Annotated in this window: 195 protein-coding genes and 8 tRNA genes (1 of these 203 cut by a window edge); 105 read left to right on the top strand and 98 right to left on the bottom strand. The window is 43.2% G+C overall.

Translation table 11 applies throughout. From position 1 onward, the window contains the following. From corA to BLT41_RS13575, 3 genes are all read left to right on the top strand, one after another. A protein-coding gene (corA, locus tag BLT41_RS13585; RefSeq protein WP_092162091.1) for a magnesium/cobalt transporter CorA crosses the window boundary here: on the top strand, positions 1-557 show its 3' portion. Its footprint begins 508 nt before the window's first position; the window shows 557 of its 1,065 coding nt (coding positions 509-1,065); its start codon lies beyond the left edge, outside the window; the stop codon is at positions 555-557. A gap of 255 nt (positions 558-812) precedes the next feature. After that, positions 813-2,069 (top strand): aconitase X, encoded by a 1,257-nt coding sequence (locus tag BLT41_RS13580; RefSeq protein ID WP_170830377.1) that lies wholly within the window; start codon positions 813-815, stop codon positions 2,067-2,069. After that, entirely contained in the window at positions 2,060-2,485 is a 426-nt protein-coding gene (locus tag BLT41_RS13575) for an aconitase X swivel domain-containing protein (RefSeq protein ID WP_092162080.1), read from the top strand. The genes BLT41_RS13580 and BLT41_RS13575 overlap by 10 nt, the downstream gene beginning before the upstream one ends. Before the next feature lie 108 nt (positions 2,486-2,593). On the opposite strand, the gene BLT41_RS13570 is transcribed toward BLT41_RS13575, so the two are convergent. Next, the gene (locus tag BLT41_RS13570; protein ID WP_092162078.1) at positions 2,594-2,911 is read right to left on the bottom strand and encodes a TusE/DsrC/DsvC family sulfur relay protein; all 318 of its coding nucleotides are present in this window, start codon (positions 2,909-2,911) and stop codon (positions 2,594-2,596) included. 321 nt (positions 2,912-3,232) lie between these two features. Here BLT41_RS13570 and BLT41_RS13565 point away from each other — a divergent pair, with 321 nt between their 5' ends. The 8 genes from BLT41_RS13565 to gmhB all read left to right on the top strand — a co-directional run bounded on the left by BLT41_RS13565 (position 3,233) and on the right by gmhB (position 9,917). Beyond that, complete coding sequence (locus BLT41_RS13565) at positions 3,233-3,523, top strand: hypothetical protein (protein ID WP_092162076.1); 291 nt, start codon at positions 3,233-3,235, stop codon at positions 3,521-3,523. 233 nt (positions 3,524-3,756) lie between these two features. Beyond that, entirely contained in the window at positions 3,757-4,359 is a 603-nt protein-coding gene (locus BLT41_RS13560) for an HD domain-containing protein (RefSeq protein ID WP_092162074.1), read from the top strand. Beyond that, entirely contained in the window at positions 4,325-5,233 is a 909-nt protein-coding gene (locus BLT41_RS13555) for a D-alanine--D-alanine ligase family protein (RefSeq protein WP_092162071.1), read from the top strand. The genes BLT41_RS13560 and BLT41_RS13555 overlap by 35 nt, the downstream gene beginning before the upstream one ends. Before the next feature lie 60 nt (positions 5,234-5,293). Then, positions 5,294-6,571: a 3-deoxy-D-manno-octulosonic acid transferase gene (locus BLT41_RS13550; protein WP_092162069.1), complete on the top strand. Its 1,278-nt coding sequence runs from the start codon at positions 5,294-5,296 to the stop codon at positions 6,569-6,571. A gap of 12 nt (positions 6,572-6,583) precedes the next feature. Then, on the top strand, positions 6,584-7,327 hold the full coding sequence (gene kdsB / locus BLT41_RS13545; protein WP_092162067.1) for a 3-deoxy-manno-octulosonate cytidylyltransferase: 744 nt from the start codon (positions 6,584-6,586) through the stop codon (positions 7,325-7,327). Next, complete coding sequence (gene carA, locus BLT41_RS13540; RefSeq protein WP_092162065.1) at positions 7,324-8,448, top strand: glutamine-hydrolyzing carbamoyl-phosphate synthase small subunit; 1,125 nt, start codon at positions 7,324-7,326, stop codon at positions 8,446-8,448. The genes kdsB and carA overlap by 4 nt, the downstream gene beginning before the upstream one ends. Positions 8,449-8,480: 32 nt before the next feature. Next, positions 8,481-9,281, top strand: coding sequence for a tetratricopeptide repeat protein (locus tag BLT41_RS13535; protein ID WP_092162063.1), 801 nt, complete (start codon positions 8,481-8,483; stop codon positions 9,279-9,281). 102 nt (positions 9,282-9,383) lie between these two features. Next, entirely contained in the window at positions 9,384-9,917 is a 534-nt protein-coding gene (gene gmhB / locus BLT41_RS13530; protein ID WP_092162061.1) for a D-glycero-beta-D-manno-heptose 1,7-bisphosphate 7-phosphatase, read from the top strand. Positions 9,918-10,079: 162 nt separating this feature from the next. Here gmhB and pdxA read toward each other — a convergent pair whose 3' ends face one another. From pdxA to BLT41_RS13500, 6 genes are all read right to left on the bottom strand, one after another. Beyond that, a complete protein-coding gene (gene pdxA / locus BLT41_RS13525) occupies positions 10,080-11,063 on the bottom strand; it encodes a 4-hydroxythreonine-4-phosphate dehydrogenase PdxA (protein ID WP_092162059.1) in 984 nt (327 codons plus the stop codon). A gap of 313 nt (positions 11,064-11,376) precedes the next feature. Continuing rightward, entirely contained in the window at positions 11,377-13,275 is a 1,899-nt protein-coding gene (glgB, locus tag BLT41_RS13520; protein ID WP_092162057.1) for a 1,4-alpha-glucan branching protein GlgB, read from the bottom strand. Between the two features lie 6 nt (positions 13,276-13,281). Continuing rightward, positions 13,282-13,485 carry a hypothetical protein gene (locus tag BLT41_RS13515; protein ID WP_092162055.1) on the bottom strand — a complete coding sequence of 68 codons (204 nt, stop codon included), beginning with the start codon at positions 13,483-13,485 and terminating at the stop codon, positions 13,282-13,284. Between the two features lie 8 nt (positions 13,486-13,493). Next, on the bottom strand, positions 13,494-14,942 hold the full coding sequence (gene glgA, locus BLT41_RS13510; protein WP_092162053.1) for a glycogen synthase GlgA: 1,449 nt from the start codon (positions 14,940-14,942) through the stop codon (positions 13,494-13,496). Positions 14,943-14,962: 20 nt separating this feature from the next. Continuing rightward, positions 14,963-15,451: an NUDIX domain-containing protein gene (locus tag BLT41_RS13505; protein WP_092162051.1), complete on the bottom strand. Its 489-nt coding sequence runs from the start codon at positions 15,449-15,451 to the stop codon at positions 14,963-14,965. A gap of 799 nt (positions 15,452-16,250) precedes the next feature. After that, the gene (locus tag BLT41_RS13500; RefSeq protein ID WP_092162038.1) at positions 16,251-16,859 is read right to left on the bottom strand and encodes an L-threonylcarbamoyladenylate synthase; all 609 of its coding nucleotides are present in this window, start codon (positions 16,857-16,859) and stop codon (positions 16,251-16,253) included. A 145-nt stretch (positions 16,860-17,004) separates the two neighbouring features. Between BLT41_RS13500 and BLT41_RS13495 the strand changes: the two genes are divergently transcribed. Then, entirely contained in the window at positions 17,005-18,669 is a 1,665-nt protein-coding gene (locus tag BLT41_RS13495) for a glycosyltransferase family 2 protein (RefSeq protein WP_092162036.1), read from the top strand. Here the strand turns inward: BLT41_RS13495 and BLT41_RS13490 are convergent. After that, positions 18,666-19,256 carry a TrmH family RNA methyltransferase gene (locus BLT41_RS13490; protein ID WP_092162035.1) on the bottom strand — a complete coding sequence of 197 codons (591 nt, stop codon included), beginning with the start codon at positions 19,254-19,256 and terminating at the stop codon, positions 18,666-18,668. The two genes, BLT41_RS13495 and BLT41_RS13490, sit on opposite strands and share 4 nt — an antisense overlap. A gap of 150 nt (positions 19,257-19,406) precedes the next feature. On the opposite strand from BLT41_RS13490, the gene BLT41_RS13485 reads away from it, so the two are divergent. The 8 genes from BLT41_RS13485 (at position 19,407) to lipA (ending at position 27,606) form a co-directional block, all read left to right on the top strand. Continuing rightward, positions 19,407-19,808, top strand: coding sequence for a response regulator (locus BLT41_RS13485; RefSeq protein ID WP_092162034.1), 402 nt, complete (start codon positions 19,407-19,409; stop codon positions 19,806-19,808). 23 nt (positions 19,809-19,831) lie between these two features. After that, entirely contained in the window at positions 19,832-20,581 is a 750-nt protein-coding gene (locus BLT41_RS13480; RefSeq protein WP_092162033.1) for a histidine kinase, read from the top strand. Further along, positions 20,581-22,233 (top strand): chemotaxis protein CheA, encoded by a 1,653-nt coding sequence (locus BLT41_RS13475; protein WP_092162032.1) that lies wholly within the window; start codon positions 20,581-20,583, stop codon positions 22,231-22,233. Before BLT41_RS13480 ends, BLT41_RS13475 begins: the two co-directional genes overlap by 1 nt. A 145-nt stretch (positions 22,234-22,378) precedes the next feature. Beyond that, a complete protein-coding gene (locus BLT41_RS13470) occupies positions 22,379-23,170 on the top strand; it encodes a sirohydrochlorin cobaltochelatase (RefSeq protein ID WP_092162031.1) in 792 nt (263 codons plus the stop codon). A 58-nt stretch (positions 23,171-23,228) separates the two neighbouring features. Next, on the top strand, positions 23,229-24,797 hold the full coding sequence (locus BLT41_RS13465; RefSeq protein WP_092162030.1) for an ASKHA domain-containing protein: 1,569 nt from the start codon (positions 23,229-23,231) through the stop codon (positions 24,795-24,797). After that, the gene (locus BLT41_RS13460) at positions 24,787-26,121 is read left to right on the top strand and encodes a small ribosomal subunit Rsm22 family protein (protein WP_092162029.1); all 1,335 of its coding nucleotides are present in this window, start codon (positions 24,787-24,789) and stop codon (positions 26,119-26,121) included. Before BLT41_RS13465 ends, BLT41_RS13460 begins: the two co-directional genes overlap by 11 nt. 20 nt (positions 26,122-26,141) lie before the next feature. Continuing rightward, positions 26,142-26,780, top strand: coding sequence for a lipoyl(octanoyl) transferase LipB (gene lipB, locus BLT41_RS13455; RefSeq protein ID WP_092162028.1), 639 nt, complete (start codon positions 26,142-26,144; stop codon positions 26,778-26,780). Then, positions 26,728-27,606, top strand: a complete 879-nt coding sequence (lipA, locus tag BLT41_RS13450; RefSeq protein ID WP_092162027.1) for a lipoyl synthase — start codon at positions 26,728-26,730, stop codon at positions 27,604-27,606. The genes lipB and lipA overlap by 53 nt, the downstream gene beginning before the upstream one ends. A gap of 10 nt (positions 27,607-27,616) precedes the next feature. Here the strand turns inward: lipA and recJ are convergent, their stop codons facing one another. The 10 genes from recJ to BLT41_RS13400 all read right to left on the bottom strand — a co-directional run bounded on the left by recJ (position 27,617) and on the right by BLT41_RS13400 (position 37,784). After that, entirely contained in the window at positions 27,617-29,350 is a 1,734-nt protein-coding gene (recJ, locus tag BLT41_RS13445; protein WP_092162026.1) for a single-stranded-DNA-specific exonuclease RecJ, read from the bottom strand. A gap of 56 nt (positions 29,351-29,406) precedes the next feature. Beyond that, positions 29,407-30,234, bottom strand: a complete 828-nt coding sequence (locus tag BLT41_RS13440; protein WP_139167359.1) for a tetratricopeptide repeat protein — start codon at positions 30,232-30,234, stop codon at positions 29,407-29,409. Between the two features lie 19 nt (positions 30,235-30,253). After that, positions 30,254-30,946, bottom strand: coding sequence for an orotidine-5'-phosphate decarboxylase (gene pyrF, locus BLT41_RS13435; protein WP_092162025.1), 693 nt, complete (start codon positions 30,944-30,946; stop codon positions 30,254-30,256). Between the two features lies 1 nt (position 30,947). Next, positions 30,948-31,580 (bottom strand): guanylate kinase, encoded by a 633-nt coding sequence (gmk, locus tag BLT41_RS13430; protein ID WP_092162024.1) that lies wholly within the window; start codon positions 31,578-31,580, stop codon positions 30,948-30,950. Then, positions 31,573-31,833: a DUF370 domain-containing protein gene (locus BLT41_RS13425; RefSeq protein WP_092162023.1), complete on the bottom strand. Its 261-nt coding sequence runs from the start codon at positions 31,831-31,833 to the stop codon at positions 31,573-31,575. The genes gmk and BLT41_RS13425 overlap by 8 nt, the downstream gene beginning before the upstream one ends. A gap of 11 nt (positions 31,834-31,844) precedes the next feature. Further along, a complete protein-coding gene (locus BLT41_RS13420; RefSeq protein WP_092162013.1) occupies positions 31,845-32,726 on the bottom strand; it encodes a YicC/YloC family endoribonuclease in 882 nt (293 codons plus the stop codon). Between the two features lie 93 nt (positions 32,727-32,819). Further along, positions 32,820-34,127, bottom strand: coding sequence for a tRNA (N(6)-L-threonylcarbamoyladenosine(37)-C(2))-methylthiotransferase MtaB (gene mtaB, locus BLT41_RS13415; RefSeq protein WP_092162012.1), 1,308 nt, complete (start codon positions 34,125-34,127; stop codon positions 32,820-32,822). Between the two features lie 69 nt (positions 34,128-34,196). Further along, positions 34,197-35,450 carry a DEAD/DEAH box helicase gene (locus BLT41_RS13410; protein WP_170830375.1) on the bottom strand — a complete coding sequence of 418 codons (1,254 nt, stop codon included), beginning with the start codon at positions 35,448-35,450 and terminating at the stop codon, positions 34,197-34,199. Positions 35,451-35,657: 207 nt separating this feature from the next. Beyond that, on the bottom strand, positions 35,658-36,647 hold the full coding sequence (locus tag BLT41_RS13405) for a class I SAM-dependent methyltransferase (protein WP_092162010.1): 990 nt from the start codon (positions 36,645-36,647) through the stop codon (positions 35,658-35,660). 279 nt (positions 36,648-36,926) lie between these two features. After that, on the bottom strand, positions 36,927-37,784 hold the full coding sequence (locus BLT41_RS13400; protein WP_092162009.1) for a ribonuclease H-like domain-containing protein: 858 nt from the start codon (positions 37,782-37,784) through the stop codon (positions 36,927-36,929). 239 nt (positions 37,785-38,023) lie between these two features. Here BLT41_RS13400 and BLT41_RS13395 point away from each other — a divergent pair, with 239 nt between their 5' ends. Further along, positions 38,024-38,968 (top strand): PilZ domain-containing protein, encoded by a 945-nt coding sequence (locus BLT41_RS13395; RefSeq protein WP_092162008.1) that lies wholly within the window; start codon positions 38,024-38,026, stop codon positions 38,966-38,968. Between the two features lie 111 nt (positions 38,969-39,079). Here the strand turns inward: BLT41_RS13395 and BLT41_RS13390 are convergent, their stop codons facing one another. The 3 genes from BLT41_RS13390 to BLT41_RS13380 all read right to left on the bottom strand — a co-directional run bounded on the left by BLT41_RS13390 (position 39,080) and on the right by BLT41_RS13380 (position 41,686). Beyond that, on the bottom strand, positions 39,080-39,433 hold the full coding sequence (locus BLT41_RS13390) for a hypothetical protein (protein ID WP_092162007.1): 354 nt from the start codon (positions 39,431-39,433) through the stop codon (positions 39,080-39,082). 5 nt (positions 39,434-39,438) lie between these two features. Then, positions 39,439-40,044, bottom strand: coding sequence for a DUF8043 domain-containing protein (locus BLT41_RS13385; RefSeq protein ID WP_092162006.1), 606 nt, complete (start codon positions 40,042-40,044; stop codon positions 39,439-39,441). An 82-nt stretch (positions 40,045-40,126) separates the two neighbouring features. Beyond that, positions 40,127-41,686, bottom strand: a complete 1,560-nt coding sequence (locus tag BLT41_RS13380) for a glycosyltransferase family 9 protein (RefSeq protein WP_092162004.1) — start codon at positions 41,684-41,686, stop codon at positions 40,127-40,129. A gap of 312 nt (positions 41,687-41,998) precedes the next feature. Between BLT41_RS13380 and acs the strand changes: the two genes are divergently transcribed. The 6 genes from acs (at position 41,999) to BLT41_RS13350 (ending at position 50,503) form a co-directional block, all read left to right on the top strand. After that, positions 41,999-43,984, top strand: coding sequence for an acetate--CoA ligase (gene acs, locus BLT41_RS13375; protein WP_092161992.1), 1,986 nt, complete (start codon positions 41,999-42,001; stop codon positions 43,982-43,984). Between the two features lie 200 nt (positions 43,985-44,184). Further along, positions 44,185-45,084 (top strand): pirin family protein, encoded by a 900-nt coding sequence (locus tag BLT41_RS13370; protein WP_092161981.1) that lies wholly within the window; start codon positions 44,185-44,187, stop codon positions 45,082-45,084. Then, on the top strand, positions 45,044-45,670 hold the full coding sequence (locus BLT41_RS13365; RefSeq protein ID WP_092161978.1) for a nitroreductase family protein: 627 nt from the start codon (positions 45,044-45,046) through the stop codon (positions 45,668-45,670). Before BLT41_RS13370 ends, BLT41_RS13365 begins: the two co-directional genes overlap by 41 nt. A gap of 274 nt (positions 45,671-45,944) precedes the next feature. Beyond that, entirely contained in the window at positions 45,945-47,228 is a 1,284-nt protein-coding gene (locus tag BLT41_RS13360) for an L-lactate MFS transporter (protein ID WP_092161974.1), read from the top strand. Between the two features lie 277 nt (positions 47,229-47,505). Further along, positions 47,506-47,859: a hypothetical protein gene (locus BLT41_RS13355; RefSeq protein WP_092161971.1), complete on the top strand. Its 354-nt coding sequence runs from the start codon at positions 47,506-47,508 to the stop codon at positions 47,857-47,859. Positions 47,860-47,986: 127 nt separating this feature from the next. Further along, on the top strand, positions 47,987-50,503 hold the full coding sequence (locus tag BLT41_RS13350; RefSeq protein WP_092161970.1) for a TIGR03960 family B12-binding radical SAM protein: 2,517 nt from the start codon (positions 47,987-47,989) through the stop codon (positions 50,501-50,503). An 82-nt stretch (positions 50,504-50,585) separates the two neighbouring features. On the opposite strand, the gene BLT41_RS13345 is transcribed toward BLT41_RS13350, so the two are convergent. Further along, on the bottom strand, positions 50,586-51,086 hold the full coding sequence (locus BLT41_RS13345) for a hypothetical protein (protein ID WP_139167358.1): 501 nt from the start codon (positions 51,084-51,086) through the stop codon (positions 50,586-50,588). A gap of 200 nt (positions 51,087-51,286) precedes the next feature. On the opposite strand from BLT41_RS13345, the gene BLT41_RS13340 reads away from it, so the two are divergent. The 7 genes from BLT41_RS13340 (at position 51,287) to BLT41_RS13310 (ending at position 58,549) form a co-directional block, all read left to right on the top strand. Beyond that, on the top strand, positions 51,287-52,894 hold the full coding sequence (locus BLT41_RS13340) for an ABC transporter substrate-binding protein (RefSeq protein ID WP_092161968.1): 1,608 nt from the start codon (positions 51,287-51,289) through the stop codon (positions 52,892-52,894). 72 nt (positions 52,895-52,966) lie between these two features. Then, positions 52,967-53,941 carry an ABC transporter permease gene (locus BLT41_RS13335; protein WP_092161967.1) on the top strand — a complete coding sequence of 325 codons (975 nt, stop codon included), beginning with the start codon at positions 52,967-52,969 and terminating at the stop codon, positions 53,939-53,941. After that, positions 53,938-54,864: an ABC transporter permease gene (locus BLT41_RS13330; protein ID WP_092161966.1), complete on the top strand. Its 927-nt coding sequence runs from the start codon at positions 53,938-53,940 to the stop codon at positions 54,862-54,864. Before BLT41_RS13335 ends, BLT41_RS13330 begins: the two co-directional genes overlap by 4 nt. A gap of 3 nt (positions 54,865-54,867) precedes the next feature. After that, a complete protein-coding gene (locus tag BLT41_RS13325) occupies positions 54,868-55,833 on the top strand; it encodes an ABC transporter ATP-binding protein (protein ID WP_092161964.1) in 966 nt (321 codons plus the stop codon). A gap of 12 nt (positions 55,834-55,845) precedes the next feature. Next, positions 55,846-56,859 (top strand): ABC transporter ATP-binding protein, encoded by a 1,014-nt coding sequence (locus BLT41_RS13320; protein ID WP_092161963.1) that lies wholly within the window; start codon positions 55,846-55,848, stop codon positions 56,857-56,859. A gap of 302 nt (positions 56,860-57,161) precedes the next feature. After that, positions 57,162-57,896, top strand: coding sequence for a tetratricopeptide repeat protein (locus BLT41_RS13315; RefSeq protein ID WP_092161962.1), 735 nt, complete (start codon positions 57,162-57,164; stop codon positions 57,894-57,896). Next, entirely contained in the window at positions 57,893-58,549 is a 657-nt protein-coding gene (locus tag BLT41_RS13310) for a flagellar brake protein (RefSeq protein WP_092161961.1), read from the top strand. Before BLT41_RS13315 ends, BLT41_RS13310 begins: the two co-directional genes overlap by 4 nt. A 56-nt stretch (positions 58,550-58,605) precedes the next feature. Here the strand turns inward: BLT41_RS13310 and bioB are convergent, their stop codons facing one another. The 10 genes from bioB to BLT41_RS13260 form a co-directional block, all read right to left on the bottom strand. Next, the gene (bioB, locus tag BLT41_RS13305; protein ID WP_092161960.1) at positions 58,606-59,601 is read right to left on the bottom strand and encodes a biotin synthase BioB; all 996 of its coding nucleotides are present in this window, start codon (positions 59,599-59,601) and stop codon (positions 58,606-58,608) included. 5 nt (positions 59,602-59,606) lie between these two features. Beyond that, complete coding sequence (bioA, locus tag BLT41_RS13300; RefSeq protein ID WP_092161959.1) at positions 59,607-60,890, bottom strand: adenosylmethionine--8-amino-7-oxononanoate transaminase; 1,284 nt, start codon at positions 60,888-60,890, stop codon at positions 59,607-59,609. Between the two features lie 45 nt (positions 60,891-60,935). Next, positions 60,936-61,664: a dethiobiotin synthase gene (bioD, locus tag BLT41_RS13295; RefSeq protein ID WP_092161958.1), complete on the bottom strand. Its 729-nt coding sequence runs from the start codon at positions 61,662-61,664 to the stop codon at positions 60,936-60,938. A 42-nt stretch (positions 61,665-61,706) separates the two neighbouring features. Continuing rightward, on the bottom strand, positions 61,707-62,063 hold the full coding sequence (locus BLT41_RS13290) for a hypothetical protein (protein ID WP_092161957.1): 357 nt from the start codon (positions 62,061-62,063) through the stop codon (positions 61,707-61,709). Next, on the bottom strand, positions 62,063-63,718 hold the full coding sequence (locus tag BLT41_RS13285; protein ID WP_092161956.1) for a hydantoinase/oxoprolinase N-terminal domain-containing protein: 1,656 nt from the start codon (positions 63,716-63,718) through the stop codon (positions 62,063-62,065). Before BLT41_RS13285 ends, BLT41_RS13290 begins: the two co-directional genes overlap by 1 nt. Positions 63,719-63,956: 238 nt before the next feature. Further along, positions 63,957-64,769 carry an AmmeMemoRadiSam system protein B gene (gene amrB / locus BLT41_RS13280; RefSeq protein WP_092161955.1) on the bottom strand — a complete coding sequence of 271 codons (813 nt, stop codon included), beginning with the start codon at positions 64,767-64,769 and terminating at the stop codon, positions 63,957-63,959. Between the two features lie 42 nt (positions 64,770-64,811). Further along, positions 64,812-67,916, bottom strand: coding sequence for a tetratricopeptide repeat protein (locus BLT41_RS13275; RefSeq protein ID WP_092161954.1), 3,105 nt, complete (start codon positions 67,914-67,916; stop codon positions 64,812-64,814). Positions 67,917-68,023: 107 nt separating this feature from the next. Next, positions 68,024-69,040 carry a sigma-54 interaction domain-containing protein gene (locus BLT41_RS13270; RefSeq protein ID WP_092161945.1) on the bottom strand — a complete coding sequence of 339 codons (1,017 nt, stop codon included), beginning with the start codon at positions 69,038-69,040 and terminating at the stop codon, positions 68,024-68,026. 198 nt (positions 69,041-69,238) lie between these two features. Next, positions 69,239-70,648, bottom strand: coding sequence for a sugar porter family MFS transporter (locus BLT41_RS13265; protein WP_170830374.1), 1,410 nt, complete (start codon positions 70,646-70,648; stop codon positions 69,239-69,241). Between the two features lie 267 nt (positions 70,649-70,915). After that, complete coding sequence (locus tag BLT41_RS13260) at positions 70,916-72,319, bottom strand: NAD(P)/FAD-dependent oxidoreductase (RefSeq protein ID WP_092161941.1); 1,404 nt, start codon at positions 72,317-72,319, stop codon at positions 70,916-70,918. 242 nt (positions 72,320-72,561) lie between these two features. Here BLT41_RS13260 and BLT41_RS13255 point away from each other — a divergent pair, with 242 nt between their 5' ends. The 3 genes from BLT41_RS13255 to BLT41_RS13245 all read left to right on the top strand — a co-directional run bounded on the left by BLT41_RS13255 (position 72,562) and on the right by BLT41_RS13245 (position 74,274). Further along, a complete protein-coding gene (locus tag BLT41_RS13255) occupies positions 72,562-72,993 on the top strand; it encodes an RrF2 family transcriptional regulator (protein WP_092161938.1) in 432 nt (143 codons plus the stop codon). Positions 72,994-73,278: 285 nt separating this feature from the next. Further along, entirely contained in the window at positions 73,279-73,713 is a 435-nt protein-coding gene (locus tag BLT41_RS13250) for a rhodanese-like domain-containing protein (protein ID WP_092161937.1), read from the top strand. 105 nt (positions 73,714-73,818) lie between these two features. After that, positions 73,819-74,274 (top strand): DUF1499 domain-containing protein, encoded by a 456-nt coding sequence (locus tag BLT41_RS13245; RefSeq protein ID WP_092161935.1) that lies wholly within the window; start codon positions 73,819-73,821, stop codon positions 74,272-74,274. Positions 74,275-74,519: 245 nt separating this feature from the next. Here BLT41_RS13245 and folE2 read toward each other — a convergent pair whose 3' ends face one another. The 3 genes from folE2 to BLT41_RS13230 all read right to left on the bottom strand — a co-directional run bounded on the left by folE2 (position 74,520) and on the right by BLT41_RS13230 (position 76,498). Further along, positions 74,520-75,287 carry a GTP cyclohydrolase FolE2 gene (gene folE2 / locus BLT41_RS13240; protein ID WP_092161934.1) on the bottom strand — a complete coding sequence of 256 codons (768 nt, stop codon included), beginning with the start codon at positions 75,285-75,287 and terminating at the stop codon, positions 74,520-74,522. Between the two features lie 108 nt (positions 75,288-75,395). Then, a complete protein-coding gene (gene nikR, locus BLT41_RS13235) occupies positions 75,396-75,815 on the bottom strand; it encodes a nickel-responsive transcriptional regulator NikR (protein WP_092161932.1) in 420 nt (139 codons plus the stop codon). Positions 75,816-75,826: 11 nt separating this feature from the next. Then, positions 75,827-76,498, bottom strand: a complete 672-nt coding sequence (locus tag BLT41_RS13230; RefSeq protein WP_092161930.1) for a class I SAM-dependent methyltransferase — start codon at positions 76,496-76,498, stop codon at positions 75,827-75,829. A 305-nt stretch (positions 76,499-76,803) separates the two neighbouring features. Here BLT41_RS13230 and gcvH point away from each other — a divergent pair, with 305 nt between their 5' ends. The 5 genes from gcvH (at position 76,804) to BLT41_RS13205 (ending at position 82,290) form a co-directional block, all read left to right on the top strand. Further along, complete coding sequence (gene gcvH, locus BLT41_RS13225; protein WP_092161928.1) at positions 76,804-77,184, top strand: glycine cleavage system protein GcvH; 381 nt, start codon at positions 76,804-76,806, stop codon at positions 77,182-77,184. A gap of 92 nt (positions 77,185-77,276) precedes the next feature. Beyond that, entirely contained in the window at positions 77,277-78,608 is a 1,332-nt protein-coding gene (gcvPA, locus tag BLT41_RS13220) for an aminomethyl-transferring glycine dehydrogenase subunit GcvPA (protein ID WP_092161926.1), read from the top strand. Next, positions 78,608-80,053 carry an aminomethyl-transferring glycine dehydrogenase subunit GcvPB gene (gene gcvPB / locus BLT41_RS13215; RefSeq protein WP_092161925.1) on the top strand — a complete coding sequence of 482 codons (1,446 nt, stop codon included), beginning with the start codon at positions 78,608-78,610 and terminating at the stop codon, positions 80,051-80,053. The genes gcvPA and gcvPB overlap by 1 nt, the downstream gene beginning before the upstream one ends. Beyond that, positions 80,040-81,431 (top strand): dihydrolipoyl dehydrogenase family protein, encoded by a 1,392-nt coding sequence (locus BLT41_RS13210; RefSeq protein ID WP_092161923.1) that lies wholly within the window; start codon positions 80,040-80,042, stop codon positions 81,429-81,431. The genes gcvPB and BLT41_RS13210 overlap by 14 nt, the downstream gene beginning before the upstream one ends. Before the next feature lie 94 nt (positions 81,432-81,525). Then, complete coding sequence (locus BLT41_RS13205; protein WP_244512287.1) at positions 81,526-82,290, top strand: substrate-binding periplasmic protein; 765 nt, start codon at positions 81,526-81,528, stop codon at positions 82,288-82,290. Positions 82,291-82,311: 21 nt separating this feature from the next. Here BLT41_RS13205 and BLT41_RS13200 read toward each other — a convergent pair whose 3' ends face one another. Then, positions 82,312-83,466 (bottom strand): SGNH/GDSL hydrolase family protein, encoded by a 1,155-nt coding sequence (locus BLT41_RS13200; RefSeq protein ID WP_244512286.1) that lies wholly within the window; start codon positions 83,464-83,466, stop codon positions 82,312-82,314. 119 nt (positions 83,467-83,585) lie between these two features. Between BLT41_RS13200 and BLT41_RS13195 the strand changes: the two genes are divergently transcribed. Next, the gene (locus tag BLT41_RS13195; protein WP_092161919.1) at positions 83,586-84,209 is read left to right on the top strand and encodes an MBL fold metallo-hydrolase; all 624 of its coding nucleotides are present in this window, start codon (positions 83,586-83,588) and stop codon (positions 84,207-84,209) included. Positions 84,210-84,251: 42 nt separating this feature from the next. Here the strand turns inward: BLT41_RS13195 and BLT41_RS13190 are convergent, their stop codons facing one another. Then, positions 84,252-85,319, bottom strand: a complete 1,068-nt coding sequence (locus BLT41_RS13190) for a phosphotransacetylase family protein (protein WP_092161917.1) — start codon at positions 85,317-85,319, stop codon at positions 84,252-84,254. Between the two features lie 26 nt (positions 85,320-85,345). After that, positions 85,346-87,454 carry an acetate--CoA ligase family protein gene (locus tag BLT41_RS13185; protein ID WP_092161916.1) on the bottom strand — a complete coding sequence of 703 codons (2,109 nt, stop codon included), beginning with the start codon at positions 87,452-87,454 and terminating at the stop codon, positions 85,346-85,348. Positions 87,455-87,487: 33 nt separating this feature from the next. Here BLT41_RS13185 and rnc point away from each other — a divergent pair, with 33 nt between their 5' ends. Then, entirely contained in the window at positions 87,488-88,192 is a 705-nt protein-coding gene (rnc, locus tag BLT41_RS13180; protein ID WP_092161914.1) for a ribonuclease III, read from the top strand. A gap of 129 nt (positions 88,193-88,321) precedes the next feature. Here rnc and BLT41_RS13175 read toward each other — a convergent pair whose 3' ends face one another. From BLT41_RS13175 to BLT41_RS13140, 8 genes are all read right to left on the bottom strand, one after another. Continuing rightward, positions 88,322-89,194, bottom strand: coding sequence for a flagellin N-terminal helical domain-containing protein (locus BLT41_RS13175; RefSeq protein ID WP_092161913.1), 873 nt, complete (start codon positions 89,192-89,194; stop codon positions 88,322-88,324). 480 nt (positions 89,195-89,674) lie between these two features. Further along, positions 89,675-91,318, bottom strand: a complete 1,644-nt coding sequence (locus BLT41_RS13170; protein ID WP_092161911.1) for a flagellar hook protein FlgE — start codon at positions 91,316-91,318, stop codon at positions 89,675-89,677. A gap of 39 nt (positions 91,319-91,357) precedes the next feature. Further along, positions 91,358-92,074 (bottom strand): flagellar hook assembly protein FlgD, encoded by a 717-nt coding sequence (locus BLT41_RS13165; RefSeq protein WP_092161908.1) that lies wholly within the window; start codon positions 92,072-92,074, stop codon positions 91,358-91,360. A 22-nt stretch (positions 92,075-92,096) separates the two neighbouring features. Beyond that, the gene (locus BLT41_RS13160) at positions 92,097-93,923 is read right to left on the bottom strand and encodes a flagellar hook-length control protein FliK (protein ID WP_092161906.1); all 1,827 of its coding nucleotides are present in this window, start codon (positions 93,921-93,923) and stop codon (positions 92,097-92,099) included. A 134-nt stretch (positions 93,924-94,057) separates the two neighbouring features. Further along, entirely contained in the window at positions 94,058-95,431 is a 1,374-nt protein-coding gene (locus tag BLT41_RS13155; protein WP_244512285.1) for a glycosyltransferase family 9 protein, read from the bottom strand. Positions 95,432-95,616: 185 nt separating this feature from the next. Continuing rightward, positions 95,617-98,814, bottom strand: coding sequence for an efflux RND transporter permease subunit (locus BLT41_RS13150; RefSeq protein ID WP_092161899.1), 3,198 nt, complete (start codon positions 98,812-98,814; stop codon positions 95,617-95,619). Then, positions 98,807-100,027 carry an efflux RND transporter periplasmic adaptor subunit gene (locus BLT41_RS13145; protein ID WP_092161898.1) on the bottom strand — a complete coding sequence of 407 codons (1,221 nt, stop codon included), beginning with the start codon at positions 100,025-100,027 and terminating at the stop codon, positions 98,807-98,809. The genes BLT41_RS13150 and BLT41_RS13145 overlap by 8 nt, the downstream gene beginning before the upstream one ends. A gap of 12 nt (positions 100,028-100,039) precedes the next feature. Then, a complete protein-coding gene (locus tag BLT41_RS13140; protein WP_244512284.1) occupies positions 100,040-101,404 on the bottom strand; it encodes an efflux transporter outer membrane subunit in 1,365 nt (454 codons plus the stop codon). A 250-nt stretch (positions 101,405-101,654) separates the two neighbouring features. Between BLT41_RS13140 and BLT41_RS13135 the strand changes: the two genes are divergently transcribed. The 3 genes from BLT41_RS13135 (at position 101,655) to BLT41_RS13125 (ending at position 104,691) form a co-directional block, all read left to right on the top strand. Continuing rightward, positions 101,655-102,362 carry a response regulator gene (locus tag BLT41_RS13135; RefSeq protein ID WP_092161896.1) on the top strand — a complete coding sequence of 236 codons (708 nt, stop codon included), beginning with the start codon at positions 101,655-101,657 and terminating at the stop codon, positions 102,360-102,362. Then, positions 102,359-103,756, top strand: coding sequence for a sensor histidine kinase (locus tag BLT41_RS13130; protein ID WP_092161894.1), 1,398 nt, complete (start codon positions 102,359-102,361; stop codon positions 103,754-103,756). Before BLT41_RS13135 ends, BLT41_RS13130 begins: the two co-directional genes overlap by 4 nt. A 77-nt stretch (positions 103,757-103,833) precedes the next feature. After that, positions 103,834-104,691, top strand: a complete 858-nt coding sequence (locus BLT41_RS13125; protein WP_092161893.1) for a type 2 periplasmic-binding domain-containing protein — start codon at positions 103,834-103,836, stop codon at positions 104,689-104,691. Between the two features lie 105 nt (positions 104,692-104,796). Here BLT41_RS13125 and trpA read toward each other — a convergent pair whose 3' ends face one another. The 12 genes from trpA to BLT41_RS13065 all read right to left on the bottom strand — a co-directional run bounded on the left by trpA (position 104,797) and on the right by BLT41_RS13065 (position 116,349). Then, a complete protein-coding gene (gene trpA / locus BLT41_RS13120; protein ID WP_092161891.1) occupies positions 104,797-105,567 on the bottom strand; it encodes a tryptophan synthase subunit alpha in 771 nt (256 codons plus the stop codon). A 13-nt stretch (positions 105,568-105,580) separates the two neighbouring features. Next, complete coding sequence (gene trpB / locus BLT41_RS13115) at positions 105,581-106,759, bottom strand: tryptophan synthase subunit beta (RefSeq protein WP_092161890.1); 1,179 nt, start codon at positions 106,757-106,759, stop codon at positions 105,581-105,583. After that, on the bottom strand, positions 106,756-107,394 hold the full coding sequence (locus tag BLT41_RS13110) for a phosphoribosylanthranilate isomerase (RefSeq protein ID WP_092161888.1): 639 nt from the start codon (positions 107,392-107,394) through the stop codon (positions 106,756-106,758). Before BLT41_RS13110 ends, trpB begins: the two co-directional genes overlap by 4 nt. Then, on the bottom strand, positions 107,391-108,182 hold the full coding sequence (locus tag BLT41_RS13105; RefSeq protein ID WP_092161886.1) for an indole-3-glycerol-phosphate synthase: 792 nt from the start codon (positions 108,180-108,182) through the stop codon (positions 107,391-107,393). The genes BLT41_RS13110 and BLT41_RS13105 overlap by 4 nt, the downstream gene beginning before the upstream one ends. A 3-nt stretch (positions 108,183-108,185) precedes the next feature. Continuing rightward, complete coding sequence (gene trpD, locus BLT41_RS13100; RefSeq protein ID WP_092161884.1) at positions 108,186-109,175, bottom strand: anthranilate phosphoribosyltransferase; 990 nt, start codon at positions 109,173-109,175, stop codon at positions 108,186-108,188. A 37-nt stretch (positions 109,176-109,212) separates the two neighbouring features. Then, on the bottom strand, positions 109,213-109,785 hold the full coding sequence (locus BLT41_RS13095; RefSeq protein ID WP_092161880.1) for an anthranilate synthase component II: 573 nt from the start codon (positions 109,783-109,785) through the stop codon (positions 109,213-109,215). After that, positions 109,769-111,181, bottom strand: a complete 1,413-nt coding sequence (locus tag BLT41_RS13090) for an anthranilate synthase component I family protein (RefSeq protein ID WP_092161878.1) — start codon at positions 111,179-111,181, stop codon at positions 109,769-109,771. The genes BLT41_RS13095 and BLT41_RS13090 overlap by 17 nt, the downstream gene beginning before the upstream one ends. A gap of 113 nt (positions 111,182-111,294) precedes the next feature. After that, complete coding sequence (locus BLT41_RS13085; RefSeq protein WP_244512283.1) at positions 111,295-112,071, bottom strand: prephenate dehydrogenase; 777 nt, start codon at positions 112,069-112,071, stop codon at positions 111,295-111,297. 1 nt (position 112,072) lies between these two features. Continuing rightward, positions 112,073-113,407: a 3-phosphoshikimate 1-carboxyvinyltransferase gene (aroA, locus tag BLT41_RS13080; RefSeq protein ID WP_092161874.1), complete on the bottom strand. Its 1,335-nt coding sequence runs from the start codon at positions 113,405-113,407 to the stop codon at positions 112,073-112,075. 35 nt (positions 113,408-113,442) lie between these two features. Beyond that, a complete protein-coding gene (pheA, locus tag BLT41_RS13075) occupies positions 113,443-114,546 on the bottom strand; it encodes a prephenate dehydratase (RefSeq protein WP_092161872.1) in 1,104 nt (367 codons plus the stop codon). Between the two features lie 4 nt (positions 114,547-114,550). Next, a complete protein-coding gene (locus tag BLT41_RS13070) occupies positions 114,551-115,534 on the bottom strand; it encodes a 3-dehydroquinate synthase II family protein (protein WP_092161870.1) in 984 nt (327 codons plus the stop codon). Between the two features lie 17 nt (positions 115,535-115,551). Further along, positions 115,552-116,349 (bottom strand): 2-amino-3,7-dideoxy-D-threo-hept-6-ulosonate synthase, encoded by a 798-nt coding sequence (locus BLT41_RS13065; protein ID WP_092161869.1) that lies wholly within the window; start codon positions 116,347-116,349, stop codon positions 115,552-115,554. A 539-nt stretch (positions 116,350-116,888) separates the two neighbouring features. On the opposite strand from BLT41_RS13065, the gene BLT41_RS13060 reads away from it, so the two are divergent. From BLT41_RS13060 to BLT41_RS13030, 7 genes are all read left to right on the top strand, one after another. Continuing rightward, positions 116,889-118,259, top strand: coding sequence for an ammonium transporter (locus tag BLT41_RS13060; RefSeq protein ID WP_092161868.1), 1,371 nt, complete (start codon positions 116,889-116,891; stop codon positions 118,257-118,259). 31 nt (positions 118,260-118,290) lie between these two features. Continuing rightward, positions 118,291-118,620 (top strand): P-II family nitrogen regulator, encoded by a 330-nt coding sequence (locus tag BLT41_RS13055; protein ID WP_092161867.1) that lies wholly within the window; start codon positions 118,291-118,293, stop codon positions 118,618-118,620. 99 nt (positions 118,621-118,719) lie between these two features. Next, the gene (locus BLT41_RS13050) at positions 118,720-119,952 is read left to right on the top strand and encodes an EAL domain-containing protein (protein ID WP_092161866.1); all 1,233 of its coding nucleotides are present in this window, start codon (positions 118,720-118,722) and stop codon (positions 119,950-119,952) included. A 120-nt stretch (positions 119,953-120,072) separates the two neighbouring features. Further along, positions 120,073-121,107, top strand: coding sequence for a DUF481 domain-containing protein (locus BLT41_RS13045; RefSeq protein WP_092161864.1), 1,035 nt, complete (start codon positions 120,073-120,075; stop codon positions 121,105-121,107). 115 nt (positions 121,108-121,222) lie between these two features. Continuing rightward, on the top strand, positions 121,223-122,119 hold the full coding sequence (rarD, locus tag BLT41_RS13040) for an EamA family transporter RarD (RefSeq protein WP_092161863.1): 897 nt from the start codon (positions 121,223-121,225) through the stop codon (positions 122,117-122,119). Positions 122,120-122,310: 191 nt separating this feature from the next. Beyond that, a complete protein-coding gene (gene aspA, locus BLT41_RS13035) occupies positions 122,311-123,729 on the top strand; it encodes an aspartate ammonia-lyase (protein ID WP_092161862.1) in 1,419 nt (472 codons plus the stop codon). Between the two features lie 87 nt (positions 123,730-123,816). Then, on the top strand, positions 123,817-125,040 hold the full coding sequence (locus tag BLT41_RS13030) for an aromatic amino acid transport family protein (protein WP_092161860.1): 1,224 nt from the start codon (positions 123,817-123,819) through the stop codon (positions 125,038-125,040). A gap of 82 nt (positions 125,041-125,122) precedes the next feature. Here the strand turns inward: BLT41_RS13030 and BLT41_RS13025 are convergent, their stop codons facing one another. The 5 genes from BLT41_RS13025 to BLT41_RS13000 all read right to left on the bottom strand — a co-directional run bounded on the left by BLT41_RS13025 (position 125,123) and on the right by BLT41_RS13000 (position 130,791). Continuing rightward, the gene (locus BLT41_RS13025) at positions 125,123-126,091 is read right to left on the bottom strand and encodes an NADase-type glycan-binding domain-containing protein (protein ID WP_092161858.1); all 969 of its coding nucleotides are present in this window, start codon (positions 126,089-126,091) and stop codon (positions 125,123-125,125) included. Positions 126,092-126,239: 148 nt separating this feature from the next. Next, entirely contained in the window at positions 126,240-126,503 is a 264-nt protein-coding gene (locus BLT41_RS13020; protein ID WP_085101829.1) for an RNA recognition motif domain-containing protein, read from the bottom strand. Between the two features lie 242 nt (positions 126,504-126,745). After that, positions 126,746-128,065 carry a DEAD/DEAH box helicase gene (locus BLT41_RS13010; protein WP_092161854.1) on the bottom strand — a complete coding sequence of 440 codons (1,320 nt, stop codon included), beginning with the start codon at positions 128,063-128,065 and terminating at the stop codon, positions 126,746-126,748. A 359-nt stretch (positions 128,066-128,424) separates the two neighbouring features. Beyond that, positions 128,425-129,843, bottom strand: a complete 1,419-nt coding sequence (gene ahcY / locus BLT41_RS13005) for an adenosylhomocysteinase (protein ID WP_092161852.1) — start codon at positions 129,841-129,843, stop codon at positions 128,425-128,427. 36 nt (positions 129,844-129,879) lie between these two features. Beyond that, positions 129,880-130,791, bottom strand: coding sequence for an ArsR/SmtB family transcription factor (locus BLT41_RS13000; protein WP_092161851.1), 912 nt, complete (start codon positions 130,789-130,791; stop codon positions 129,880-129,882). A gap of 250 nt (positions 130,792-131,041) precedes the next feature. On the opposite strand from BLT41_RS13000, the gene BLT41_RS12995 reads away from it, so the two are divergent. The 7 genes from BLT41_RS12995 to BLT41_RS12965 all read left to right on the top strand — a co-directional run bounded on the left by BLT41_RS12995 (position 131,042) and on the right by BLT41_RS12965 (position 132,860). Then, positions 131,042-131,545, top strand: a complete 504-nt coding sequence (locus BLT41_RS12995; RefSeq protein ID WP_092161849.1) for a DciA family protein — start codon at positions 131,042-131,044, stop codon at positions 131,543-131,545. Positions 131,546-131,581: 36 nt separating this feature from the next. Then, positions 131,582-131,929: a hypothetical protein gene (locus tag BLT41_RS12990; RefSeq protein ID WP_092161847.1), complete on the top strand. Its 348-nt coding sequence runs from the start codon at positions 131,582-131,584 to the stop codon at positions 131,927-131,929. A gap of 72 nt (positions 131,930-132,001) precedes the next feature. Then, positions 132,002-132,076 (top strand) — tRNA-Gln (locus tag BLT41_RS12985). Positions 132,077-132,097: 21 nt separating this feature from the next. Beyond that, positions 132,098-132,175 (top strand) — tRNA-Glu (locus BLT41_RS12980). 109 nt (positions 132,176-132,284) lie between these two features. Then, positions 132,285-132,362: transfer RNA gene (locus BLT41_RS12975), tRNA-Glu, on the top strand. 327 nt (positions 132,363-132,689) lie between these two features. Beyond that, positions 132,690-132,764 (top strand) — tRNA-Gln (locus BLT41_RS12970). 18 nt (positions 132,765-132,782) lie between these two features. After that, positions 132,783-132,860, top strand: a tRNA-Glu gene (locus tag BLT41_RS12965). Between the two features lie 87 nt (positions 132,861-132,947). Here BLT41_RS12965 and BLT41_RS12960 read toward each other — a convergent pair. Next, the gene (locus BLT41_RS12960) at positions 132,948-133,367 is read right to left on the bottom strand and encodes a hypothetical protein (RefSeq protein ID WP_092161846.1); all 420 of its coding nucleotides are present in this window, start codon (positions 133,365-133,367) and stop codon (positions 132,948-132,950) included. A 93-nt stretch (positions 133,368-133,460) separates the two neighbouring features. On the opposite strand from BLT41_RS12960, the gene BLT41_RS12955 reads away from it, so the two are divergent. Next, entirely contained in the window at positions 133,461-134,348 is an 888-nt protein-coding gene (locus BLT41_RS12955) for a LysR family transcriptional regulator (protein ID WP_092161840.1), read from the top strand. Positions 134,349-134,396: 48 nt separating this feature from the next. Here the strand turns inward: BLT41_RS12955 and BLT41_RS12950 are convergent, their stop codons facing one another. The 4 genes from BLT41_RS12950 to BLT41_RS12935 all read right to left on the bottom strand — a co-directional run bounded on the left by BLT41_RS12950 (position 134,397) and on the right by BLT41_RS12935 (position 146,310). Further along, positions 134,397-138,164 (bottom strand): hypothetical protein, encoded by a 3,768-nt coding sequence (locus BLT41_RS12950; protein WP_092161830.1) that lies wholly within the window; start codon positions 138,162-138,164, stop codon positions 134,397-134,399. Continuing rightward, complete coding sequence (locus BLT41_RS12945) at positions 138,157-140,277, bottom strand: hypothetical protein (RefSeq protein WP_092161829.1); 2,121 nt, start codon at positions 140,275-140,277, stop codon at positions 138,157-138,159. Before BLT41_RS12945 ends, BLT41_RS12950 begins: the two co-directional genes overlap by 8 nt. Before the next feature lie 63 nt (positions 140,278-140,340). Further along, entirely contained in the window at positions 140,341-143,715 is a 3,375-nt protein-coding gene (locus BLT41_RS12940; RefSeq protein ID WP_170830373.1) for a tubulin-like doman-containing protein, read from the bottom strand. Between the two features lie 18 nt (positions 143,716-143,733). Beyond that, on the bottom strand, positions 143,734-146,310 hold the full coding sequence (locus BLT41_RS12935; RefSeq protein WP_092161827.1) for a vWA domain-containing protein: 2,577 nt from the start codon (positions 146,308-146,310) through the stop codon (positions 143,734-143,736). A 393-nt stretch (positions 146,311-146,703) separates the two neighbouring features. On the opposite strand from BLT41_RS12935, the gene BLT41_RS12930 reads away from it, so the two are divergent. The 7 genes from BLT41_RS12930 to BLT41_RS12900 all read left to right on the top strand — a co-directional run bounded on the left by BLT41_RS12930 (position 146,704) and on the right by BLT41_RS12900 (position 153,911). Further along, on the top strand, positions 146,704-147,240 hold the full coding sequence (locus BLT41_RS12930) for a hypothetical protein (RefSeq protein WP_092161826.1): 537 nt from the start codon (positions 146,704-146,706) through the stop codon (positions 147,238-147,240). Between the two features lie 217 nt (positions 147,241-147,457). Continuing rightward, a complete protein-coding gene (locus BLT41_RS12925) occupies positions 147,458-147,988 on the top strand; it encodes a GAK system XXXCH domain-containing protein (protein ID WP_092161825.1) in 531 nt (176 codons plus the stop codon). 10 nt (positions 147,989-147,998) lie between these two features. Next, positions 147,999-149,141 carry a hypothetical protein gene (locus BLT41_RS12920; RefSeq protein ID WP_092161824.1) on the top strand — a complete coding sequence of 381 codons (1,143 nt, stop codon included), beginning with the start codon at positions 147,999-148,001 and terminating at the stop codon, positions 149,139-149,141. Between the two features lie 97 nt (positions 149,142-149,238). Then, positions 149,239-150,891, top strand: a complete 1,653-nt coding sequence (locus BLT41_RS12915; protein WP_092161823.1) for a PhoU domain-containing protein — start codon at positions 149,239-149,241, stop codon at positions 150,889-150,891. A 24-nt stretch (positions 150,892-150,915) separates the two neighbouring features. Then, on the top strand, positions 150,916-151,788 hold the full coding sequence (locus BLT41_RS12910) for a GAK system ATP-grasp enzyme (protein WP_092161822.1): 873 nt from the start codon (positions 150,916-150,918) through the stop codon (positions 151,786-151,788). Continuing rightward, positions 151,788-152,876: an HprK-related kinase B gene (locus BLT41_RS12905; protein WP_092161821.1), complete on the top strand. Its 1,089-nt coding sequence runs from the start codon at positions 151,788-151,790 to the stop codon at positions 152,874-152,876. The genes BLT41_RS12910 and BLT41_RS12905 overlap by 1 nt, the downstream gene beginning before the upstream one ends. Positions 152,877-153,044: 168 nt before the next feature. Continuing rightward, positions 153,045-153,911, top strand: a complete 867-nt coding sequence (locus tag BLT41_RS12900; RefSeq protein ID WP_092161819.1) for a nitroreductase family protein — start codon at positions 153,045-153,047, stop codon at positions 153,909-153,911. 40 nt (positions 153,912-153,951) lie between these two features. Here BLT41_RS12900 and BLT41_RS12895 read toward each other — a convergent pair whose 3' ends face one another. Beyond that, positions 153,952-154,449: a hypothetical protein gene (locus BLT41_RS12895; RefSeq protein ID WP_092161818.1), complete on the bottom strand. Its 498-nt coding sequence runs from the start codon at positions 154,447-154,449 to the stop codon at positions 153,952-153,954. A 168-nt stretch (positions 154,450-154,617) separates the two neighbouring features. After that, positions 154,618-157,662 (bottom strand): response regulator, encoded by a 3,045-nt coding sequence (locus BLT41_RS12890; protein WP_244512282.1) that lies wholly within the window; start codon positions 157,660-157,662, stop codon positions 154,618-154,620. A 354-nt stretch (positions 157,663-158,016) separates the two neighbouring features. Between BLT41_RS12890 and BLT41_RS12885 the strand changes: the two genes are divergently transcribed. Then, entirely contained in the window at positions 158,017-158,292 is a 276-nt protein-coding gene (locus BLT41_RS12885) for a DUF2325 domain-containing protein (protein WP_092161814.1), read from the top strand. 9 nt (positions 158,293-158,301) lie between these two features. Here BLT41_RS12885 and BLT41_RS12880 read toward each other — a convergent pair whose 3' ends face one another. Together BLT41_RS12880 and BLT41_RS12875 are read right to left on the bottom strand one after the other, a co-directional pair. Continuing rightward, positions 158,302-159,156, bottom strand: coding sequence for a deoxyribonuclease IV (locus BLT41_RS12880; protein WP_092161812.1), 855 nt, complete (start codon positions 159,154-159,156; stop codon positions 158,302-158,304). A 20-nt stretch (positions 159,157-159,176) separates the two neighbouring features. Beyond that, on the bottom strand, positions 159,177-160,316 hold the full coding sequence (locus tag BLT41_RS12875) for a GAK system CofD-like protein (RefSeq protein WP_092161810.1): 1,140 nt from the start codon (positions 160,314-160,316) through the stop codon (positions 159,177-159,179). 200 nt (positions 160,317-160,516) lie between these two features. On the opposite strand from BLT41_RS12875, the gene BLT41_RS12870 reads away from it, so the two are divergent. Further along, positions 160,517-161,116 (top strand): YqiA/YcfP family alpha/beta fold hydrolase, encoded by a 600-nt coding sequence (locus BLT41_RS12870; protein WP_092161809.1) that lies wholly within the window; start codon positions 160,517-160,519, stop codon positions 161,114-161,116. Here the strand turns inward: BLT41_RS12870 and BLT41_RS12865 are convergent. Together BLT41_RS12865 and BLT41_RS12860 are read right to left on the bottom strand one after the other, a co-directional pair. Then, positions 161,113-162,282 carry a GNAT family N-acetyltransferase gene (locus BLT41_RS12865; protein WP_092161807.1) on the bottom strand — a complete coding sequence of 390 codons (1,170 nt, stop codon included), beginning with the start codon at positions 162,280-162,282 and terminating at the stop codon, positions 161,113-161,115. The genes BLT41_RS12870 and BLT41_RS12865 overlap by 4 nt on opposite strands. 36 nt (positions 162,283-162,318) lie before the next feature. Further along, on the bottom strand, positions 162,319-163,230 hold the full coding sequence (locus BLT41_RS12860; RefSeq protein ID WP_092161805.1) for a LysR family transcriptional regulator: 912 nt from the start codon (positions 163,228-163,230) through the stop codon (positions 162,319-162,321). Between the two features lie 202 nt (positions 163,231-163,432). On the opposite strand from BLT41_RS12860, the gene BLT41_RS12855 reads away from it, so the two are divergent. Continuing rightward, on the top strand, positions 163,433-163,864 hold the full coding sequence (locus BLT41_RS12855) for an iron-sulfur cluster assembly scaffold protein (protein ID WP_092161803.1): 432 nt from the start codon (positions 163,433-163,435) through the stop codon (positions 163,862-163,864). Positions 163,865-163,958: 94 nt separating this feature from the next. On the opposite strand, the gene BLT41_RS12850 is transcribed toward BLT41_RS12855, so the two are convergent. The 3 genes from BLT41_RS12850 to BLT41_RS12840 all read right to left on the bottom strand — a co-directional run bounded on the left by BLT41_RS12850 (position 163,959) and on the right by BLT41_RS12840 (position 169,253). Continuing rightward, positions 163,959-166,940 carry a PAS domain-containing hybrid sensor histidine kinase/response regulator gene (locus BLT41_RS12850; RefSeq protein WP_244512281.1) on the bottom strand — a complete coding sequence of 994 codons (2,982 nt, stop codon included), beginning with the start codon at positions 166,938-166,940 and terminating at the stop codon, positions 163,959-163,961. A gap of 61 nt (positions 166,941-167,001) precedes the next feature. Then, positions 167,002-168,057, bottom strand: a complete 1,056-nt coding sequence (locus BLT41_RS12845; RefSeq protein ID WP_092161801.1) for an ABC transporter substrate-binding protein — start codon at positions 168,055-168,057, stop codon at positions 167,002-167,004. A 143-nt stretch (positions 168,058-168,200) separates the two neighbouring features. After that, the gene (locus BLT41_RS12840; RefSeq protein ID WP_092161799.1) at positions 168,201-169,253 is read right to left on the bottom strand and encodes an endonuclease/exonuclease/phosphatase family protein; all 1,053 of its coding nucleotides are present in this window, start codon (positions 169,251-169,253) and stop codon (positions 168,201-168,203) included. A 44-nt stretch (positions 169,254-169,297) separates the two neighbouring features. On the opposite strand from BLT41_RS12840, the gene BLT41_RS12835 reads away from it, so the two are divergent. After that, complete coding sequence (locus BLT41_RS12835; RefSeq protein ID WP_092161797.1) at positions 169,298-170,101, top strand: substrate-binding periplasmic protein; 804 nt, start codon at positions 169,298-169,300, stop codon at positions 170,099-170,101. A gap of 9 nt (positions 170,102-170,110) precedes the next feature. Here the strand turns inward: BLT41_RS12835 and BLT41_RS17495 are convergent, their stop codons facing one another. Both BLT41_RS17495 and BLT41_RS12830 read right to left on the bottom strand, forming a co-directional pair. Then, the gene (locus BLT41_RS17495) at positions 170,111-170,284 is read right to left on the bottom strand and encodes a hypothetical protein (RefSeq protein WP_170830372.1); all 174 of its coding nucleotides are present in this window, start codon (positions 170,282-170,284) and stop codon (positions 170,111-170,113) included. An 81-nt stretch (positions 170,285-170,365) separates the two neighbouring features. Then, on the bottom strand, positions 170,366-170,863 hold the full coding sequence (locus BLT41_RS12830; RefSeq protein ID WP_092161795.1) for a hypothetical protein: 498 nt from the start codon (positions 170,861-170,863) through the stop codon (positions 170,366-170,368). A gap of 86 nt (positions 170,864-170,949) precedes the next feature. Between BLT41_RS12830 and BLT41_RS12825 the strand changes: the two genes are divergently transcribed. Continuing rightward, positions 170,950-171,513 (top strand): hypothetical protein, encoded by a 564-nt coding sequence (locus BLT41_RS12825; RefSeq protein WP_092161793.1) that lies wholly within the window; start codon positions 170,950-170,952, stop codon positions 171,511-171,513. Between the two features lie 115 nt (positions 171,514-171,628). Then, entirely contained in the window at positions 171,629-171,967 is a 339-nt protein-coding gene (locus BLT41_RS12820) for a hypothetical protein (protein ID WP_092161791.1), read from the top strand. Between the two features lie 23 nt (positions 171,968-171,990). Here BLT41_RS12820 and BLT41_RS12815 read toward each other — a convergent pair whose 3' ends face one another. The 3 genes from BLT41_RS12815 to BLT41_RS12810 form a co-directional block, all read right to left on the bottom strand. After that, the gene (locus BLT41_RS12815) at positions 171,991-172,725 is read right to left on the bottom strand and encodes a peptide arginase family protein (RefSeq protein WP_092161789.1); all 735 of its coding nucleotides are present in this window, start codon (positions 172,723-172,725) and stop codon (positions 171,991-171,993) included. A gap of 301 nt (positions 172,726-173,026) precedes the next feature. Next, positions 173,027-173,194: a hypothetical protein gene (locus tag BLT41_RS17490; RefSeq protein ID WP_170830371.1), complete on the bottom strand. Its 168-nt coding sequence runs from the start codon at positions 173,192-173,194 to the stop codon at positions 173,027-173,029. A 228-nt stretch (positions 173,195-173,422) separates the two neighbouring features. After that, positions 173,423-174,079: a LexA family transcriptional regulator gene (locus BLT41_RS12810; RefSeq protein ID WP_092161781.1), complete on the bottom strand. Its 657-nt coding sequence runs from the start codon at positions 174,077-174,079 to the stop codon at positions 173,423-173,425. Positions 174,080-174,241: 162 nt separating this feature from the next. Between BLT41_RS12810 and BLT41_RS12805 the strand changes: the two genes are divergently transcribed. Then, entirely contained in the window at positions 174,242-174,541 is a 300-nt protein-coding gene (locus tag BLT41_RS12805; protein WP_092161780.1) for a hypothetical protein, read from the top strand. On the opposite strand, the gene rnr is transcribed toward BLT41_RS12805, so the two are convergent. The 4 genes from rnr to BLT41_RS12785 form a co-directional block, all read right to left on the bottom strand. Next, positions 174,538-176,805, bottom strand: a complete 2,268-nt coding sequence (rnr, locus tag BLT41_RS12800; protein WP_092161778.1) for a ribonuclease R — start codon at positions 176,803-176,805, stop codon at positions 174,538-174,540. The genes BLT41_RS12805 and rnr overlap by 4 nt on opposite strands. Before the next feature lie 100 nt (positions 176,806-176,905). After that, on the bottom strand, positions 176,906-178,021 hold the full coding sequence (gene lpxK / locus BLT41_RS12795; protein WP_092161776.1) for a tetraacyldisaccharide 4'-kinase: 1,116 nt from the start codon (positions 178,019-178,021) through the stop codon (positions 176,906-176,908). A 104-nt stretch (positions 178,022-178,125) separates the two neighbouring features. Continuing rightward, positions 178,126-178,860 carry a Bax inhibitor-1/YccA family protein gene (locus tag BLT41_RS12790; protein ID WP_092161775.1) on the bottom strand — a complete coding sequence of 245 codons (735 nt, stop codon included), beginning with the start codon at positions 178,858-178,860 and terminating at the stop codon, positions 178,126-178,128. A gap of 185 nt (positions 178,861-179,045) precedes the next feature. Further along, complete coding sequence (locus tag BLT41_RS12785) at positions 179,046-180,494, bottom strand: oligopeptide:H+ symporter (protein WP_092161773.1); 1,449 nt, start codon at positions 180,492-180,494, stop codon at positions 179,046-179,048. A gap of 242 nt (positions 180,495-180,736) precedes the next feature. Here BLT41_RS12785 and BLT41_RS12780 point away from each other — a divergent pair, with 242 nt between their 5' ends. Then, positions 180,737-181,825, top strand: coding sequence for a DUF6765 family protein (locus BLT41_RS12780; protein ID WP_092161772.1), 1,089 nt, complete (start codon positions 180,737-180,739; stop codon positions 181,823-181,825). Between the two features lie 85 nt (positions 181,826-181,910). On the opposite strand, the gene BLT41_RS12775 is transcribed toward BLT41_RS12780, so the two are convergent. After that, positions 181,911-182,852, bottom strand: coding sequence for a calcium/sodium antiporter (locus BLT41_RS12775; protein WP_092161770.1), 942 nt, complete (start codon positions 182,850-182,852; stop codon positions 181,911-181,913). 41 nt (positions 182,853-182,893) lie between these two features. Then, a complete protein-coding gene (locus BLT41_RS12770; protein ID WP_244512280.1) occupies positions 182,894-184,072 on the bottom strand; it encodes a tRNA(5-methylaminomethyl-2-thiouridylate) methyltransferase in 1,179 nt (392 codons plus the stop codon). 229 nt (positions 184,073-184,301) lie between these two features. On the opposite strand from BLT41_RS12770, the gene recA reads away from it, so the two are divergent. The 9 genes from recA (at position 184,302) to BLT41_RS12725 (ending at position 196,140) form a co-directional block, all read left to right on the top strand. After that, positions 184,302-185,357 (top strand): recombinase RecA, encoded by a 1,056-nt coding sequence (recA, locus tag BLT41_RS12765; RefSeq protein WP_092161768.1) that lies wholly within the window; start codon positions 184,302-184,304, stop codon positions 185,355-185,357. Between the two features lie 99 nt (positions 185,358-185,456). Further along, complete coding sequence (gene alaS / locus BLT41_RS12760; RefSeq protein ID WP_092161766.1) at positions 185,457-188,099, top strand: alanine--tRNA ligase; 2,643 nt, start codon at positions 185,457-185,459, stop codon at positions 188,097-188,099. A 93-nt stretch (positions 188,100-188,192) separates the two neighbouring features. Next, positions 188,193-188,621, top strand: coding sequence for a 50S ribosomal protein L13 (rplM, locus tag BLT41_RS12755; protein WP_092161764.1), 429 nt, complete (start codon positions 188,193-188,195; stop codon positions 188,619-188,621). Between the two features lie 18 nt (positions 188,622-188,639). Beyond that, positions 188,640-189,032 (top strand): 30S ribosomal protein S9, encoded by a 393-nt coding sequence (gene rpsI / locus BLT41_RS12750; RefSeq protein ID WP_092161763.1) that lies wholly within the window; start codon positions 188,640-188,642, stop codon positions 189,030-189,032. 222 nt (positions 189,033-189,254) lie between these two features. Next, on the top strand, positions 189,255-190,508 hold the full coding sequence (locus BLT41_RS12745; RefSeq protein ID WP_092161761.1) for an EAL and HDOD domain-containing protein: 1,254 nt from the start codon (positions 189,255-189,257) through the stop codon (positions 190,506-190,508). Positions 190,509-190,524: 16 nt separating this feature from the next. Next, positions 190,525-191,952: a hybrid sensor histidine kinase/response regulator gene (locus BLT41_RS12740; protein ID WP_092161760.1), complete on the top strand. Its 1,428-nt coding sequence runs from the start codon at positions 190,525-190,527 to the stop codon at positions 191,950-191,952. A gap of 4 nt (positions 191,953-191,956) precedes the next feature. Beyond that, entirely contained in the window at positions 191,957-193,222 is a 1,266-nt protein-coding gene (locus tag BLT41_RS12735; protein WP_092161758.1) for a radical SAM family protein, read from the top strand. 182 nt (positions 193,223-193,404) lie between these two features. Next, positions 193,405-195,519 carry an AsmA family protein gene (locus BLT41_RS12730; RefSeq protein WP_092161756.1) on the top strand — a complete coding sequence of 705 codons (2,115 nt, stop codon included), beginning with the start codon at positions 193,405-193,407 and terminating at the stop codon, positions 195,517-195,519. 21 nt (positions 195,520-195,540) lie between these two features. Then, complete coding sequence (locus tag BLT41_RS12725) at positions 195,541-196,140, top strand: DUF1318 domain-containing protein (RefSeq protein ID WP_092161754.1); 600 nt, start codon at positions 195,541-195,543, stop codon at positions 196,138-196,140. Between the two features lie 80 nt (positions 196,141-196,220). Here BLT41_RS12725 and purM read toward each other — a convergent pair whose 3' ends face one another. Continuing rightward, the gene (gene purM, locus BLT41_RS12720) at positions 196,221-197,267 is read right to left on the bottom strand and encodes a phosphoribosylformylglycinamidine cyclo-ligase (protein WP_092161752.1); all 1,047 of its coding nucleotides are present in this window, start codon (positions 197,265-197,267) and stop codon (positions 196,221-196,223) included. Between the two features lie 299 nt (positions 197,268-197,566). Here purM and BLT41_RS12715 point away from each other — a divergent pair, with 299 nt between their 5' ends. The 3 genes from BLT41_RS12715 (at position 197,567) to BLT41_RS12705 (ending at position 199,108) form a co-directional block, all read left to right on the top strand. After that, entirely contained in the window at positions 197,567-197,830 is a 264-nt protein-coding gene (locus BLT41_RS12715; RefSeq protein WP_092161751.1) for a hypothetical protein, read from the top strand. Between the two features lie 12 nt (positions 197,831-197,842). Beyond that, positions 197,843-198,871: an AmmeMemoRadiSam system radical SAM enzyme gene (gene amrS, locus BLT41_RS12710; protein ID WP_092161750.1), complete on the top strand. Its 1,029-nt coding sequence runs from the start codon at positions 197,843-197,845 to the stop codon at positions 198,869-198,871. Between the two features lie 160 nt (positions 198,872-199,031). Further along, a tRNA-Pro gene (locus BLT41_RS12705) sits at positions 199,032-199,108 on the top strand. A 138-nt stretch (positions 199,109-199,246) separates the two neighbouring features. Here BLT41_RS12705 and BLT41_RS12700 read toward each other — a convergent pair. Beyond that, positions 199,247-200,737, bottom strand: a complete 1,491-nt coding sequence (locus BLT41_RS12700) for a hypothetical protein (protein ID WP_139167357.1) — start codon at positions 200,735-200,737, stop codon at positions 199,247-199,249. 353 nt (positions 200,738-201,090) lie between these two features. Between BLT41_RS12700 and BLT41_RS12695 the strand changes: the two genes are divergently transcribed. Both BLT41_RS12695 and BLT41_RS12690 read left to right on the top strand, forming a co-directional pair. Beyond that, positions 201,091-201,167, top strand: a tRNA-Pro gene (locus BLT41_RS12695). A 231-nt stretch (positions 201,168-201,398) separates the two neighbouring features. After that, on the top strand, positions 201,399-203,456 hold the full coding sequence (locus BLT41_RS12690; protein WP_092161748.1) for an amidohydrolase: 2,058 nt from the start codon (positions 201,399-201,401) through the stop codon (positions 203,454-203,456). Between the two features lie 36 nt (positions 203,457-203,492). On the opposite strand, the gene BLT41_RS12685 is transcribed toward BLT41_RS12690, so the two are convergent. Continuing rightward, the gene (locus BLT41_RS12685; protein WP_092161747.1) at positions 203,493-204,377 is read right to left on the bottom strand and encodes a LysR family transcriptional regulator; all 885 of its coding nucleotides are present in this window, start codon (positions 204,375-204,377) and stop codon (positions 203,493-203,495) included. Between the two features lie 104 nt (positions 204,378-204,481). Between BLT41_RS12685 and BLT41_RS12680 the strand changes: the two genes are divergently transcribed. Both BLT41_RS12680 and BLT41_RS12675 read left to right on the top strand, forming a co-directional pair. Continuing rightward, entirely contained in the window at positions 204,482-204,898 is a 417-nt protein-coding gene (locus BLT41_RS12680) for a chlorhexidine efflux transporter (protein WP_092161746.1), read from the top strand. Positions 204,899-204,931: 33 nt separating this feature from the next. Beyond that, on the top strand, positions 204,932-205,354 hold the full coding sequence (locus BLT41_RS12675) for a PACE efflux transporter (RefSeq protein WP_092161745.1): 423 nt from the start codon (positions 204,932-204,934) through the stop codon (positions 205,352-205,354). A gap of 56 nt (positions 205,355-205,410) precedes the next feature. Here BLT41_RS12675 and BLT41_RS12670 read toward each other — a convergent pair whose 3' ends face one another. After that, positions 205,411-205,719 (bottom strand): hypothetical protein, encoded by a 309-nt coding sequence (locus BLT41_RS12670; RefSeq protein WP_244512279.1) that lies wholly within the window; start codon positions 205,717-205,719, stop codon positions 205,411-205,413. Positions 205,720-205,935: 216 nt separating this feature from the next. On the opposite strand from BLT41_RS12670, the gene BLT41_RS12665 reads away from it, so the two are divergent. Beyond that, positions 205,936-208,194 (top strand): PAS domain-containing protein, encoded by a 2,259-nt coding sequence (locus tag BLT41_RS12665; protein ID WP_092161744.1) that lies wholly within the window; start codon positions 205,936-205,938, stop codon positions 208,192-208,194. 70 nt (positions 208,195-208,264) lie between these two features. Here BLT41_RS12665 and glpK read toward each other — a convergent pair whose 3' ends face one another. From glpK to BLT41_RS12650, 3 genes are all read right to left on the bottom strand, one after another. Then, on the bottom strand, positions 208,265-209,758 hold the full coding sequence (glpK, locus tag BLT41_RS12660; protein WP_092161743.1) for a glycerol kinase GlpK: 1,494 nt from the start codon (positions 209,756-209,758) through the stop codon (positions 208,265-208,267). A gap of 64 nt (positions 209,759-209,822) precedes the next feature. Then, on the bottom strand, positions 209,823-210,530 hold the full coding sequence (locus BLT41_RS12655; protein WP_092161742.1) for an MIP/aquaporin family protein: 708 nt from the start codon (positions 210,528-210,530) through the stop codon (positions 209,823-209,825). Positions 210,531-210,988: 458 nt separating this feature from the next. After that, a complete protein-coding gene (locus BLT41_RS12650) occupies positions 210,989-212,554 on the bottom strand; it encodes a glycerol-3-phosphate dehydrogenase/oxidase (protein ID WP_092161741.1) in 1,566 nt (521 codons plus the stop codon). A 487-nt stretch (positions 212,555-213,041) separates the two neighbouring features. Here BLT41_RS12650 and BLT41_RS12645 point away from each other — a divergent pair, with 487 nt between their 5' ends. Next, positions 213,042-213,869, top strand: a complete 828-nt coding sequence (locus BLT41_RS12645) for a DeoR/GlpR family DNA-binding transcription regulator (RefSeq protein ID WP_092161740.1) — start codon at positions 213,042-213,044, stop codon at positions 213,867-213,869. Positions 213,870-214,435: 566 nt separating this feature from the next. Here the strand turns inward: BLT41_RS12645 and BLT41_RS12640 are convergent. Further along, on the bottom strand, positions 214,436-215,257 hold the full coding sequence (locus BLT41_RS12640) for a CREC-EF hand family protein (RefSeq protein ID WP_092161739.1): 822 nt from the start codon (positions 215,255-215,257) through the stop codon (positions 214,436-214,438). A 464-nt stretch (positions 215,258-215,721) separates the two neighbouring features. Here BLT41_RS12640 and BLT41_RS12635 point away from each other — a divergent pair, with 464 nt between their 5' ends. The 3 genes from BLT41_RS12635 to BLT41_RS12625 all read left to right on the top strand — a co-directional run bounded on the left by BLT41_RS12635 (position 215,722) and on the right by BLT41_RS12625 (position 219,411). Continuing rightward, the gene (locus tag BLT41_RS12635; RefSeq protein WP_092161738.1) at positions 215,722-217,590 is read left to right on the top strand and encodes a sensor domain-containing diguanylate cyclase; all 1,869 of its coding nucleotides are present in this window, start codon (positions 215,722-215,724) and stop codon (positions 217,588-217,590) included. Between the two features lie 130 nt (positions 217,591-217,720). After that, complete coding sequence (locus BLT41_RS12630) at positions 217,721-219,232, top strand: DNA recombination protein RmuC (protein ID WP_244512278.1); 1,512 nt, start codon at positions 217,721-217,723, stop codon at positions 219,230-219,232. A gap of 102 nt (positions 219,233-219,334) precedes the next feature. Beyond that, positions 219,335-219,411, top strand: a tRNA-Pro gene (locus tag BLT41_RS12625). Positions 219,412-219,551: 140 nt separating this feature from the next. Here BLT41_RS12625 and BLT41_RS12620 read toward each other — a convergent pair. Next, positions 219,552-221,063: an APC family permease gene (locus tag BLT41_RS12620; protein ID WP_092161737.1), complete on the bottom strand. Its 1,512-nt coding sequence runs from the start codon at positions 221,061-221,063 to the stop codon at positions 219,552-219,554. A 682-nt stretch (positions 221,064-221,745) separates the two neighbouring features. Here BLT41_RS12620 and BLT41_RS12615 point away from each other — a divergent pair. Further along, entirely contained in the window at positions 221,746-222,300 is a 555-nt protein-coding gene (locus BLT41_RS12615; RefSeq protein ID WP_092161736.1) for a DUF4125 family protein, read from the top strand. A 25-nt stretch (positions 222,301-222,325) separates the two neighbouring features. After that, the gene (locus tag BLT41_RS12610) at positions 222,326-223,060 is read left to right on the top strand and encodes a sulfite exporter TauE/SafE family protein (protein WP_092161734.1); all 735 of its coding nucleotides are present in this window, start codon (positions 222,326-222,328) and stop codon (positions 223,058-223,060) included. Positions 223,061-223,158: 98 nt separating this feature from the next. On the opposite strand, the gene BLT41_RS12605 is transcribed toward BLT41_RS12610, so the two are convergent. After that, positions 223,159-224,658 (bottom strand): sigma-54 interaction domain-containing protein, encoded by a 1,500-nt coding sequence (locus BLT41_RS12605; RefSeq protein ID WP_244512277.1) that lies wholly within the window; start codon positions 224,656-224,658, stop codon positions 223,159-223,161. A gap of 305 nt (positions 224,659-224,963) precedes the next feature. Between BLT41_RS12605 and BLT41_RS12600 the strand changes: the two genes are divergently transcribed. The 5 genes from BLT41_RS12600 to BLT41_RS12575 form a co-directional block, all read left to right on the top strand. Then, a complete protein-coding gene (locus BLT41_RS12600; protein ID WP_092161728.1) occupies positions 224,964-227,417 on the top strand; it encodes a glycyl radical protein in 2,454 nt (817 codons plus the stop codon). Positions 227,418-227,511: 94 nt separating this feature from the next. Then, entirely contained in the window at positions 227,512-228,405 is an 894-nt protein-coding gene (locus tag BLT41_RS12595; protein ID WP_092161720.1) for a glycyl-radical enzyme activating protein, read from the top strand. A 151-nt stretch (positions 228,406-228,556) separates the two neighbouring features. After that, entirely contained in the window at positions 228,557-228,724 is a 168-nt protein-coding gene (locus BLT41_RS17690) for a hypothetical protein (protein WP_092161709.1), read from the top strand. A 220-nt stretch (positions 228,725-228,944) separates the two neighbouring features. After that, a complete protein-coding gene (locus tag BLT41_RS12580; protein WP_092161707.1) occupies positions 228,945-229,280 on the top strand; it encodes a winged helix-turn-helix domain-containing protein in 336 nt (111 codons plus the stop codon). 459 nt (positions 229,281-229,739) lie between these two features. Further along, positions 229,740-230,686: cadherin-like domain-containing protein (locus BLT41_RS12575; RefSeq protein ID WP_139167356.1), on the top strand; the 947-nt coding region annotated here is incomplete at its 3' end.

Raw genomic sequence — 230,686 nt, 5'->3', positions numbered from 1 at the left:
ATTATTTATTATATGCTCTTTTAGACTGCGTTTTGGAAAACTATCTGAAAGTCATTGAAAAGATGGGTGAAAGAATTGAAGACATGGAAGAAGAAGTACTGGAGAATCCCGTGCCGGAACTTTTAGAAGAAATAAACTTATACCGGCGCGAAATTGCATACGTACGCAAAGCTGTTCGCCCGGTCAGAGAAATTATATCCAAACTTAAAAATCTAGATTCAGAAATTATTAATCCTGAAACAATGCCCTACCTGCGAGACCTCTCCAGCCTTGAAGAACAGGCTGTAGACTCTGCTGAAATATATAAAGAAATGCTCGCAGACCTATTCAGTACATATAACATGGCTATTGGTAGCAAGTTGAACGAAATCATGAAATTTCTGACTATTTTTGCGACAATTTTTATTCCACTTACTTTTCTTGCCGGAATATACGGCATGAATTTCGAGTCGATGCCTGAACTTCATTATAAATATGGTTACCATGTTCTATTAGGAGTGATGGCTGTCGTTGTAGTCGGAATGTTATTCTATTTTAAAAAAAGAAAATGGATTTAAACAACCTCCCCTCTCCACACATTCCAATCCCTCAAAGCCATCAACTAAATCAATTTCAGATAGTTAACGAACAAAATCCTTTTTTTGAAATATGGTTGACAAAAGCACAGTAGCATCTATATTTTAAAAACGGGACAGCATCCCACATTACAGGATATATCAATTATAGAATACAATCGTAGAAGGCTCAGCCTCCCTTATTCCAGATAAAACATTGCACATTTCATGATATGCAATGCAAGGAGAAGTAAAAATATGAATTTAACAGATTATGACAAAGCTTTATTGAATGGAGACCACGGTGAAGCCGCTCGGATAGGGATGAGTATCCTCACCGAGCTTGGCAAAAGCATGGAGACGGAAAAAATGATTTCCGTTTCAATGGTCCACGACGATAGTGCTTGGTATAGCGGACTTGCCGCATTGGAATTTGCTGAGCACCTCGTCGAACTAGGTGGAAAGTTCTGTGTCCCGACCTCGTTGAATTCTTGTTTGATGGACTTGGAAAAGTGGCAAGAACAGCGATTTGATCCTGAATTATATGCAATCCATAAGCGTATAGAAAAGGCACACACTTCTCTTGGCGCATCTGCATCATGGACCTGCGCACCATATTTTGCAGGCTTTGTCCCTCGCTTTGGCGAACAGATCGCCTGGGCAGAATCAAATGCAACAAACTATGTGAACTCCATCATAGGAGCCCGTACAGAACGATATGCAGGATTGCTCGACCTCTGTGCAGGAGTGACCGGACGAGTTCCTTATCGAGGGCTGCATTGCCCTGAAAATCGTAAAGCTGAAGTCCTTCTCAAGCTTGAAGGATTCAAGGATGATGATTTTCTTGATGACGCCATTTATGACATGCTCGGGTATGTACACGGTGAAATAGTCGGCGACCGAATTGGTGCAATGGAAGGATTGCCTCTTAATTGCAAAATTGACGGGCTAAAAAGATTCTCGGCTACGTCCGCATCTTCAGGTGGTGTTGGTTTATTTCATCTGATTGGCCTGACTCCAGAAGCACACACTCGTGAAATGGCTTTCCAGAATGAAAAACCCAAAGAAGTTGTACTTGTCACTCCTGAGCGTCTTCGTGAATCAGAAGAGCGCATGAGCAACTCCACCCCCAAGGAAATCAACTTGGTCACCGTTGGCTGTCCTCATCTATCTCATGCCGAGTGTGAAAGCTTGCTCAAAGCATTTGCCGGACGGAAAGTTAACTCTTCAATGGAGTTCTGGGCTTTTACAAACCGCTGTAACAAACAGCATATGGAAAAGAATGGAATGTACGAGGCATTACGTCGTTGCGGTGTAAAAATTTACACTGACGGCTGCCCCATGTCTTCGCAGTTCGACAAATGGAATTTTAGTGGAATCATGAGTAATTCCGGAAAATTCAGCACGTACTGTTTCTCGTATAGTGGAATCAAACCTGTTTACGGAAGCCTTGAAGATTGCGTTGAAACTGCAGTTGCGGGCAAAATGCATAGGAGTGTTAAGTCATGGCATTAACCACAATTGAATGCAAAGGTATCGTTAAAGGAAAGGTTACAGGCGAAATTTTGTTTTCCCGCAAACCATTGAGTTTCATTGGTGGTGTCGATCCTGAAACCGGCATTATCCAAGATCCGTTGAGTGATCAATGCGGACAATCCATGGCCGACAAAATTCTTGTGTTTCCTTTTGGAAAAGGTTCCAGCGGAGCAGGATTGGTTTTGCTCGAACTGGCTCGGGTCGGCAAGGCCCCCAAGGCTTTAGTCAACCTTCGCACCAACACGGTTCTTCTTACCGGACCATTGGTTATGCGTGAGTTTTACAAAAAGGAAATGCCCGTCGTATGTGTGGATGAAGCGGGTATGGAGAGCCTCAGCGAAGTAAATGAGGCCACCGTCGACAGCACTGCCGGCGCTATTACTTTCACAGCCTGACACAAAAAAACCCCCGGACCCAATGCCCGGGGGTTTTTCTGACTTTGGAACAAAGCGAAACAGCCAACGTGACTATCTCGCAACTCACAAACCAAATTTACTGTTGTACTAAACGCAACCAGTCGGCTTTGGAAGGCCAGCCATTTTACAAGCTCCCTTACCAGGACCGGAAGGAAACAACTCATAAATGTGCTTCAGTTTGTAGCCTGTAACTTTGGAAAGAATACGAACCATGGGAGCAATCCCGTTTTTCTTGTAGTAATCCTGCAAGAAATCGAGAACTTTCTGATGCTCTTCATTCAGTTCTTTAATACCTTCGCCAGCTTTACAGTAATCAACCCATTCGGGAGTCCACTCTTCAAACTTTAGCAAAAATCCATCCTCATCAACCTCAAAACTCTTACCTTCAAATTCAACGTTTGCCATGTATACCTCCTTAAAAATTAATAGTAAAAACTGTTAACAGCTTAAACTTTCAGGATATAATGCACTTCCTCAAACTTAACATTTGCGGCCCCTGCATCAAGTACCTGTTTCCCAGATAAAACCTAGGAAAAAAAAATTCAAGGGAAATTTCATTACTGTTCCTCTTTTATTTTATTTTACCCCCCCCTTTTTTTCCCACCTTACCATTTTAAATGGAAGTTTTGTCCTCCCACAAAAACACAACATTCCATAATATAAGACTTTTTTACCAGAGGAACAAATTTTGCTTAATGCTGAACATATAATCAGGAGGAATGAAAAATGGAAATCAGTTTTGGAAAAGAGATCTTAAATACGCCAATCAGAAATGAACACATCACTTCTAAACAAAATAATTCCGGCCCGATTCAAACACGGGACCAGAATATTGATACCATTTCTGCAAACTTGAAATCCGGTGTTAAAGCTCAAGACGTGAATCCGGAACTGCTTCTTGAGAAAACTGTTGAAGCAAACGCACAAGGCGGCGGAATTAATGAAGCCCATGATTTTGATCTTGCAAGAGTTATGAGACTGCTCTCAGATCCGCTCCTTCAAGAAGATATTTCTTAGTAACCACTCATCGCTTAAAATAAATTTTCTGTCGCATGCAAAATGATTTTCATGCCGGATTATAGAATGTTTTTCCGGCAAAGCCTCGATTTACTGCAAATCGAGGCTTTGCCTTTTTTAATGCAAAATGGTAATGGAGGGAAGTTTCAGCCTTCAAAAGACAACTCTTAAATTTTATGAATAATATCAACAAGATAAAATCACCTAAAAAACCATCCCCCGGGTATCCACCAATGGAATCCTGTTTAATGCCTCCTTTGCCAGTTAAATCCGACCCTTCATGGTCTGTTCCTACGGCCTCCGAGTGCATGCAGCATTGGGAAGACTATAACATGCTTGATAATATCAAAGCACATAGTACACAGGTCGCAAAAGTGGCTGTAACCATTGCTTTGATTGCAGAACATGCAGGAATCCCAGTACACGTTCCAACCATTCAGGCCTCTGCGCTGATGCACGATATTGCAAAAACTTATTCAATCCTGCACGGCGGCAACCATAGCCAGCTTGGCGCAGCTTGGACCATGCACTTAACGGGAAACCCGGTCATTGCAATGGGCGTACTGCATCACGTTTTCTGGCCGTTTGAACCCGATGCTGACAAATATTTTCTTCCGCTTGTCGTCAGCTACAGCGACAAACGAGTTATGCACGACAACCTGACATCACTTAAAAAAAGATTCGGCGATTTATCTGTGAGATATGGAAAAACGGAAAAAATCAAACAGAGAATTCAGCAAACATATGAACAAGCCTTAGTTCTCGAACAACGGCTTGAAAACCTACTTGGAGTTGACCTTAATGCGTGTTCTTTTGATAGCGGGCGGCTGGTCTGACGAACGGGAAGTGTCTCTGAGCGGAGCAAAAGGCATTCACAATGCCCTGCTTGAACTTGGACACGAAGTAGACTTACTGGACCCCGCACAGGACTTCAGCAACCTGATGGCCCGCGCGAACAAAGCTGATTTTGCTTTTATTAATCTTCACGGATCACCGGGAGAAGACGGACTTATTCAGGCAATGCTGAACCGGACATCCTGCCCGTACCAAGGTTCTGGACCGGAAAGCTCTTTCCTGACTCTGAACAAAGCTGCCACCAAAACAATTTTTGATGCAAACTCTATTCTCAGTCCCAAATGGGAATTGATCTGTGCCGCAGAAGGATGCAACGGAATTGAGAAACTTACCCCTCCTGTTTTTATTAAACCTAATTCAGGTGGATCAAGCCTCGGTATGACTTTTGCCCAAAACGCGCAGGACATGCAGAGCGGAATTGAAAAAGTTTTCAGTATGGGTGACAGCGCACTGGTGGAAGAATATATCAAAGGAATTGAAGTAACATGCGCTATTCTTGGCGACGAGCCGTTACCACTTATCCTCATTACTCCTCCTGATAAAGCACAGTTCTTTGACTATAACAGTAAATACGCCCTTGACGGAGCGGAAGAAGTCTGCCCCGCACCGATAGAAGAAAAGCTCACAGATAAAATTAAAGAAATCACTCTGAAAGCACATACACTTCTTGGTCTTAGCGGATACAGCAGAGCAGATTTTATAATTTCAAATGGAGAGCCCTATATTCTGGAAGTGAATACACTCCCGGGAATGACTCCGACAAGTCTTGTTCCAAGAGCTGCAAAGGCTGCCGGGTACTCATTCAGCAAGCTGATTGAAAAACTCATCGAACTGGGACTAAGCAGGCAAAAGTAATTTATTTCAACGGGTATGCCGAAACGGCAAGCTCAAGAAACGAAAAGTCAGGATCACCACATGCCAAAATCGCTCAAGCTTAAGACAGCCTCGTTTGTCTACAACCTCGGATGGAAAGCCGCTTTGCCTTTTCTGCATCGAAACGAAAGACTACGTGAAGGGTTTGACCGCAGAACTCTGAAACACAGCCTTCCGCCAAAGGCAGATGTGTGGATTCAAGCAGCCTCAGCCGGAGAAGCAAAGCTTGCAACACGGATTATGGATCACATTTATCCTGACAAACCGACTAGATTTCTCTTAACCACCAACACATCACAAGGATTTTCAGAGCTTGAACGGACAGCATACAGGCTGACCCCGAATTCGCGCAATGTTTCTGCGACGGCAACCTACTTTCCCTTTGATATGCCCAGTTTGGCAACAAAGGCGTTAAAAGCGGTTAATCCGAAACTGGTGGTACTTCTGGAGACAGAAATCTGGCCCGGATTTCTTATGGCATGTAAGGATCTAGGAATAAAAGTAATCATCATCAATGCAAGAATGACCACGAAAAGCCTTGCCGGATACATGTCATGCCCTTCATTTTTCAAGCTCATTGCACCGGAAGAAATTCTTGCAATATCTCCGGATGATGCAAACAGATTCAAAACTTTGTTTGAAATAGACAAAGTCAGTTTGATGCCTAACATTAAGTTCGACAGCACAGCCACGGCGGAAATAATTCCATATATCTCAAATCCTCTTTCCAGTATTTTCAAACCGAAGACTCCTTTCATCATACTGGGTTCGATCCGGAAAGAAGAAGAATCTCAGGTTTTAAAAATTGCGGTCGCACTGAAAAAAGAAAGACCTAAAACAGTCATAGGGCTTTTCCCGCGTCATATGCACCGGATCGAAGCTTGGAAAAAGATGTTGGATGAAAAAGGTCTTCCATGGGTTCTTCGTTCAGAAATTGAAAATGCTGTGCCCTTCGGACATATTGTTCTCTGGGATGTCTTTGGAGAAATGTTCTCAGCTTTCTCTCTGGCTCGCACTGCTTTTATCGGAGGCAGTCTTGCTCCTGTTGGCGGACAAAACTTTCTGGAACCACTGGCATACGGCGTAACTCCGGTAATAGGCCCGTTCTGGTCCAATTTCGCTTGGATCGGCAACGAAATTTTTGAGAACAAACTTGCCAGACAAGCACAAGACTGGGAAGGAGTTCTGCACGAATTACTGGAAATCAGCAAAAAAACAGTAAAGCCTGAAAAAGTAAAAGACCATTTTGAAACTTTTCTTGAAGATATGCGCGGCGGAACAAAAATGGCCTGCGAAGCCATAAACCGAAATCTGTCGTAAGGACTTTAACGCATGAGTACAATATCAGGATGTTTCGGAATAATTCCGGCTCGCTACGAATCCAGCCGTTTTCCGGGTAAACCACTGGCTGACATTTGCGGAAAACCCATGTTCTGGCATGTCTGGAACAAAGCGAGCAAATGCCCTGAAATGGCACAAGTTGTCCTCGCAACAGACAGCTCTATCATAATGAATGCGGCTGAAAAGCTCGGAGTTCCGGCAATAATGACTGCCGATACGCACACAAGCGGAACCGACAGAGTACTGGAAGCAGCGAGAAAATTAAATATCCCTAAAGATTCAGTTGTGGTAAATATTCAAGGAGACGAACCTTGTCTTGCCCCGGAAATGCTCTCTGAATTGGTAAGCCCTTTTACTGATAAAAATGTAAGAGTAACAACCCTTGCCTCTCCCATAAGCGCAAAGGAAGCTCTTTCCCCCGACAGGGTAAAAGTCGCGCTTGCAAAAGACAACAGAGCACTATATTTTTCCCGTTCTCCCATACCCTTCTCTCATGATGGGAAAGGAGAATATTTGTTACACATCGGCCTATACGGCTTCCGCATGGAAGCCCTTGAAACATTCGCCAGCCTGCCTGCATCCCCTCTTGAACAAAGGGAAAGGCTTGAACAGCTCAGGCTGCTGGACAACGGAATATCCATCCATGTCACGGTTACAGGACACTCCTGTCACGGAGTAGACCGTCCCGAAGATTTGGATACAGCCATAAAGATTCTTGAGAGGGAACAAATATGAAAGCCATTCTGGCACTTGAAGACGGAACTTGGTTTGAAGGAACATCCTTCACAGGCCCCGGTGAAACGGGCGGTGAGACCATCTTCAACACCGGCATGACCGGATATCAGGAAGTTCTCACAGACCCTTCATATACAGGACAGATGGTCTGTATGACCTATCCGCTTATCGGCAACTACGGAATAACAAAGGAAGACAACGAATCTTCCAAAGTCCACGTCGCTGGATTTATTGTTAAAGAATGTTGCAAAAAGCCCTCTAACTGGCGCTCAGTTATATCTCTACCCGACTACCTTAAAGAAGCAGGCGTTATAGGTATTGAAGGGATTGATACCCGCGCTCTGACACGCCATCTCCGTATCAACGGAGCCATGCGCGGAATTATCTCAACCGAAGAAACCGATCCCGCCAAGCTTGTAGAAAAAGCTAAAAAAATTCCTACAATGGAAGGCCGTAATCTGGCAGATCAGGTAACTTCAACCTCCTGCTATGCCTGGAGAGAGAATAAGCCTGTTCCTGTTGATGTTACATCCGGATATAAGTGGAGCGGCAAGGGCCCTAAACTCGTACTTATTGATTATGGTGTTAAATGGAACATCCTGCGCCTTCTCGAAGATCAAGGTTTTGAAGTTCTTTCTGTTCCTTCAAGCTACAGCGAAAAACAAATTCGCGATCTTGGTCCCGATGCCATATTCCTTTCCAACGGCCCCGGTGATCCCGGAGTTCTGGACCACGCTATCAAAACAGTGCGCGCCCTTTGTCAGGACTTTCCGACTGCCGGTATCTGTCTAGGTCACCAGCTTCTCGGACTTGCACTAGGTGGAAAAACTTTTAAGTTAAAATTCGGACATCATGGCTGCAACCAGCCTGTACTGGACATGGAATCCCAGAAAATAGAGATTTCTTCACAGAATCACGGTTTTTGCGTTGACATTTCTGAGTGTTCAGACCTTATAATGACTCATAAAAATCTTAACGATGAAACATTGGAAGGATTTGCACATAAATCCAAACCGATAATTGCAATTCAGTTTCACCCGGAAGCAGCTCCCGGTCCACGCGACAGTGAGTATTTCTTCGCCAGATTCCGTAATCTGGTAAAAGAAGCTCTTGGTAAATAACTCTCTCCTAAAACATAACTTCGGAGAATAATATGTCCGGTGAACTTACCAATGCCAGAAAAAAACTGGCCGGAGTCTCAAGCCTTTTAAAACAACAAAAAGCTATGCCTGCGGTTCAGGCTGTATATGATGCCGTTGTTGCAATGCTTCGCGGCTCACTGATGAAATCTGAGAGAGAAGAATTTCAAGAACTGCTCGACAGCACTGTGCACATTCTAAATGGTGATAAAAAACTGCGCGAAGATTATCCGCTGATCATCAATTATACGCACGGTGAAGAAAAAGTCCTGATGGAAGTTTTGCGAGAGCTCTTAAAAGAGTTGCAGGAAAAAGTCAGCGCCAATGCTCAGGATCTTCTGAAAGCAATGGAAAAAAGAAAGAGAGATATTCTTGAACAGGGGCAAGCCCAAATAGAAAAAGGTGATGTTCCCGAAGCTCATATTACCTTCAACCAGTTAATCCGTGAATTTAAAGATGATACGGAACTCCGTGCAGAAATCGCTGATAAATTCATAAAAGCCGGCCTTTACTCAGAAGCACTCAGCTATCTTGAAGATGCTCTGGCACATGATCCTAATGCGATATTTCTTTACAACCGTATCGGAATAGTTCTTCGCAAAATGCAGGATTTTGCTACAGCAGAAAAGTACTACATCAAGGCCTTGCAATTAAACGACAAGGATGAATATCTCTACTTTAACTGTGGTCGCCTTTATTATGACTGGAAAAAATGGGATAAGATGGCCGAGGCCGCAAAAAAGGCAATCAAAATCAATCCCAGTTTCGCTGAAGCTGAAAAAATGTTGAAATTTGCCAACAAAAAAATCGGCTAAAATCTGCAAGCAGCAACTAAGCCGCCCGGGCTTTTAAAAAATGAAACAACAAAAGCTCAAATTTTCATACGTGAAGATTTGAGCTTTTCTCTTGGAAACATAATGAAAAAATATATACTTCTTGATCGGGACGGTACAATCATCGTCGACAAACATTATCTAAGTGATCCCGAAGGCGTTGAAATTCTGCCCAATGCCGAGGACGGACTGAAACTCATGCAGGATGCTGGATTCGGTCTGATAGTCGTCACCAACCAATCAGGAATAGGACGCGGATATTATTCAGAAGATGACATGAACGCGGTCAACAGCAGGATGGAAGAAATGCTATCCAAAAGCGGAATCAAATTTGATGCAATATATCACTGTCCGCACGCACCGGAACAAAATTGCAATTGCCGCAAACCTGCTCCGGGAATGTTCGACAACGCAATAAAAGAATTTAAAATGGTTCCTACAGATTGCTACGTAATAGGCGACAAGATATGTGACATAGAACTCGGGTTAGCCAGAGGAGCCAGTACAATCCTTGTCCGAACAGGCAAAGGGATGAAAGAAGAGCCTCAGTGCGAAGGCAAAGCCACATACATAGCAGATGATTTACTTCGTGCGGCTGAATTTATTATAAATAGGTAAATTGTGTTTGTTAGGCCTGCGGCGCTGAAAACAAAGATTTTGCCTCCGGCGGGCAAAGGGCCCGCGGCCCTCTGCACACCCTATTTGGGGGAGATATTTTAAATAGGAAATTATTCGTTAAGTATCTTTTAGTAGAACATTTAAAAAAACGAATTCTAACGATTATGCGTCCACCATTTTTTCGGCAGTTTCTAGAGCTGCTTTAAAGCTGTCTAATGAGGCTTTTCCGGTTCCGGTTATGTCATAACCTGTTCCGTGGTCGGGGGAAGTTCTCGGGTAAGGCAGTCCCAGCGTAATATTTACTGCTTCACTGAAATGCAGAAGTTTGAGCGGTGCCAACCCCTGATCGTGATACATGGCAAGGACTGCGCTATACGCACCCTGCGCCGCAAAATAAAAGACAGTATCACCGGGAAAAGGCCCTTCGACATTTAACCCTTTCGCATTCGCTTCCTTAATCGCGGGTTCGATAATATCAATTTCTTCGCGACCGATTCGACCTGATTCTCCGGCATGAGGATTGAGACCACACACTGCAATAGGCTTTTCAAGGCCGAGTGATTTCACGAGTTGATCTGTCAAATCAAGACAGCGCAAAATTCTTTCTTTGGTAATCAAAGCAGGAATATCCACAAACTTTGGATGAGTAGTAACAAGACTTACTTTAAGCTTCGGTCCGCCAAGGTGCATACATACATTCTCACGCCCTGCTCCGGACCTTTCCGCCAAAAATTCAGTGTGTCCCGGAAAATCAAATCCGGCTAACTGTAACATAGCTTTATTTAACGGACAGGTAACGAGTCCATAAACAACTTTATCCTCAAGCAGTTGAACTGCGGTCTCCAAAGCTTCACCGGCACCACGCCCTCCCTCAGGGTCCGCGACGCCGACATTCAACTTAAAATCTTTTAATTTCTCAGGACAATAAAGATAATACCCAGCCTTTGCCCCAACAATCTGTGCGGGATCATCAATTTTTTCATAAAAAGGATCAAGTCCAAGCTGTTCCAAATGGTATTCCAAACTGTTCGCAGGACCAACCATCAAAAAAACACGCTCCGGTTCACGTCCAGAAAAAGACCTGCAAACAAGCTCAGGGCCCAACCCGTTAGGATCACCAAGGGTTATACATATATTTTTTTTCATATTATCACCTGAAATTTTATTTAAATACTTTTAAAAAGGTTACTCAACACCCGTTTATCCAATACTATTTCAAAACAGTTAGCAAGAGCACAAAAAGAGGGAGAAACTTTCCTAAAGAAAGCCTCCCCCGTAAATACTATTAATCTACTAATTTTTTAAAAAAACTAAACTTACCCCCCCTAAAAGGGAGTCCAGAGGGCCGCGGGCCCTTTGGTCCAGCCGAAGGCGAAATCCTCTAATCAAAAGGCCAAAGGGCAATCAAGCCTTCAAGCGCCGCAGGCCTACTAATGCAACATTCAACGAACTTGCAACCTTACTCAGGCCGTAAAGCAATAGCACCGAGCGGAGGCAAGGTCAGTTCCAAGTAATATGGAAAAGATCCGATATCTCCGGCCTTCTTGGCTACGACTTCGCCGACATTACCGACATTGGACCCACCGTATATCTCTGCATCGGAATTAAATATTTCTTTCCACCTTCCACCCTGTGGACATCCGAGACAATAACCGGACCGTACCACCGGAGTGAAGTTAAAAATCCAGAGAATAGGCTTGTCGCCATCAGTCTTACGTAAAAAACTGATGGTAGAGGATTTGAAATCGCTGAAATCTACCCATTCAAACCCTGACCAGTCATTATCCTGCTTATACATGGCGGGATTTTCACGCATTGTCCGGTTCAAATCAGTAACGGTATTGCGCAATCCTTGATGTGCAGGAAAACCCAGTAACAACCAGTCCAATTCTTTGCGGCAATCCCATTCATTCCACTGCCCGAACTCACAACCCATAAATAATAATTTTTTACCGGGATGCGCCCACTGATAACTGAAAAGCAGACGCAGATTAGCCATCTGCTGCCAAGTGTCACCGGGCATTTTGGACAAAAGAGCACCTTTGCCATGCACAACTTCATCATGTGAAAGCGGCAAAACAAAGTTCTCACTGAAGGCATAAATCATAGAAAAAGTTAAACTGTTGTGATGATACGCACGATGAATAGGACTTTTGCTCACATAGTCCAGCGTGTCATTCATCCACCCCATATTCCACTTGAAAGTAAATCCAAGACCACCGGTATAAACAGGCCTTGAAACTCCGGGCCATGATGTTGATTCTTCAGCAATCATCATTGCGCCGGGAAATTGGTCATGAACAACAGTATTGAGCTGCTTAAATAACTGGATAGCTTCAATATTCTCGTTACCGCCATGCTCATTTGCCACCCATTCTCCATCTTTTCTAGAATAATCTAGATATAACATGGAAGCCACAGCATCGATACGAAGCCCGTCAATATGAAACTCTTTGAGCCAGTAGAGCGCGTTGGTCAGTAGGAAGTTGCAGACTTCATGACGACCGAAATTAAAAATATATGTACCCCAATCAGGATGCTCACCTTTACGAGGATCAGCATGCTCATAAAGGGCTGTACCGTCAAAACGCCCAAGCCCCCATTCATCTTTTGGAAAATGTCCGGGAACCCAGTCCAGAATGACTCCGATTCCTTCCTGATGACATTTATCAATAAAGTATCTGAGATCATCAGGCGTTCCATGCCGTGAAGTAGGAGAAAAATAATGGCTGGTCTGATATCCCCACGATTCATCAAGAGGATGTTCGGCTATAGGCATCAGCTCAATATGAGTAAATCCCATATCTTTTACATAAGGAATAAGCTCTTCCGTCAACTGGCGATAAGTACGGTAATCCCAGTTTTCCCTGCGCCATGAACCGAGGTGAACTTCATAGCAGGACATGGGTTTATTAAGAGGCAGTCCGTCATTGCGACGCTTTGTCATCCATGAATCATCAGCCCACTCATGATTTTCGAGACCCCATGTAACCGCGGCATGCCCGGGGCGCATCTCTGAACGAAACGCAAAAGGATCTGTCTTAGTTACTTCTCGCCCGTCACTTTGAACTACCTGATATTTATACATCTGACCGGGAACAACATCCGGCACAAATCCCGCCCAGATGCCGGACACGCCGACAGGATATAACTGATTCGCCCGGCTATCCCAGTTGTTGAAATCTCCGGCAACATAAATATTGCGGGCATTCGGTGCCCACACGGCAAAACGATATCCTTCCTGTTTATCCTGCACATCAAAATGTGCTCCGAGAATACGGTAAAGATCCCAATGTTCACCTTTCCCGAACAGGAACAAATCAAAAGGAGCTATATAGACAGGTAAAGTTTCAGGCATACAGCATCAGTCCTTTGATTTTCGGGAATTCTGGAGGCATTCAATATAAAATAAACAATCCTTCTGATCGCAAAAACCGCTTGCCGCCCTTGCGAAACAATCAAAATTGCCTTCAACTCTTTGAAGCATTCTGACAGATTCAATAAGACTTAAACCTTCAACGTTTACGCTAAGCCTTTCAGCCAAATCCGCTATCAATTCTTGTGACATAATATTTCCTAAATTCTCGCGCCGAGTTTGCGATACAATTTAATATACTCATCAGCCGAACGATCCCATGTGAACTCTTTACGCATAGCCCGTTTGACCATTTTTTCCCACTCATCTCTGTCATGCCAGACAGCGATAGCCTGTTCAATCGCTTCAAAAAATAAATCCGCATCCGACTCCGCAAAGGTAAATCCCGTAGCTTCTTCGTCCGGATAGGGAGTAATGGTATCACACAACCCGCCCACAGCTGTGGCAACAGGAGGCGTTCCAAATCGTAAAGCATAAATCTGCGTCAAACCGCATGGTTCATATCGTGAAGGCATCAGAAAAATATCCGATCCGGCCTGAATCGCATGAGCCAGATTTTCGGTATATCCAACTTGAACACATAATTTACCAGAATATTCTTCCATAAGATCAAGAAGCTGTGCTTCGTAAGCAAGATTGCCTTCACCGAGCACAATAAGACCTACATCTTTTTCCATCAGCTTCGGAATGATGTCAATGAGCAGGTCAACGCCCTTCTGATCTCTCAAACGTCCTATGAATCCGAAGACGGGTTTGTCTTCAAGTTGATCAGACATATAAAATTCACGCAGCATGCTCTGCTTGCATTGCTGTTTACCGCGAATATCCTCAGCACTGTAACAGCATGGCAAAAACTTATCTTCGCAAGGGTCCCAAACATTATAGTCAGCCCCGTTCAGAATTCCTTCGATTTTACCACTATTACTTCTTAAAAAACCTTCGAGTCCACAACCGAATTCAGGGCCCAAAATTTCTGCCGCATAAGTAGGGCTGACGGCAGTAACTGCGTCACTGTAGGCAATGCTGGCTTTGAGCATATTAAAATCGCCATAAAATTCTGCTCCGTGCATGGACCATGCTTCAGCCGGAAGCCCTGATTCGTGAAAAAGCCTTTCGGAAAAACGACCCTGAAAAGCAAGATTATGAATAGTTGAGACCGACTTAGTATTTTTCCAGAAAGAATCACGGGCGCGTTCGAAGTGTAAATAAGGAGGAACTAGTGCTGACTGCCAGTCATGTGAATGGATTACTGCCGGAGGACTGGGTAGAAGTCTTGCCCATTTCAAAACGGTTTTGCAAAAGAAAATAAATCGTTCGCAATTATCAAAATAGTCACCATTGTGAGTATTATAGTAATAGCGACGATCGAAATATTCACCTCTGGCAACAAAATAGACAGGCATTCCATCGTAATCTGTCTGGTATATTTCAGCAGTGGTTGACGGCCAAGGATACCCTACATGCAGATCCGAATAAACAAGTCTGAGTTTCCGCCCGTCCAGATTCATCCGTCCATAAAAAGGGGTAATAACCGCGGCATTAACACCTTTTTCGTGAACACAGGGAGGCAAGGCTCCCATAACGTCACCAAGTCCGCCTGTTTTAGAAAAAGGATACATTTCCGAAGTTACGTACAAAACGTCGTGCACGGGCCAAACTCCCTATGATTTTATACCTGCTCAGTAGAACTTCCAATCGAAGCCGAAGCTTGCAACGAAAGTACTTTAACCGAAAATTCATTCAAAATGTCGCTATGATCAAAAACTAATTCAGGAAGATCGTCCAACTGAAAGAAACGGGCACCTCCCGCATCATCTCCAGCTTTAAGCCCCTGCGGATTACGCGCAATCGCGCTGTATGTAATGCTTATTGTATGCTGTCTGTCATCGCGACAAGGCATGGAAAAGACTCCGACCAGTCCAGTAAGTACAACGTCAAGACTGGTTTCTTCTTTCGCCTCGCGAACAGCAGCATGTTCAAGTGTTTCGCCATAGTCAACAAATCCACCGGGTAAAGCCCATCCCAGTGGCGGGTTGTTCCTCTCAATCAACACAACCCCCTTACAGGGATCATATATAACAATATCTACAGTAGGGACCGGATTACGATAGAGAACAACATCATTACCGCAATGAGGACACGGTTTCGAACCAAGCATACACAACAACCTTAATTTTATGTCAACAAAAACAGGAATTCTTACATTTGGTAATTCCTTATAATTATTAACGCATATGTTTTTTCATGACAAGAGAATACGGTTTATTTCTAAGAAAGAAAACAAGACAAGTGACTTAAACGAAAAAGGCCCCGTCGGTGGTATCCGACGGGGCCTGTTTTCGATATTAATCTCAGCAAAAGAATGAAGGTGATTTAAATATAGCAACTCGCGTGCCAAAACACAAAAGACTTCAAACAAAACAATAAACACCTATAATAATTGCTATTTTATAAACAATTAACACACTGGTCAAACAGGGAAAAAGTTAAAATTTTTATACTCAGTTTAGCAAAACACTGCTTTCAAAGGATTCTTGGTTTAATTTTTTGAACTACCAAAAACGATATATAACAATCGGCCAGATCTGATCAATTTATTCAAAAGTTTTCAATCTTCAATTCTTACTTTGCTACAAAATCGAAAAGGCCTCGCCGGTGGTATCCGGCGAGGCCTGTTTTCGATATTAATCTCAGCAAAAGAATGAAGGTGATTTAAATATAGCAATACGCATGCCAAAGTTTTAAACTACAAATAAAAACTATTAACACACTGTAATTATGCACTTTTATATACAAAACATCTCTTTTTAAAATTACACATAAAGTACAACAATTTATACCGGAATACTGAACATCGGCTATTCATCACGATTACAGTTTAATTTTTTTTACTAAAAAAAAGACCTGCTCTCACATATAAAGAACAGGTCAATAAAATTAACATCATATATCAAAAACTAATCTACAACTATGAATCCGGCCTGCATTAAAGTTGCTCTGGAAATGACTCCGTCCCTGAGAACTCTTACTTTACCATTGCTAAGCGGTTCAACCACGGTTGAAGGACTTCCTCCGCGAGGAGCCGGCTTACCGTTGAAAACACCTTCAACAGAATTTATCAATTCTTCATCAATATCTTCAAATTTCTCCGCAGCTTTTTTACCGCTAAGATTCGCACTTGTTGCAATAAGCGGAGTACTAGACTCAAGACAAATTTTTGCCGCAACAGGATGATCGGTCCATCTTACAGAAGTATATCCCCGTGAATCTTTCACAGCATACGACAACTCCTCACGAGCTTTAACCAGAATGGAAAGAGGCCCGGGCCAGAAAGACTTAGCAAGCTTAAGCACTTCAGGAGATGCGTATTTGGTAACGAGATCGAGTTGATCCATACTACCTATAACAAGAGGTAGCGGTTTAGAAACAGGACGCCCTTTCACAAGGGCAACGCGGTTTGCAGCCCCTTCGTCACTGGCATCTGCCCCGAGGGCAAACAAAGTTTCAGTAGGATAAATAAGTACCCCGCCGGATCTTATTATTTTTACGGCATCAACATCAGTCATCCCAAATCTCCGATCTTTTTATAGTGCATACGAAGCAAACATTTATACCAACTTTAAAACTTATGTCCAACATCTTTTACTATGTGCGGAAATAAAGTATCAAGCGATCATACTGAGAACAAGAAACGGCCCTACGGAGAAGTTGATGTCCACCAGAAATACGAATTTGATAAGTTCAGATATTGAAAAATTCCTATTGGAAATAAAAAACAATGTTCCTTTGTGGGCTCTAGGCACAGAGGAAATATCGCATCAAAGCGGCCTTATCAATACATTCCAAAGACTTTCAGCAAGTAACCCCTCTTTCGCAATACCATGCCGGGGAATTTCATTATGGATGTGGATGCAGAATCCACTGGACACCTTTGCAGCCCGTAAATTTTCAGAAATCAATGACATTCACGTTCCTGAGCCACTTAAAAATATTATAAATTTCATCTCAAATAGCCCTACAGGGAACATCCCGCTCGATGATCTGGACAATCTGCTTCAGACAAACGACCAGACTCTTGTAATCAAGCACCTTTTCCCGCTGCTACGCGGCCCCGACGGAATAACGTGGCTAAACCATTCGTGGGATACGTTGCTACGGCTCGGCAGCCCTGAGCTACCGAAAACAGCTCTCGATCTGGTAAAATGGAATGATGAGTTAAAGCCTGTAAAACAACGGTTATATGCTCAGTACAGTTTTTTATACTTGGAACCTCAAGAAGCTTTAGACGCTGTAAATAAACTGGATGGAGACATCTGGGGTCTTTGGAAAGAATCCATAAAGTGCGAACTATTCTTAAAACTCGACGATAAAGATCAAGCTGTTGAAACCCTGTCAGCTCTCTGGAAAGAAAATATCTGGAACGTAAACTGGGGACAAAAATTACACGGGCTTTTAAATCCTGCCCCGACAGCAAATATTCTGGACTCATCAGATGAAGTTTCCATCCTGCTATACTCATGGAACAACGCTAAGCTGATTGAAAATACTCTTAAGAATGTAGCGGATTCAAACATCGGCAGAGCAAAAATATTTGCGCTGAATAACGGTTCCAGCGACAACACAGGCGAAGTCGTTAAAAATGCTGAAAATCTTTTTGCAAAAGGGCAATACCAGTCCATCCAGCTACCTGTTAACGTGGGAGCACCTGCCGCCCGCAACTGGCTGCTTGCAGAACCGGAGGCCCGCAAAGGAAAATGGGCCGTGTTTTTAGATGATGATGTGGAACTTCCTGAAAACTGGCTTGAAGAACTGCTTGCCACCGCAAAGCAATATAAAAATCCCGGAGCAGTGGGATGCAGAATTACATCCACCACCAATCCAACGACTTTGCAATCAGCGGACTATCATATTTTCCCGCCCGGAGCCGGAACTTCGCAGATAGAAGGGTTAACAGAAAGGATTATGGTTTTCGACAACTGCCGCTCGGCCTTGGATTACGGACAATTTTCATACACCCGTCCGGCAGTGCATGTTTCCGGCTGTTGCCACATGCTCAACCTTGAAGCCATAAACAACAGCGGCCCGTTTGATGTCCGCTTCAACCCCACTCAATTCGATGACCTTGAGCGGGATTTAAGAGCATACCTTGCCGGATACAATCATGTATACGCAGGCCAGCTTCGCATCGGACATATTCAGCATTCAAGCCTTGCAAAAGCCAGCAATATCAAAGGAATGGCACAGGTATTCGGCAACAAGATCAAGCTCGAAAGCAAATTCTCCGAGCCGGATATAAACAGTATCTTTTCAAGAGACCTGATCTCACTTTGGTCAGACACGGAAAACAAATGGAGAGAGTTAGCCGCGATGCTTTAACGGGTAAGCCAGTCCTGTACAATCACATCCATCTCTTCCTGTGAAAAAGACGGTTTGTCATACATGCCTTTAGCATAACGCTGTGTGAATCCATGATAAAGAATAAGTCCAGCTGCAACCGACACATTAAAGCTCTGTATCATCCCTTGCATAGGAATATAAACTTCATCGGGAACAAGTGCGGCCAATTCAGGAGCCGTCCCGCTATGCTCATTACTTAAAATAACTGCCGAAGGCTTGCTGAGATCGAAATCCATCAACGGCCTTGAATTTTCTGAAAAACCGGTCCTGAGGACTTGATATCCCTGACCTCTAAGTGATCCTACCATCTCAGCCGCGTCAGTGTGCGGTGTGCGTTCCACCCACTTTTTACCGGACGCAGACGATTTATTGGCAAAATCCGGCCACTCGGCATCAGTATAATACAAGTGGATGCCATAAATACCGAAAGCATCACAACTACGCAAAATTGCTGAAACATTATGCGGATCCCATACATTATCAACAATAAGAGTAAGATCTTTCTGGCGTCTTTCCAACACTTCTCTGATTCTTTCTTCTCTTTGGGGGGTTCTCTTTTTTTCCATGGCGTTTTAGGTACTCAACCTTTCCAAAGTTTGCAAGGAAAGCCTGAAACAACTAGTAATACAATAATTGCTTAATATTAATTGGCATTATATTGATTTAAAAAACGTGATATGAGATTGTATATAGATATTTCACCAACGGAGGAATGGATGCGTGCTCTTGTAGCAGAAGATGAATTTGTAAGCAGAAAACTTATCTCCACTTTTCTGTCACCTCTTTTCGAAATAGATATCGCGGTGAACGGAAAAGAGGCCTTTGAAGCATATAAAATGGCCTTTGAAGAAGGGAAGCCGTACACATTGATTTGTATGGATATAATGATGCCGGAAATGGATGGCATAACAGCTCTTGAAGCCATACGAAATTTTGAAAAAGAAAATGGCACTCCGAATAAAATGAGCGTGAAAGTTTTTATGACGACAGCACTTAATGACCCTAAAACTGTTATCCGTTCCTTTCATGACGTTGAAGCTTCTGCATTTCTCGTAAAACCAGTGTCAAAAGAAAAACTTTATGAAGAACTTGAAAAACTTGGCGTGCTGCATAAATAAACCGGATTTTAACGGAGCTGGAAATGAGTGAAGACGAATCCTTAATTGAAGAATTCTTTTCTGAAGTTAATGATAAATATTACCCTCAGGTTCTTGAGGGAATAGACCTTCTTGATGAGCAGCAGATTGAAGAAGGTATAGAAATTCTTTCGCGCCCTCTTCACACAATTAAAGGTGTAACCGGCTTCATGTCCGGTTTTGAACCGGCTTCTGCATTTACTCATAAAGTGGAAAGCTTTCTGAAAAAAATGCAATCCGGAGAAGTAGGAAGAGCCTTGCCGCAGATAGCTCTTGCCATTGAATCTGTGAATTCAATATTTATTCTTATTGAACAACTTAGAAATACCGGAAGTTACGATACAGAATTTACATCCTCTATTGAACAAAGGCTTTTAGGAGAAAATGAAGTCGTTGCAGGACCAATCGACAACGGATTCAAGCCTATAGAAATTGAATCCATTGATAATTGCGAAATTATCGTGCTTTCCGTTAACAGACTATATCTTTCCGAACAGCGCGAAGCAGTTAAAAAGGTTTTGCAGGATATTACAAACCAGAACAGAGTGCTGTTTGATTTCAGCAACACTTTATCCGTAGGTTCATCACTTTTTGAGCTTATTGCGTCCTTTTCAGACAACCTTGAAATAGGTATTACCGGCATGAACGGTTTCTGCTCATCTACCTTTCATTCTTGGGGATTTTCCAGATATATTGCTGAATACGACAGCCGTGAAACATTCCTTTCGAACAATAATTCCGGAGCAAACGGATAATGAAAGACAGTATTGCAAACTGTATTGAAGACATACAGAAGACAATCATAAACTTAGAACAAGGTTCAGGTGACATAAACAATGTCATGAAAACCCTTGGTCTTGAACATGTGAAAATTCCTTCTGCGCAGATTATCGCGCTGTTGGATATGCTTTCAGACGGGATTACGCCTGTAACTTCTGACTTAATTACCTCCCTGCTTGAAATTACAGAAGCTCAGAAAAAATTCTTTTACTGCATTGCCGGACTACTAGATAAAGGTGCCGCTCCGGTCGACTGCACAAAAGAGGAACCTGTAAATAAACCTCCGGAAATAACCGAAGAGAAAGCTGAAGAAGCCCCAGTTGCAGACAAAACTGATAATGAACCTAAAACTGAAACAGCTGTAGCTGCTTCGTCCATTAAGACTAAAGAAGTATCGGAAAAAACTTCCTCGTCTACACCGGCTAAAAAAGATAAATCACAGGCAATTTCCTCAATTCGAGTTTCCACGCAACAGCTTGATTCTATAATAGAACTTGTCGGAAAACTCATGGTCACGCACGCAGTTATAGCGCAGACCGGAACCGACAATATCGCTAAAATTTCTGTCAGTCTGGGCGAGCTTGATAAAGTTATCCGCAACTTGCAATCTGAAGTTGATGAAATAAGACTTGTCCCGTTAAAACAAATTTTCATGCCCATGCACAGGCTGGTAAAAAGCACTTCTCAAAAGCTCAACAAACGGATCAAGTTCACGATTAAGGGAGAAGAACTCGCCCTTGACAAAACCATCGTCGAAAGCCTCAATGAGCCACTGGTTCACTTACTTCGAAATGCGCTTGATCACGGCATTGAGGACCCTGAAGACCGCGAAATGTGCGGTAAAGATAAAGACGGCTCAGTCATTCTGAGTGCAAGCAGAAAAGGCGAATTCGCATACATCGAAATAACTGACGACGGAAAAGGACTGGATGCAGATGTTCTGCTGGTAAAAGCTTTGGAACGCGGCCTTGCTGATCCCCAAAAAAATTACACGCAGGAAGAAATATATGAATTTATTCTGCAATCAGGATTTTCTACAGCCGAGGCTGTAACAGATATTTCAGGACGCGGAGTCGGAATGGATGCGGTTGTAAGTTCCATTCAGAATACTCTGGACGGTAAAATTTCAATCAAAAGTAAACTGGGATACGGCTCGACATTTACGATAGCCATACCGCTCAGTCGCTCAGTTAATGAGGGAATTGTCGATGCCCTTATCGCAACGGTCGGGCCTGAAACATTTATATTCCCCAGCCGTGAAGTTCTCGAAGTATATGAACCTGTCCTTAAAGAGTTCACAACACTGCCGGACGGACGCGAGACTGTATCTATCAGAGGCAAGATCCATCCATTGATCCGCATGCATACTGTTTTCGATTTTCCTCAGCCGCCTGAAGATCAGCTGTCAAAAGTAATTTTAGTAAAGATGGGACAAATCAGCGCTGCTATTCTGGTTGATGATGTTCTGCGTCAGCAAAAAGCCGTTGTCACCGGATTTACCTTACCGGTGAACAGTATTTACAATCTGCCCATTCTCGGCTTCGGCATGATGGGCGAAAATGATGCTTTGGTAGTAGACACAGAAGTTCTGCTCACAAAACAATTGGGGATTAATGACACGCAATAAGCCGTCCCCCCACCCTTGAAAAAACATCGAATACTGGCTTTTCAGGCGCATTCAAAAGGCTTTGCTACCTTTCTTTTGTCTGCTATACATCTTGGTCCACTCAAGACGCGATAAATACGGACAAAATTCCGCAGGGATATATTTGATGAAAAAAGCCATTCTTCTTGCCGCACACGGTTCAAACAACCGGGCCGCCAATTCCGCTCTCAACAATATACTTAAACTGGCAAAAGCAGAGTACCCGGACATCCCCATCAAAAGCGCTTTTACGTCCTACCATGTTCGCAAAATAATGCGCGAACAGGGACAGCCTATCCCATCGGTAGAAGAAATTCTTAAATCAATGCACGATGATGGAATAACCCACGTGGTAATTCAATCTCTTCACGTTATTCCGGGGATTGAATTTCATCACATTACGCGAATACTTAATAAAATCGCAAAAGGTGAAATTCACTTTGAAAAAGCAGTATTCGGACAGCCCTTACTCAGTGATGATCAGGCTGTAGACGAAGTCTCTGATTTGATTTTATCTCTTTTACCTGACCGCGATCCTGAAAAAGATGCTCTGATTCTGGTAGCTCACGGGTCCAGACATTCCGGTAATATTTTTTATCACAAATTCAAACTTGTACTTGAAGACAAAGACAAACACTCCTTTTTGGGGGCAGTAAGCTCACCGAATGACATTGTGGAAATAACTGAAAAAATAAAAAAAGCAGGCTTAAAGCGAGCTTTCCTTCTTCCTCTTCTATTCGGCGCAGGGAATCATGTCCAAAAAGATATGGCCGGAGAAGACGAAAATTCATGGAAAAATATAGTTGCCGCAGGTGGGATTGAACCTATTCCTGCAATTAAAGGTATCGGAGAATTCGGTATTTTTGCTGACCGCTGGATGGATAACCTGCGTGATGCCATCAAAAAACTGGACAATTAAACTACTGCCTACTCCCGCTCTTGCTAAACAGACGGACCGCATATAAGTTATCTTGGTAATGAAAAACAACCTTACTGTGAATGTTCACGACGGAAACGTCCTTGAACTCACGCCTTCGAGTGAGCTGAATCTGGCTCAACTTTTATTCCTGAATGGAGCTTTTAGCGGAGTTCCTCTCTGTTCGGGCATGGGAAGGTGCGCCCTTTGCAAAGTTAAGTTTGAAACATGCGCCCCCACTCCTCTCAAAGAAGAGCTTAAAAAATTTTCCACATCTGAAATAGAATCCGGCTGGAGATTGTCCTGCCTGCATAAAGCTGAGTCAGCAACCATCTATCTCCCGAAACCGGAACGGGTTGTCCCGAAAAAATCCGGTAATATTATTGGTAAATTTGCAAACAGCCTACCGGACAATCTTTCACTTGCCGTAGACCTCGGAACCACGGGAATGCAATGGGCCTTTACGGTGAACGGTGAAATAATAACAGAAGGACAGGAACTAAACCCGCAAATAGGACTGGGCAGTGAAGTTATGTCCCGTCTGGCTTTTGCAAGTAAACCGGAACAGTGTAAAATTCTTTCAAATTTGGTAACGACCAGACTGGCTTCCATTATTGAGCAGACTGGTCCGGTTAAAGAAATGGTCATCACCGGAAACCCGTCGATGATCTCGATCCTTGCTCAGGATAATGTTGAAGGCTTAAGCCGCGCACCCTACTCACTTCCGAACCGATGCGGCAAAGTTATCAATCTGGGCCAAAACCTTCCGCAAGCTTACGTCCCTGTTCACCTCGCTCCTTTTGTAGGGGCTGATATAACAGCAGGTATTGTTGCCCTTAATTTTTCAAACGTTATTCCCGAGCCTCCATATCTTTTTGCGGATCTCGGAACTAACGGCGAATTTGTCCTCTGCCTTTCACCCGATGAATATATTGTTTCATCGGTTCCGATGGGCCCCGCCCTTGAAGGCGTAGGACTAACCAACGGCAGAACTGCCGGCCCCGGTGCTATTTCATCTTTCACCCTCACTCCGGCCGGACTTTCTCCGTCATTTATAAGTGAACCAGACAAAACGGGCAGTCCCGGTATAACCGGAACGGGTTATCTGTCTCTCTGTTCTCTTTTACTAAAATCAGGAGTTCTTACTCGTGAAGGTCAATTCTCAAAGGGGAATACCCCTTTAGCCGCACGACTGGCTCGCAATATAACTCAGGCGCAAGGATCTCCGGCTCTCGATCTGGGCTTAAATTCGAAGCTTTTGCTTCCAGCTTCTGATATAGAAGAAATATTAAAAGTTAAAGCTGCTTTCAATCTGGCTATGACAGCCCTTTTAAACAGGGCCGGATTGTCACCCTCGTCATTGAACTCATTGATTCTTGGCGGGGCCATGGGACAGCATGTAAACATTAATGATCTTGTAACAACCGGATTTATCCCTGCAGAAACAGGTCCTATAACCCGCGCCGCAGGCAACACCTCCCTTGCCGGAGCTGTAATTCTCACAAATAACAAAAATGCTCGAGATTTTGCTTCATCTCTGCCCGCCCTGACTTCAGTACTGGAGTTAGCCGGAGGCCAAGATTTTGGACAAAAATTCCTCGAAAGGATGATATTTCAATATGTCTATTAGAGTCACATCACTTTTCCCGCTGCCACCCGAAAAAATCACCAGCACTTTGGAATACTATTCAAAAGTGCTGGATCAGGCTGTTCCTTTACGAGCTAGGCACAAAGAGGAAATTCACTACGCAATTCGTGACCTTTCAAAAATGCTGACCGGTGACCGCGCAAGTCTGCCCAAAGATTACATGGGTGATCCACGTACACTAAATGCGTACCTGCGCTTCTATCTGCCTTGGAACCTTTACAGACTAACCCGCCTATTTCAGGGCATGGATTTCAATCTCCCTGAAAATGGAGTCATCATAGACCTTGGCGCAGGACCACTGACTGTGGCGCAGGCTCTCTGGATTGCAAAACCGGAACTTCGCGATAAACGTTTGACTTTTATCAACGTTGACCGTTCACCAAAACCCATGCGCGAAGGACAAAAACTTTTTGAAGCTCTTGCCGGAAAAAGCCCATGGAAAATGGTTAACGTAAAAGGCGGCCCTTCATCTAAAATTCGCGAAAAGGCAGACCTGTTGATTACCGCTAATATGGTCAACGAAGCTTCATCAGGAATGCGCACCCCGCTTCAATTATGGGCTAATAAATTCTGTCAACAGATAAGCAGAATGCTCGCTCCTAAAGGGAAAATGCTTATCATCGAACCGGGCATCCGCCGTTCAGGACGCGTGCTTTCCATTATGCGTAATGAATTCATGGAACGAGGACTTTCAATCCTGGCTCCATGCCCACATCAAGAAGAATGTCCACTCAACGGTGAACAAGGTAAGTCATGGTGTCATTTCAATTTTGACTCCAACCATGCACCTGAATGGCTGCAAAAACTTTCCGCCAAATGCCGTATGGAAAAAGATAATGTCAGCATGAGTTTCTTATACGTGGCACAGTCTGACACACCACCTCCTGCCGCAGCGGAAGGCGAAATGCTAATCCGTACTATTTCAGAATCTTTCAGGATTGATGATGGCGGATTCGGTCAGTATGCCTGCGCCGCTCAGGGATTAATCCTGCTGCTCGCAAAAGGCGGAGCAAGATCAATTTTCCCTGGTGGACTTATCGGAATGCCCGAACCTGAAAAAATGGAAGAAGATCTTAAATCCGGCGCAAAGATTGTTGAACTGCCGACCCGCGCAATTCATAAATCTGCTGACGAAAAAGCTTCTGATTCAAAATCTGATCATGATTCAAAAAAAGATAATCGCTCGAAGTCAGCCCCGGATTCAAGAAAAAGTTCTTCTCCGAAAGGCAGATCAGATTCCAGATCAGATTCCAGACCGCATTCAAAAAAAGATTCTTACAAAAAAAATAAGCCTCCCCGTAAATAAGGGAGAAAGGATAAGTTCCGTTGGATTTTATTGATCTGGGGATTATTCCTCATGACGAAGCTGAAAAAATACAGCTCGAAAAACTTAATCAAGTTATGCAATCCATTGCGCCTGACACTCTCTACCTGCTGGAGCACCCGCCTGTGGTGACTCTGGGCAGGCAGGGGGGGCTGGACAATCTGCTGATAAGCGAAGAAGCTTTGCGGGGCATGGGAGCGCAACTAGTTCGCACAGCCAGAGGCGGCAATATCACCTGCCACTATCCCGGCCAGTTAGTTGTCTATCCTGTTGTACGCATTGAAAAAAGGCGCGGCGGCATTAAGAAGTTCTTTCATGACATGGAAGAAACTGCTATCCGTACTGCGGCCCGTTTTGATGTAATCGCGGCCCGAAGCGAAGGTCAGCCCGGAGTATGGGTCGGCGGAGGCAAACTCTGCTCTATCGGTATCGGGGTAAAAAAATGGATCACCTACCACGGACTTTCATTTAATATTTCACGCGACATGAAACTTTTCAACGCCATCACCCTTTGTGGATTGCATGGTGCTCACCCTACATCCCTTTCAGCAGAAGCCGGCAGGGAGATTGACATCGAGGATGTTAAAAATGTCTTCAAAGAAGAATTCAGAAGAATATTTACGGATTCCACCGTGGCTTAGAGTTAAGCTTCCCGCTGGCAAAACTTTCAATGATACAGCAAAATTGCTTGCGGATTTAAATCTGAACACAGTTTGTCAGACCGCGAAATGCCCCAACACATGGGACTGCTTTTCACGCAACGTCGCCACTTTTCTAATTATGGGATTCGTCTGCACCCGCAACTGCGCATTCTGCAATATCACTTCCGGCAAAATCGATCCGCTCGACAGCGACGAACCACGCCGCGTATCCGAAGCAGTCTCACGCCTGAAACTTAAATATACGGTCATAACCTCTGTCACCAGAGACGACCTGCCGGATGGCGGAGCCGCTCACTACGCGGAAACAATCACCCGCATCCGCACCGATCACCCGGAATGCGCTATCGAAGTTCTCATACCTGATTTTCAGGGAGACCTGCCCGCATTGAAAACGGTTCTTGAAGCAAAACCGAATGTACTCAATCACAATGTTGAAACTTCACCGGACCTCTATTCCGAAATCAGGCCGGAAGCTGACTATAAACAAAGTATTGAACTGCTTGAAAGAGTAAAAAAATACGGCAACGGAATTCCCGCAAAATCTGGCTTAATGGTAGGATTGGGCGAAACGGACGAACAGGTCTATAGAGTCATTGATGATTTGGCGGCAATAAACTGCGACATCGTCACAATCGGACAATACATGCGCCCGTCAAAAGAACATCCGACAGTAAAAAGATACGTTGAACCGCACGTTTTCGACGAATACGCCGAGTACGGAAAATCACTGGGCATAAAACATATGTTCTGTGCGCCATTAGTTCGCAGCAGTTTCCATGCGGCTGAATCGTTTGGGGAACTTTAAAAGATAAACTCTACTTAAGCTTCCGCGTAAAATCCCGAATTGTAAGCTCAATTGTAGGAATGCCGTTAAATTTGTCTATTTTGGGGGAAAATGCGAAACGCATTTTTTTACCGATAAGTTCGGAACCCAGTTTTTCGGCCATGCGCCATGCTTTCGCAGGCATTCTGCGGGTTTTCTCGATGTCGGAAATAGTAAGCTTTACGTGTTCTTTACCCATAGGTCTGCGTTCTAAAATTTCGACAGGCGGCGTTGTGAAAACAGGTTCAGGATTACCCATACCGAAAGGCTGCATCAGCTCAAGCTCTTTGAGCAGGACATAATCGATATTTTCCAGCGGTAATTCTTTATCTACTTTCAGAGTAGGCTTAAGCGGTTCAGTACCCACAACTTTTATTACGGCTGTATCAAATCTTTCTCTAAGTTCTTTAAAATTAGCAGAAGGGAAAGACATACCTGCGGCAAGTTTATGACCGCCGAAATTTGTAAAAAGTTCCGACATTCCAGTCAGCGCTTCGTGGATATGAAATTCGCGGATGGAACGAGCGGACCCTTTGATAACGCCTTCATCTTCACAAAGCATGATGGTCGGGCGATAATATTTTTCTACAACGCGTGACGCAACAATCCCGATAATACCCGGATGCCAGTCCGGCGAAAACAATACCAATCCAGCCCTGTTATGCGGCGGCCTTGATTGCTCTTCGGCCTGTGCCAGAGCTTCTTTAAGGATGCGGTCCTCTTCTGCGCGACGCTCAGAATTAAGCGTATCCAATTCCTTCGCAATGGGACGTGCTGTTTCCATATCTGCGGCAAGCAGAAGATCAAGAGCCTTATCAGGATCCCCCATTCTACCGGAAGCATTTATCCGCGGAGCAAGTCCGAAACCAACCTGTCCGGCACCGATTGCGGCAAACATATCATAGCCGCTGACGACTTTAAGCGCAGCCAGACCGGGACGTTTAGCCTCTTTCAAAAGAAGCAATCCGTTCTTCACCAAAATACGATTATGTCCTTGCAATTCTACAACATCGGCAATGGTTCCGAGAGCAACAAAATCAAGATACTGCCTGAGATCAACAGGATCTCCGGGAAGAAGTCTGTTCATCTGCGCCATGAGCATAAAGGCCACGCCGACACCTGCCAAAGCATCGCAGGGGCAGTCATACGTTTTACCGTTCATAGACGTTATGCGCGGATTGCAGACAGCGGCGGCGGGAGGCAACTCGTCACTTGGTAAATGATGATCGGAAACAACTACAGTCATTCCCATTTCATTAGCCGCAGCGATCTCGGCATTATTTGTTATGCCGCAGTCGACAGTCAAAAGAAGATCTATACCTTCATCACTAAGCTTTTTAAGATGAGGAATATTAAGCCCGTACCCTTCCTCGATACGATTCGGCAGATGATGAGCGCATTCAAAACCGCGGGATTCAAGAAAAGATTTCACCAAAGCAGTGGAGGTTATGCCGTCAACATCATAATCACCCCATACAGCGAACTTTTTACCCTGTGTAAGTCCTTCAACCAGCACTTTCGCGGCTTCTTCAGCACCGGGAACTTCCGTAGGCTTACATAGATTTCTCAACCCGGGAGACAGAAAAAAATCCATCTCATTACGAGTCTTAAAACCTCTGTGCCATAAAATTTCAGCTAAAAGGTCAGTAATTCCCAACTCTGCCGCTAATACAGATAAAGACGAAGGTACTTCCTCTTCGCTTCTCAGCTTCCAAATGGATGGCAAATCTAACTCCGTTATGCTTTATGAAAAAGTCGTTCAGGTGCGGCTGTTTGTTGCGGCTAAATGTTAAAATTAAAATCCGGGGCTGGACTTTTTTTATTCTTTATCTTTTGAGGAGCAACACATTCAGAATCAGCAACCCTGTCACCCCCGTAACCAATTTCACGCATATACTCGAGAAAAAGTCCGGCCTCTTCGTGATCAGGATTAATATCAAGGCTTTTATTGACGTATTGCAAACAATCCTCAACCGCGCCGTTTTCGAAATATGCACGGGCTATATTAAGGTACAGATTTTCATCTCTTTTACAAATACTTTCAGCCTTGTGATAATATTCTAAAGCCTGATCAATCATGCAGTTTTTACGCAGACTGATACCAAATTCATTGAACAGATGCTTATGTCTAGGCTCAAAGATGGCTTCAAGTACAACCAGCCGCCTGAAAATATCATCAGCTCTACTGGTTTCACCGCGATCAAGATATGTCAGCCCCAGACCGAAATTTGCTCTGACATTATTTTCATCAACCGCAATCGCAGAATTAAATTCATACTCCGCGCTGTAGTTCTCTGAGCGATCGCGATGCTTTTCTCCACGCTTAATTGTGGCGTCAAGATTTCTAATCCGCGGGAGAACGACCTCAACGTAATATTCAGGTTCCGGCTCGAAATTATCAAGAAATTCTTCCTTGGCAACAGTATTCTTCGGCCCGGAAGGAACGTCATTACTATTTAACGGCTGAACCTCAACAATTTCATTTTTCAGTTCTTCTACAAACCAATAAGTTTTTTGAAGGGTCTGTTTGGCCGTGGCCCCTGCTCCGACTTTAGATTCTGTCAGAGTTGAAAAAACACCATGAAGCTTAGTCCGTTGTCCTGTAGACATTTTACCTTACGGCCTCCGGCTAAGAATTCATTTCAGCAATTATACTGCGAGCAGCTTCCGCCGGATCATCCGCGCCGGTGATGGGTCTTCCGACAACTAGAAAGTTTGAACCTCTGCTGACAGCCTGCGCCGGAGTAACAACTCTGCGCTGATCATCAGAAACTGATGCGGGTCTGATACCCGGAGTCAAACATAAGAAATCACTACCGCACTTTTCTTTAACTGATTCCACTTCAAGTCCGGAACAGACAACTCCGTCCAGTCCGGCCTGAGAAGAAGCAAGCGCCAGATCAAGCACCGCGTCGCCAAGCCCGTTGGGAACAGCAAAAGGGAGATCTTCTTCACTCATACTTGTGAGTACTGTAATAGCCATCAGTAAAGGCCCTTCGCCGCCAATCGCAGCTTCAGCTCTACCTTCACGGGCAGCAATAGCCATGCGCTCTCCGCCCATAGCATGCAGACTGAGCATATCAGCTCCCGCCAGCGTAGCGGAACGCACAGCACCTTTTACGGTATTGGGAATATCAAAAAATTTGAGATCGATAAAAACTTTAAATCCCATATCCTTAAACGTGGATATAATCTGAGGCCCTTCCGCACAAAAAAGTTCAAGACCGACTTTTACCCAGGGAGCAACTCCGCGGACTTTTTCGGCCATGGCAATGGCGGATTTCGCATCTTTAAAATCGAGGGCGACAACTAATTCAGACATACTACTCCCAAGTGCTTAATATACTTTCAAGAAGTCCCGGATTGGTACAGGGACGATTTTTCCCGGCAAGGTAAATTGATCTCAGTTCAGAATAAGCCTTGTCAAGATCATCATTGACGATCCAGTACTCAAACTGAGGGGCTGAGGCCATTTCACTCATTGCATTTCTTAATCTGCGTCCGATAACTTCAGCAGAATCTGTGTTCCGCCCTTCAAGACGGGCCTTCAATTCCGAATAGGACGGAGGCATCAAAAAGACAAATATTCCATCCGACATCGTTTCCATGAGCTGCATAGCTCCCTGAAAATCGATATCAAAAAGAATATCCATCCCTTTAAACAACATCTTTTCAACAGGCTTTTTCGGAGTTCCGTAGAAATTGCCGTGGACTTCGGCCCATTCAGCAAATTCACCGGCATCTCGTTTTGTCTTAAATTCTTCAACGGATAAGAAATAATACTCTCTGCCGTGCGCTTCCCCTTGTCTAGGTTCGCGAGTTGTACACGAAATAGAAAATCCCACTTCGGCGAATTCACCGCGAAGACTTTTTACAAGAGTACTCTTACCAGTGCCGGATGGCGCGCAAAGCACCAGAACTTGACCTTTTCGTGACGGAAACCGCGTATCAATCATTAGCAGCATCTCCAGAGGTATAACGATGTCCAATTGTTTCCGCCTGTATAGCTGACAGGATTACATGATTGGAATCCATAACTATAATGGACCTTGTTTTACGTCCCTGAGTTGCATCGACAAGGCGGCCTTCCTGCCTTGCATCTTCACGAAGTCTACGCATCGGAGAAGATGAAGGATTAACAATGGTAATTACGCGGCTGGAAACCACGTAATTACCAAAACCTATATTGAGTAATGTCTGCTTTTGCATTTAAAACCAAATTATTCGATGTTTTGAACCTGCTCACGGCATTTTTCAAGCTCAGCTTTGAATTCAACAACTACGCGGCTGACTTCAATATCCTGACATTTGTTACCGCAGGTATTAATTTCTCTGAATGTTTCCTGAAGAAGGAAGTCGAGCCTTTTACCAGCATCTTTATTACTATTCAGAACTTCAAAAATACGGTCGAGGTGAGCATCAAGACGTGTGGCTTCTTCTGAAACATCAAGCTTATCAGTAAGAATCGCTACTTCCTGAATCATTCTGTCTTCAGAATACTCAGCGCCAAGAGTTTCCATCATGTTAGTTACTCTTTCGATAAGAGCTACACGTCTCATTTCAAGAATTTCAGGAACTTTAGCTTTAACTGTTTCGCCGTATTCTTTGAGCAGAGTAAAACGCTCTTTAAGATCTACAACAAGGTCATCGCCTTCAGCCTGTCTGGACTCACGCCAGTTAGCAAGAGCACCTTCAAGCCCAGCGGTAATAGATGCTGCAAGTTTAGGATCAGGCTCGCTTGAAGCGTCTCTCCACAAGGAAGATAATCCGAAAAGTCTATTGTAATCTGGAGTAAAATCTACACCATCAGCAGTTGCCATGTCACGAACCTGAGTGATCATAGCTTCGGCCTGAAGTTTATTCAGACCAATTCCTAGAAGTTCTGCGCTGAAAACTTCAAGGTTCAAAGAAATATCAACTCTACCGCGAGATCCATATTTTCTGACCAGTTTTTCCCAACGGGATTCATATCCGCGAAGGAAACCGGGCAATCTCCATTTAAGATCAAGGTAACGTGAATTTACGCTGCGGATTTCCCAGCAATGGCTCCATTTATCTTCAGTACTCTCAAAACGTCCGAATCCAGTCATGCTAACAGGCATTGAGCCTCCTTTCTTTTAAAATATAATTTAAGCAGCATCTGCTTGCGCTGCTTATCAATTTTATACTGACAATTTTATAGTAACAAATTTACTCTAACATTCCGGCTCTAAAATACGAACCAGCAACTTATCTTTCAAAATCTTTACAGGAACCACTTTCACGAGTTCACGCGGTACGGCTCCTTCAAAACCATTTTCCAACACACATGTCGAATAAAACTCACAAATACCTTTATTTTTATCCTGAAAAAGTACTCTCAATGAATCCAACCCTAAAATTTTATTCAAAAATTCAGTTTTCTTTTCTTCAACAAGTCCACGAAGTTTTGCCCCGCGCTCTTTTTTTATAGGACCGGAAAGTTGTTCTTTCATTTTAGCAGCAACAGTTCCCGGCCTAATTGAATACGGAAAAACATGCGCATAAGACAAAGGAAGCTTTTGGCAGAATTCAAAAGTATTATTGAACTCTTCCTCTGTTTCTCCCGGAAAAGCGGTCAAAATATCAGCTCCAAGACCGAAAACAGGCCATATCTTGGTTAACTCTTCAACAAAAGTAAGAGCATCCTGCGGCTTATAATGCCCTCTGCCCATTCTTTTTAACACTGAATAGTCACCGCTCTGCAAAGATAAATGCAGTTGCGGGCATATTAATTTAGAAGAGGAAAAAACTTCAAGCGCACGATCTTTAAGCTGTCCCGGTTCAAGCGAACTGATACGCAGTCTTGCTCTGCCGCCCCACTCTGAACCGAATTCTTTTTCAATGCGCTCCATGAGATCCCAGAAATCAGGACGATCTTTAAATTCGCGGCCATAATGACTGAGATTAATACCGCTGATTACCATTTCTCTGAATCCGGCATCAAGCAGTCTTTGAATTTCGCTCAGAATATCTTCCATCTTCCTGCTGACACTCGGCCCGCGGGTGATAGGTACTATACAATATGTACAGCGATGCGAACACCCGTCCTGCACTTTGACTACAGCTCTTGCCCTTTGATAATCTTTAATTTCAAAAGGCTGAAAAATTGTCACGCCATCTGAATCTTCAACTTTATCTTCAGAGTCATGAAGTTTATCAAGCTTCAAAAGATCAGCCTTGTGATCTTGTGGAATAACTTCGCTGACACCGGGAAGCTCTGCTAATTCGCCGGCAAAAACCTGCGCGGCACATCCGGTGATAATAATATCAGCTTCGGGATTCCGGCGGTTGATGCTGCGAACGAGTTGCCGCAAATCGCGTAAAGCCGATGCGGTTACAGCGCACGAATTAATCACGACCTCATGAGCTTCCACGTCATTGGCAGCCTGTTCAAATCCCATCTGTTCCCAGCGCTGACGGATTGATTCGCTTTCATATTGGTTGATTTTACAACCGAGGGTGGTAATCCAAAATTTTTTCATATTTCTGTCCGATTCATATTGCTCATATATCATGGAGCTACAAGATATTAAACTCTTAACTTTTCGCTGTTAAACCGAACCCTTACCACTATGAATATGCCGTTTATTTCCTTTTTTAGCACGTCCGGGCTTGCTGCGTTCTTTTTTCTTCACAACCTCAGGTAAAACAGGTTCAGGTTTGGCCCCCTTGTAATCAAAATTGTCTAAATGATGTACCGAAAGGCGGCCCTCAACTAATTTCCCTATCTCCACAACCTGAGCGATGTCTTCATCAGCGGCAAAAAGAAATGCTACACCTTTTTTACCGTCAATCCCGGCCTTTTCCATACGATGTCTATATATTTCAAAGGTATCAGGCATATCATAATTAATAACATGAGTGATTGAAGAACACTCGAGACTGCTGGCCGCCAGATCAGTGGCGACCATAATATTAAATTCCCCGCTCTTAAATCCGTCTAAAACTATTTTCCGTTTACTTTGAGACAAATCACCATGAAGTGAAACGGCATTATACCCTGCTTTTACAAGTCTTGCAGCAAGTCGTTCTGCCCAGCGTCTGGTTCTGACAAAAACCAGAACACTTTCAAACTCTATATCTTCAAGCAAAGCTTTCAAAAATTCCTGCTTAAGATGAATCGGAACAGGGCAGCAGATATGCTTTACAGTTTCAACAGGTGCAGTGTTCGCGATTTGAAATATTTTAGGATCATGTAGAATCTCTGCAGAGAGAGTGCTCACGCTTGAAGGCAGAGTAGCGGAAAACATTAAATTCTGTCGTTTCAACGGTAGCTTAGCGAGAATAGACTTAATTTCAACTGAAAAATCCATCGCCAGTTGAGTGTCAGCTTCATCAACAACAAGAGTATCGACATGGGATAAATCAACTTCGGCGCGATTAATCAGCTCCAGAAGTCTGTCAGGAGTGGCGACAAGCACGGTCACGCGGGAAATTTCTTTCAGCTTAATCTGTATGCCGGATTCAGCATCACCATCGCCAAAAACAGCGCTGCAACGTATTCCTGTCTGTTTACCGAGCGAAATAAATTTTTCGTGAATTTTTAAAACTTGTTCGCGGGCAGGAGCCAGCACCAAAACACGTATAGGTCCACGAGTCGGGGCCTCAGCCGTTATTAAACGTTGAAGAATGGGCAACACAAAAGCAGAGGTTTTTCCGGTGCCTGACTGGGTTAACCCAAAGACATCGCAACCCTCCAAAACAGCGGGGATAGCCTTTACTTGAACAGACGTCGGAGCGCTGTAACCGGTCGCACGAATGCCGGAAGCTATGCGGGAGTCAAAGCAAAACGATTCGAAATTCAAGAAAATCTCCGTTGTCACATAAAATTACTGCTCGTTCTTCAATATATAAAACAGCTATACACCCTGTCACGCGAGCGCGCGGAATATCATATATTTATTACGCACTGTAAAGCTAAATGAACCGACAAACAAACATAAAAAATCTCCTCCCACATATCATAAAGTATGCTGGAGGAGATTCTAAAATTTCTTAAGAATTTGGAATTATTACCATCTACGGGAAAGACGCTCTCGAGCCCATTCAGACATATACGGCAGCAATTCATCTCCAAGCTGATGGAGCGGAACAATATTTCCTTCTATAATAATACCCTGCGGGAGAAGATGCATATCATGATATTCTTTCGGACCTAGAAAAGCTGTGTTTTTCGCAAGAAGTACAGAGACATTCATTTCCTTACAAAAGGCGATCAACCCTTCCGGGAAAAATCCTGCATCTTTAATGTTGTTGCCGACAGTCCTGAAAAGAGTGCGGCATATAGCTACAAAGTGATCACGACGAAGTGGCTGGTGCATGGCGGCAACTGTTTCATTTGAGACAAATGTGACCTGCTTATCCATTAACGGCTCATAATTACGGCTTTCTCTGGCATCGCCAAGAATAATTTCAGCAATTCCCAGTTCTTTGAAAATTTTATAGCTCTGCAACCCGACCATCTTATCATATTCTATTCCGTAAAGATGAATCTTTTCAAAACCCAGTCTTCGGGCATGGATATGCTGTGCAAGAAGCAAAATTCCAGTCCCGGTGCCGATATCGAGACCGACATATTCATCTGAATCCATAAGATTCGGAGAAATTTTCTGTGTGATAATGGAACGGATAATATGGCTAGTTTTAGGAATATCAGCGAGCATTCGGAGAGAAAATGACCACTGACGCAGGTAATTCATCAATTCAATATCATCATCAGGCTCGTTAAGACTGCGATGACGACTGAACATCTCACATAACTCACTGACTTTTTCCAGCGGAACAACTTCATCAAAACAGCCTTTATGGACATAGCAATAGAAAAATTTAAGAACCATTCCCATAATCATGGGATCTGTAATTACAACAGAGGGTTTACTCATCTCGTTAACATCTTTCAACAAGGAACTATCAGTATAAAAGGAAGGATTGATGACCATATCCTGTATGAATTTATGCGAATAACTTACTTTTTCAACGTCCACGGCGGTCTGTTCCTGCATCTCCATTCTCCCCTTACAATCATCAAAATGTTAATCAGACAGGCATCCTTTGCCTTGCCCACTCACATAATGCACAGATCGTACCCAATTATTTAAAGCTCCCCCTTCAAACTAGATTACACAACTTTTAATAAAGCATTTAAACATGTTAGGTGTAATAATATTTTTTAAAGCGCATAAAAAAAGCCGCTTTCAAAATTGAAAACGGCTTTAATAGGAAATAAATTCACACTGACAACAGGACTATTTTTCTTAGGAAAAATATGGACTGTTTTTATTTTAGAACTTCCGAAAAGCTCCTCCGGAAGGATATCTGCGTCTTATAGATTCCACTACATCAATATGTGCTTTGAAAGGATTGAGCGGCTCCGGAACTTTGGAAAGAGGTTCAAGATCATGCTGCGGAAATCTTTCTATATGAAGATTATAGCCGCGAATCATCAAGTTCTCAAGATTAACACTATCCAGGACATTATATGCCAGCAAAGTTTCAAGCGCTTTCTCGTTACCTGACATTTCGTATTCATTCCATAAAAGAACAGCAAAATAACCGTCCAGACCTTCTGCGTCACCGCGATCCATACCGAAATAATGTTCAATTCCTTTAAGTCCGCCGGTAATTCCGAGCGACCTGAAAACAAAACGTAAATCAATATGAGCGGCTTTGACCTTGATACCGAAATATTTCTCGATAAAAGGCACATCAAAACATTTACCGTTAAAACTTACTATCATCTGATACTTGGCTATTTCTTCTTCAAACTCATGAAGATTACGCCCCTGCACGTAAGTTTTAACCTCACGCCCATTCCAGAGAGCTATAGTCGTAATATCGCAGCAATGAGCATCCGTTCCGGTCGTTTCTATATCTATATAAGCTATGTTCTTGCGAAAATGAGGATAAAGACGCCATTGATCGGAGGCCGGAAGTCTATCCGCAAACCATATGGGATCATATTCTTTAAGTCTTTTCAGAGATTCACCGCACCCTATTTCCAGCTCATTCACCTTCGCAGGTGAAAACGGAATATCAGTTCCTTCCAGAATATCATTCCAGTGACTGACTCCGGATTCCCAGATTTTAGCCTCAGTGGTGTTTCCTATTCCCTTAAGATGACAAAAAGTCCTTTCAAGCATTTCACAAACCCTGCATTAAGCAATGTTTTCGCATGTATCAGATCGGGCAAAAATAATTTAGCGTTAATTTTAATATTACACCCGCATTAATAACCATTCGTTAAGGCGGTGAATAGCCGTAATAACCATGATAGTCCAGTAACAAACCAACATTGACAACTTGCACTCCCGCCACCTACATAAGTAAATGATGAGAATAAAATTTTTAGCAATATAATATTCACTACAGGATATTACCGATGGAAAAAATAAGCCTTCAATTCTTTTTAGATAAAATAGACTCAGCAATCGTTGTTCCGGCCATGAAAATCATTAAAGATCTGCCACCGGAATCTATGCCGATAATACTCACCGTGGCCGGAGCCATAGGTTTTCTAGCCGCACTGATTGCTTATCTTATGCTCCGCTCTTCGTCCCGGAAACGAGGCGGCGGATCAAATTACACAAAAAATCTGATATCAGATTTCAAAGATAACGGCATAATTATGGATATTGCTAATCCTGAATCACATGAAAATGTTCTCGCCCGCGCGGTAATTACGGACATAAAAGAAGACCGCATAAACCTCGAAATCGTTGACGAGATGGGATTATCGCAACAATCGGAGTTTGGACAAATATTAATGATGTTCCCGCCTGAAAAAACAGAAACAGGCTCAGTTAACAACTTCAAAACAACAATAATTTCTCTTGAATGTAAAAAGGAAGGATGCAGCAGATTAAGTGCAAGCATTCCGTACTCTTTTTCAAGCATCATACGCCGTCGCCATAAACGCAAACGAGTTATCGACCAGCAGTTCATACGGGTTAAAATCTGGCTCGGAAAACCTGATACAGATGACGCTTCTTTTGCCGATTCCATCCCCGACTTGGCGGTTAATTCATATGATCCAAGATCAGGCGGACATGAAGATAATGAAGTTATCAATATTTCAAACGGAGGCTTAGCAGTCAGCACTCCTCTTATTTTGAGCGAAAATAAATTTGATACAGAGACAGATGTGCTCATTAATATTTTTATGTTCAACTTCCGTCAAAAAATATTCAAACCTTACTGGTATGCCGGTAAAATCCGCACAGTTGAAAACATCGACAGAAAATCATGCAGACTCGGTGTAGGATTCACCATGAGCGGGAGCATTCGCGATGAAAATGAGCAATTTATTGATTGGACTGAAATTTGATTAAGTGAATTAAAGGATAAAACCCCGACCGGAATATAATTCCTGCCGGGGCTAATCATGTCGTACCGTCATTTAACGCAATAGGATAAGGCTGAAAACAGGTCTGCGAAATTACCCGACCTTATGAATATAACGGTTTTTCATAATGGGAGTACCTTTAGCAACACCAAGATACCCCTTAAACCGAACACTTTCCTTTTTGGCCTGCCCGAGATCCGCTTTAACCGAAGCGTGTAACTTCTTAGCTTCCGTTGTCAGCTGCCCCTGAAGAGATTTGAGCTTTTCAAGTTTACTCAAAATATCATCAAGGCTTACGCTTGCTTTAGTTTCAAGGGCCTGAGTGGTATATAATCCCCGTTGTTCCGCAGCCTGAAAAGCTTCTTCAACTTCTCCGGCAACCAGAAACTTAAGTTCCTTATGTCCAAGGTCTAAAGCCTGATCCAAAAGATTTAATGTGTCAGCCATGATATTTACCTCTTAGCTGCCTCTCTGATATCTTCACGAATTGCGGAAATAACATTCTTCCACTTTTCAACTGAAGGCAGAAATTCATATTCAAGTAAATCTGCAAGTAAAATCCAGTCTTCATTTTCAAGCACTTCAGTCATTTCAGTGAAAAGACTGGAAAATTCTTCCAACACTACGCCGAAGCCGTTGCTGTCTTTGAGGGAAAATTGATCCCTAAGGCTGCCTAGCATGCCGAGGAAGTCTCTAGTTACATCAAGAAGATCCTGATATAGTTCAAGTGCTTCGGCATCATCTGCCTGTCTGAAAAGCTCTGCAACCTGCTTGCCGCCGCCTGCCATAATGTTAACAACTTTGTAAAGTTCAAGAGTAATGCTGCTTGCCATTTCAACGGTTGTAGCACTCTTGATTTCAAGACTTTCAATCTCGGAAGTTTCGATATCTTCAGACTGATTGGGATAAATTTCGCTGAAAGGTTCTTCATTGACTAAAACATCTGTTACGATGCGTCCGTCAAGAAATCCGTTTTCGAGTACGCTATCAAAAACCTGTTCCAGATTTTCAAAACTTCTAATGTCCATTTCCTTTTTGTGTCCATCGATGACGACCATGATTACTCTCCTTCTGAATTAGATACGTAAATTTTTCCGGTTGGTCCGGTACGCAGGAGAATATACAAGAGTTGTGCCAAGTTTATTCAAAAGAAATATGAAGAGCAGAAACAAGAGATCTGTAACGATTTAGAAGAAGCGAAAGTCCATCCATAGAATCATGCGCTCTGGACTCAAAATACCAAAGAGATGAGAGGACTGTAAGCTCGGGACTTGAGGACAAAATATCCTGTATTTTCTGAAAGTTAGCTAAGAATTTAACTTTCAGACTTTCCATAGGATTGCCTTGCAGTAATTCGGATTGTTTACCCAGCAGAAAAAGAAGATCGCGGGCTTCTGAAAGCGGCTTCATAAGTCTGAGACAGAATTCTCGCGAAGGAGGCGTACTATTCAGTGACAATGCAGAAAGATCTTCCTCGTCAAGAAAACGACGGTACAACTCTCTTTGCAAGATTATCCATTTGTGGCGGTCAGTTTCATCATGGCCTGAAAGCGACGACAGAGTCATAAAACCAAGCTCATCCCGTCCGGTCAGATATGAACGGGCGCCCTCCCCGGCTGATGACTCCCACACTCCATCAGTTATGAAGCGAGACACAGCATTAAAAACAACATCCGCGCCAACTTCATGACGACACATATTATCATTTGGACAAGCAACTCCAAACGGACAGGGGTGGCAGTCTGCATCAGGCTCCAGACATAGGGAATTAACTGCCGCCGGACCTGTATCCCATGGCTGGGCTGTTGCCAGAAAAATTGCCGCTACAGGAGTTCCTGCGCCGGCGGCAAGGTGCATTGTCCCGGTATCATTTGTAATGAGCACATCAAGCTTACCAAGCACGGCTGCAAGTTCGGGCAACCCAGTCTTCCCCATCAAATTAACTGCCGGAAAAGTGGCACCTTCAAGGATTCTGTCTCCGAGAGGCTGTTCCCCCTTGGTTCCTAAAAGGACAGGAACTTTTCGTAACTCCTTCCACAGCCTTTCTCCAAGCTCTCTGAAATATTTAACAGGCCAGCGCCTGCGTTCTTCGCTCGCACCGGGTTGAAATCCTACAAACCCCTCAGCGCCGGGTATCGGACCCGCAAGACATTTATCAGCCGCTGCCTTCATTTCCGAAGAAGGCTCAGCAAGCCTGAAAGGTACAGTATTACCAAGTCCGGCAACTCTGCTGAAAAGATCAACTACATTAAAAGGACTTGCTCCCCTGTTAGTCGAAGCAACTTGCAGAAATCCTGCCCACGGAGTGGTATCTGCATTAAACCCGAAGCTGTCCACGGCAAAGCCGCGCAATTCACGAACCTTACCTTCTGCCCTGCTCAACCGCATTGCCAGCAGACGGGCCGGAAGTGACGGAGTTAAATTCACGATCAAGTCAGGATTTATCTGTGTTTCAATTTCAGCACAAAAAGATTCGAAAATATTTAAAGATTCCCGCCAGTCACGATCAAGAGCGGCAAGAACAGAAGCTCCGGGCATGGCAAACGTCGAAGAAACATCTCTCATAAGTTCAGTTGTTCCTGAAAAATTATCAAGACACATGATACTGGTATCATATCCGCTCTGCACAAGGCCGGAAACCACGGGTTGAGTCTGGAGCAAATCACCGAAACGAGTAAGATTTATGACAAGCGCTTTCATTAAGTGGAACTTCCTTTTTTCATCTTTTGGAGTCAATCTAACCTGATAACACCAGTATACAGTCTCGGGCAAGAGCTGCAAACTACCGTTAACGGCACCTTTTTAAGATGAACGGGCAATTCATACCGCCAAACGGTGCTGCCTTCCGCCCACGTTTTTCTACTGCCGTTTATCGAAAAGGATGTGCATCAAAGTTGAAAACTGTATATAACCAAATCATCCGGTCAGAAAAACCATTTATACAGGTTACAAACCGGATAACCCTTTTCTGCATAAACAGGCACCTTTAAAAACTCTCAGGAGGTTCGCAACATGAACGAAGAGAACAAAATCGAAAGCCTTTCGACTGAAAACAGAATTTTCAATCCTCCTACCGATGTACCCACCGCGTGTGTAAAAAGTCTTGAGGAATACAAAGCCATATATGACCGCTCCATTAATGATATGGAAGGATTCTGGGCTGAACGCGCAGACGAACTCATCACATGGGATCGTAAATGGGACACTGTCCTCGAGTACGATTTCAACAAACCTGAAATTAAATGGTTTGAAGGCGGAAAACTGAACGCGTCTGCAAACTGCCTCGACCGCCATATTGAGAACGGACGCCGCAACAAAGCTGCTTTGATCTGGCAGGGCGAGCAGGACGATGAAGTTAAAGTCTACACATATGATATGCTTCATCGCGAAGTTTGCCGCTTTGCGAACGTACTTAAAAAACTCGGCGTTGAAAAAGGCGACCGCGTATCAATTTATCTGCCCATGATCCCGGAACTTGCGATTGCTATGCTCGCCTGTACCCGTATCGGAGCACCTCACACTATCATTTTTGCAGGATTCAGCTCTAACAGCCTGCGTGACCGCATCAACGACTGCGGCGTTAAAGTTCACATCACCGGTGACGGCGTACTTCGCGGCGGCAGAGTAATTCCTTTGAAACCGAACTCTGACGAAGCTCTTAAAGAATGTCCCACTGTTGAACAGTGTGTAGTTGTTCCAAGAGCCGGCAATGAAGTTGAAATGGTTGAAGGAAGGGACAGACTGTGGGGAGAACTCATGTCCGACCCGGATATCAGCAACGACTGCCCTTACGAACTCATGGATGCAGAAGATCCTCTCTTCATCCTCTACACTTCCGGCAGCACAGGAAAACCCAAAGGCGTTTTCCACACAACCGGTGGTTACATGACCTACGCAGCTCATACCTGCCAATGGGTTTTCGATCTCAAAGACAATGATGTTCACTGGTGTACAGCTGATATCGGCTGGGTAACAGGACATTCATATATTGTATACGGACCGCTCGCTCTCGGTGCTACCAGCGTCATGTTCGAGTCAGTTCCCACCTATCCAGATCCAGCAAGATTCTGGCAGATCTGCGAAAAGTTCAAAGTAAATGTATTCTACACAGCTCCCACCGCTATTCGCGCACTGATGCGTGAAGGTGACAAGTGGACTGAAAAATATGATCTCTCCAGCCTGCGCATTCTGGGAACAGTTGGTGAACCGATCAACCCCGAAGCATGGATGTGGTATCACAACAAGATCGGCGGAGCGAAACTTCCCATCGTGGACACATGGTGGCAGACTGAAACCGGCGGACATGTTCTTTCTCCGCTGCCTTACGCAACACCGCTCAAACCAGGCTCCGCAACATTGCCACTGCCGGGTATTGATGCAGCGATTGTTGACAGACAGGGTAATGAAGTCGGCCCCAATGAAGGTGGATTCCTCATTATCAGAAAACCTTGGCCCGGAATGCTCCGCGGAGTCTGGGGTAATCAGGAAAGATTCAAACAGCAGTACTTCGAAGGGTTCCCCGGTGTATACGAATCCGGTGACGGAGCACGCAGGGATGAAGATGGATACTTCTGGATTATGGGTCGCGTAGATGACGTTATAAACGTTTCCGGTCACAGACTCGGAACCGCTGAAATCGAATCAGCTCTGGTTTCACATCCATCAGTTTCTGAAGCTGCTGTTGTCGGCATGCCGCACCCAATTAAAGGACAATCAATTTACGCCTATGTAACACTCAAGGCTGAATTTGATGAAGGCGAAGATATCACCAAAGAACTGCGTCTGCATGTTCGCAAGGAAATCGGACCTCTGGCAACGCCTGAAGTGATTCAGTTCTCCCCATCTCTGCCTAAAACCAGAAGTGGAAAAATAATGCGCCGCATCCTTCGCAAGATTGTTGAAGGTGACACTGCAAACCTCGGCGATACTTCAACTCTCGCCGATCCATCAGTAGTTACTGCTCTTATCGAAGGTTACGACGAAATTATGAACCCATAACAAAAAATTAAAGATTCCGGATCAGGCCGGGAGTTCAGATGCTTTTGACTATTGGAAGGTGGCAACAAAAGCGTTCTGGACCCCGGCTTTCTTATGCCTAATGAAAAATCTTCACTTAAATTTTATATATTCTTACTTGCAAATCAGCTCCTAACTGCTACCATGTGAACATTGATATTTTTGCAAGTAAGGAGAGCGAAGTGAGACGTGAAATAAGTCAGATTTTTTACGGGGAACCAGTTACCGAAGGAGCCGGTGTAAAGCTTCATCGCGCTTTTGGATATTTCGAAGCATCCCTTTTTGACCCCTTCCTGATGCTGGACGACTTCCGTTCACATAACCCCGAAGATTACATCAAAGGTTTCACATGGCATCCTCACCGGGGTATCGAAACCATCACTTATATCCACAGCGGCGATGTTGAACATGACGACAGCCTCGGAAATAAAGGGATAATTTCATCCGGCAGCGTGCAGTGGATGACCGCCGGAAGCGGCATTGTTCATCAGGAAATGCCGAAGGGAGATAAAAACGGCTCAATGCTCGGATTTCAGCTGTGGGCAAACCTCCCCGCTTCCCATAAAATGATTGAGCCCTGTTATCGAGAAATTACTAAAACTGAAATTCCAGAAATTATACGCAAAAACGGAACCAAAATAAAAATTATTGCCGGTACGGTAAACGGAGTAAAAGGTCCGGCCCGCAACATTGCCATTGACCCTGAATATCTTGACTGCACCGTTCCCGCAGGACTTGAATTTGTACATCCTCTAAACAAAGAATACACCGCTTTCATTTATATAATAGAGGGACAAGGATCAGTGAATGGTTCCGTAGTGAAGAACCGAGCGCTTGTCTTGTTTGATAAAGGTGAAGAGCTTGCCGTAACTGCGGGTAAAAATGGTCTGCGATTTCTGCTTATTTCCGGCAAACCTTTAGATGAACCTATTTTCTGGCGTGGTCCTATCGTCATGAACTCCATGGAAGAATTGGAACAAGCATTCCAAGAGTATCAGGATGGAACATTTGTAAAGCACAGTTTATCAGGAGGACAGTCTAATGAATTTCAAGGATATTCTAATCAAAAGAAGAGCAATTAATTTTTTTGATCCTGACCGCGACGTAGAAGAGTCTCTTTTAAAAACGGTTATTGAAAATGCTGCCAACGCACCTTCAAGTTACAACCTCCAGCCATGGAAACTTATGGTGTTGCGGGATCATGGCAGAAAAACATCGCTTCAAGCCCTTGCCTTTAACCAGCCGAAAGTCACCGAAGCTCCGGTCATACTTATTGTTCTAGCTGACCGCGACGGATGGAAAGCAGGAAACAGCTCATTCGAGTCTGTTTTCAAAGACAATGTTGATTCAGGGAAAATGCAGCAGGAACATAAAGACAGTTTCTCAGGGACCACGCAAACCCTGTACGGACAAACCAGTGAATCTTCTCAAGCTTTTGCCAATAAAAATGCAGGATTATTCGCAATGTCGCTTATGTATTCAGCCACGGAGCAAGGACTTGAGACCCATCCTATGGATGGCTTCGATCATGACGGAGTGAAAAAAGAATTCAATATACCTGACAATTACTGGATTCCTATGCTCATTGCAGTCGGCTATTTAAAGCCGGGCGTTAAAGTTCATCCCAAAGCATGGCGACAATCTTACGAAGAAATGATCCTTAAATAAGGATATACGCTCCTGCCAACGGCTTTAATATCAAGATGGAAGGTATGCGGGATCAACCCCCTGCCGTTTCCCGAAACTTTCCGCCGTTCACCGAAAATGGGATGCACAGGTGTTTTATCTGTGCTTTAATCCATAAATAGAAAGACACTCACCGCAGAAAGTGAGTGCACACAGACAGACAGAAAAGGGTTCGACGACAACAGGAAATTTGAATCAGGAACAAGATACTGACCAAAGTATCTTCCGAAAATTCCAACACCGGGGGCAAAAGAAAATGGGTAAACAAAAAACAATGAACCGATGGTTTCCAGTTCTGGGGGCAATTCTTATCCAGCTTGCTCTCGGAGCAATCTATGCGTGGTCGGTATTCACACCATCACTTGTTGCGGCAGGTTGGACAAAAATTCAAACTCAGATTGTTTTTTCAGTCGGCCTTGTAACCTTTGCCCTTTCAATGGTCTGGGCCGGTAAAAAACTTGCCGTATGGGGGCCCAGAAAACTTGCAATGCTCAGCGGGATTGTACTCGGAGCAGGTTATGCCCTTGCAGGATTTTTCGGCGGAACTAACTTCACGGCTCTCTGTCTCTTTATCGGTGTTATCGGCGGAGCAGGAATCGGACTCGGCTATGTTGTTCCTATCGCAGTAGGCATGCGCTGGTTTCCTGATAAAAAAGGGTTCATCACAGGACTTGCTGTTGCAGGTTTCGGATTCGGCGCAATGGCATGGGTAAAACTTGCCGGAGCATGGGGATCCCTTATTGCCGACTTCGGACTTTCCACAACTTTTTCTATCTATGGATTAGTCTTTTTCGCAATGATCGCACTCGGTGGAACATGGATGGTTTTCCCTCCTGAAGGCTGGCTCCCTGAAGGATATAATCCCGAAGTGACGTCTTCCGGCAAAGCAGCTAAAAAAGAGGAAAATTTCTCGTTCTCCGAAATGCTCAAAACTCCTCAATTTTTACTCATTTTCATAACCTTTACCTTCAGTGCGGCAGCAGGACTCATGTCCATCGGACTTATGAAACTTTATCCTATGGAAGCTCTTCAGGCACAGGGACTTTCCGCCGCTGAATCAAGCGCTATAGCAGGAACAGCAATGGCCGTGTTCTTCAGCCTTTCCAACGGACTCGGAAGAATTGCATGGGGAACTGCAAGTGATAAACTCGGGCGTAAAATGTCCATACTTTTGATGACAGCGATTCAGGGACTCACCCTGTTAGCCTTCACCAGTATGGCCGGGCACGAATACCTGCTCTACCTCGGCGCGACCATTATCGGATTTAACTTCGGCGGAAACTTTGCCCTGTTCCCGACTATGACAGCTGACACTTTCGGTACCAAAAACGTAGGTCAGAACTATCCTTATATTTTCCTCGCCTACGGAGTCGGAGGAATGTTCGGCCCGATGCTCGGCGGAAAACTGGGAGATCTCGGAAACTTCCCGATGGCTTTCACAATCTGTGGAGTCTGCTGTCTCATCGGCGCTGTTGCAATCTCACTGGTAAAACAGCCACAAAAAAACTGTGAAATGACTGAACCGGAATTCGCTGATTAAAAACTAAAAAGAATGGTCTCACATTTCCCGAGAACCCTTCAGCGTAAAAAACAAATAAATCCTCCAGTTAATTTATGTAACTGGAGGATTTATTCATTAAAAAGCCGACAAATATCTTTATAAAGAGGACTCTCATTTTTTAACCAGCCTTAGCTTGACAGGTCTCTGCTCAGTCACTAATTCTTTCATGTTACAGCAATGCGCAATTTTAGAAACCGGAACAACCCTTTTTTTCCGGTCTTTTTTATAATGATAATTAATTCTAAGGAGAGTTTCTATGGCTTATAATGTAAAGCTTTTTAAAATGGTTAATGGCGATATGGTTATCGGAAAATGGGATGCTGAAAAAAATCTTATTACTGATCCTGCAGTTCTTCAGACTGTTCCTGCCGAACAGGGTGTGCAAATGATGATTCTGCCTTTCGGATATCCTTTTGATAATGAAATTGAAGGCGAAATCGACGGCAAGCACATTATGTATGAATACAAAAACTGCCCTGAAGATGTATCCACTAAATATCTTGAAGCTGCCAGCAAACTGACTCTTTCTTCAGGCGGCCTTGGTGGCAATTTAGGTGGTGGTATGAGAGGCGGCAACGTTTCCAATATTTCTGAACTTCTCAAGAAATAATTCAGACGGGGAGCTTTTTGTTAAGCTCCCCGCTTTAAACTTCCCGCGACATCTCTCCTGTGGTATATTTCCGGCTCTGTCTTTCACGCAATGTCGCGTATAAATCTTTTTTTTACAGGCAATACATTTGAAAAAGCTACTCCCCCTCCTGACACGGCCCACACGTTACCTCGGCTCTGAATGGGGCACCGTTCACAAAGACCCGGCTTCTGTTAAAGCTCATATAGCTCTCGGATTTCCAGATCTATACGAAATAGGGATGTCATATCTCGGACAGAAAATTCTTTATGAAATTGTGAACAAAAATCCCGATTTCTACGCTGAGCGTGCTTACGTGCCATGTGAAGAAACCGCCGGAATAATGCGTGAACACGGCGAATTGCTGTGTACCATGGAAAGCGACACTCCGCTCAAAGACATTGACGCGGTCGGGGTAAGCCTTACGCATGAGCTATGCTATACAAATGTACTTTATATGCTCGACCTTGCCGGAATTCCGCTTAAAACTGCGGATCGGGGTGAAGACTGCCCGCTTATTATTGCCGGTGGAGGTGCTTGTTTCAACGCCGAACCTATGGCGGATTTTCTCGACGTAATGATGCTCGGCGATGGCGAAGAATCAATCATACGAGTCCTTGAAACCATTGCCGATTGTAAAGAAAAAAATCTTTGCCGGGCTGACAAGCTGACAGCATTGTCTAAACTTCCGGGCATTTATATCCCATCCTTTTTTGACCCTGAAAATCCCGGTGATTTTTGTGTAGAAAAAGCTATTGTCGACGACCTTAACCCGATTGATTTCCCCAAAGATCAGGTCCTTCCATATGGTAACGTCATACACGACAGGCTGACTCTTGAAATTGCCAGAGGTTGCACCAGAGGTTGTCGATTCTGTCAGGCGGGTATTATTTACCGTCCGGTAAGAGAACGTACACCGGAAATTCTGAACAAGACATTGATGCAGGGGCTTGAGGAAACCGGTTACGAAGAAACTTCGTTACTATCGCTAAGCACCGGCGACTACTCCGCACTTGATGCTTTTTTTGCAAAAAGTTTCGACCACTGCGCTGCTGAACAAATTTCCATTTCACTGCCCTCTCTGCGTGTCGGCTCGCTTTCCGAACCGATCATGGAGCGGATTGCGACCATCAGACGGACCGGAGCGACTCTCGCCCCTGAGGCCGGAAGTCAGCGTTTACGGGATGTCATCAACAAAGGTATTACCGAACAGGGACTGTTGGATCATTCACGGATGCTCTTCGAAAACGGATGGCAGAGCATCAAACTTTATTTCATGATCGGCCTGCCCACCGAAACATTCGAAGACCTTGACGCAATCCTCGACCTTTGCCTCAAAGTCCGCGACATTGCCGGGCCGCATGTCAAACTCATGCAAATCTCAGCAGCTATTTCACCGTTTGTGCCCAAACCGCAAACTCCTTTTCAGTGGGAACGCCAAATATCACTAGAGGAAATTAATGAAAGACTTGATTACCTACGCGAAAAATTCAGTAAATATAAACGCATCAAACTAAAATTCCATATTCCTCGCATGAGCTTCCTTGAAGGAATTTTTTCACGCGGAGATCGTCGTCTAGGCCCGGTTATTCAAAAAGCATACGAACGCGGTGCTCTTTTTTCAAGCTGGAAGGATCATCTGGATTTAAAACCATACCTTGAAGCGATGGAAGAAGAAGGTCTCACCCCCGAAGAATTCCTTGCAGAAATTCCGGTTGATAAAAGACTCCCATGGGATCACCTTTCATGCGGTGTCAGCAAAAAGTTTTTACTGACTGAAAGAGAACGCGGATTTAAAGGGAAAATTACCGGAGACTGCCGTTACGAAGAATGTCATAATTGCGGTGTCTGTGAATTTGACGGGCGTAAATCGCTTTTAAAAGTTCAAGCCGCAGAAAAAGATATCCGCCCGAAAATGGTCTTCACTCAAAGAGATCAGGCAAATAAGGATGTTCAACCCTTTGTTCAGAAAGAAAAACCGGACCTTGGTCTAAAAGGCAGTCACTTTCGCATCTGGTACACAAAAACCGGAACGACAGCCTATTTAAGCCAGCTTGACCTGCAACCTGTTTTTGAACGGGCCATACGTAGAGCCAAACTCCCGCTGACCTTCTCTCAAGGGTTTCACCCTATGCCGCGCATTTCTTTCGGGCGCGCCCTGCCTGTAGCCGTAGAAAGTCAGGCTGAGTGGATGAATGTAATGTTCCGCACCGAACTTACTGATGAAGAGTTGGTTGAAAAGCTGAATAAACAAATGCCCATCGGCATTGTGATAACTAAAGCTGCCAAGCTTTCTCTTGCCCATAAGCAAAGCCAGCCGCAAATTGAAGACTTTCTACTATCTTTCAATGGTGACAACGAAGAAACAGCTCAGCGCGTGGCAAAATGGCGGGAATTCATGGAATCTGAAGAATACATCATCTCGCATAAATCCAAAAAAGGATTTAAAGAGAAAAATGCCAGACCATGTCTCAGCAGCTACGAAGAACTGGGTAACAATAAAATAAAAATGACTTTTGACTGGACCGATCTTTACATCAGCCCGACCAAAATCATTGCAGCAGTTTGTCCCGGAACAACTTTGCTGGACTACTCACTGATGAAAACAGATCAACGATTCGAATAAATCACCAATAATACTAAACAAAAAAGGGCTGCATTTCATAACATGAAATGCAGCCCTTTTTTATTACTTAACGAAAAAATAACTACCATTCAAAAAATGGTTCACCATCTTTTGTAATATTTAAACTGATTATTTTATACGCATCGCGCTGGCTGTCATTTGCCCTTTTAATATTAATAATGATTGGAACTTCCCCTATTGCCAGAAGTTTAAATTCAAACCGCCAGCGTCCGAAATCTCCCACCATGCCTGATTCAGGTTTTAAAATCTGAAATTTTTCAAGATTTACCAATTTAGGATCAAACGTAATTCCGTCAAACTGATATCCGCCTGAACCGGGATTCCTCATTTCAAAAACAACGGAGTCCCCCGGCATCATGATCAGCGATAAATCGTGCACACCGTCAAGATCATACTCCGGGACAGAAGACGCAAACGGATTAAGATACGCGCACCCTCCTAAACCGAAAAGAAGCAAGACACATATAGCTAAAATTGAAGCCTTATTCTTAGCATCAACGTGCAACAAACATTGACATTTTTTAAGAGATTTATTGAAATTAAAGAATAAATTATTTTTCATAAGTGATTTCAAGAGGTTAAAGATTTGAGAAAAAACTGATTCAAGTGTAATACTACGGGATACATACGGCAAGGGGAAGCCGTATAATTGAATTGTTTTCTCCATTATTTTACTGTTTCGATGTGGCCTTTTTTCGAGCATCGTTCGTAAAAAGGATACCTGTTTTTATTACAGATTTTACCCTTTCAAGGAGTGTGAGGATGAAACGTTCATTAGTATTTCTGGCGCTTGTCGCCATTCTGGCTCTCGGCCTAATCGGCTGTAGTTCAGATAAAAAGGAAGAAGCTACAGCTAAACAGGAAACAGCTGAAAGCGCAACCGTCGGTAAAACCCTGAAACTTGCCATGGATGCCGACCCGGTATCTCTTGACCCTCAGGTTCAGCTTTCCGGCGGAATGATGCAGTACGCTCACATGGTTTACGATCCTCTCGTTCGCTGGGCAAAAGACGGTTCATTTGAACCCCGCCTTGCTGAATCTTGGGAACAGATCGATCCAACCACAATGCGTTTCCATCTTCGTAAAGACGTAAAATTTCACAGCGGCAACCCACTTACAGCTACAGATGTTGTATGGACACTTGACCGCATCAAAACCAGCCCTGACTTCAAAGGACTCTTTGAGCCTTTCGGACAGGCTGTTGCTGTTGACGACTATACTGTAGATGTCGTCACTAAGAAGCCTTACGGGTTGCTCCTGAATATGGCTACTTACATTTTCCCTATGGACAGCAAGTTCTACACAGGTAAAGACGAAAGCGGAAAAGACAAAGCTGCCATCGTAAAAACCGGCCCTTCCTTTGCAAACTCCAACGAGTCCGGCACCGGTAAATACATTGTTGCTGAACGTGAACAGGGTGTTCGCACTGTTTTCAAAGCTTTCCCTCAGTACTGGGACAAAAACTCCGGTAACGCTGAAACCATCATCCTTACTCCGATTAAGAACGACGCTACCCGTGTAGCAGCTCTTCTTTCCGGCGATGTTGACTTCATCATGCCTGTTCCTCCTCAGGACCTTGAACGTATCGGCAGCACTGAAGGTCTTGACCTCGTGACCATGTCCGGTTCACGTATCATTACTTTCCAGCTCAACCAGAAACGCTTCGAACCTTTCAAGAATCTTAAAGTTCGTCAGGCTATCTGCTACGCAACCGATAACTCCGGTATCGTAGAAAAAGTAATGAAAGGATTCGCAACAGTTGCATCTCAGCAGGGTCCAAAAGAATTCGCAAGCTACAACGCAGAACTTACTCCTCGTTACGACCTTGAAAAAGCAAAACAGCTTATGAAAGAAGCTGGATACGCTGACGGTTTTGCATGCACCATGATCGCACCTAACAACCGTTATGTTAATGATGAAAAAATTGCTGAAGCTTTCGTTTCCATGCTCGGTAAAATCGGCATCAAAGTAAGCCTCAAGACTATGCCTAAAGCACAGTACTGGGATCAGTTTGACGCACAGGTTGCTGACATTGAAATGATCGGCTGGCATCCTGATACCGAAGATTCTGCTAACTACACAGAATTCCTTCTTATGTGCCCTAACAAGGAAACAGGATACGGTCAGTACAACAGCGGTAACTACTGCAACCCAGAAGTTGACGCTATGACCATCCAGACTCAGACTGAAACAGACACTGCAAAACGTAGCGCTCTTCTTCAGAAAATTGAAAAAGCACTTTATGACGACGCAGCATTCGTTCCTTTACACTGGCAGAACCTTTCATGGGCCAGCAAGAACAACATGAATACTGAAGCAATCGTAAACGTTCAGAACTTCCCTTACTTCGGTGACCTTGTTATCAAGTAACCGTACTCACAACCTAATACAAAAAACAGAGGGGAGCCCCGTAAAGGAGCTCCCCTTTGAAATGAAGTGCCTATGTTTGCTTTTATAGTCAGAAGAATCGCACAGGCGATAATAGTTATGCTGGTTATCGGATTTATCGGCTTTGCCATCAAGCAAAGCTTCGGTGATCCGATCAGAGAAATTACCGGAATCTCGGTTTCCGTAGCAGAACGTACCAAAATCAGAGATGAACTCGGACTTAATGATCCCTTTATGGTTCAGTTCGGCAGATTTATCAAAGGGGCTGCCCATGGAGACATTGGCAGATCTTTTTTCTATAAAAAATCTGCACTTGAAGTCATCCTCAGCAAAGCTCCGGCTACGCTGGAGCTGGTTTTCTGTTCTGCTATAATCATTGTACTTTTTTCTATACCTCTTGGTATCTATTCAGCCATCAAGCCGAGATCTATACTCTCGCGAATTATCATGGGCGGTTCGACTCTAGGGGTTTCTATCCCTGTATTCCTAACCGCCATTTTGATGATTTACATTTTTTCGGTTGAATTACACTGGCTACCCTCGTTCGGACGAGGTGAGACAATAAATATTGGCGGTTGGCGGACAGGCCTCCTGACACTGGACGGCCTCAAGCATTTGATTATGCCATCAATTGCCTTGTCCTCAATTATGCTGCCCCTGTTTATCCGTCTTATCCGCTCTGAGATGATGGAAGTTCTTGAGAACGACTACATCAAATACGCATGGGCAAAAGGACTTAGTCCGCGCCGGGTATGGATTGTTCACGCTTTTAAGAACACACTGCTTCCGGTTATCACCGTCGGCGGCGTACAGCTTGGAACCATGATCGCATTCACCATCCTGACTGAAACAGTTTTTCAGTGGCAGGGCATGGGCTTCATGTTCATTGAAGCTGTAGAACGCGGCGATGCTCCGCTTATGGTAGCCTATCTGGTAGTTGTCGGATTTATATTTGTTATTGTTAACACTCTGGTTGACGTCATTTACGGACTGGTCAACCCACAAGTCAGAATTACGGGGCAAAAATGATAACCAGAACTCGCTGGCAGAGATTCAAAGAATCATATTTTCTGCATGACTTCCTGCGCGACCCCGTTGCTCTTACAAGCTTCTGTATTTTGGTCGTGTGTTTAATTTTAGGTTTTGCGGCACCGCTTATTGCTCCTTTTAACCCATATGATTCCGTAAACATCAATATTATGGATGCGGAAATTCCTCCTTCATGGCTTGCCGGGGGACATGCGGATTTCCTGCTTGGTACTGACGGACAGGGAAGAGATTTATTCTCCACCATGCTTTACGGCATGCGGGTGTCTCTGATCATCGGTTTCGGAGCGGTTGCACTTCAGGCTTTTCTAGGAATCCTGGTCGGTCTGGTTGCCGGATTCATGGGCAAGAAAACAGAATCAATCTTAATGCGTATTGCAGATGTCCAGCTATCATTCTCCACTTACATGGTAGCGATCTTTATTTCTGCAATCTTTCAGGCAGCCTTCGGTTTGGCAAAATATGAAGAAATTGCTGTGCCGCTCCTTATTCTGATCATCGGATTTGCGGAATGGCCTCAGTATGCACGCACAGTCCGTGCTTCCGTGCTGGCTGAAAAGAAAAAAGAATACGTTGAAGCAGCTAAAGTCATCGGTCTTTCAAAAAGGCGTATTATGTGGAGACATATTCTCCCTAACACCCTTTCACCGGTATTCGTTATTTCCACCATTCAAGTTGCAAATGCCATCATGAGTGAAGCTGCACTTTCCTTCGTAGGACTGGGCATGCCCGTTACACAGCCCTCTCTTGGATCGCTGATTAATGTGGGATTTGAGTATATATTCAGCGGATCGTGGTGGATTACCATGTTCCCCGGAATTACACTTGTAGTTCTGATTCTGGTCATCAACCTGCTTGGCGACTGGCTACGCGATTTCCTGAACCCCAAGCTGTATAAGGGATAGACCATGCAACATCTACTCGAAGTAAAAGACTTAAGCGTAGGCTTCGCTTTGCGGAACGGCTCTCTAACGGCTGTACGCAATGTAAGTTTTAATCTGGATAAAGGTGAAAGACTCGGACTGGTCGGAGAATCCGGAGCAGGTAAATCCGTTACCGGTTTTTCGATCATTAATCTGATATCAAAACCGGGATATATCTCAAACGGATCAATCCTGTTTGAAGGTAAAAATCTAGCGGAACTGCCCAGCGAAGAAATGCGCAAAATTCGCGGCAACAGAATCTCAATGATCTTTCAGGACCCGATGATGACCCTTAATCCGGTTCTGACCATCGGCACCCAGATGATCGAAACTGTGTTAGCCCACATGAATGTATCCCGCAAAGAAGCAGAAGAGATTGCTCTTGAAAAGCTTAGAAAGGTCTACATTCCTTCTCCGCGCAAAAGACTTGCTCAGTATCCGCATGAATTCTCCGGAGGCATGCGTCAACGTATTGTAATCGCCATTTCGCTTTTGACGGAACCGTCCCTGATTATTGCGGATGAGCCTACAACAGCCCTTGATGTTACCATTCAGGCTGAAATCATGGATCTTCTCCTTGAGCTTTGCCAATCGGATGATATGGCTCTTATCCTGATCACACACGATCTTGCTGTTGTCTCAGAAGTGACACAAAGAATAGCGGTTATGTACGCAGGGAGCATTGTTGAAACAGGCCTCACCGGTCAGGTAACAACAAATCCCGGTCATCCTTATACAAAAGGACTGATCGCCGCACTGCCGCAAAGCGGAGGAGCCGGTGACAGACTGACTCAGATTCCCGGAGCCATGCCTTCTTTGGTGAACATGCCGTCCGGTTGTCCGTTTCATGCAAGGTGCAGCCTCTGTACAGATATTTGTGAACGTGAAGTCCCGAAACTTATCGAAAATAAATCCGGTATTCTGGTGGCCTGCCACCATGCCGATAAATAATAGAGACTCGTCATGCAGACTGACTCCCTCGTAGAAGTAAAAAATCTGGTTAAGCACTTCGACATTTCAGGTGGATTGCTTGATCAGTTATCATTGGAAAAAGGACGCATCACGCGCCGCCATACTATTGTTCAGGCTGTAAATGACATCAGCTTTGCAATAAAAAAAGGTGAAACCCTTAGTGTTGTAGGCGAATCAGGATGTGGTAAATCCACACTCGCAAGAACAGTTATGGGGCTCTACCCTCCTAACAGCGGTGAAATCTATTATGATGGACAGCGTATTGACCAGCTGTCATCCTCTCAAATGCTCCCGTTCCGTACGAAAATGCAGATGGTTTTTCAGGACCCTTATGCGTCGCTGAATCCACGTATGACAGTTCGGCAGATAATTGAAGAACCGATCTACTTTCACAATAAGGGAATCTCACGCGGCGAAGCTAAAGACCACCTTCACAGGGTGATGCGTAGCGTTGGCATGGACCCGGAGTGGGTTAATAATTATCCGCATGAATTTTCAGGTGGACAAAGACAGCGCATAAGCATTGCACGCGCACTGGCTGTAGACCCTGAATTTATCGTGGCAGATGAACCCATCGCCGCACTTGATGTATCCATTCAGGCCCAAGTTCTAAACCTGCTGATGGACGCACAGGAAGAACGCAACTTAACCTATCTGTTCATCAGCCATGACCTTTCAGTTGTAGAGCATATCAGCACCAGAGTGGCAGTTATGTATCTCGGCTGTTTATGCGAACTTGCTCCTGCAAAAGATCTATTTTCATCGCCTAAGCATCCGTATACACAAGCTCTTCTCTCAGCGATACCGACCCTTGGCGGAAAACGTAAAAAGCATATTCACCTCTCTGGAGATGTGCCTACTCCTATTAATCTGCCTACAGGTTGCGTATTCAACGGTAGATGCCCTCATGCAAATGACCGTTGCCGAGAAGAAAGACCTCAAGCTATTCAAGTAGAAAACGAAGGATTAGTTGTTTGTCATGCCTTTGAAGAAGGAAGATTATAACATTCTAATCGACATAATTATTAAACATGCTTATATTACGTTGGATTTCAACCGTTTTTGATTTTTGTTAGCCAAAATCAAAAATGGTTATTATCCGACGTCCTTCTCTCTTTTGAAATAATCGTTTAAAAGAAATGACAACCTGATCGTGGACAACGGTCCCTGCTGAAACACATTTTTCATTCAAAAATAATATATTTGTATGAGAAATCAGAGGTAATCTTTTCGCGCGACATGAAATCGTATATTATATTTAATCTCATGAGTTAAAATCACTGGTTCATTCTTTGGAGAAAGAATCTATGGCTGAAATAAATCAAGTGCTTGGAGTTTTCTCAAAAAGAACTCAAGAAAAGACTGGAGCGGGTACAACCCTCCAAAAAGCCGAGCACAAAACCTACTACTACGTTACCCGCACCGAAGTTGATGAGTATCAGGTTCAACCGTTAAATCAACAACACATCCCTTCGGGTATTGTAACCACTTTAACTAAAAGACAATTTCTTACAACATTCAGTCCTGAAATGGACTATTACGATAAAAAGACTCTCCCTGCCCTAAGATCTCTACAAACTAAAATTTTAAAGGGAGAAGAACTGTTTGCCGGTGGGAACCTTGACGAAGCGGAACAATCTTTCGCAAAGGCACTCCTGCTGGACCCAGATAATCCAAAGGCCAATCTAGGAATGGGCTCGGTACTATGCAGCAAACAAAATTTTGAAAAGCTTTCTAAAATAGTTAATAAGCTCTTAAATATTGATACAATTTTCTTAGAATCTCAAAGACAAGAATTTAATGTTTTTGCCATATCACTACGCAAGCAGGCACTTTTTGATGAATCGATTAATTTCTACAATAAGGCATTAGAAATTAACAAAAAAGATGAAAATCTGCATTTCAACGTCGCAAGATCTTATTTTGATGCAGGAAAGACTGATGAAGCTCTAAAGCATATTGACAAGGCGTTAGCCCTTAAGCCCAATTTAGAATGGGCACATAAATTTAAAAAATATATAATCAAGCAGATAAAACAATGATGAGCCAAAGCGCGAAACTCAAAGCAGCATGCACCCCTGGATTGCGAGTTGCTATTGAACTGGGAGGTCTTAACGACAAAGCTCCTTCCATTGTTCTTGGAGGATATCCATCCAAGTATGTTCTTCTCAAAGAACCTATGGTTCACCCTAATGACAAAGCTATCTGGTCTGAATATCTATACCCCGGCAATGAAGCCACTGTCCGATATATTTTTGAAGGAGTCGCGTCAGGATTTAAAACCAGCATCATCAAACTGATCAACTCTCCAGATAAAATTCTTTTCTTAAAATATCCTAAGCGGGTAGAAACATACAATCTCAGAAGGCATAAAAGAATCAACTGCTTCCTTGAAGCAGAAGTAATGATCGGCAAACAAAAAACACTGGCAATTGTTGAAGACCTCAGCAGCAGCGGATGCGGAATTACCTATCTGAAAGATGAGAGCTCAATTTTTCCAGAAATAGGTGATAATGTTAAGATTTTTTGCCCATACTTTATAGAAGACAATAACGGGTTTATCCCCTGCAAAGTTCAAAGAGCGACAAAAGATACCCGTAAAATAGCACTGGGGTTAACATTTGATAAACCTTCGCCTGAAATTCTTATAAAAATTCAGGATTACGTTGCAACTGTACTTCAACATTCAACTTAAGCCACAACTACCATCTCAAAACATAAAGCCCAATCCTGCGAACCATTCTTACACTCTCAGATTTGATCTTTTCTTTTTACCGTAAGTCCCAAATCCCTGAGCATTGTAAGATCATTTTCAATTCCCTGACCGGAAACAGTTAAAAAATCTCCGACCATAAGACCGTTACACCCTGCATGAAATATAAATGATTGCAGAGAACGCAAAGCCCCGCGACCGGCAGCCATTCTCACTTCTGAATGCGGATTTACGAGACGGAACATGGCGATGGTCAGCAAAATTTCAAGAGGCTCAAGCTGTGGGCGGTCTTCCATGGGAGTACCGGGAATAGGGACTAAAAAATTAAGTGGAATCGAATTAACTTTTTCAGCAGCAATAGCCAAAGCAAGCTCGACTCTCTGCTCAAAGCTCTCACCAAGTCCTAAAAGTCCACCACAACACACTTCAAGTCCTGCTTTTTTTGCATCACGCACCGTTCTGATTCTTTCAGCGTAAGAATGAGTGGTGCATACTGAAGGGAAAAAACTTTCTGAAGTCTCAAGATTATGATGGTAGCGAGTTACCCCTGAATCTTTAAGTTTTTTTAAAGATTCAAAACTGAGACAACCAAGAGAAGCGCAATGCTTGGAGAAATCCTTTGACGGGTCCATTCCCGCAACAGCTTCGCAAACTCGTCCCAAAGACTTCCCTTCAAGAGCTCTGCCGCTAGTTACATAACTAAAATATTCAACAGGAGCCTGCCCGCCTTTCTCCGCGCACTCTCTAATTTCATCTACAGACATCAACGGATATTTCGGAGCTGGTACACCCTTAAAATGACTGGATTGAGCACAGAAAGAACAGTCTTCCGAACAGTTTCCGCTACGCACATTCGCTATGGAACATAAACTGACTTCCCGCCCGAAACGCAAAGAAGTAACATGATGCGCAGCGTGAAGAATCTCTGCAAGTTCACCATGCGAAGCTCTGAGTATTGCAATAGCGATATGCTTATCAACTGCTTTACCGGCACGAACACAGTCCCACAAAATTTGTTTTTCCTGTCTGTCCATCGATATTACCTCTGCAAACTTACCACTTCGCAAATAGCAGAAGTGAGAGCTTCAAGCTCAAGGTTGGAAATAACATAAGGCGGCATAACGTAAATTAACTTTCCGAAAGGTCTAACCCACACTCCGCGCTTCACAAATTCAAGCTGTATGGAATCCATATCCACAGGATTTTTCATCTCAACAACACCGATGGCTCCAAGACAGCGCACCTCAGCAACCGTTGCAAGGTTTTCACAGGGCGTGAATCCGGCTCTGAGCATTTTGGTAATCTGAGGGATACGTTCCTGCCAGTTGCTTTCGACAAGCAAATCAAGCGAAGCGTTAGCAACCGCGCAAGCAAGCGGGTTAGCCATAAAAGTCGGCCCGTGCATAAAAACACCGCCGTCTGAAGAAATTCCTTCTGCAACCTTAGCTGTGGCAAGAGTTGCCGCAAGAGTCATATAACCGCCGGTAATGGCCTTACCCACGCACATTATATCAGGACAAATTCCGGCAAGTTCACTGGCAAACATTGCGCCTGCACGACAAAATCCCGTTGCAATTTCATCACAAATCAGCAGGACATCATGCTCATCGCAAGCCTGACGGACTCGTTTAAGATAATCCGGAGAATAAAAACGCATTCCCCCTGCGCCCTGCACGACAGGTTCAAGAATAACAGCAGCAAGTTCATGCGCGTGATTTTCGATTTTGCTCTTAAAATCCGCAAAGTCATCATCCGTACAGCCGTCGTCATAACCGCAACATGGAGCTTCGGCAAAAATATGTTTAGGAAGAACTGACTCAAACAAAGAGTGCATTCCGTTTACAGGATCACATACGGACATGGCCCCTAACGTATCCCCGTGATATCCGTTACGGATAGTCATAATTCTATTCTTTTCAGGTTTTCCGACAGCCTGATAATACTGAATAGCCATTTTAAGGGCCACTTCGACAGACACCGAACCTGAGTCAGCAAAAAAAACATGTTGGAGCGGGGGCGGAGAAAGATCAATCAGCTTGCGGGCAAGTGACACAGCCGGTTCATGGGTAAGCCCACCGAACATGACATGAGGCATTTTCTGCACCTGGTCGCAAAGTGCCTTATTGAGTGCGGGATTATTATATCCATGAATAGCGCACCACCATGAAGCCATGCCGTCAATCAGCTCTCTGCCGTCTTCAAGAATTATTTTAACACCGTCGGTTTTAGCAACAGGATAGACGGTCAAGGGATTAACAGTGGAAGTGTAGGGATGCCAAAGATGTTCACGATCAAAGGCAAGCATAGATTCAATATTACTCATCAGCACTCTTTAATCAGGCTATTTCAGTTATTGAGATATGAGATATTAATTATTCGCGAGTGAATTCAGATCAATTTCTGCCAAAGCGCGGTCAACTTCTGCCCAGCAACGGAGTTCATCAGGATTCCAATTTGAAATATATGGAATCGAGGCAAGCACTTTAACACCGGAAAAGTCTTCAATAGAACGGATATTATCGGCCGCCATACCAAATTCTGAAGGCTCAGGTCCGGCGCTGGAGGTCATTATCACACCGGCAACATTGATTCCGGCCTGCTTTAATACAGTGAGGGAAAGCAAGGTGTCGTTAATCGTGCCCAGCTTGTTTCCGGCAACAAGCAAAACAGGATACGAAAGTTCTTTCATAAGATCCATCATGGTACTTTCCCCGTTCAAAGGAACCAGTATTCCTCCGGCACCTTCAACAAGCAACGTCCCTTGACCTTCAAGTGACTTTACCTTTTCAGCAATAGTCCCGACTTCAAGCTCAACACCGGACAAACGCGCCGCAAGATGCGGAGAACAGGCAGGTTCAAATATGTACGGACATTGCTTATCAATATCCCACACGGCTCCGGCGCTTTTATAAACGTCACCATCGGGAGAATCCAGCTTTCCGAGTGAAGTCTTAATTCCACCGGACTGCACAGGCTTCACGGGTAAAACTTTATACCCCGCATTTTGCAACAACCTAGCAAGTCCGGCAGTAACTACAGTTTTACCGACATCTGTTCCTGTTCCGGTTATAAAAAAACCGGGAATATCAATACTCACACCTGCCCATCCTTACTTGGAGCGACTTGGCCCTGTCTGGCCCTATTTAGCTTTATTTGCCTCAATCACATCAATCGGATCTTCATCAGATGTTTCAGCAAAGAATAATTCTGTATCATAAGGTCCAAAATGTTTTTCGTCACCGACCAGTGTGAAAAATTCTATGCGGGAATATCTCCTGCAACGCTGATCACTCACCATATGTCTCTGGTAATACTCAAACTTAGGCATAGAATGAGTCGATTCGGTCAAATCGATAACTTTATCCGCGAACTCACACCATGCGTGAGTAACCCACTTGCCATCTTTGAAAATCCAACCGTGGACAACTTCGGTTTCAATATTTTCACTTGCCGCTTCAAGGCAGTATTCCCAAGATGAAGGTTGACGATTATACATTACTCACTCTCCTTGTTCATATTATCAAGAGCCATTCTTACCGCACCGAGAGCGTTTCCGACTTCGTGATGCTCAGGAAAAACAGCTTCCGTATGTAATTTTTCAGCAACTTCGGACAAAAGACAATCAGCCGCCGCACCAATTCCGATAATAGGAAGATTAAGCGACACATCAAAGCTGACCAAATTGCTGGCAGAACGTCCGGCAACAATTCCGGCCATATTACCACCGATTTCTTTACGCACAATATGTTCAAGCATTGCGTTTTCAATCTTAATGCGAGTGTCGTCTAAAACTTTTTCTGCAAATTCATCACCGCTGATTTCAAATACAGCGCCCAGAACCTTCGCAGCAGAAATAGACATTTCACGGTTACCAATTTCAACTTTACCGAGAACATGCAAAGCATCAGTAGGAGTAAAACCTACTTCATCAAGCAACTGGCTCCGCACAAGCTTTTCAACCTTAGTTCCAAGTGAAATTTCACCTAGATCAAGTCCCTGCATAAGTTGCCCGAAAGTAGACGGTCCATTTTCTAAAAGATATGTGAGAATTGCATCATCAGACGTTTCAGAAGCAGCCGGTCCAATCTTAATCAAACGGGAATCGTTTTCTGTGCCTATCCAGTTTTCAGGAAGCGGAATATTGCCCGCCATACATAAAGGAACAACTCTGCCGGGGCCGATTTCAAGCCTACCGGAACGGGTTATACGCGAGAAACTGTCTCCACCTACGCCCACAGTAAACATTTCCACAGCTTCAACATGAGTTTCCCAATCGCCGATGATACTACCGCTTTCCTGAATGGTCGGCTTTGAGTTTCTAATTAAAGTAACATCGGTAGTGGTTCCGCCCACATCAACAATCAGAGCGTCCTTTGCAGGGGAATATATACATCCGTAATAGGCTGTAGATGCAGGACCACTTGCAAAAGTATCAGCAGCGCGTTCGATGGCATTTTCCATATTCATGGATGTAGCGTTTCCGCGGATAACAACAACCGATCCGCCAAGGTTGCGTTCATCAAGCACTGAACTGACACCTTTAAGAAATTCATCCATAACAGGCATAAGACGCGCATTCAGCACAGCTGTTGCCGCACGTTCCATCTGCCCTGCCTTAGTGCTTATTCTGTGCGAACAAAAAACAGGCTTGGGATCAGTGAGCGAAATAGCTTTTTCTGCAATATTTTCATGAGCGGGATTTTTAATACTCATGGCAGAGCACACTGCGTAACTGTCCACATGCCCTTTCATATTCATTACACCGTCAACCAGAGATTCAATATCAATCGGATCGACCTCAGCTCCCGTAACTTTATGCCCGCCCCTAACAAAGCGTGCAGTAACAACCGGAAGCTTAACACTCTTCGAAGAACCAATCATAAACAATCCGACTCTGGCTCCCTTATTTTCCACAACGGCGTTTGTAGCAAGAGTTGTCGAGACTGAAACAAGGTTCACTTCCGAAGGATCGACCTTGCTATTCTTTAAAGCTTCATCAAGAGATGCCGCCAAACCGAGGCTTAAATCATGATGAGTGGTTGGTGATTTAGCAGTGGCAACAACGCTTAAATCCGCACACTTGACCACAACAGTATCAGTGTATGTTCCGCCTGTATCAATTCCGATTGCATAGCCGTTTTCAAAATTCATATGTATATCCTTCGAGCATTATTATGACTGATTCAACAAATTCGGGAACATATATGTAACCGACGCTCAATACTGATAATGCCGCTTCTCGACAATGGCAACCTGTTGCCTCAGTTTAATTTCAGAAACGACAATAAATATCTTAAATAAAAGACTTATTTAAAAGATATAAAAAAACGGCCGTTATTTTTATAACGACCGTCAAATAAACCATATTTAAAATCTAAAAATGCACTGTTTATGAAATAATTACCCCGGCATAAGCCACTACACTTTCATAATCCCCGGTAACCTTGCCTGAATTGGTATAATCAAGGAGTTTCCCACGTACTGCGCCATTCTTTTGAGCGGCATACATGCCGAGAGTCATAGGTAAAACGCCGCACATACTTATATTATTTGTGGAAACTGCCGAATAAAACCCTTCGGGGTCCATTCTGATCACAGCTTCAAGTGCAATTGAATCAAGTTTTTTGGCCATTTCAGCGGTAATGAAATGACTCATATCCGAGCTGACTACTATTGAAACCGGTTTAGAACTGCGCTCAATAATTTCAGCCAGAGCTTCTCCGGCCTTTTTAAGTGACTTTGGCGCAGACTCAGAAACGCAGACAGGAACAATTTTAATTGCCGGATTAACGTGATGTAAAAAAGGAATAAGGACTTCTAAAGAATGCTCTCTGGTGTGAGCGGCTTCGTTTGAGACAAATCCGGCTCCGCTTTCAAGAAGCTGTGCAGCCAGACTTTCATCCACATCCAGCTTACCGCCGGGAAAATTCCAGCAACCTGTCGACCAGACAGACAAAGGAGCGCCGAGTCCTGTATGATTCGGCCCTAAAAGAATTACAATGGGAGCCAGAGACGCTTCCGCCAGAGTTTTGCCACATGTTCCGCCGGAAAACACATACCCGGCATGAGGAAGCATCACCAGCTTATCATAAGGGGGTTTAGATTTCTTTTTACGAGGTCCGGTATACTGCTCCACTTCAGTTTTTAGTTCCTGCGGATTGTCAGTATAAAATCGCCCTGCAACAATTGGCTTTCTATCCATACCCACCTGCCTCCGGAGGATCGAATCAAAAACTACTGCCGATTAAAAAGACGGTGTCGGCTCGAATCTTGATGCGTCTCGCTCTATTTTACGGGTTGCAAGAGCGGATGTAGCCAAGCGTCCATACAAATCGTCAGGACTTTTCTCAGCAACCTCCTCCATCAACTTTTGCCACTCAGCCATGGCCCCTGCTTTTTCATAAAGCTGTGCCAGCCTGAAACGGGAAGAAGCCCACTCCGGATCTGAAATCGGTATATATTTATCATACTCGGCAGCCCATTGAAGAGCTTCTCTATATCTGCCGGAACTTTCCGCAGCAAAAATAGTCATTAAAATACAGTCTTTAATCTTCTCTCTATCTCCGCCTGTTTCAAGCAACATTGAAAGAGCTTCCTGAGAATAAACAAATACTTTCTTCAGTTCCTTCTGTTTCATAGCAGATTTTGCCATATAATACATGGCATATGCTCTTGAAGATTCCGGAAGCATTAAATTAGCGGCAAGTCCAGCCCAGAGAGGTGTGCTCAATTCCGTTTCACCGAGATTTTCATACGCCATAGCTTTGGCATATTCGATATGAACTTTCTGCTTAGGATCAACATCCCAGTTATTTCTAGCCATATCAACCAACTCGGTAACCTTGCTCCATGCCTGCCCTTCCACATATATTCCAAGTGCCATATCAAGAGCCATGGCTGAATATTTGGGAACCTGTTTCTTTGTCAGATAACGCTCGACAAGTTTAAGGGCTTCCTCTGGCTGATTTTTTTTCCAGTAACTTAAAGCAACGCCCATTCTGGTCTCATCACTGACTCCGTCGCCGTTATTATTTTTCTTGGCGTAGGAATTCCAGAAAGACACGACTCTTCCGTAATTTTCATCTTTGACCAACTCAGGAACAGCTTTATCAAAAACTCTGAAACCTAATTCACTGGCCTTATCATGCAAGGAACTTCTAGGATATTTATCAAGAAACGCCTGCACAGATCCGAGACAATCACCATATTTTTTATTCCAATAATACCACATTGCCAGCTTGAGCTGAGCAAGCGGGGCAAGGGGACTGTCAGGATGTTTTTCAATAATCTGAGTATAAATTTTCTGAGGTCTGAGATTATAAGGACGGTCAAAAACCTTATCCATATCGTCCATGCTGGGGTTATCATAAATACCTTCTTCAGCAAGACGCATCAGAGAAACAAGACCGCCTTCCTCCTCGGGATAATCCTTCGCCGTTTTTTCATAAATCTCTTTTGCAGCTCGTGAATCCCCGGTTTTAAGATAAATATCACCAATACGGGCTAAGACGATATCATTCTCTTTTGCATCCGGTGCCAGATTATAATACGCCCAATAGTTATCCTTGGCATCATCAACCTTCCCAAGCCTATTCTGGGTGTTTGCAGCCATCAGTAAAAATCCGAGATCTTCAATATAATATCTGGGCCAGCGTTTATCTATGTAATCGATAATTTGAAATGCCTGCTTGTTATATCCGAGAGCATCAAGGGATTTTGCAAGTCCAAGAGCAGCTTCGCGCACAACCTTGCTGTCAGGGTAACTCTGAACCAGAGTTTGAAACTGGTCCGCTGCTTTCTCATACTCGTGCATACCCAGATAATATTCACCCCAATAGTAACTTATATAAGGAATATTCAGGTCATTAGGATACTGAGATTTTAATAAATTAAAATATGCTTTTGCTTCCGGCATATTTCCAACTTTCAAATTTATAAGACCTAGATTAAGCAGCGCCATAGGCACATTTGGTGAATTAGTATCCGAGTTCATGGCTTCCATCCACGAACTGGAAATTACACCGAAATTATTCTGGATGTCAGATTTATGAAGTTCAGTCACGGCTTCAGCTTTACCATATACAGCTTTAATTCTCAGCTCTTTAGGCAGATAAGACATTGCTGTAACTTCTTTAAATCCATCAACAGCGACTTGAACCTCTCCGTCTTCAAGAGCTGTTTCAGCAGCAAGCAAAATTCCTCTGGCGATTTTTATCTTATCATCCAAAGTCAGCTCTTTGCTTTCCCCACCCTCTTCTTCATCGGCAGGTTTACCCTCTTCAGTAGGAAATGCGTCAGTACTATCAACAGAATTTTCCATCACATCAGTAGCGTTATCATCTTCCCCGTAAAAATCTCCCTCAACTTCAGTCTCATTGCCACCATATTCTTCATCGCCACCGACAACAGGAAATTCTCCCATTTCAGGAGTCCCTGTATCACTTGACTCAGGTGGAGGAGCAACCGAACCGGAAACCTGTGATGGTGGAATAGGTTCTGTCATTTCCTGTCCCTGCTCGGATGGCGGGATAATACTTCCCGCAACAGAGCCACCCGCCTGATCTGCAACAGGCATAATCCGGCCGGAAACACTTCCGGATGAACCACCGGCTCTAGACGGTGGATTGGAAGTATCAACAACAGTAGCACCTTCCGGTCCGACTTTGGAAACGGGAGCGCGATAAGTATAAGGAACAGAATAGAAAGGACGTCTCATAGGGACAGATTCAGGCAAAACCTTTTCATCCTGAACAGGAGCGGCCTGCCCGTCTTCTTCAGGAGAAATATCAATTTCATCGATAATCGGAGGTTCTACTTCAGCAGCAGCCTTTTGCGCAGCAATTTTTTGGTCATTAGCTTTTTGGGTTGCGGCCTTTTGAGCTGCTCTTTTAGCTACGGCAGCTTTCTGGGCAGCAACTTTTTTAGCTGCTCTTTGTTCGGCTTTTCTTTTTGCGGCGGCAGCGCGTTTTGCTTTATCTTCGGGAGAACGCCATTTTGATCCAATGGGATCTCGGAAAAACTGCAAAACCATCTCGCCGTTGCCACCGGGAAAACGAATGAATCCAAACCCGCTCATCTTGGTTCCGATAACAATGGAACTTGACCCCACTTTAATGGAATCAACAACACGCATACCGGATAAGGGCATAGGAGTCGGAGCTTTTTCACCCTTTAAGGAATTGGTTGGAAATGAAATTGTAATCTGCTGACGTCCGGTTCTGCGGACTGTGCCGGAAAGATTCTTCTGATCAAAGACAAGACGAAGGGCATCCATGTCTGACTTGGTATCGAGAAAATACTCCATAGCCAAACCCGGATGGGGGCAAGCGAGCCAAATGAAGGCCGCCATCAAAAGTGTCCGGAATACTCCGGTAAAACTGCTGATCGTCACAATCCGGTATTTCTGCAATATTCTTGCCTACCCTGCATAATCAACAAATAAAAATGAAAAAACCTTTAAACGTCCAGATTTCTTTTCTTGATTTTCTCAATGAGTGTCGTCCGCTTAACTCCGAGAAGTTCTGCGGCCTTATTTTTGACGCCATCCGCTTTCTGTAAAGCTTCAATAAGAATTTTATCCTCAATCTGTTCAAGAAAATCTTTAAGACCTTCACTGCTGTGCTCGTTCATATCTTCTAAAGTCGGCCATGAAAAACCCATAGGTTGAACAAGCTCGGATACTTTTATCTTAGGTTCTCTGCCCACATCTCTCAAGATTTTTTCAGGCAGATCATCAGGCGTAACTTCATCCTCATCACAGAGGATGGACAGCCTTTCCATGAAATTTTCCAGTTCGCGAACATTACCCGGCCACGAATATGAAACCAGCATATCCGCAGTTTCAGGAAGTAGTTTCAAAGTAACTCTATCTTTTCCTGAACAAAAATTGGAAAGAAAGTGCTTTGCCAGAATAAGAACATCCCCGCCTCTTTCACGCAAGGGTGGAAGATGCATCGGGATAACATTCAAACGATAAAAAAGATCTTCGCGAAACCTTCCGGCGGCAACTTCGACTTCCAGATCCCGGTTGGTTGCAGCAACGATCCTAACGTCCACTTTCTTTATCTGAGTGCCGCCGACCCGCTCAATTTCCTTTTCCTGCAAGACTCGTAAAATCTTGACCTGAAGGCTGAGATCCATTTCACCGATTTCATCCAGGAAAATTGTTCCGCCGTCAGCTAATTCAAATCGCCCCGGACGTGAGCGGATTGCATGTGTAAACGCGCCTTTCTCATGACCGAAAAGTTCGGATTCAAGGAGTTCTCTGGGAATAGCGCCGCAGTTAACCGGAACAAAAGGTTTCCCTTTACGTTTACTGTTGTGATGCAAAGCTCGGACAACCAACTCCTTACCCGTACCGGATTCCCCGGTTACCAGCACGGTACTGTCGGTAGGCGCGACTTTTCCAAGGACTTTAAAAACATCCCTGAGGGCAACACTGTTGCCTATTATTCCATCAAGATTAAGAGCCATCTGGCCTCCGAAATTTACTATCCGGGGAACTGATAAAATAACGTTCCACACGACTCCGGCTTAAAACCGGAATACTGTTTTGCGACTGTTTAAAAAAAGTCTATATATTAAGTGTCAATGAAATGACACAAAGTCAATGTGCAAGTGAATTTTTATTACAAAATATTAATAAAAACACTGAGAACCAGACTTCGTGACCTACTCCATTTCCTCCAACTCTTTCCCTCTGGTTTCACGCACAAAAAACATTACAAATAAAAATGAAACCGCAGCAAAAAAAGCGTATATTGAATAGGTTTTTCCAAGTCCCGCCCATTCAACAAGTGAAGGAAAAGAAGCTGAAACCATGAAATTTGCTACCCACTGCGCGCCCGCACCCAAAGCAAGAGCAGATGCTCTTACCCGGTTATTAAACATCTCGCCAAGCAAAACCCACACAACGGGCCCCCATGAAAATCCGAAACAGAAGACATAGAGATTCGCTGCAACGAGAGCTGTAGTGGCGGAAGAACCGCTTAAGGCAGGATGACCTGCGGCATCAAGCGGCGCGTTGGCAAAAAGAAAGGCAAGCAACCCAAGAGTCAGCAACATTCCCGCTGAACCAAGCAAGAGCAGAGGTTTGCGTCCTACACGGTCAATAAAAGCAATCGCCACCAGAGTTGTCACAATATTTACAACACCGGTAATCACAGTAATCCACAACGAATTTTCCTCTGAAAAACCAACACTGCGCCAGAGCATGCTTCCATAATAAAAAATGACATTAATGCCGACGAATTGCTGCAAAACCGAAAGCCCCAGCCCAACCCAGATGATCGGTGTAAATCCGAAACGTCCCTTCAAATCAGCAAAAGAAGAGCCGTTTTCAACTCTAAGAGTGAGCTTAATTTCTTCTATTTTCTCAAGAACATGTTCTCCTAAAACTCTGGACAGCACACTTTCAGCTTCACGCTCACGCCCCGTACCTATTAAATAGCGGGGAGATTCAGGAATCATCAAAGCTGCAAAGCCGTAAAGCAATGCAGGCGGGACTTCCGCCCAGAACATCCAGCGCCACGTTTCAGCCCCCAGCCATAAATCCATGCTGGCAGATCCGCCTGCAATCTTTACCAATATGTAATTGCTGAGCATGGCTATAAAAATACCCGTTACAATAGCAAGCTGCTGGAGAGACCCGAACCGTCCACGTAAATTAGCGGGTGAAATTTCAGCGATATAAGCAGGGGTAATCGCGCTGGCAAGGCCGATTCCCATCCCGCCTACAAACCTCCAGAAGATAAAATCCCACACAGTAAATGGAAAACCTGAACCTATACCGCTGGCGGTAAACATCACCGCGGCGAGGAGCATAGGCTTCACTCTGCCGTAACGATCAGAAATAAACCCGGAAGACAAAGCTCCCACGGCCGACCCCATAAGGGCCAACGAAACAGACATCCCCACAAGCACCGGACCGACATTAAAATGTTCCCCCAAAGCAACTACAGCCCCGTTGATGACTGCGGTATCAAATCCAAAAAGAAAACCGCCAAGAGCTGCGGCTGCGGAAATAAGTAAAACAAAAATGATGCTTGTGGACTGTTTGTCTTCGAGGGGAGCATTCACCATAATCGACCTCTGCTTTTGAAATAATTTACAACAACTGCGCATACCGAATTATTTCGTTACGGGACAATATAAGAGAGAGTATTTAAAAATCGGTAACATACTCAATAATCTGTGTCATCAATATAAGACCATAGCAGCGCGTATTTTATATAAAATGAATATAACAAAAACAAAAAAGTCCGCCGAATGCTAAACACATCCGGCGGACTATATAATTCACTTGTAACACCCGGCAATTAGCCGCGATGACTTGAATACTAAAAAGGATCAGTTGTTTCTGCGAGCAATTTCCTTAGCCGGAATAAGTCCTGTTGCAGAAGCGGAAACAATATTCCCCGCTACGCCCGGGCCATCTCCGGCCACAAACAGACCTTCGTAAGCAGTTTCAAGCATATTACTTGTCTCAACCTGTGTTGAGAAGAATTTAATCTCAGGCGCATAAAGCAGTGTCTCTTCATTTGCGACACCCGGAACAACTTCATTAAGTTTTTCCAGACCTTCGACAATGTTTCTTACAATACGCTCAGGAAGAGCCATTGCAATATCACCGCAAGTAACATTCTTCATGGTCGGTTCAATGAAACTGTTGTGAACACGATTCCATGTGGAACGACGACCACGCTTCAAGTCTCCGAAACGCTGAAGAATAGGCTTACCGCCTCCGATAATAGTTGCAAGCTTACCGATAGACTCGCCGTATGCGTGATTATCGGTAACAGGCTCTTCAAGCACTACTTTTGAAAGGAACGCAAAGTTTGTATTTTCAGACTTTTTATCCATGTAAGCATGCCCGTTAACACAAACAAAATCCTGATAGTTTTCAAGCGCGATAAAACCGCCCTGATTAGTACAGAATGTGCGGACCTGATCGTCGTAAGTCGTGGTACGGATAAAGAACGTAGGGTCATAAATAACACTGCAAAGGTCACGCATTATATCAGCTGGAACCTCCACACGCACTCCAACCTCAATACCACGCTGAGTGATAGCAAGATCATGCCGCTTGGCAATAGTTCCCATCCATTCAGAACCGACTCTTCCCGGAGCAAGAATTACATTCTTAGCGCGATATTCAGAACGGCTGGTAACAACCCCGGCAAGAGCGCCGTCTTCAATCAAAATATCTTTAACTTCTTCCGAAGTGTGAAATGTCACACCGCATCCTTTGACATATTCCGCCATTGCCGCAATATGACCGGGAAGATTGTCGCTACCAAGATGCTTTTGTTTAATAAGAAGAAGATCAATGCCGTTCTTAAGGGCATTCTTGCGAATCTCTTTCGCAGCTTCCATGTCAGTGGGAAATACTTTCCCGTCCATGTTAAAGCGATTGAAAATATCTTCCGTCTCATCAATAAGCTCTTTAGCTTTCGCAACAGACATAAACTGAGTTAAATCAGTTTTACCGAGCTTATGGATATAATTAAGTTTACCGTCAGAAAACAAACCAGCCCCACCGACACCGGAAAGAATATTACAGGGCTTGCACTTAATGCACTCCTGATCTCCGGTTATGGGACAATTTCTTTTGAGGGAAGGCTTTCCTTTTTCGATAACCAGAACATCAAGGTCCGTATTCTCGCCAAGATGATACGCAGCGAAAAGACCGGCTGGTCCACCGCCAACGATAATAACATCAAACTCTTTCTTCCCGGTACTGTTCGGGCACATAATTTTCTCCAGATTGGTCTTTTTATCAGCGTCAACATAAGACGCACAAACATCCCAATATACGCTTTTAGCTAAAGACAATCAAGAAAGCAACTATTATAAAATAAATTTTAAGATCAAAAGGAATACTACTATCGACAAAACAAAAAACGTCTTATCGTCACAACCAATTTAACGGACACTCGGCACTTGACCGGACAGCGTTACTTTCCTAATGCTGATAAAAACAACAAGGAACGGACATGAGACTGACCACCAGAAGCAGATACGGAACAAGAATGATGCTCGATATTGCTATACACTGCGAAGATGGCCCCGTTCGCATCAGCGACATTGCCCAGCGTCAGGGACTCTCGACCAAATATCTTGAAAAACTTATCCGCGAATTAAAAAAAGCTGGATTCATATCCAGCAAACGCGGCCCCGGTGGCGGGCACACCTTGGCAATGACCCCGAAAGAAATTTCCGTAGGTGCTATTGTCAGAAGCCTTGAAGGTGAGCCCGGACTTGTTGAATGTCTGGCAAGCGACAATCTCTGCCAAAGAATAGAGGACTGTCCGACTCGTGAAGTCTGGATCAAAGCAAGCAAAGCAATGTATGCAGCTCTGGACGAGATAAGTATATCTGACATGCTGAAAGAAGGTTCTTTCTGCGTTAAAAACAACTCTTTTTAAAAACCAATCTCCACTCAGCTCACTGACTCAGTCCCGGCCTGCACGGTTGGGGCTGCGCTATAACTCTCTTTGCTTTCATTCAGCCAGCTTCTATTTCTATCTAAACAATTCGCATTTGAACTGCCTAGACCCGATAAGATTCGACACTTATTGCTGTCCGCACCCTGTTATCAGAAAATCAGATATCAAAAGTACAAACTAATCAACAATAAATAATAGACCTTTTCAGTCCAGATACTTATACATACGGCCTTAACTCTGTTCATAACCCCAAAGGAGAATATTATGTTCGCTCCCAAAAAAGTTTTAAGCGTATGTTCAGCAATTCTTATGATCCTGATTCTTGCAAGCTCTGCTTTTGCCATAAAAGACCAATATAACTACATGAATGGAGATTCATTACAGAATGCTCTTGATCAGAGTGCCGCAATCGCAATCGTTGACATTCGGGTTGCAGACCAGTTCAAAGATCACCACATCAAAGGGGCTATTCAAACTTGCGCCTATCCCGTTAAATCAAGTGCAGACACAGCTAAACTTGATGCTTCCATTTCAGACCTCAAAACAGGAACACAACCTGTTGTTGTTATCTGTCCGCGCGGTCAAAGCGGAGCTGAACGCACTGTTGATTACCTTAACGCAAACGGAATCCCTTCCTACCGCCTGTTTATCCTGACGAACGGTCAGGACGGCTGGAAGCACGCTGTTGAATCCAAATAAATTCTCGATATCATAAAACTGAAAAGGGTCGGCAGGTTTTCCTGCCGACCCTTTTTTTTATAGCAAAACTTGCCTGCCTCACCCAAAAGAAACTACAGTTCTGACATGACATACAAATTAATTATACTTTGCGTCTTAGCCATACTGGCAGTTGTTTTCATATCAGCCTGCTCCGCCAATAAACCTAAAAATCTCGGTATTACAAACGGGAAATTTTCAGCATGTCCGTCCAGCCCCAATTGTGTTTCATCACAAGCATCAGATGAAAATCACAAAATAGCCCCACTGAAAGCACATGGCGAGCTTGCTACAGTAATGGCAAATCTTAAGGAGAACATTAAACAAATGGATGGAAGCAAAGTGATAAAGCTGGAAGGAGCTTATCTTCACGCTGAATTTACCAGCAATATTATGCGCTTCGTAGATGATCTGGAATGTTTTTACGATAAAGACAATAACAAAATAGAGGTTCGTTCAGCATCACGAATCGGATATTCAGACTTTTCCGCCAATAGAAAAAGAATTGAAACCCTGCGAACTATCTTCGAAAAAAAACAATAGTCTCTCAACCATAACACAAACTGCCACCACGTAAGCGGCGCAAAAAAACCTCAAGCTCGAAACGTATTCTTAATACGTGAGAATTTGAGGTTTTTGCAGCAACGCTGTAATCGGATGCTTTTCAGCCGTCTACAAAAGTTCGCCGCCATCGCTCGACCTGTATTTCAAGGAAGCAACAGCGGCTGTTGGCGGAGACTAATGGGGAAATTCCCCTCAGCCCCCTGTACTTATAATATAAGCACGATTTATTTTTTTTCAATACTTGCGAACGCACAATGATTGTGAATTGATTCAAAACTTTCTACATCAACTTTATACCATATTACTTTAGGCTGTTTTTCTAACCCCTTAGCAACGTTCCTAACAACATCTTCTACAAACGTAGGATTTGCAAAAGAATCTTCAGTCACATATTTTTCGTCTTCTCTTTTAAGAAGTGAGTAAACTTGAGAGGAACCTGAAGCTTCCGCTATTTCTATAAGATCTTCTATCCAAACAAACCCTTTCGAACGCGTTTTAATATGTATGACCGCCCGCTGACTATGTGCGCCCTCATCACTGATTGCTTTTGAACAGGGACAAACGGTCATTACGGGAACTTTCACACCGAGAGTAAACTCCAGATGCCCGCCGATCAATTCTCCTTCAACGGAACAGTCGTAACTCATGAACCCTTTACGTCCGCTGACAGGGGAAGTTTTTTTCAAACAATAAGGAAAACACAGTTTTGCATGAGCACTCTTAGCTTCCAGCCTTTTTAAAATATCGTTGAGAAGATTAAAGAAGCTTTTATAGTCCAATTCTTCGGACCAATCTTCAAGCGCTTCAATAAACCTACTCATATGCGTACCCTTAAAATGGGCCGGCAGATCAACCGAAAGAGTAACTTTAGCCATTGTATGCTGGCTTTTTGATGCACGATCCCGCACGACCAGAGGCAGGGTAAGGTCACGAACTCCGACTCTGTCGATTGACATGGCTACTTGAGAGGGACCGTTTTGAACGTCTTCCATTTTACTCCATCGGCATCACAGCGCTGATGCCTTATTTGATACGTCCGCAAAACTGTCGTACGGGTATCCATGCTGATAATTTTATAAAATATTTAAAGTACTTTAAATTTAAACGAGAGTTTCACCGGTGGTAGTCAGACCGAGCTTGCCGTGCTTGACTCCTTTGGTAGAAATAAGCCTGTGAGCAAGTTCTTTGATCTCCTTGCCGTCACCTTTCAGAACAAGAACTTCCAGACAGTTGTCATGATCTAAATGAACATGCAGCGTGGACAAAATCATGCCATGGCTGTCATGCTGCAACTCGGTGAGTCTCTGAGAAAGACCGCTTTGATGATGATCGTAAACCAGAGAAAGAGTTCCGGCCATTTCACCGTCAGTCTCATCCCATTCTTTTTCAACAAGCATATTACGAATAAGATCTCTGATTGCCTCAGAACGGGTCTGATAACTTTTTTCATCACAAAGCTTATCGAACTTTTCCAGCAAATCTGAATCTAGAGAAACCCCGAAACGTATAGTTTTACCCATTTTAGTCCTCCTTATATATTAGATATGCCGGGAACAACTTCCCGAATATTAACAGTCATTTCAGCATTACAGCAGGCTGCTTTTTCAGTCAGAGGTAAAGAAGTTTTCCAGCCGAGACTCTCAAGCCGCTCCCAGACGGGAGTTGAAACGTCTCTCACCGGTTCAGCCATCCAGATAGTTCCTTCAGGTTTTAACACCTGCCTGAACAATTTTTCCAGCGGCTCAAAAAATCTTTTCTCATAAAGAATGTCACCGCCCCAGATATAATCAAATGAATTCTCAGCTAAGGCCATCTCCCGCCAGTCCATCTGCAACCAAAGCGGCTGAGTCGTTCCGTTCAGGACGGCATTATCTTTTGCGAAAATAAGGGGAGGATATTCATAATCGAAAGCAACGACTTCTGCCCCGAGCGATGCACCTATAATGGCGGTTAAACCAAGGCCGCATCCAAGATCAAGACACTTCTTACCTTTAATTAAAGAACGATTCCGATAAAGCCATTCACCGAGCAAAACACTTGCGGGCCAAAGCTCTGCCCAATACGGTAAACGTTCGTCATCACCGAAATCATCTTCACCGATAGAGTTCCATAAACTCTCAAGATCGGCAGTTCGTTCAATCTTCCAATCGCGACCTGCGGTGCTGACTGAAATTATTTCTCTATCACCTGAAACCCAATCCATTAAGGGCTACTCCCAAAAAAATAACTTATTATTTCATGAACATTTCATAAACAACGAAAAGCGACTATGTTCCTTTGCGTATGCTTTTCTTCGCCAAAAGACAAGCAAGAGTAACACGCTTATATTGGTTACCAATTAGACAAATATTGTACTTTTTCTTTGTCGGCTAATTTTATAAGGTAATTATCTTGAATTACTCTATCCGTAAGACTTTTATTTCTTAAGCAGGAATGCTATCAGAAGAAAGTCCTTACAAAGGACCACTCAAAATAACTTAAATCAAGAGCACTCATAGAGGAGGCTTTATGATCCCTCAGGAACTTCTTTACGCCAAATCTCACGAATGGCTCAAAGTCGAAGGCGAAAACGGAACCATCGGTATCACCCACTTTGCTCAGGAACAGCTTGGTGATCTCACTTTCATCGAGTTACCACAGAAAGGAGATACATTTGAAGCTGGAGACGAATTCGGATCTATCGAATCGGTTAAAGCTGCCAGCGAAGTATATGCACCTGTTGCGTGTGAAGTAATCGCTGTAAATGAGAGTCTTGAAGACGCTCCTGAAAAAGTGAATGACGATCCTTATGGAGAAGGCTGGCTGATCAAAGTTAAAATCACCGGACCTACTGAAGATCTTATGGACGCATCAGCCTATCAGGAAGTAACAGAAGAAGATGCCCACTAATCCGGACATATCATACATTATATAATAAACTGAATCTTCCCCGCCAGCCGCTTTAGGCATGCGGGGAAGTAACTTTTTCATCGGAGGACTAAATGCCTTACGTACCCCATTCCCCGGAACAAGTACGGGAAATGCTTGAAGTGATCGGCGTAAACTCCGTGGATGACTTGTTTGCTGAAATTCCGGCAGAACTAAGACCTAAAAGCTTTAACCTTCCTAAAGGCAACAGCGAAATGGCCGTTTTGCAAAAAATGGAACAACTGGCTGCAAGAAATACCACAGATCTCACAAGTTTTCTCGGCGCCGGATTTTACGACCACTTCATCCCTACCGCAGTTGATGCACTTGTTTCCCGCAGCGAATTTTACACAGCATATACTCCGTATCAGCCCGAAGCTTCTCAAGGAACTTTGCAGGCCATTTTTGAGTACCAGACTGCAATGGCAAGACTTATGGATCTTGATTATGCCAATGCGTCTGTATATGACGGTGGTACAGCTTTATACGAAGCAACCCTCATGGCTGTACGCAAAACAAAACGCCGCAAAATCATTGTGAGTGAAGCACTCAACCCCATTTACAGGGTTATGCTTGACTCATATACAACCAATCTGAACCTTGAACTTGTCACAGTACCGCACAATCACGGCCGTACAAACATCAAGTCATTTACAGCCGCAATCGATAACGATACCGCCGCCGTAATCGTTCAGAATCCCAACTTTTTCGGATCAGTGAATGACTTCACCAACCTTTTCGCAACAGCCCACGAACATAAAGCTATTGCAATCATGTCGACCTATCCAGTATTGCAGGCAGTCTTAAAGACACCTGGAGAGATGGGCGCTGATATTGCTGTTGCAGAAGGACAGAGTGTAGGACAGCCTCTTTCATTCGGTGGACCTTACCTTGGAATAATGACCTGTACCAAAGCTCTTATTCGTCAGATGCCCGGCCGCATAGCCGGACGTACTGAAGACAGTGAAGGCAGGACTGGTTATGTTCTGACTCTTCAAGCAAGAGAACAGCACATCAGAAGACACAAAGCGACCTCAAACATCTGCTCTAATCAGGCATTATGCGCACTTCGTACTCTGATCCATCTCTGTCTGCTCGGTGAAGAAGGCTTGCATCGTACAGCGCTGCTTTCAATCGAGCGTGCTCATTACGCATCCGAAAGACTCACCGCCATTCCCGGAGTGGAACTTTTCACTAAAGGCCCGTTCGGTAACGAGTTTGCAATAACTCTTCCGGTCAACGCCTTTGAAGTTATCGACAAACTTACAAAACGCGGAATAATCCCCGGCTTCCCGCTGGGACGCTACTACGAAGGTCTTGAAAACGAACTGCTCGTAGCATGCACTGAAAAGACCACGGAAGAACAAATCGGCATCTTTGCTGAAATACTGCGGGGGGAACTCTAATGGGAACCGTATTCAAAAAATCCGTACCCGGACGTGAAGGTGTGTGGCCTGAAAAGCCTGCAACCAAGGTAGAATACTATATTCCGTCTGAACTGCTGCGCAAAGGCTCAGGCATGCCGTCCCTTTCCGAGCTTGATGTTGTTCGCCATTTCACTAAATTGTCCATGAAAAACTACGGGGTGGACTCCAATTTCTACCCCCTTGGTTCATGCACAATGAAATACAATCCTAAATTCACAGAGCAGGTTGCTGCTCTGCCCGGTTTCGCAAGACTGCATCCGGCAGTATCTCAGCTCAAAGGAGCCGGTCATCTTTGCCAGGGAGCGCTCGAAGTTATTTTCGAGACCGAAAGGTTGCTGAGTGAACTCTGCGGTATGGCTGACTTCACCATGCATCCCATGGCTGGAGCACACGGCGAACTGACAGGTGTAATGCTCATAGCCGCTTATCATAGAGATAAAGGCAATAAAAAAACTAAAGTTATCTGCCCTGATTCAGCTCACGGAACCAACCCCGCATCAGCAACAATTGCCGGATACGAGGTTGTCTCTGTTGAATCACATGACGGAATCATCACTCCCGAAGCTCTCGCTGAAGTTCTTGATGACGACGTCGCAGCGGTTATGATGACTTGCCCTAACACCTTGGGTCTGTTCGAAAAACACCTACCTGAAATTGTCAAAATGATTCATGATAAAGACGCTCTTCTTTACTATGACGGCGCAAATATGAATGCCGTTATGGGAAAAATGCGCGTAGGGGATGCCGGATTTGATGTTGTTCATCTAAATCTGCATAAAACTCTCGCCACTCCTCACGGCGGAGGCGGTCCCGGTTCCGGGCCTGTCGGTGTATGCGAAAAACTGACTCCTTTCCTGCCTATTTCCCGCGTGAAAAAGCTTGAAGACGGTCAGTACTACCTCTCCTACGATGCTCCTAAATCAATCGGATACGTAGCTCCTTTCTATGGTAATTTCGGTGTTTATCTAAAGGCTTACGCCTACATGCTCCGCTTAGGCCGCAAAGGTCTTATCAGAGCAACTGAAAATGCTGTTCTCAATGCAAACTACATGCGCAAAAGACTCGAAAAATACTTTGAGATTCCTTACAACCGCATCTGTATGCACGAATTCGTTCTTTCAGCAGTAAATCAGGCCAAAAACGGAGTACGCGCTCTGGATGTGGCAAAGGCTCTTCTCGACAAGGGACATCATGCCCCTACCATCTACTTCCCGCTTATTGTTAAGGAATGTATGATGATTGAGCCGACTGAAACTGAAAGTAAAGAAACTCTCGACCTATTCGTTAATGATCTGATTGAAATTGCAAAGCTTGCAAACCAAAATCCTGATTTTATCAAGAACGCCCCTGTTACTCTTCCAGTCAGTAGACTGGATGAGACAAAAGCTGCGCGCGACATGGTGATCACTGATGACATTAAATAATTTACCAACCGGAATCCGTTCCTACGACCTCGTGGTCGTAGGAGCCGGGCCGGGCGGCTTTGACGCAGCAACAGAAGCTGCGACATTCGGAATCAAAGTTGCCTTGGTAGAAAAAGATCTTCTCGGCGGAACCTGTCTGAATGTAGGATGCATCCCCACAAAACTTTATCTCGGCGCAACTTCTCCGGTTGAAGACCTTGCTGCGCAGGTCAAAGCTAGAGTTGCGACAGGTGAAATAAAAATAAATTTTGAAGCTCTTTGCACAAAAAAAGACCGCTTTATCGGTGCAACCCGTAAAGCAATGGCGCAAAAGCTTAAAGCTCTGGGGATAGATTTCTACCCCGCTACAGCAAAAATAATTGAACAAGGAAAAATAGAAGTTTCCCACCCGAACGAAACCGCTATTTTAGAATATAAAAATCTTGTACTGGCGACAGGTTCGCATCCCACTGTTTTCCCTGGGCTAGAGCCTGACAATGAGACGGTTTTAGACAACACAGGCTTTCTTGCTCTCACTGAAATGCCTGAATCTCTTCTAGTCATCGGAGCAGGTTTTATCGGTTTGGAAATGGCTCAAATTGCCCATAGAACCGGAACTAAAATTACAGTTGTGGACGCTCTTGACAGAATCGCTGTGTATGAAGATCCAGAAGTATCCAAAACGTTGCGCTCTGTTTTCAAGCGTCATAAATGGGACATCAGACTGGGCGTGAAAGTAAAATCCGTTACTGCTGAAAACGGCAAAGCTGTTTTGCGCACCGAAGACGGTGATGAAATAATCGCGGATAAAGCTCTGATTGCCATTGGACGACGCCCTAATTCGAAAGACCTAGGTCTCGAAAACTGCGGAGCTTCAACCGTAGGTCCCGGCTTTGTGAAGGTTGATGAAAACCTTGAAGCAGCACCGAATATTTATGCGATCGGAGACTTAAACGGTAAAACGCTGCTTGCTCACGCAGCCAGCCATCAAGCCGGATATGTTGTGCGCAGGATTACCGGAAAAGACAAAGGTCCGTACACTCATGCTCCCATCCCTTCAATTCTCTATGGATCACCCGAAACCATGCGTGTCGGGCAGATGGTCAGCGACCTTGAAGGAAAAGGTGAGATAAAAGTATCTTCGTTCCAGTTGGTAGCCAATCCCATTGCGCAGTCATATGCCGCAACTCAGGGCTTTGTGAAGGTGGTATGGCTGGATGATAAAGTAGTAGGAATTACCGCTGTAGGACACCATGTGTCCGGCTTCACGACTGCTGCTGCTATGATTGTTCAAGAAGCATGGACTGAAGAAGATCTGCACAAAGTAATTTTCCCGCACCCTTCACTTGATGAAGCTTTACTCGGTGCTTTGAAAGCGGAGAAACAACCTCCTAAATAATTTCAAAGCAGCATTGCAGAAGACTAATCCAAATGTTATTCTAAATCCCGTTGAAGACTAATCTTCAGCGGGATTTTCTTTTAAGGAGCCTGCTTTGCCGAAAATAATATTCGCAATTATGACTCTGCTGTTGTGCCTCACATCTCTTCCTGTAAATGCGAAAGACAAAATAACTTTCGCCACTCAGGATTTTCCACCGTTTTCATATTTAGAAAATGGCGAAGTCCAAGGCCCCGGTGCGGCAATCATTAAAAAAATCTGTGTGAAGTTGGAGACCAACTATGAAATCATACTGCGACCTTGGAGAAGATCGCAAAGCATGTTTAAAAAAGGTGAAGTGCAAGCTCTTTTTTTAATAGGAAAAAACAAACAAAGAGAATCATGGATGACATTTTCACTCCCGATTCTTAATACCCAATATGGCTTTTTTGAATGTACGACAACACCAATCAATTATAAAAACATCTACAGCCTCAGAGGCAAGCGCGTAGGAGTATACGGTCCTTCAAACACATCAAATGAGCTCATAAAAATAAGTAAGCCACTCAGAGGAAGAATCAGTATTGATACAACTCCAGACGACATAGCTCCTTTCAAAAAACTTTCTAAATGCCGTGTTGATGCAGTCTATTCCAATAAGGAGGTAGGCTTTGCAATGATCGAAAAACTAAATCTTGATAACATCCAGTTCGCAGGAGCTAATAAAAATATAAATTACTACATTGGTTTTTCCAAAGAATTCGCTCCTCCTGAATTTGTAAAAAAATTCAACAAGGAACTGGAAAACATGAAAAAGACAGGAGAACTTCAGCTGATATTAGATAAATTCGGGATGCAGGCTGCGCACGAAGAGCAATAACCTTCATGCGGTCTCAACCGTTTAGATCTCTCCCAAGGCATATTTTTCTACTTCGTCCAATCGTTGCAAGTAATCTTCTGTATAAAGCGGCCCGTTTGCGGTAAACGCAATCACATTTTTTCGATGAGCCTGACACCACTGCGAAAGATCTGGATTTCTCCAGATTCGGCCATATGTTTTAATCATATGCAATGTGTTGTGGCATACTGGTGTGTATTCAGCCGTCCTGACCAGCAACGCTGTATAATCCTTCTCAAGATTAACAAAAAATTTACCTATTGCGCTAGCGCATAGATAATTTGCTCCTGATGCGAGCATTTTGAGTAGCTCTTCCTCAGAATATTTTACAGGCTGCCACGGATGATTCCACTCATCCGGTTTCACTTCATTTGCGGAATAACTGATTTTACCATTCTCGATAAACTCTGTTATCTTAGCTGCTAAAACAGGCCACGTTGAACCGACATGTTCAATATCACGGCTGGCATGAATACCTGTTACCACATTATTTTCTTCCGCTAATTTAAACTTCAAAAAAGGACAGTGAGCTTCAATTTTTTTCTCGGACGAAGCCCATATTCCGGCAAAAACTCTGTCCATATCAACGACATTTAAATCAGAAATATTGTTTTCCCAGCGATTGAATATTGCACCGCTGTATTTCCACAAATCGTTCCATCCCTCAAGATAGGAATAAGGTTCGGGACCGAACGCCGGAAAATGGGAAAGTCTTGAAACAACCAGAATAGGCACCAAAGGAAATTTTTCGCGAATATTCTTGAGCATTTCCTCGTATCGCTTCATATAGGTAGCAGGATTTACCTGAATCATACCGAATCCAGCTTTCATCCATTCCTCAAGAGCTGGATGATATGTCCATGCCTTAGGATCAATAAAGAATATATATTTCTGGGTATTATTAATAAAAAGTGGACTGCTTTCATGGAACAGATTAATTACAATAGCTTCCGGTTCCGGCTCAGCAGAAGAAATCATTTCAAACTGGTTGGAAAGACTGCGGTCATGATAAAAATCTGCAAGTCCGAGATTTACATCTTTATCAAGTAACTCTTGCGGAATAATACCGGGAGAACTGTTATATGTAAAAGGTGAAGCTAACACTTTGTACACGCAATCATACCCCAGTTTGCTAACAGCACGACTGAGGAAATCCATTTGACAGTTTCCTAAAAAGTAAAGCATTTTAAATCCTGACTAATTGTTGAAAAGTTATTTTCGCAGAACATTAATTTAAATTCACCTTATTGCCGGCACACAGTCAAGAGTTTGTAAAAATGACAAATATTACAGTTGAAACGTTTGTTCTCGGCCCTCTAGAAACAAACTGTTACCTGCTGACCTACGGCAAAGAGGCAATTGTAATAGACTGTGCTCCGGAGCCGCAACCCCTTTTAGAGGCGATCAAAGGCAGAAATCTCAATCTTAAGTCCATCTACCTGACTCATATGCATTTAGATCATATCGGAGGAGTGAGTGAACTGCAAAAAATGACCGGAGCTCAGATTTATGGGAACATCGAAGATCACTACCTGAACGAAGTGTCTTTCTCATACGGAGGATCAAAAGAATTTCCACATCTTTTAGACTTCGAAGTAACCGACCTGAAGCCCGGAAAACAGTTTATATTTGATCAACCAATGATGGTACTCGCCACGCCCGGTCATACCGTCGGCAGTCTTTCATTTTTTTTCCCGGCACTTAGCTGTGTATTCGTCGGAGATTTAATATTCATGATAGCTGTAGGTAGAACAGACTTTCCCGGCGGTGACAGCGAAACTTTATTGAATTCCATCAGAACCAGAATATTCATTCTTCCGGACGAAACACAAATTTATCCAGGTCACGGCCCTATGACCTCAGTCATTCACGAAAAGAAAAACAATCCGCTTTTTACATAAAAAACAGCCCCGCACGGCATGCCGTGCGGGGCTGAGTAATAACTAGTATTTGAGCCCGAGTTCATTTTTAATAAATGCAAAGTCGATATGCGACTCAACAAGCTCAACTCCGTGCTTGATTTTGGCAGGTTCACGCAGTTTATGACGCGAAAGAATGTCTTCCATTTTTTTCGCTACAGAAAAAGTGTCATCCCTCACTACAATGATTGGAGTCCCCAAAACTTCTGAACGAGTTAAAATAATATCATTCGGATAAAGATTTCCGGTCAGCACTAGACAGGGGCATTCTCCCTCAAGCGCAACAAGCTGAACATCTGATCTGTCTCCGCCTACAATCACAGCGGAATTACGATGCTTACGAAAATGAGTCATAAAATTTTCGACCTGCATAGTTCCAATCAAAAAGCTTTCCACAGGCTGATCTTTTTTACTATGAGCCGAAATAATCTTACCACCCAGATGCTCTGCAAGATCACAAACTTTTATGGTTCCCATGAGCGAATCTTTAGGGATTACGCCCAGCACTTTAACTCCTTTTCTTTCAAGAAAAGGTTTAATGAGTGAGGTTATTTCATCCATGAAAGTAGGAGGAATATCATTCAGAATAACCCCGATCATATTATCACCGAGGGTTTCTTTGAGTACCACCAGATAGTCGTAGTTCAACTCTTTCTGAAATCTATCAATAACAATGCATTTAATTCCCAGAGTTTTAACAAGGTGAACCCCGTCTACCCCGCAATATTTGCCGGAATACATGGAACCTGACCCTGCAACCAGAGTAAGATCTTTGTCCGCGCTTATTTTTTCGTAAGCCTGAACAATAGGCTCAACGTGGTCTTCACATCTTCCATTAAAAGCCTGAACCTTAAAATCATGGGTAACTACAACCGGAGTAACTACTTTAGCCGGGTTGGAAACACCTAAAACCTCTTGAAGGAAAAAAGCGTCTTCGTCGCCGAGACACCCGTCAACTTCAACTGGAATAGCTCCAACCGGTTTCATGTAACCAAGACTGACGCCTGCTTTCTGAAAATACAGACCAAGTCCCATAACGATCATATTCTTACCGGAATATCCGCTGGTGGAGCCTATATATAAACCGGGCATGAAAGTTACTCCTTAAATTTTAAATTTTAACCGATGGTCATACGCATATTGGCGACAACCGCCCCATCCGGTCCCACAATAATGGGGCTGAATTCTGCTTCCTGAATCTCCGGTAGATCTGATGCCATCTGAGAAACCATGAGCAATATATCTTCCAACGCCCCTAAATCTATTGCGGCTCCAGATCTGGCTCCGCGCAAAATAGGATACGCCGCTATTTCGCGAATCATTTCCTGTGCATCGTTAAGAGCGAGAGGAGCCAGTCTTGATGAAACATCACCAAGCATATCAGCATGAATGCCCCCAAGAGAGAACCGGATAAGCGGTCCGAACTGGGCATCACGCCTGAAAGAAATTATAACTTCATGCGAATCTTTCGGTCCCATGGCCTGAACAAGACAACCTGTAATATAGGCATCTTTACATCTTCTGGCGGCACGGGAAGTTATCTCTAAAAAGGCCCTTCGCAGTTCCTGCGGAGTATTGAGATCCGTAACAACCAGCCCAAGCTCTTCTTTTCTGGATATCTGCGGCGAAGCAACCTTAAGAACCACAGGGTATCCGATCCGTTTAGCAGCCTTGGCTGCCTGATTCGATGTACGGGCCAGAACCGTTTCGGGGACCGGAAGCTCATAAGCCGAAGCCAGATGCTGTGCATCAAGCTCGACAAGCTCCATCAGACCAATTCTTCTGGAATTAGCTACAATGCTTTGCGCTTTTGAAATATCCCGCCTGAAACAAACCTCAATGGGCCAATCTTTATTCTGCCATCTGTAACAGCGAGTCATGGCGTCAAGGCTCCTGACTGCGGCTTCCGGAAAATCATAACACGGAATTCCTCCGTCACGGAGTAAATTTCTTGCCCCGGCAACAGAATGCCCCCCCATAAAACATGTAACTATCGGCTTAGAAGAATCCATCGCCGCAACAAGTATATCAGCGGCAACTTTTTCCACCTCAGCAACAATATTCGCAGCAGGGGTAAGAATTACCAGCACAGAATCAAAAGCATCATCCTCAATAACGGCTCTAAGCGTCTTTGCATATGTTTCAGATGTTGCATCACCTATCATATCAATAGGATTGTACAGTGCCGCATAAGGCTTAAGAAAACCTTTCATTTTATCAATAGTTGCATTGGAAGGGCGCGAAACCGTGAGGCTACCCTTTTCACACATATCAGCAGCAATAATTCCGGGGCCGCCTGAATTAGTAACAATTGCAACACTGCCACCCTTTGGAAGAGGCTGACAGGAAAAAGCATGAGCGAGGTTGAACATATCCTCGATATCAACAGCTTGTAAAACTCCGGCTTGACGGAAAGCAGCATTGTATGCGCTTGTAGTTCCTGTTAAAGCTCCTGAGTGAGCGGATGCCGCCCTTGCGCCGGCGGAAGTCCCTCCGGCACGAAGCAGAATCAAAGGTTTCTTGCAGGTGGCATCATAAGCTACCCGTAAAAAGTCCTGTCCGTCTTCAAGAGTTTCACAATAACCAACGACAACTTTCGTGTCAGGATCATTAGAAAGGTATCTGAGCATTGTGGCTTCACTGAGAACAGCCTTGTTGCCCAGACTTATAAACTTAGAAAAACCGACACCTTCGCTGTTGGCCCAGTCCAAGGCTGTATTACAAAGGGCTCCGGATTGAGAAAAAAATGCAATGTTTCCCTGCTTCGTGTAATCTGCAGACAGACTTGCGTTAAGTGACAGAGTTGGATTCATAAGTCCGAGACAATTCGGTCCTAATATAATCATACCGGTTTTTTTAGCGATTTTGGCAAGACGCTGCTCAAGGATATACCCTTCGCGTCCTGTCTCTCCAAAGCCGGAACTCGTTACTATTGCTGCACGAACAGGAAGTTCGCAGAGCATTTCCACAGCACCGAGAACCTCCGCAGGAGACAGACAGATAACAGCCAAATCAGTAAAACGGGGAATCTCGGAAATTGAAGAAAAAGCCTTTATTCCGAGAACTTCTTCACCTTCGGCATTGACTGGAAAGATTTTGCCCTTATATCCTGAGGCAAGAAGATTAGACGCAACAATGGTACCGGGATCATCCTGATCTGCGGTAGCCCCGATAATGGCGATAGATGTCGGCTCAAATAGAGCCTCTAATGAAGAATAAGAATACATTTTTAATTTTACTATAAATTTAAGCAGGTTTTTATGGAAGAAGAGTACTTACGCCTCCAGCAATGTATCCACTATCGATTTTCGCAAGTCAAGCATTTAGCCACGGCATTAACCCACAGTTCATGGGCAAATGAGCAAGTTGAACCGTGTGAAGATAATGAAAGACTCGAATTCTTAGGAGACGCAGTTCTTGAATTATGCGTAACCGAAGAACTTTTCAAGCGTTTTCAAGAAGCCCATGAAGGACAGTTAACCAAAATTAGATCTAAACTGGTTAAGGAAAAAAGTCTTTCAATAATCGCCCTTGAATTGGGATTAAATTACTTTTTGCGACTTGGCAAAGGAGAGGAGTCTCAAGGTGGCAGGCTGCGAGCGTCTCTGCTGGCTGACACAATGGAGGCTGTTATAGGAGCTGTTTTCCTTGATGGCGGCTATCATGAGGCTTGTAGTTTCATCCATAGACTGTTTGAAGATAAATGGCCTGAAACTTTCAAGATTGAAACTTCTAAAGATTTTAAAAGCAAACTTCAGGAAATAACACAGGATGTATTTAAAGAGCGCCCTACATACATGCTTACAGGTACCAAAGGCCCCGAGCATGAAAAAATATTTCAGGTAGTCTTAAATCTTCCGAGTGGAAAAACTTTTGAGGCTGAAGGGACAAGTCTGAAAAAGGCTGAACAGACAGCGGCTGCAACTGCAATTGTTTACTTAAATTCTCAAAAGACTGAAGACTGATTATTCTAGACTGCCTTCAATTCTTCTTCTGATTTCGTCTTGCTTTTATCTGCTTAAAAAAGGTCAAGGACCGGGAGATGGTGATCAGCCATCTCCACAGTCCTTAATCGTCACCCAATATGTCAAGCGTTATCCGCCTATGAGCTGCATTGCCATCTTCGGTAGCGAGTTAGCCTGTGACAGCATTGCCACCGCGGCCTGTGTGAGAATCTGGTTACGAACAAATTCAGTCATTTCGCTTGCTACGTCGACGTCGGAGATACGAGATTCCGATGCCTGAACGTTTTCAGCCTGAATTGAAAGGTTGGTGATGGTATTTTCCAACCTGTTCTGCATAGCACCGAGATTCGCACGGATCTTATCTTTTGAAATAATTGCGTTCTGAATCTTATCCAGAGCCTGCTGGGCCAAAGCCTGAGTTGAAATCGCGGTGTTTACACCGAGAGCAGAGGCTGTGGAAGTGCCGACTGAAATATAATAGTAATCTTCAGAAGAATCGTTGCCGGTTCCGAAGTGAACCTTCATAGGTCCTGTTGCGTGCAACCCATTACCGTTATGGGCAGAAGCCGCTCCGGAAAGGTTACCGTTTAACAGATGAATTCCGTTGAAATCTGTTGCGTTTGCAATACGGGTAATTTCCGATGCCATTGCCTGAAATTCAGAATCGATAATCAGGCGCTGATCGGAGTTATAAGTACCGGTAGATGCCTGAGTTGCAAGTTCTTTCATGCGGATGAGCTTTTCATCGATAACCTGCAATGCTCCGTCTGCGGTCTGAATCATGGAAATCGCGTCATTGGCGTTTCTCATACCCTGATTCAGAGATTTAACATCAGCACGCATAAGTTCGCGAATTGCCAGTCCGGCAGCATCATCAGCTGCGGTTCCGACTCTCAAGCCAGATGAAAGGCGCCGGGTGGAGACGCCGAGATTGCCGTACGCTGTATCGAGATTGCGTTGGGCGGTCATGGCCATAAGGTTGTGGTTAATGACTAAGGACATATCTGAACCTCCTTGTTGTTCACAAAAATCCGTTTTGTTAACCAACATAAAGCAACGGTAATGCCAAAAACACTTTTACTAACTAATATAAAGACTTATAAGCGTAGATAAAGTCTAGACTTCAAAAAAAGAGCAATATCGGTCAATTTTTACCAACAGTTCGCAATAGAACATGTCAATTTTTTCCCTACCGCATTTACCACGCAAAAAAATCCATAACCATACGATTTTTATGTTTTTTAAATTTAATCGCAAATATGGATAGCTTAATAAAGAGGGCTACGGGTGAAATAAAAAGCATTTGCATGAGTCAGTATTCCGGCAGGCTTAAAAAAAATAATCCCCGCTTCCGATACGGCACGATCGGGAGCGAGGATTACTGGTACCTGTGCAACCAGGGGAGTCATTCCCGGCTACGGAGGTTGTAAGAAAGGAGCTTTCTTATATTTTCAGCATCTTATCAGGACACATTAGTGACTATTAGCGCTTGAGCTGGATGAGTTCACCCATCATTGTATCGGTTGTTGTGATAACCTTCGAGTTCGCCTGGAAACCGCGCTGGGTGGTAATCATATTTACAAATTCCACTGCAAGGTCAACGTTTGAAGCCTCAAGGGAGTTTGAAGCAATTGACCCTTTACCACCGCTATTCGGCAAGCCGGTCAACGCGTCACCCGATTCTCTGGTTTCAGAGAAGAGGTTACCACCTTCCCGACGAAGTCCCCATCTATTATTGAAGTCGGCAAGAGTTAAAACATATAATTCAAGTATTTGTCCGTTTGAATATCGCCCTGTCAGAACACCGTCCCTGCTTACAGATACATTCTGCAGGAATCCTGCGGTATACCCATCCTGAGACTGGAATAGTGTGGTTGAACCGGTGCTGTAACTGGTTGTTGACAGTGCACTTTTCTCAACCTCACCAAAATTAGGTATCCGGCTGACATCGGTAATATCTGTTCCCAGCTGACCGGCATTTGAGATTGTAGCTGATCCAGTATTCCACCCTTTGGTAATTCCACTTCCTGACAGATCCTGATTACTCAAACCAAAGTTCATTTCAATCGTAGTCGGACTGACTGAGTCAGTAAAACTGGCGTTTGAGGTTGACAAAAAGTTAGCTGTCAGAACAGGAAGACCATTTTGCGAGAAGTTCGCAAGTGTCCAATTTGACAAAGTCTTGATCCCTGCCCCGCTTACGCCGCTCTTAAGTGTGAATGCAGACACCCCGGTCAGATCACCGGCAGCGTTAAAAGTCATAGTTCCGGTCATAAGCAAGCCGGCTGCAGAGGAAGTAGCAAAAGAGGAGGTTCCACTAATGAGACGTCCATCTTCATTAGGCTGGCTGGTAACAATAAATTCCCAAACCTTTTTACCACCGGCATTACTGAGTGTAACCTGATCAAAATAAGTTGTTACATTATGAGAAGAACCGTTGGCATCATAGACCTTAATAGTCGACTGATACCCGTAAAGGGAATCACCGAGTGGTGGATCTGCGGTGCCATCCCAAGCTTCAAATAATGAGAAATAAGGATTGGTCGCGCTTGTTGCGTGACTTGCATCCCCGGAATCAAGGTTGGTAATCATATTGACGCGGCTGGTAGCCAGCGGGGCAGACTGAAAATTTTCTAATCTGATGTCAGTTGGAACACCTACAGTTCTTACTGCATTAGATGCGGTCGTTGTATCTCCGGTAGCAATACCGCCGGATGATTTCTGAACCTGCCATCCCTGCAAAACGTATCCATGCGGATCAGTCAGGTAACCGTCTTTATCGAAACGAAAGTTACCAGCTCTACTGTAATAAGTAGATTCGTCTTCCTTAGGCTTTACTATAAAGAATCCGCTTCCGCCGATTGCAAGGTCAGTTGATTCAGAAGTTGTTTCAAATGAACCCTGTGCGAAGTCGGCATAAATTGCCCCTACCTGAACGCCGCGACCAACCTGAGCAATACCGGTCGCAGTGGACATATCCTGACTGATAGCGTCTTCAAAATGCATCTTTGCACTTTTAAAACCGACAGTATTAACGTTTGCAATGTTGTTACCGAGAACAGACATCTTATCGCCGTGTGCCTGTAGTCCTGTGATACCTGAGTACAATGATGCTGATAAACCCATGAGAAACCTCCTTTAAGTCCCGTTGACTCGTGGTTGTTTTTAGCTTGAATCCCCGTCAGGAGATTCAGCGACAACCGTGGGACTGACAACTTCTCTAATATTGAGAAAGTTGATGTAACGACCGTCTTTGAGGTGCAGAAACTGTTGACCACCTTCTGAAACGACCCCTGTAACTTCTCCACTTACTTCTGTCTTAACCATTACCGGTTTGCCATTGGCATCTTCCGCCGCCATTGCGATGTTGTAGACACCATCCGATACATCCTTTCCAGACCAGTCCTTTCCGTCCCACTCAAATTCGTAGGTTCCCTCAGCTTTAGAGCCGAGCTGGACTGTCCGGATAAGGTTCTTGTCATTGTCGTAAATATTGATAAATGCGTTTGCTACAGGCTCACCAAGTCCGTAAAAGACCTTGCTGATTTTTCCGTCTGAGCGACTCAGGGAATAACCTTCCGCCTTGACTTCTTTGCCTATGAAGCCAACGGCTGAAACCATCTGTTCCTGAGCCTGATTGCCGGACATACTTTCCAGATTCTTATTAACCTTAGTAAGCTGTTCAAGACTGGAAAACTGCGCCATCTGCGCCATGTATTCTTTGTCTTCCATAGGATTTGCAGGATCTTGATTCTGCATCTGGGTCAAGAGAAGCTTTAAAAAGTCATCTGTACCCAATGAAGATTTATGTTGCGGCGTATTGCTGGCTGCCATATCGGCTTCCGCTCTACCTAATATATTGCTGTATCCTACATATCCCATGACTCTTACCTCTTATTTTTCGTTAAGCGACTATGTGTAGACCGCTTTGGGAAATAGTTGCCGTATGCTCTATATTTTGCATATCCTGGGCCAAAGAGGTTCCGCCGTTTCGTAAAGCCTGCCAACGCTTCTTCATTCCGGCCATCATTTCCTGATAATGAGCACTGTTGTGATCCTGTGCTCCATTCCATGAGGACTGTGTTTCTCTGTCTGCAATACCGGTCTGAACTTCAAGCTTATCCACCTTAAGTCCCTGTTCTTCCAGAGCTAACTTAACGGTTTCAAGTTGTTCTGCGATAACCTTTGCGGTCTCAGGATTCTCTGCCCTGATGGTCGCTTGGACTTCCTTATTCTTAACCTGAATCATAACGTTGACAGTACCAAGATCAAGAGGGTTCAGCGTGAGGGTAATCTGTGATTTTCCCTGTCCTAAGTTCTTGAAAGCCCCTTGCTGGACCTGCTCCAGAATATTTGACCGGGCAGTTTTTTCCCACATTCCAGTGGTTTTTCCTGACTGAGTGGCATGAGCTGCATTCTTAAGAGCGCCCATGGCTCCCCCGCCAAAACCTTCGCCCAAAATCGAAGACTCGCCTTTTGATAACGAAGCATCTGAGAGCTTGCCGAAAAAGTCATTCCAGGTGTTAACATCGTTGGAATCGGAAAGAATATTTTCAAGCCAATGTTTGGCTGTATATTTAGAATCGTTTGCAGCAGAATTATTTTGAGGATTGTTTTGAGGATTATCTTCAAAACCACCCTTAGTCTGATTGCCCAATCCGCTGCCGGAATTATTTTCTGAATTTAACGCATTGTTACCGTTCTGCTTCAACGTTGAATTATCATTAGAGTTCTTAGACATAACAGAATCACCGGCCTCACCATGCATTGCAGGCTTGGAGCTGTCACTGATGTCCTTCCCTATTCCAAGCGAATCGCTGATTACCTTTGCAGAGGCCATACGAACTGTATCAGGTGTTTGATCTGAAGCCTTATCCATCGCACTTTGAAGAGAAAAACTTACCGTCTTGACCAGCTTGAGATCCTTCGCATCCTGAGCTGCACTCTGCTCAGCCAAAGCATCCTTTAAAACAGAAAATCCCTGCTTGATAAGACCTACAGTTGCACCGTCCTTCGTAAGTAACTGGGCAACCTTAGCGCTGTTTTCACCGGAAAGTTTAAAAAGGGAATTCAGAGTCTTTGTTTCCTCTTCAGAAAGCTGAAGAGACTGAGAATCGGAAAGAGCTGCAAGCTTAGCCTGCATCTTCTCAAGAACATCACCCATATTTCCCTTGGAAATACTTACAAGCATAGCCTTAGCTTCATCAGGAGCGAAACCGAGCTTTGAAAAAATAGAGTGCATATTCTGCTGCTGAACCGGGTCTAGGTTAAAACCCTTCACAGACTGCATCATACCGGTAAGTTCGCTGACAAGTTCTCCGTAAGTAAGGCCGCCCTTACTCATTACCTTTTCTTCCAGATCAGCAATATCTTTCTTGTCGATACCATATTCAGTCAGCTCTTCCTTGATTTCATTCCAGTCTTCACGACTGACCTGAAGCTCTTGAGGCTGCTCTTCAACGGACTGAATTGAAATTTCGCGAGCTGTTTCATCTATGTACTCAGAGGCACTTTGAAGCTCATCATTATACGACACATCGTCATACGAAGAACGAATGTCAGCTACAGCTTCCTGCACAGGCTGATAGATACTCTCAAAACCGGCCTGGTTGCTTGAATAGAGAAAATCATCAAACATTGATGAACGATATGAATCTTCAAGCAGGGGAGTCCTGTCTGTAGTTATTTCTAAGTTCTGAGTACTTTGATCAAGATGTGGAAGTATTTTCATTTTCTAGCTCCTCGTGTCATCTTCTTTCACAAGGCGTGCCAAAACTGAAAATACATTATTTCAGGTAGTTACATTAAGATAAAACTAAAAAAGAGGGTACTTTCTTCCCTACGGGGAAAATAGTTCAGTGTGGATTACTTTTCGCTGACAATAGCTGCCAGTCTTTCATAGAGGGATAAAACTTTAATCCATGACGCCCGGTCATAATCATTATTTTGAAGTAAAAGATGAATATATCCAGCAAATTGACGTAATATTAGCGGACATGAGTTCCAGAATGTTTCAGAAAGAGAAGCGCTTTTCGCAAGCCCCTTGCTGAACTCCTTACCGAACCTTGGTAGATGGAAACACATTTTTCGCGCAAGAAGCGGCTGTTGCTCGATCACTTCAGCCCAAATCTTATCTGCGCCACGACTGTCCCACAACCCGAATGCCATACCGAAAAATTCCTGCCAAAATTGACCAAGCCTGTCGCCGGCTTCTGCGGAACGCCCACTTATATGAAGTAAGTTATACACCCCGCTGGCACTTCTGGATGAAGAATAAAGACGCAGTCCCGGCAAATTTGTTTTATGCAAAGCCGCCCGGTCATCACGAATCATACTCTTTGCAACCGTCGCAATGCGCGAGGGAGTGAAAGGATCATGACAATGCAGTCTGTCCCGCACACAGGTCCAGCAACCAAGAGCGCAGCTCATAGTGGACCGCAGCACATAATGATCATTCTGGTAAGGTCCGGTTTCCCAAGGATTAACATTCCCCATGGAAAGATTGAGTACTTTAAGCCCGGACCATGCCGCAAGGTGCATCGGCCCTGTGTCAGGAGTAATAAAAAGCTGTAATGACTGCCCGACCGCGGCAAGCTCTCCGAGATTAAGCTTACCCGTCATATCGAGCACGGGGCCGCCGAAAGTACGGGCGACATCTGCCCCGAGTCCTTTATCAAGAGGTCCACCGAAAAGAACCGGCTTCATTCCCCTTCCAAGGATTTCGGAACAAAGCTTAGCCCAGAATTCTACGCCGGGACGTTTGGATTCCTCACTTGCTCCCAAAAATAGACCTATACGACCGCTCTCCCCCTGCAAAGTTCGGGGATCAGACCACGAAGTCTTCGAAATACGGCTTAACGGGATACAATCCAGTGCATTAAGATCAGCCCAGTGAAAACGGTTATGTCTATTATTCTGCACCACGCTTGCACGGTAAAGCTGCCAGTCTCCGAGGATGCGAACAGTTCCTTCGGAGTCTGTTACGGGGCCGAATTTCGCTTCAGCTCCGAGTTCTCCGGCAAGAGACGCGGCTTGCTCACGTATACTTAAATTTATGATCAGCTCGTACTTTTCTTTACGAAGAAACCCTAAACCCGCCCAAGGAAAATAAGTAACTTTTGGGCTTAAAGGCATCAGCGGCCGGAAAAAATTCTCCTCCGCAACAACCCATATGGGATGACCGGGGTAAGTTCGTTCAAGCCACAGAAAAAGCGGAAAAGAAAGGATTAAATCCCCCATCCGCTGCATCTGAAGAACAAGTATCGGGCGTTTTGACATGAGAGGAGCTTACAGTATTATTTGAGGAAATTCCACGCCCTAGGTCGACCTAACAGTTTTTTCTCTCTACTATATTTATGCTCGGAATCATCACAAAAAAACAGCCCGCTCAAATCACTTTGAACGGGCTGTTTTTATATTTTTAATTATTCAGGCTTATGCTCACACTGCGTCACCGGAACATTCTCGATAACTCCGTCGACTGTTCCTGCGACCGGAGGAAGTCTGAAAAGCTTCCTTATTCCGCGTCTGATATCCTCAAATATCATATAGAAGGAAGGAACCAGAATCAGCGTGATGCCTGTCGCAAAGAGTATCCCGAATCCCAGTGAAATTGCCATCGGGATAAGGAAACGCGCTTGTCTGGATGTTTCAAGAATCATCGGAGCAAGCCCGCCGAATGTCGTTAAGGTCGTCAACAGAATAGGCCGGAAACGGGCCGCTCCTGCTTCGAGAACGGCATCATACGCACAATGCCCTTTCATGCGCATCTTATTAACGTAATCGATAAAGACTAATGAATCGTTTACTACGACCCCGCTTAACGCAACGATACCGAACAAACTCATGAGGCTCAGGCTGTAGCCCAGCAGGATGTGTCCGATAACGGCTCCGACAATGCCGAACGGAATGCAGATCATAATAATTATCGGCTGAAAATAGCTCTTAAAAGGAATCGCCAACAAAGCGTAAATACACATCATTGCCATGAACAAACCGGAAATCAGGCTGTCCGTACTTTCCTGCATATCCGCCTGTTTACCTTCAAGAGAAAAGCCCAGTCCGGGATAATCAGCTTTAAGCTGCGGCAAAACTTCTTTTACGACAGACTCAATAATCTGCGCAGTTTCCTTACGGGGCGTAACATCCGCACTGACAGAAACAATTCTTCGGCCATCTCTGCGTTTAATAGAAGTATATGATCTACCGCTTTTGATTTTCACAACTTCCCGCAAAGGAACATCTGTCCCTTTCGGAGTTCGGATTATCATTTCTTCAAGATTATATTCCGAGACCCTTTCAGCTATCGGCAAACGGACCATGACCTTTACTTCATTTCTTCCACGCTGCTGTCTAAGGACCTCGGCGCCGTAATAGGCGGCACGCATCTGTGAAGCAACGCTTTGCGGCGTCAATCCCAGACTTCTTCCTTCGGGCAAAAGCTCGAAATCAAGCTGTCTTTTTCCCGGTGAATATCCGTCATCAATATCTTTTACTTTAGGATAAGTACTTAAAGCCGAAGCAAGATCAGACGCGGCTCTCTCAAGCACGCTGATATCCGTGTGGCTAAGTTCAATTTCAAGAGATCCGCCAGACCCCGGTCCTCCGCGGTCAGATTCAAACAGAACAGATTCAGCACCTGCAATCGGCCCCAGCTCACTCCGCCATTTTTTAGTATACTGGTCAGTTGAAATGGGACGGGTATCGGCATCCGTCAGGAAAACTTGAATTTTAAGTACATGGCTTCCGCTTGAACTGCCTCTGCCCGCGCCGCCTATCTTGGAATAAACACCGCGAACAAGTTCATCTCCGCCATTTTCATTCGTAACAATCGCAGCAGCTTTAAGAGCTTTTTTCTGCACTTCCATTGTTACTTCTTTTGCAGTTCCGTAAGGCAGATCAACTGTCAGGTAAGCATAGTTTGATTCAATTTTCGGAAACATGGTGAATCCGAGTCTGCCACTTTTAATATATGCAAATGCAACGAGCAGACACGCAAATCCCAGAGCAACAGTCAGATATTTCCATGCAACCGCTCTATCGAGAAAAGGCCGATAGACTTTCTCGATAAAAACCATAAGTCCTTTGGATATCTTCTGCTGATTCCTCAGAACAAAAGCCATTATTCTGCCCGGTTGCCCCTCTCCGCCATGAGCAAGATGAGCAGGGAGTACAAAAAGACTTTCAACTAATGAAACCGCAAAAACACTACAAACAACCAGCGGAATAATTTTGAAAATCTTTCCCATAACCCCGGGAATAAAGAAAAGCGGCATAAACGCGACAATGTTGGTAAGCACACTGAACGTTACAGGCATGGCAATTCTTTTGGCTCCTTCATAAGCAGCCTTGTGCCACGTCATACCCTGTTGTCGCATAGTGTAAACGTTTTCACCCACGACAATAGCATCATCAACTACGATACCTAGCGAAATAATAAAGGCAAACATAGAGATCATGTTGATACTTGCGTCTGCGGGAGCAAGAATCAGCATTGAGCCTAAAAATGAAATAGGGATTCCCATGGAAACCCAAAAAGCGAGCCTCGGCTCCAAGAATAAGGCCAGCAAAATAAACACAAGCGCCAGCCCCATTAATCCATTTTTAAGAAGCAGATCCATGCGTTGCTTGAAAATATCAGAAGAATCATTGCGCACATCAACGTGTACGCTTTTAGGCAGACTGCGGTTAAAAGTCTCCAGTTTCGCATGAACTGCTTCAGAAACAGTTATAGGCGTTTGCGTACCGACTCTGAAAACATTTACCCGAACCGCAGGCACTCCATTATATGAAGTGACATTGTCATCATCTTGAAAATCTTCTTTTACATCCGCAATATCTTCCAGACGCACCTGAGTTCCATCACGCCCCGTAACAACAGGTACACGTGCAAATTCACGAGCAAAATCTTTGCGTTCATTAAATCTTACAAGAACTTCGCCTGACCCGGTTTTAATGCCGCCCCCGGGTAATTCGACTGAAGCATCATTAAGGGTTTTGGCAACATCGGTAAGCGTCAGATTATATGCACGCAACTTATCCTGAGGAATTTCTATTGTAACCTGAAGATCGCTCACTTCGGAAAGATCAACCTGAGTAATACCGGGATCGCTGATAAGATCTTCGCGCAAGCTTTCTGCAACTTTGCGTAAAGTTAAGGGATTCACGTCCCCGTAGACCATCAGCGCAAGAACCTGCCGTTTACGGGAAGATTCCTTTACCGACGGATCTTCAGCTTCTTCAGGAAATGAAGTAATACGGTCAACTTCACTTTTTACATCCTGCGTTAGCTGCTGAAGATCATATCCTTCAATAGCTTCAACCGTAACGGAACCACGCCCCTCAGCAGCAGAACTGGTAACTTCTTTAACCCCGTCTAGACCGATGACAGCTTCTTCAATAGCTAGAACAATACCCTGCTCAACTTCTTCCGGACTGGCTCCGTGATAAGAAACTGAAACAGTCACGGTATCCATGCTGAATTCGGGAAAGACCTCCTGCTTGATGTTGAAGGCCATTAAAAGCCCGCCAACAAGCAGAATTATCATTAATAAATTTGAGGCAACCGAATTACCCGCCATCCATGAAATCGGCCCGGTCGGTTTTTTATTATTCTCAGCCATTGCTGTTATCCTTTACTTCCTCAGAAACGTTTTCGCGTAGATTCATTCCCTGCAACGGTGTAGAAATATCGGTTATAACCAGCTTTTCCCCATCGGTAAGACCGGAATTAAGGTAAATGAAATCCTGATCGCGCCAGATAGGTTCAACTTTTCTAATTTCAAGCACGCCGGAATCTTTCATGACCCATAAAGTATTGCCGTCACGATAGGCTCCACGAGATACAGTAAAAACATTTTTCAAAGTTCCACTGTCGATAAAAACATTTATATAACTGCCGAGCAGCAGAGGTCGAAGACCTTGCTCCCCCTTCAAATTCAAAGGATCTTTAACAACAACAATTACACGCGCCATACGTCCCATTGATTCAAGAGAAGGCAAAAGACGCAACACCTGCCCTTCTCTTTCAAATGAACTTTCTCCGCTTCCGGAAACGATGCGAGCGGCAGAACCTTTAAAACCATTAGCTGCGCTGGGAATAACCAGACGATCTAAACGATCAACCGGAACAGATACCATCACCCAGAACTCGTCGGTCCCGACAAGAGTTGCAATAGCTTCCTGCTCTCCGAGATTAGCTCCGAGATCTGCATTCTTGCTTTCAACCATCGCCGAAAAAGGAACTCTTACTGTTGTACGGGAAAGATTGACACGTGCCTGCTTAAGCTTTGCCTTGGAAGAATCGAGATCCGCTTCCGCTTTCTCCAAGTGAGGCTTTCTAAGTGCCAGATCCGCTTCCTGCAAAGTTCCACCGGAAGATTTTCTAAGAAGCTTCCATTCTCTCCCTGCAACTTTCTGATGTCCACGCTCAAGCTTAAGATTATACTCAGCAGTAATAACGACAGACTGTTGCTGCTTTACTGCAAGCTCGTAATCCAAAGGATCAATACGCAAAAGCTCTTGGCCTTGTTTGAAATATCCACCAGGAATAAATGAATCGCTTACGGAAATAACTCTACCTGCGACTTGCGGCTCAAGTGTAATTTTGCGGGCGGCTACAACTGTCCCCATAACCGGAGTCCAGATTTTAAGGTCTTGCGGTTTCATAATTTCTACATTCACCAGAGGAGCAGAAACAACAGGAGCTTTTTTCTTGGCGACAGGTTTACTGGCAATCAGCGCTCGTGCTCCGAATCCGGCAATAACAAGGATAAGAATAGGAACAATCCCTTTAAGACCTATATTCTTAACGTAATACATAATTTGCTTGGTCATATCTAAATTTCCTTATTTCGTAGAAACGGTTTTAATCTCAGCATCGGCTTTGACCGAGGTCTCGGAAAGTTCATCGGCCGAAGTAAGTGAATCAGTCCAGTTGCCGCCGAGCGCGCGATAAAGCGAAACCCTGTATAATAAAAGATTGGATTCATCCTCAACGATATTAATCTCAAGACTCTGAACACTGAGCAAAGCACTCAAAACCGGAAGATATTCCTCAAGCCCCTGTAAATAACGGGAACCGGCTTCATTTAAGTTGGTTTTTGCGGCATCAAGCTGATTTTTACGTGCCGTAATATATTCCTGCTGCCATGTTTCTTTAATCAACGAATCCTGAACTTCCTTGTACGCGATATAAACTGTACGTTTATAGTTAAGGAGTCGTTCATCAACAACGGCGCGGGTTCTATCCACTTCTGCCGCGCGATAGCCACCATCAAAAATCGGTCCGGCAATGGAAGCCGCTAATCCGACCATCCAGCCGCTGAAAATATTTGCGATCTGAGCACTGGTCAGCGCGGCATTACCTGTAAGATTAAAACTCGGAAGTCTGTCAGCCCTTGCCGCAGCAACAGCCCAGTCAGAGGATTGCAGCTTAAGTCCTGCGGAGCGCACATCCGGCCTGTTGGCAAGCAGATCAAACGGAAGTCCTAGTCCGGGGACAGGATCAAGAGCGGGAAAATCTGTGGTTAAAATCTCAACTGTCCCGGCTGGACGCCCCAACAGAAGCGCAAGTTCATTTAGTAAAATTCTTTCGCGTGATTCAACAGGAGGGATTAAAGCTTTCACACGAGCAACATTCTCCCGCTGCTGATAAACGTCCAAAGCGTTAGCCAGAGAATTTCGGAATCTAAGCTCGACAAGATCCTGATATATCGTATTAGTTTCAAGTTGCTGAAAAAGTATGGCTTTCTTCTGGCGCTGAGTTTGAATTTCAAGCCAGCGGGAGACAACTTCCGAAGCAACAGTCATTGCCGCAGAGCTTACGTCTTCACGGGAAACTAAGAAATCAAGCTCACCTGAATTGGCTTTTGCCTCAATCTTTCCCCATACATCAATTTCGTATGAAGCTGTAAGTCCGAGCTCATGTTTATCAGTGGAGGTTGAACCTTTTGTTCCTTCCGTCCCGTCCGATCCGGTTTTACTACCGGTATATTTACCAAAACCATCAAGAGTAGGATATTTTGCCGCGCCTGATTTTATTGCACTTGCACGAAGCTGACGCAGTTTTGCCCAGGCAATCCGCACATCAAAATCAGCTGTAAGTGCTTCTTCCACCATGCGGTTCAATTCAGCACTGCCAAAGCTTTCCCACCACTTACCGAACTCCTGCGGCTCAGAAGAATACAAGGTATAAGAAAGCGGGAGCCCCATAGTGACCCCATCTCGAGGGGCAGGCCTAAAAGGCGAACAAGCGGACAAACCGAAAACAACAATCAAACTGTAAATTAACAGCTTATATTTATATGAAGGCATAAATTGAGATCTCCATTGCATTCCATTTTTACTTTTTATATCTCAAGGGTAGTAAAAGAGTATTACGCTGATGATAAAAATTGTTAATAAATGTAAAAATGATGTTTTCTTCCTTTCATGAAACGGGCTGCGAGGGTATTCGGATAATATGGAAAAACAACTGTCCGTACTCATCATCGACGATGACAGTAAGCTTAGAGACTTGCTGACCCAGTATCTTGAAGGCTATGGCTTTAAGGTGCTCACTCTTCCGTCAGGCGAAAAAACCGTTGAAACGGTAAAAAGTGAAAACCCTTCGCTCGTAATTCTGGATATTATGATGCCCGGAAAAGACGGTCTCGAAGTCCTGAAGGAATTACGTCCACACTCGAATATTCCCGTAATTATGCTCACAGCCAAAGGCGAAGATACCGACCGTATTGTCGGCCTCGAACTGGGCGCTGACGATTATATGCCAAAGCCGTTCAACCCGCGGGAACTGCTCGCCCGCATCAAGGCAGTGCTTCGCCGTGCAAAGGATTCCGAGCGGAACGGCGATACTAAAAGCTCAGGTATTATCAAAGTAGCGGGTCTGATTCTGAACATTGCCTACCAAAGGCTCGAAATAGGGGACGAACAACTTGAGTTGTCCTCCACGGAATTCAAACTTCTGCACGCACTGATGGGCAATCACGGAACCCCGCTTACCCGCGACGACCTTATGACTTCGGTCTGGGGCAAAGATTTTAACGCCTTTGACCGCAGCATTGATGTTCATATCAGCAAGCTGAGAGCGCTGCTTAAACCCTACCCGGAACATGAATCACGCATCAAAACAGTTTGGGGAACCGGATACATGTTCGTAGGTGAAAAATGAAAATAAGCAGACTTTACCTTAAAATATTTCTAGCCTTCCTGCTTGTACTCATGGTTTCAGAATTTACGGTAATATGGATTATTCATACTGGATGGGCTGGCAGTCCCCGCATGAAAAGAACCGAAGGCCAGTTGATGGCCATAAAAAATCTCACGGAAATGGAAATTGAGTCGAAACATCTTTCCCCGGGACAGGAAAAAGAAGCCCTCACCCCGCTAATGAAAACACTCAGCAAGTCTTTCCGCGCCGAGGTGTGGATTACAGGGCCATATTCAGAAGTAGTTGCGTCATCAGGTGAAATAATCCCGGACCTGACCCTACATTTGGAAGGTAAGCCTACGAAGACCACCGAAGGCGTATACATATATAAAGAGCGCCGTAAAGGAATGAAATCTGTTTACGGAACATATTCTTCTAATATTCCAGAGGGATACCCTTTCACTTACCATTTATTTCATCCTTGGAAACAATTTGAAGAAGAAATATGGTTCCTGCGCGGACAGGCTCTTATTACAATACTGGCTGCTCTTTTTCTTCTTCCGGTTGCCCTGCGGATAATCAAACCGATTAAAGAGCTTACCCGCTCTGCGGCGAAACTGGGGCAGGGAGATTTGACACAGCGAGTAAAAGTGCGCGGTAAAGATGAAGTTGCAGAACTTGCCCGAACGTTCAATCACATGGCTGAAGGCCTTGAAAAAATTATCAAAAGCAACAGAGAACTCACCGCCAACGTATCACATGAAATGCGAAGTCCGCTGGCCCGTATGGGTATTTCGCTGGAAATGATCCGGGAAAAGATAAATAATGATAAACCAGCCCAGTGCGAAGCTTTTATCAGCGGCATGCAGTCCGAAATAATACACATGGATACACTCATCGGGAAAATAATAGAATTTTCAAAACTCGATATGCAAAAAGTTCCGCCCATGAACGATTCTATTAATCTTGATTTACTGATCACAGAATTGCTGTATCAGTACCAGCCAACCGCCGACCATAAAAAGTTAAAAATAATAAGCGATCTTGAAGATGTAACTATCACCGATTGCGACCAGAACGCCATCAGGATCATCCTCGATAATATTCTTGGAAATGCTTTTAAATACACCGAGCAAAACGGAGTTATTGAAGTAGAACTGCGAGCAAAAAAAGATGAACTATTGATGAACAAAGCCGTGATTCAAATATCCAATACACACTCGCCTGTTCCCGAAGAAGAGCTTGAAGAGATCTTCAATCCTTTCCACCGTCTCAAAGGTCACGATACACCGGGTTACGGACTCGGCCTTGCTGCCGCGCAAAAAATCGCAACCATGCACCAAGGTTCCATGCAAGCCACAAATACTGAAAAGGGATTCACAATCACAGTCACTCTGCCCATTGCAAAAGGGTAAAGCTTTACCTTTGGCATGAGATTGCCTATATCCCCAATAACTAAGTTTACAACCCGCAGCCCCAATACAGCAGCAACATGAGATTTTCTTATCTTCTTATTTCCATATTCTTATTGCTCTTTCCTGCGCCAACACTTGCAACGGAAAGCATTTCAGTTGCGGGCAACATAAATACTAAACATAATTATCATAAATTAGTTAAAAGCAAAGGCGGAGATCCTCTTGCCATTACTGATTATGACTCGCCATATTCTTCACGCCCGGTTATATCCCTATTACTTTTACGACAGGCTCTCCACCTTGGAGGCTTAAATGCCAATTTCTTTTTTATTTCCTGCCCCAATCCCGGAAGAAGTCTGGCTGAGGTTAAAAGAGGCCGTGCAGTAGTATATTCATGTGATATTTGGGAACAACGTTTCGACTCTTCTGTTTATAAAACATCACCAGTTGTACGTAAGGGAAAATTTCAAAAAGGACTCTACGTCAAAAAGAATTCCCCTCTTTTAAAAAACGCAACCAGCCTTGAACTTCTAAAAAAACACGTCCCATTAGTTGGGAACACATGGATTACGGATATTGGAGTATTAAAAAAGGCCGGATTCAAAACCATCCAAACTGCACCACGGTATGATCTATTGTTCAAAATGATGAATAAAAATCGTGCTGATTTTGCACTATTAGAATTTCCAAGAACAAATAATCTAATCATACAAAGTAAAAATGGCGACCTGTACCCCATCCCGAACACTAAAATGATATTTCCATACAGCAGACACTTTATGGTTTCTAAAAAAAATCCCCAAGGCAAGCAGGTCTATGAAGCACTGGAAAAAGGTCTGAAAATATTAAGAAAAAACGGGACAATTGAACGGGCACTAAGACAATCCGGCGTAATTAATGACAAGGTTAAGGATTGGACGGTTATTTATCCATAAGGGATGTAGTTGGGAAGTTTCGACAAAAAAACCAGAGAGAAAACTTTCATAAAAAAGTTCCCCCTCTGGTAACCAAAGGCTGATCATCAACGCCTATCTCTAATATTATTTCTTCCAGACCTTCATAAATTCAGCGCTACTTTTACCATCATCGATATGACGGATGAGAGCTGACCCGAAAACGGCCGCGTCGACCAATCCTTCAAGCGGTATCAGCTGTGACGGGTGTTTCAACCCAAAACCCAGAGCTACGGGAATATCAAATATTTCCTTCGCGTTTTTGAGACCGACCTTAATTTCATCAGGCAGTGAATCGCGATCGCCTGTTGTTCCTAATACAGAAACAAAATAGCAGAACCCGTTTCCACCATCAGCGTAAAGTTTCATACGTTCAGGTGTTGTGTTCAGTCCTACCAGCGGTACAAGGACTACTTCGTTTTCCGCCAGTAAATCACGGAATTCAACACCTTCCTCATACGGTAAATCGGCAATAATTAAACCATTTACTCCCGCAGCATTGGCATCCTTTGCAAACTTCTCAAGCCCGTATTGCAATACGGGATTATAATATCCCATCAGCACGATTCCTGCGCTGATCTGCGACCGAACTTTTGCGAGCTCCTCAATAATCCATTTCAGATTTACTCCGGCATCAAGGCACTTGAGAGATGCGGCTTCGACGACGGGACCGTCCGCAACAGGATCGGAAAAAGGCATTCCTATTTCGATTATGTCTGCGCCGTTTGCATCAAGTTCGAGAATTTCTTTCCAGAATATATCTTTGTTCGGATATCCACCGGGAAGAAAAGGAATCAGAGCTGTGCGCCCTTCTGCATTGGCTTCGTTTATTTTATCAGCAAGTGTTGTAATACTCATTTTATCTGCTCCACTATTTTCCGTGCTGCTTGAGGTAATCTTCCAAAATACCCATATCTTTATCTCCGCGACCGGATAGATTCACAATTACGTTTGCATCTTTAGGAATCGAATCCTTGTTTTCGAGCACCCACGCTACAGCATGAGAACTTTCAAGCGCGGGAAGAATTCCTTCCTTACGGCAAAGTACATGGAAAGCATTGATAGCCTGACTGTCATTCACCATGCCGTACTGCGCTCTGCCGCAATCGTGAAGATGGACATGTTCCGGCCCGACACCGGGATAATCAAGTCCGGCGGCGATGGAATGTGATGGAAGTATCTGCCCTTCATCTGTCTGTAATAACAAAGTATTCATTCCGTGAAGCACTCCGGGAGTACCCAGATTAATAGGTGCGGAATTAGTGCATCCTGGTTTGCCTGTTCCGGCAGCTTCTACGCCTACAATCTTCACTGTTTTTTCATTAACAAATTCGTGGAACATACCGATTGCATTGGAACCGCCGCCCACACAGGCAACAACCATATAAGGCATCTCACCTGTACGTTCTTTAAACTGCTGCTTTGCTTCACGACCGATTACGGACTGAAATTCTCTTACAAGAAGAGGGAACGGATGCGGTCCGGCTGCTGTTCCGAAGCAGTAATGAGTAGTGCGCTGATTAGCGATCCACTGACGAAGCGCGGCATTTATCGCATCTTTCAAAGTCTGCGTACCGGATTCGACAGGAATGCACTTTGCGCCGAGAAGTTCCATGCGGCGAACGTTATGAGACTGACGTTTTACGTCGACAGCGCCCATATAAATTTCACATTCAAGATCAAGAAGAGCAGCGGCTGTTGCAGTTGCAACCCCATGTTGACCTGCTCCGGTTTCCGCCAGAAGTCTGGGTTTACCCATCATCTTGGTCAACAAGGCCTGACCGACGGTGTTGTTAACTTTATGAGCACCGGTATGAGCTAAGTCTTCACGTTTCAGCCAGAGGTTGAAACCGAGCTCGCGTGAAAGGTTTGCACAATGAGTAAGCGCTGTAGGACGGCCCACAAAATCTTTAAGTAAACGTGTAAATTCCTGCTGAAATTCCGCCGATTTTAAAATTCTTCCCATTGCCTCTTCAAGCTCCAAAAGTGGAGGCATAAGCAATTCAGGCACAAACTGTCCGCCGAAATCCCCATAATATCCTCTTTTCATGACTTTTTCCTCTTATTTGCTAAGTGCACTGAAACAAAAGCTGCACTCAATTTATTTATATCTTTAATACCGGGGCTGACTTCCACACCGGAATTCAAATCAACACCGTCTGGTTTTGCACTACTTATGGCTTCCAATAAATTTTTTGATGAAAGACCACCTGCGAGCAACCACGGTATCTGGATTTTCACTTCTGAAAAAACTGAAAAATCGAGCGTTTTGCCATGACCGCCGCCGGAACTTCCAGCATCAAAGAGCATATAACTGCAAAAAGGTGCAAAGCGGTCAATATCATCCTGAAACTCCTTCACCGAATCATAACGCTGGGGCCAAAGAACTTTGATCACGCGCTCTTTGCCGATCGCTTTGCAGAATTCTTCATTCTGCCCGCCATGAAGCTGCGCAAAATCAAGTTTTGCATTCTTCATAATCTCGCGTATTTCCGCAGCACTTTGCTTTACAAATACGCCGACTTTTTTAGCTTTTGTAACCTCAACCGAACGCACAAACTCCGCATCCACACACCTAGGGCTTGAGGGATGAAAAATAAATCCCAAAAAATCAGCGCCCAGTTCTTCACAATTAGCAACATCTTCAACGCGGGTCATGCCGCATACTTTGATAAGTTGATTCATCGCCCACCTCCAAACGCAGATCCGGCAACAAGAGCGGCCAGTTTATCCTGCGGGCTTGCGCTCGACATTATGGATGTTCCGACTAACACGCTGTCATAACCGAGTTCTGCCATTTTTATGCAATCATCCGGTTCATTAATACCGCTGGCACAAATCCAGATTTCGCTGTCATCTCGCTCTTTAATAAACTCTACCGACCTGCTCATGTCGATTCCGAGGTTATCAAGATCTCGGTTATTAATCTGTATTATCCGCGCCCCCGCCTTTTTAGCCCGCATAAGGTCTTGCAAATCAAAAGCCTCAACCACCGCATCAAGTCCGGCATCATGAGTTTTATCAATCATTTCCTTAAGCAGACCGTCATCAGCGAACATGCGTACTATAATTAATAGAGCCGAAGCAGGAGTCGCCGCAGTCTGAACAATCTGAAGCGGATCAACCAGAAAATCTTTGCGAAGCATCGGCAACCCGCAAGATTTAATTTCATCAAGATAGCTGATACTTCCTTTAAAATACTGCTCTTCCGTTAAAACTGAAATTGCAGAAGCGCCGCCTCCGGCATACATAGCCGCCACTTCGGCAGGACTTAAACCGAGATTTATATCCCCCTTGGAAGGTGACGCCCGCTTATATTCAGCAATAACTTTCATACCCGATTCATCACGCCTTATCGCGTCAGCAAATGAAGGACGAACTCCGGTATATGGAGTGGGAAGCGCCCCTTCCGCCTTGGCCTTATGGAGCATATCCACTTCACTTTGTTTGGCTATGCGAAACTTCTCAAGCATCTTCTAATACTCCTTACTCACGCCCACCGCGATTTTTGCTTTTGCTTTTTCAATGCCATCAGCAAGACTGGTTCCATCAAGCAACGAAAGGGCGGCTCCAAGATTAAGTGCCACCATATCAAGCATAGGCTGCGGAGCTTTTCCGGCTAAAACTTTACGAAGAGTTTCGCGGGCATTCTTACGATCCGTAACAGCTACATCCGCAGGAGAAGAAAGAGCAAAACCATAATCAGCCGGATCAATTTCAAGCTCGGTCAGCATTCCATCATCCACAAGAATAGCCTTGTTAATACCGAAAGGTGTCAGCTCGTCAAAACGTCCTGCTCCGTGCACAACGTAAGCTTTACCGACATCTGTCAAAGCAAGAACTTCCGCCATAAGGCGCATTGTTTCCGGTCTGCCGACACCCAGAATCTGATGAGTCGGGCGGGCGGGATTTAAAAGCGGTCCCATGAGATTAAAAAGAGTCGGGATTCCGAGTTCTTTCCTAATTGGAGCTACTTTCCCGAAGGCCGGATGATAATTAGGAGCAAAAAGAAATACAAAATTATCACGCTCAAGAACTTCAGGTACATTTTCGGCTGTGGTTGTTATTGGAATCTCCAACTCTTCAAGGATATCAGCACTTCCGCAGGAAGAAGAAACCGCCCTGTTTCCATGCTTAACCACCTTGTATCCCATATCTGCCAGATAAAGAGCCACGGCAGTTGAACAGTTAAAACTGTTACTCCCGTCACCACCTGTTCCGCATGTGTCGATCAACTGTCCGGTCAGCCCTTTAACAAGCTTAGCTTCTTTAAGCGCGGCGTTTACGCCGGATGCAACTTCCGAAGCCGTTTCTCCCTTTGTACGAAGCCCCATGAGCAATGCTCCGGCCTGTACCGGGGATACTTCCCCTGAAAAAAGAGATTCAAAAACACAATCAGCCAGTTCCGTTGAAAGGTCTCTCCCGAAGGTCAATTCAGTCAAAGCCGTGGTTACACATTCCGCCATTTTACTATCCCTATATCCTTAAATTAATGAAAGTTGATTAAATATTTCCCTCAAGAAAGTTCTTCAGAAGCTTCGGTCCGTCCGGAGTCAAAATAGACTCGGGATGAAACTGCACTCCCGCCCACGGACGATCTTTGTAACGAAGTCCCATGACTTCCTGCTGATCTGTCCATGCTGTGAGCTCTAGAATCTCAGGAGCTTCATCAACATTCACCACTAAAGAATGATAACGGCAGACTTCAAAAGGATCATCCAATCCACTGAACAACCCATCATTATTATGATAAACCATTGAAGTTTTACCGTGCATAATGCGCCCCGCCCGGACAACCGACGCTCCGGCAAAATGTCCGAGAGTCTGATGCCCTAAACAAACTCCCATAACCGGAACTTCCTTAGGAAGACGGGATAGAAACTCAAGGCTGAGACCGGCATTCTGAGGAGTGCTCGGTCCGGGAGAAAGACAGACCCGCTCAAGTTTTCCGGATTCAGCAAGTTCCAGAATTTCCTCACGGTCATTTCTAAGGACAAGAGGCTCTGCACCCAGCTGCTGAAAAGCCTGAACCAGATTGAATGTGAACGAATCAAAATTATCAACAAGCAAAAACATCGCCGCCCTCCGATTGCAAAATTTCTCTTAAAACTCTTGCCTTGTTGTTGCATTCTTTCCATTCCATTTCAGGATCGGAATCATAAACAATTCCGGCCCCGGCCTGCCAGTGGCACTTGCCGTCTCTGATCCACATTGAACGAATGGTTATGCCTGTATCAAGATTGATCGAATCCTTATCGAGTCCAATAAAACCGATTGCCCCGCCATAAGGGCCGCGCGGAACTTCTTCAATTTCAGCAATAATTTCCATCGCTCTTATTTTCGGAGCACCGGAAAGAGTTCCAGCCGGAAAAGTTGCCTGCAACACATCAATTGCATCATAATCGTCACGAAGATCAGCTTCCACATATGAAGTCAGGTGCATAACGTGGCTGAAATATTCAACCTGCATAAACTTCTCAACGGTAACAGTACCGGGTTTGGCGATGCGTCCCAAGTCATTACGACCGAGATCCACCAGCATAATATGCTCCGCGCGTTCTTTAGGATCAGCAAGAAGCTCTTCGGAAAACTTGCGGTCTCCGGCAGCATCCTTGCCCCGTGGACGGGTTCCGGCGATGGGACGGACTTCAAGCCTGCCCTTTTCACAACGAGCCATCATTTCAGGTGACGACCCAAGCAGAATTTCTTCACGGCTAAACTTCATGTAAAACATGAAGGGTGACGGATTGGCCTGCCTTAGCCGGCGATAAAGATCGAAAGCATTGCCGCTGAAAGGGGCTGAGAAACGGGTGGAAAGAACCACCTGAATACACTCACCTTCTGCGATAAGTTCCCGAACTTTTTCAACGCCTTCAATATATTTTTCACGCCCCGGGACAGCCACAGGTTCACCGACTTTGGTGGACTCACACTTGTTGTTGAAATCCTGCGGTGAAAATTCCGGTTCGGCTCCTTCATCAAGAGAAAGAAAACAACAGCGGTGCTTCAAATGGTCAAACAGAACAGCACGTCCCGGCAGAGCGAGGCGGACCTCGGCATCCTTGGCAGGGATTTTATCAGCAAGCTTAGGCTCAAGCATTCCGGCAAGGCCGTAACCTAATGTCCCGTATAAACCTCTGGTCAAAGCGGGTAGAATTCCGACTTCTTTCTGAGTGTTCACATGCAAAGCTTTCATCACCGCCCGCAGACCATCCAGAAAACCCATTCCTGAATACTGCGCCAGTCCGGCAAGGCGCGAATCCGCACATTCAACAGCCAGCTTGCCGCGAACAGGAGATAAAACCAGCCTGAAATCCCAGGCGATAAGACTGTATCGTCCCAACCGTCCATCAACCTCGGCACTCTCAAGAAGTATTCCCGGTGCATCTCCAACCAGCCCCAGATAAAGGCTGATCGGTGTTTGCACGTCAGCTGGCAACCATTTGCCATACTGAGTCAATTCAATTTTCATATCTCCTGCTCCCTTTTAATTTTTATGATTAAGCACTCACTCAATTCACTATACATAAAAAAAGCCGCATCCTCTGGGAGAATGCGGCTTTGCTTTTTCAGATATTATTCTCCCTAGGTATGGTTGTCACGCCACCACCAAGAAGCACGTTCGGAAAGAAGATCCATATCTCCGGACGCAGCAAGACTGAGGAAAGAACGGAAAAGGCGGATAGCTTCTAGACTATACTGGTTTGCGTCAGAAATTGTTACAAAAAGATCACTATCCTGTGTCACCATCTTTTGCGCGGACTCAAGTCTGCGTTTAAATGACGGAGTCACATACTTTTCAATATTGGGAAGTTCTCTTGCACACGCTAAGAAAGCTATGGTTGAACTGAAATTAAGACTTTGAATCATTGCCATTGCCCGGTCATGCTCTTCTTCAGTTGATGCAAATGCGCCGAATCCGAGCCGTTCATAAAAATCCTTAACGGATTCAAGTGCGCCCGAATCTTCTTCACGTCCGGCAACAAGAGCTACCGTCGGGTCAAAATCCACTGGAATAGTCGATCCGAATAAAGGATGAGTCCCGACAACAGGGCCGTCATAAGCTCTGACCATCTGTTGTAGCGGACGCCCTTTAACCGAGCCTACATCTGACAAAATAGATCCCTTTTTCATATGAGGAACAACTTTAGTAAGCACCTCATCCATAACTGTTACCGGAATGCACAAAAGTACAAAATCAGTCCCGGGAAGAAGGCGTGCCATCTCTTTCTCGTCAAGGGGCTGGTCAAACCGATGGACGAGAATCCCCGCCCGCTCGGCTTTAAGGGCAAGAAATCCACCCATCTGCCCTCTTGAACCGATTACGGCTATGCTGTGAATTCTGCTAAAATCAGATTCCATGTTAGCAACCATTACCCTTTTTAATTTTATCCCATTCTTTCCAGAAATCAGGAAAAGATTTTGCGACACATTGCGGTTCTTCGGCTACAGCTTCAATTCCGGCTAAGCTGAAAATAGCGGTGCTCATTGCCAGCCTGTGATCGTCATATGTAGAAAAAACAATCTTCTCACCTTTTTTAAGCGGAGCAGGAATAATCTTAATGAAATCATCCCCTACCTCGGCTTTGCCGCCTGCCCTCATGACTTCAGTAGCACTGGCATCCAAACGATCACATTCTTTAATCCGCAAATGAGCGACATTAGTAATAGTAGTAGGGCTGTCTGCGAAAGCGGCAGCAACAGCTACTGTCGGCACCAAATCGGGGCAAAGCCCCATATCCACTTCAATACCGTGTAACTTTGAAGGATAAACAGTTACCCCGGAGGAATCACTTTCTATCTTCGCGCCCATGGCTTTCAATATATCAACAATGGCCCGGTCGCCTTGCAAAGAATCAATAGCAAGTCCTTCAACCCGAACGGGCTTAGTCCCCACAGCTCCGGCGGCTAAAAAATATGATCCATTACTCCAGTCACCCTCAACGCTGTAACTGTCTCTCTGATAATCAGAAGGATTCACGCGGAATCTTATTTCACCGGGAACAACTTTGGAAACTGTTCTCCAATCTGTCTTTTCCCACTGTCCGTCTTTAAGTTTTTCAACCGAAAATGAAATTTTAAAATCTTCCATAACCTTCAGAGTCAAAGCAACATAAGGCCATGAAACGGCTTTTTTGCCGACAACTTTAATCACAGTCGTCTCGTGTGCATACGGTGCGGCCAGCAGTAAACCGGAAAGATACTGACTGCTTTCCTCAAGGGATATTTCAATCTCTCCCCCGATAAAGCCGTTAGACTCAAGAGTTACCGGCGGGTATCCTTGTTTGTCTGCAAAAGTAACTTTTACGCCCTGAGATTCAAGAGCATTAGTCAATTCGCCGATAGGACGGTCATGCATACGGGGCGTTCCCTGAACACGAAAAACACCTTTCCCGGCTCCGGCAATTGCTGTGAGAAGTCTGCAAGTTGTACCGGAATCTCTCATTTCAAGAACAGCCGGTTCTTTTGCGCCGCCTCTAGGCCCGCCCTGCATACCGATAGCAACAGTTGAGTTCTGCTCAACGCTGAACTCCGCGCCCATTGTCGAAAGACAATCCATGGTCCGGTTAATATCGTTGCTGTCCAAAGGATCAAGCACTACGGTAGATCCGTCTGAAAAAGCACCTGCGATAAGCGCTCTGTGAGACATCGATTTAGATGAAGGTGCTTTAATTTTTATAAAATTATCGGAAGTCATCCGTTTATCCCCTTTTTTAAAAGAAGTTATGAGAACTAAAACTTACTTCCGTGCTGTGAACCACCGGGGTAACTTCCCAGAATTTTGAAAGTAAGACAGCGATCCTTAAGTTCATCAATAATGCTTTCATATGCTTCAGTGCCGAGATCACCTTGAAGGTCCACAAAAAACATATACTTCCATTTTTCCCCTAGAAAAGGGCGGGATTCAAGCTTGGTCATGTTAATGTCTTTACCGGAAAGAACACTTAACACGCTGACCAATGCACCCGGACGGTCGGGAGTAGTAAAGAGAATAGTAGTCTTATCCCTTTTTCCTTCCTGCCCCGGTTTAGGCCCTATTATCAAAAATCTGGTCCAATTATCCGGTAAATCTTCTATAGCTTCCGCCACAACATTAAGGCCGAAAATATTCGCCAGCTTGATATTACCAAGAGCTGCGCACGGTTCATCACTTTCAGCAACAATCTCCGCAGCTTTAGCTGTGGAATCCACAGGCTGGAGCAATGCTCCGGGCAGATTGACTCGCAACCACCCGGCGCACTGTTCCAATGCCTTGGAGTGTGAATAGACAGTTTTGATCTGATCCAGTCCCGCGCCCTTGCTTATGAGGCCGTGACTGATGCGGCTATACACTTCATCCTGAATGAAGACAGGATAGCGCATGAACAAATCAACGTTCTGCCCCACTGTACCCTTGAGTGAATTTTCAAGGGGAATGATGCCTAAGTCGGCTTCACCTTTGGATACAGCGACAAAAATATCTTCAAAATTATTTTTCGGCACCAGATCAGCCTGACGCCCCATATGTTCCAATCCCGCAAAATATGAAAAAGTTCCTTCAGGTCCGAGATAAACGACTCTTTCAGGGCGCTGCAATCTGCGCGAAGAAGAAATAATCTCGCGATAAATACCTTCTAGATGCTCACTTGGAAGCGGCCCGGAATTACGCTCTGTTAAACCTCTAAGAACTTCCTGCTCCCTGAAAGGTTTAAATATTTGATCAGCCGACCCTGCTTTGAGCTTGCCGACAGAAAGGGACGCTGCCGCGCGTTTGTTGAGAAGTTCAAGTATATCGCCATCAAGTGTGTCGATTTCTTCCCTGAGATGATCTAATTTATTATTGCTGGATTCTGACATTCTATTATTCCTCGACAATCTCTTCAGTGATACGCATTCCGAAATGGCGACCCGCATCATCAAGACGGCACAAAATTTCATCGCCCGGCTTGATTGTCACGACACTTACAGGCTCACCTTCGGCGCTTACAACTCTAATTGTTTCCGCATTTTGCAGAAATATTTTACCGACAATCGGCCCCTGCGGAGTTGAAACCTCGGCAGTTATGAGCAGCATGGGTCTAACTTCAATCTTACACCGTCCGACCGTTGCAATGGAAGTTTTTCCGCTGGCATCAACGATAAGAACTTCAGTTCCGGCAGCAAGTTCTTCCAGATAAGTTGTCCGGTCTCCGGGCATCTGCGCATAAGCATGAACAGCTCCTGCATTCACTCTGAAAGGACGGGCCGCAACGTAAGGGTTGGACTCAGTTTCACCGTGAACCAGAAAAGTAAACGCGCTTGAATTACCGACCAGCATTCCCTGCCCTTTTTTAAGCATGGAGATTGTATCTACACAAACACGATGCCCGAGTCCTGCGGATTCAATTTTGGTAATTTTAGCTTTCTGTAATTCCATGTGGCCCTGACTGAGTTTAAGTTCTGCAACAATTGCCTTAAGATCGTGTGCCGCTTCCGGCAGAACAACGATTGTATCTGCACCGCGCTCAAGAACTCCGGCGGCAAGTCTTGCGCGATCCAGAGATTCAGCTTCGAGAGCTAATATCTTAACCTGTGCAAGAATATTTTCAACCGGAATAATCTCCCAGCCCTTTGCAAGACAAACTTCGCGTCCTTCCGCAGCAAGACCTATAGCGATTTCTTCGTCGCTTTTCTCATTAATTGCGACAAGCGGCATATCTTCGGGTGTAATGACAGTAACTCTGCCGAGTTCAGTTATCGCCTTTACATGTTCCGGCTCAGCAAGGACGGCATCTACACCGGACTCAAGAGCTAAGGTCAGAAGATTCTTATCAAAAGGAATTGCTTTAAAAATTATCTTTTTCATCATGGTTTCCAATTATGTTATTCGCCGAGGTATTCGAGAGCATCTTCAACTGTTACGTCTTCGTGAACGACTTTACTGAGAGCCTCTACCAGTTTGACACGATTTTTATGCTGGAAAACATTTCGTCCGACAGAAAGACCGGAACCGCCTGCGCTGATTGAATCAGAAACCATCTGCAGGAAAGCTCTTGTGGTATCAAGCTTAGGTCCACCGGCTATAACTACGGGGATACAACAGCCATCAACAACCCGGCCGAAAGATTCAGGATCTCCAGTGTAAGCTACTTTTACGATATCGGCACCAAGTTCTTCTCCGACACGAGCGCAATGTGCGACCATATCCGCATCAAACTCATTTTTAACTTTAGGACCGCGAGCGTAAACCATGGCAAGAACAGGAAGTCCCCATCCAGTTGCGCGGGAAGTAACTTCACCGAGATCATGAAGCATCTGAATTTCAGTTTCATCACCGAGATTAACGTGAACACTGACTGCGTCTGCTCCGAGGCGTAAAGCGTCTTCAACGGAAGCGACCAGAGTTTTAGCGTTTGGAGTAGGGGAAAGAGATGTACTTGCAGAAAGGTGAACAATAAGACCTACATCGCGACCTTCCATACGGTGCCCGCAGCGAACAAGACCTTTGTGCATAAGCACTCCGTTTGCTCCGCCCTTTACCATATCGCCGACAGCTTCACGCATGTTCCGCAGTCCTTCGATAGGGCCGACACTGATACCGTGATCCATAGGAACAATTATTGTTCGTTCTGTATTGCGGTTGAAAATTCTTTCAAGTCTGATTTTTTTTCCGATATCCATTTTCTTTATCCTGCTGGTTTGCCTCGTAATCGGTCCGCTGCATCTGGCGACCTCAAAATAAAAAAAAAGGGCCGCCGGCGAATTATCGCCTGCGGCCCTTTTGTAGAGGTCGTTTGCTAAGAACTTTCTATTTTCTCACGAGCAAACCTCCACACGACCACAAGCGGGTGTGCACCAAAAATAGAAGTAATAAAAATAAGATTGGCTAGCGCCTATGGAGTTGAAAGTTTGCATAGGAAACAGGTAATCACTCTCACCAAAAAGAGTCAACAACTTTCTTTATTTTTTTCTTATCATATATAATACTCTTTTTTTGTTAATTACACTCATTTTTAAAATCATATTTATTTATCAAATTACTTTTTTGTTAATTTAGCTACTTAAAAAACACTTAAAAAAGCATATTAGTACAATTTTGTAATAGACTACTTTGGGCGCAAATGAATAAATTCAACAATATCAACACATTACCCCTTTGGCACGGTAGATGCTTAGGAAAAGACATCCTTAAAGCCATTTACACCCCGAAGGAGGGCTTCATGTTTTTCAAATTTTCATCAATAGGCCGGAAAGTTTCGACCATTGCAACAGTACTTACTCTTGCTGCTCCGTCTGCAGCTTTTGCTGGAGAAGAATTTCTTACCCAGACCCACGCGAACATTTTATGGACACTTCTTGCTGCCATTCTGGTTATGTTTATGCAGGCAGGATTTGCATGTGTAGAGGCTGGATTCACCCGCGCAAAGAGTGCCGGTAATATCCTTATGAAGAACTTTCTAGATTTTGCGGCAGGTTCTATAATCTTTTTCCTTTTCGGATTCGGACTCATGTTCGGCCTTGATGCTGGCGGATTTATCGGAACTTCAGGATTCGGACTGGCAGGAGTCGGTCTTACCACCCCTGACGGACAGTGGACGCTGACTTTCTGGTTCTTCCAGTCTGTATTTGCTGCAACAGCGGCAACAATTGTTTCCGGCGGAATCGCCGAGCGCACAAAGTTCAGCAGCTACATTCTGGTAACTATGATTGTAACCGGACTCATCTATCCCGTTTCAGGACACTGGGCATGGGGCAGCCTCTGGCTCGGAGACGCTGGCTCAGGCTGGCTTGAAGGGATCGGATTCATGGACTTCGCAGGATCAACAGTTGTTCACTCTGTAGGCGGCTGGATCGCTCTGGCAGGAGCTATCATAGTCGGACCGCGTATCGGAAAGTATACTGCTGACGGCAAAGCCAAAGCTATCCCCGGTCACAATATTCCCATGGCATCACTTGGTGTATTCATTCTCTGGTTCGGCTGGTTCGGATTCAACCCGGGTTCAACAACAACTGCAGACGGTTCAATCGGACTCATCGCAGTAGTAACAAGCCTTTCCGCTTGTGGCGGAGTGCTCGGAGCAATGTTCACATCTTGGATCAGATACGGAAAACCAGATATATCTATGACTTGTAACGGAGCATTAGCAGGTCTGGTAGGTATTACCGCTGCATGTGCAACAGTATCCCCGGCAGCTTCAATTATCATCGGAATGATTGCAGGAGTTCTCGTAGTACTCTCAATCGAATTTATTGATAAAATTCTTAGAATTGATGACCCGGTAGGTGCTGTTTCCGTTCACGGAGTCTGCGGAGCATGGGGAACACTCGCTTGCGGCCTGTTCACAACTCCAGAACTCAATGACGGAATAGGCGGACTGTTCTACGGTGGAGGATTCGCGCTTGTAACTCCTCAGCTCATCGGTATCGGAGTCTGTTTCGTCTGGGCATTCGGTGCAGGACTCATTGCATTTGCTATCGCCAAGGCCACTGTCGGAATCAGAGTAACCAAAGAAGAAGAAATGAAAGGCCTCGATATATCCGAACACGGCATGGAATCCTACAACGGCTTCCAGATCTTCTCCAACGAATAGCCACATAATAAAACAGAAAGGAATTAAACAAATGAAACTTATTATTGCATACATTCGTCCCGAATATCTGACCCCGATTAAACAGGCTCTCTACGCTAAAGGAATCTACACCATGTCTGTAACCAACATCCTCGGTTCAGGCAGACAGGCAGGATTCACAGAGACTTACCGCGGTGTCATAATGGAAGTTAACCTTCTTAAAAAAGTACGCATTGAACTGGGATTAGCGGCCGAAAAAGTAGAAGACGCTATAAATGCCATTAAAACAGCTGCTCAGACCGGTAAAGAAGGCGACGGAGTTATCTTCGTACAGGATCTGCCCAGAACCATCAGAATCAGAACCGGCGAAGAAACTCTCTAACATACAATATAATTACCCGATGCATCCACTCGCATTGGGGCCACCCTGCCGGTCGAAAGGTATTCCACTCCCTTTCGACCGGCTTTTAAGATTAAAGCCATGCACAAAACACCCTCAATATCAATTCACGAAATTATCGAAAGAGAATGCTTGGCAACGATGTTTCAGCCGATCATATCAATGAGCAGAAAATCAGTGCTGGGATATGAAGCTTTAACGAGAGGTATCAATCCTGACACTGGAGAAATAATCTCACCCGTAAAACTGTTTTCAATGTGCAAGGATGTCTGGACACTTACAAAACTAGACAGAGCGTGCAGAAGAAAAGCTTTTAAAACCTTTGCCCCTATTTCTCAGCACAACCGCTCTCTTTTGCTCTCCGTAAATATTGACGCTGCAGTGCTCGGTAAAAACACACAGGATTTAGGCTCCACCGGAAAAATGATTAAAGAATTTAAAATCCCTGCTAACAATATCGTTATAGAAATAATTGAATCAAAAGCAGGAAATGAAGAAGTTCTCTACAAATTTACTGAAAATTGCCGCAAACTCGGCTTCCTTATAGCTTTGGATGATATAGGAACAGGACACTCAAATCTTGACCGGATACCGGCCCTCAAACCGGACATAATTAAAATTGACCGTTCGCTGATTACGGATATCGACACTAAATTTCACAACCTTGAAGTTACACGTTCTCTTATACATCTTGCTGAGAGAACCGGAACTCTTCCGCTTGCGGAAGGGATTGAAACTATACAGGAGGCTCTGACCCTGATGCGCATGGGAATTGATGTTTTTCAAGGATATTATTTCGGAAAACCCATGTGTGCTGAAAACGTAAAAAATGACCACACCACGCCCATAAAATCATTATCTTCGAGATTTAAAGTTCACATGATGGAAAGACTGGCCATGGAAAAAAGACTGGAAAATTCTTATAAAAAACTGGCAAAAAAGCTAAAGACTCTCCTTACTTTATGCCCGGAACAGAATTCAGATGCTGTTTTGTCCTCTTTTATAGATGAAAACAGTACCATCGAATGCGCTTATATTTTAGACGAAAATGGCAAACAGCTCTCACAGACAATTTGCAATCCTTTTAGATTAAAGGTGAATCGCAGGCTTATTTATCAGCCTGCACCCAAAGGAGCCGACCACTCCCTTAAAGAATACTTTTTGACCATTAAATCCGGTAAAGCCTGGCATACAACTTCTCCGTATATATCCCTTGCTTCAGGAAATACTTGTATAACTGTTTCCACAAAACTGAATTGCAGCAAAAACAGCCCGGTACTTTGTATAGATATCAGTACCCGGTTAAACGTATAATCAAACTACTGCACTCACTCCAAACTGGCCCATCCACAACAATTAGTATATTGACTGCTAGATAATCTAAAAGTAACTTTCCCTTCAGCTCAATAATCCCTGTCCTTGTTAGGAGATTAAATGTTTTTAAAAATAAAAATTATTCTATTTATTTTTGTCATGACCATCATGACAGTACAGCTTGCTCAAGCTGATACAGTTAATCTCTTAAACGGGGACAAATTAACAGGAAAAGTCAGCGTGATGGAGAGCGGCAAGCTGAAGCTCACCACCACTTATGCCGGAGAAATCACAATAGACTGGGGGCAGGTGCTATCTCTTGATTCCGATCAAAAAATGGAAGTCTTTGTCAAACCTGATCACAAAGTGGGCGAAGAAGAACTCGCTTCCTTAGTAAAAGCTGAGCAAACCAAACAGGTTGGAACAGAAAAAAGTATAAAAACCAGCAAAGTGGCCGCAATAAATTCCCGTCCCAAAGACTACAAATTAAAAGGTGGGATACGCGCAGGATGGAACAAAGCATCAGGTAATACCCGCAAAGAAAACATCGGCGCTTCATTTGATATTTCATATGCGACAGGGAAAAATCGCTGGAAGACAAGGGGTGATCATTATTGGGCAACCTCAAAAGGACAGCGTTCCGATTATAACTGGCTTTTATCTGCTGACTACAACCGTTTTTTAGATAAAAAAATATTTCTCACAGGTTCTGGACAGATTCAACAGGATCAATTCCAAGATCTTACGTTACGATCAATAATCGGAACAGGACTTGGTTACCAATTTTTCAACAACGATGAACTAACTTTGTCAGTTGAAGCCGGCCCTGCATATGTATGGGAAGATTACACTTCCCGCGACAGCAGAGAATTTGTAGCGGCTAAATGGGGTATCAACTTCGATTGGTGGATCTTCCCCGACCGGCTGAATTTATTTCACAATCAGATGGGGCTGGTCAGCATGAAAAACTCTGACAACTGGCTCTGGCAATCGCGCTCAGGGATAATGTTTCCAATTGTGGACCGCTTCTTTGGATCATTTCAATATAATTATGACTGGACCAACGACCCCGTCCCGGGAAAACTACAGGATGACTCACGCATAATGTTTAATATGGGTTATTCTTTTTCAGATTTTCCTAAGCTTTTTGATTGATTATCAATCAAGTAACTTACCATTAAGTATAAAACACACCTGAATTAAGCTTGTAAGTGCATTTTTACCTACTGAATCTGCATCTTAAAATATTTTTTACTACGGATTTAAAATAATGATCAATCGAAGCCGTGAAGGGCTTATCTTCGCGGTCGCTGCATTTATTATGTGGGGACTGCTGCCTATCTACTGGAAAACTTTAAAAGAAGTCCCGCCTCTTGAAGTGCTTTGCCACCGGGTTGTGTGGTCATTTTTCTTTCTGGCTGTAGTCCTTTCCCTCAAAAAGAGATGGGTAGAAGTTATTACTGCTTTGCAGGACAAAAAAGTTAAAATACTTCTTGCTGCCAGCAGTTCTTTAATCGGAGTTAACTGGTTTGTTTTTATATGGTCAATTACCAATGACCATGTTGTTGAAGCCAGCCTCGGATATTACATAAACCCGCTTGTAAATATTCTGCTCGGCTTCATATTCATGAACGAAAAACTTAACCGATTGCAGGGCGCCGCAATTTGCTGCGCATTCGCCGGAGTTCTCTATTCAGTAATAGATCTTGGAAAATTTCCTTATATTGCACTCACTTTAGCTGTAAGTTTTGCCCTTTACGGACTCGTCCGCAAAGTTATGAAAGTGGAATCTCTGCCGGGATTGTTTGTTGAAACGGCAGTGCTGACTCCCCTTGCCGGAGGATATTTATTATGGCTGGCAACTGAGGGGACTCTATGTCTTGGTCAAATCGGGGGCGAAACAGACGCTCTTCTTATCGGAACCGGGGTGGTAACATCAATACCTCTTCTTTGTTTCGCCAACGGGGCTAGACGCTTAAAACTGATGACGCTTGGAATGCTTCAATACATTGCCCCGACATTAATGCTATTACTAGGAATATTTATATATAATGAACCCTTCGATAATGCTCGACTAGTAACTTTCTGCTTCATCTGGACAGGAATTGCCATCTACCTTTTCGACAGCATACATAGACAGATGAAACGGCCCAAAGGTATCGCTTAAACAATATTAAAACTGTTTATTTTACAAAAAAAGCAAATATTTTTTTGATTAACCTCAAAAACATAAATATTAAAAAGCTGTATTGACCCCTTATGTCATTATGATAAAAGGAGTTAAGGAAAGAATACTAATCTTCCTCAACTTAATGTATTTACGTACATATTCTTATTTGCAATTTTCAGGAGAAAATAATGAACTCACGCACAGAACATGACTGCATAGGATCAATGGAAGTACCTGAAGAGGCTCTCTACGGAGTACAGACTCAACGGGCCGCTGAAAACTTTAAGATCACCGGCATTCCAATTTCTCATTACCCCCATATTGTTAATGCTCTCGCCTACATCAAAAAAGCCGCAGCCATAACCAACAATGAGTTGGGAAAAATGGATGATGACAAAACAAAAGCAATCGTCTTCGCTTGTGACGAATTGCTAAACGGAAAATATCACGACCAGTTCATTGTTGACGTCATTCAGGGAGGCGCCGGAACCTCAACAAACATGAACGCTAACGAAGTTATTTCGAACGTCGGTTTGGAATTCTTAGGATATAAAAGAGGAGAATATGACAACCTCCACCCGAATATCCACGTCAATATGGCTCAGTCCACGAATGACGTTTACCCAACCTGCCTGCGCATCGCATTACTTGGCAAAATGGAACTTCTCATGGAAGCCATGGAGTACTTGAGAAAAAGTTTTGCCGCCAAAGGTAAAGAGTTTTCACATGTTTTGAAGATGGGCAGAACTCAGTTACAAGATGCAGTGCCTATGACACTCGGACAGGAATTTAACTCTTACGCAATTATGATTGGCGAAGATATTGAAAGAGTTCGCGAAGCAATGTCCTTAATCTGCGAAATTAATATGGGCGGCACCGCAATAGGAACAGGTCTCAACGCACCGCCAAAATACGCTCAAAAAGTTACTGACAAGCTTAAGGATCTGACCGGATTTGAGCTGACACTGGCTCCGGATCTTATTGAAGCGACTCAAGACACAGGTGCGTATGTCCAGCTTTCAGGAGTTCTAAAACGTGTTGCGGTTAAAATATCCAAGATATGTAATGACCTACGCCTTCTTTCTTCCGGTCCAAGATGCGGACTAAATGAAATAAACCTTCCGCGCATGGCTCCGGGATCATCCATCATGCCCGGTAAAGTTAACCCGATCATTCCTGAAGTTATTAATCAGATAGCTTTCACTGTAATCGGCGGAGATATTACCGTCACTATGGCGGCTGAAGCGGGACAACTTGAGCTTAACGTAATGGAACCTGTCATTACCGCCAGCCTGCTCAACTCTTTGACCATTATGAGACGCGGGTTCAAGACCCTTGCTGATCGTTGTGTCTCCGGCATTACCGCAAATGAAGATGTATGCCGCGGATATGTTGAAAACAGCATCGGACTTGTTACGGCACTGAATCCCTACATCGGCTACGAAAAATCAACTGAAGTCGCTAGCGAAGCTCTTAAAACAAAACGTTCAGTTTACGATATTGTTATTGAAAAAGGATACATGTCAAAAGAAGAACTTGATAAAGCTCTTTCACCGGAAAGCATGATCCACACGCATCCACTGACTCTAGTTCCATCCTGCAGCTAATTATTAATAAGGGTTGCAAGGGGTCAAACCTTGCAATCCTTACTGATTTTCCCGTTCACGAATGAACCGCCCCTAAAGGAGTTCTGAATGACCCAAGATAAACCAGTATCTGCAATGGCTATGATGTTCGTAGTTGTTGGTAACATGCTCGGGGCGGGAATTCTTGCCCTGCCTGTAAATTTATGCGCAGCCGGATTACTGCCGTCAATTGCCGCAACTATAGTGATGTGGCTGCTGATGACCTATACCGCTCTCATTTATTCCGAACAGAAAAGCCTGACCACCAATGAGCATGCTGACTTGCCCACCTTTTTTAAAGAAGAACTAGGCTCGATAGGTAAATGGGTTACTATCGTAGCAAACATGATTCTTCTATACGGCATACTTGTAGCTTATCTTGCCGGAATTTCCTCCATCATAATGAGTTTGCAATCTTCAGTCTCACAACCCGTTGTCATGACTCTTTATTTTTTAGTGGTAACAGGCATGACTGCCTTCGGCATGATGATGATGAAAAAGTGTACTCCATACATGGTTACCGCTATGTGGATTACTTTCGGCATGCTCGTTTTTATGGTCGTCCCGGATGTTTCGTCTGAAAATCTTGCCAAATTTGATTGGACCTACGTACCGGCAGGACTTCCCGTTCTGTTGATGGCCTTTCATTTTCACAACATAATTCCAAGTATCTGCCGAACTCTTAATCACGACCGGAAAAAAATTCGTACCGCAATTATCGGCGGAACAACCATCGGCATGGTTATGAACCTGACTTGGCTACTTGTAGTTCTCGGAGCACTCCCACTATCCTCTCCCGATGGAATTGACCTGATCACCGCCTTCGGTAAAAACCAGCCGGCAACAATTCCCCTTGAAATGCTGCTCAAAACTCCGGCATTTACTTATGTAGCCCTCGCGTTTGCTCTAATCGCTATGTCCACAGCATTTATGGCTAACGGAACGGCCCTCATGAGCTTCATGAGAGATCTTACTGTCACATACGCGGGAACTAAAAATAAAACTTTAGTCTGGTGTCTGTCATTTATACCTCCGCTTCTGGTCGCTCTGATCTACCCTGATATCTTCCTCGTTGCCATCAACCTTGTCGGCGGAGTTGGAGAATGTATCATCTTCGGAATTCTTCCAGGATTCATTGTCTGGAAATATTCAAAAGAGGGAAGCTTTCGCAAAATGACAGGAATAATCCTGATCATCTGCTTCAGCGCGATATTCCTGATTGAAGTTGGACAGGAATTAGGTTTGTTACACATCAGTCCGGATGTAGAATACTGGACACATCACACGCATTAATAATCAAGTTCTAAAAAATAAACAAAAAAAAGCCCTCCGCAGGATTATCTGCGGAGGGCTTTTTTTGTATGTAAATTTTTATCTAGTACTCGAATTTGCTTTTAACCTTCCACTCGCCATATTCCTTCTTAAGAATATAAAGCGAATTTTCGGTAACTTTATTATCTTTAAGATCAAAGATCACAGTATAATAACCTTTAACCCACAGTTCAACTTCGTTAACAGTTTTAGTTCGAATGTTGAACCGGAGACCGGAAGTGGAAACCACGGCTTCCTGATATTTTTTAAGCACGCCGCGTTTTTTAAGCATTGACCTGAAACTTTCAAAATACGAACTTTCACGTAAAAATTCTGCTTCCACAAACATGTGTGGATAATCTTCATTTATAGTTACAAACGCCGAGTAAAATTTATCAAAGAAAGTTTTCATTTCTCCAAGTAAAATACGTTCTTTCTCGAGCTTAACCATTTTTGCGGCAAGAAGTTCTTTTTGCTTAGCTGATAAATGAGGAATTTCTTTCTTTGGTTTTTTGCTAACGACCAAAGCAACTTTTTCTTCTGCTGTAGGAAAATGATATTCAACTAATACTTCCGAGACCCCTGCTTTACCACTTTTACCATCAGAATATACCGAATTAATCGTGAATTCGAGACTGTCAGCTATGCACTTAACAGCTTCAATTTTTTGCTTTTGAAAAATATTTTTTAGTGTCAAAGACTGCCTGTGAACCCCACCAAAGGAGACATCTATACCTTTGACCCTGCTAACCTGATTAAGTTTTGAATCTAAATCTATTCCATTACGAAAAATAATTGAATCAACAACTACTGCCTGCGAGAAAGAAAACTGTAACCACTGCCCTGTCCCCTTGTTTTCTGCGTTGACGACCCATCCGGTGGCGGCATCGTCATCCGAAAGAACGCTTGCGTTAAAAAAATTCCCGCCTGTTTGAGAAACAAAAGACGAGACTTTTAAGGAGGCTGTTTCAGCACTGCATAATGTAGGAAAAACAAAAAGAATTATAATGATAAAAAATAATTTGCGAAACATTTTGCGCTCCAAGAGATTACAGACTTAGCTATTACTAATTCAGGTTTAATCATGCCGGGCATAAAACGGCAAGATCAAAAAAAGAAACGCCCGCTTCCCTAATGGGGAGCGGGCGAAAAGAGCAGAAATTCTGCCTATATACTGGATACTACCAGCGTGGACGTTCTGCGCGAGGTTTAGCTTCGTTAACCTTAAGGTTACGACCGTCAAAATCTTTACCGTCAAGGTTATCGATAGCTTCGAGAGCACCGGCATCGTCCATTTCGACGAAACCGAAACCGCGTGGGCGGCCTGTTTCTCTATCTTCGATAAGTTTAACAGAAATGACTTCACCGAAAGCTTCAAAAGCTGCGCGGACGTCGTCTTCACTAGCTGACCAGGGCAAGTTGCCTACATAGATGTTCTTAGACATTCAATATTCTCCATAAAAAGTGATGATGCATGGCACCCATGTGCCATTTGATATAAAAAAGGACAGCACTCAAGATGCTACGCTGCTCCTTGATATATCTGTCTTCTTTATCGATGCCTTCATAGAGGTCATCGATGCAATAAAGTAGACTTTGTACCAATATCCGAGACAAGTCAAGGAGAATTATTACCAAAGTAAAAGAAACTTTAAATAACTTCTCATAACTCACTCTCCAGCCATTACTAACGTTTTACACGCCCAGTAGGCTTTCCAGACGCTCTGCCGGCCGGTTTACCGGAAGGTTTACCGGATGGCTTGCCTGAACGCCTGCGACTATCAGCCGGAGTACGTTTTTTATCAGATCCGTAAGAACGCTTACCAGCTCCGGCAGGAGCGGGACGGCGTCTATCGAGAGCCGGCTGACTTTTACAAGGCTGATCATAATCAAACTCAGCAACCTTGCGACGGTCAATAGATTTACCAACAATTTTTTCAATTTCACGCATCAAGCGTTCATCATCACTTGTCACCAGACTCAAAGCCATTCCGCTACGACCGGCACGGCCGGTACGGCCAATACGGTGAGTATACGTTTCGGCTGTGTCAGGCACATCAAAGTTGATAACATGTGTGATGCGGTCACAATCAATTCCGCGGGCAGCAATATCAGTTGCGACCATGACTTTAAAAGTACCGTCTTTGAACCCGTCAAGAGCACGCTGACGCTGATTTTGACTCATGTTGCCCTGCAAAAATGTAGCTTCATGCCCTCTGAAACTGAGCTTTCTAGCTAAATTCTTAGCCCGATGCTTAGTACGCGTAAAAATAAGAACACTCTCGTAACGGGTTACATCAAGAAGAGTTTCCAGAAAAGCAGCTTTCAACCCAGGATGCACAGGATAAAATTCATGTCCTACGTTTACAGCAGGAGCAGTGTTGGACACCTGAACAGTAGCAGGATTCACAAGAATCTTACCTGCGAGATCACGGATATCATGGGGCATAGTCGCTGAGAACAACAAGTTCTGACGAGTTACAGGCAGACGGGCAATAATTTTTTTGATATCAGGCATAAAACCCATATCAAGCATGCGATCTGCTTCATCAAGCACCAGAACATCAACTTTATCAAGTTTGAGCACGCCCTGATTAAGAAGATCGATAAGTCGACCCGGGCATGCAACTATAATAGTCGCTTTGTTGGCTGCTTTAATCTGAGGATTGATACCGACGCCTCCGAACACAGCTGCGCTGCGGATGCCGGACTGTTTTCCCAGAGCGATAAAATTTTCATGAATCTGCAAAGCCAGTTCACGAGTAGGAGCAAGCACCAAAGCGCGGACAGGCCCCTGATTAGGAGCTTTGTTATCCAGCAAACGTTGAAGGATAGGCAAAGCAAAGGCAGCGGTTTTCCCGGTTCCTGTCTGAGCCAGTCCCATAACATCCCGACCTTTAAGGACTTCGGGGATTGCACGGACTTGAATAGGAGTTGGCGTAGTATAGCCGCAAGAGTTGATTCCGGTGACTAAGCGCCGGTCAAAAGAAAATGAATCAAAATTCACAAGTATTCCTGATGTGAAAGGACAATATATAACGACGGCGCGTGACGGCGGTCGTATTCCGATTATTTCGGAGGGTATTTATCTGAGGCTCTGGAACATGAATTTAATCTTAATCCGGCTTGGTGCGGAGTAGATTTGCCAAAGAATGGCAAAGAGGATTTCCGTGAGTCCAGTCACGCTGAGGTGAGGTCTATCTACTCATTCTGTATCAAAAGTCAAGGTTAATTATTATAAAAAACAATGGTCCACCCGATCAAGAGCTTTTTTATCTGAAACAACAAGCTCTTAGAACGGATGGACCATATAAATTATTATTAAAAAAAGTGGACTTCAAAGTAGCATGAAATCCGCTATTTTAATTAGTAGCGATAGTGGTTCGGTTTGTAAGGGCCTTCAACATCAACGCTGATGTAGTCTGCCTGTTCTTTTGAAAGAACTTCAAGCTCAACTCCGAGACGCCCAAGATGCAGACGCGCAACTTCTTCATCAAGCTTCTTGGAAAGAATCATAACGCATGGCTCATAGGTATTCTGAGCAAGGTCAATCTGTGCAAGAACCTGATTAGTGAAGCTGTTACTCATTACAAAGCTGGGGTGACCGGTAGCACAACCGAGGTTGACCAGACGTCCTTCAGCAAGAACGATTACAGATTTACCGGATTCAAGAACCCATTTATCAACCTGAGGTTTAATTTCAATCTTCTTAGATTTAGGATTGTCCTCAAGATAAGCCATTTCGATTTCATTATCGAAGTGACCGATGTTGCAAATAATTGCTTCATCTTTCATCTGAGCAATGTGTTCACCTGTGATAACGTGGTAGTTACCTGTGCAGGTAACAAAAACATCTCCGCGTTCAACAGCTTTCGCCATTGGGGTGACTTCATAACCTTCCATTGCAGCCTGAAGAGCACAAATCGGGTCAACTTCAGTAATGATGACACGAGCACCAAAGCCGCGCATGGACTGAGCACAACCCTTACCAACATCACCGTAACCGATGACAACAACGATTTTACCCGCAATCATGATATCAGTTGCACGTTTGATTCCGTCAGCCAGAGACTCGCGGCAACCGTAAAGGTTATCAAACTTGGATTTGGTCACAGAATCGTTAACATTGATTGCAGGGAAAAGAAGTTCGCCTGCGGCCTGCATCTGATACAAACGATGTACGCCTGTGGTTGTTTCTTCAGAAACACCCTGAATTTTTTTAGCTATATCAGTCCATTTAGATGGATTTTCAGCAACAGAAGCTTTCAAGCGATTGATAACAAGCTGAAATTCTTTGTTGTCGTATTTCTTTTCAAGCATGGAAGGATCTTTCTCAGCCTGAACACCTTTATGAACCATAAGAGTTGCGTCGCCGCCGTCATCTACGATGAGGTCAGGACCGGAACCGTCGGGCCATGTCAAAGCCTGTTCAGTACACCACCAGAATTCTTCCAGACTTTCACCCTTCCAAGCAAAAACTTTAGAAGTTCCGTTTGCTGCAATGGCAGCTGCGGCGTGGTCCTGAGTGGAAAAAATATTACAAGAAGCCCAGCGAAGATCAGCGCCGAGTTCAGCAAGAGTCTCGATGAGCATTGCAGTCTGGATAGTCATGTGCAGGCTGCCCATGATCTTAAGACCTTTCAGAGGTTTTTCCGTACCGAACTTTTCACGCAGAGCCATAAGACCCGGCACTTCACGTTCGGAAAGCTGCATTTCTTTGTTGCCCCATTCAGCAAGAGACATGTCAGCGACTTTGTTATCCATTTTAGGATCTAGTTTAAGCATTGTATCCTCCAAGTTTTTTTACGGGCTGCACGCCCACTATTGTTTTTCTGCGACGTAAACCAAGACAGTAAGTCCTTCCTTCACAGGGAAGAGATGAGTTGTAATAGTGCCGAGTCCGGCCTCATCCATCCACCCTCGAAGTTCCTCTTCTGAAAAACCAAGTCTGCGGTCACCATATTCGGTGCGCATCTTTTCATTAGAGTGTATGACAAAATCTGCAACAACCAACCTGCCACCGCGAGTCAGAACCCTTGCAGCTTCCGAAACAGCCCTGTCAGGATTTGGCAAATGATGCAGAACCATTGAAATAACAGCGAAATCAGCTTCCCAGTCGCGAAGCGGCAAATGAGTAAGCTCACCGATACGAAGACTGACCTCAGGATTATCACCAATGCGATTGGAAGCTAGCTCCAGCATTTTGCGGGAACTGTCGACACCTATAACCGATTTACACTTTACCAGCATATCGCCAAGAAAAGCTCCGTTACCGCATCCGAGATCAACCCCGACCGAACAGTCTTTCATAAAACCAAGCAATTCGGAATTAAGATTGAAATCACCAAAAACATTACGCTGAAGGTGTTCCCAGTCCTCAGCAATTTCATCAAAAAACTTGCGTGTTTCCATGTTGCGTTCAGCCAGAACTTCAATAACACGGCGCTTATCAGCTAAAACTTCAGTCTCATTTTCAATCAGCCAGCTGATAGAATCAGAAAATCGCTGGCCTGCACCGGACTGAGCAAGGCGATAAAAATTCCACAAACCTTCTCTTCTGGATTCCAGCAAACCGCTCTCATGAAGAATCTTAAGATGGCGCGAAACCCGTGGCTGAGACATCCCGAGAACCTGGACGACCTCACCAACGTTAAGCTCGTTATCACGAAGCATAGCCAGCAATCTGACTCTGATTTCATCGGACAACGCTTTGCTGAATTTTAATATTTCCATCCTCAACCTCGCCATGCAACGACATAAAAAGTAACAATATAACAACATCTTTATATAGCAATGTTTGCAACCAATACCCACCACCCAAAGAACCGTCAAGCAGAAATAAATAAAATATACAGCGCGGTAACATTTCACATCATATATGATGATTATTTTGATAAGCTAAACAGCATGGAATACATTGCAATCAGCGCATTTAATGTATAGACAATCTTTATTGAATTAACATTTTTTTCACGACTAGACTATGGTTAGAAAAGCAAAATACACCGGCCCAAGAAAAAGGCACTTCCATCCACGCCAACGTGCGCTACGCACTATGGGCGAGGCCATGAGCGACTTTGTTTCCGTCCTTGACGGTAACCACAAGCTCATGATTCCAAAGCTGTGGAAAGCTTGGCCGGAACTGATGGGAGAACTTGCGGAATTCGCGAAACCACTTGGTCACCGCAAGACTACCCTGATCCTTGCAGCAGAAGATTCAGTCGCGGCGCAAGAACTTTCTTACTTCGCCCCGGAGATTCTATTAAGAATTAATTCATTTTTTGGTGAAGAAGTCTTTGACAAAGTACTATTCGAGCTGTTAAACGGCAGGGTTCCATTGGACGGGTACAAATTAAAGCGAACCCCTATCCAAAGACCCAAGATCAAGAAGCCCGAAAATATTGGCGGGATGAAAGACAAATTTGATCCAGAATCGGCGGTCGGCAGATGTTATCTGAAGTACGTCCGTCTGTTTGAAAATTCATAAGATTTCATAGCCGGAGACGGCACTAAGGAGAATATCATGAGCGAAGAAAAAGTAACACTCGAAAGTCTTGCACTTAAGAAACCCCTTGACAAATTGACCACCAAAGAACTCCGCGAACTCTGCATCAACAAGATGCCTTTGATTGCCGGCGTATCTGGAATGGACAAAGACACCATCATCACCAACGTTAAAGAATTTCTTGAAATCGTTGAAGAAGAAGGCGCAGTATCCCCTTACAAAGATCAGATCCTTACCATCAAAGGTCAGATCAAAACCATGCGTGCAGACAAAGTTAAAGTTGAATCTCGCAAGGATCGCACTCTTTTACGTCGCAAAATCAACAAGCTTAAAAAACGCACCCGCGCTATGGCGAAAGCAGTTTAAGCTTATTTTCAAAATATTTGAAGATTGTTATTGACAGCGAGAGCTAATCCAAATAAACACTCTTCTCGTTGCAGGGACATCGTTCAATTGGCAGGACAGCGGATTCTGATTCCGTCAATCAAGGTTCGAGTCCTTGTGTCCCTACCAGCAACATGTTTTTGATAATGCGTCCCCATCGTCTAGCCTGGCCTAGGACACCGGCCTTTCACGCCGGCGACAGGGGTTCAAATCCCCTTGGGGACGCCAATCAAAAAACATGAAGACTCGCTAAGCCAATAGAGTCGAGCTGACAGCAACACAACCCGCTTCAACAATGTGATCAGGCTCACAGAAGCAGGTACGATATTTAAGATGCGTCCCCATCGTCTAGCCTGGCCCAGGACACCGGCCTTTCACGCCGGCGACAGGGGTTCAAATCCCCTTGGGGACGCCACGAATTTGAAAAAGGACTGAATCGCAAGATTCAGTCCTTTCTTCGTTTTGCAGCCGAAAACACTTTCAACGCTCACACCACAAAAGCAACAGACCTACCCATGATCTCCGCCCCTGTTGACGGCCTCGAGAATCCCCGTCCTTATCTCAAACCGACTACAGAAGGATACTCATCCATATTACGACTAAAACGGCTTAGAATCGATTTTTAACATTACAGACAACCCGCTAATATTATTTAGATTAACTAACTTTCACATTTCTTCAAAATTAATAATATAAGTTGTTGACAGAATGACACAATCCACATAGAAAAACTTCTCGTTGCAGGGACATCGTTCAATTGGCAGGACAGCGGATTCTGATTCCGTCAATCAAGGTTCGAGTCCTTGTGTCCCTACCAGCAACTTTTTTTAGATGCGTCCCCATCGTCTAGCCTGGCCTAGGACACCGGCCTTTCACGCCGGCGACAGGGGTTCAAATCCCCTTGGGGACGCCACTAAAAAAGAAAGCTCCTTACGTTTTAAACGTAAGGAGCTTTCTTTTTGCCATCCATATATAAAAGATAGAATCTTAAAAGATTCAATTACTGGACAGTAAAGCTCTCTCCTGCATCAGTAACAAACCTCACCACTCCATCCCGGTCCACCAAAATAGCACGCACCGCTTCATCCATTTTTTTTACCATTTGAACTTTACCGCGCTGATCTATCCTGAAAAGCCTTTTTTTCGACTGCGAAAATACATAAAGAGATTCATTCGGAGAAACAGCCAGCCCGGTAATTACCCCAAAACCCTCTGCCAGAAGAATTCTCTCGCCATCCGCATACACAATATAAACTTTACCCTCGGCCTGCTCCGCGATGTAGTTACATTTTTTACCATTAGCTACGAGCATCCCGGTAATATTATTTTCTTCTCCTGCAAAAGCTGAACAGACCATAACAATGACAATCATGCAGGAGATTAGGCAATTAACAATAATTCTCAAACTTCTTGAACTCATTAGACTCCTCCTTGCTGTTTGATATGTTGTATGGCACGTTATGATACAAATCCAATACCATTTAACGGTTTATTAATACCTAAAAGGTATCATATGAGAATGCGCCAACTGCGTTACTTTGAAGCGGTCGCGGAAGAACTTCACTTCGGAAAAGCTGCCGAACGTCTACATATACAGCAACCACCGCTAAGCAGACAGATTCAAAGCCTCGAAGAAGAGCTTGGAACACAGCTGTTCAACCGTACTAACCGCAAGGTTGAGCTGACCGAAGCTGGAAAATATTTTCTTGATGAAGCTAAGGAAATGCTGAAAAATGACTCACGGGCACGGGCGACCCTTCAAGCTATGGGAGACGGGACCGCAGGAAAACTTCATGTCGGGTTTGTATACCTTGTGCTCTCATCGGCCTTTCCTGACATTGTAGGACGCTTTATACGGAAGTATCCTGCCATTGATGTCGAACTACATGACGAAACCAGCTATGAGCAAATTGAAGCGGTCCGCGACGGATCACGCCACGTCGGATTTGTCACACTCAATCTGATGGATCTTCAAGATCTCTCCCACGTTGTAGTGCAGTGCACCAATCCCCGCGCAGCTATCCCGACCAACCATCCGCTGGCACAGAAAGAAATCCTGACCTTAGAAGATCTGGCTGATTTTCCTTACATATGCAGTCGGGAATCTTATTGTAAAATGAGAGTGAAAGAGATGGAAAAACTCTTTTTGAAGGCGGGACTGGAATTAAAACTAGGCATGAAATATCGGCGAAAACACACTGGCACAGTCTTTGTTGCCGCAGGCTTAGGCTGGACAATCATTAATGACGGTTCTGAACGCACAATGCCGCAAGGAGTTGCCCTAAGACCGATTGAGGCAGATCTCCCCCCGTTTGAAGTCGGGATGATATGGAACCCAAATAGAATTACACCGCTGATTGATAACTTTCTATCTTTTTACAAAGAACAAGTCAGAGAATAAAAAAAAAGACCGAATCAGAATCGGTCTTTTTTATAATATTTTTTCCTTCTATCCTTTAATAACCAGATCTCGCATAAGCTGAAAAGGGTCATCATACTTATCTTTAAGTTCTTTCACTATTTCACGATATCCAATTCCGTATAGATCCTTCGCTGAAGCAACCCTCTGCGCATAAAAAGGCCCCAGCTTTTTTTCCTCAAGATAATTAATCTCCATCCATATTGCGTGACCTTCAACCAGCCGCAACGGAATGCCATCAAGATCACTACCGAACTTATCATATTGCCAAACATGCGTCAGTTCGTGAACTAGGGTAGACAGAGCAAGATATTCAGGCATTGAATTTTCAATATAGATTCTGACTGAACCATCTTTATATCGAACAGCAGCTCCAAGACTTCTTGGTGTAAGCTTTGAACAAGGATTATAAAGTGTCCCTACACATTTTGACAAAGTCAAAGGATCTACAATGTGGACATGACAAGAATCAATTATACCATCCAAGCCAAATTTACTGCACATCCAACAAGAAATCTCTTCCAATTTTTTCCTATAATCATCTTTATTCTTAATCCGCGCAGACCGTTCACAATTACCACAACAAACTCTTCCATCATCTGATTTCCACAACAGTTCCGGAGAAATAGGGCAGCCACAGAAATCACATTCATAATTACCCCCCTCAGATGCTACGCTTCTTTCCAGAAAGGCTTCACGACGTTTTCGTATTGTCTGATGACGGGTTTCAATAAGCGTTGAAATTATTGAACGTAACTCTTTCAGCCTAAGAACTTCAGGCTCCTTTTCTTGTCCATACCACAAGAAACTTTCTGATTTATCTTCAAGAGATTCATACCAGAACAAATAATCCTCCAACACTTCAAAAATATGATCTTTGCCAGCCTCAATAGCCCTGCAAAGTCCCATATCCACGATAGAATCTTCAAAAATTTCAATGCCGATACGCCCGTCTCCGCCATGCTCAAGGGATTCTTCAAAGTGAGGCAAAGCTGATATACGCGTAGCAAGTTGTAACTTTTCGGCAATCGGATCACCTCCTATTTCAGGAGGTCGAACCGGAATAACATGCAGATATTGATGTAAATCGGGGAACATGCTCTGTAATATTTCTTTCAGCAAAATTGCAAATGTAAAAGAAATCTTTGAGTCGGCATCAAGAGGATGTGACGCTTCTGAAGAAATTTCCCAACGTAATCGTCTACCATGATTCATGGTACGTTTTAACGTATCGTGCATGGGAATATATTTAAATTTATTAACCCCGAGGTTAACTCCGTCACTGAACTGGAAATAACCCTCAGTTTTAATAGAATAAAAACAATCTTCAATAGTACTGTTAAAATAAAAATGTCCGAAACTCTTCCCATCATTTTCGCAGGCAAGCACCTCATTACATCCGTGGCACTCAATTATGACCTTATGCCTATAGCTCCGTTCATCATCAGGAAGAACATACTCAACATTAACGAACTTCCCTGCTTTATTGATGGATGAAATTTTATAAGCTTCCCCGTTATAACAGTGAACCTGACCCGGAAGATAATTCTGCACAATCTGATGCCCAAAAACTTTTTTAATAGTCCTGCCGGAAGCATCATTGAAATTAAATATTTCACGATGAGCCATTGCCCAGTCTTTTGACATTTCGTGTGGAATTTTATATTTAGCCGATGAAACAAAATCATTCAAATCGTCATCAAAAACCATCTCATCTCTAATAGTAAAGTAAGACGAAATGTCAGACTTTTTATTATAGGCATAGTTAAAAACAGATCTGAGGTTGTCATCAACTGTCGCCCCGGCAAGCTCATCAGTATGAAAAAATGAATCAACAAACTGCCGGATACTTTTCTCATCCATCTCTTCAACACGAAGTCTTTCATACACAAGCAACGCTACCCCTGTCTTATCCCTGCTAAGTAGAGGAGCAAATTTTTGCAGAGGATTCTCCATGAAAAAATCAATATATTCAAGGAAGTAATCACGAAGCATATAGCGAGGGCTGAAAACATTCGCCATCATATACTTATTGGCACCCTCTAGTGTTTTACTAAGCGTCAACGGCAAATTATAAGAATCGTCCCTTGCGACTATTATCGCAGCATCGCCTATCGCTCTCAGCATTGGACGAGTCGCAATGGCAACCCTGCTGCTGTAAGAACCTCTGTTTAAATCTCCAGATTCCACATCATCCATACGGCTGACAAATTCACTCCATGCGGTTTTATTAAATCCCTGCATCTCTACAGAAGGAATTGCTGAAGACAACATATAGGCGGCAAGACCATTTTCAGGAGAAACATAATCACATACTCCGCCCAACACCCTAAGGTAATTGCTGGAATCATTCAGATCAAAAAATCTATAACAATACGACTCAGGTCTTTTACCTCTGAATGTAAATTTTTCAGGATGTCCTCCAAGATATGCTCTTGCAACTACTTTAATCGAAGCATCATAATCGTCTGTAAGAAAAATCATCTGCAAATCATCACCGCGAATATCACGTATAATTCTAAGAACTGATGCCGCAGGCAGAATATTTGAAAAAACACTTTCATCCAGATTAAGTACAATAATTTTACTGACCTGTTCAATCCAATCTCTTACGGTGTCCAGACGCTTTAACAATAATTCATTGGGACAACTGATCAGAACATCTTCCTGTCCCGTAAAATCATCAAATCCAACCATTGCAATTGCATTTTTAGAATAAAGCGATCCATCTTCGAGCCAGCGGGTAAGCCACGCCTCTTCTTCCTGACGCTGAATGGACCCCTGCAATGAACTGGTAAAAACAACTATTTTATTAAGCCTCTGTATATCGTGCTGAACGCCTGTAAAAAGAATAGGAGCAACTTCATCATACATTCCACTCACAACAAGCAGGTCTTTCCCATCCCATAAAGCTTCAAGCAACTTTCTGTGCATTTCGTTAAATCCACGCGGGAAATAGCCACTTATAGACCTGATTATCGATGCCAAACGTCTATCAGTAACCATTGAAGACTGGTCAGCAACTATCCTGACACGACTTTCGTTAACGCCGCTACTATAAAGAATACTGCGCCAGAAGACTGCGCCTATAGAATCAAAAAACTCTCCACACTTACCGGTTAATTTCCCGGAACTGGATTCATGAGTAAAGCTGGTTCTACTTTCTTTACTCTCCCCCGAAAAATAAAGCCCGGTAATAAAAAATGTCAGAGTTAAAAATACCGGATACTTAAGAACGGTTGATTCAAACAAACCATGCGGAGCAACCTTATGAGCGACAAGTGATGCCACTATAAAAAATAAAGCCAGAGTCGTCAGAAAGAGTCCCAGTATCTTAAATTCAGGGTTCATCAATATATTACCCTGAATACCTTTCTTATACCCGAGAGGCATTTTTTTTACTTTTTGCAAGGAGTAATCATCAAGAAACAATTCATTTTTACATACCCGGCGAAACACTCTGGACAGGAATGACAAACCGCTGAATGTCTTAATCTTTCCACATATAAAAATACCCATATGTATAAAACCCATAACAACAGCCAAAAGCGCAACCACACCAGCATTTAAATATAGAAGAAATATCTCCACGCCTCCCGGGGTATCCCCAAATGACCTTTCAATATTTTCTAGAGCACCCGGCACCACCCGTGGCAACGCATAAAAAAGAATCGTAATTCCAAAAAGTAAATATACAAGAGGAAGCATCCAGTAGCGGCAATTGCGAGGTAAGGAAAGGACATATACTGCTATTAAACTTACAAATCCTACGGCAAATGGTATCAAATAGTTATACATATTTTTTTCCTCCCTCAAACATTCCATCTTCTTCCAAGGTAACAAGTTCAAACGGGAAATAGGTCACCATAGAAGTGTTGTGTCCGCGTTTAATCATAAGATTATAAGACGCTGCACCGGGAATATATGTTGAAGGGGAATATATAATATTTTCATCAACCGGACGGTCATAATCAATTTTATCTATAAATTCATCTGAATTGACAATATTCACGTCTGTTTTCCAAATATCAGCCAAAGGACGCATTAATTCAATATGATCCGTAACTTTATTGGCATGATATAAAATTAAACTTTTCCGGCGGCGTTCCGAACTAACTTCCTTAAGAAGCTTCCGATAGTTATTTGCAACAACAGCAAATTCGCACTGCTTTTTCAAATGAGCCATATTACTTTTCAAAATTTCAGATAATCGACCCTTATAAAACTCTGCTCTTGCTTCAAATTCACTATGCACTCGCCTTAGTTTCACCTTGGCTCCGCCATAACAAACAATCATTATCAGAATCGAAAAAGAACACCAACCGAGCATGTACCATTGATAGTCTCCTCCTCCGAGAAAGAGCATCAGCAAGACAAACAAAGTCAGTAATCCTCCGTAATAAAGAAGCATTTTACTACCTGAAAAAATCTCAGTTCTGTATATCAACTTATCCATCAGCGATTGAGTTTCATTCTTCCAGTCCAGATTAAAGTCACAAAAAGCTTTTCGGGCGACCTGCCTTTTCATACTTTCGCGTTCTTCCTTGAATTTCTCCAAGGTTGTTTCGATATTATCGACATCCAAAGTCTCCACGTTCTTAGCAGCACGCTTTGTCTGAAACACATTTTCTCTATCCAAGCTTTTATACTGATCCTGTTCACTGATTAGAGAAATATTAAAATCTTCCCACCAAAATTTCCAATCAGAAACATCTATCCCTAAAGGCGGCGGCGGAAGAAGTGAAGACTTCGGTTCTTCAAAATGAAACTCGGGAGTACGTTGCAAAGCGAAACTGCCTTGAACTGCCCTGACGCTATCCACTTTCACAGAATCTCGAGCAGACTCAAGTGCATGCAGATAACGGTCAAGCATTGTCCCGGCCAGTTCGGTGTTAATATCAATATTATCTCCCAAAGAAAGAAAACTTCTGGAATCCAGCATGTTGCCATCATCGCCTATTTCTAAAAGCAAAAGAATCACAACCCCCACTCTGAACTGTGTCGAGTTGTGCCTCGGTGCACTGAAATCGGCCTGCCGCACCCGGACGCAGCAGCTTCTTTCATCCATAATCCCGCCGACACTGTAATAATCGTATAATAATTCTTTAAGTATAATTTCCGGTTTGAGTGCATTCAGGGCCTGTGGATCGACTTCCAGACGGGCAAGCAGCTTTTCTTTAAAGTTATCATTAAGATCTACAGCTTTTTTCGAATACAGATACTCATTTTCACCCGGGAAAGAAGCGTTACATTCCTGCTCCACACGCGTAGCTGCATCAGAAACACAATCAATATAGCTATTACAACAAAGCATTAATTCATCTCGCAACTCATTGCTCAACCCTTCAATTCCCTCACTTATAACTTCATTGCTGAAATCAAGATTCGGCTTTAAAGCGGCAAGATTCTTGAGATCGCTATCGTGAAAAGTACAAGGTATTTCGTTTAACACAGTATACCCGCGCGTATCCATTTCCCAATGCAAGTAGCTTTTATCACTTTCATTACTCGGAGCATGAGTATGCCCCTGCCTGCTGACTGGATCGACAACAATATAACTGACACGCACAGGAGAGAACTTTAATTTCCCTTGCAGCCGAGAAAACAAATTATGCTGAACCCGTGTAATCTGATCAGCAAGCGATCCACGACAGGGATTTATATCTTCATCATAATTACCCACATCTTCCGAAACACCAAGCACGACTATTGCCTGCCAGTTTTTTACAGATAATCTCCGTAAATACTGCAATAATTTCTTGTAGCTGAGCTCATAATTAACATCCTCGCCGGGACTGCGTTCCTCCCAAAACATTTTCAGCTCACCGGAGGACAAAAGTGGATACAAATAAGGTTTAAACTCAGCCATCGACGTAATTTCACCATAAAAATCAAGCACAACGGTTTGCACAAAAAACTCCCCTTTCTTATAGAGCCAGACTCTTTTCTGTATACATTCAGGACAAGATCATCTCTAAAAGATATCTTCCAAAGTCTTCTGGTAACTTTTAACTTTTACATCCCAGTTTCGACCGAGGCGTGTCCCTTCTGAAAGGTACTGTGAATAAATCGAAGAATTTGCTAAGAGATCATTTATCTCTATTATGGTTTCTTCCTTGTTTTTTGCATCATTTGTCTTCCCGTTCTGAGCTTCCTTAGTCCTTATTATCAAATTAAAAAGGATATTCATCAGGGTTACGGTTTTCTTCTCTAATTCTTCCTCAGGCATTGCAGGTCTCTCGTTTACGAAGCTCGCAATGGCATCCAGTATAGTAATTTTTTCAGGGGAATACTCGACTGATCTTGAACTGAATGACCTTTCAACCTCTCCGCCGGTACGTTTAAAAGGAACTTTGGATATTTCAGCATTGGCCCAATCTGATATTGAGTAAACCAGTCCCGGATTATGGGGGAGGGCTTCGTACAAATCATACAAACCACCTGCAACCGGAGTTCCGCCCTTATAAACCAACTTGATAGCTTCATTACCTTCTTTATCAACAGTATGACATTCCCAGAAAGACCGGCTGCCTTCTGTGCGGCTTTTAAAGCGCGCAAAGGCAAGACCAAGCAGAAAAGCTTCATTACTGAGTTTTAGATCTCCCGCCCCTGTAACACTGTTAAGGTCGGTCATATATGCGGGAAGATGCCATCGTTTATCTAAGTGAGGGGTAATCGTGTCGCCGCCAGCTACAAGTCGCTTTATTCTGCGCTTGTACGCAGTATGATATGAACCGTCTGCCCCGCTTGATCCGGGGGCAGAGGCTTTGAACTTAGTAAAATCAGAAGCAAGATAACCATATCGTGCAGTGTAGCGAATCAGTTCAGTTTCGGGGAAAGAGTCATCCCGGACAAGTCTGCTGTTACCCCCGAAATTATCTTTAACCCAGTCTTCGGAACAACCGTCAAGAGTTTTAGAATTAATACCCCAGTACTCCTGATTCTGAACTTTTCCCTTTGAAATTTCGGGAGCGAATGGAGAAGCCAGACGTTCCAAAATTGCAATCCGCTCTTTCAAATGAGTATCATGATCAATATTTCGAGAGCGGGCTTCTTCAGTTAAGGCCTCCAGAACATTGTAACTTAAACGTCCCGACTCCATAATTTCATTCTCACACCACGAAACTATTTCCTCACCGAAATTTATTCCTCTAGAGAATCTTTCTCTCTTACCTCCAAAGTGATTACCGCAAAATCTTTTATATCTATCTTCATAAATTTTTTTGAGGAAATCCGGAGGCAGTTCACTGCTTTTTGCTACAGAATTCCGAAGCTCTTTCCACATGGATTCCTTGTCTTCAGCAGACGCGAGCACATAAACATTCATCGGATCCTGATTGCGCTCATTTTCGTTAGAGCAATCTCTTATTTCTTTTTGCAGACCGTTTCTAATAGAACGCAACTGATCGAAATAATCTTTCCAATCCCGCAAAAGATCACGCACACAGCTTAATAGCTCTTCATACACCAACTCTTTAAGCTTAATTTGCCGATACAGATTAAGTCCATTGAGCTGTCTCGAAGATTTTTCCTTATATTCAATAACCAAAGCTTTGAATTTACGCCCGAGCAGCTTAGAAAACCATGAAATATTCTCAAGGTTGCGGAATCTATCTTCAATAGTTTCAACAATATCTCTTTTATTACTCAAATTATAAGCTTTTTTATAATTATCTATATTTTTTTCAACCTGCGCTACCTGCTCGCGAACTTTTTTCAAATTCACCTCGAGCAACTCCTCCAAGCTGTAAAGAACATACCGGACTGCAACAGGGTGAAGTGGATAAGGACGATTAAGCATCCAGGTATTCAGACTGTGATCTGAATTAACCATTTTTTCACAGCCGCTTCTTACAGTCTGATTTATGATAAAACTTTTGTTGCTTCTGACTGAAACAAAAACCTGCCGCTGGTATGCTGAAAGATGTCCTTCCATATCTTCTACGGCAGAAATTACATTTTCCCCTCTGGTCATCTGACCATTATCAAGAACACAACTCTGTTCCATGTAATTTAGGTCTTTATCATCCTTAACTATCTGTTCAATCAACTTATCTACATTCCCCAGAAACAATTCGGAACGAGGCTTTGTATCAATAGCTCTTTCGCCCGGAATATGAACAGCGTCATAAATACTTAAAAAGAAAGGATCAGGGTTATTATCTTTTGCATAGTTATCAACAAGAGAAAGGTATCTTTTCCCTAACTTCGGACGCTCGCCGCCAACTCCCGCCTGCCTGTCTCTTTCATATTGTTCAAGTTCTCCGTCATATTCTTTATCAAGTCGCAACCATTCACTTGAAAAGCTCTCATCGGTCCAACGAAGGGCGCAATATCTAACAAGTTTTTTATAAGGATAAACAAGGGAAGCAACTCCGGCCCCGCAATAACGGTTAAGCCCGTTTTCACTGACCAGTCCAAGAATGAAATTATCCTCTTCCGAAAAAGAAGGACCGCTGATAGGTGAAAACAACTGAAGATGAATGGTCTTAACCATTTGATTAATGTAGTTATCGAGAAATTTAAGGTTTTCCCCTCTTTCATTCTCAAAATCATATAAAAAACAAAAATCGAAAGGAAGGTTATCATCAGTTACGACATGAGATTGCCGACCGTCGAGATCCTCCTGTCTGGGCTTATACTCAAGCTCGATAGTTGCTCCGCCACTATCAGACTTATCGATTCCGGCGTTTATGGTAATAGCATTAAGCTCTTTAAGACTCGCATATGCATTCGCCCGGACATTTTCGTGATGAGTTTCATCAAGAAGTCCGCTCTGAATCAAAGGATCAGGAAGCAGAAAAGCTCCACGAACCAGCACAGCATTTTTCTTAAACTCATTCATCAGAATGTCGCGGACATACATTGCTGTCTGTAAGAAAATTCCTGATCCAGTCCCGCCGCCTAGAGACGTTACAATCATAACCCTGACACTGGGCATAGCCCTGTCACCACGAGCCTGAAAAATATCCCGTATCTGAGAATGCAGTTTCGCAAGTTTCCCATCATCTATAGACGCGCGATACGCCAACCTTGAAACACAACGAACTTGCCCTGCTCCATCAGTCAAAAGCTTACGCTTAAGTTCTCTGACATCACTTGGAAACCATTCGTTGACAGAACTGTCTGCAATTTCAAGATAGTTACCGACAGTCCAGTTCGTGCTGGTCTGAGTAATTACATTTCGCAAGTTAGAACACTTATCTATGTCATTGATATTGGTATCAAAAGCATGAACAGCAATCCTATCGTGCATAGCCGGAGGAATTTTGCCATAAATCAGATCTACAACCTGTGACCCTATTCCGCCTAAACCTATAAGAAGAGTTGGAACTGTACTAAACTCCACGTTAGCCTCCGTAGTTATCTATTCGTAATGATATTTTTTGATTGAACTATTTCCACGAACCTCGAGAGAAGACCAACGAGACAGGCTCTGATCTTTTCGCTTAGGGAAATCCAGAGGCATACCCGCCAAAAACATATCCTTATTCTGACAGGATTTATCAACTACAATACTTGCAGGACTCATTCCGGCTTTAAAGATCACACCTCTAATATTTTTCACCTCAGCAACAGACGGCCAGAACCATTTAACAAGCAAAGAACCAACTCCTTGCCTGCTCAAAAATTCTGTATGAAATTTAGGAGGTACTCCACTGCGATTAACTTCCGATTTTATTCTGGCATCCTTTGCGAATCGCTGCTTAGTAAGCAATCTCCAGACATACCAACTCAAAAAACAAATAAGCAAGAACCAGCCAATCACGCTTTTATATTTTGCCCACCAATCAGCATCGTTCATTGAAAGTATGATGTTTGATGATAAAATTTCACCGGGAAACGGACCTTTCCAATTAAGCTGAACAGGAAACTCTCCGGCAGAAGCAGGTAAAGGCGGAGTAAGCATACCGAAGACCGGGGCTATCTCATAACCTCCGGGAACCTCGGAATCTTGCATTACAGCAAATTCAAGCTCATCATTAATGGAAGGTTCAACCTCCCAGTTTTCATGTTTTAAATCGATAGATTGCCCGTCTTCGCGAATTTGCAGAATAAGAGGGGCAACTTCTTCGGGCACAGCAACACTGCCATTCCAAAAAGGCATGCTCTGCACAAACTCAAGATTTCTCTTTTGCGGAACAATTTGAAATTTTAGATTCTTATTTTTAAGTCTGATTGCGGGATCATCAAGAAACTGAATATCTACGGAGACATCTGTCGGTGAGGAGAGAGTGAACTGTTTATCCCGATACAAATATACTGCAACAGGATTTCCCGGAAAATACAGAACTTCAGAGGAACAACCGGTCACCCCTGCTCTCTTTCGAGAACTGATTGTTATGCCTTCAGGAAGATCTCTGGCTGACAGTTGAACCATGCCCTTGTCCGCTCCTTTCGAGATATCAACAGCAACAGAACCTACCTCTTCCGGAACATCACAATATTTATAAGGAACATTAACCAAGGGCGAATTTAGGGTTGCAACTACCTCGCGCGAACCTTCTTTTGCGTTAATCTTGAACACACCGGATTTCAGGTGAAAATATCCTTGTGACACAGCTCGGATAGATATCTCCTTGCGGTCAGAAGCTCCTTTTATGGAGGAAACATTTTGCCACTCCGAAATGAATAAATTCAAATTTTTATCAAAATGAAAACGCTTTCCGATTGCGGTCATTTCGCTGTCAAGAACATGAACGTCTATCTGTGCAGCTTGTTCAGCACTAAGTTTTATATGATCTCCGGTTTTGTAATCTGAAAATTTCACATAAATTCTGAACCTGTCATCACGACATAAGACATAACTGCCTTCCCTCTCTTTTACGACTCCCCGCCCCTCTACTTGCAACTCAGGCTGAAAGTTCATAGCCGTCTCGATAAGTAATTTTTTTAAAGTGGAGGAAGTAAATCTGCCCGGACAATCTATTTGATATGTTCCCGGCCCCATAACCCTTTCACCGTTTCCGGCTATTGAAATAATTCCTGAAATATCCCGTTGCAAAACCTTTTTCAAAACAACTCCGGATGAGGATGTTATTTTTTCTTTATGAGGACTTTTTATCTCAACATTTTTGAACAGAATTTCTCTTCCATCAGGTGCAATCAATTTCTGAGGTTTTGAAAAATCATTACTTCCATAAACCTGTTGTAAAACACTGACGCGAAGTAATGGAAATATTGACCGGAATTCAAATTTGTCACCGGAAAAATTCGACGGGAATCTATCTTCAAACTCATCACGCCCTTCAATACGGGCTGCAACTTTTTTCATCGCATCAAGGATATGTTTGCCACCTCCCGCTGTGGAAACCTTTATAAGATCATCCACATGCCCGCCAACTTCCTTCCGCCACTTCTGATAAAGAGCCTCGCTTGCATCTGAACCGATCAATAAAAAAATAACCCTGCAATCGTTACCTGCTTTTTCCTTAAATTTCTCAATATCCAAAGCAACATTTTTAGACTGATTGTTAAAAACGCCGTCAGTAATGATTATCAGCCAGTCTTTACGATTTTCTTTAACCTTCTTGAGCAAGGAATCATTAAGAGTGCTCGCAAGAAAATGTTCAACCGCGACACTCACAGGTTTATAAGGAGTCTTGCCTCCACAACCGTAATTCCGAATATCGCTAATTGCCGAAGAAACCTTATCACCTGAATACGAAGGAATTTTTGTGGGGCCAGTTGCATTTACGGCACTCATACGGACAACATTTAAGGTGTCTTCCTTGTGCATAAGAGCCGCAAGAGTCTGAAGTGCATAGTTCGCATATATCCACTGATCTGTGGGCTTCTGATAACCAAACTTATGGTTAAAACCACCAAACATACTCATAGAATCATCATAAACAACTGAGACGACTCTCGCCTGTGCGGGACAGGCAAATCCTGCATAAATCAGTACCAGCAACAAACAGGCATAATATTTATTTGAGATCATCCCTCACCCCATACAGACATTTTATAACGCAAAACCTATATAAAACTTCACAAAGATGCTTTATGACTATAAAAACACAAAGACAAGCTAATATCTTATTTATCAAGCGTAATATTATCAAATTAATCAGAGGTCAACTTAAAACAACGAATTTTAAATTATAGACTGAACTATTTAAAAACTGAGCCATAAAATATATAACAAAGGGGCCTCCATACAAAACAAACAAAGTTAATTTAAATAAACATAATGATTACAGCCTCATTAAATTAAACCTTAATTAAATCAGCGAATTAAAAAGATTTTTCAATTGTCGCCACACCTCTTATTTTGCTTGATAACAACCCTTTTTTTTGAGAGTCTTCGCGCACTAAATTGAACTAAGGGTGGAACATGAAAAAAAATATCCCAAGTGAAGAAGAATGCGAAAGGTTGCTAACTGAAGTTTTCAAACTTCCTGAAGATCAGCTTGTAAGTGCCAGACTTGTTAAAACAGTTGCTTTACGGATAGGGCGTGATCTTAAATGGCTGCGTGACAGCGGCCCGAACATCTCTTTGATCAAAGCGGGTGCACTGCTGTGCCACGTTGCAGGACATGGCCCGAACCATGACAAACTCGCGGGGATAGAACTCAGGAAGCTCGGATATCCAGAAGTGGCTGACATAGCTGACGCACACTGGGAACTTGATTTTTCAGGAGAGTTACCTGCTTCAGAAAAGGAAATCGTTTTTATCGCCACTAAATTGGTAGAAAAAGATCAAATTATCAGTGTTGCTTATAAGTATGATTTTAAAATAGAAGCCGCAAAAAACAACCCGCAGGAAGTTGCTGATCTTAAGCGCAAAAAAGAAATTGCCATGAAGATCAAAACAACAATCGAGCACGAAACTGAAAAGAATCTGGAAGAACTGGCCATAGCAGAGAACTAAACCGATATTCGTAATTACAAGAAGATGAATTTATCAATTCAAAATCAACCTTTCACGGCCCGGATCTTTCAAATGAGATTCCGGGCCTTTTTTTATATATTTCCACGCATCTATTCAACCTGCCGCATATAATATTAGGGATAGCAATTCTCATCTGTTTCAGTGTAATATTATCATCACGGCTTATTTTGAGATTTTTTTTGAGAGGTGAATACATATGGGTAAAGAAAACAAGATTGAAAAATTCATAAAGCCGGATGAGCTTCCTGACTTCCTTCGTAAAATGGCTGAGGCTATCGAGACCGGAAAATCAGAGGACATGCCCGGCTTCACTTTCATGGCTGGCTTTAAAAAACTTAAAATCAATATCAGTCACAATTTAGAACAGACAACTATCAAAATTAAAGCCAAACCTGCTTACGAATCGGACGAGCAGAAAACGGATGACGGTATTTCCGGCAGACTCAAATACAGCAGTCTTAAAAAGCGGATGGGAGATTCTTTCAAAATAATATTTAAGACCATTCACGCAGGTTCATTTCCTCCCGGAGAGACTGTCAGCCAGTTCATAGAAGACTCTAAGCTGATGGTTACCTACGAAGGTTACGGTGACGAATATTATGAAGAATACATCACCGCCTGTGACACTTTTGAAAATGCTGTCGAGAACAATAATATTGAAGAAGCTCACAAAGCATGTGACAGTTTAAACAACATTAAAGCCCACTGCCATTCTCAACATAAATAAGAAGATTAAAATGAATACAAAACAAGTGTGCGTTGAAGAGATTGAGATTTCCCCGGAAATAACAGATGAAGATCGTGAAATTTTCTCTGCGGTTATTTCCGTTGATTTAGCCGACTGGCAGATTAAACAAATCGTAACTCCTTCTCAAATCCACCACAGACAGGAAAAGGTTCTCGCCGTGCACTGGCACCCTGAATTTGTTCCCATGAACCTCATCTCGCAGCGAATAGAAGCCATGTTCCCTAATAGAACGGATGATCTGTTAATCCCCACGCAGCATAATGAACTTATGAGCTACGGTCCTTATACAGGCGTTGAGGTTGACTGTTATGCCAGTGGATTCAATCAAAAAGTTCAATTACTGCTTCATTTTGAAAATGAGAAGGTTGAAAACGCTCACGTTTTAAAATCCATGCTGGCGCACACGTTCAAGTACCGCACATCGCAATTATTCGAATTTATGGATTCTATCACTCAACCCAATGAAAAAAGAGTGCACGAAGCCGCACGCGAAACCGGAGCAGACGAAGCGCTGGTTGAAATGGTTAGAATTTATGTAACCAAAATTCAAACCATGCTTGACGAAAACTGGTCGGATGTTCCAAAAGCTTCAATCAAAAATAAGCTTATTAAAAACTATTTTGATGCACTGCGCCCGAAATACGGCAACACTGTCATAAATAGAATTCAGGCCTACTTAAAAGCAGTTAAAATACTTGTAAAGGATGGCTTTTCCTTAAAATTTTTCTACAGAGCTACCGAAATAATTGAAGAAGCCCGTTCACTCGGAGGTTGTGTTGTAATTCCCCATCCCGAAGAATTCTGGCCCATACTGCTTGCCAAGTATGACGTGGATGGAATTGAAGCGTGGAATCCCCAATCCCAGCGCTATACTGATTTTCTGATCTCAGTTGTAAACGAGCAAAACATTAACCGCCGGGCCGGAAGCAAAGAAATATTGATATTCATGGGCGACGATTGCCACATGAGCGAAAAAACCAAACCGATAGACACGCAGGACCCGGCAAAAGCAGCCCGCGAAATAGGTTTGCAACCGGCATGGAACGACCTGAATATCAGAAAAAGACTGATCATAGCCGGAATAGACAGACAAACTGTGATAGATGAATACAGAGCAAGGCTGGCTGGATAAATTATTCCCGATTGTAGACCGCATGGAGACCTCAAATGACCGTTGAAAAAAAGTCTGACGATGTCACAACAAAAACCTTAAACATAAGGCCCAGATTATGATGACATTTGAAGGTTTAGATGAAAATTTTAAATTTCTTGTCCTTGAAGTAAAAACCCAGATCGGCGCGACTAGAAAATTTGTAAATTCCCCCTCACGCGCGCTTTTTCGCAAGATTACCTCGCGAGATGATCATATTGATAATCTTAAAACCATCATCGAGAATAAAAGCTATTCTCGCATAAACAAAGATACTGAACTGGACGACAAATCTCTGAATAAAATCAGAGCAATACAACTAGCATCAGTCAACCTCGAACGAATCGGTGACTACTGCGTCAACATAGTCAACCAGATGGCTTATCTTGAAGACAAAAATTTTGTAAACCGATTCGAGAACCCGGAAGCATTCGATATAATCGAAGAAACCACCGCTTTAATTGAAAAAGGTTTCAACGAAGATAATATGCCTTTAGCTCTTGAAATTTGTAAATCAGAATACAGCCTCGACTCTCTGTATAAAGACAATTTCAATCGCATTATGGCGGAGATGGGAAGCGGAAAAAATATCCCGGACTTAGTTACAGTCCTTTTCATATTCCGGTATCTTGAAAGAATCGGCGACTCTCTCCTTAACATCGGGGAAGCAATTATCTTCTCTATTTTAGGAGAACGCATCAAGATTGAACAATTTGAATCACTACAGCATACTCTGACCGTTTCCGGCTTTGACGGCTCGTTTTCAGACATTGATTTTCAAGGAATATGGGGCTCCCGCTCTGGATGCCGTATCGGACATGTGCAAGCAAAAGATAAAGAAAACGGTCCTCCGGTTGCGCAGGGAAGTATTTATAAAGAAGGAAATCTGGCAAAAATCAAACAGGAACGCGATAACCTCAAACTCTGGAATAATAATTTCCCGGGCATGGTTCCTGACATTTTCGGCTATCACGAATCTCCTGATGAAAATAAAGGCTCTATGCTGGTAGAATTTCTGCCGGGTTGCACATTGGATACAATGATCCTCACCTCTGACGATGCCGATCTTGAGAACGGACTGTTCACTCTGGAACAGACACTGCGCCATATCTGGAAAAAACCCATCAAGACAGGTCCGTTTCCAACCACCTATATGGAACAGCTCAAATCCCGCCAGCCCGGAGTTTTGCAAGTTCATCCCGAATTCAACACCCTTGCCGGATCACAGGGGTCTGTAGACATAACTTCCGCAACAGATCTCATTAATAAAGCAATGTCTGTTGAGAAGAATCTTCCCGCTCCGTTCACCGTTTTTATCCACGGAGATTTCAACTGCAACAACGTTGTTTACAGCAACGCAGATGAACGAATCAGATTCATTGATCTCCATAGATCAAGAGACTTTGACTATATTCAAGATATTTCTGTATTTCTTGTATCAAGCTTCCGCATGCCCATATTCGACCGGCCCATAAGAAATAAAATCAATGCTGTAATATCAAGATTTTATAGTTTTACAGAAGAATTTGCATTGGAAAATGACGATACAACATGGAAAGCAAGATTAACTCTGGCATTAGCACGCTCCTTCTATACGTCGACACGATTCGAATTCAATTACGGATTTGCAAAAGAAATGTTTAATCGCTCCATATTCCTTCTTGAAAAAATAAACCGCTACAACGGTAACTGGAACGACTTTGTACTGCCTGAAGATATTCTTCATTACTAACCCAAGCAACGTAAGGGATATATTATGAAAATAGGAGTAATCGGAATAAAAGGGGCATGGTCATCCGAACAACTGGCCGAAGCTGTCGCCAGCAAAACCGGTCAGGATAAAATGCTCTTCGAAATGGAAGATGTGCGCCTCGATCTTCCATCCGGCAAAGCCTTCGTTGACGGAGTGAATCTTTCTGAACTTGACGGAATTATCATAAAAAAAATCGGCAAGCAGTATTCACCGGTGCTGCTTGATCGCCTCGAAATGCTTCGTTTGCTCGAAGGACGGGGAATTAAAATATTTTCATCCCCGTACAGTATCTTAAGAGTGCTGGACAGGCTAACCTGTACGATATCGCTGCAACTGGGTAATATTCCAATGCCCCCGACAACTATCACCGAAGATATTGACCATGCACTTGCGGCAGTTGAGGAATACGGCGAAGCAGTGTTCAAACCTCTATACAGCACCAAGGCCCGCGGCATGTTTCTGCTTAAGCCTAATCCGCAAGCCCGCGAAACTATCGAAGAATACAGCAAAAAATACAAAACCATGTACATTCAGAAGACTATCGATCTCAAAAACAGTGATCTGGGAATCGTCTTTTTAGGCGGAAAATATGTAACAACATACGCTCGCTGTAAAACAAATGACGCATGGAATACCACTACGTTAAGCGGCGGAAAATACGCTCCCGTTGATCCTCCAGCAGAAATAATCGAACTTGCCCGCAAAGCACAATCTCTGTTTAATCTGGACTTCACCTGCGTGGATGTTGCACTCACTGATGAAGGGCCTTTCATTTTTGAAGTATCAGCCTTCGGAGGTTTCAGGGGACTGCTTGATGCGCGGGAAATAGACGCAGCTTCCATGTATGCTGATTATGCAATTGAGAAATTAAAATAATGAATGGAAATACAATCACAAGATCTGAAATAGTTAAAAAATATCGCAAAGAATTTCCGGCAACAGAATCTCTTTTCATCGATTTCGACGGCTGCGTAATTGAAACAAGAGTAAACAGCACTGCACTGCTTGCATACCTCAAAAATTATTTTAAAGAATTCCTGATTGAGGATGCAGAAGCAGAAATTCTTATCACTGCTCACGATTGCCTGCCCGTTGACCTTGGGATTAAATATGTTGTTAAACAACCCGATGCTGGAAAAACAAAAATTAAAAATGAACATGCAGACCTTGCTGACGGAAGAGTTGTTTACAAAAGTCTAACCGGAATGATCTTCGCCTTCGGACACGGGGAAAACATTGCTATCGGTCCCTGCATTGAAAATTCCAATCAGGTCATAAACTTCATCAATAATCGCTTTATAGAATACAAACTCAATCAGGGCTGCCTGCTGGGGCACGCTGCGGGAGTTCTTAAAAACGGACGCGGCATCGGCATTGCCGGTTTCTCAGGAATGGGAAAATCCACTCTGGCTCTACACTTAATGAGTAAAGGTACTACTTTTATCAGCAATGACAGAGTCATGATTGAAAACAGCAACTCTGGAATAACTGTCTACGGAGTGGCTAAACAGCCCAGAATAAATCCCGGGACAGCGTTGCACAACCCAGATTTAATCCACGTTGTTGCTGAAAATGACAGAGAAAAATTTATGGCTCTTCCGAAAGCGGAGCTATGGAATCTCGAACATAAATATGATGCGTTAATTGATGAGTGTTACGGCAAAAACAAATTTATTCTTCGCGCTCCAATGAGCGGATTAGTTATTTTGAATTGGCAGAGAGATGAAAACGAAACTGTCATTAAAATTGTTGATCCCATGAAACGCAAAGATCTGCTCCCTGCCTTCATGAAAGAATCAGGATTATTCTACCTTCCTGATTCGTCGGATAAAAGAAAAGATCCTGATATAGACGCATACGCAGCGATTCTTTCTAAAACAACACTCATAGAAATCAGCGGCGGTGTGGATTTTAAGAAGGCCACCGATGCCTGTCTCAAATTCATGCAGCTCGGTACGATTTAGCACTCTGCCTGCCACTTAATCGATTAACTTTTCAATTATCTACAAAATACACTTAACAAAAGAACTTAAGTAATTATAACCTTCATATAACGCTTAAATTAACTTACAATTTGTCCAACTGAATCGGGACAGCTCCGAGCGTTCAACCCTATATACAGGAATTTTAAAATGATGCCGGTAACTATCAATATTGATCTTTGTAAATCAGATGAACTCTGTGTAAGAGACTGCCCACTGGGAGTTCTTAAAATTGTCGAAAAAGGGCAAGCTCCGATCGTCAATCCTAAAAAAGCGGGCTTCTGTATCAACTGCGGACATTGCGTTGCAATCTGTCCGACAAATGCCATTACTTTGAACGCATTTGCGGATCAAAACGCCACTCCATATCCATCAGAAAAAATTGCCGATCCTGAATCAATTGAAACATTTTTTAAAAGCAGGCGCTCTATTCGCAAGTTCAAAAAGAAACCTCTTTCTGTTGACGAAATAGCTGAACTAATCCATCTGGCGGCTTATGCTCCTTCCGGACACAACACTCAGCCTGTTTCGTGGACTGTTCTGGACCAACCTGAAAAAGTTCAGGAACTCGCAGCCCTTGTTGCGGACTGTATGAATGAACTCGCAGCCCAAAAACATCCAATAGCAAAAAAATTGTTCCTTTCAGGAATCGCCAGAGCATTTACTCACGGACACGACATGATCTGCCGCGATGCTCCCGCACTGGCTGTAAGCTGGGCTCCAAACGAAGGGATTACCCCGGATACTGATTCAATAATTTCTACCGCCCATCTTGAGCTTGCGGCACACTCCAAAGGTTTTGGAGCCTGCTGGGCCGGATATGTGGTAATGGCAGCCAAATTCAGTGAACCGGTCAGAACGTTCCTTGATGTACCGGAACATCACACTCTTCACGGAGCCTTACTTCTCGGGCACCCTTCGATAAAATATAAAAACATCCCGCCCCGGCATAAAGCTGCCGGTGAAAAATCAAACGCAGGGTTTGTTTTCCCTGCCCGCAAAAACGAACATAATTAGAAATAAAAGCCTCCAGTTTAATCAAACTGGAGGCTTTCTGTTATTCACCTTTGATATTTTTACCCGGGCGAAAAGCTGTTTTCAAAAATGACGGAGTAAAAACCCGAAAGGGATTTTTAACCAGCACATCGGGCATCAAATGATACCAGCGATACCCTAGGCTGTGATAAACTTTTTTAGCCATACAACCATATCCAGTCTGTTTCGCAGCCCAGATTGCAGCATCTCTCTGACAGCGGGAAGCCGCAACTGCTTTAAATATTTTTTCGCTATATCCTTTGTCCGCAAGCATCTTTCTTATTCGTAGATATTCTCTATGCCTACTGATAATATCCGCCACCGAAAAAAAAGCTCCGGTTGTCCAACTGAGAGCAATCGCTACCGATGTTACAAACCCCAAACTATGCCCGTCCCTGTAAAATTCAGCGGCAAGCCAGCCAAGAGTTACAATCATACCGATGCACAGCCCGAGAACAAAATGCGGCAAAGGAGCTACTCGCAAATAATTATTATGCCTTAAGGCAAAGTCCTTTATCATCAGATTTTTCCCATAGCCAATCACACTTATTAATTTCATCCGCTAAGAATAGGAAATTAGCATTGGAATCAATTGTCTTCAAGCTGTTCTTTAAAGAGATTTATTCGAGATATAAGAACATGAAATAACGAGATATAGTTTAAAAATAATCAACTGATTTAACCATAATCAGGACACTTTTTTAAGTTCAGCTAATAAATCTTCAATATTGAACGGCTTGGTGATGCGGGTATCCATGCCGCAATCCTTACAACGTCGCCAGTACTCTGAATCACTGTTTGCGGTAAGAGCTACAATTCTTACAGGGGAATGGAGTTTGCGTATAGCTCGGGTCGCTTCAAATCCATCCATAACCGGCATCTGGATATCCATGAATATTATGTCAAAATCATCTGACACGGTAAAGGCATCAACTGCCTCCTTACCATTTTCAACAATTACAAAATTATCCAAACCATTTTTTTCAAAAATTTTACGCAAAAGAATCTGATTCATTTTGCTGTCTTCTGCTACCAGCACTTTAACTTTAGAAAAATTATCCTTTACATCTTTATCATTTGCGGATGTTTCTTCAATTCCGACATCATCAAGAGGGCATTCCATAAGTGGTAAAACAAACGAAAATACAGCTCCTCCCTCTGAATTATTACCCCCTTTGAGGTCTCCGCCCATGAGCTTTACCAGCCTGTGACAGATAGCAAGCCCCAGCCCTGTTCCGCCGTACTTACGGGTAATCGAAAGGTCCGCCTGCACAAATGATTTAAAGAGGTCCTCTGCACCATTATCCGGCAACCCAATACCGGTATCAGAAACCTCAAAATAAACATTCCTTTTTCTCCCGGATTCAACATCCGGTACTAATTTGGCTGTAAGAGTAACAGCACCCGAACTTGTAAATTTAACAGCATTTCCAAGCAGATTAACCAAAATTTGACGAAGTCTCATGCTGTCAATTTCAACACAAGTTGGAACATTTTCAGTTTTAAGGACAACCTTCAAATCTTTGTTCATTGCTCCGATATCCATAACATCGCGCATCTCTTTCAAGAACATAGGAAGATCCAAAGATTCAGTCTGCAATTCCATATGTCCGGAATCTATTTTTGAAAAATCCAGAATATCATTTGCAATAACAAGCAGGCTATCCACGGAAGACTTGATAAGCCTTAAATTTTCATTTTGTTCAGTAGTCAATTCAGTAGCCTGAATAAGCTGAACCATGCCCTTAATAGCGTTCATGGGAGTTCTGAATTCATGAGTCATATTTGCAAGAAACTGCCCCTTTGCCTCATTCGCTTTTTGGGCTTCTTCCTTACTTATACGCAATTCTTTTTCAATTCGCTTAAGCTCTGAAATATCTTCTACAGTCGCCAGAACTCTCTCCCACGAATCTTCATATTCAGGAGCAATTGTGCAATTCACAATAAAATATTGTTCTTTTCCATCACTGCGAACGAAATAAAATTCACTCCTATGCCGCATTGCTCCTGAAACTAAATCCAAAAGAATAGATCTGAAATATTTCCAAGAATTTTTTACAACATATGACGAGAACCCCGACGCCAAAAGCTCTTCGCGTGAGTTAGCTCCAATAAAATCCACGGCAATATTATTTGCGGCAAGCACCTTAATAAGCTCGACACATTGAAAAACATTGTTCTGATCTTTTAAAACCTTATCCCGGATATTCAAAACAGTTGTTTCACCGCATGAATCAATTTTTTTCTTCAACGCTGAAAAATCCAGTTCCCACAATGCAACAGGTGAATTTTCAAAAAGGGAACGAAGCCGCTTTTGATTATTAAGCAACTTTTCTTCAACTTTTTTACGAACGGTAATATCAATAACAAAACCCTCAATATAACAGGGTAAAGCAGACCCCGAATCAACAAGTCTGAAATCACGCCGTGTCCACACTGTAGAGCCGTCTTTCCGTACACACAGTACTTCGTATCCTAACACCCGGCCGGAAAGATGAAGCTGCCCGAGAATATTATCAAAATCTTCAGCATTGAGATAAATTCTATTTCGATCATTCGAAATAGACACAATTAAATCTTCTGCATCCGCATATCCTAAAATAGATGCGTATGCCGAGTTAACAGTTAAATAATGACCATCCAAACTTACCTGAAAAATTCCCATAGGTGCATTGTCAAAAATATCTCTATACCTACTCTCCGCCTTAATCCTCAAGCTGTCAGCAAGCTCTCTTCCCTCAATTTCATGTTTCAGTTCAAGACGTTGCATATTAATTGCCTCTTCACGCCTTCTGGCCTCAGAAATGCGGGCCTCGTAGACTTGGCGCATAATTGTGGCTCTAACTAAATAATAACAGCCGGCAGCGATGGCTAAAAATAGTACAATTGAAAACAAAAGTAGCTTTTGCGGTCCTAACAAACCAAAAAGTTTTTGTTCCTCAACCAAACTAACTATGTGCAGTGATGTCCTTTGCACAGGAGAAGAGATGGCAAGATAATCAACATCTCTTCCTGATTTTCCAGCTTCAAGAAGAGTTAACCCTCTCCAATCCCCCCCCAGAACATCCATAAGCAATAATTGTCCGCTTTCTCGCGCTGAATTATCAGAAATAGCAAACACGGTGCGTCCAATGAGAAGAAAATCGCTACCGACAGAAGGGGAAGCTGTCATATCTCCAAGGCTTTCGAACAAACTTTCAACCCGTACCCATCCAAGGATTGTTCCGGGCTCACCGCGGTCCCCTTTGACAGGCACACCGACAACTATAGAAAAAACACCGCCGGACTCCCCGGTACTGAAAAGAGGATCTTTAGCTTTTACCGCATACCCTGCATAAGAATCATTGCCTCTGATCAATACACATTCACTATCTGTATCAACAAGCAGCTCGCCTTTACTGTCCAAAACAACAATCTTTGCAAAGACCTGCTCTTGCCCGTAATATTTATTAGATACTGTGTCTGATATGTTTTTGCAGATATTATGAAATGTTGCCGAGCAACCCGGATCATTAACGTTAAAATCAGGATCAGCCTGCATTGAAATAAAAGATTTGAGAGGCGCACTTGAAGCAAGACCATTAAGTTCACTAAGCCTGCCGGAAAAGAAAAAACTGACAGCCATAGCTCTTTTGGCGGACTCTCCGACAAAAAAAGATCTGGCTGTCTTTCTAACCTGTAACTGTGAACAATAGCTGGTCCAGAGGACATATCCAATAAGTCCTGCAAACACTATGACCGCGCTAATGAAAATCAGGCGAAAGCGAAAATAATTTGGAGAAGAATCCCCATATACTATATCTCGGTCCATAATCGATAATAAGCTAAATGCTCTGTTTTTAGTAAGACATACTTAAAATATAATTTTTTAATAAACAAACCTCGACACCAGTATTCCTTCATACTTTAAAAGCGTCAAAAAAAACATTAATATATTATCCCCACCCTGCATAATATAGTAAAATCCAAGGTCTATGCGAAATTGAACCAATATATCTACCAGACTTATAAACCTCAAATAGTTATTGACAATGAAATTCATTTTCAATAAGCCTATACAGAAGTAAACCAAAACAAGGGAGACATTATGTGCGCAGCTCTTATAGGCGGAATGGATCGGCTGAAACAAAATTATATAACATCTGCAAAACAAAAAGGATTCAAGTTAAAAGTCTTCACTGGTAAAGAAAATAAAGTATCTGCAATGCTCGGTAAAGCGGACCACGTAATCATTTTTACCAATCAAATATCACATGCAGCTAAAATTGATATCGTAAAATATACAAAAGCAAAAAACATTCCTCTGCACATGTATCACTCATGCGGAGTTTCAACTCTGAAAAATTGCCTTGAAAAATTATAAGACTTAATTTCATTCAACCTTAAGTGAACGAAGAAGGTCGATGTTCATTCTATCTGATTCAAAATTTATATCTTCCCCTTTCGGAGTTTCAATAACCTTGGGGATAGTTGAAAACCTGGCATCATTAATCAGGCTTCTAAAACCTTCAATCCCGATTTTACCTTTACCAATATTCTCATGCCGGTCTTTGTGTGCACCTAAATCTTCTTTGCAATCATTAAGATGAAAAAAACGGATAAAATCCAGTCCGATAAGTTGATCGAATCTATCGAAAACCTGATTATAAGTTTCAGGAGAACGCAAATCATAGCCTGCAGCAAAAGCGTGACAGGTATCAAAGCAAACACCCATTCTGTCAGTGTAACCGGAATCTTCCAGAATAGTGGCAAGTTCTCCGAATCTACTTCCTAAATTTGTACCCTGTCCGGCAGTATTCTCTATGAGAACCATGACTTCTTCGGTTTCAGACATTGCTATAGCAAGATCAATATTTGCCACATAGCGCTCCAAAGCTTCAACTTTTCCGGAGCCCAAATGAGAACCGGGATGAGTCACGACATACTCAATACCCAAACGTTCTGTTCTCGCCAATTCCTGAGCAAAAGCTTTGACAGATTTTAAAGCATTTTCCGGCTTCGGAGACGCTAAATTTATCAAATATGAATCATGCACAGAAACAGGATAATTGCCCCACTCCTGCCGGCGTTTTTTAAAAGCATCAACAGTCTCATTTTCTAGAGGATTGACCTTCCACTGCCGCTGATTATGGGTAAAAATCTGTAAGGCAGTCCCGTTGATAGACATTATTCTGTCCACTGCTTTATCAATGCCCCCGGTAATGGGCATGTGCGCACCTATATACATAAATTGTAATCCTTATTTATCTAAAACTCTTCCTGCCGGGCAAATTCCATAAGTATAGGTGCCAGCAAATCCGGATCAATAAGTCCATCGGATTTATCGGAAACAAGTTTCCGGTCGATTATCTTTACATCCACTTTTTTCAAGGCTTCGAGATTCAGTCCGTCTTGATAATATCCATTCACCGAATCAATTAAAACAGTGTTTAAAACAGACTCTTTTTTTATCTCTGCCGGACTATCCATCCGCAATACTTCTAAAAGTTTTTCGATCTGCAAGGGAACATCATGCCCTAGAAGTTCCGGGTCATATCCCAGATTAGGAATAAAAATTTTCGGACAAGGGTTTCGAGAGACAGCCTGTCCCATACCTTTCGGAGTCAGAGAAGCCAGGATACTGGAATAGAAGCTACCCATAGGATAAACAATCAAATCAGCTTCCTTAATAAGCATCATAGCAAGAGATGAAGCATGTATTGAATGCGGCCACGGGTCGTTTACGCCAGAACAGGCCCACATGCCGTCAATAGGAGAGGGAACCGGTGGAACTTCTTTACCTGTAAAAAGATGCTGCCCTGCTATAATTTCACCGTTCTGTAAACGGACTGCCAAATGGCCGCTATCCAATGAAGCGGCACGAACAATCCCCCTCGCCCTGATAAGTCTTGAAAATTGTGCAATAGGAGGAGCCAGCACCCGCTTATGAACCATAAATCCTGCGGCAAGAATGATATTCCCGAGACAGGCATTCGCCGGGTCAAATTCGTCACCAGCCAACTTAATAAAGAGAGCGAAAAGATCCGAAAGTATTTTACGCACAACATCCGAAAGATTTTCCATAAGTGGATGTGTACCGTTTGCGAGGTGTTGCAGCTCCCCTGTCAACGCAGCTTTGTCTCCGTATTTAGGAAAACGGGTAGCCAAAAGCTTTACAATCTCTGCTTTTTCCGGAGATCTGGTATCCGCAAGAGATATCAATCTATTACGAATATCTCCGACAGCCGGCATATCAAAAACTTTTCTAAGCTGAGCGGAACTGCCTCCTGAATCGAAGGTAGTTATAATATATGAACATTCTGGATTGACTTCGGCGAGTCTTCCAGAAAGCCCGGCAAGAGCTGTTCCGCCGCTAAAAAAAACAATGCCAGGATGATCCTTCCCCACTCCGGTCTCCTTATAACAAAAATTTATCAAGCCATAATGGCAGTAATAACTATGCCTTCAAATCAGAATTCCGTCTACAGCCATAAAATAACTTCCGTCAATTACCCTTTGACTTTAAAAGTCGCATTGCCGTAATTACTTTTGTAACTTATAAAACATATTTTCACTTTCCATTCACTTATAATATTAAAGATAATAGAATGAACAACATTTTTTTAAATATCCACGGATTCGGTTCATCAGGAAAAAACTCGAAAGCAGCGGCTCTGGCCTGTTCTTTTCCAACCCATGAACTTATCAGCCCGGACCTCCCGGCAGACCCGGAAGAATGTCTGACTCTTCTTGAAAGCATCATTGCTGAAAACAGTAATCGTCCACTGGTTATGCAGGGATCATCTATGGGCGGACTCTATGCTCTGGTCATGCATATTCGTCACAAAATACCTGCGCTCCTTATCAATCCGGCACTCACTCCAGCATCACTTGTGGAAAAACGCGTAGGCGAAACATACGATTTCGGAAATGGAAAACAGATTATTATCACATCTGAACACGTTAATAAATTTGCCAAAGTCGAAAACGAAATTGAAAAAGCTATTTGCGAAGGTCTAGTTAAAAAAGATAAAGTCTTGGCTCTGCTAGGTGAACAGGACGAAGTATTAGATCAAAACGTAATGAAAGGATTACTAAAGAAGCTGGGAGTTGAAATCGTTTCATTTGAAACTGATCATCACTTTACAGGTTATGACAAGGTGACAGAAAACAACCGGAAGGTAAGAAATTTTCTGTTAAAAAACTAACTCTTAACGATTGGCATCATGTCATTCATTTCGTTGATATAGCCGTTTTCAAGAGTATTAACTTCAAGAATATAAGTCTTAAAAGTAAGATCCATAGAGGAATCGCTGAACCTGTGCAAACTATAGCAGGGGGACGAAAAAAATCCACGTCTGGCCTTATGTTCACCGCCCATGCCCGGATCGTATAACCGAATATCATTCGCTATAGCCCATTCTATCGGGGCATAATAACAGAGCTCAAAATGTAAAAACCGCACTTCTTCAAAACAGCCCCAGTACCGTCCCCAAAGACGATCCCCGGAAAAAACAAACATTGCCATAGCTATCGGCTCTTCCTCACCTTCCCGGAATGCAACGGAAAAAAATATATTTTTCCGCATATATTTGCTTAGTCCCTCAAAAAATTCTTCATTGAGGTATTTGCAACTCCAAACGCCGAACTTGTCATTGGTGGATACATAACATTTGTACATCAACAAAAAATAATGATCAGGGATTTCGTCTCCCACCAAAATTTCAACTCTGATTTTTTCAGCTTTCAAAGATTTACGTTCACGGCGAACAGTTTTTCTGCGGTTACCGTTGAGCGACCCCATCCATTGCTCAAAATCCTTGTAATCATGATTTTCCCAAACATATCCTTGATGCTGCCATGTAGCATAACCATAGGCTTCCATTTCTTTGGTCCAATCCGGGTCTACGAAATTAAAGGCACTGCTTCCAAGGTTATTAGCCGTGCAAAATCTATCCAGCGTCTGACAGACAAGCCTCACAATAACATCAGCATTAACATCCGGAGCAATCAAAAAACGATAACCTGAAGCCGGAGTATAAGGACTCATTCCCACTACTTTAGGGTAATAAGTAATGCCTCCTTTCTGAGCAACCTCATACCAGACGCGGTCGAAAATAAATTCTCCGTCACTTTGATCACGAACATAAAGAGGCACAGCCGCAACCAACCGCCCCTCATGGCGAACAAGCATATGGGCACTGAGCCAACCAGTTTCAAGACGAACACATCCGCTTTCTTCAAGCAGACGCAACCAGTCCCACTCCAGAAATGGAAAATCAATAAGACTCGCAAGTCCATTCCACTCATCCCTGTCCACTCTGGAAACGGAATCGATCCACGATATTTCATAACCTTTTAGAATATCAGTCATTATTTGACCTTTTGAGTAGCACATAACCTTATTTTATTAGCTTGTTCCATTAAATATTATTTTAGAAACCGAAAAATAATCCGCAACCCTCTCCATAAAAACTTTTGCGGTATTAGAACAGGAATCCTTATTCCATACCATAAAAATATCCATTGATGGAAACTCTTCAATTACAGGAATCAAAGTTATTCCCTTACGTGAAACATGGCTGTTATCAGGCAGAAACGCTACACCCATCCCGGAAGAAATCAAGGCAGCAGCTCCGGAAAGACCAGAAACCTCCTGACTGATTATCGGCACTAATCCCCTTTTACTAAAGGCTTGCATTATAGAATCATGCAAATCAGGTTGCCCTGCCCGTGGGAACATAATCAACTTTTCCTTAGCAATCTCTTCAAGCGACAAACTTTTTTTTCGCGTGAAAATATGATCGTCTGGAACAGCAAGCACATGCTTCTTAGAAAACAATCTAATTGACGCAAGACCCTCCATTCCGTGCATAAATACAGTAGAAAATCCGACATCAAGCTCACCTGAACGAATTCGCTCAAGTTGAGCCGAAGCTCCTAATTGGCTTATAAGAACAGAAACATCAGAATGTTTATGGCGAAAAGCTCTGATTGCTTCGGGTAACAGACTGTCCATGGCAATCTCCATAAATCCGACCTTAACACTTCCACTCTCACCTTTTGCCATTCTACCGACCGTTGAAACCGCAAGATCAGTCTGTTCTAAGATCGAAACAGCCTGTTCATAAAAATATCGTCCCTCTTCAGTGAGTCGCACTTTACGGCTGTTTCGCTCCAGAAGCTTTGCTCCAATTTCCTCTTCAAGAGATTTTATCTGTTGAGAAAAAGGAGGTTGAGCGATATGAACTCTGTGCGCGGCACGCCCGAAATGAAGTTCTTCGGCAACGGCTATAAAATATCTAAGCTGTCTTAATTCCATTTATATACACACTCGATGAACATCATATTACTTTAAAAAACACCCCATACTCATTAACGAGCTTTTCTCGTACTGCGACACAATCTCTATCTGATATTACCAAATAGAACTTGTTCGCGAAAGGTATTAATTTTTATCTGAACCGCAATAATGGATGTAACTGATTTTTTTTGCTAACTAGTAATAAAACAAGGAGAACAAAGTGACTGATCCGTTTAATAGCTTACTATCAACAATTCAGCAAAAATGTGATGACACAGCTGTAGATATGTTCGGAAAGGAAACAACCTCCAGATGGAAAAATCCTTCATTTGCAGCAATCATGGAAAACCCGGATTCAGTTGGAGATATGAAAGGAACTTGCGGGGACTGCATAAAAATATTTCTTAAATTTGATAACAATAAAATATACAAAGCATCTTTTTTTACGGATGGATGCGGTGCCAGCATCGTAAGTGCTGATGCAGCATGCGAATTGTCCTGTGGAAAAACGATTGATGAAGCTTCTGAAATTGACGGAGAAGATATTGTTCAACTTCTCGGCAAAATCCCCGAGGACAAAAAACATTGCGCACATCTGGCTTCATCCGCTCTGCAAGAAGCTCTTGGATCATGGCTTAAAAAACAGGGGTAACGTTTAGCCATATTAAAAGACTTAACTTAATTAAAGCTAAAACCCCGCTCTTTTGCAAAAAAGCGGGGTTTATTCGTATATCTTATAGAAATATTTAAGCGGTAAATTTTAAAATATTCTTAATTAAAGTAATCTTTTTAATCGGCTTCGTCAGATAACCGCTGCAACCGACATCAATACTGTGCTGCCGATCTTGATCATATGCATTCGCAGTTAAAGCAACTATTGGAGTTTCAGGATACCCATTCATTCTTTCATAATCCCGAATTTCTTTAGTTGCCCCATACCCATCCAGATTAGGCATCTGAATATCCATCAAAACCAAATCAAAATTATGCTTCTTGTACATTGCAACAGCTTCAAGCCCATCCCCGACAAACGTAATCCTAAATGGTGTGTCCTTGAGGTAAAATTTAATCAACATACGATTATTTTCTGAATCTTCAGCGAACAGGATTCGAGTTGGCAGAAGCCTTTTTTCCGGGACTAAGTCTCCCTCTTCCGCCTCTGTCTTTTCAAAAAGATTAAGCATTGCATTCTGTAAAGCTCCACGAGTAAGAGGCCAGCGCGCACTGCCCATCACACCGAAAAGCTTATTAATTTCTGGTCGGTTACCACTGTCTCCAGGAGAAGACGACAATAAGCAAACAGCAGGGGAAGACGATTTCAAATTTTCTTTAATTACTTCAACTTCGCTAAGCCCATCTTCTTCGCCGAGCTTTTCGGAAATAATTACAAGATCGATACTATTTCCGCTAAGCCCAATCTGCTCTATAGCGAGAGAACTATTTTCTGCGTGAAAACAAAGCCCTCCCCAACTAGAGAGACATTCGCAAATATAACTGCGGACAATAATATTTTTATCAACCACAAGAATCTTCATGCCCTGCATAATTCTTCTTACTCTACTATCCAGCAGGTCAACATTTTCAGATTCGTCCAGGATAATTTCCGCCTTGAAAAGAGCACCGCCATTCTTAATATTACAAGCCTCGATATTACCATCCATAAGCTTTACAAGTTTTCGGGTAATGGCCAGCCCGAGCCCTGTTCCGCCGAATTTGCGGGTTGTAGATGAATCGGCCTGCGTGAAATTTTCAAAAATCAATTCAACTTTATCTTCTGAAATACCAATACCGGAGTCAGTAACATTAATAAATAAAAGAACCTTACCATCATCCATAACACGGCTTGATATCTCCAGACATACTGCCCCTTCAGCGGTAAACTTAATCGCATTGCTCAAAAGATTAACTATAATTTGTTTGATTCTGGTAGGATCACCAACAAGAGTTGCAGGAGTCATCGGGTCAATATGACAGGCAAAGATAAGCTTTTTTTTCCAAGCAGTTACAGACATTATCCCAGAAACTTCATCTATCAGATTATCTAAATTAAACTCGGTTTTTTCAAGAGACAACTTGCCGGACTCAATCTTGGACAAATCCAGTATGCCGTCAATCAGCTCCATAAGAGCTTTACCTGAATCACGAAAAATAGTGACATAGCTTTTTTGTTCTGCGGAAAGAGGCGTATCTCTAAGCATATCAGACATGCCCAGAATTGAGTTCATAGGTGTACGGATTTCATGACTCATCTGTGCAAGAAATTCACTTTTTGTCCGACTTGCAACCTCAGCACGCGCCATTGCATCTTCCAACTGCCTCAGCGTTTCAGACATATGCGCAGAATTCCGTTCCTCCACCTTTTTAGCTCTCAATAATTCGGAGGCATATCGCTGCAACTCCTCTTCGTCCCTCTTTCTATCAGTAACATCACGCACGACACTGAGAAGAACATCTGCTCCGTGATATACTATCTTTCGGGAACGAACCTCCGAGTGAACTGTCAGCCCGGATTTCGTAACCATAGGACACTCAAAACTATCCGTGGAGCTACCACTCAAAATATCATTCAAAACACTGCGCAAAGAGGCTCGTTCAGAGGTCGGAACCAGCTCAAAAAGAGTTTTTCCCAGCAGTTCTTCACGTGAATATCCTAACTGTGAGGAGATACGGCAGTTTGCTTCTAAAAAAAGACCATCTATATCAGTAATACAGACAAGGTCCCCCACGTTATCAAAAAAGAACTGATACTCTTCCAGCTCTTTCGTTCTGCGTAAGCTACTGAGCATAGAAGACAAGGACTTCTCAAGAGTATTAATCTCATAAATATGACTGCCCTTCGTCTGTATATCGACATCCAATCCCTTTGAAATATCTTCAGCCGCATCACTGATAACACGAAGAGGTTTGCCAAGCTTATTGCTCAGCCAGAGAGCAACGAAAAAACAAAGACAAGTTACTGCAACAAAAAAGGGCATGGAAAGTAAAAAAGTTTTCGTTATAGCCTTATTAAGTCGTACGTCAGAAATAAAATACGCAAGCCCCGGCACAAGAAAACTACGGAAAAGCACTCCCTCAAGGTTTTCCCCAAGCCGGGCATGCTGAGTTTTCTCAGAAATAGCCTCACCCATTACCAGCGGTAGAACTTCACCTGATATCAAATCAAATGCACCGCCCTGCGCAAACAAAATAAGTTTCCCGCTCGTAATACTTTCAAACAGAGGATCGAGACCAGACCAAGAAAGATCTACAAGACAGGCCGCACTACCAACAACTTGAGATCTACTTTGAATTGGAACGGAAAAAACAGTAACAAACTTACCGTCGGAAGATCGGCAAAAAGTACAACGAAACGGAGGATTAAGAAGAGCCTCCCTAACAAGCGTTTCATCATATTTTTTTGAAGTAGACGAAAAAATCTTATCATCACCTTCACGCAAAATAAAATAATCCACCCCGGATGGAGTCTGATCATACTCAGCCAGCTTTTCGGAAAGCGGATAATCAACTCCCAGCATCATTGTAACCCGGATCGAATTATCTCTGCTAAGCTCACCAAGACGGGACATTGCCCTATTTAAAAAACTATAGACCTCTAAACTATGCCCTTCTCCTTCTGCACGTACCCGATCATAAAATTCAGCTCGCAAGCTTGTGATATAACTATAAGAAAGAACACCTCCAAAAGCGAGGGCAGAGATAAGCGCAATGCCGCAAATCGATGCGGCCATAAGAGTAGATAATCTATAACAATTTCTACGTTTAATGTTGTTAACCCAATTAAACAATTAATTACCTGTAGATAGCATCTGAAGCCATTAAGACATCATTGGGAATAGTTATTCCCAGCTCTTCGGCTCTTTTAAGATTAAAAACAAGAGCATACCTCTTTGCGTCTTCGACAGGAAGCTCTCCGGCCCTCTCTCCATTTAAAATCAAAACAACCATTCGTCCCGCTTGCCGTCCCATTGAAATAAAATCAACCCCGGCACCGCCAAGCATACCTAGCTGTACAAAAGCATAGTTCACCTGAAGCCCAGGTTTTCGACAATTTTTAATAGTCCAGCTAATGATTTCTGAAGTAGAATGCGTAACATTGTTTTTATCTTTTAAGAGAGTTGCTGCCGGATATATCGTCCCTATAGCAGGATCAGAACACCCTTTTAAAATAATATCTTCGTAATTCTCCCACGATGAAGCTATCTCAATATCAAAAATAATATCTATTGGTTCTTCAGCTAACTCACGCTCGATCTGCTTTAACACAGCCGTCCCTGTGGGAGAATTATCTGAAATAATTAGAGCCCGGGTTAAATCCGGTATAATTTTTTTCTGAACCTTAAATGCATCAACAAAATGAAGTTTTTCGTAAACGCCTGTTATGTTGTGTCCCGGTTTCTCTCGGGAATTCATCCATTTTGCTATACTATTATAATCTTCAGGCTGCCCGTTGAGTCCTGAAAAAACAATTGATATATCGGAGTCCACAAGTTTAAGAGCAACGGCCCGGAAGGCATTATCATCCAAAACAACTAGAACATCGGGATGAATATCTTTAATTTTTGATAAAACTATTTCAGCCTGAGCCTCAATCAACTCAGGAGTATTATTAACTTTTTTGGTATCCATAGCATACGTATAGATTTTAATGTTCTTATCAGCTTTATACCCTGCCAAAGATAGAGCTTCAAGAACGCCCTGAGACTGAGGAAGTCCGCAAATATTATCTTGAGCATAGCTGCTGACGATAAACACTTTCTTGATTCCGATGTCCGCAGCCAAAGCACCGGAACACATACAAAGAAAACCGATACCCACCTTCAGACAGAAAAGGAACATTTTATCCATGTCGGCTCCACATTTCGAGATTGAGTGGGTCTCCCCCCTCTACAAACACAATAAAGTGGCTCAGTGTAGCATCTTTTACGTCATTCAAAAGTTAAACATACATCAAAATAAAATTATTAACGCAATAATAAGACTAAAAGTCTCTACTGTTGAAATATTTTAAAAACACCTACAAGGGGAAGATGATCTGAAGACTGCAAATCATGCACAATTTCGCATTCTGCACTGTTGAATTTATCCGAGTAAAACAAAAAATCATACCGATGTTTTCTTTCTGGAAATGTAAAATGTTTATGAATCATCTCTGCGTCTGAACTTTTGTCAATCAACAGTTCTCTAATTCCCGGCAATTCATTCCAGAGAACATTAAAAATCGGTGGTTGAGATATATCATCGACCGGTATGGGTGTTCCTCTTATATAAGCCTGAAAGTTAAAATCGCCTCCGACAATAAACCCGTCAGAATCCTGATCTTTCTTTATCCATTCTGACAAATATTTTATCTGCCCTATTCTGGCATCTCTATTCCATACACAGAGGTGTACATTATAAAGTGATATTGAGAGCTCTCCAACCATAACTTTCACTTGCTGCATAGTAGACTTCCACAACAACGGATAATAAAAAATATTTATTAATTTGTTCTTAAAATTGGGTTTGCCTGAAGTAAGGGTATACTCATTAGAAATTATAGGAAATTTAGAAATAACAACTGTTGCTTTAACTATTTTATGTTCCTTACGAAGTGGAAAATAAAAATCCCAGTCCACAACCGGGGCAGCATAACTCCATCCCAGTCTGGTCATTATATAATCCAGCTGATTGACATACCCTGAACGTTTTGAGTTTAAGTCAACTTCTTGCAATAGAAGAATATCTGCATCTTTTGCTTTGACCATACTGATAAAGTCATCAAGGTTTCGAGAATAAAAAGACTCGGAGTGATCATCGGCTAAAGTGTTCTGCATCGGTCCGGCAGCAAAACCCAAATTGTAGCTGATTACCGTTAATGAATTATTTTTCAAATTCATTTTTTCAGCTCTATCATTTAAATTCAGAACAAAACCTTCCTGAATCTGTTCGATTTTATATTCAGGATCGTTAAACCACTTAAAAATAAACCAAAAAATGACCACGCACAGTAAAATTAATAAAATCAATGCCAAGGGTTTAAAAAAAGTATAGACTGAATTCATTCCAACCCCTCAAATTATTATTTAAAAAAAGCAGTTAAAATAATATGATATCCTTTCATCGAAGAAAAATATTAAGAGCAATATGTAAAATAATTTTTATAACTGTAATATTATCTATTTCTGCTACTGGCGGATCTTATGCCAAAGAGATTCAAAAAGAAAAAATCGTTATTTTGTTCGGTCATAGATTTCCGCCATTCTATTCAATCAACAAGAGCAACGAATCCAGCCAAAATCTTAAAGGGCTTTTCATAGACATATTAGAAAATTTTACAAAGAGCCATCCACAATACAAGCTTGAATACAAATGCCTACCCCGAGAACGAATTAATAAAGTTCTCGCAGCAGAAAATGCAGACGCTTTCGCATTGACGGACCCGATGTTTGTCTCAAAAGAAATTAACAGCAAATTTGCTCCTTCACTCCCTTTATGGAAGATCGGAGACCATTTGCTGGTAAGAAAGAATTCGGACATTATAGACAATAATATTGAAGACTTAAGAGGAAAACGAATAGCAGTACTGCACGGTAATGGCTATGGGCCATTGGATGAATATTTTGATAAAGGCATAATACACAAGCACTCTGTCTATCGCACATCGCAAATACTTGAACTGATCACAAAGCGGAGAGTTGAAGGCGCCATATGCAATGAAATGACCTTACCGAAACTTATGAACCGGACCAGCCATTCCATTAATTCATTTCGTATTATAGAAAAACCACTTTACGAATATAATTTGCACCTACTCATAAAAAGAAGCAAAACTGACTTTCTAGAAGATTTTAATATATTCATTACAAAAAATAAAATTCCTACCATTAAACATACTGTTCAACACAAATAAAAAATTGAACTATTGCTCCTTTGGAAAAAAGAAAGGGCAATTTATGCCTTCTACCCTGTCAAGCTCAACAACCTGCGGTTTTTGAATCTTTTGCGAATTCAGAGAATAATAAACCGCGATTCCCGACTGAAACAACATAATACCGCTTACAACAACTAATCCCAAAGCCAAAATCTTCCGCATTAACAACCTCCGATGGGGATTATTTTTCTTATCCGCTTTTTGATGCAAAAAGCGAACCCATCGAGGTTATAAAGATAATATCTACGGGCACTTCAAAAGCATAATTTCAGTCTGAGTATTTTTAGCTCTTTTAAGCTTTTCACCGCATGAGTACTCAACATACAAGTACTTACCTTTCCCAGGATATGGATCACCACAGATCTGGCTTCCGACAATAATTTTACAACGATCCTTACCATCACACTTTTCGATCAATGCATCTTTAGCATCACAAAAATATTGCTTATATCCCAGCTCGTTTCCTAATTCAAAACTTACATTTCCATATTTAGCACTTTCAATTCTAATAGTATTTTTACCATAAACTATCTGAGTCTCTTTATCGCCAGACTCCCCGGCCGCACCGGAGACTACAGAATCACCATATTCGATAGATTTAACATTTTCACGCGAAACAGGAACTTCGATGACCTTTCCGTCTTTCAAAGTAATTTTCATTTCCGCGCTGAGAGTGGGCACATAAATCACAGCCGATAAAATAAACACTAGAAGAAATATTTTCCTGACAAGGCAAATCATGTTAATCTCCTTTTGAAATCATTTTTTAACTTCATATATTAATTCAACAATACGTACCAGCAAAACGAATAGGCAGTTAAAATATCATGACAAAAACAATCCTCCTGATCGTGGCAATACTAGCTCTCACCGTCTCGACAGCTTCAGGAAAAGAATCTTCCTCTCTAAAGAATCTTAAGAGACCTGAATTCAATTTACGACTGCCCGAAACAACACAAAAAACTACTCCCGATAAAAAAGTAATAGCTTTGAATAATTCTCGTTTTTGTGGTGTTTTTGCCGGCGAAGTAACCGTTCACTACACAAATAAAATGGTAACAACGACAGCCAGTCTAACCATAAATTCTGACATGCAAAATATAAATAAAAGTCATTATGACTATTACGTAATCCCTAGCGATGAAACATTTATGGAATACGAATGGAATTTAGATAAGACGAAAGTACGAAGGTCAGTAACCGTTTCCGGAAACACTTTTTATATAACAGACATTATAGATTATGAAAAATCCGGCGGGAACTCTCAAATCAGAACATTAATTTTCAGTCCTGATTTATCAGCCCTCACATTTCTAAAAACAGAATTTGATGACTCGAAATCTATGCCTGCCACGGGACAGATAATTGGTAGATTTAATCGAACTAAGTAATATCTACATCTAATTACAAACCACAGCACACCACCTAAATTCTTGTAAATTTGACTTTTTTGGATCATACTGAAGTTCTGTATCAATCACTATTTCAAAATCGGAGTTTAGCGGGATGTATATATTAAAAAAAGGACAGGAAAATAAATTTCAGGACCTTATTCCCTTGGGAGAAACAGATTGGCCTGAAAATGTAAAAAAGGAGATATGCGCTTTTTTCAAAGATGCCGGAGTCGATGATCCCTTGAAGCAAAAATTAGTAGAACCGGGCTTACAGGGATTCAGACACAAAACAGATAATGACGAAATCGACTGGGATGATGTTGTGGCTTATTTCAAATATGAAGCATTAAGCGTGCTGATTATGCACGATAAAAACATCAAAAAGAAAGCAGAAAAACTATATAACGAATTCTTTTCAACTCATAAGTTTAAAGTATGGAATAAAGACTAAATTTTTAGGGCTTTTACCTTTATTCATATTGAATGTTCGAGATCAGAAGATGCAGGCAGGCTGAAATCAATTTCAAGTCCTTCGGTTATCAGCTTAAGGACTTCTTCTGTTCCTTCCCATCCTCCAGCGCATTCAGGGCTTAAACTCACCGTCAAGGCCACAATTACACCGGAATCAAGGCCGGCACGTAAAGCTTTTGCGAAATCCCGAATATACACATCAGTAAATAACTTTTCCATCTGACCGCTGCTCATTCTTCCGAAAAAATAATCAAGATCAAGATTGAAAATCCATTTTCCCTTCAGTTCATAAAGCCCCGCAGGAAACTCCCAAGGTTCATATGCTGCGAAACGGATATCTTTTGGAGCGGCACCTTTTCCATGCGTGGCAAAAGCCCACTCCCTAACTTGATTACGATATTTTTCAATGAATAAACCCAAATAGTTATCCCACCTGAAAAGCGGAGTTACCGCAAAAAAATCATTGTCATAACCACAGGAAAGATATTCATCGATGCTAAGTGAATTGAAATCGTCGTGAGGAAAATGAACATAATCTTTAGCAGAAAATAAAGCGTCATAATGTCTATCAACATGAAACAAGCCAACATCAGGATGGTCTTTTATACTGGAAAGCCAGCACCAAAGCGCAGCCCGGTGGTTATCCATTATAAAAACATTACGATCTTTCCACAAAAAATTAAGCTTTATTGCGGTTGAATGATTACGCCCCTGAAAATCTACTATCCACTCGCCCATATATTCCTCCAAAATCATATCTACTTTTTTAATTCATACATTTGGGAGATTGAAAAGGAAAGGGTTAGATTATTCAAATAGATAAACACAATCTCTTGAAAGCAGACTCTACGATATAAACTTCTTAAGATACCGGCTCAATTAGTATGCCGCCAGAACGACGGCATACTAATCAGAAAGAAAATAGAACCGGAGTGTAAGGAATATAAGTGGCAGTCACTTTCCCGGTAAACAACAGGGGGGAAGTTTACCGAAAATTTATAAATTTTTATTTTCTTTTAAAATTCAGTTAAAAAAGTTCCTACTTAAGGCTGTCAATATTAAGCGGGTTTCCACAATGCGGACAAACTCTTACAGTTTTGCCGAAAGTGGACCCCATTATCCAGAAACGTGTAAACCAATCTTCAGATCTTTTATTCTGATACTGAACGATGACCTGATTTCCGCACTTGCAATATCTTTCCTGCATAACAACTCTCCTGACCTTGATTTTTTTACATGGAAGGAATCACCCTCCCGCCGAAACTCTTGACATGTGACGACTCAAATCAACCATAACACAACACGAGTGTCAACTAAAAATAAACATAACAATTAAAATAATTAACTACTCCAAAAAAATATCCATAAAAAAAGCGAGATTGCAGCATGGCAGCTTAACAATCCCGCTTAAACAAAATTCAAAAAAACGATTCTTTTACTGATATTCGCGTGAAGCCCAAACAACCTGACCGAGTACTCTTACATTTTCAAGCTCATCTCCGCCGAGGAAAATAGGCGAATAATCGGTGTTATCACTATGAAGAACAACCTGTCCCGGGCGCTTTTCAACCCGCTTCACCATTACAGTATCTTCAACGCCGATGGCATAAATACCACCCGCTAGAATGCTCTGCTTGGATTGATCAAGCAGCACGATATCTCCCGCTTTAAGTTCGGGCTCCATGCTGTTTCCGTACACTTCCATCAAAACCATGTTAGCGGGGTTACCCTTAGAGCTTATCCAGTTTTTATGAAATGCGTAATAACCTTCAATTTCTCCACCTGTCTCAAAAGATCCGCCGCCGGCCGACAACCGGGCCGCAACTTTCGGAACTCTCGTAAAATCTTCCGCAAAAGCTTCTGCGCTTTCTTCAGAATGAGGCAAGCCGAGACCTGATTCAAGCCATGTTGAATCTATATTATAGCGCACCGACAAATCCAATATCCAACGAGGAGGGACGGCTCCTTTCTTTTTAACCAGGGACACCGCAGCCCGCCCGACTCCGAGTTCGCGAGCCAACTGAGCCTGAGTTGAAATATCTGTCTGCTCCCGCAGCCTCTCAAAAAATGAATCAAAATCTTTGGTTTGCATTACGCCCTCAAATCAATCAAAGTTTAACATACAAGTTCACTTATAGTTAACTTAGACAAAACAATATCGCAACCATTTTATAACGATAGAGCACTTTTCAAACATCTAGGGTTGTAGTAATGTCTTTTTATATCAAATAGAAACTTACTTGGAGTTTATTTCATGACCAAGGATAGAGACATGCAAGATATTGCAGCCGAATACGCAGGATACTTCGACTTTGACTTCGGAGATTCCGGGGTAATCCTGAATCTAACCGAAGAAGCTCCGCCGGAGCTCCTGCGCATGATTAAAGACCTATTTGGCAATGATACGCAGGAAGCTCTCGTTAAAGTGTATGAAGCTCTTAACACCGTGTCCGAAGCTGACGATGTATTCAACTGTGAAGTAGACGAAAAGATATGCACTTTAACAATTTTCTGCAAAATAGTCAGACATTTAGAGAAGATTGCCAAAAACTAAACATATTTTTTAAAATCTTCGCCGCCTTCCACTATCGATAAGTTGGCTTCAAGCAACTCAAGACTCACAGAGTCAAGCTTCACAATAACTTTCTGTCCCAATCTAAAGGCCTTACCCGAGCGTTCACCCACAATCATCTGGCGGTCAGCCCAGAAAGTATAATAGTCATCACTTAGACTAGCCAGTCTGATCATACCTTCTGCCATGACTTCTTGAAATTCTACCCAGAATCCGAACTCAGCCATAGATGAAATAATACCGGTAAATTGTTCTCCGACTTTATCTTTAAGAAAAATAATGGTCAAACGCTTAAGTATTTCACGCTCAGCTTCCATTGCAACACGTTCACGTGCGCTCAGATGTGACCCAAGGCCTGTCAGTTGCTTTTGAGCATGCATCGGCTGATGCTGATCACCGAGGGCAACCTTCAAAGATCTGTGCACGGCAAGGTCGGCATAACGTCTGATCGGCGAAGTGAAATGACAGTAACAATCTGAAGCCAGCCCGAAATGACCTTCATTGCCAGGTTCGTACTTAGCCTGCTTCATGGACCTTATCAGCATTCTGCTCACCAGAAATTCCTGATCAGCTCCATCTGCGCTCTGAAGAACCTTCTGCAAAGATTGTGGAGTTATAGGATCAGGGATATCGCTGGCGATACCCATTTTCTTCAATACCTTAAAGAAATTGGTCAACTTCTGAGGATCAGGACCGGGATGCACGCGATACAGGCAAGGCATTTCACGCGCAGTCAAAAATTCAGCCACAGCTTCGTTGGCTGCGATCATAAACTCTTCAATCATCTGATGTGCAAAGTTGCGGACTCTCGGGCAGATATCGACAGTTTCACCCTGCAAATTAAAAAGAATTTCCGGCTCTGGCAGGTCGAAATCAAGACTGCCCCGTTCCTTCCTTCTTGCATTGATTTGAAGGGCCAACTTTTCCGCAACTTCCAGCATAGGAACAACTTCAGAAATCTTAGCGCGCTCCTCTTCATCTCCCTGAATAATTGCTTTGTAGACCTGATTGTAGGTCAACCGTGCGTGGCTACGAATTACCACCGAAGCAAATTTCGAAGATAGCGGAACACCTGTTTTATCAAACTCAATTGTTGCATTCATCGCAAGCCGTTCAACATTCGGATTAAGACTGCAAAGCCCGTTACTGAGAGCTTCCGGGAACATAGGTTCGACAGATTTAGGGAAATAATACGAATTAGCGCGTTTGCCAGCTTCACGGTCCATCGGAGAATTCATTGCAACGTAATGGCTTACGTCCGCAATCGCGACTCTAAGTCTATAACCTTTTGCTATCGTTTCAACATGAATAGCATCGTCAAAGTCTTTTGCGGTCGCGCCGTCAATAGTGACAAACTGAATCTCGCGCATGTCTTCGCGGGATTCGAAATCTTCTTCGCTCGGACGATCCGGTAGAGAAGCAGCCTCTTCCAACGCTTTTTCAGGAAATTCGGTAGGAACTCCATTATTAGCCTTAACTATAGCTTCCTGCACAAGAACATCATCTTCACGTCCAAGATATTTGAGAATTTTACCTTTCCACAAATTTGCATGAATTCGTTCACCGGGAGCAACAAGTAAAATATCTCCGCGGGAAACCTTTGAATAATCAAAAGACTGTTCCTTTGATGAAGCTACAGTTGAGTCAACACCTGCTTTATTAAGAACGGATTTTTCCAACTTTCCGCTCGCTAATGATGGACTTTTTACAGCTTCCTTCGGTTCAACCACTATCCCGAAATTAAGCTTTGGATCTGTGGGATTACAAAGCAATGCTGTTGCTCCGGTCGCACGCGCGACTCTTACAGGGAAAACCTGTTTCCCTCTTTCAAGCACACTTAGAACACGCCCTTCGGGATTTTTACCACCACTGTTGGCGCTTAAAATTGCAACCGAAACTCTATCTCCGTGCCATGCTTCATTCATCGATCTAGGGCGAACGAAAATATCTTTGCGCCCTTTTTCATCCGGCAGAACAAAAGCCGCACCGGACCTCTGAACCTGAAGCTTTCCGGTAATCATATTCATTTTTTCAAGGAGGCCGTAAGCACTTCCAGCCTTGACGATTTTTCCTTCTGCAACCTGCGAAACAAGCAATTCTTTCACAAACTTACGATGACGTTTTGTCAATCCCAGCCTTTTCTGAATTTCACCACCTGAAAGGGGTTTCTCGCTTTTGCGTAAAATTTTAACGACTTCATACGGCTTAATTACGCCGGGATTCTTGGAATGTTTCTTTTTACCCATGATATATATATCCTGATTCTAAATTGTTTTGATTTTATTAAGCAGCTCTTTCGACTGCATCTTTCTGAATTTCTTTAGAAATTTCTATTTTGATACGTTTTTATTTTTGTCTGTTTCTACTTTGATAAGCTTGTGCAAGCCTTTCTCTGTTCCACCAGTCGGCAAAGCTGACCGGGCTGACATTGGAAGTACAAGATTTGGTTCCGTCAAAGAAAATTGATTCTTCAAATTCTACATGCAGGTTAATTGTATAAAATTCGTCGCAACCTAATTTACGAAGCTTAACTGCATCTTTCGGAGTGCATATTATTTTTACAGCGCCGACTTGCACGGCTTTCTGCCTGATCATCTTAACATCCTGTGCATTATACGGATGATGGTCCTTAAATATCATATGTTCTGAAGCGATTTGACCCATAAATTCACTGCTGTCTCTACTGAACTGTTCAGGTTTACCGATGCCTGAAACCAGCAAATACTTATCATTACCAAACGGAAGAGAATCTTCACCATTCAAAAGTCTAAGTCCCTCGGCTTGCAGATTGAATTGGAAAACAGGTTTTTTATATTTACCGAGTCTATCTTTTATAAGATCTTTCATGGAATTGAAATCGCCAGCCGGACTTTTAACAAAAAAGACATCTGCCCGCCCAAGTGCATTTTGACCTTCGCGCCATGTTCCGCGCGGAATAACTTTATTCCATCCATCACTAAAATCATCCGGTGTCATTAAAACAAAATCCAGATCACGCCGGACAGCCATATGCTGAAATCCGTCATCAAGCACCATTAAATCCGGTTTAAATTGATCAGTCGCCCATTTACCTGAACGAATACGAATAGGATCAACAACAACCCGTGCATAAGGATTTTCAGAAGCAAGCATCAAAGGCTCGTCTCCGGATTCTTCTACGGGACTTTCAGCTGTGACCAGATAAGGAAGCTTTGAAGGAGATGCTCCGTAACCGCGGCTAAGAAGCACAGACTGCATTCCCAGACTATTTGCCCAAGCTAAAAGCCAGCCTGCCAAGGGAGTTTTGCCGCTACCGCCGGACCCGATATTTCCTACAGAGATACACGGACATGCAGGATTAAAACGGGTGAAAGAATCTCTATTGTAAAGCTTTGCACGGCAAGCCATCACAGAGCCGTAAGCATACCCGGCAGGGGCAAGAACAGGACTTAAAATATTTTGCGCGGTACGTAAAAAAGACATTATTTCATCACCTGAAAAATCAAAGGGAACCTGACGGTTCCCCTTGATAATATTATTATTGACCTGAATCGGCTGTAAACAGCACCGTTAATACAGATTCAAGACTAATCGCGAGCAGTCCCCATGAATCTTAAGAGGAAAAGGAACAAGTTGATAAAATCAAGATAGAGCGTCAAAGCGCCCATGATTGTTCCACGTCTAAGGGCTGTTTCGTCACCAGAAGGAACGGATTCACCCATAACTTTAAGTTTCTGAGAATCGTAAGCAGTAAGTCCTGCGAACACGATTACTCCGATAACAGAAATTACAAAATCCATAGCAGAACTCTGCATGAACATGTTCACGACAGAAGCGATAATAATCCCGATAAGCCCCATGAACATAAAGGAACCCATTCCGGTAAGGTCTTTTTTGGTAGTCAAACCATAAAGACTCAAAGCCGCAAACATACCGGCGGTAACCAAGAATGTCTGGAAAATGGAAGAAGCTGTATAAGCGAGCAAAAGCACAGACAAAGTCAGACCGTTAAGTCCGCTGTAGGCCATAAAAAGACCCGTTGCCGCGCTGGCGGAAAGACTGCTGATGCGGGCACTCAAATAAAAAACAAGCCCGATTTCGCCAACAAGAGCAACCCAGAACAACATGGTCGGTCCATATGCTCCGGTCGCAGCATTCTGAGCAAAAACCAGATTGAGAACAGCTGGAGTTGACGCGGTAAGCCATGCAACAGCGGCTGTCATCAAAAGCCCCAGACTCATCCAGTTATAAACCCCACGCATGAAAGCATTAAGGATTTCCGGTTTAGATCTCACTGCACCGGCAGAACCAAATCTACTCATAATTTTCTCCTCACAATTAATTTTATCTAATAAGTTCAAGCAGAGCCCTTATTTTCATCCGCTTTCGGATTCTTTGGGGAATCTCCGCTAATATTCAACAAGTTTCTAAGTACTAAAGATAGTCACCTTCTACGAAACAGGCAAGACATTTAGAATAGTACTAAATTATCATATATAAATAGGGATCACTCCCGAATATATTTTTTCAACACCGGAACAAAAAGCGTCATAACAAGAGCTATCGCACCGGTAACAAGTCCGATACGCATAAATAAATCGCCATAAATAACAAGAGATTTGGTAGCATGAATGCCACCATTAGGAACACTTGCCAGCGTTGCAATATACCCTCCGAGGACCATCGCGACTGATTGAAACATGAACCATGCCCCCATCATAAAACCCATTGAACGCTCAGGAGTGAGGCGTGAAACCATTGCCAACCCGAGCCCGCTGACCAGAAGTTCACCTATGCTCTGAAAACAATAACTTAAAACCAGCCAGTTACCGGATACATATCCTGCGGCATCCGCCCTGTAGCGGGCAACCAGCGCCAAGGTCAGAAAAGATGCACAACACATAATCATTCCGAGCGCAAACTTACCGGGCAGAGAAAGGTCCTTTCCGGACTTATCAAGTTTTGTATAAAGCATTGCAAGAAAAGGACTTATGACCATTATCCAAAACGGATTTAACGCCTGAAAAGAAGCCGCCTGTACCGGAATTCCGAAAATTGAAAGATGAACATTTCTTGCGGCAAAAAGATTAAGAGAAGTCGGCATCTGTTGATACAGAGCAAAAAAAACGACAGCCTCAACCATCAAGATCAAGCAGATAATTAAATTAGAACGTTCATGCGGCTCCGCTCTGTAAATTTCGCGGATAAAAAGTCCGGCAACGACTAATACCGCAACATAAAGCAATTCATGGGCTACAACTAAATGTTTCAACAGCAGAGCGGAAATAAAAGCAACAAAAATAGTGCCCAGCAATGTCAAACCGAGATTCCGCACACTCAGAGGTTTAAAATCTGCTTCCGAGCCGATGGGATCAAGTATGCTTCTAAATATTATATAATTGCCTATCGCTATCCCCATACCGATGAAGCAAACAAGAAATCCGGCATTCCAGCCATACATTTTCTGTATAACCGGACAAAGGGACATAGCAGCGAATGAGCCGATATTTATCGCCATGTAATAAAGGGTAAACGCGCCGTCTACACGGGAGTCGCCTTTCTCGTAAAGTTTGGAAACCAGAGCGGAAGGATTCGCCTTGAAAAGACCGTTCCCAGCAATAATTATACCGAGGGCTGGATATAAAAATCTATCGCAATCAATTCCGAGAAGTCCGTAACCAACCGCCAGAACAACCGCACCGAAAAACATGGTCCGCCTGTTTCCCAGAATTTTATCACCGACATATCCGCCGAGACAAATAAAGGCATAAACAAGCGCCGCAAAGGCACTGAAAGTAGTGTCAGCCAGATCATCGCTGAACCCCAGTTTAGTTACCATAAACAGAACCAAAAGGGCCTGCATTCCATAGTAACCGAACCTTTCCCACATTTCGACTGAGAACAGCAAATAAAAAGGCTTAGGGTGCTTAAACGGGCTCACAGAACTTTCAGACATAATCTCTCCTCGGAGGTCTTTATATGAATATATGCAAGCTTATACGACAGATAACTCTAAAATGCGAGAGCTGAAAGCTTTTATAATAAGTGGTTGAGATACAATGCTCTAAAAAACGCTCTCAATATTTATTTACGATTACACACTATCTATACAAACAAACCAAAAGACTTCCATTGTAACTATTTCTGTAATAACAATACGCACAATTTAAACCTTATAACGCTGCAAGGGTATTAATTATGCAAAAAGACATGCACTATTATGGAACATACGTAATGGCCCGTTCAACGGGAATTTCGCCGATTAAAGCTCAAGTCATCGCCAGTGCTGCGCAATTTGTTGATGACAACGCAACAAAAAAATCCCTCGAATTTAAAGATGGTGGAGCGTTACATTCGCGCGCAAGCGCTCATCATGCCTTTAATCTCAAGAATCTAGACAAGGAAGACCAGCGATTGATTTGGGTTCCCTTTCACTTTTTACCCGGAAATGTCGCAGGCGGTAATTTTTCAAAACGCCTTGTTTGCTTAAAAGACAGCGTTCTTGCTAGGGAGATGGTTAACAATCACCTTGCGCAAAACGAAGATTTTTCAGATGAGTTGATGGGGGTCGCTGCTCATGTTTATGCTGACACCTTTTCACACTATGATTTCAGCGGAATAAGCTCACGCCATAACAGAATTGAAAATGACAGCTTTGAATTCGACTTAGAAAAACACAAACCTGAAACAATCAAATACATCAAAAAAAAGCAACATGATTTCATGCGAAATTACCCTGAAGATTCTGGATTAATCGAAAATATCAAATCATGGTTCGCCGAAAATCTTTCAGGTGCGTTAGGACACGGAGCAGCTTGTACCTTCCCGGATCGCCCATATCTAAAATGGAGATATATTTACGAAGAAACGGGTAAACACTGTGCATGGCGAGATAACCACGCAACGTTCCTGGAAGGATGTGAAGCACTACATGGTATGTTTGTTAAGTACACGCAGAAAAAATCCGGATTAACAGACAGAGACCCCATCCCATTCAACAACATAAAAAATGCTGTTTCCGAAATTCTAGCTTTCGAAGGGCCCGAAAAAGAACGCAGTAACAAATGGATTGAAGCTGTATCACAAAAAGCCATCTTCGGATCCAATGAACCCTTCCCTGACTATCTCGGAAAGGAATGGCTTGATAAAAAAGCAAAAATGCATGGAAACGATGACTCTCATGGTGCTCTCAACTCCCCTCTCTATAGATTTTATCAAGCAACGTCTTACCACCGTCACTACGTGTTAAGAGATTTACTTCCCAAAAAAAGTTTAGTTGTTGCTTAGTAATAACATACAGAAACAACAAATCCTCCGCCCGGTATTCGGACGGAGGATTTTACTTGTTCAATCTAAATTTAAACAGTCAGGACTAAGTCATAAAATCCTGAACCCAGCGAAGCAAACTTAGGGTAATAAGAATAGCCCCTTCCGTACGGGAAACTTTCCAGCCTGTGCGAATAAACAAAAGAACCAACGCCACCATGGCAACAAGTATGGTAAGCCCCGGCATAGCTTCAGGAGAAACCTCAAGCGGCCGCAATATGCAAGTTAGTCCCAGCACTCCGGCAAAGTTGAAGAAATCACTGCCGATAAGATTACCGAGCAACATTTCATTACGTCCTTTTAAAGATGCGGCAAGGCAGGTTACCAATTCCGGCAAAGATGTTCCGGCAGCAACAATGGTCATACCTATAACCCAGTTGGAAACACCGAAATGAGTTGCGATGGCAGAAGCGGATTCAACCATAAAGTCACCGCCGAGCGCAATTCCTACAAATCCGGCAGCTAATTTCACCCAGTCAATTACACGGATTTCGCAAACTTCTTCCTCTACCTGAGGAATACCGGACATAGCTTTGGCCGCCCGTTTACTGTGCACAATCAGATAAATAATATATCCGAGCAGAATAGAGATCAGCAGCACTCCTGCTCCGCGTCCGAGATTACCGAAATAGGCAAGCCCCAGAATCAAAGCAGTTGTCGCAAGCAACAACGGAGTATCACGAAAGGCCAGCGCACGAGTTGTTGGAAGCGGCTTAATTAAAGCCATCAACCCTAAAATAAAACCTAGATTAAAAATATTTGAACCGACTACATTGGATAAGGATAAATCCGAAAGTCCCTTAAAAGCTGCGGTGGCTGTAACCAAAAATTCAGGAGCGGATGTTCCGAAAGCAACAATGGTCAGACCTACAACAAGATCGGAAACTTTATATTTTTTAGCAATCTTAGACGCAGACTCAACAATCCAGTCCGCACCGAACCAAAGCAGAAAAATACTGAGAAAAAAATATATCGCGTTAGAAACCATTAAATCCTCCGGCATTGGAATAAGCTTTTATAATAGCAAAATTAGTCATTTTTTCCCAGCGCCAAATTATCACCTTCAATTTTTTTAAGCTCAATATTTTTAAGTCTAAAGTTTTCGCGTTCGATCTTCCATTCTTTAAGGCCCTCAAGATTCGGTCCCGCAAAAACGGTCTCAGTCTCTCTGGAGGGTAAAACCGAAACGTCTTTATTTCCATCAGGACCGATGACATTCACAACCACTTCACCGCCGGAATTACGGGCCTTCGGTGAAAAAGAAGCCGTCATAGCTGCTGCGTCTAAAATCTCACGCTCGGTCCATCCTTCAGGATTGAGAGCGCGTCCAAGACTTAAAGGACCGGGGAAATCCTTTACTTCAAAAACATAATCCCCATCATTGAATAATTTTTCAATGTTCTCATTGTCGTCTTGATTCCTGCCGATTGCGAGCAGTTTATTACCGGCCCAATACTGTCGACCTACTGTCGTCAGCTTGAAAAAATTAACATCAGGCTCTTTAAGATTCCGCAGAAGCGGCAGAAAGCGAGCTGCATTTTCATATTCAGTAAGCTTACAGCCTCCCGCAGGTGTAGGAATAACCTTAAATCCATATGCTTTGGCCATTGCAAGCTGCTCTTTACGTCCACGGCCGCTGATATGCGGAAGCTTCTCCCTGTCTACAAGGCCGGATTCTTCACAAGGAGTGATTAACTGACTTTTAGCGCATAAAGGGCGCAGCAACACGTCTCTTACTTCCGCATCATTTCTGATTGAATTTAGAGCTTCCTGCCGTTGCGACATAGGCCTCTGCCCCACAACTTCACCGGAAATAATAAATTTAGCTCCGAATTCATCCATCAGAGAATGGGCATGACGAAGCATCATAATCTTGCAATCCACACAGGGATTAACAAGTTTACCCATGCCGTGAGCGGGAACATCAAGCATCATTTTTATATATTTAGAGCTTATATCAACAGGAAGTATATCAACACCATAAATTTCCTGCCAATCTTCAATCTTCTCAGGATTGCCGAAAAAAGGAGTGATGAAATGAATACCTAGGACCTTAAGTCCCTGATCCTGAATAACCTTGCATGCCAGTATACTATCGAGGCCCCCTGAAAAGAGAGCTAAAGCGTCATATCGAGTGTTCATGGGGCGGCTTGTAACCTCATTCGAAGTAAACTGCAACTGATCATCAAGCTCGAAAAGTGGTGACAACCCCCTATAAAAGGCTGATTCTGCATTTTTCTATAACCAAATTAAATAATCTCATAATAATTAATATGAACGTTTGAGATTGCGTTATTACGAGCTATTTGGTATCGGAAGCAGTTGCTTGATTCGTCTGGACGGAGACCACCGCATCTCGCCGTAAAGGCTTCTTGTGCATGTGACAATCACTGGAAAAAAAATGCGTTGAAACGTCCAACCCCAAACTGGAGAATACATGAGCAGAAAAGCCGCAAACCCCGAAGAGCTCCGTAAAGAAGCCCTGAGCACAGCACTTACAACTATTGAACGCAAGTTCGGTAAAGGCTCAATCATGCGCCTTGATTCAGGTGCTATACAAGCTATCCCGGTCATCCCGACAGGTTCTATAAGCCTTGATCTGGCTTTGGGTATCGGTGGGATTCCTAAAGGTAGAGTCACCGAAGTTTACGGACCGGAATCATCAGGTAAGACAACACTGGCCCTGCATGTAATTGCAGAATGTCAGAAAAACGGTGGAACCGCTGCCTTTGTTGATGCAGAACACGCTCTTGATGTTAAATATGCTCAAAGACTCGGCGTAAACACCGACGAACTGCTTATTTCACAGCCGGACTACGGCGAACAGGCTTTGGAAATCACTGACCTGCTGGTTCGTTCCGGCGCAGTTGATATCGTCGTAATCGACTCCGTTGCGGCACTTATTCCGCAGGCTGAGCTTGAAGGCAACATGGGTGAAACTCAGGTCGGCGGACAGGCAAGACTTATGTCTCATGCCCTTAGAAAGCTGACCGGTACTATCCATAAATCTAATTCTGTTGTATTGTTTATCAACCAGATCCGTATGAAAATCGGTATGGCAGGATACGGCAACCCCGAAACAACATCCGGTGGTAACGCCCTTAAATTCTACGCATCAGTACGTTTTGATATCCGCAGAATCCAGACCCTCAAAGATAAAGAGGAAGTTTTCGGTTCACGCACCCGTATCAAAATTGTTAAAAATAAAGTTGCACCGCCTTTCAGAGAAGCTCTTGTAGACATACTTTATGGAACAGGAATGTCCCGCGAAGGCGAAATTCTTGATCTCGGTGTGGATTACGGAATTATTGATAAAAGTGGAGCATGGTATGCTTACGGCTCAGAGAGACTTGGACAGGGCAAGGAAAACGTCCGCCAATTCTTGATAGACACTCCTGAATTACGACAGGAGATAGAAGACAAAATCCTCGTTCACCTCGGCATGAAAGAAGCCCCTGAGGTGAAGGTTGACGCAACTACTTCTGACGAGTAAAGCCTGTTGGCCCGATGATAAATAACCTCGGCCTCCCGGGGTTTTAAATATGCTTACTTAGAATATTCACGATATTAGAGTTTTTTACGGAGACAGCCCATGAAGGCCAGTGAAATCAGAGAAAGATTCCTTACTTTTTTCAAAAATAACGGACATGAAATTGTTTCAAGTTCATCTCTAGTCCCAAAAGACGATCCATCCCTGCTGTTCACCAACGCAGGAATGGTCCAGTTTAAAAAGACTTTTCTTGGACAGGAACAAAGAGACTACGTCCGCGCAACAACTTCACAGAAATGTTTGCGCGTCGGTGGAAAGCACAACGACCTCGAAAATGTAGGCCGTACTGCCCGTCACCACACTTTTTTTGAAATGCTCGGCAATTTTTCTTTTGGCGACTACTTTAAAGAAGACGCTATCAAATTTTGCTGGAAATTCCTCACTGAGGAACTGAAGCTGCCCAAAGACAAACTTTATATAACTATTTATAAAGACGACGATGAAGCTGGAGAACTCTGGCAGAAAGTTGTTAATGTCCCGGCTGATCGAATCTTCAAACTGGGCGAAAAAGAAAACTTCTGGTCCATGGGTGACACTGGTCCTTGTGGTCCTTGCTCCGAAGTACATATTGATCAGGGCGAGAACATGACTTGCGGTCCCAATTGCGGGATCGGAAAATGTGATTGTGACCGCTTCCTTGAAATATGGAACCTCGTTTTCATGCAGTACGATCAGGATGGAGAAGGTAACCGAGTTCCGCTTCCGCGCCCTTCCATTGATACGGGTATGGGACTGGAAAGAATTACCGCTGTATGTCAGGGCGTACAATCAAATTATGAAACAGACCTGTTTCAGCCGATGATTCAGGCTATCGCCAAAAAAGCCGGCGTAAAATATAAAGAAGACGGCGAAATAGACACAGCGCTACAGGTCATTGCCGACCACTCGCGCTCTATTGCGTTTCTGATCACAGACCAGATCCTTCCTTCAAACGAAGGACGTGGTTATGTGCTCCGTCGCTTGATCAGAAGAGCTTTCCGTTTCGGACGCCTTATCGGACTGACCGATCCTTTCCTTCATGAAACAGTCAGAATGGTTGTTTCTGAAATGAGCGAACAGTTCCCGGAACTCGAAGACAATAAAGACTTCATGGCCCGCATGGTTCGTGAAGAAGAAGAAAGATTCAGCCAGACTTTAGATAAAGGTCTTATAATTCTCGAAGACGAGATGGAAGAACTTAAAAAAGAAGGCAAAAATACTATTTCCGGCGAACTGGCTTTCAAACTTTATGACACTTTCGGATTCCCGCTCGATATAGTCAATGACGTTACCGAGAAACACGGGTTCACTGTAGATGAAGTCGGCTTCAAAGCAGCCATGAAAGAACAAAAGACAAGAGCCAAAAAAGCATGGAAAGGGTCCGGCGAAAAAGATACTGCGGCAATATTCCGCACCGTTCTTGAAGCTGGACTTAAAAACCGTTTCACCGGATATGGTGAACTGGTGACTGACTCTAGAATCATAAATCTTCTTTCCGAAAGCGGAGATCATCTAGACCGTATTTCTCAGGGGTCAGGAGGATGGCTTATCACTGCCGCTACTCCTTTCTACGGAGAATCCGGTGGACAGATGGGGGATTCTGGTACAGTCGGCACTTTGACAGGAAACGCGGACATACTGGAATCAGTTAAAGCTTCTCCTGAACTCACAGCTTGTAAAATTTTTGTAAACGAAGGCGAACTTCTCCTAGAACAAGAAGCCAAGCTGGAAGTAGATGACGAAATCAGGTTAGCAACAGAGCGCAATCACACAGTGACTCACCTGCTTCATGCCGCTCTGAGAAAAATTCTCGGAGACCATGTAAAGCAGTCTGGATCACTAGTCGGCCCGAATAGACTCAGGTTCGATTTCACTCATATTGCAGCCATGACTCCCGCAGAAGTCCGGCAGGTTGAAAATGAAGTTAACCGCGCCATTCTGACCGCTACGGAAGTTGATGTCCAAGAGCTCAGCAACAAAGAAGCTGCTGAAAAAGGTGCTACGGCACTGTTCGGAGAAAAATACGGAGATGTCGTAAGAGTCGTCGATATCACCGGAGAAAGCATGGAGCTATGCGGAGGTACTCACCTGAAATCAACAGGCGAGGCCGGAACCTTTGTAATATTGTCCGAATCCGGAGTTGCCGCAGGCATACGCCGGATTGAAGCGGCAACGGGATGGAATGCCCTCACATTCCTGCAAGGACAACGTGACGAGATAAGCAAGTCTCAGGACTTACTTAGAGCCGCCCCGGGTCAGGTTCCTGACAAAATCGCGGCACTCATAGCTCAGACTAAAGAATTGACTCGCCAAAATGAACAACTTCAAGCCAAGCTTGCTTCCGGCGCAGGAGCGGACCTGATGAGCTCTATAGAAGAGATCGCAGGAATCAAAGTTCTTGCTGCCAAGCTTGAATTGACGAATGTTAAGGCCTTACGCGACCAAACAGACGCGCTGAAATCCAAACTGGATTCCGGTATCATCTGCCTGATAGCCGAGGTCGAAGATAATAAAGTTTCCTTAATTATCGCAGTGACTAAAGACCTGACAAACAGGTTCAAAGCCGGTGCGCTGATTAAACCCGTTGCAGCTGAGGTAGGTGGAGGTGGCGGCGGCAGGCCTGATATGGCTCAAGCCGGCGGTACCGACCCCAAAGGAATTGACAAGGCTTTGGCAACCCTGAAAAAGGTTATTGCTGAGTCGTAATTAAAACTAGGAAGGGAAGATTTGCCCTTGACAGCAAGTCGTCATTATATGTATAAGTCCCATTCCCAGATTCTACGTAAGGAGCATTTCAAAATGAAAACATATATTCCAAAAAGTGAGGACATCAGCCGCGAATGGTACGTAGTTGATGCAACCGACATGGTACTTGGACGCCTGGCAACCAGAATCGCCACAAAGCTCAGAGGCAAGGACAAAGCTATGTTCACACCTCACGCTGACACCGGCGATTTCGTCATCGTTCTGAACGCTGACAAAATCAGAGTTACCGGCAACAAGCTGGATCAGAAGACTTACTACAAGCACACCAACCACCCTGGCGGCATCAAATCCAGGACTTTGAAAGTAATGCTTGAGAAGAAACCTGAAGTTGTTATCGAAACAGCTGTACGCGGCATGCTTCCTAAGAGTAGCCTCGGCAGACAGATGATCAAAAAACTTAAAGTTTACACTGGTACAGATCATCCACACGAAGCACAGCTGCCTAAGCCTTTCGAATTTTAATTACAGGGTGGAAATAAAATGAGCCAAGATTTCATTTACGGTACTGGCAAAAGAAAGAATGCTGTAGCACGCACACGTATGTACCCAGGTACAGGCGTAATCACAGTCAACGGAAAAGCTTACGAAGATTACTTTCCTCGTAAAACTCTCCAGATGATTGTTCAGCAGCCTCTTAAACTTACTAAAAACGTTGGTAAGTTTGATATTAAAGTAAACGCAGACGGTGGCGGAGTAGCTGGTCAGGCACAGGCTGTCAGACACGGTATTTCTCGTGCACTTCTCGCTATGGACCCAGAGCTTCGTACTCTTCTTAAACGCGCAGGTCTTCTGACTCGTGACGCACGTAAGAAAGAACGTAAAAAACCTGGTCAGCCAGGCGCTCGCGCAAAGTTCCAGTACTCAAAGCGTTAAGTCGAATTACGACTTACATTTGGATTTATTCAGGCGGAATCGTTTTACGATTCCGCCTTTTCCTGCTTGCAGTACAATATTGATTTGTCAATCAACTTTAATCTTAAAATTATGTTTTGACATACAAATAACACGTATAGACCATTAAGCTCTGGTCAATGCGAAAGAAAAAATATATTTACTTAAGACTTCTTTATAATCTGTAACAAACAACAGTAAATAATGGCTATAACAAACACCCCGCTCTACGATCAAATATTTTTCGCCCGGCAGCCGATTCTTCAGCCGGACCAATCACTATGGGGATATGAGCTGTTTTTTCGTAACAGCAGTTCAGCGACAACCGCCATTATATCTGATGATTATAAAGCGACCTTAAACGTTGCCGCAGATTCGTGCTCAATTCCGGGAGAAGAGCTCCCAGGTGATGTTAAGCTTGTCATCAATTTTTCTCATAAATCTATTATAGAAAAAATTCCCTATTCTTTACCGGCAAAGAACACAGTTGTTCAAATACCGGAAATGACTCCTCCGACTCCAAATCTCATAAAAGCACTTCAAGATCTTTCAAAAGATGGCTATACAGTTGCCATCGATGATTTTGAAGGACGCCCACAAGGTGATATTTTAATAAAATATGCCGATGTCGTGATCGTAGACATCAAATCCGCTAACGAGGACCAACTTCACCGGATACATTGTATCGCCCAAAAAGAGGACGTGAAGTTAATAGCGAAAAGAGTTGAAGACATGAGCCATTACCAATTGGCTCAAAAATTCGGGTTTGCTTTTTTTCAAGGATTTTATTTTAAACGCCCTGAAAATATTGCAGGCAGAAAACTACGCCCCAGTGAAGTTGTAAAACTCAAACTTTTCAAACTTATTGAAGATCCTGCGCAGGATTTTGAAGCTCTGGCTGAAGCTCTGCAAAACGATGTATCAATCTGCTATAGATTGCTTACACTGCTAAATTCTCCGACATTCGGATTCTCACAAAAAATAACTTCAATAAAGCAGGCAATCGTTCTTGCCGGCTGGAAACTCATAAAAAACTGGCTGAGAGTGATACTTTTGACGGATCTTATTTCCAACAAGAAAAGTACCGAGCTTCCACAACTGGCAACTCAGCGTGCAAAATTTCTTGAGATGGTAACAATAGACTCACACCATAATATTCCTGCTGAATCTATGTTTTTACTTGGTCTATTCTCCCTATTGGGAGCAATGTTCGATATGCCTATGAATGTCGTAACCAAGTATTTACCCCTTGATGAAGATCTCAGGGCTGCATTATGCGGTGAAGATAATATTTATCGTAAGCACCTTGAACTGATTGATCATTTCGAAGCAGCACAATGGGACCAGCTCGAAGAAACAATTATTGAACTCGGACTGAACCCGGTATCAGTATCACGTAACTATTATGACTCAATGCGCTGGGCGAACAGCTTTTTCCAAACACCCGGTTCAGTATAAAAAGGTTGGAGGCAATATGAAAGACTGTTGTTTTGACGATTCCCGAAAAAAACTGAACATCCTTATAACCGGGAAAAGCACATTACTACATTCTTTGATGCTTGAGCTTCACAACCTCGGCCATTCTATTTCTATTGCAAAAAATCCCAGAGAAACTCTTTTCATCTATGCCAGTCAGCAGCCTGACCTGATAATTTTTGCGGATTTTGAACGTCCTTTCGAGACCTTCTCATCTATCCGGGAAATAAATCAGGACGCGGAAGCGATATTCATTATAGATGTAAATAATCCTAAATCTTTCGAATCTCTTTTTGATTTTCATAATGTCTCGTTCATACCATCCACGGCATCAGCGACAAGCATCATTTCAAATATTTCCGAATATCACAAAAAGATTATTCGCAATAGAGAGATAGAGGAAAACTCAAAACTCTACGATTTAATTCTTCAAGGACTTCCTTTTCCGGCGCTTTTAGTTGGCTCATGTACCGGAAAAACCATTATGGCAAATAAATCTGCCTTAAAGACTTTACCGATTAAAAGCTCTGAATCCAGCATACCTTTTATATCCTTCCTTGCTGAAGATGTTCGTAATAACCTCTTCACTGATCAGGAAGCATACCGCATTCATTCACTAAAATCAGTTTGTGCATATGAAAGGTTCTGGGATCTCACCATTGAACAAGTAGCCCCTTCTGTTTTTTTACTTCTGGCTCTTGATGTAACCGAGCAACGCAAGCAGCTCCAGCTCAGAGAAGAAATGGAACGCATCGCCAGACATGACCTGAGATCTCCTACAGCTACAATTGTAGGCATGTCCCGCATACTTGAAACAGAAGCTGATCTTAGTGACGACTACCAGCGGCTCGCGGAAATAGTGCGCACAACAAGTGAACGCATGATTCGTCAAATTGACACATCTTTAACGCTTATCAGGCTCGAAACAGGTTCTCTTGTTGCTGATTCGCATCCGTTCAACCTTTTTAGAGCTATCACAGCCGCAATCGGCGATATAAGTCAGTTAGTTGATGACAAGAAGCTTGAAATTATATGCTTTTTAGAGGATGAACCTCTTCAGGATGAATGTCCGCTTGTTTGTTACGGCGAAGCGTCCCTCATCATCACCATGTTCTCGAACCTGATTAAAAACGCCGCAGAGGCAGCTCCTGACAATTCGACTATCACGGTTCGCCTCCATGACACGGAACAATCGATAATCACTGAAATTCATAATCTCGGTGAAGTTCCAAGTTCTATTAAAAACAGCTTTTTCGATCGTTATGCAACCCACGGCAAACGGAACGGAACAGGACTGGGAACTTACAGCTCGAAACTGATCGCCAAAGTTTCAGGCGGAGATATTTCTTTTACAAGCTCATGGAATCAGGGAACGACCCTGATCACCACTCTCCCAAAACCTCCAGAAAATTTGAACAGGAATTAATTTAATGTCTTCAAAAAAGAAACCGCGTCCTCTCCTCGTTTACGCGGATAAAGACGGTCAAATATTCGATCACCCTGAATTTGAAATGATTTGCCGCAGAGGGGATGAGCTTGCTCAACCCAAACCCGAAGAATATATCCCGCTGCCTCCTGACAGTGAATTTTTCTTACTGCCTGGAAGAATCCCGCTTGGTCTAAACTCCGAAACCGGTGAAGTTGAAGAAGTTGAAGGATTAGCTGTAGCCGCATTTGCCTGTCCCGGCCACACACTGACCGGACTAGCAGCCTATGCAAACACCGAAGACGCACCGGTTTTACCAATGTTCGCTTACGGCGCAGTTGGTTATGCCAACGGCAGATTCTGGATTACAGCCAAGGTTGTAGATGAAGATAAACGCCAGATTTTTACTAAAATTCCACAGCAGAAAGTTGAATCCGGCGCCAAAAGGCTAATGAAAGATATGCCTGAAAACCGCTTGGTGAAACATCTTGCAAACTGCGCTCTAACTTACGGCTGCCCCGCAGCAAAGAATCTTGCTCTCGGTAGATTTGAAGCACCTCTTCCTACTGCCCGGACCTGCAATGCCCGTTGCATCGGCTGCATATCTGAACAACCCGAAGATTCCGGTTTTCCTTCCACACAGGAACGCATCAAATTTACGCCGACTGCTGATGAAATCACAGAAATAATGCACTATCACGCTAAACGCGAATCAAAGCCGATTTTTTCATTCGGTCAGGGTTGCGAAGGTGAACCACTGACTGAAGCTAAGCTGCTTTGCGAAGCCGTACAGAGATATCGCGACGAAGGCGGCAAGGGAACGGTTAATATAAATACCAATGGTTCTTTGACCGCTACAATGAAGCCTCTCTCAGAAGCAGGGCTTACCTCTATCAGAGTAAGTTTGAACAGCTTTCTAGAGCCTGTATACAATGCTTACTACCGTCCGAAAGGGTATAAGTTTGAAGATGTACTTGCGACCATCCACACAGCCAAAGAACTTGGACTGCATGTATCTCTCAACTACCTCTATTTCCCCGGAGTAAGCGATACCGAAAATGAAGTGAGTGCGCTCATTAAGGCCGCAACAGAATCAAAGCTGGACTTCATTCAGCTTCGCAATCTCAACATAGACCCTGATCTTTATATGGAACTGGTCGAAGATAATGATCTCGGCCCCGGAATGGGATTCGTTAATTTCCGCAAAAGAATTAAATCGGAATGCCCTTGGATCGGTTTTGGATATTTTAACCCTTATCTGGGCGACTGATAAATTATTCCTTATCTCCAGCTATTACTTAGCCGTCAGAAAACAAATCGTTTTTTGACGGCTTTTTAATATCTGAATAACCGCTAACTCTATTTTTAGACATTCTAAATAATAAAAAAATAATCTCAGGATATGTTGAAGCTTCACTTTTCACCATTCAACCTGAAGTGTATAAGAAAGAAATGAATCGCCACCCGCTATCAATGTTGATCAGCTTTTTTTTACTGCTGATGCTCATATCTCCTCACACTGCTTACGCTGAAAGACTAAACTCTTTCGGTGTGAACTGGCAGTTTGCGGTAAATCTCCCTCAAGCGGGTCTATCCGGCGTTCTCAAAGGCTCTCTTAAACATATTAAAAAGACCGACTTTCATTTCAGCGGAGAATTTATACCGCAAAAAAGCTCTTTAAAAGCCGCTAAAATCAGAATAAATACTGAGGTTCGCTTAGAAGAAGGAAGCGTTGCTTTTCGGAACTTAACCATCCAAATCAAAAAACTCGGAATAAGGATCCCCGAGCTTGAGTTACAAAACCCCGACATTTCAATTAAAGGTAATGGTAAATTATTTACAAAAAACGGGGTTGCTAAATTTGAAAATCTTTCTATCGCAGTCGGCAACCTTCCTCTGATAAATACGGACTTGAATTATTCACCGGATTCTGATGGAACCCTGTCATTAAATATTATTGATCCCCTGCCACTGCTGGAAAAAATAGCAGGCAAACTGCTAGACGAAGTAAAACCCGACTGGGAAAAACAAGGTAAACTGGATCTGTCACTCACACTCCGCAAAATAAAAACCAAACCGGAATCAAGTTTTTTACTTAAATTCAGCGAACTTTCTGTAGCTTCACCAGATGGGCTTTACTTAATAGACAACTTTTCAGGATCTTTAAAATCCACTATTCCCGTCAACAAGCCGCAGATTAAAGCGACTTTAGAGATTAATTCAGGGGAAGCTCTTTTTGACACTTTATATTTAAATCTTAACAAACACCCACTGAAAACAACCCTGACTTCAACCTTGCCAGACAAAAAAGGAAACATTTCTTCCCGAATAAATACGCAATGGGAAAAAATGGGGAATATTACAGCAAAGACGCTGATCAAGAAAACTAAAAACGGACTTAATTATTCAGGGGAAGCAAGTCTGCAAATCCCGGCTTTAGCTGCACCGTTTAAAACTCTTGCGGTTGAACCTTTTTCACTTGGTCAACTTTCCGCAAACGGCACGCTTGCCCTTTTATGTACCTTCAAAGGAACCCCCGAAAAAACAATTCTGACAGGAAACATAAACCTGACAAAAGGTGATTTTAATTCTCCAACTATTACCTCAAAATCAATAACAGCAAATATTCCGTTTTCCGCTTCACTCGGCAAAAATCTACATCCGCAACCCGACAAATATTTAACCGCACCTAAGCAAGGTTTTATAAACATCGGCAACCTTGATGCGGGACAGCTTAAGTTGTCAGACTTCAATATTCCGATAACCCTTTCTTCAAACAAAGCTGTGTTCGGAAACCTAGATAAAATCCCCCTTGGTGGCGGAAAAATTAAACTTTCCGAGCTTGCAGTAAATAATCCTTTTTCCAGCGACTTTGCTCTGCATGGCAAACTAAACGCAAAGGATGTCAATCTGTTGCCTCTTTCGCCCCCGTCTCTACCTGTTGACGGTAAAATAGACGGCAATATCGAGTTCTGGCTGCTTAAAAAACGATTTTCTACACTTGGAAGTTTTTCGGGGGAGGTATACGGCGGCAAAATAAAAATATCAGAGATGTTTGCTGATAATCCTTTTTCAAAATCGCGACAGTACGGGGCAGATTTCAATATTGAAAAACTAAAACTCAAACCGCTCAGTGAAGCTCTTGATATCGGACGAATCACAGGTAGAATGAACCTTGATCTTACAGACCTCGTCATAGCGTACGATCAACCGGCTAAATTTAAGCTTTACGCTATTACAACTCCTGATTCGGACTCTGATCAGGCAATCAGCCTCAAAGCCGTTAATACCTTATCTGTCATCGGAACAGGTTCAGGCCTTACAGGGGTCGGAGTTGGTATGTTTTCACAATTTTTCCAGGAATTCAGTTATGCAGGACTGGGTCTTGAGTGTACTTTAGACCACGATTTATTTAAAATACGAGGCTTGATCAGAGAGGACGGAATCGAGTATATAATAAAGAAGCCACCATTATTCGGTATAAATGTTATTAACAGCAACCCTGAAAACCTCATCAGCTTTTCCGACATGCTGAAAAGATTGAAAAGAATATCAGGGTCGCGCTAAATTCCTTAACAGGAGATAATTATGATCAAAAAAACCGCTCAGGTTTTAACGTTGATGACTCTTTTTGCCTTTGCAGCCTGCGTCACTGTAAACATATATTTTCCGGCAGCGCAGGTCGAAAAAGCGGCTGAAGATATCGTCGATGACATTTACGGGACCGATGCTCAGCAACCCATAAATAACAAAGACAGCTCATCTCTGCCGTCTTTCCTTGCATTCATAACGCCATCTGCCGCACATGCAAAAGACGTTACCGAATCCGACATTGAAGGACTTAAACAGTCCAACTCTGCGATCAGAGGCTTAAAGCAAAATATTGCGGCAGACCACCAGCAGCTTATCCCCTATTACAATGCCGGAAATATAGGCATCAACAAAAGTGGATATCTGGAACTGATAAACAAGAAAGGTTTAAGCCTTCCTGATACTGCAGCAGTCCGCAGATTAATTTCACAGGATAACAACACGAGAAAAAAACTATACGCGGAAGTTGCCGCATCCATGAACATTCCCGGAAGTGAAATTGTGAAAATCACAAATATCTTTACCGAAGTCTGGCAGAAAAAAGCACCCGCCGGATGGTGGATTCAGGATGCGTCAGGCAACTGGAAAAAGAAATAATTTAACTTGATAAGTTTAATTACAAAAAAAACCCCTGAAACTAAAGTTTCAGGGGTTTTAATTTTAATCTTGATCAGGAATTAGAAATTAACGTTTACCTGTTCGGAATCACCATCTCTGGCAGTTATTTCTCCGATTTTCCAAGATTTAATGTCCATGCCATTAAGTCTGTTGATAACGTCTTCTTCTCTGTCACCTTTAACAACCATGATATAACCGATACCACAGTTGAAAATCTGTAACATTTCAGGCCAACTGAGATTGCCCTGTTCTTTCATCCAGTTAAACACAGGAAGAACTTCCCATGTTCCGAAATTAATTTCTGCTGTAACCTGCTGAGGCAGGATTCTAGGCAGATTGTCATAGAAACCGCCGCCGGTAACATGAACCATTCCCTTAACTTCGATTTCGCGGATAATATTGCGTACAGCGTCTGCATAAATTTTAGTCGGAGTGATAAGAGCTTCTCCGATTTTTTGATCCGTACCGGGCAGAAGATCATCTGCGGCAAGGCCGGATTCATCATACAGTTTGCGAACCAGAGAGTATCCGTTTGAATGGACACCTGAGGAAGCAAGGCCGATGATTGAATCACCGATTGTAATGGAAGAACCATCAACAATATTTGCGTTATCAACCATACCGACGCAGAAGCCGGACAGGTCATATTCGCCATCGGCATAAAATCCGGGCATTTCTGCAGTTTCTCCGCCAAGCAGAGCACAGGATGACATTTTACAACCTTCAACTATTCCGGAAAGAACTGTTTCAGCTACGCCTACTTCCAGTTTTCCTGTTGCAAAATAATCAAGGAAAAACAAAGGCTTTGCGCCCTGTACCAATATGTCATTCACGCTCATAGCGACAAGATCAATACCGATGGTATCGTGTTTGTCTAGCGCGAAAGCCAGTTTTAATTTAGTACCCACGCCATCGGTACCTGCTACAAGAACAGGCTCTTCCATTTGAGTCAGGTCAAGCTTGAAAAGCCCGCCGAAACCACCGATATCCGTGACTACACCTTTGGTAAAAGTGGAACCCACCATACCTTTAATGCGACCTATAAAATCATTTGCCGCGTCGATATTAACACCGGCGGCCTTGTAAGCATCAGAACGACTTGCCATATATTTATCTCCTAACAATCTCTAAGAATGGACTGTATATGCTGAAATCGATAAGAGTTCAAGGCGCATCATTGCACCTTTTGTCGATAGTAAAACCGATAAGGTCCGCTGCTTGCATTCATTTATACTACCTGACGGAGGAGCAGAATCATTCACTATATTAAAAAAATAGATAATGATTAGCTGTAAAAACTCAAAAGATACGAATGGTTAACATGTTCTACTCTTTTAGTTTTCGGAGTAACTAAGAAGGTGCCAAATTCTGAACAGTCTGGTACAGTATGACACGGAGAAATATCATGTACAAGAAAACTTTAATATTCGGATTTATTATTTTTGGACTTATTTTCTCAACCCCTGCTTTGGCTGGAACTAAATTTATTAATAAGGACACTGCCAAAGACCGCGAAAATATACGCATGGGAACAAGACAAGACAACAATGAAATCTCAATTGAGACCGGAAACAAGTCTAATATAATGAGCACCAGACCAAAAGAAAAGGATGAAAAGGACACGCCGAACATAGGCCCTATTCTTATTGTCCCCGAAATTAAAAGATAAGGACTCCCAAAAATGCTACACCCTGCACGACTATGGAAAGAATTGAAAAACGGAAAAGTCCAATGCCGTCTCTGTAATCATTTTTGTATTATAGAGCCTGACGAACATGGAATATGCGGAGTCCGGCAGAACATTGACGGTTCGTTGATGACAAAAACATACGACTTGGTCGCAGCAATCAACATTGACCCCGTTGAAAAAAAACCGCTCTACCATTTTCTGCCCGGCACCACTACTTTTTCACTAGGAACGCAGGGTTGTAATTTCGGCTGTGAATTCTGCCAGAATGCCTCGTTATCACAACACCCAAAATCGGGCCGCGAGGTAACCGGACAGAAAGTAACGCCCGAAACACTGGTTGAGCTTGCTATATCCCACAAATGTAAATCCATATCCTACACCTATTCAGAACCGACTATATTTTTTGAGCTTATGCAGGACACTGCAAAACTTGCTCACGATCACGGTTTAAAAAACATCATGGTTTCAAACGGATTTCAGAGTCCTGAATGTCTCGAAGAACTCGCCCCCTTAATTGATGCTGCCAACATTGATCTAAAAAGTTTCAACAACACGTTTTATAAGGAAATCTGCAAAGGCAAACTGAACCCTGTACTCGAAACGCTCAAGCACATTAAAAAACTGGGCTGGTGGCTGGAAGTAACAACCCTGCTCATTCCCGGCAAAAATGATGAGATCTCTGAACTGAAACAACTGGCAAACTTCATAGCGACAGAACTTGGCGAAGAAGTCCCTTGGCACCTATCCCGCTTCCATCCTGACTATATGATGCAGGATTGTCCGGTTACCCCCATGACATCTCTGACCCTTGCCCGACAAGCAGGGAACGACGCAGGACTTAAGTATGTATATATAGGTAATGTTCCCGGAAATGAGTTTTCCTCAACGTTCTGTCCGTCCTGCAACAAAGAAATTATCCGCAGGTTAGGCTTTTCAATGGAAAACATGGGAGTGGATCATGGCATGTGTAAATACTGCGGATGCCACGCAAATGGGGTTTTTGAGAACAAGTCCAATTAATCGTAAAATAAATTAAAAACAATAAACACTTGAAAACAAACAATAAAACCTAAAAGACTTAAATTTATTTTCATTTTTATTAAATTAACACTTGCCAAGCACATACGTTTCAACTATCCCCTTTTCTGTGCACAGCGCTAGTGCAGCAAATTATATCAGTCGGGGCGTGGCGCAGTTTGGTAGCGCGCCTGCTTTGGGAGCAGGATGCCGGGAGTTCGAATCTCTTCGCCCCGACCACAGAGAATACAAGGGTTAACTATTTATTTAGTTAACCCTTTTTCTTTTGGGGAAAATTTGGTGGGGAATATTTTGTGAATTGGAGCGGATGTGGGGTGGTTCTTTTGATGGACAGAGAACATTGGAGAACTACAAAATTTAAATTTCTAATAATTCGTTAAGCAAATTCTCTAAAAATTCATTCCTACATTGATCGAAATTGTTCTGACAATAAATATATTCTCTGAAATCCATCTCTCGATGTTCTTTCGTAATTACTTTGTTCTTTAAAAAAGAAAACAAATTCTTCCCATATCCCCCTATAAGATATTCGAAATCATCTATTGAAATAGCTTGGAAATCAAAATTATCAGGAACAAAACCAAGATTATCTTTCAGTATTTCTTCAGAACAATCTTTTATAAATGAATTTAAAAAATATCCACTATCGTAGGTAACTATTAATCTTTGAATTTTACATTGTTTAAAACGAGACAATTTAATATCAGTACTACTTTTTATAGCTTCTTCAAATTTATACAACTGAATAGCAGCTTTTCCAATGGTTTGTTTTAAATCTTTTTTGACAGTAGCATATTCTCCAAATTGTTTTGCATTCAAATATAATATAGGGTGCTTAACTTCAATAACAACTAATTTATCTCCATCCAACAGCAACCAATCAGGAGAATCATTAGTTTTATCATACTTAAATTCAGGAAGTACTTGATGCTCAGGAACTGTTCTTTTCAATAATTCGCCTACATAATCTTGAAAAACATATCCAAACGATGTTCTAAAAGGATTCTCCTTCTTCTTTCCTCTATAGCGTTCAGCCAAATCAAAAAAAAGGCCATTGGTAACTCGATACAGCAATAGATCTGGAACTGGCACTAAGTATGGCTTAACATCAAGCTCATATGGTCTTTTTTGCGAAATGATAAGAGGAAACTTTAAAAGAGGATTAAACGAATACTTTTCATACCCAGCACGTATTTCTTTGCATTCATTCCTAAAGGTTTCATAGTCACAGGATACAAATTTAAAAAACAAATTTTGATTTTCATCATCAAATAATGAAACATTAGAATCTTTATATTTGAGAACATGTCCATTCTTTGATCTAGTATGAAATTCGCAGGCCATATAAAGCAAATCTTCTAACTTTAGCCCTGTTATTTCTTTGATGTCATTTTTAAGGTCTATAGTTACTTTATTACATTTTCCCCACAGCTTTGAATATAAAAGATATGTTCTTGGAATGGCATACACAGTTGGACGTGCATAATCCCAACACACTGCCCCATAACGTAATAAATAAGCTACTCCATCACCATCTTCTAACAGAGGATCTTTAAGACTCAAGTAACTCTGCACTACATTTAATAGCCCGTTATCATCAAGACTTTTTGTGCGATGATCATTACAGTGTTTTATTAACACCATTGAAACATAAGCTAAGATACTATTAACATTAGTAGATTTTGATAAATGGTATGATTTTTTTCCAATCCAGTTCAAAGATTCAAATATATTATATCTTCTAAGCTGGTCGACTAAATCTTGATATACATATTCTTCACCTGATTCATTACCAAAAATTAAAACTTCCTTTCCAGCTATACTAACACTTGATTTCATATCGTTCATTGACAATTGCTCTCAGCATATTGATTAAAGATTTTGTCACAATAAACCCATCAATGACTTTGTCAATAATCACAAAGGTAATCAAAACACCCAAAAACCACTCCGTTAAACACTACTTATACAGATCACCCATAAAAAAATTCTTCTCCTCTTCCCTTCCAAGCTCTCCCTTCGTCTTCGGCAAAACTTCATAATTTAATCTATCTAATACCAAACCCGCAATTCAAAACCACTATTCAAAACTTTCATTCCTTCAAAACCCTATAAACAATGTAAAAAAAAGCTTGCCAAGCACATACGTTTCAACTATTCCCTCTTTTGTGCACAGCGCTAGTGCAGCAAATTATATCAGTCGGGGCGTGGCGCAGTTTGGTAGCGCGCCTGCTTTGGGAGCAGGATGCCGGGAGTTCGAATCTCTTCGCCCCGACCATAGAAATTTAAGGGTTAACTAATTATTTAGTTAACCCTTTTTCTTTTGGGGAATGTTCAAGTCCCTTCGACCCCGCAACTTTTTTTAAAAAGGATATCAATCGTTTAGATTGGTATCCTTTTTCTTATTTGAAGATCGGACAACACACCCACTGGTCAATGTTGTTTCTTGAAGTTTCAGTCGTTCATGTTATGTATGTTATGAAAAACAGAAACCTAGAGGAATACATATATGAATTGCCCTAAAAGATCGGAAACAGCATTGCTTCAGACTCTGACAAGAAGCTACCCAGAATTACTGGGAGTGGAAAAAAGGGATTTAAGACTTGAGGATATTGATCCGGATGTTAATTATCGCATAGAACCTGAATGTGAATATGACCCGGACGCAAAAGCTGATCTGGTTATCAAAAACGCGTGTTTAAATGATGGACGTAAAGCGAATATAGCAATTGCAGGAAACATTATTACCAGAGTCGGTTCAGCTGATGAAATTGATCAGGTTATAGGTTCTACAACCAAGATTCTGGATGCAAAAGGCAATTCTGTGTCACCCGGTTTTGTCGATTCTCATCTGCACCTTGATGTCGCTATGCAACGGCTCGGAACTTTAACCATTGAAGATGTGGAAACAGCGGCTGATTTCAAGAAACGCCTACGTAAATATGCGAAAGAAAACTCAAGCTCACCAATTCTGTATGTCTTCGGGCTCCATTATTTTGATGATCCCATAATTCCTGCCGAGACCTGTCGCCAGACGCTTGATGAGATAGTCAATGACAAGCCCCTTCTTGTTTTTGCCCACGATATGCATACGGCATGGGCCAACACAAGAGCCGTGGAGGAGGCAGAACTACTGCACAAAATGCCCCCTTACCCGCCTCTGATTAAAGAACTTGGATTGGAACAAAAGATTATCGTTGATTCTAATGGAATTCCCACTGGCGAGTTCAGGGAACCTGATGTTTATTCTTTCCTTGAAGGCCCCTTGCAGGCCAAATATCCCAGTTCTGTTGAGCAGCAGCTTTCCGATTTGGAGGTTGTGTGTAAACAGCTCGCTGGGTACGGCATTACCGGAGTGCATCGCATGGCTTTGGCTCAACCTGCTGAAGATTTATCCTTTCTGCTTTTGCTCCTTGAACTGGAACAACAAGACCGTTTACCGATACGTGTCAGCTCTTCTTTTTCCTCTGTTGCAGACCACAATATGCTGAATGATGTGCTCATCGGCTATGCCGCACGCGACCTTCTCACTAAGGCACGCAAAAAAGAAATAACGGCAGCGCAATTGCACGATCGCCTTTTGGAACTGCTCAAGGATGCTGGAACGGACAGACATGAAAAAGTAAAAAAAATGGCTGCTAAAGGCGGACATGGCGCGAATCATCCAATGATGAACGAGTTAGTAAAAGTTTCTCGGAAATTAACCGACATTATTCATAAAAAACATATAGGGCAGCATGCAAAAAGGGAGAATCCCCACCAAAAGAACAGCATGCCGGAACATATAAAATATCATGCTAAAATTCGGTTGGACACATTAAAAATTTTTATGGATGGAGTTATTGAAAAAGATACCGCCTATCGTCTCGACAAAGACCCGTCGCAAGGCATCCCGGAATTCAATCAGGATGATCTTGACAGGATTCTGGCTTTCGCGGACAGGCTCGGAATTCAGGTTGCGGCTCATTCAATAGGAGACGGGTCGGTTAAATCTATGCTTGATGCCATTTCTAAGGCGCGAAAAATCAATAAAGATATTGATAAAAAACGAGGCGACAGGATTCCGCATCGTGTGGAGCATATTGAAACCTGCAGTCAGGAGGATCTACCAAGATTCGGCAAACTGGATGTGATCGCCTCCATGCAGCCTTTGCATGAAAGAGGCCCAATGACCATGTGGCATACTCTGGTCCCGAAGTCGGAATGGAATACAGCCTTTGCATGGAAAGAAACTTTGGTGGACGACGCAACACTTGTTTTCGGCAGTGACTGGCCCATAGTCTCCTGCGATCCTAGGGCCGGAATCAACCACGCAGTGACCCGTAAACCATGGTATGAAGGGGCCAGAAACCAATCTGTAAGCTTAAATGAAGCTGTTGCCGCTTATACTTCCGGGGCTGCTCTCTCCGAATATTGCCAAAATATAAAAGGAGAAATCAAGTCAGGCATGCTGGCTGATATGGTTATCCTTTCGGGGAATATAAAAAAACTCGAAAAGGAATCTTTCAACTTGGAAATAGAAACTACCATCTGCGATGGAAAAGTTGTGTATATGAAACAGAGCTGAGAAAGTTGCCCCGACCACTAAGGGGAATAGCTGTCATTACCCTCTACAAATTTTCCGAATACTTTCTCCAAACGTTTCACCCAGCCAAAATTCGGCAAGGGTTAACTCATGGACCGGATTCCATATGTAATAAAAAGTATTCTCCGCCCCAAATTCACCAAAAGTTAGGGCTAGTTCTACCAACTTACCAGAAGCAAGGTCTTCGGCAACCAGATGACGTGGTAAAGCAGCCCAGACCTCTCCCGCAAGGACGAGACTATGAATAAGGCGGCTATCTTCACACAGCCAGACCCGATCTCCCAACCGAAAAACATCCGGCAGCCTGGTACCCATAGCCTGCAAATACGGCCGTAGCGTCTCCTCAGAGACATCGCGCATCGTCGCCAACGGGTGTTCAGCAGCAACCACACCGCAAAAAGCTATGTGGGCCAATTGTTTGAAAGACAACCCTGACATAAATATATTGTACACGGGGATATCCACCCCGACATCGGACTCGCCTGCACTCACGCTCTTGTGTACGTCACCCACGGCCCCCAAAATTACTTCCAGTTCAATATTCGGCCAAGCTTGCCTGAACTTGCCCAAAACCTGCGTCGTGATTTCCACAGGCATAAGCTCGTCCAGAGCCACGCGCAACAACGTCTGCTCCCCGAAAACAAGCCTGTCCGCATGACTTGCCAGCCTTTCTGAATAGCGTAACAGTTCACGGGACTGAAAAAGCAAATCTTCACCGTGTGCCGTAAGTGTCGGATATTTTCCACTCCTGTCGAAGAGTTTTACCCCTAGGTCGTCCTCCAGACTGGCAATAGCAGTGCTAACCTGACTCTGCACCTTGCCCAATTTTCGCGCCGCAGCAGAAAACGAACCGGTATCCACCGCAACCACAAACGCTTCCAAATGGTCCAATGAAAATCGCATGCTTCCCCCCTATCCATCTATTTTTAAGATAGATACCATCTTTACCAAACTCAGTAAAAGATTAAAAGATTTAAGAAGAAGCACCAGCTATAAGGAGAATAAACATGCAGGATACAATGCGTTCACCATTCGTTCGGGCCATTCTAACTTTAGTATTCGAGATATCCCTTGTGGTTTTAATGATGCCGGTTATCTCTTTATTAACATGGAAAAATTCAGACATAACCGGAGCGTTCTCGCTAACTTTTTATCTTACGGCCATTCCCATAAATTACATCTATAATTATGTGTTCGATCTAGTGCTCTTGAAAAGAGGAAAACCATTATATGAGCGGAGTGTAAGCCTGCGTATATTCCACGCCCTGCTTTTTGAAGCTATACTGTTGCCCATTCAGATACCATTAGCCATGAACATGCTCGATTTAAGCTTCGGAAAAGCTTTAACATTGGGCCTGTCTTTAGCCGCTGTAGTGTCTGTGTATAACTTTTTATCAAACAAGGCTTTCGACACGCATCTGTAAATGTAAAGAATCTAAACGTTAAAGGTAATAACAATGCGGACATGCAAAGACAGACTTCGGCATACAATTTTGTTCGAAATACTGCTCATTTTAATTATCGGACCTATGCTCTCAATTATCTTGGAACAGCCCTTACACACCATGGGTGCTCTTACAATAATACTGAGTCTCATAGCCATGGTTATCAATTATATATACAACTTAGCTTTTGACCATTCACTGAAACAACTTGGAAAATCTGTTCATAAAAGAAGCAAAAGACTCAGAGTACTGCACTCAATCCTTTTCGAGCTTGTCCTGTTTATCTTTTCAGTCCCAATCGTTATGAACTTCATGGGCTATACCTTCATGGAAGCATTCATACTGGATATAGGATTCATCATTATGGTCCCTGTTTACGCATTCTTTTTTAACATATTGTATGACAATGCATTCCCCATTGTTTCCATCCAATAAGGAAAAATCGCAAAAAAAACCCGGCCTCTCATTATGAGAAGCCGGGGTATATTAGGTTAGGTGTCGTTCCCATCAATCTCATGGATGCGAATCTTATTGCTACGTGGAAATTCTCGCTTAACAAGTTTTTTGAGCAACTTTTTCAGCCCCTTGAAGTCCGTCGTAAAACTCTCTTTATCAAATCCATCCTGAGTAACAAAAAACGAGTCCTCGCCTGTGCGCATAATCACCACGGAGCGGTCCCGCTTGTAAGTGAGCATTTTCAGCCCGCGCCCCATCTGAATTTTCTTGAGCTTACGCATAATAGTTTCTATGGCGGAGGTCTTGTCGATCATGCGAACAATGATATGCTGGCCAGCTCCCACTGGTCAATGTTGTTCCTTGAAGTTTCAGTCGTCCATGTTATGTATGTTATGAAAAACAGAAACCTGAAGTGGAGATGTAAACCTCCCGAGGGCTGTTTCTTTTGCTTCTTGACTATGTTATAAATTATTCAGAAATCTACCACCCAATTATACCATAGAATCGTTACCCCGACTTGCACAGTAGAACCGTATGATAAAAAAACAAGCGGCGAAGATATGATGCAAAATGCATATTTCAAATATATTTACTTTTTATTTGCTTTTTTTATTCTATTGAGCTCTGCGAAAGCGTCATTTGGAGCATATCCTGAACAGATTATCCACGTAAAAGATATTGAAATTGAAGCTATCAAAAAGAAAATTCAGCTTTCTGAAGCCGAAATAGCATGGCTTAACCTGAATCTGAATGTAATCGTACGCGTTGGAGATTGGCCCCCATTTATGATGGCTGAAAATGAAGTTTCAGGAATAGCCATAGACTACCTCGCTATTATAGCTAAAGTACACGGTATTAAATTCAAATATATCACTCAAAAAGATATTTCATGGCCCAACACTCTAAAAGCCATTCGGGAACGAAGCGGTGTAGATATTATCCCTGCTATTCAGCCTACAGCTGAACGCAGAAAATATATGGATTTCAGTAAGCCATACCAAACTTTACCTTGGGTCATTGTAACGCGTAGCGATTCAAATTTTGTTGGTGGTTTAGAAGATCTCAAAACAAAAAGGATTTCTGTGCAAGAACGATTCATCTTGCAAAAACAGATCGAAAAAAAATACCCCGGTTTCAATCTCAATATAGTAAAAACCAGTACTCCGACGTTGGACTCTCTTAAAGAGGTGGCTACCGGAGAATCATACGCTACCATCAATGCTCTTCCTGTGGTTGTCTATTTTATCCGGCATTATGGACTTTCAAATCTTAAAGTGGCAGCCCCGGCAAAATTCCAAGATCTTGAGTTGGCTATGGGAATTCGCAATGATTGGCCCGAACTGGCTTCAATCATTTCAAAAACAATTCAAGCCATGTCTCAAAAAGATGTAGGGGCAATACAAAATGCATGGCTCTCAGTCCAATATGAACAAGGTTTCAACCCTAATAAAGTCATACGCTGGACACTTTTAGGTGTGGCGTTGTTTGTTGGTATTGTTGTCTTGTTCTCGACAATTAATCAGACACTTAAAAGACAGGTCAAACAACGCACTAAAGCCCTTGAAGCAGAATTAGAGGAACGAAAACGCATCCAACAGCATCTTAAAAACAGCGAAGAACGGTATGATTTGGCCCTGCGCGCTGTAAGTGATGGACTTTGGGATTGGGATTTAAAAACAAACAATGTTTTTTTTAGCCCTCGATACTTTGAAATGTTGGGTTATGAATCTAATGAGCTACCCCAAACCTATGAAACATGGACCAAGCTTTTACACCCTGAGGATAAAAAGAGAGCTGAAAAAATTTTATCAGTATACTTAAAAAAAATATCTGAAAATGACCAAAATGCTCCTTTTTCGATGGAATTTAGAATGAAGGCGAAAGATGGAGAATGGAAGTGGATTTTATCTCGCGGCAAAGTGCCTATTCGCACACAAAATGGAACTCCCCTAAGATTAATCGGCACACACATTGATATAACCGAACGAAAAAAGACCGAAAAAATAATGGTTCAGACTGAGAAGATGATGTCAGTCGGAGGCCTCGCGGCTGGTATGGCGCATGAAATCAACAACCCTCTTGCAGGAATACTGGGCGCTGTTCAAAATATTCAAAACCGTATTTATAAAGATATTAAAAAAAACATCTCTACGGCAAAAGAATGCGACACTGACATAGAAAGCATTAGAAAATATTTTGCTCTGCGTGGAATTACCCCAATGCTTGAAAACATCCAAACCGCAGGTTTCCGGGCGTCAACAATAGTACAGAATATGCTCCAATTCAGCCGGAAGAGTAACCTTAATTTTGAGATCCATGACTTAGCTATACTTTTAGACAAAACAATAGAATTAGCCGCTAGCGATTATAACTTAAAAAATGATTATGATTTTAAAAAGATTGAAATCAAACGAGAATACGATTCTAAAGTCCCTAAAGTATGTTGCATCAACAATGACGTGCAGCAAGTTTTTTTGAATATCCTTAAAAATGGTGCAGAAGCGATGGCCGAAAAAGACTATAAAGGGGCATCCCCCATGTTCGTGCTCAGAATTAAAAATGGAAAAGAGGAAGTTATCGTTGAACTTGAAGATAACGGACCGGGCATGACAGAAAGCACAAGAAAAAGAGTCTTCGATCCATTTTACACAACAAAATCTGTTGGAAAAGGAACAGGACTGGGGCTGTCAGTTTCATATTTCATTATAACCGAACAACATAATGGAATTATGGAAGTTGAATCAACTCTCGGGATGAACACCCGATTCACCATCAAGTTACCAGTAGAAGGTTCACACTGCCCCCGCAGCAAGACATAAAAAAACACCCCGCCCCCTCATTACGAGAAGACGGGGCATATTTGATACTGAATGCCTTAAATTATTCGTCTTATTTAAAGGCCATAGTCGCTTTGACGGCTTTCTGCCAACCTTCGTAAAGCTTGCCGGACTCTTCTGCTTCCATTTTAGGAGCGAATTCACGGTCAACACCGAAGTTCTTTACAATGTCATTCTTATCTTCCCAGAATCCAACAGCCAGACCGGCAAGATATGCTGCTCCAAGAGCAGTAGTCTCAATGCACATAGGACGTTCTACGGGAGTTCCAAGCACATCGGCCTGAATCTGTAGAATGAGGTCATTGGCTACAGCGCCGCCATCAACGCGAAGCTTTTCAAGTTTGATGCCGGAATCAGCTTCCATGGCGGAAAGAACGTCTTTAGTCTGATAACAAAGCGATTCAAGAGTTGCGCGGACAAAATGTTCTTTAGTGGTTGCGCGAGTCAAACCAAAAACGGCTCCGCGAACCTCTGAATCCCAGTAAGGAGCGCCCAGACCGACAAAAGCCGGAACGAGGTAAACACCATCAGAACTAGATACACGAGTAGCGTAAAGCTCACTGTCTTTTGCTTCCCTGAACATCCGCATACCGTCGCGCAGCCACTGAACAGCTGAACCGGCGACGAAGATGGAACCTTCAAGAGCATATTCAACCTTACCGTCAACACCCCACGCAATTGTGGTGAGCAGACCGTTTTTGGAAGGAACAGCTTTTTCTCCGGTATTCATGAGCATGAAACAACCGGTTCCGTATGTGTTTTTCGCCATACCTTCGCTAAAACAAGCCTGCCCGAAAAGAGCCGCTTGCTGATCGCCAGCCATGCCGGAGATAGGTACTTCCAAACCCTGAAACTTTTCTTTTTTTGTCGTTCCGTAAACTTCCGAAGAAGGTCTTACTTCCGGCAGCATGGAAGCAGGAACTGTGAGGTGTTTTAAAAGTTCCTCGTCCCACTTGAGATCATGGATATTATACATGAGAGTTCTGGACGCGTTGGTGTAATCAGTTACGTGAACTTTACCACCTGTCAGTTTCCAGAGAAGCCATGTGTCGATGGTTCCGAAAAGCAAATCACCATTTTCAGCTTTTGCACGGGCTCCATCTACGTTGTCGAGAATCCATTTAACTTTAGTTCCTGAGAAATAGGCATCAATGAGCAGCCCTGTTTTCTCCCTGAACATAGGGTCGAGACCTTTTTCTTTAAGCTCATTACAAATATCCATTGTCTGACGAGACTGCCATACAATAGCATTATACACAGGTTTACCGGTTGTCTTGTCCCAGACAACTGTGGTTTCACGCTGATTAGTTATACCGATAGTCGCGATATCAGAACCGGAAATGTCAGGATGGGCTAAAGCCTCCGCTACTACAGACTGTACAGAGGACCATATTTCCATTGCATCATGTTCAACCCAACCGGATTTTGGAAATATCTGGGTAAATTCTTTTTGAGTTACGTTAACAACATCGCCCTTCTTGTTAAAAACAATGGCGCGAGAGCTGGTTGTCCCCTGATCAATAGAAAGAACGTACTTTTTAGTCATTTTAAATTTCCCCTTTGTAAATAGTACTTACGGATCGAGAGCTCTATTAAGCTAAGCCTGAAACTTAACCGATAAGAGTTTTGTACAGCATGGCACCGGCAACGCCGCCACAAATAGGAGCAACGATGGGCACCCAGGCATAACCCCAGTTACTGCCGCCCTTACCGGGGATAGGAAGCAACATGTGTGCAATTCTAGGAGCAAGGTCACGAGCAGGATTGATAGCATAACCGGTAGGTCCACCCAGAGAAAGACCGATCGCCATAATTAAGAAACCGATTACAAGAGGATTAAGGCCCTGACTGAATTCATTGGCGCCGATCCCCAAAAGAAGGAACAGCAGACAGGCAGTGCCTATAAATTCGCACAGAAAATTTTGAATTGTACATGGGATTGCAGGCCCGGTGGCGAAAACAGCCAATTTAAGTTCCGGGTCTTTAGTAGGCTCCCAGTGGCATTGGTAAACAAAGTAGCATAAAACAGCTCCGAGAAAACCACCCGTCATCTGCCCTGCAATGTAAACCGGAACATTGGCCCAAGGAAAAGCTCCAATGGAAGCTAACCCGATTGTGACAGCAGGATTAATGTGAGCACCTGAATGTTTCCCCGCAACATACACCGCAAATGCTACAGCAAATCCCCACCCCATACTGATTACAATCCAGCCGCCGTTCTGCCCTTTCGATTTTTCCAAAAGAACGTTAGCAACAACCCCGCACCCGAAAAGAGTCAAAATCATGGTTCCAATCATCTCACTTAAAAAGAAATTCATAATCCACTCCCACATTCCTTAAAACAAGTTAAGCCAAAAGCGTCCCCGTTCGGAAACGAAAGCCTCTACATGCATCATTCCTTTATAACGTTAGCCACCCTTCTTCCTCTTGTTATTTTGTGAAAAGAAAAAAATCAACAAAAAAATGTTCGAGAATGAAAGAAATACACTTTAATTGTTTTCGGTTTAGTAAAAACATACTTAATTATAAACACTTTCAGTCTGATAAAAAATAAAAACAACAAATAAGGACATCATACGAGCACGCTCTAAGAAATTATTCAGACACAAAAAAATGCCGCCGATCCATATGATCGACGGCACAAATAAATATTAAAGCAACAACAATTCTTTCCGGCGGGAAAGAATATTGTGTTTGAATCTATGATGAAAGCGAGGGACAAGGTTCATATTCGTACCAAGACCTTTTTCCGCAGTCAGGAAAGTTAAATAATCAATTAGGTTACAATATAATTCTTGGATAAAACTGAGAACTCTTCGACCTGCTCTTTAATCCACTCTTCATCCTTACCAAGCTCTCTGGCGATGATTTCAGCGGCCTTGGGGGCTACTTCTGCGGCGGCTTTGGCATTAAGAATCAATGCTCTGGTTCTACGCGAAAGAGCATCAGATACAGTCTGAACCCATTCATTACGAGCTGCCCAGACCACTTCAAGCCAAGAATAGGGAAGATTTTCATGCATTGGTTCGTCAAGCTCTGGAAACTCAGAAGCAAGGCCTTTGATTTCCGCAGCTTCACTTCCGTAAACGTGCATATGGTCGTTGTGGTCAAACTCTTCAGTGTAACCATGCAGCTTCAAATGTTTAGTGGGAGAAGGACGGAAAGAATGCCCGCCCATTGTGATGGCGTTGTCGATACAATCTTCCGCCATATGTCTATAAGTCGTCCACTTACCACCTGCGATGGTAAGTAACTTATTCGGTGATATGGTCAGGTAATGATCCCGGGACAGTGCCGAAGTTTTGCAACCATCACTGCTTGCCGCAATCAAAGGTCTGATTCCCACGAACACACTAAGAACGTCCGATCGCTTAGGAGGTTTGCAGAGATATCTTGCGGAGTGCTCCACTAAAAAGTCGATCTCTTCTTCCAGAGGCTTAGGCTCCATACATACAGAAGAAAGAGGCGTATCCGTTGTTCCGACAACAACCTTTCCATGCCATGGCACAAAGAAAATCACGCGCCCGTCATCAGTCTTGGGGACCATAATTCCGGTCTCGCCGCCGAGAAATTCGCGATCTATTACTATATGAATACCCTGACTGGGCGCGATAAGCTTTTCATGATGGGAATTGTCCATGTTCATGACATCATCAGTGAAAATACCGGTGGCGTTTATGACAGCCTTACCTTTCAGCTCGTAAGACTTGCCGCTGATTTTATCCTCAGCCTGAACTCCGCAAACATATCCGGCAGAATTTTTGACCAGATTGGTGACGCGGGCATAATTCAACGGACAACCGCCCATATCAGCCATTGTCCGCGCGATTGTCAGAGCAAGGCGGGCATCATCAAATTGACCGTCGTGATAGGTCACGCCGCCCTTGAGCTTATTAGACAGAACGCCGGGAATTTCTTTTTTGACTTTATTTGGAGAAAGAATCCGGGAGGAACCGAAGCTGTATTTTCCGGCAAGCATGTCATAGGCTTTCAGGCCGATTCCATAATAAGGAAGGCCCCACCACTTATAATCCGGCACTACAAATTTCTGATTGTAGCACATGTGAGGAGCGTTCTGGCGCAGAATGCCACGTTCACGCAAGGCACCCATAACCAGAGAAATATTACCCTGAGCAAGGTATCTCACTCCGCCGTGTACCATTTTAGTACTACGACTGGAGGTTGCCTCAGCGAAATCACCTTGTTCGAGCAGGAGTACGGAATATCCTCTTGCCGCCGCATCCAGACCGGCACCAAGACCGGTTGCCCCGCCCCCGATGATGATGAAATCCCATACCTTGGAACTGTCTTCCATCTGTTGAATAAAATCTGCACGTTTCATACAACACCCATTTTTTTGGTCCGGCCAATCGTCACCGGATAAAAGTTTGAAATTTTTTACAGCAAATTAGAATCTGATTGTTTTCGTTTCTGATCAAAATGTGACATATTGAAAACAATTATACAAGAAAATGTTTTTATTTTGAAAAGATTATTAAAAACAGAAAGAAAACGAACCCTTATACAGACAAAACGCCATACTTATACCCATCAAAAACTCAAAAGCACATTTAAAGAGACTCAAATCACCCTAAATAAAGCCTCATTACTCTGACAAATGAGCACATTTTAAACAAACATATGAGCAGTACATGTTCACTTTCAATCGTCATACAAAAAAGGGAAATTTACCTTGCCTACACTAAGTTCAATTGCTAAAAACTAGGATAATTTAATATATTTTTTTGCAACAGCACTCCTCAAAACCATAATATTTATCACACATTGCAAGCGCTCTGTTCATATTTGAAAAGAAGGAGACGGTTATTTTGCCTGATACACTTAAAACAAAAAAGCGTAAGAACTTGAAATTTAACTTGAACTCATTATCAAAAAGACAACGTGAAATTTTAGATATTGTCAGTGATCAGGGCTTTGCGCCCATTGAATCACTGGCGCAGCAATTCGAAGTTACACCCCAGACAATCAGGCGCGACATAAATAAACTTTGTGAACACCAGCTTCTACAGCGCTTTCACGGAGGCGCAGGAAGATCATCAAGCGTTGAAAACGTTGACTATAGTGATCGAAGAAATATCCTATATCAGGAAAAAAGACTGATTGCGGAAATGGTTGCCAAACATATTCCAGATCGCGCTTCACTGTTCATAAACCTTGGGACGACTACGGAAGAGGTTGCTAAGACTCTTTCCGATCACAAGGGACTCAAAGTGATCACAAACAATCTCAATGTTGCTTTAATAATGAGCAATAACGACTGTGAAGTCATTGTTGCAGGCGGCATGGTAAGACAGCGTGATAAAGGGATTACAGGGGAAGCGACGGTGGAGTTCATCAAACAGTTTAAGGTGGACTACGGAATCATCGGGGTTTCAGGCATAGACGAAGACGGCACCCTGCTCGACTACGACTATCACGAGGTTCGGGTCGCCCGCGAGATTATCAACAACGCCAGAAATATTTTTCTGGTCACAGACCACACTAAATTCAACCGCAATGCCATGGTCCGCATAGCTGATTTATCCGAAATAGACGCTATATTTACTGATAAAAAACCTTCTATGGCTTTTCAGGATTTAATGAAAAGTAAAGAGGTAGCATTATATGTCACGGAGCCCGGACAAAAAAACGAATAAAACAGATAATAGCTCCCTATTTAAACATATCTACACCACAAACAATTAATTCAAAGGCTTACACCATTAACTCGGCGTAAGCCTTTTTCTTTTACGGTATACGTTGTCATTCCCCATCAAGACGTATACATTTTAACTGTTGGATTCAGCACTATTTATCAACTTCACAAAACAACAATCAAAAAGACTTTCCCTCGCAGGAACAGACTATCAAGAAGGATGTATACATTATGTGGGGAATCTACTCAGCTATTAAAGCCGTCATCCACCGCAAGCGTAAGTGTTGTAAATGCGGTCACAGACAGACAATCAAACCGGCAGATAAAAACAGATCCGTTAAATGTGAAAAATGTGGAAATTGCATTCCTGCATCAAACGATTATTTATAACAACACGAACAACTCTTAAGTCAATTTAACATATCTATTCTAGACCCTGCCCCCCCCCAAAAAAAATATAATTCACTTTCACTCGCTTAACCAAAAAACAAAAAGCTCACAGATGTAATATTTGTGAGCTTTTTACTTTTTTGCAATAACGAAGAGCAGTCTACTTAATGAAGTAAACTAAATAACTACTCCCTGAGATCCTGTGTATGTTTCGCTATTCTGCTCCTGATACGCACGCATTGCCATTCTTGTCAGCGAAGACTGTGCATCTATGCCCCCTCTTTCACCCCCAGCGCCCCGACCGCCTAAACCTTGACCTTCATTTTGACCAAAAACACTTGCAAGACTCTGATCACCATTTTTGAAAGCCTGTCGCAATTCTTCAGTAGAAACGACACCATCTTGATTCAAATCGTATTCGTCATATTCAACATCATCCTCACTTGAAGAGGAGCTTTCAGCACCTCCTGAGCCTCCAGATGCGGCAGAAACCATTGCTTCCATTCCCTCAGGAGGACTCATGGCAGATTTTAGTTCTTCACCGGAAATATTACCGTCGCTATCACTATCAAGCACATTGAACAGATCTTCAGTTAAACCACTTTCTTCCATGCTTATCTGGCTATCACCATCAAGATCCAGCTCATCCATAAACGAATCTAATAAATTTTCCTGCCCGCCCTGATCTTTGCCACCGCCCTGCATCATCGTGCTGAGTTCGCCCATCCGCGCCTTTTCTTCATGGCGCTTTTGCATATCAGCTAAAACTTCTTCTTCTGAAACATTGCTGTCACCATCTGTATCAACAGAGGTAAACATATCTTCGTTCATTCCGGTTTCTTCCAGACTAAGCAAACCGTTTCCGTCACTGTCTTTTTTTTCAAATACCGAGCTTACAAAATCTTCCTTACTCCCGCCCTCACGCGTTCCCCGCATCTGGGCCATCATATCGGGCGACATACTCGAATTCATATAGCTACCAACACCAGAAATACTCATGTCCGTCCTCCTTGCTCATGTTTGAAGATGAAGTACGGGAAAAAAGCTCCATACTTTTCCATGAACAAGAGTTCAGCAATATATGCCCCACATTTTGTTAAGAAAAGTTAAGAAAAATAAAGCGAGATTTAAGCGTAAAAAAAGGGTGTCTCACATCAAATGAGAACACCCTGCTATCATTATATTTTAATCAAAAATACGGATTTATCTTTACGGTTAATTAAAATTTAAAAACTCAAATATTTCACCGCAAACATCTTCTGACATGTCTAACTGAGTCTTCGAAGCGGCATTAATTACCTAAACTAAAAGCAACGGCTCAATATATAGACAAGTCTAGACCCACATCGAAAGTTATGATTAAATATAAAAGGATAAAAAAGTTGTTCATACATCAACAAGTGATGATGCGAGCCCGTTTTTTGCAAGATATTACCTTTTAAACAGGTTAAACATAATAAGTTATGGATACAGAAATAGACAATACACACGCCACCGAACCGCGAATCAATACCCTATGGCTGCCCATACTTATCGGCGTACTCCTTTTTTCTCTAGTTCTTGTTTTCTGGTGGACACTCAGAGAGGAAGATTTATCTAATCAGCATAATATGGTTATGCAATATACCGAAAAACTTTCGGCAAATATTCAAGCTGATATTCGTTCCCGAGTTCCTGCTTTGCAACGCATTGTTAATCGATGGGAATTCAGCGGGGGAACACCTGAAGCCAGTTTTATTAATGATGCAGGACATTATATTAACGATTGGCCGGGCTTTCAGGCTATTGGATGGGTCGACAAAACCCTGCATGTAAAATGGATCGTTCCTTTAGCAGGAAACGAGAAGGCTGTGGGCATAGATCTAGGTTTTGAAAAAAATCGGAGAACTGCACTTGAACAAGCTAAAAACGCGAGAACGCCTACAATGTCTAAATCTCTTGATTTAGTACAAGGCGGCAAAGGTTTTATCATCTATTTTCCTATTTATATTAAACAAAATTTCGATGGATTCCTCTCGGTCGTTTTTCGAATCAAACCGTGGTTAAATCACGTTTTCCTAACAGACGATACACCCAATGACCTTAGTGATTTCAAAATATGCGTCGATATAGACGGTACTACTGTTTACAGTCAAAAAGGGTGGGACATGTTGCAGGCTACCCCCTTCGATGCAACCACATCGACCATTGTTATGGGACACAAAGTAACAATCTCATGCCGCCCTACTCAATTTTTCTTTGATCACCACAACAATCTTCACCCAGCAATCGCACTATTGGTTGGCTCTATCTTAACAATTTTAATTTCATTCATTGTTCATCTATTTCAAAAAACATCATCAGAGGCGTGGAGAACTTATTCCACTCAAAAAACACTGAAATTCGAAATTCAAAATCATGAAAAAACAACAAGAAATCTTCAACACGCATCTGCCCGCCTTACTCTGGCTGCAAAAGCCGGAAAGATAGGTATATGGGAATGGGATGTCACAACAAATACGCTAACATGGAATGAGCGAATGTATGAGCTGTATGATGTTCCAACGGACATCAACCCAAGTTATGAAACATGGAGCAGCGCTCTTCACACCGAGGACGCAGAAGAAGCCGAAGCCAAACTTAAGGCTGCCGTCGAAGGAAAGGGTACTTTCGATACCGAGTTCCGAATCATTACTTCCGACGGAGGAATCAAATATATTCATGCCGCCGCAAAGGCTGAGCGCGACGCAAAAAATAATCCCTTACGAATGACCGGGGTAAACTGGGACGTAACTGATCAGAAAAATACTGAAGAACAAATACGCCACATGGCAACACACGATGTTTTGACTGGGTTGCCAACCTTAAAACTAGCCAAAGACCGCGTTGGAATGGCCTTTGCCATAGCGACACGCAAGGAATTGATGACGGCTGTAATGTTCGTGGACCTCGACGGCTTTAAAAATGTCAACGACACACTGGGGCATGATGCGGGTGATATGGTTCTGAAAGAAACAGCGACGAGATTACTTTCCTGCGTACGAAAGGTTGATACAGTAGCTCGAATCGGCGGAGATGAATTTCTGATCGTATTAAATGAGTTGAACTCAAAAAACGACATGGAACAGATTGCTGAAAAAATAGTTAAATCCATTGCAATGCCGTTTGTTCACGAAGACAAACAAGTCACCGTCGGCGCCAGTGTAGGAATCGCAGTATGCTCTGCATCCTGTGCAAAAAATGATGTTGAAAAACTCATCAAACAAGCTGACGAAGCCATGTACTCGATTAAAAAGACCGGGAAAAACGGCTACGCGTTTGCGGAAAATGATTATACGGACAAAAATTTTTAAAGCTTATACCGTTCATTCTCAATACAAAAAAATCCACTTCTTACACACGCTTGTTAATCCACATCAAAAATTATAGAACAGCGACCTAAACCCTGAAAAGCAACATGACTAATATTCAAGGAAAAACGCTGTGATCGAATACATATATACTTTGCCTGTAGAACCCTTTCTGTTTTTAGCTGGATTAATTGTCGGCACCATCATAGCAATGCTTGTTCATTCTCACCGGATGACACTGGCTAACCTCCGCGCTCAAAACCAGCAGGCTCAACTGGAAGAACGGCTGAAACGTATCCCAGAACTGAGTCTGGAATTAGCTGAAGCTCAAGACGAAATATCTGAGCTTAACCATGATCTTGCAGATCTGCGTGAAAAAAACGGATCAACCGGATCAACAATCAGCGCACAGCTGCTCCAAATCAGCAGAGCAGATAAATCTATTGAAGATCTTAGAGTTGAACGAAACAAATTTTCTGAAGACAGACAAATACTTTTAAGTAGACTTACAAAAATTAAAACCGAACTTGATAATGAACGGAAGCAAAGCAGTGAAAAACTCATTCTGTTAACCGAAGCGAAAGAAGAACTTTCCAACCAGTTCAAAACTCTCGCAAATGAAATTCTCGAAGAAAAATCCAAAAAATTCACTGAACAAAATCAGACAAATCTAACCCAGCTTCTAACTCCTTTGAAAACAAAGCTTGGTGATTTTCAGGGTAAAGTTGAAGAAGTCTATTTTCAGGAAAGTAAAGACCGAAGTGCCCTGTCTGAACAGGTAAAACAATTGATGGATCTTAACCGTCAACTGTCATCGGACGCTCATAACTTGACCAAAGCCCTGAAAGGACAGTCCAAAACGCAGGGAAACTGGGGTGAACTGATTTTAGAACGAGTCCTCGAAATGTCGGGACTGCGTAAAGGACAGGAATATGATGTTCAGGAAAACCACACCAGAAATGACGGTTCACGGGCACAACCTGATGTTGTTATTCACCTGCCCGACAGCAGACATCTCATAGTTGATGCAAAAGTATCACTCAATGCCTACAATGATTACGTTAACGCTGAAGATGACAACAAACGAAAGGACGCTGTTAAACGTCATCTGGAATCCATGCGCTCTCACATCAAAGGATTATCAGGCAAAAACTATCAGTTACTATACGGCTTGGAATCCTTGGATTTTGTGATAATGTTTGTACCGATTGAATCGGCTTTCATTCTCGGCAGCACTCAGGATGCAACCTTATGGCAGGACGCGTGGAATAAAAACGTACTGATCGTCAGCCCAAGCACTCTGCTCTTCGTTATCCGCACTGTCGCGCACTTGTGGCGGCAGGAGCAGCAAAGCCGGAACGCTCAGGAAATTGCCCACCGGGGAGCTGAACTATATAATAAATTTGTCGGTTTTGTAGAAGATCTTACAAAGGTTGGAGAGCGTTTAAATCAAGCGCAAAATGCATACGATAACGCTTTCAACAAACTGACTTCGGGGAAAGGAAATATCATTAGGCAAACTGAGCTTCTGAAAGAACTTGGCGTAAAACCCAAAAAAACATTACCGGCCGATATTGTCAGCCTTGCTTTAGAAGATTCGCAATGTACCCCTCAAACAGAAATTACCATTCCATCCCCCAACTAATCTCAAACTTTATAATTAATTAAAATATAACACAGTTAATCAACCTTCTTCATAAAAACGTTGACTTATACGAAAGTATTCAATAATTATTTTTCTCCGAGTCGGGATGTAGCGCAGCCTGGTAGCGCACTTGAATGGGGTTCAAGGGGTCGGAGGTTCAAATCCTCTCATCCCGACCAAGAAATTTTAAGGTCTTACGATTAATCATCGTAGGACCTTTTTTTTGCGCTTTTTTCATTCCAATTAAAAAAAGTAAAACCCCGCTCCTAAAAGAAGCGGGGTTTCATTATTGATCAAGTATTCCGGATTTGCATAAATGCTAATCGGAAGCACCTTCTGTTTGGACCAGCCCCTGTGGTTCTTTAGTTTTAAAGAATACGGGAATATCTGTACGGCCCAAGATGTTGGCACGAAGCTCAGCTTCAGGCAGCTTTGCCCATTCGGACTTGTTAGAGAAATAAAAGAACACGCCCATACCAGTCCAAGCCACCATGCACCAGCGGGAAGCTTCACCGATACAAGCTGGAGAACCGGGAATAAGCAACAGACCAATACACAGCAAAGCGGTAATTGTTCCCATTATACAACAGAACATGCGCATGGATCTATCTTCCACGGCAGGACTGCCGAGCAGAACGCGACGGGCTGCGAGACAGGAGAAAAGATAACCGATACCTGTTCCCACGGAACTCATATCAACAATCCAGACAACCACAGAGCGACCGGCAAAAGGAGTCAGCAAAACAATAGCGATAGTGAACAGAATCGCTTTGTAAGGTGAACGGTATACGGGATGAATATCACCGAACCATGCAGGCAGAATGCGACCGCGAGCCATGCTGAGAAGTAAACGGGAAGTGGCGATATAAAAACCATTGATTCCAGTACAGACAGCTCCCATAACAGCGCAGGCAAGCACGACAGCACCCATTTTACCGAAGGCCATAGATGCTACTTCACCAGTTGCCCATGCAGTACCACCGCTGGCGCGCATGACATCCATCTTTGCAAGCATTTCAGGATAAGGAATGGCAATACCGACAGCAAGAGTAACAAGACTGTAGAGAACAACACCGCAGAGAATAGCGACGATCATTATGTTACGCGCACGCTCCGGTTTAAATGTAAATTCTTCGGCAGCCTGCGGGACTGTATCGAAACCAGCAAAAAGGAAGGGGGAAATAGCAAAAATAGTAAGGACACAGGATAATGTAGTGCGGTGTTCTGCGAACAGCGGATACAAATTACCAATTTGAGCAGTCTCAAGCGAAGCCGACCCAGTGAACAAGGCTACAATGCCGAGGGTGAGCAACACGGTGAGAACAACCTGAAATTTACCGGCAAAACTGGTGCCGCGGTAGTTCATCCATCCGAATAGGAGGGTTGCTGTAGTCATGAGGAGAACCTCACCCGTATAAACTTCCCATCCGGCGATGAAGTAAAGCGATCCGAATTCAAAAACACCCGGGAAAAGAAAACGAAAGATAAGTGCCAATGCAGCTACATCAATACCAATGATGGCAACATATCCAAGAACAAGAGCCCAACCACAGACAAAAGCAGCCGTGGGTCCATACCCCACATAGGCATAGGCAAAAGCTCCACCGGCAACAGGGGCGTATTTAATCATATAACTATAACAAACAGCCACAAAACAAATGAGAATTGCACCTACGACAAAACCGATCAAGGTGCCGAGAATACCGGCCTGCGGCAAAAACATGTCTCCGGGCAGCACAAAACATCCCCACCCGACAATGGACCCCAAAGCCAGTGCCCAAACCTGTGACGGCGAAAGCGATTTATTCAATTTCAACTGTTCTTTTGACATTACCTTTCTCTTTTATTTAATGAATTCTAGGCAGATATCCCCGGATTTCCCGGACAGACTTACAGAAAGCACTCACTCCTATATTTCAGAGCAATGATGCTTTTCTACAACCCTTCTGCCATATGGCGTTATCCCTTATTACGTCGAGACATCAAAAGGTCATACTCCTCCAAGCAACCACACCATGCGGCAACTGACCTTTCTTTGACTGTAGAGAGGTGAACGAAACCTCTGCACCCTTCAGCACTTCAGTTGAAAGCAGCTTTGCCAGCTACTGCCTCGATATAAAGCAAATAGGATGCCAGTTAGTGAATTTATTCACCATTGCCATATCTCATTAAAAATAAAGAGTTTTTTATAACTGAACCTAAAAGTACAAATGTATAGTTAAAAAATATGTATCTTTTTCTTAAAAAATTTTTCTTTTTTGATTCTTTTTTTTTGTACGAAACAGACACAGTAGTTGGTACCAAAAAAAACAAAAAAACACACACATGATATTTATCAATTATATTAGACAAATACGAAATAAAAGAAATCTCCTACCTTATAGATGAAACTAAAAGCTTAAACGGCACCGGCTTTGCACAGCGCCCGCAAGTTCTTTTTTTCATTTGAACAAACCGGACAATGACTACTAATACCGCACTCACAATATTTCATAATAATCCGGGAGGACATTATGACCAATAAATACCGCGAAACTCTTATCAATGAAATTATCGACCGCGAGCTGAACATGTTTCTGGCAGTAAAAAACCGCGGAGGCACATCGCAATGTCAGGAACTCCCAGAATCTTTCCGCATCATGCGGGAAATGACTCACGGAGTGCTGCCGAACTCCTTTCTAAACTCCTACAAATATGATCTCAAACAAGCGGAAAAAGAGGGCCGTAATTTTATGACCGAAAAATATGCCCTAATGGAATCATTAATTCCGACCATCAGCAACTCCCCTCAAATAAAAGAGATTGTTCAAATTGAAAGTGAATGGCGCAAAGAAGTCGCGGCTCAATTTCCCAGAAGTGTTCAGCCCGATGGACATGAAAGTTTCTGCCGTTATCTAGGCTGTGAACTCCAGACTTACTCCGCCGCTACAATAATCGAGTACTACGACTACATGAAATCAGCGCAACAGGAACTCCGCAATCTTGTTCGTGAACGCTACGAACTGCTGATGCGCAAACTGGGCTACGCTTCGTTGCAGGATTGTGAAACAAAACTGACAGCACGCTAGCCGCCTAGCATGGAGAAAATGTCAGATGCCTGATTCCATATCTATTTTTGTTTTCTTCGCGTGGCTTATCGGCGGGTTTGTTTCCGGCGTCAGCGGCATAGGCGGAGCAATGGTCGCAGTACCGATCGCTTCCATCTTCATCCCCATGCATGAGCTTATCCCGCTCAGCTGCATATTGAATGTTGTCATGGACGGCTGTATCGCCTGTATGCATTTCCGCTACTGTCGCGTGTCTGCGTTGTGGCCCATGCTGGTCGGGTCTCTGCCCGGAGCTTTTGCCGGACTGTTTATCCTTCAATATGTTTCAGGAGCTATATTACAAGGGGGAGTTGGTGCATTGCTGCTCTACTACGTCTATTGGCAGCACACATATAAAGTGAAAGAAGCACGAAAAGAATCATGGTCGCGCGGCGGAGCAGCCGGATTCGGCGCTGGACTCCTTGGAACAGCTATATCATTCGACGGCCCCCCCATTGGGGCATACGGGCTGTATGTCGGCTGGCAACCTCGAGTATTTCTAGGAACACTCGGGGTATTCTTCGTTATCAGAGGCACCATGACCTGCGCCCTGCAATTCGGAGCAGGATTATATACTCCGCATGTACTGGAATATGCCATGTACGGAGTGCCTGCCACCATAATCGGGACTCTTTGTGCATTTCCAGTTGTAAAACACATAAACCTTGCAACCTTCAGACGCGTGCTAATGTGCATCATCGTGTTGGCAGGTTCAGTTTGCATTCTACGTTCCATGCTGTAATCTCCCTCCATTTGGGAAAATATCAAAAAAAACCAGGTCTGATATGCATAAAATACGCATCAGACCTGATTTTTTTAAATTTACCGATTACAACAGTACTAATCTATTTCTACATCAAGCAATTTTATTTTATAACGCAAACCGGCTCCGGTAATTTGCAGGATACGGGCAGCTTTCGCCACATTGCCTCCAGTAACCTCCAGCACATTACGGATGCATTGTGCCTCATATTCCTGCATACAATTTTTAAGCGGAACCACACTGTTTCTCTTAATCCCGGAGTAATCAAAATAATCTTTCCCCGTTAGAAAAGTTTCTCCCACCCTCTGCAAAGATTGCATCTGCTTCGGCCCCTGTGCGGAATCTACATTTTTACAGGCTTCGCGAAAATGAAGCGGCAGACAACCCCGTTCAATGGAAGACCGGTCCCCGAGCAAAGCCAGACTACCCTCAATAACATGCAATAATTCGCGGATATTTCCCGGCCAATCGTAATCAAAAAACATCTGTAAAATTTCGGGGTCTACCCCTATCGGCCTGCCGCCCTGATTCTGGTCAGAACTCTCGATAAAAGTACGCATCAATAGCGGAATATCCTTTTTACGATGACGAAGCGGAGGCACAGCAATACCCACAACCGCAAGACGATAAAATAGGTCACTACGCAAAATTCCCTGTCCCACAGCATTGAGAGGAGATTCGTTCAAAATACTGATAACCCGCACGTCCACAGGAATTTCAGTACGCGAACCTAAACGACGCACCCGCTTTTCCTGAAGCACTCGCAACAGCTTCGCCTGCAACCCAAGCGGCATGGAATTAAGTTCGTCCAGAAGCAATGTGCCGCCGTCGGCCTCTTCAAAAAGACCGGGCCTGTCACCAGCGTCTGTGTAAGCACCTTTAGCCGTACCGAATAAAATAGCTTCAAGCAGATTTTCAGGAATAGCGGCACAATTTTCAGCAATAAGTGGCTGGTTACGCCGCGCGCTCTCGGCATGAATGGCCTGAGCAAAAACTTCCTTACCGGTTCCGCTTTCTCCCCAGATCATCACATGTGAAGGGGACTTAGCCGCAGCACGAGCTTCAGCTAAAACGTCGAGTAAAGCTTCGTCTTCGCCCACAAGGCTGTCGAATGTATAATAATCATAAGTTTTTTTTATGGGCGCAGCTGATTTTGCGGGACGGGGCTTATGCTCCACCAAAGGAGATGTACCAGTCCAGATGGTAAAAGCGATGACTCCATCTTTTTTGCCGCGTTCAAACAGCGGAAAAAAATCCGAAACAGTGCTGGCGCGAAAATTATTCGTGGTTTTATAGAAATAAGACTTCTTCAGAACAGGCTCAGCCTTACGCAAGCATTCAATGGTAGGAATACACTCCAGCTCATACGGCACGTACAGCTTTGTAATGTGTTCACCTACAACATCAATGAGTCTGAAACTGTCAGCTTTGCGCTGAATAGGGTTCATATATTCGCAAATACCGTCACCATTCACCACTGCGACACCAATCCCCATGTCATCCCAGATAGCGGTCATGGAAGGATTCAACACGTCTTTACGGCTGATATCAAAAAATTTTTCTTTATTGAAATACAAATTTCACAACCTCGACTATTTGAGTGTTGGCGGGGTCTTTCGACGCCTTAAGCTGTTCTTTCGCTATCTAGACTGAAAAGAAATTTTTATCAAATGAAAAATTTTTATCGAAAAAGTTCTTTCCTTAAACTATTTGCAAACTCACTAAAAAACTAGAAAATCAATATTTACAGGGGTTTAATTGAAAAATACCGCATATCTCTAAATCTGGCACACCCCGTGCTAGTGAGAAAAGTAACAAACGAACGAATTCCATCTTTCACCCTGCTTCAGAAAAAAATTTACAACAAGGATAGGAGATAGAAATGAATACACTTTCTGCAAAAACAAACTCAGAAAACCAGACTGCTACCCCTAAAGGTTACGGCATTGACTGGAATACAGCGGAACCACGAGTTAAAGAACTCAAAGATTTTTTGATGTCCGCTCCTCAGGTCATGGACCCCGAACGTCTGCAATTTCTGAATGAAGTTTATGAAGAATTCCGTGGTGAATCCACTTTCTATATCCGCGCTAAACTTTTTGAGCGTGTTCTTACCAAAAAAAATATCTTCCTCGACGGCAACCCCATTGTCGGCACACTGACCGGTGTTCGTGCCGGTGTATACGCATACCCTGAATGGAATGTTGCATGGATCAAAGAAGAAATGCAGATGGCTAAAATGGCCTCTCTCGGTGAGATGAAAATCCCCAGCGAAACTAAAGAACTACTCGAAAAAACATATAAAAGTTGGAAAGGACGCACCTGTATCGATCTGAACAACAAAATGTTCAAAGATAAATACGGCATCAATCCTAAAAACTTTGCCAAGTGCGGCATGTATTATGAAAACGTCAGCGTTGCCAGTGGATCTGGTATTGCCGACTACCCTCTGATGCTGAACAAAGGTCTGCGCTGGCTCATCAATGATGTAAAATCCCGCTTTGAAAACTGCCCTACCACCTTGCAGAACAAAGAAAAGCATGACCTGTACCGTGCTATGCTCGTCACTTTTGAAGCAGTCATTGCCCACTCCCACCGTTATGCTGATCTGGCTGAAAAGACCGCCGTTGAAGAAAACGATCCTAAAGCCAAAGCTGAACTGCTGGAAATTGCTGAAATCTGTCGCCGCGTCCCTGAACACCCAGCACGCAACTTCCGTGAAGCTATCCAGTCTTTCTGGTTCATCCACCTTGCAATTGAAATCGAACAGATGGCCTGTGCAACTTCCCCCGGTCGCTATGGTCAGTACATGTATCCTTTCTTCAAGAAAGATATCGACGAAGGCAACCTTACCCGCGAACAGGTACTGACTCTCCTCAAATTCCAGTGGATCAAACACCTTGAACTGGCAGAATATCAGGGTAACTCATACGCACTGACCCTTTCCGGTCACACTGGTCAGTCCATCACCATCGGCGGCGTGGACAAAGACGGCAACGATGCCAGCACCGAGTTGGAAGAACTGCTCCTTGAAACTCAGATTCAGATGAAGAACATTCAGCCTACGCTGACCCTGCTCTATCATCCTAAAATGAAAGATTCTTATCTCAAAAAAGTATCAGAATGTATCCGCGGCGGTTCCGGTCAGCCTCAGATTCTGAACAACAATGCAGTTATTCAGCGCACACTGGCTCGTTTCGCTCAGTATGATGAAGGCATCACTCTGGAAGACGCCAGAAACTGCGGTAACTACGGTTGTGTTTCCACAGGCGTATGCGGCAAAGGCAGCTTTATCACTCAGGAAGATCAGCCTTGCCTAGCTAAAGTTGTCGAACTGATGCTCAACAACGGAAAATGCCCCGTCACCAAGAAAAAAGTCGGCGTAGAAAGCGGAAATCCTGCTGAATTCGAAACCTTCGATGACGTGTACAACGCATACAAGATACAGCTCGATCATCTCTTCAACATGTCCAGAAAACATTCTGACCTGAGCCAGATGGCACGTGTTCAGGTTGTTCCAAGCGTTTTCCGCTCCGCCATGTACGACGGTTGCATTGAAAAAGGTATCTGCGAAGAAGCAGGCGGCACCCGCTACCCTCAGGTCAACCCCATTATGACAGCAGGTATTGATGCGGCGAACTCCTTGCTCGCTATCAGATATCTGGTCTTCGAAACAAAACAACTGACCATGCAGCAGTTGCTTGACGCTATCAAATCAAACTTTGAAGGCTGTGAAGATATCCGTAAAATGTGCTTCGAAGCTCCAAAACACGGCAACGACGTTCTGGAAGTACAGGAATTTGTTCAGCAGTACTACAGAGATGTAGACTCAATACACCACGCTCAGGGCCCCGACTGCTTCGGCTACAGGACTCCGCTGGATGCATATTCCTTGTCATACCACAACTACTTCGGCGCACTCATGGGTGCTCTGCCTAACGGACGTAAAGCCGGAGTCGCTCTGACCGACGGTAGTGTTTCCGCAATGCCAGGCACCGACCATGAAGGAATTACCTCCCTCATCAAGTCCGGCGCAGAAGCCATCGACACAGTCCGCTACGGCGCAAACCACTTCAACGTGAAATTCTCCCCAGCAGTACTGGACGGCCCCAACGGAACCCGCACCTTGATTTCCCTGATCAAGACCTATTGCGATTTCGGCGGCTCACACATCCAGTTCAACTGCGTAAGTTCCGAAACCCTCAAAGCCGCACAGGTCGATCCAACAGATTACTCTGATCTGGTTGTACGTGTTGCCGGTTTCAGTGCCTACTTCACCAGACTGGATTGCGGCGTACAGAACGAAATCATTAAACGTACAGAATACGCATCATAAAAACTTAAAGATCAAACCGACCATTTGAAATCGCACAGAGACCCCCTCCTTATCTCTGTGCGATTTCACCCCCAAAAATACCCGCGGAGATACGATGAATCAGGGAATGATTTACAACATACAGCGCATGTCCGTTCATGACGGACCGGGACTGCGTACCACTATTTTTCTTAAAGGCTGCCCGCTGACCTGTCTGTGGTGCAGTAACCCGGAATCACAAAAAACAACGCCGCAAATGATGTTTTTTGAAAAACAGTGTACCGGCTGCGGCATCTGTGCAGATGTCTGTCCCAACGGAGCCGTAATTCCTTTAGACGGAAAATTCGGACGCGACATAGAAAAGTGTACTCACTGCGGTCTATGTACCGAATCATGTTCCGGCAAGGCCCGCGAAATGTCCGGCAAAATGATGTCTGTAGACGAAGTGATGAATACCGTACGCAAGGATTCCCTGTTCTATGAGAACTCCGGCGGCGGTGTAACTTTCGGCGGCGGCGAACCTACTTCCGGTGGAGAATTCTTTCTGGAGATGGTGCAAGCCGTGCATGACGAGGGTTTCCATGTAACTGTGGATACTTGCGGATTCTGCCCGGCAGAACGTTTCGACAAAACCATCGAACTTGCAGATCTGTTTTTGTTTGACTGTAAACACATGGACCCGGAACAGCACCGGAAATTAACCGGGCAGGATAATGTATTAATCCTGCGCAATCTTCACGCAGCTCTGAGTTCCGGCAAAGAAGTACATCTACGTATGCCACTGATGCCGAATATGAACGATTCGGATGAAAATATCGCTGCCATGGCAGACTTTTTAAAGGAATTCGACCGAAACGAAATTGAAATTATGCCGTGTCATGCCTTTGGACAAAGCAAATATGTAGCACTTAGCAAACCTCTTCCGCAGGTATCACAATACACGCCGGAAGAACTGGACATAGTTCTGGAAAGATTTGCCAAGCACGGGCTGCAGCCCGTCATGGTCTAACAATAACCATAATAGAGAGATAAATATGTTTACCGTTACCGTACCGGACGAAATGCTAGTAAAGCTTCAGGCCATGCTTGAAGATGAAGATGACGACAGCTGTGTGAGACTGCGCGAATACAAACTAGGCGGAGGCTGACACGCTAAAATAGTGCTCGGTCTGGGCATTGATGAAGCTGATGAAGATGAAGACGTACAGATTGAAATAAATGAAGTTCCGTTTGTTGCCGAAAAAGACTTTCTGACTAAACACGGTAAAGATTTTTCACTGACATTCAGTGACAAAAAGGAAGTTGTACTGACAGCTCTGGCTGCGTAATTTATACCCTATTTACGGCAGCACCACGCCCCCCTTCTCCCCCCTGGCTTTACGGCAAGGGGGGCGTTTTTTTTCAAAAAACCTACATTTATACCCCTCATGGACACGAATCCTATAGTTCTGGACTGTCATCACATTTTTAGGACAAAATTCATTTTACGCTTGAAATATTTTTAAAATACTGTATTTGTATTTATCCAAATAATAACTCAGGTGATTTATGATAAATACTCCCAAATTTTATGACTTAATGACTCCAGTGTTGAGAGTACTTGAATCGCTTGGCGGTTCAGCTAACATTTTGGAAATAACAGAACATATCGTTAACCACCTTTATCTTACTGAAAAAGCGGCTAAATATTTGAATAATCCAGGCAGGACGCACCAAACTAAACTGGAATGTAGAATTTATCACGCTAATAAATATCTGTGTTGCTACGGGGTTCTTGAAGAAATCGAACCTGACATATGGGGGCTGACGGATAAATATGAGCCGGGTATGATTGTTACACACGACCATATCATTAAGGCTGCCATGGAAAAGTTAACTGCCTAAAATAATTAAGTTTAAAATAGTTCAAAATATATTATCAACATTTTAAAGACAATCTTCTTTAAATCCTTAAAAAAATAACACAATTGATATTGACTCAACATTACTATCATTATAATTATTTGGGTAAGGGGAATTTAAAAAAGGGGTCTTTATGAATGAATTACGCTGCAATTCTGGCATTATGCTGTGCTCAATAATCCTGCTCAAATCCATAATAAAGCCGAAAAGAAAATTGCCGAGATGCTTCTGTGCATGCGAGCAATCTATTCAACAATAAAAGTGTTTCGCTTTCACTCGCGCAAAACATGCTGTGTGAAGGATAGAAAAAAACACCCATTGTCTTTTTTTTATACATAATTACGAACACATAGTAATTGAAATATAAAAATTTTAGTTCGCAGCTACCTTACAGAATACCACAAGAGCTTCGGACAATATCAGCAAAAAAATGAGAAAAATATGAATCCTGAAAATATTATCCATAAAACAATAAATCTTCCTGGCAAAGGCGAGTCTGTAATATACAAAGTTGACGAAACCACTGCCTTCAATTTTGGATTCAATTATTCAGACGCAACATTTACTGGGAACGGTGGCGACCTCGTTATCTCATCTGAAGATAATGGAGTCATCATCCTTGAAGGATACCTACCGCTTGCTAAAGAAGAGCTGGTGCCTGCTTTTGTGCTCGAAGATGGAGAAGAAATACCCGGCAACGTATATCTTTTCGCTTTTTCTCAAGACTCTAACGAAATAGAGACTGCAGCCAATACCGGAACCAGTGGAAGTGGAGCTGGTGAATATGCTGATATGCAAGGACAACTCTTCGACAGCCAAGAGTCTCTCCAAGGACAGGAAGAAACCCCACGTGACGAAATGGATTTCGCCAGAAGAGATACACCGGAAGACTCTTTCGACACAGCCGATGCAGCCTTTAATGCCAATAGAGAAGCAGAAGAAAGCGAAGGCGTCGGCACTGGCGGCACTGACGAGGGTCAGGCCGGAGCAGTAAACCATGCGCCGACCAGCGATCCGGTTGCTGTCTCCACAAATGAAGATACCGATATCATCATCACTAAAGAGATGCTGCTTGCCAATGCGGACGATGTCGACACTGATAACGCCCTGCTCACTGTTCAGAATTTAGCTCCTGTCGGTGCGGACGGAACAATTACCGAAAACGCAGACGGCACATGGACTTTCTCACCTAATGAAAACTTTAACGGTGAAGTAAAGTTCAACTTTGAGATCAATGACGGTGCGGCAGAGAATAACATCACACAGGTGACAGGAACTGTTACTGTTGATGCAGTTAACGATGCGCCGACCAGCGCTCCGGTTGCTGTCTCCACAAATGAAGATACCGATATCATCATCACTAAAGAGATGCTGCTTGCCAATGCGGA

The organism is Maridesulfovibrio ferrireducens (genome assembly GCF_900101105.1).
Taxonomy (GTDB): domain Bacteria; phylum Desulfobacterota; class Desulfovibrionia; order Desulfovibrionales; family Desulfovibrionaceae; genus Maridesulfovibrio; species Maridesulfovibrio ferrireducens.
This window is presented reverse-complemented; position numbering and strand designations above follow the sequence as displayed.

Excerpts from the sequence above, each read along its gene's own strand:
- BLT41_RS12580 (WP_092161707.1), top strand. The coding sequence starts at position 228,945 with ATGATAAATACTCCCAAATTTTATGACTTAATGACTCCAGTGTTGAGA.
- BLT41_RS13395 (WP_092162008.1), top strand. The coding sequence starts at position 38,024 with ATGGAAAAAATAAGCCTTCAATTCTTTTTAGATAAAATAGACTCAGCA.
- BLT41_RS12740 (WP_092161760.1), top strand. The coding sequence starts at position 190,525 with ATGAAAGACTGTTGTTTTGACGATTCCCGAAAAAAACTGAACATCCTT.
- bioB (WP_092161960.1), bottom strand. The coding sequence starts at position 59,601 with ATGGACAGACAGGAAAAACAAATTTTGTGGGACTGTGTTCGTGCCGGT.
- BLT41_RS13070 (WP_092161870.1), bottom strand. The coding sequence starts at position 115,534 with ATGAAAAAGATAATTTTTAAAGCAATTCCTTTTGATAAGAATCTTCTG.
- BLT41_RS13565 (WP_092162076.1), top strand. The coding sequence starts at position 3,233 with ATGGAAATCAGTTTTGGAAAAGAGATCTTAAATACGCCAATCAGAAAT.
- BLT41_RS12920 (WP_092161824.1), top strand. The coding sequence starts at position 147,999 with ATGAATACAAAACAAGTGTGCGTTGAAGAGATTGAGATTTCCCCGGAA.
- BLT41_RS12935 (WP_092161827.1), bottom strand. The coding sequence starts at position 146,310 with ATGATCTCAAATAAATATTATGCCTGTTTGTTGCTGGTACTGATTTAT.
- BLT41_RS13260 (WP_092161941.1), bottom strand. The coding sequence starts at position 72,319 with ATGTGCCCGAACAGTACCGGGAAGAAAGAGTTTGATGTTATTATCGTT.
- BLT41_RS12995 (WP_092161849.1), top strand. The coding sequence starts at position 131,042 with ATGGTTAGAAAAGCAAAATACACCGGCCCAAGAAAAAGGCACTTCCAT.
- BLT41_RS13105 (WP_092161886.1), bottom strand. The coding sequence starts at position 108,182 with ATGCTTGAGAAGTTTCGCATAGCCAAACAAAGTGAAGTGGATATGCTC.
- recA (WP_092161768.1), top strand. The coding sequence starts at position 184,302 with ATGAGCAGAAAAGCCGCAAACCCCGAAGAGCTCCGTAAAGAAGCCCTG.
- glgB (WP_092162057.1), bottom strand. The coding sequence starts at position 13,275 with ATGCCTGAAACTTTACCTGTCTATATAGCTCCTTTTGATTTGTTCCTG.
- BLT41_RS13130 (WP_092161894.1), top strand. The coding sequence starts at position 102,359 with ATGAAAATAAGCAGACTTTACCTTAAAATATTTCTAGCCTTCCTGCTT.
- BLT41_RS12915 (WP_092161823.1), top strand. The coding sequence starts at position 149,239 with ATGATGACATTTGAAGGTTTAGATGAAAATTTTAAATTTCTTGTCCTT.
- BLT41_RS12925 (WP_092161825.1), top strand. The coding sequence starts at position 147,458 with ATGGGTAAAGAAAACAAGATTGAAAAATTCATAAAGCCGGATGAGCTT.
- carA (WP_092162065.1), top strand. The coding sequence starts at position 7,324 with ATGAAAGCCATTCTGGCACTTGAAGACGGAACTTGGTTTGAAGGAACA.
- BLT41_RS13555 (WP_092162071.1), top strand. The coding sequence starts at position 4,325 with ATGCGTGTTCTTTTGATAGCGGGCGGCTGGTCTGACGAACGGGAAGTG.
- BLT41_RS13125 (WP_092161893.1), top strand. The coding sequence starts at position 103,834 with ATGAGATTTTCTTATCTTCTTATTTCCATATTCTTATTGCTCTTTCCT.
- BLT41_RS13420 (WP_092162013.1), bottom strand. The coding sequence starts at position 32,726 with ATGCCTGTTAGCATGACTGGATTCGGACGTTTTGAGAGTACTGAAGAT.
- BLT41_RS13250 (WP_092161937.1), top strand. The coding sequence starts at position 73,279 with ATGTTCGCTCCCAAAAAAGTTTTAAGCGTATGTTCAGCAATTCTTATG.
- BLT41_RS12615 (WP_092161736.1), top strand. The coding sequence starts at position 221,746 with ATGACCAATAAATACCGCGAAACTCTTATCAATGAAATTATCGACCGC.
- BLT41_RS12840 (WP_092161799.1), bottom strand. The coding sequence starts at position 169,253 with ATGAATTCAGTCTATACTTTTTTTAAACCCTTGGCATTGATTTTATTA.
- acs (WP_092161992.1), top strand. The coding sequence starts at position 41,999 with ATGAACGAAGAGAACAAAATCGAAAGCCTTTCGACTGAAAACAGAATT.
- BLT41_RS13470 (WP_092162031.1), top strand. The coding sequence starts at position 22,379 with ATGAAAAAAGCCATTCTTCTTGCCGCACACGGTTCAAACAACCGGGCC.
- BLT41_RS13195 (WP_092161919.1), top strand. The coding sequence starts at position 83,586 with ATGACAAATATTACAGTTGAAACGTTTGTTCTCGGCCCTCTAGAAACA.
- purM (WP_092161752.1), bottom strand. The coding sequence starts at position 197,267 with ATGGCAAGTCGTTCTGATGCTTACAAGGCCGCCGGTGTTAATATCGAC.
- BLT41_RS12810 (WP_092161781.1), bottom strand. The coding sequence starts at position 174,079 with ATGCAAACCAAAGATTTTGATTCATTTTTTGAGAGGCTGCGGGAGCAG.
- BLT41_RS12860 (WP_092161805.1), bottom strand. The coding sequence starts at position 163,230 with ATGGAATTAAGACAGCTTAGATATTTTATAGCCGTTGCCGAAGAACTT.
- BLT41_RS13340 (WP_092161968.1), top strand. The coding sequence starts at position 51,287 with ATGAAACGTTCATTAGTATTTCTGGCGCTTGTCGCCATTCTGGCTCTC.
- BLT41_RS12745 (WP_092161761.1), top strand. The coding sequence starts at position 189,255 with ATGGCTATAACAAACACCCCGCTCTACGATCAAATATTTTTCGCCCGG.
- BLT41_RS12775 (WP_092161770.1), bottom strand. The coding sequence starts at position 182,852 with ATGGTTTCTAACGCGATATATTTTTTTCTCAGTATTTTTCTGCTTTGG.
- kdsB (WP_092162067.1), top strand. The coding sequence starts at position 6,584 with ATGAGTACAATATCAGGATGTTTCGGAATAATTCCGGCTCGCTACGAA.
- BLT41_RS13335 (WP_092161967.1), top strand. The coding sequence starts at position 52,967 with ATGTTTGCTTTTATAGTCAGAAGAATCGCACAGGCGATAATAGTTATG.
- amrS (WP_092161750.1), top strand. The coding sequence starts at position 197,843 with ATGCTACACCCTGCACGACTATGGAAAGAATTGAAAAACGGAAAAGTC.
- BLT41_RS13020 (WP_085101829.1), bottom strand. The coding sequence starts at position 126,503 with ATGTCTAAGAACATCTATGTAGGCAACTTGCCCTGGTCAGCTAGTGAA.
- BLT41_RS12900 (WP_092161819.1), top strand. The coding sequence starts at position 153,045 with ATGATGCCGGTAACTATCAATATTGATCTTTGTAAATCAGATGAACTC.
- BLT41_RS13385 (WP_092162006.1), bottom strand. The coding sequence starts at position 40,044 with ATGGTCGTCATCGATGGACACAAAAAGGAAATGGACATTAGAAGTTTT.
- BLT41_RS13310 (WP_092161961.1), top strand. The coding sequence starts at position 57,893 with ATGATGAGCCAAAGCGCGAAACTCAAAGCAGCATGCACCCCTGGATTG.
- BLT41_RS12815 (WP_092161789.1), bottom strand. The coding sequence starts at position 172,725 with ATGGGCGAGTGGATAGTAGATTTTCAGGGGCGTAATCATTCAACCGCA.
- ahcY (WP_092161852.1), bottom strand. The coding sequence starts at position 129,843 with ATGCTTAAACTAGATCCTAAAATGGATAACAAAGTCGCTGACATGTCT.
- BLT41_RS12805 (WP_092161780.1), top strand. The coding sequence starts at position 174,242 with ATGACCAAGGATAGAGACATGCAAGATATTGCAGCCGAATACGCAGGA.
- BLT41_RS13500 (WP_092162038.1), bottom strand. The coding sequence starts at position 16,859 with ATGACTGATGTTGATGCCGTAAAAATAATAAGATCCGGCGGGGTACTT.
- BLT41_RS13030 (WP_092161860.1), top strand. The coding sequence starts at position 123,817 with ATGACCCAAGATAAACCAGTATCTGCAATGGCTATGATGTTCGTAGTT.
- alaS (WP_092161766.1), top strand. The coding sequence starts at position 185,457 with ATGAAGGCCAGTGAAATCAGAGAAAGATTCCTTACTTTTTTCAAAAAT.
- BLT41_RS13570 (WP_092162078.1), bottom strand. The coding sequence starts at position 2,911 with ATGGCAAACGTTGAATTTGAAGGTAAGAGTTTTGAGGTTGATGAGGAT.
- BLT41_RS13460 (WP_092162029.1), top strand. The coding sequence starts at position 24,787 with ATGTCTATTAGAGTCACATCACTTTTCCCGCTGCCACCCGAAAAAATC.
- BLT41_RS13400 (WP_092162009.1), bottom strand. The coding sequence starts at position 37,784 with ATGCTTGAAAGGACTTTTTGTCATCTTAAGGGAATAGGAAACACCACT.
- gcvPB (WP_092161925.1), top strand. The coding sequence starts at position 78,608 with ATGGGAACCGTATTCAAAAAATCCGTACCCGGACGTGAAGGTGTGTGG.
- BLT41_RS13490 (WP_092162035.1), bottom strand. The coding sequence starts at position 19,256 with ATGGAAAAAAAGAGAACCCCCCAAAGAGAAGAAAGAATCAGAGAAGTG.
- BLT41_RS12895 (WP_092161818.1), bottom strand. The coding sequence starts at position 154,449 with ATGATAAAGGACTTTGCCTTAAGGCATAATAATTATTTGCGAGTAGCT.
- BLT41_RS13050 (WP_092161866.1), top strand. The coding sequence starts at position 118,720 with ATGCACAAAACACCCTCAATATCAATTCACGAAATTATCGAAAGAGAA.
- BLT41_RS13185 (WP_092161916.1), bottom strand. The coding sequence starts at position 87,454 with ATGTATTCTTATTCTTCATTAGAGGCTCTATTTGAGCCGACATCTATC.
- BLT41_RS12905 (WP_092161821.1), top strand. The coding sequence starts at position 151,788 with ATGAATGGAAATACAATCACAAGATCTGAAATAGTTAAAAAATATCGC.
- BLT41_RS12725 (WP_092161754.1), top strand. The coding sequence starts at position 195,541 with ATGATCAAAAAAACCGCTCAGGTTTTAACGTTGATGACTCTTTTTGCC.
- BLT41_RS13380 (WP_092162004.1), bottom strand. The coding sequence starts at position 41,686 with ATGAAAGCGCTTGTCATAAATCTTACTCGTTTCGGTGATTTGCTCCAG.
- folE2 (WP_092161934.1), bottom strand. The coding sequence starts at position 75,287 with ATGGAAGACGTTCAAAACGGTCCCTCTCAAGTAGCCATGTCAATCGAC.
- pdxA (WP_092162059.1), bottom strand. The coding sequence starts at position 11,063 with ATGAAAAAAAATATATGTATAACCCTTGGTGATCCTAACGGGTTGGGC.
- BLT41_RS13045 (WP_092161864.1), top strand. The coding sequence starts at position 120,073 with ATGTTTTTAAAAATAAAAATTATTCTATTTATTTTTGTCATGACCATC.
- BLT41_RS13265 (WP_170830374.1), bottom strand. The coding sequence starts at position 70,648 with ATGGTGAATGCTCCCCTCGAAGACAAACAGTCCACAAGCATCATTTTT.
- BLT41_RS12870 (WP_092161809.1), top strand. The coding sequence starts at position 160,517 with ATGAACAACATTTTTTTAAATATCCACGGATTCGGTTCATCAGGAAAA.
- gmk (WP_092162024.1), bottom strand. The coding sequence starts at position 31,580 with ATGATTGATACGCGGTTTCCGTCACGAAAAGGTCAAGTTCTGGTGCTT.
- BLT41_RS13360 (WP_092161974.1), top strand. The coding sequence starts at position 45,945 with ATGGGTAAACAAAAAACAATGAACCGATGGTTTCCAGTTCTGGGGGCA.
- BLT41_RS13150 (WP_092161899.1), bottom strand. The coding sequence starts at position 98,814 with ATGGCTGAGAATAATAAAAAACCGACCGGGCCGATTTCATGGATGGCG.
- BLT41_RS13065 (WP_092161869.1), bottom strand. The coding sequence starts at position 116,349 with ATGGATATCGGAAAAAAAATCAGACTTGAAAGAATTTTCAACCGCAAT.
- BLT41_RS13110 (WP_092161888.1), bottom strand. The coding sequence starts at position 107,394 with ATGAATCAACTTATCAAAGTATGCGGCATGACCCGCGTTGAAGATGTT.
- BLT41_RS13210 (WP_092161923.1), top strand. The coding sequence starts at position 80,040 with ATGACATTAAATAATTTACCAACCGGAATCCGTTCCTACGACCTCGTG.
- BLT41_RS13270 (WP_092161945.1), bottom strand. The coding sequence starts at position 69,040 with ATGGCTCTTAATCTTGATGGAATAATAGGCAACAGTGTTGCCCTCAGG.
- bioA (WP_092161959.1), bottom strand. The coding sequence starts at position 60,890 with ATGAGTAATATTGAATCTATGCTTGCCTTTGATCGTGAACATCTTTGG.
- BLT41_RS13245 (WP_092161935.1), top strand. The coding sequence starts at position 73,819 with ATGACATACAAATTAATTATACTTTGCGTCTTAGCCATACTGGCAGTT.
- BLT41_RS12825 (WP_092161793.1), top strand. The coding sequence starts at position 170,950 with ATGACAAAAACAATCCTCCTGATCGTGGCAATACTAGCTCTCACCGTC.
- BLT41_RS12665 (WP_092161744.1), top strand. The coding sequence starts at position 205,936 with ATGATGCAAAATGCATATTTCAAATATATTTACTTTTTATTTGCTTTT.
- BLT41_RS12735 (WP_092161758.1), top strand. The coding sequence starts at position 191,957 with ATGTCTTCAAAAAAGAAACCGCGTCCTCTCCTCGTTTACGCGGATAAA.
- BLT41_RS12850 (WP_244512281.1), bottom strand. The coding sequence starts at position 166,940 with ATGGCCGCATCGATTTGCGGCATTGCGCTTATCTCTGCCCTCGCTTTT.
- BLT41_RS13575 (WP_092162080.1), top strand. The coding sequence starts at position 2,060 with ATGGCATTAACCACAATTGAATGCAAAGGTATCGTTAAAGGAAAGGTT.
- BLT41_RS12685 (WP_092161747.1), bottom strand. The coding sequence starts at position 204,377 with ATGCGATTTTCATTGGACCATTTGGAAGCGTTTGTGGTTGCGGTGGAT.
- lipA (WP_092162027.1), top strand. The coding sequence starts at position 26,728 with ATGTCTTCAAAGAAGAATTCAGAAGAATATTTACGGATTCCACCGTGG.
- BLT41_RS13480 (WP_092162033.1), top strand. The coding sequence starts at position 19,832 with ATGAGTGAAGACGAATCCTTAATTGAAGAATTCTTTTCTGAAGTTAAT.
- BLT41_RS13485 (WP_092162034.1), top strand. The coding sequence starts at position 19,407 with ATGCGTGCTCTTGTAGCAGAAGATGAATTTGTAAGCAGAAAACTTATC.
- rarD (WP_092161863.1), top strand. The coding sequence starts at position 121,223 with ATGATCAATCGAAGCCGTGAAGGGCTTATCTTCGCGGTCGCTGCATTT.
- BLT41_RS12790 (WP_092161775.1), bottom strand. The coding sequence starts at position 178,860 with ATGAGTAGATTTGGTTCTGCCGGTGCAGTGAGATCTAAACCGGAAATC.
- BLT41_RS12600 (WP_092161728.1), top strand. The coding sequence starts at position 224,964 with ATGAATACACTTTCTGCAAAAACAAACTCAGAAAACCAGACTGCTACC.
- BLT41_RS13230 (WP_092161930.1), bottom strand. The coding sequence starts at position 76,498 with ATGGATTGGGTTTCAGGTGATAGAGAAATAATTTCAGTCAGCACCGCA.
- BLT41_RS17495 (WP_170830372.1), bottom strand. The coding sequence starts at position 170,284 with ATGCGGAAGATTTTGGCTTTGGGATTAGTTGTTGTAAGCGGTATTATG.
- BLT41_RS12930 (WP_092161826.1), top strand. The coding sequence starts at position 146,704 with ATGAAAAAAAATATCCCAAGTGAAGAAGAATGCGAAAGGTTGCTAACT.
- BLT41_RS13000 (WP_092161851.1), bottom strand. The coding sequence starts at position 130,791 with ATGGAAATATTAAAATTCAGCAAAGCGTTGTCCGATGAAATCAGAGTC.
- BLT41_RS13390 (WP_092162007.1), bottom strand. The coding sequence starts at position 39,433 with ATGGCTGACACATTAAATCTTTTGGATCAGGCTTTAGACCTTGGACAT.
- BLT41_RS13560 (WP_092162074.1), top strand. The coding sequence starts at position 3,757 with ATGGAATCCTGTTTAATGCCTCCTTTGCCAGTTAAATCCGACCCTTCA.
- aspA (WP_092161862.1), top strand. The coding sequence starts at position 122,311 with ATGAACTCACGCACAGAACATGACTGCATAGGATCAATGGAAGTACCT.
- BLT41_RS13175 (WP_092161913.1), bottom strand. The coding sequence starts at position 89,194 with ATGTCCTTAGTCATTAACCACAACCTTATGGCCATGACCGCCCAACGC.
- BLT41_RS13505 (WP_092162051.1), bottom strand. The coding sequence starts at position 15,451 with ATGCTTGGTTCGAAACCGTGTCCTCATTGCGGTAATGATGTTGTTCTC.
- BLT41_RS13155 (WP_244512285.1), bottom strand. The coding sequence starts at position 95,431 with ATGGGGGATTTAATCCTTTCTTTTCCGCTTTTTCTGTGGCTTGAACGA.
- BLT41_RS12700 (WP_139167357.1), bottom strand. The coding sequence starts at position 200,737 with ATGAACGATATGAAATCAAGTGTTAGTATAGCTGGAAAGGAAGTTTTA.
- aroA (WP_092161874.1), bottom strand. The coding sequence starts at position 113,407 with ATGACTTCCGATAATTTTATAAAAATTAAAGCACCTTCATCTAAATCG.
- BLT41_RS13355 (WP_092161971.1), top strand. The coding sequence starts at position 47,506 with ATGGCTTATAATGTAAAGCTTTTTAAAATGGTTAATGGCGATATGGTT.
- BLT41_RS12885 (WP_092161814.1), top strand. The coding sequence starts at position 158,017 with ATGTGCGCAGCTCTTATAGGCGGAATGGATCGGCTGAAACAAAATTAT.
- rnc (WP_092161914.1), top strand. The coding sequence starts at position 87,488 with ATGGAAGAAGAGTACTTACGCCTCCAGCAATGTATCCACTATCGATTT.
- BLT41_RS13330 (WP_092161966.1), top strand. The coding sequence starts at position 53,938 with ATGATAACCAGAACTCGCTGGCAGAGATTCAAAGAATCATATTTTCTG.
- BLT41_RS13165 (WP_092161908.1), bottom strand. The coding sequence starts at position 92,074 with ATGGGATATGTAGGATACAGCAATATATTAGGTAGAGCGGAAGCCGAT.
- BLT41_RS12845 (WP_092161801.1), bottom strand. The coding sequence starts at position 168,057 with ATGGATAAAATGTTCCTTTTCTGTCTGAAGGTGGGTATCGGTTTTCTT.
- BLT41_RS13325 (WP_092161964.1), top strand. The coding sequence starts at position 54,868 with ATGCAACATCTACTCGAAGTAAAAGACTTAAGCGTAGGCTTCGCTTTG.
- BLT41_RS13060 (WP_092161868.1), top strand. The coding sequence starts at position 116,889 with ATGTTTTTCAAATTTTCATCAATAGGCCGGAAAGTTTCGACCATTGCA.
- pyrF (WP_092162025.1), bottom strand. The coding sequence starts at position 30,946 with ATGTCTGAATTAGTTGTCGCCCTCGATTTTAAAGATGCGAAATCCGCC.
- BLT41_RS12835 (WP_092161797.1), top strand. The coding sequence starts at position 169,298 with ATGATATCCTTTCATCGAAGAAAAATATTAAGAGCAATATGTAAAATA.
- rplM (WP_092161764.1), top strand. The coding sequence starts at position 188,193 with ATGAAAACATATATTCCAAAAAGTGAGGACATCAGCCGCGAATGGTAC.
- BLT41_RS13535 (WP_092162063.1), top strand. The coding sequence starts at position 8,481 with ATGTCCGGTGAACTTACCAATGCCAGAAAAAAACTGGCCGGAGTCTCA.
- BLT41_RS13160 (WP_092161906.1), bottom strand. The coding sequence starts at position 93,923 with ATGAAAATACTTCCACATCTTGATCAAAGTACTCAGAACTTAGAAATA.
- BLT41_RS12680 (WP_092161746.1), top strand. The coding sequence starts at position 204,482 with ATGCAGGATACAATGCGTTCACCATTCGTTCGGGCCATTCTAACTTTA.
- rpsI (WP_092161763.1), top strand. The coding sequence starts at position 188,640 with ATGAGCCAAGATTTCATTTACGGTACTGGCAAAAGAAAGAATGCTGTA.
- BLT41_RS13290 (WP_092161957.1), bottom strand. The coding sequence starts at position 62,063 with ATGTATAATCGTCAACCTTCATCTTGGGAATACTGCCTTGAAGCGGCA.
- BLT41_RS13085 (WP_244512283.1), bottom strand. The coding sequence starts at position 112,071 with ATGGAATCTGATTTTAGCAGAATTCACAGCATAGCCGTAATCGGTTCA.
- BLT41_RS13515 (WP_092162055.1), bottom strand. The coding sequence starts at position 13,485 with ATGTCACAAGAATTGATAGCGGATTTGGCTGAAAGGCTTAGCGTAAAC.
- BLT41_RS13135 (WP_092161896.1), top strand. The coding sequence starts at position 101,655 with ATGGAAAAACAACTGTCCGTACTCATCATCGACGATGACAGTAAGCTT.
- BLT41_RS13315 (WP_092161962.1), top strand. The coding sequence starts at position 57,162 with ATGGCTGAAATAAATCAAGTGCTTGGAGTTTTCTCAAAAAGAACTCAA.
- BLT41_RS12780 (WP_092161772.1), top strand. The coding sequence starts at position 180,737 with ATGCAAAAAGACATGCACTATTATGGAACATACGTAATGGCCCGTTCA.
- BLT41_RS12830 (WP_092161795.1), bottom strand. The coding sequence starts at position 170,863 with ATGATTTGCCTTGTCAGGAAAATATTTCTTCTAGTGTTTATTTTATCG.
- BLT41_RS13090 (WP_092161878.1), bottom strand. The coding sequence starts at position 111,181 with ATGAAAATTGAATTGACTCAGTATGGCAAATGGTTGCCAGCTGACGTG.
- BLT41_RS13275 (WP_092161954.1), bottom strand. The coding sequence starts at position 67,916 with ATGGCGGCCTTCATTTGGCTCGCTTGCCCCCATCCGGGTTTGGCTATG.
- gmhB (WP_092162061.1), top strand. The coding sequence starts at position 9,384 with ATGAAAAAATATATACTTCTTGATCGGGACGGTACAATCATCGTCGAC.
- BLT41_RS13140 (WP_244512284.1), bottom strand. The coding sequence starts at position 101,404 with ATGGGGCTCCCGCTTTCTTATACCTTGTATTCTTCTGAGCCGCAGGAG.
- BLT41_RS12865 (WP_092161807.1), bottom strand. The coding sequence starts at position 162,282 with ATGACTGATATTCTAAAAGGTTATGAAATATCGTGGATCGATTCCGTT.
- trpA (WP_092161891.1), bottom strand. The coding sequence starts at position 105,567 with ATGAGTATTACAACACTTGCTGATAAAATAAACGAAGCCAATGCAGAA.
- nikR (WP_092161932.1), bottom strand. The coding sequence starts at position 75,815 with ATGGGTAAAACTATACGTTTCGGGGTTTCTCTAGATTCAGATTTGCTG.
- BLT41_RS12880 (WP_092161812.1), bottom strand. The coding sequence starts at position 159,156 with ATGTATATAGGTGCGCACATGCCCATTACCGGGGGCATTGATAAAGCA.
- BLT41_RS12785 (WP_092161773.1), bottom strand. The coding sequence starts at position 180,494 with ATGTCTGAAAGTTCTGTGAGCCCGTTTAAGCACCCTAAGCCTTTTTAT.
- BLT41_RS17490 (WP_170830371.1), bottom strand. The coding sequence starts at position 173,194 with ATGCAGGAAAGATATTGCAAGTGCGGAAATCAGGTCATCGTTCAGTAT.
- BLT41_RS12620 (WP_092161737.1), bottom strand. The coding sequence starts at position 221,063 with ATGTCAAAAGAACAGTTGAAATTGAATAAATCGCTTTCGCCGTCACAG.
- mtaB (WP_092162012.1), bottom strand. The coding sequence starts at position 34,127 with ATGAAAAAATTTTGGATTACCACCCTCGGTTGTAAAATCAACCAATAT.
- BLT41_RS12820 (WP_092161791.1), top strand. The coding sequence starts at position 171,629 with ATGTATATATTAAAAAAAGGACAGGAAAATAAATTTCAGGACCTTATT.
- BLT41_RS12640 (WP_092161739.1), bottom strand. The coding sequence starts at position 215,257 with ATGAGTATTTCTGGTGTTGGTAGCTATATGAATTCGAGTATGTCGCCC.
- BLT41_RS12610 (WP_092161734.1), top strand. The coding sequence starts at position 222,326 with ATGCCTGATTCCATATCTATTTTTGTTTTCTTCGCGTGGCTTATCGGC.
- BLT41_RS13475 (WP_092162032.1), top strand. The coding sequence starts at position 20,581 with ATGAAAGACAGTATTGCAAACTGTATTGAAGACATACAGAAGACAATC.
- BLT41_RS13465 (WP_092162030.1), top strand. The coding sequence starts at position 23,229 with ATGAAAAACAACCTTACTGTGAATGTTCACGACGGAAACGTCCTTGAA.
- BLT41_RS12950 (WP_092161830.1), bottom strand. The coding sequence starts at position 138,164 with ATGTATAACTATTTGATACCATTTGCCGTAGGATTTGTAAGTTTAATA.
- BLT41_RS13285 (WP_092161956.1), bottom strand. The coding sequence starts at position 63,718 with ATGAATTTTGAAAACGGCTATGCAATCGGAATTGATACAGGCGGAACA.
- BLT41_RS12650 (WP_092161741.1), bottom strand. The coding sequence starts at position 212,554 with ATGAAACGTGCAGATTTTATTCAACAGATGGAAGACAGTTCCAAGGTA.
- BLT41_RS13255 (WP_092161938.1), top strand. The coding sequence starts at position 72,562 with ATGAGACTGACCACCAGAAGCAGATACGGAACAAGAATGATGCTCGAT.
- BLT41_RS12595 (WP_092161720.1), top strand. The coding sequence starts at position 227,512 with ATGAATCAGGGAATGATTTACAACATACAGCGCATGTCCGTTCATGAC.
- gcvPA (WP_092161926.1), top strand. The coding sequence starts at position 77,277 with ATGCCTTACGTACCCCATTCCCCGGAACAAGTACGGGAAATGCTTGAA.
- BLT41_RS13440 (WP_139167359.1), bottom strand. The coding sequence starts at position 30,234 with ATGTCTACAGGACAACGGACTAAGCTTCATGGTGTTTTTTCAACTCTG.
- amrB (WP_092161955.1), bottom strand. The coding sequence starts at position 64,769 with ATGGATAGAAAGCCAATTGTTGCAGGGCGATTTTATACTGACAATCCG.
- BLT41_RS12715 (WP_092161751.1), top strand. The coding sequence starts at position 197,567 with ATGTACAAGAAAACTTTAATATTCGGATTTATTATTTTTGGACTTATT.
- BLT41_RS13495 (WP_092162036.1), top strand. The coding sequence starts at position 17,005 with ATGTCCACCAGAAATACGAATTTGATAAGTTCAGATATTGAAAAATTC.
- BLT41_RS13200 (WP_244512286.1), bottom strand. The coding sequence starts at position 83,466 with ATGGATTTCCTCAGTCGTGCTGTTAGCAAACTGGGGTATGATTGCGTG.
- BLT41_RS13095 (WP_092161880.1), bottom strand. The coding sequence starts at position 109,785 with ATGTTTTTGCTTGTTGATAATTTTGATTCGTTCACATTCAATCTGGTT.
- BLT41_RS13425 (WP_092162023.1), bottom strand. The coding sequence starts at position 31,833 with ATGCAAAAGCAGACATTACTCAATATAGGTTTTGGTAATTACGTGGTT.
- BLT41_RS12960 (WP_092161846.1), bottom strand. The coding sequence starts at position 133,367 with ATGAGTTCAAGAAGTTTGAGAATTATTGTTAATTGCCTAATCTCCTGC.
- trpB (WP_092161890.1), bottom strand. The coding sequence starts at position 106,759 with ATGAAAAGAGGATATTATGGGGATTTCGGCGGACAGTTTGTGCCTGAA.
- rnr (WP_092161778.1), bottom strand. The coding sequence starts at position 176,805 with ATGGGTAAAAAGAAACATTCCAAGAATCCCGGCGTAATTAAGCCGTAT.
- gcvH (WP_092161928.1), top strand. The coding sequence starts at position 76,804 with ATGATCCCTCAGGAACTTCTTTACGCCAAATCTCACGAATGGCTCAAA.
- BLT41_RS12955 (WP_092161840.1), top strand. The coding sequence starts at position 133,461 with ATGAGAATGCGCCAACTGCGTTACTTTGAAGCGGTCGCGGAAGAACTT.
- BLT41_RS12730 (WP_092161756.1), top strand. The coding sequence starts at position 193,405 with ATGAATCGCCACCCGCTATCAATGTTGATCAGCTTTTTTTTACTGCTG.
- BLT41_RS13320 (WP_092161963.1), top strand. The coding sequence starts at position 55,846 with ATGCAGACTGACTCCCTCGTAGAAGTAAAAAATCTGGTTAAGCACTTC.
- BLT41_RS13170 (WP_092161911.1), bottom strand. The coding sequence starts at position 91,318 with ATGGGTTTATCAGCATCATTGTACTCAGGTATCACAGGACTACAGGCA.
- BLT41_RS13025 (WP_092161858.1), bottom strand. The coding sequence starts at position 126,091 with ATGTTTCGCAAATTATTTTTTATCATTATAATTCTTTTTGTTTTTCCT.
- lpxK (WP_092161776.1), bottom strand. The coding sequence starts at position 178,021 with ATGTCTTTTTTACGTACCGCGCAAAATATTTTAAGTCCTGTTCTTGCC.
- BLT41_RS13580 (WP_170830377.1), top strand. The coding sequence starts at position 813 with ATGAATTTAACAGATTATGACAAAGCTTTATTGAATGGAGACCACGGT.
- BLT41_RS13405 (WP_092162010.1), bottom strand. The coding sequence starts at position 36,647 with ATGCAGGAACAGACCGCCGTGGACGTTGAAAAAGTAAGTTATTCGCAT.
- BLT41_RS13550 (WP_092162069.1), top strand. The coding sequence starts at position 5,294 with ATGCCAAAATCGCTCAAGCTTAAGACAGCCTCGTTTGTCTACAACCTC.
- pheA (WP_092161872.1), bottom strand. The coding sequence starts at position 114,546 with ATGTCAGAATCCAGCAATAATAAATTAGATCATCTCAGGGAAGAAATC.
- BLT41_RS13345 (WP_139167358.1), bottom strand. The coding sequence starts at position 51,086 with ATGAAAAATAATTTATTCTTTAATTTCAATAAATCTCTTAAAAAATGT.
- BLT41_RS13365 (WP_092161978.1), top strand. The coding sequence starts at position 45,044 with ATGAATTTCAAGGATATTCTAATCAAAAGAAGAGCAATTAATTTTTTT.
- glpK (WP_092161743.1), bottom strand. The coding sequence starts at position 209,758 with ATGACTAAAAAGTACGTTCTTTCTATTGATCAGGGGACAACCAGCTCT.
- trpD (WP_092161884.1), bottom strand. The coding sequence starts at position 109,175 with ATGGCGGAATGTGTAACCACGGCTTTGACTGAATTGACCTTCGGGAGA.
- BLT41_RS12690 (WP_092161748.1), top strand. The coding sequence starts at position 201,399 with ATGAATTGCCCTAAAAGATCGGAAACAGCATTGCTTCAGACTCTGACA.
- BLT41_RS13145 (WP_092161898.1), bottom strand. The coding sequence starts at position 100,027 with ATGACCAAGCAAATTATGTATTACGTTAAGAATATAGGTCTTAAAGGG.
- BLT41_RS12635 (WP_092161738.1), top strand. The coding sequence starts at position 215,722 with ATGGATACAGAAATAGACAATACACACGCCACCGAACCGCGAATCAAT.
- BLT41_RS13190 (WP_092161917.1), bottom strand. The coding sequence starts at position 85,319 with ATGCCCGGTTTATATATAGGCTCCACCAGCGGATATTCCGGTAAGAAT.
- BLT41_RS12675 (WP_092161745.1), top strand. The coding sequence starts at position 204,932 with ATGCGGACATGCAAAGACAGACTTCGGCATACAATTTTGTTCGAAATA.
- BLT41_RS13055 (WP_092161867.1), top strand. The coding sequence starts at position 118,291 with ATGAAACTTATTATTGCATACATTCGTCCCGAATATCTGACCCCGATT.
- BLT41_RS12990 (WP_092161847.1), top strand. The coding sequence starts at position 131,582 with ATGAGCGAAGAAAAAGTAACACTCGAAAGTCTTGCACTTAAGAAACCC.
- BLT41_RS12655 (WP_092161742.1), bottom strand. The coding sequence starts at position 210,530 with ATGAATTTCTTTTTAAGTGAGATGATTGGAACCATGATTTTGACTCTT.
- BLT41_RS12910 (WP_092161822.1), top strand. The coding sequence starts at position 150,916 with ATGAAAATAGGAGTAATCGGAATAAAAGGGGCATGGTCATCCGAACAA.